This window comes from Devosia sp. Root413D1 (genome assembly GCF_001425235.1).
Taxonomy (GTDB): domain Bacteria; phylum Pseudomonadota; class Alphaproteobacteria; order Rhizobiales; family Devosiaceae; genus Devosia_A.
On record NZ_LMEA01000008.1, the window covers coordinates 56183 to 278482 of the forward strand.

At 65.6% G+C, this 222300-nt stretch carries 224 protein-coding genes, 1 tRNA gene, 2 pseudogenes and 1 riboswitch (2 of these 228 only partly in view); of the genes and pseudogenes, 124 read left to right on the plus strand and 103 right to left on the minus strand.

What is annotated here, in order from left to right:
* On the plus strand, window positions 1-76 hold the 3' portion of the coding sequence (locus tag ASC89_RS08770) for an SRPBCC family protein (RefSeq protein WP_055996859.1). Its footprint begins 353 nt before the window's first position; the window shows 76 of its 429 coding nt (coding positions 354-429); its start codon lies off the left edge, out of view; its stop codon occupies window positions 74-76.
* A 406-nt stretch (window positions 77-482) separates the two neighbouring features.
* Here ASC89_RS08770 and ASC89_RS08780 read toward each other — a convergent pair whose 3' ends face one another.
* Window positions 483-884 (minus strand): DUF1761 domain-containing protein, encoded by a 402-nt coding sequence (locus ASC89_RS08780; RefSeq protein ID WP_055996865.1) that lies wholly within the window; start codon window positions 882-884, stop codon window positions 483-485.
* 154 nt (window positions 885-1038) lie between these two features.
* Between ASC89_RS08780 and ASC89_RS08785 the strand changes: the two genes are divergently transcribed.
* The gene (locus ASC89_RS08785; RefSeq protein WP_055996868.1) at window positions 1039-2682 is read left to right on the plus strand and encodes an alpha-glucosidase family protein; all 1644 of its coding nucleotides are present in this window, start codon (window positions 1039-1041) and stop codon (window positions 2680-2682) included.
* A gap of 187 nt (window positions 2683-2869) precedes the next feature.
* On the opposite strand, the gene ASC89_RS08790 is transcribed toward ASC89_RS08785, so the two are convergent.
* The 3 genes from ASC89_RS08790 to ASC89_RS08800 all read right to left on the minus strand — a co-directional run bounded on the left by ASC89_RS08790 (window position 2870) and on the right by ASC89_RS08800 (window position 5697).
* Window positions 2870-3190: a hypothetical protein gene (locus ASC89_RS08790; RefSeq protein ID WP_055996871.1), complete on the minus strand. Its 321-nt coding sequence runs from the start codon at window positions 3188-3190 to the stop codon at window positions 2870-2872.
* Between the two features lie 56 nt (window positions 3191-3246).
* Window positions 3247-4299 carry an AbrB family transcriptional regulator gene (locus tag ASC89_RS08795; protein WP_082533255.1) on the minus strand — a complete coding sequence of 351 codons (1053 nt, stop codon included), beginning with the start codon at window positions 4297-4299 and terminating at the stop codon, window positions 3247-3249.
* A gap of 237 nt (window positions 4300-4536) precedes the next feature.
* A complete protein-coding gene (locus tag ASC89_RS08800; protein ID WP_055884755.1) occupies window positions 4537-5697 on the minus strand; it encodes a M20 aminoacylase family protein in 1161 nt (386 codons plus the stop codon).
* Between the two features lie 167 nt (window positions 5698-5864).
* Between ASC89_RS08800 and ASC89_RS08805 the strand changes: the two genes are divergently transcribed.
* The 7 genes from ASC89_RS08805 (at window position 5865) to ASC89_RS08835 (ending at window position 12962) form a co-directional block, all read left to right on the plus strand.
* The gene (locus ASC89_RS08805; protein ID WP_055996877.1) at window positions 5865-6623 is read left to right on the plus strand and encodes an electron transfer flavoprotein subunit beta/FixA family protein; all 759 of its coding nucleotides are present in this window, start codon (window positions 5865-5867) and stop codon (window positions 6621-6623) included.
* Window positions 6623-7549, plus strand: a complete 927-nt coding sequence (locus ASC89_RS08810) for an electron transfer flavoprotein subunit alpha/FixB family protein (RefSeq protein ID WP_055996880.1) — start codon at window positions 6623-6625, stop codon at window positions 7547-7549. The genes ASC89_RS08805 and ASC89_RS08810 overlap by 1 nt, the downstream gene beginning before the upstream one ends.
* A gap of 248 nt (window positions 7550-7797) precedes the next feature.
* Window positions 7798-8982 (plus strand): amino acid aminotransferase, encoded by a 1185-nt coding sequence (locus ASC89_RS08815; protein WP_055996883.1) that lies wholly within the window; start codon window positions 7798-7800, stop codon window positions 8980-8982.
* A gap of 90 nt (window positions 8983-9072) precedes the next feature.
* Entirely contained in the window at window positions 9073-9726 is a 654-nt protein-coding gene (gene fsa, locus ASC89_RS08820; protein WP_055884767.1) for a fructose-6-phosphate aldolase, read from the plus strand.
* A 156-nt stretch (window positions 9727-9882) separates the two neighbouring features.
* Window positions 9883-10962, plus strand: coding sequence for an Mrp/NBP35 family ATP-binding protein (locus ASC89_RS08825; RefSeq protein ID WP_055996886.1), 1080 nt, complete (start codon window positions 9883-9885; stop codon window positions 10960-10962).
* 3 nt (window positions 10963-10965) lie between these two features.
* Window positions 10966-11406 carry a GNAT family N-acetyltransferase gene (locus ASC89_RS08830; RefSeq protein ID WP_055996889.1) on the plus strand — a complete coding sequence of 147 codons (441 nt, stop codon included), beginning with the start codon at window positions 10966-10968 and terminating at the stop codon, window positions 11404-11406.
* A gap of 251 nt (window positions 11407-11657) precedes the next feature.
* Complete coding sequence (locus ASC89_RS08835; protein ID WP_082533256.1) at window positions 11658-12962, plus strand: GH1 family beta-glucosidase; 1305 nt, start codon at window positions 11658-11660, stop codon at window positions 12960-12962.
* A gap of 231 nt (window positions 12963-13193) precedes the next feature.
* Here ASC89_RS08835 and ASC89_RS28775 read toward each other — a convergent pair whose 3' ends face one another.
* Complete coding sequence (locus ASC89_RS28775) at window positions 13194-14000, minus strand: lysozyme inhibitor LprI family protein (RefSeq protein WP_200940432.1); 807 nt, start codon at window positions 13998-14000, stop codon at window positions 13194-13196.
* 174 nt (window positions 14001-14174) lie between these two features.
* Here ASC89_RS28775 and ASC89_RS08845 point away from each other — a divergent pair, with 174 nt between their 5' ends.
* A complete protein-coding gene (locus ASC89_RS08845) occupies window positions 14175-14951 on the plus strand; it encodes a glycosyltransferase family 25 protein (protein WP_055996892.1) in 777 nt (258 codons plus the stop codon).
* Between the two features lie 14 nt (window positions 14952-14965).
* Here the strand turns inward: ASC89_RS08845 and ASC89_RS08850 are convergent, their stop codons facing one another.
* Genes ASC89_RS08850 through hisS form a run of 4 tightly spaced genes read right to left on the minus strand, consistent with a single transcriptional unit; the run spans window position 14966 to window position 18973 of the window.
* Window positions 14966-15718, minus strand: a complete 753-nt coding sequence (locus ASC89_RS08850) for a TSUP family transporter (protein ID WP_055996895.1) — start codon at window positions 15716-15718, stop codon at window positions 14966-14968.
* Complete coding sequence (gene hisG, locus ASC89_RS08855; RefSeq protein WP_055884785.1) at window positions 15715-16449, minus strand: ATP phosphoribosyltransferase; 735 nt, start codon at window positions 16447-16449, stop codon at window positions 15715-15717. The genes ASC89_RS08850 and hisG overlap by 4 nt, the downstream gene beginning before the upstream one ends.
* Window positions 16446-17531 (minus strand): ATP phosphoribosyltransferase regulatory subunit, encoded by a 1086-nt coding sequence (locus ASC89_RS08860; protein ID WP_055996898.1) that lies wholly within the window; start codon window positions 17529-17531, stop codon window positions 16446-16448. Before ASC89_RS08860 ends, hisG begins: the two co-directional genes overlap by 4 nt.
* Complete coding sequence (hisS, locus tag ASC89_RS08865; RefSeq protein ID WP_055884790.1) at window positions 17528-18973, minus strand: histidine--tRNA ligase; 1446 nt, start codon at window positions 18971-18973, stop codon at window positions 17528-17530. Before hisS ends, ASC89_RS08860 begins: the two co-directional genes overlap by 4 nt.
* A 422-nt stretch (window positions 18974-19395) precedes the next feature.
* Between hisS and ASC89_RS28425 the strand changes: the two genes are divergently transcribed.
* The 5 genes from ASC89_RS28425 to ASC89_RS29100 all read left to right on the plus strand — a co-directional run bounded on the left by ASC89_RS28425 (window position 19396) and on the right by ASC89_RS29100 (window position 20618).
* Complete coding sequence (locus ASC89_RS28425) at window positions 19396-19638, plus strand: hypothetical protein (protein ID WP_069908658.1); 243 nt, start codon at window positions 19396-19398, stop codon at window positions 19636-19638.
* Window positions 19639-19729: 91 nt separating this feature from the next.
* The gene (locus tag ASC89_RS08870) at window positions 19730-19954 is read left to right on the plus strand and encodes a hypothetical protein (protein ID WP_055996901.1); all 225 of its coding nucleotides are present in this window, start codon (window positions 19730-19732) and stop codon (window positions 19952-19954) included.
* A 137-nt stretch (window positions 19955-20091) separates the two neighbouring features.
* Window positions 20092-20238: a hypothetical protein gene (locus ASC89_RS28430; RefSeq protein WP_156384552.1), complete on the plus strand. Its 147-nt coding sequence runs from the start codon at window positions 20092-20094 to the stop codon at window positions 20236-20238.
* Between the two features lie 49 nt (window positions 20239-20287).
* The gene (locus tag ASC89_RS28435; RefSeq protein WP_156384553.1) at window positions 20288-20452 is read left to right on the plus strand and encodes a hypothetical protein; all 165 of its coding nucleotides are present in this window, start codon (window positions 20288-20290) and stop codon (window positions 20450-20452) included.
* A gap of 31 nt (window positions 20453-20483) precedes the next feature.
* Window positions 20484-20618: a hypothetical protein gene (locus tag ASC89_RS29100; protein ID WP_274532700.1), complete on the plus strand. Its 135-nt coding sequence runs from the start codon at window positions 20484-20486 to the stop codon at window positions 20616-20618.
* A 153-nt stretch (window positions 20619-20771) separates the two neighbouring features.
* On the opposite strand, the gene ASC89_RS08875 is transcribed toward ASC89_RS29100, so the two are convergent.
* Window positions 20772-21374: a DNA-3-methyladenine glycosylase I gene (locus ASC89_RS08875; protein WP_055996904.1), complete on the minus strand. Its 603-nt coding sequence runs from the start codon at window positions 21372-21374 to the stop codon at window positions 20772-20774.
* A gap of 210 nt (window positions 21375-21584) precedes the next feature.
* On the opposite strand from ASC89_RS08875, the gene ASC89_RS08880 reads away from it, so the two are divergent.
* From ASC89_RS08880 to ASC89_RS08895, 4 genes are all read left to right on the plus strand, one after another.
* Window positions 21585-22019 (plus strand): response regulator, encoded by a 435-nt coding sequence (locus tag ASC89_RS08880; RefSeq protein WP_055996909.1) that lies wholly within the window; start codon window positions 21585-21587, stop codon window positions 22017-22019.
* Between the two features lie 106 nt (window positions 22020-22125).
* Window positions 22126-22605: an SRPBCC family protein gene (locus tag ASC89_RS08885; protein WP_055996912.1), complete on the plus strand. Its 480-nt coding sequence runs from the start codon at window positions 22126-22128 to the stop codon at window positions 22603-22605.
* A 181-nt stretch (window positions 22606-22786) separates the two neighbouring features.
* A complete protein-coding gene (locus tag ASC89_RS08890) occupies window positions 22787-23410 on the plus strand; it encodes a L,D-transpeptidase (RefSeq protein ID WP_055884805.1) in 624 nt (207 codons plus the stop codon).
* 51 nt (window positions 23411-23461) lie between these two features.
* Entirely contained in the window at window positions 23462-25318 is a 1857-nt protein-coding gene (locus tag ASC89_RS08895; RefSeq protein ID WP_055996915.1) for a TadE/TadG family type IV pilus assembly protein, read from the plus strand.
* Between the two features lies 1 nt (window position 25319).
* Here ASC89_RS08895 and ASC89_RS28690 read toward each other — a convergent pair whose 3' ends face one another.
* The 4 genes from ASC89_RS28690 to ASC89_RS08915 form a co-directional block, all read right to left on the minus strand.
* Window positions 25320-25460 (minus strand): hypothetical protein, encoded by a 141-nt coding sequence (locus tag ASC89_RS28690; protein ID WP_156387437.1) that lies wholly within the window; start codon window positions 25458-25460, stop codon window positions 25320-25322.
* Window positions 25461-25626: 166 nt separating this feature from the next.
* The gene (locus ASC89_RS08905) at window positions 25627-26016 is read right to left on the minus strand and encodes a DUF2147 domain-containing protein (RefSeq protein WP_055884813.1); all 390 of its coding nucleotides are present in this window, start codon (window positions 26014-26016) and stop codon (window positions 25627-25629) included.
* Window positions 26017-26100: 84 nt separating this feature from the next.
* Entirely contained in the window at window positions 26101-26664 is a 564-nt protein-coding gene (locus ASC89_RS08910) for an AAA family ATPase (RefSeq protein WP_055996922.1), read from the minus strand.
* Between the two features lie 96 nt (window positions 26665-26760).
* Window positions 26761-26837 (minus strand) — tRNA-His (locus tag ASC89_RS08915).
* 226 nt (window positions 26838-27063) lie between these two features.
* Here ASC89_RS08915 and ASC89_RS08920 point away from each other — a divergent pair.
* The 8 genes and pseudogenes from ASC89_RS08920 to ASC89_RS28930 form a co-directional block, all read left to right on the plus strand.
* Window positions 27064-29940: a PAS domain-containing sensor histidine kinase gene (locus ASC89_RS08920; protein WP_055996925.1), complete on the plus strand. Its 2877-nt coding sequence runs from the start codon at window positions 27064-27066 to the stop codon at window positions 29938-29940.
* Window positions 29937-30628 (plus strand): annotated as a pseudogene (locus tag ASC89_RS08925) (molybdate ABC transporter substrate-binding protein). Before ASC89_RS08920 ends, ASC89_RS08925 begins: the two are co-directional and overlap by 4 nt.
* 84 nt (window positions 30629-30712) lie before the next feature.
* Entirely contained in the window at window positions 30713-31750 is a 1038-nt protein-coding gene (locus ASC89_RS08930; protein ID WP_156384554.1) for an extracellular solute-binding protein, read from the plus strand.
* A 210-nt stretch (window positions 31751-31960) separates the two neighbouring features.
* Window positions 31961-33010 (plus strand): extracellular solute-binding protein, encoded by a 1050-nt coding sequence (locus tag ASC89_RS08935; RefSeq protein ID WP_055996928.1) that lies wholly within the window; start codon window positions 31961-31963, stop codon window positions 33008-33010.
* Between the two features lie 42 nt (window positions 33011-33052).
* The gene (locus ASC89_RS08940; RefSeq protein WP_082533258.1) at window positions 33053-34672 is read left to right on the plus strand and encodes an iron ABC transporter permease; all 1620 of its coding nucleotides are present in this window, start codon (window positions 33053-33055) and stop codon (window positions 34670-34672) included.
* 89 nt (window positions 34673-34761) lie between these two features.
* Window positions 34762-35607 (plus strand): ABC transporter permease subunit, encoded by an 846-nt coding sequence (locus tag ASC89_RS08945; protein WP_082533259.1) that lies wholly within the window; start codon window positions 34762-34764, stop codon window positions 35605-35607.
* Window positions 35604-36413 carry an ABC transporter permease gene (locus ASC89_RS08950; protein WP_055884832.1) on the plus strand — a complete coding sequence of 270 codons (810 nt, stop codon included), beginning with the start codon at window positions 35604-35606 and terminating at the stop codon, window positions 36411-36413. Before ASC89_RS08945 ends, ASC89_RS08950 begins: the two co-directional genes overlap by 4 nt.
* A gap of 526 nt (window positions 36414-36939) precedes the next feature.
* Window positions 36940-37488 (plus strand): annotated as a pseudogene (locus tag ASC89_RS28930) (ATP-binding cassette domain-containing protein); the annotation flags it as partial.
* Between the two features lie 333 nt (window positions 37489-37821).
* Here the strand turns inward: ASC89_RS28930 and ASC89_RS08955 are convergent.
* From ASC89_RS08955 to ASC89_RS08990, 8 genes are all read right to left on the minus strand, one after another.
* Window positions 37822-39480 (minus strand): alpha-glucosidase family protein, encoded by a 1659-nt coding sequence (locus ASC89_RS08955; protein ID WP_156384590.1) that lies wholly within the window; start codon window positions 39478-39480, stop codon window positions 37822-37824.
* A 163-nt stretch (window positions 39481-39643) separates the two neighbouring features.
* On the minus strand, window positions 39644-40036 hold the full coding sequence (locus ASC89_RS08960; protein WP_055884835.1) for a hypothetical protein: 393 nt from the start codon (window positions 40034-40036) through the stop codon (window positions 39644-39646).
* Window positions 40037-40266: 230 nt separating this feature from the next.
* On the minus strand, window positions 40267-40497 hold the full coding sequence (locus tag ASC89_RS08965) for a helix-turn-helix transcriptional regulator (protein WP_055884837.1): 231 nt from the start codon (window positions 40495-40497) through the stop codon (window positions 40267-40269).
* A gap of 9 nt (window positions 40498-40506) precedes the next feature.
* Window positions 40507-41034 carry a hypothetical protein gene (locus ASC89_RS08970; protein WP_156384555.1) on the minus strand — a complete coding sequence of 176 codons (528 nt, stop codon included), beginning with the start codon at window positions 41032-41034 and terminating at the stop codon, window positions 40507-40509.
* A 114-nt stretch (window positions 41035-41148) separates the two neighbouring features.
* The gene (locus tag ASC89_RS08975) at window positions 41149-41550 is read right to left on the minus strand and encodes a type II toxin-antitoxin system HicB family antitoxin (protein WP_055884844.1); all 402 of its coding nucleotides are present in this window, start codon (window positions 41548-41550) and stop codon (window positions 41149-41151) included.
* A gap of 2 nt (window positions 41551-41552) precedes the next feature.
* Window positions 41553-41756, minus strand: coding sequence for a type II toxin-antitoxin system HicA family toxin (locus tag ASC89_RS08980; protein ID WP_055884848.1), 204 nt, complete (start codon window positions 41754-41756; stop codon window positions 41553-41555).
* Between the two features lie 223 nt (window positions 41757-41979).
* A complete protein-coding gene (gene groL / locus ASC89_RS08985) occupies window positions 41980-43620 on the minus strand; it encodes a chaperonin GroEL (protein ID WP_055884851.1) in 1641 nt (546 codons plus the stop codon).
* 56 nt (window positions 43621-43676) lie between these two features.
* Window positions 43677-43964, minus strand: a complete 288-nt coding sequence (locus tag ASC89_RS08990; protein ID WP_055884854.1) for a co-chaperone GroES — start codon at window positions 43962-43964, stop codon at window positions 43677-43679.
* Between the two features lie 277 nt (window positions 43965-44241).
* Between ASC89_RS08990 and ASC89_RS08995 the strand changes: the two genes are divergently transcribed.
* Window positions 44242-45393, plus strand: coding sequence for a glycosyltransferase family 2 protein (locus tag ASC89_RS08995; RefSeq protein WP_055884855.1), 1152 nt, complete (start codon window positions 44242-44244; stop codon window positions 45391-45393).
* Window positions 45384-45566 (plus strand): hypothetical protein, encoded by a 183-nt coding sequence (locus ASC89_RS09000; protein ID WP_055884859.1) that lies wholly within the window; start codon window positions 45384-45386, stop codon window positions 45564-45566. The genes ASC89_RS08995 and ASC89_RS09000 overlap by 10 nt, the downstream gene beginning before the upstream one ends.
* Before the next feature lie 14 nt (window positions 45567-45580).
* Here the strand turns inward: ASC89_RS09000 and ASC89_RS09005 are convergent, their stop codons facing one another.
* From ASC89_RS09005 to ASC89_RS28780, 3 genes are read right to left on the minus strand one after another with little or no spacing between them, the layout of a single operon-like run.
* Window positions 45581-45850, minus strand: a complete 270-nt coding sequence (locus tag ASC89_RS09005) for a type II toxin-antitoxin system mRNA interferase toxin, RelE/StbE family (protein WP_055884862.1) — start codon at window positions 45848-45850, stop codon at window positions 45581-45583.
* Window positions 45847-46155 carry a type II toxin-antitoxin system RelB/DinJ family antitoxin gene (locus ASC89_RS09010; RefSeq protein ID WP_055884866.1) on the minus strand — a complete coding sequence of 103 codons (309 nt, stop codon included), beginning with the start codon at window positions 46153-46155 and terminating at the stop codon, window positions 45847-45849. Before ASC89_RS09010 ends, ASC89_RS09005 begins: the two co-directional genes overlap by 4 nt.
* Before the next feature lie 54 nt (window positions 46156-46209).
* Window positions 46210-47007 carry a helix-turn-helix domain-containing protein gene (locus ASC89_RS28780; protein ID WP_055884869.1) on the minus strand — a complete coding sequence of 266 codons (798 nt, stop codon included), beginning with the start codon at window positions 47005-47007 and terminating at the stop codon, window positions 46210-46212.
* Between the two features lie 206 nt (window positions 47008-47213).
* Here ASC89_RS28780 and ASC89_RS09020 point away from each other — a divergent pair, with 206 nt between their 5' ends.
* From ASC89_RS09020 to ASC89_RS09065, 10 genes are all read left to right on the plus strand, one after another.
* Complete coding sequence (locus tag ASC89_RS09020; RefSeq protein WP_055884872.1) at window positions 47214-48446, plus strand: EAL domain-containing protein; 1233 nt, start codon at window positions 47214-47216, stop codon at window positions 48444-48446.
* A gap of 11 nt (window positions 48447-48457) precedes the next feature.
* Window positions 48458-49312 (plus strand): TIGR01459 family HAD-type hydrolase, encoded by an 855-nt coding sequence (locus tag ASC89_RS09025; protein WP_055884875.1) that lies wholly within the window; start codon window positions 48458-48460, stop codon window positions 49310-49312.
* Window positions 49313-49439: 127 nt separating this feature from the next.
* A complete protein-coding gene (locus tag ASC89_RS09030) occupies window positions 49440-50417 on the plus strand; it encodes a bifunctional riboflavin kinase/FAD synthetase (RefSeq protein WP_055996937.1) in 978 nt (325 codons plus the stop codon).
* A gap of 34 nt (window positions 50418-50451) precedes the next feature.
* Complete coding sequence (locus tag ASC89_RS09035; protein WP_162247921.1) at window positions 50452-51927, plus strand: glycosyltransferase family 39 protein; 1476 nt, start codon at window positions 50452-50454, stop codon at window positions 51925-51927.
* 81 nt (window positions 51928-52008) lie between these two features.
* Window positions 52009-54960 (plus strand): isoleucine--tRNA ligase, encoded by a 2952-nt coding sequence (gene ileS / locus ASC89_RS09040; RefSeq protein WP_055997958.1) that lies wholly within the window; start codon window positions 52009-52011, stop codon window positions 54958-54960.
* A gap of 154 nt (window positions 54961-55114) precedes the next feature.
* Entirely contained in the window at window positions 55115-55663 is a 549-nt protein-coding gene (gene lspA, locus ASC89_RS09045) for a signal peptidase II (RefSeq protein WP_055996939.1), read from the plus strand.
* A gap of 144 nt (window positions 55664-55807) precedes the next feature.
* On the plus strand, window positions 55808-56437 hold the full coding sequence (locus tag ASC89_RS09050) for a hypothetical protein (protein WP_055996942.1): 630 nt from the start codon (window positions 55808-55810) through the stop codon (window positions 56435-56437).
* A 194-nt stretch (window positions 56438-56631) separates the two neighbouring features.
* Entirely contained in the window at window positions 56632-58626 is a 1995-nt protein-coding gene (locus ASC89_RS09055; RefSeq protein ID WP_055996945.1) for a pseudouridine synthase, read from the plus strand.
* Between the two features lie 3 nt (window positions 58627-58629).
* Window positions 58630-59184, plus strand: coding sequence for a 16S rRNA (guanine(966)-N(2))-methyltransferase RsmD (rsmD, locus tag ASC89_RS09060; protein WP_055884889.1), 555 nt, complete (start codon window positions 58630-58632; stop codon window positions 59182-59184).
* A gap of 8 nt (window positions 59185-59192) precedes the next feature.
* A complete protein-coding gene (locus ASC89_RS09065) occupies window positions 59193-59630 on the plus strand; it encodes a YdeI/OmpD-associated family protein (RefSeq protein WP_055996948.1) in 438 nt (145 codons plus the stop codon).
* Between the two features lie 3 nt (window positions 59631-59633).
* Here the strand turns inward: ASC89_RS09065 and mutL are convergent, their stop codons facing one another.
* Window positions 59634-61442: a DNA mismatch repair endonuclease MutL gene (mutL, locus tag ASC89_RS09070; protein WP_055996951.1), complete on the minus strand. Its 1809-nt coding sequence runs from the start codon at window positions 61440-61442 to the stop codon at window positions 59634-59636.
* A gap of 104 nt (window positions 61443-61546) precedes the next feature.
* Here mutL and ASC89_RS09075 point away from each other — a divergent pair, with 104 nt between their 5' ends.
* Complete coding sequence (locus tag ASC89_RS09075; protein WP_055884897.1) at window positions 61547-61987, plus strand: nucleoside deaminase; 441 nt, start codon at window positions 61547-61549, stop codon at window positions 61985-61987.
* 31 nt (window positions 61988-62018) lie between these two features.
* On the opposite strand, the gene ASC89_RS09080 is transcribed toward ASC89_RS09075, so the two are convergent.
* Complete coding sequence (locus ASC89_RS09080; protein WP_055996954.1) at window positions 62019-62990, minus strand: patatin-like phospholipase family protein; 972 nt, start codon at window positions 62988-62990, stop codon at window positions 62019-62021.
* 52 nt (window positions 62991-63042) lie between these two features.
* Entirely contained in the window at window positions 63043-64323 is a 1281-nt protein-coding gene (gene purD, locus ASC89_RS09085; RefSeq protein ID WP_055884903.1) for a phosphoribosylamine--glycine ligase, read from the minus strand.
* A gap of 179 nt (window positions 64324-64502) precedes the next feature.
* Between purD and xseA the strand changes: the two genes are divergently transcribed.
* Together xseA and ASC89_RS09095 are read left to right on the plus strand one after the other, a co-directional pair.
* Window positions 64503-66050, plus strand: a complete 1548-nt coding sequence (gene xseA / locus ASC89_RS09090; protein WP_055884905.1) for an exodeoxyribonuclease VII large subunit — start codon at window positions 64503-64505, stop codon at window positions 66048-66050.
* Between the two features lie 150 nt (window positions 66051-66200).
* Window positions 66201-66425, plus strand: a complete 225-nt coding sequence (locus ASC89_RS09095) for a DUF2093 domain-containing protein (RefSeq protein WP_055884909.1) — start codon at window positions 66201-66203, stop codon at window positions 66423-66425.
* Window positions 66426-66471: 46 nt separating this feature from the next.
* On the opposite strand, the gene ASC89_RS09100 is transcribed toward ASC89_RS09095, so the two are convergent.
* Window positions 66472-68007 carry a glycosyltransferase family 39 protein gene (locus ASC89_RS09100; protein WP_055996960.1) on the minus strand — a complete coding sequence of 512 codons (1536 nt, stop codon included), beginning with the start codon at window positions 68005-68007 and terminating at the stop codon, window positions 66472-66474.
* A gap of 310 nt (window positions 68008-68317) precedes the next feature.
* Here ASC89_RS09100 and ASC89_RS09105 point away from each other — a divergent pair, with 310 nt between their 5' ends.
* A complete protein-coding gene (locus ASC89_RS09105; RefSeq protein WP_162247922.1) occupies window positions 68318-69808 on the plus strand; it encodes a glycosyltransferase family 39 protein in 1491 nt (496 codons plus the stop codon).
* On the opposite strand, the gene ASC89_RS09110 is transcribed toward ASC89_RS09105, so the two are convergent.
* Genes ASC89_RS09110 through ASC89_RS09130 form a run of 5 tightly spaced genes read right to left on the minus strand, consistent with a single transcriptional unit; the run spans window position 69754 to window position 74350 of the window.
* Entirely contained in the window at window positions 69754-71061 is a 1308-nt protein-coding gene (locus ASC89_RS09110) for an O-antigen ligase (RefSeq protein WP_055884916.1), read from the minus strand. The two genes, ASC89_RS09105 and ASC89_RS09110, sit on opposite strands and share 55 nt — an antisense overlap.
* Entirely contained in the window at window positions 71058-71906 is an 849-nt protein-coding gene (gene kdsA, locus ASC89_RS09115) for a 3-deoxy-8-phosphooctulonate synthase (protein ID WP_055884919.1), read from the minus strand. The genes ASC89_RS09110 and kdsA overlap by 4 nt, the downstream gene beginning before the upstream one ends.
* On the minus strand, window positions 71906-72541 hold the full coding sequence (locus ASC89_RS09120; RefSeq protein ID WP_055996966.1) for a histidine phosphatase family protein: 636 nt from the start codon (window positions 72539-72541) through the stop codon (window positions 71906-71908). Before ASC89_RS09120 ends, kdsA begins: the two co-directional genes overlap by 1 nt.
* Entirely contained in the window at window positions 72538-73356 is an 819-nt protein-coding gene (locus ASC89_RS09125) for a 3-deoxy-manno-octulosonate cytidylyltransferase (RefSeq protein ID WP_200940433.1), read from the minus strand. The genes ASC89_RS09120 and ASC89_RS09125 overlap by 4 nt, the downstream gene beginning before the upstream one ends.
* Before the next feature lies 1 nt (window position 73357).
* Window positions 73358-74350 carry an SIS domain-containing protein gene (locus ASC89_RS09130; protein ID WP_244488425.1) on the minus strand — a complete coding sequence of 331 codons (993 nt, stop codon included), beginning with the start codon at window positions 74348-74350 and terminating at the stop codon, window positions 73358-73360.
* Between the two features lie 127 nt (window positions 74351-74477).
* Between ASC89_RS09130 and ASC89_RS09135 the strand changes: the two genes are divergently transcribed.
* Entirely contained in the window at window positions 74478-75758 is a 1281-nt protein-coding gene (locus tag ASC89_RS09135; RefSeq protein ID WP_055996969.1) for a 3-deoxy-D-manno-octulosonic acid transferase, read from the plus strand.
* A gap of 133 nt (window positions 75759-75891) precedes the next feature.
* Here the strand turns inward: ASC89_RS09135 and ASC89_RS09140 are convergent, their stop codons facing one another.
* Both ASC89_RS09140 and ASC89_RS09145 read right to left on the minus strand, forming a co-directional pair.
* The gene (locus ASC89_RS09140; RefSeq protein WP_055884928.1) at window positions 75892-76140 is read right to left on the minus strand and encodes a DUF4170 domain-containing protein; all 249 of its coding nucleotides are present in this window, start codon (window positions 76138-76140) and stop codon (window positions 75892-75894) included.
* The gene (locus ASC89_RS09145) at window positions 76137-76982 is read right to left on the minus strand and encodes a 3'(2'),5'-bisphosphate nucleotidase CysQ (protein WP_082533264.1); all 846 of its coding nucleotides are present in this window, start codon (window positions 76980-76982) and stop codon (window positions 76137-76139) included. Before ASC89_RS09145 ends, ASC89_RS09140 begins: the two co-directional genes overlap by 4 nt.
* Before the next feature lie 325 nt (window positions 76983-77307).
* Here ASC89_RS09145 and ASC89_RS09150 point away from each other — a divergent pair, with 325 nt between their 5' ends.
* On the plus strand, window positions 77308-77835 hold the full coding sequence (locus ASC89_RS09150) for a DUF6101 family protein (protein WP_055884930.1): 528 nt from the start codon (window positions 77308-77310) through the stop codon (window positions 77833-77835).
* 251 nt (window positions 77836-78086) lie between these two features.
* Here ASC89_RS09150 and ubiA read toward each other — a convergent pair whose 3' ends face one another.
* Complete coding sequence (gene ubiA, locus ASC89_RS09155) at window positions 78087-79022, minus strand: 4-hydroxybenzoate octaprenyltransferase (protein WP_055996972.1); 936 nt, start codon at window positions 79020-79022, stop codon at window positions 78087-78089.
* 57 nt (window positions 79023-79079) lie between these two features.
* Between ubiA and ASC89_RS09160 the strand changes: the two genes are divergently transcribed.
* From ASC89_RS09160 to ASC89_RS09175, 4 genes are all read left to right on the plus strand, one after another.
* The gene (locus ASC89_RS09160) at window positions 79080-79829 is read left to right on the plus strand and encodes a 16S rRNA (uracil(1498)-N(3))-methyltransferase (protein ID WP_055996975.1); all 750 of its coding nucleotides are present in this window, start codon (window positions 79080-79082) and stop codon (window positions 79827-79829) included.
* An 83-nt stretch (window positions 79830-79912) separates the two neighbouring features.
* Entirely contained in the window at window positions 79913-81277 is a 1365-nt protein-coding gene (locus tag ASC89_RS09165) for a glutamate--cysteine ligase (protein ID WP_055996977.1), read from the plus strand.
* 391 nt (window positions 81278-81668) lie between these two features.
* Window positions 81669-82283, plus strand: a complete 615-nt coding sequence (locus ASC89_RS09170; RefSeq protein ID WP_055996980.1) for a helix-turn-helix domain-containing protein — start codon at window positions 81669-81671, stop codon at window positions 82281-82283.
* Window positions 82280-83503, plus strand: a complete 1224-nt coding sequence (locus tag ASC89_RS09175; protein WP_055996983.1) for an MFS transporter — start codon at window positions 82280-82282, stop codon at window positions 83501-83503. The genes ASC89_RS09170 and ASC89_RS09175 overlap by 4 nt, the downstream gene beginning before the upstream one ends.
* A gap of 1 nt (window position 83504) precedes the next feature.
* Here the strand turns inward: ASC89_RS09175 and ASC89_RS09180 are convergent, their stop codons facing one another.
* Both ASC89_RS09180 and ASC89_RS09185 read right to left on the minus strand, forming a co-directional pair.
* Complete coding sequence (locus ASC89_RS09180; protein WP_055884947.1) at window positions 83505-84263, minus strand: ABC transporter permease; 759 nt, start codon at window positions 84261-84263, stop codon at window positions 83505-83507.
* Window positions 84264-84273: 10 nt separating this feature from the next.
* Window positions 84274-85329, minus strand: coding sequence for an ATP-binding cassette domain-containing protein (locus ASC89_RS09185; protein ID WP_200940434.1), 1056 nt, complete (start codon window positions 85327-85329; stop codon window positions 84274-84276).
* A gap of 161 nt (window positions 85330-85490) precedes the next feature.
* Between ASC89_RS09185 and ASC89_RS09190 the strand changes: the two genes are divergently transcribed.
* Window positions 85491-86099, plus strand: coding sequence for a MarR family winged helix-turn-helix transcriptional regulator (locus tag ASC89_RS09190; protein WP_055884950.1), 609 nt, complete (start codon window positions 85491-85493; stop codon window positions 86097-86099).
* A gap of 224 nt (window positions 86100-86323) precedes the next feature.
* Here ASC89_RS09190 and ASC89_RS09195 read toward each other — a convergent pair whose 3' ends face one another.
* Window positions 86324-87211, minus strand: coding sequence for a LysR family transcriptional regulator (locus tag ASC89_RS09195; protein WP_055884953.1), 888 nt, complete (start codon window positions 87209-87211; stop codon window positions 86324-86326).
* A 199-nt stretch (window positions 87212-87410) separates the two neighbouring features.
* On the opposite strand from ASC89_RS09195, the gene ASC89_RS09200 reads away from it, so the two are divergent.
* The gene (locus ASC89_RS09200; protein WP_055884955.1) at window positions 87411-87683 is read left to right on the plus strand and encodes a hypothetical protein; all 273 of its coding nucleotides are present in this window, start codon (window positions 87411-87413) and stop codon (window positions 87681-87683) included.
* 341 nt (window positions 87684-88024) lie between these two features.
* On the opposite strand, the gene ASC89_RS09205 is transcribed toward ASC89_RS09200, so the two are convergent.
* Window positions 88025-88723: a gamma-glutamylcyclotransferase gene (locus ASC89_RS09205; RefSeq protein ID WP_082533265.1), complete on the minus strand. Its 699-nt coding sequence runs from the start codon at window positions 88721-88723 to the stop codon at window positions 88025-88027.
* A gap of 12 nt (window positions 88724-88735) precedes the next feature.
* Window positions 88736-89215 carry an invasion associated locus B family protein gene (locus tag ASC89_RS09210; protein ID WP_055884960.1) on the minus strand — a complete coding sequence of 160 codons (480 nt, stop codon included), beginning with the start codon at window positions 89213-89215 and terminating at the stop codon, window positions 88736-88738.
* Window positions 89216-89607: 392 nt separating this feature from the next.
* Here ASC89_RS09210 and coxB point away from each other — a divergent pair, with 392 nt between their 5' ends.
* The 13 genes from coxB to ASC89_RS09270 all read left to right on the plus strand — a co-directional run bounded on the left by coxB (window position 89608) and on the right by ASC89_RS09270 (window position 103102).
* Window positions 89608-90516, plus strand: a complete 909-nt coding sequence (coxB, locus tag ASC89_RS09215; RefSeq protein WP_055884962.1) for a cytochrome c oxidase subunit II — start codon at window positions 89608-89610, stop codon at window positions 90514-90516.
* Between the two features lie 60 nt (window positions 90517-90576).
* Window positions 90577-92271, plus strand: a complete 1695-nt coding sequence (gene ctaD, locus ASC89_RS09220) for a cytochrome c oxidase subunit I (RefSeq protein ID WP_055884964.1) — start codon at window positions 90577-90579, stop codon at window positions 92269-92271.
* 53 nt (window positions 92272-92324) lie between these two features.
* Entirely contained in the window at window positions 92325-93254 is a 930-nt protein-coding gene (locus ASC89_RS09225; RefSeq protein ID WP_055884965.1) for a heme o synthase, read from the plus strand.
* Window positions 93254-93412, plus strand: a complete 159-nt coding sequence (locus tag ASC89_RS28785; RefSeq protein ID WP_197421386.1) for a hypothetical protein — start codon at window positions 93254-93256, stop codon at window positions 93410-93412. The genes ASC89_RS09225 and ASC89_RS28785 overlap by 1 nt, the downstream gene beginning before the upstream one ends.
* The gene (locus tag ASC89_RS09230) at window positions 93412-93975 is read left to right on the plus strand and encodes a cytochrome c oxidase assembly protein (RefSeq protein WP_055884967.1); all 564 of its coding nucleotides are present in this window, start codon (window positions 93412-93414) and stop codon (window positions 93973-93975) included. The genes ASC89_RS28785 and ASC89_RS09230 overlap by 1 nt, the downstream gene beginning before the upstream one ends.
* Window positions 93976-93977: 2 nt before the next feature.
* A complete protein-coding gene (locus tag ASC89_RS09235) occupies window positions 93978-94817 on the plus strand; it encodes a cytochrome c oxidase subunit 3 (RefSeq protein ID WP_055884970.1) in 840 nt (279 codons plus the stop codon).
* A 169-nt stretch (window positions 94818-94986) separates the two neighbouring features.
* Window positions 94987-95604 carry a pyridoxamine 5'-phosphate oxidase family protein gene (locus ASC89_RS09240; RefSeq protein ID WP_055996989.1) on the plus strand — a complete coding sequence of 206 codons (618 nt, stop codon included), beginning with the start codon at window positions 94987-94989 and terminating at the stop codon, window positions 95602-95604.
* A gap of 2 nt (window positions 95605-95606) precedes the next feature.
* On the plus strand, window positions 95607-95984 hold the full coding sequence (locus tag ASC89_RS09245) for a DUF983 domain-containing protein (RefSeq protein WP_055884975.1): 378 nt from the start codon (window positions 95607-95609) through the stop codon (window positions 95982-95984).
* Window positions 95977-96762 (plus strand): SURF1 family protein, encoded by a 786-nt coding sequence (locus ASC89_RS09250; protein WP_055996992.1) that lies wholly within the window; start codon window positions 95977-95979, stop codon window positions 96760-96762. The genes ASC89_RS09245 and ASC89_RS09250 overlap by 8 nt, the downstream gene beginning before the upstream one ends.
* Before the next feature lie 98 nt (window positions 96763-96860).
* The gene (thrC, locus tag ASC89_RS09255; RefSeq protein WP_055996995.1) at window positions 96861-98261 is read left to right on the plus strand and encodes a threonine synthase; all 1401 of its coding nucleotides are present in this window, start codon (window positions 96861-96863) and stop codon (window positions 98259-98261) included.
* Window positions 98262-99524, plus strand: coding sequence for a pitrilysin family protein (locus tag ASC89_RS09260; protein WP_156384556.1), 1263 nt, complete (start codon window positions 98262-98264; stop codon window positions 99522-99524). It abuts the gene before it with no gap.
* Between the two features lie 18 nt (window positions 99525-99542).
* Window positions 99543-100145, plus strand: coding sequence for a GNAT family N-acetyltransferase (locus ASC89_RS09265; RefSeq protein ID WP_055884987.1), 603 nt, complete (start codon window positions 99543-99545; stop codon window positions 100143-100145).
* Between the two features lie 98 nt (window positions 100146-100243).
* Entirely contained in the window at window positions 100244-103102 is a 2859-nt protein-coding gene (locus ASC89_RS09270; protein WP_244488426.1) for an EAL domain-containing protein, read from the plus strand.
* 188 nt (window positions 103103-103290) lie between these two features.
* On the opposite strand, the gene ASC89_RS09275 is transcribed toward ASC89_RS09270, so the two are convergent.
* The gene (locus tag ASC89_RS09275; RefSeq protein WP_055996998.1) at window positions 103291-104163 is read right to left on the minus strand and encodes a hypothetical protein; all 873 of its coding nucleotides are present in this window, start codon (window positions 104161-104163) and stop codon (window positions 103291-103293) included.
* Window positions 104156-104734, minus strand: a complete 579-nt coding sequence (locus ASC89_RS09280) for a YqgE/AlgH family protein (RefSeq protein ID WP_055884994.1) — start codon at window positions 104732-104734, stop codon at window positions 104156-104158. The genes ASC89_RS09275 and ASC89_RS09280 overlap by 8 nt, the downstream gene beginning before the upstream one ends.
* A 157-nt stretch (window positions 104735-104891) precedes the next feature.
* Between ASC89_RS09280 and ASC89_RS09285 the strand changes: the two genes are divergently transcribed.
* From ASC89_RS09285 to gcvPB, 7 genes are all read left to right on the plus strand, one after another.
* A complete protein-coding gene (locus ASC89_RS09285) occupies window positions 104892-105683 on the plus strand; it encodes a protein-disulfide reductase DsbD domain-containing protein (RefSeq protein ID WP_162247923.1) in 792 nt (263 codons plus the stop codon).
* Window positions 105684-105743: 60 nt separating this feature from the next.
* Window positions 105744-106241 carry a peroxiredoxin gene (locus ASC89_RS09290; RefSeq protein ID WP_055997003.1) on the plus strand — a complete coding sequence of 166 codons (498 nt, stop codon included), beginning with the start codon at window positions 105744-105746 and terminating at the stop codon, window positions 106239-106241.
* An 11-nt stretch (window positions 106242-106252) separates the two neighbouring features.
* A complete protein-coding gene (locus ASC89_RS09295) occupies window positions 106253-106843 on the plus strand; it encodes a hypothetical protein (RefSeq protein WP_055997006.1) in 591 nt (196 codons plus the stop codon).
* Window positions 106844-106998: 155 nt separating this feature from the next.
* Window positions 106999-107087: riboswitch (glycine riboswitch) on the plus strand.
* A 148-nt stretch (window positions 107088-107235) separates the two neighbouring features.
* On the plus strand, window positions 107236-108405 hold the full coding sequence (gene gcvT, locus ASC89_RS09300) for a glycine cleavage system aminomethyltransferase GcvT (protein WP_055885005.1): 1170 nt from the start codon (window positions 107236-107238) through the stop codon (window positions 108403-108405).
* The gene (gcvH, locus tag ASC89_RS09305) at window positions 108402-108755 is read left to right on the plus strand and encodes a glycine cleavage system protein GcvH (RefSeq protein ID WP_055885010.1); all 354 of its coding nucleotides are present in this window, start codon (window positions 108402-108404) and stop codon (window positions 108753-108755) included. Before gcvT ends, gcvH begins: the two co-directional genes overlap by 4 nt.
* A gap of 8 nt (window positions 108756-108763) precedes the next feature.
* Window positions 108764-110119, plus strand: coding sequence for an aminomethyl-transferring glycine dehydrogenase subunit GcvPA (gene gcvPA, locus ASC89_RS09310; protein ID WP_055885013.1), 1356 nt, complete (start codon window positions 108764-108766; stop codon window positions 110117-110119).
* On the plus strand, window positions 110116-111681 hold the full coding sequence (gcvPB, locus tag ASC89_RS09315) for an aminomethyl-transferring glycine dehydrogenase subunit GcvPB (RefSeq protein WP_055885015.1): 1566 nt from the start codon (window positions 110116-110118) through the stop codon (window positions 111679-111681). The genes gcvPA and gcvPB overlap by 4 nt, the downstream gene beginning before the upstream one ends.
* Here gcvPB and ASC89_RS09320 read toward each other — a convergent pair.
* The gene (locus ASC89_RS09320) at window positions 111569-112531 is read right to left on the minus strand and encodes an alpha/beta fold hydrolase (RefSeq protein ID WP_082528425.1); all 963 of its coding nucleotides are present in this window, start codon (window positions 112529-112531) and stop codon (window positions 111569-111571) included. The two genes, gcvPB and ASC89_RS09320, sit on opposite strands and share 113 nt — an antisense overlap.
* A gap of 203 nt (window positions 112532-112734) precedes the next feature.
* Between ASC89_RS09320 and ASC89_RS09325 the strand changes: the two genes are divergently transcribed.
* On the plus strand, window positions 112735-113298 hold the full coding sequence (locus tag ASC89_RS09325; protein WP_055885018.1) for an isoprenylcysteine carboxylmethyltransferase family protein: 564 nt from the start codon (window positions 112735-112737) through the stop codon (window positions 113296-113298).
* 54 nt (window positions 113299-113352) lie between these two features.
* On the opposite strand, the gene ASC89_RS09330 is transcribed toward ASC89_RS09325, so the two are convergent.
* The 9 genes from ASC89_RS09330 to ASC89_RS09370 all read right to left on the minus strand — a co-directional run bounded on the left by ASC89_RS09330 (window position 113353) and on the right by ASC89_RS09370 (window position 122214).
* The gene (locus ASC89_RS09330; protein ID WP_082528426.1) at window positions 113353-114066 is read right to left on the minus strand and encodes a TIGR02117 family protein; all 714 of its coding nucleotides are present in this window, start codon (window positions 114064-114066) and stop codon (window positions 113353-113355) included.
* A gap of 376 nt (window positions 114067-114442) precedes the next feature.
* Window positions 114443-114946 carry an ATP F0F1 synthase subunit B gene (locus ASC89_RS09335; RefSeq protein ID WP_055885020.1) on the minus strand — a complete coding sequence of 168 codons (504 nt, stop codon included), beginning with the start codon at window positions 114944-114946 and terminating at the stop codon, window positions 114443-114445.
* A gap of 6 nt (window positions 114947-114952) precedes the next feature.
* A complete protein-coding gene (locus ASC89_RS09340) occupies window positions 114953-115615 on the minus strand; it encodes a F0F1 ATP synthase subunit B (RefSeq protein ID WP_082528427.1) in 663 nt (220 codons plus the stop codon).
* 85 nt (window positions 115616-115700) lie between these two features.
* Entirely contained in the window at window positions 115701-115928 is a 228-nt protein-coding gene (locus tag ASC89_RS09345) for a F0F1 ATP synthase subunit C (protein ID WP_055885023.1), read from the minus strand.
* 68 nt (window positions 115929-115996) lie between these two features.
* Window positions 115997-116752, minus strand: coding sequence for a F0F1 ATP synthase subunit A (locus ASC89_RS09350; RefSeq protein ID WP_055885026.1), 756 nt, complete (start codon window positions 116750-116752; stop codon window positions 115997-115999).
* A gap of 27 nt (window positions 116753-116779) precedes the next feature.
* Entirely contained in the window at window positions 116780-117169 is a 390-nt protein-coding gene (locus ASC89_RS09355; protein WP_055885030.1) for an AtpZ/AtpI family protein, read from the minus strand.
* A 203-nt stretch (window positions 117170-117372) separates the two neighbouring features.
* Window positions 117373-120831 carry a chromosome segregation SMC family protein gene (locus tag ASC89_RS09360; protein ID WP_055997009.1) on the minus strand — a complete coding sequence of 1153 codons (3459 nt, stop codon included), beginning with the start codon at window positions 120829-120831 and terminating at the stop codon, window positions 117373-117375.
* Window positions 120832-120855: 24 nt separating this feature from the next.
* On the minus strand, window positions 120856-121515 hold the full coding sequence (locus tag ASC89_RS09365) for a thioredoxin domain-containing protein (protein WP_156384558.1): 660 nt from the start codon (window positions 121513-121515) through the stop codon (window positions 120856-120858).
* 177 nt (window positions 121516-121692) lie between these two features.
* Complete coding sequence (locus ASC89_RS09370; RefSeq protein WP_055885038.1) at window positions 121693-122214, minus strand: DUF721 domain-containing protein; 522 nt, start codon at window positions 122212-122214, stop codon at window positions 121693-121695.
* A 63-nt stretch (window positions 122215-122277) separates the two neighbouring features.
* Here ASC89_RS09370 and ASC89_RS09375 point away from each other — a divergent pair, with 63 nt between their 5' ends.
* Window positions 122278-123342: an A/G-specific adenine glycosylase gene (locus ASC89_RS09375; protein WP_055885041.1), complete on the plus strand. Its 1065-nt coding sequence runs from the start codon at window positions 122278-122280 to the stop codon at window positions 123340-123342.
* Window positions 123343-123558: 216 nt separating this feature from the next.
* Here the strand turns inward: ASC89_RS09375 and ASC89_RS09380 are convergent, their stop codons facing one another.
* From ASC89_RS09380 to ASC89_RS09390, 3 genes are all read right to left on the minus strand, one after another.
* Window positions 123559-124689 carry a site-specific DNA-methyltransferase gene (locus tag ASC89_RS09380; protein WP_055885046.1) on the minus strand — a complete coding sequence of 377 codons (1131 nt, stop codon included), beginning with the start codon at window positions 124687-124689 and terminating at the stop codon, window positions 123559-123561.
* Window positions 124690-124801: 112 nt separating this feature from the next.
* Complete coding sequence (locus ASC89_RS09385; protein ID WP_244488428.1) at window positions 124802-125473, minus strand: ribonuclease HII; 672 nt, start codon at window positions 125471-125473, stop codon at window positions 124802-124804.
* Between the two features lie 341 nt (window positions 125474-125814).
* Entirely contained in the window at window positions 125815-126960 is a 1146-nt protein-coding gene (locus ASC89_RS09390; RefSeq protein WP_055885049.1) for a PA0069 family radical SAM protein, read from the minus strand.
* Window positions 126961-127236: 276 nt separating this feature from the next.
* Between ASC89_RS09390 and ASC89_RS09395 the strand changes: the two genes are divergently transcribed.
* Window positions 127237-127659 (plus strand): VOC family protein, encoded by a 423-nt coding sequence (locus ASC89_RS09395; RefSeq protein WP_055885052.1) that lies wholly within the window; start codon window positions 127237-127239, stop codon window positions 127657-127659.
* A 66-nt stretch (window positions 127660-127725) separates the two neighbouring features.
* On the opposite strand, the gene ASC89_RS09400 is transcribed toward ASC89_RS09395, so the two are convergent.
* Window positions 127726-128115 carry a DoxX family protein gene (locus ASC89_RS09400; RefSeq protein WP_055885055.1) on the minus strand — a complete coding sequence of 130 codons (390 nt, stop codon included), beginning with the start codon at window positions 128113-128115 and terminating at the stop codon, window positions 127726-127728.
* A gap of 125 nt (window positions 128116-128240) precedes the next feature.
* On the opposite strand from ASC89_RS09400, the gene ASC89_RS09405 reads away from it, so the two are divergent.
* The gene (locus tag ASC89_RS09405) at window positions 128241-129098 is read left to right on the plus strand and encodes a LysR family transcriptional regulator (RefSeq protein ID WP_055997012.1); all 858 of its coding nucleotides are present in this window, start codon (window positions 128241-128243) and stop codon (window positions 129096-129098) included.
* Window positions 129099-129100: 2 nt separating this feature from the next.
* On the opposite strand, the gene glyS is transcribed toward ASC89_RS09405, so the two are convergent.
* The 7 genes from glyS to ASC89_RS09435 form a co-directional block, all read right to left on the minus strand.
* Window positions 129101-131125 carry a glycine--tRNA ligase subunit beta gene (gene glyS, locus ASC89_RS09410; protein ID WP_055997015.1) on the minus strand — a complete coding sequence of 675 codons (2025 nt, stop codon included), beginning with the start codon at window positions 131123-131125 and terminating at the stop codon, window positions 129101-129103.
* A gap of 259 nt (window positions 131126-131384) precedes the next feature.
* Window positions 131385-133349 (minus strand): DUF2207 domain-containing protein, encoded by a 1965-nt coding sequence (locus ASC89_RS09415; RefSeq protein ID WP_055997019.1) that lies wholly within the window; start codon window positions 133347-133349, stop codon window positions 131385-131387.
* 112 nt (window positions 133350-133461) lie between these two features.
* The gene (locus ASC89_RS09420; RefSeq protein WP_082528474.1) at window positions 133462-134010 is read right to left on the minus strand and encodes a LemA family protein; all 549 of its coding nucleotides are present in this window, start codon (window positions 134008-134010) and stop codon (window positions 133462-133464) included.
* 230 nt (window positions 134011-134240) lie between these two features.
* Window positions 134241-134435: a hypothetical protein gene (locus ASC89_RS09425; RefSeq protein WP_055997022.1), complete on the minus strand. Its 195-nt coding sequence runs from the start codon at window positions 134433-134435 to the stop codon at window positions 134241-134243.
* A 30-nt stretch (window positions 134436-134465) separates the two neighbouring features.
* Window positions 134466-134615 (minus strand): hypothetical protein, encoded by a 150-nt coding sequence (locus tag ASC89_RS28790; protein WP_156384559.1) that lies wholly within the window; start codon window positions 134613-134615, stop codon window positions 134466-134468.
* A gap of 56 nt (window positions 134616-134671) precedes the next feature.
* Window positions 134672-135208, minus strand: a complete 537-nt coding sequence (gene moaB / locus ASC89_RS09430) for a molybdenum cofactor biosynthesis protein B (RefSeq protein WP_055885075.1) — start codon at window positions 135206-135208, stop codon at window positions 134672-134674.
* Window positions 135209-135213: 5 nt separating this feature from the next.
* Window positions 135214-136605: an MFS transporter gene (locus ASC89_RS09435; protein WP_055885078.1), complete on the minus strand. Its 1392-nt coding sequence runs from the start codon at window positions 136603-136605 to the stop codon at window positions 135214-135216.
* 239 nt (window positions 136606-136844) lie between these two features.
* On the opposite strand from ASC89_RS09435, the gene ASC89_RS09440 reads away from it, so the two are divergent.
* The 3 genes from ASC89_RS09440 (at window position 136845) to ASC89_RS09450 (ending at window position 138430) form a co-directional block, all read left to right on the plus strand.
* Entirely contained in the window at window positions 136845-137333 is a 489-nt protein-coding gene (locus tag ASC89_RS09440) for a GNAT family N-acetyltransferase (protein WP_055885080.1), read from the plus strand.
* Window positions 137334-137453: 120 nt separating this feature from the next.
* Entirely contained in the window at window positions 137454-138035 is a 582-nt protein-coding gene (locus ASC89_RS09445; protein ID WP_244488429.1) for a DUF4440 domain-containing protein, read from the plus strand.
* The gene (locus ASC89_RS09450) at window positions 138035-138430 is read left to right on the plus strand and encodes a hypothetical protein (protein WP_055997025.1); all 396 of its coding nucleotides are present in this window, start codon (window positions 138035-138037) and stop codon (window positions 138428-138430) included. Before ASC89_RS09445 ends, ASC89_RS09450 begins: the two co-directional genes overlap by 1 nt.
* A gap of 49 nt (window positions 138431-138479) precedes the next feature.
* Here ASC89_RS09450 and ASC89_RS09455 read toward each other — a convergent pair whose 3' ends face one another.
* Both ASC89_RS09455 and ASC89_RS09460 read right to left on the minus strand, forming a co-directional pair.
* Window positions 138480-138746: a hypothetical protein gene (locus tag ASC89_RS09455; RefSeq protein ID WP_055997027.1), complete on the minus strand. Its 267-nt coding sequence runs from the start codon at window positions 138744-138746 to the stop codon at window positions 138480-138482.
* Window positions 138747-138905: 159 nt separating this feature from the next.
* Entirely contained in the window at window positions 138906-139715 is an 810-nt protein-coding gene (locus ASC89_RS09460; RefSeq protein ID WP_055997030.1) for a uracil-DNA glycosylase family protein, read from the minus strand.
* Between the two features lie 41 nt (window positions 139716-139756).
* Here ASC89_RS09460 and ASC89_RS09465 point away from each other — a divergent pair, with 41 nt between their 5' ends.
* The 3 genes from ASC89_RS09465 (at window position 139757) to ASC89_RS09475 (ending at window position 144206) form a co-directional block, all read left to right on the plus strand.
* Window positions 139757-141421, plus strand: a complete 1665-nt coding sequence (locus ASC89_RS09465; protein WP_055997033.1) for an electron transfer flavoprotein-ubiquinone oxidoreductase — start codon at window positions 139757-139759, stop codon at window positions 141419-141421.
* 168 nt (window positions 141422-141589) lie between these two features.
* Entirely contained in the window at window positions 141590-143329 is a 1740-nt protein-coding gene (locus tag ASC89_RS09470; protein WP_055997036.1) for a tetratricopeptide repeat protein, read from the plus strand.
* A 1-nt stretch (window position 143330) separates the two neighbouring features.
* On the plus strand, window positions 143331-144206 hold the full coding sequence (locus ASC89_RS09475) for a 4-(cytidine 5'-diphospho)-2-C-methyl-D-erythritol kinase (RefSeq protein ID WP_055885098.1): 876 nt from the start codon (window positions 143331-143333) through the stop codon (window positions 144204-144206).
* Window positions 144207-144258: 52 nt separating this feature from the next.
* On the opposite strand, the gene ASC89_RS09480 is transcribed toward ASC89_RS09475, so the two are convergent.
* Both ASC89_RS09480 and ASC89_RS09485 read right to left on the minus strand, forming a co-directional pair.
* Window positions 144259-144924 carry an outer membrane protein gene (locus ASC89_RS09480; protein WP_055997039.1) on the minus strand — a complete coding sequence of 222 codons (666 nt, stop codon included), beginning with the start codon at window positions 144922-144924 and terminating at the stop codon, window positions 144259-144261.
* A 146-nt stretch (window positions 144925-145070) separates the two neighbouring features.
* Complete coding sequence (locus tag ASC89_RS09485; RefSeq protein WP_082528430.1) at window positions 145071-146090, minus strand: polyprenyl synthetase family protein; 1020 nt, start codon at window positions 146088-146090, stop codon at window positions 145071-145073.
* A gap of 70 nt (window positions 146091-146160) precedes the next feature.
* Between ASC89_RS09485 and ASC89_RS09490 the strand changes: the two genes are divergently transcribed.
* The 5 genes from ASC89_RS09490 to ASC89_RS09510 all read left to right on the plus strand — a co-directional run bounded on the left by ASC89_RS09490 (window position 146161) and on the right by ASC89_RS09510 (window position 150290).
* Entirely contained in the window at window positions 146161-146943 is a 783-nt protein-coding gene (locus ASC89_RS09490; RefSeq protein ID WP_082533268.1) for a tRNA1(Val) (adenine(37)-N6)-methyltransferase, read from the plus strand.
* 48 nt (window positions 146944-146991) lie between these two features.
* Window positions 146992-147816: a S49 family peptidase gene (locus ASC89_RS09495; RefSeq protein WP_055997045.1), complete on the plus strand. Its 825-nt coding sequence runs from the start codon at window positions 146992-146994 to the stop codon at window positions 147814-147816.
* Window positions 147817-147819: 3 nt separating this feature from the next.
* Window positions 147820-148038 carry a hypothetical protein gene (locus tag ASC89_RS09500; protein WP_055997047.1) on the plus strand — a complete coding sequence of 73 codons (219 nt, stop codon included), beginning with the start codon at window positions 147820-147822 and terminating at the stop codon, window positions 148036-148038.
* A gap of 61 nt (window positions 148039-148099) precedes the next feature.
* Window positions 148100-149293, plus strand: coding sequence for a low temperature requirement protein A (locus ASC89_RS09505; RefSeq protein ID WP_055997050.1), 1194 nt, complete (start codon window positions 148100-148102; stop codon window positions 149291-149293).
* Between the two features lie 70 nt (window positions 149294-149363).
* Complete coding sequence (locus ASC89_RS09510) at window positions 149364-150290, plus strand: glycine--tRNA ligase subunit alpha (RefSeq protein ID WP_055885117.1); 927 nt, start codon at window positions 149364-149366, stop codon at window positions 150288-150290.
* Between the two features lie 237 nt (window positions 150291-150527).
* Here the strand turns inward: ASC89_RS09510 and ASC89_RS09515 are convergent, their stop codons facing one another.
* From ASC89_RS09515 to ispH, 5 genes are all read right to left on the minus strand, one after another.
* Window positions 150528-151304, minus strand: coding sequence for a hypothetical protein (locus tag ASC89_RS09515; RefSeq protein ID WP_055997054.1), 777 nt, complete (start codon window positions 151302-151304; stop codon window positions 150528-150530).
* 111 nt (window positions 151305-151415) lie between these two features.
* Window positions 151416-151742, minus strand: coding sequence for a hypothetical protein (locus ASC89_RS09520; RefSeq protein ID WP_055997057.1), 327 nt, complete (start codon window positions 151740-151742; stop codon window positions 151416-151418).
* A gap of 138 nt (window positions 151743-151880) precedes the next feature.
* On the minus strand, window positions 151881-152354 hold the full coding sequence (gene rnhA / locus ASC89_RS09525) for a ribonuclease HI (protein ID WP_055885123.1): 474 nt from the start codon (window positions 152352-152354) through the stop codon (window positions 151881-151883).
* The gene (locus ASC89_RS09530) at window positions 152351-152875 is read right to left on the minus strand and encodes a GNAT family N-acetyltransferase (RefSeq protein ID WP_055997060.1); all 525 of its coding nucleotides are present in this window, start codon (window positions 152873-152875) and stop codon (window positions 152351-152353) included. Before ASC89_RS09530 ends, rnhA begins: the two co-directional genes overlap by 4 nt.
* Complete coding sequence (gene ispH / locus ASC89_RS09535) at window positions 152872-153834, minus strand: 4-hydroxy-3-methylbut-2-enyl diphosphate reductase (protein ID WP_055997063.1); 963 nt, start codon at window positions 153832-153834, stop codon at window positions 152872-152874. Before ispH ends, ASC89_RS09530 begins: the two co-directional genes overlap by 4 nt.
* Before the next feature lie 170 nt (window positions 153835-154004).
* Here ispH and ASC89_RS09540 point away from each other — a divergent pair, with 170 nt between their 5' ends.
* Together ASC89_RS09540 and ASC89_RS09545 are read left to right on the plus strand one after the other, a co-directional pair.
* Window positions 154005-156245 (plus strand): putative PEP-binding protein, encoded by a 2241-nt coding sequence (locus tag ASC89_RS09540; RefSeq protein ID WP_055997065.1) that lies wholly within the window; start codon window positions 154005-154007, stop codon window positions 156243-156245.
* Window positions 156246-156507: 262 nt separating this feature from the next.
* Entirely contained in the window at window positions 156508-157503 is a 996-nt protein-coding gene (locus ASC89_RS09545; protein ID WP_200940435.1) for a cell wall hydrolase, read from the plus strand.
* 409 nt (window positions 157504-157912) lie between these two features.
* Here ASC89_RS09545 and ASC89_RS09550 read toward each other — a convergent pair whose 3' ends face one another.
* The 6 genes from ASC89_RS09550 to ASC89_RS09575 all read right to left on the minus strand — a co-directional run bounded on the left by ASC89_RS09550 (window position 157913) and on the right by ASC89_RS09575 (window position 164011).
* Window positions 157913-158515, minus strand: coding sequence for an NAD(P)H-dependent oxidoreductase (locus ASC89_RS09550; RefSeq protein ID WP_055997071.1), 603 nt, complete (start codon window positions 158513-158515; stop codon window positions 157913-157915).
* Window positions 158512-159924 (minus strand): FAD-binding oxidoreductase, encoded by a 1413-nt coding sequence (locus tag ASC89_RS09555; RefSeq protein ID WP_407065065.1) that lies wholly within the window; start codon window positions 159922-159924, stop codon window positions 158512-158514. The genes ASC89_RS09550 and ASC89_RS09555 overlap by 4 nt, the downstream gene beginning before the upstream one ends.
* On the minus strand, window positions 159925-161241 hold the full coding sequence (locus ASC89_RS09560) for a cytosine deaminase (RefSeq protein ID WP_244488430.1): 1317 nt from the start codon (window positions 161239-161241) through the stop codon (window positions 159925-159927).
* A gap of 2 nt (window positions 161242-161243) precedes the next feature.
* A complete protein-coding gene (locus tag ASC89_RS28450; protein ID WP_407065063.1) occupies window positions 161244-162110 on the minus strand; it encodes an ABC transporter permease in 867 nt (288 codons plus the stop codon).
* The gene (locus ASC89_RS09570) at window positions 162107-162871 is read right to left on the minus strand and encodes an ABC transporter ATP-binding protein (protein ID WP_082528476.1); all 765 of its coding nucleotides are present in this window, start codon (window positions 162869-162871) and stop codon (window positions 162107-162109) included. Before ASC89_RS09570 ends, ASC89_RS28450 begins: the two co-directional genes overlap by 4 nt.
* Before the next feature lie 138 nt (window positions 162872-163009).
* Window positions 163010-164011: an ABC transporter substrate-binding protein gene (locus tag ASC89_RS09575; RefSeq protein WP_055997083.1), complete on the minus strand. Its 1002-nt coding sequence runs from the start codon at window positions 164009-164011 to the stop codon at window positions 163010-163012.
* Window positions 164012-164240: 229 nt separating this feature from the next.
* Here ASC89_RS09575 and ASC89_RS09580 point away from each other — a divergent pair, with 229 nt between their 5' ends.
* The 12 genes from ASC89_RS09580 to ASC89_RS09635 all read left to right on the plus strand — a co-directional run bounded on the left by ASC89_RS09580 (window position 164241) and on the right by ASC89_RS09635 (window position 177683).
* Entirely contained in the window at window positions 164241-164630 is a 390-nt protein-coding gene (locus tag ASC89_RS09580; RefSeq protein WP_055885150.1) for a RidA family protein, read from the plus strand.
* Between the two features lie 121 nt (window positions 164631-164751).
* Window positions 164752-165546 carry a creatininase family protein gene (locus ASC89_RS09585; RefSeq protein ID WP_055997086.1) on the plus strand — a complete coding sequence of 265 codons (795 nt, stop codon included), beginning with the start codon at window positions 164752-164754 and terminating at the stop codon, window positions 165544-165546.
* 24 nt (window positions 165547-165570) lie between these two features.
* Complete coding sequence (locus ASC89_RS09590; protein WP_055997089.1) at window positions 165571-166122, plus strand: imm11 family protein; 552 nt, start codon at window positions 165571-165573, stop codon at window positions 166120-166122.
* A gap of 52 nt (window positions 166123-166174) precedes the next feature.
* Entirely contained in the window at window positions 166175-167728 is a 1554-nt protein-coding gene (locus ASC89_RS09595) for an aromatic amino acid lyase (RefSeq protein WP_055997092.1), read from the plus strand.
* Window positions 167729-167821: 93 nt separating this feature from the next.
* Window positions 167822-168730: an ABC transporter substrate-binding protein gene (locus ASC89_RS09600; RefSeq protein WP_055997095.1), complete on the plus strand. Its 909-nt coding sequence runs from the start codon at window positions 167822-167824 to the stop codon at window positions 168728-168730.
* Between the two features lie 193 nt (window positions 168731-168923).
* Entirely contained in the window at window positions 168924-170111 is a 1188-nt protein-coding gene (locus ASC89_RS09605; protein ID WP_200940436.1) for an ABC transporter permease, read from the plus strand.
* Entirely contained in the window at window positions 170104-171042 is a 939-nt protein-coding gene (locus tag ASC89_RS09610) for an ABC transporter ATP-binding protein (protein ID WP_055997098.1), read from the plus strand. The genes ASC89_RS09605 and ASC89_RS09610 overlap by 8 nt, the downstream gene beginning before the upstream one ends.
* Complete coding sequence (locus tag ASC89_RS09615; RefSeq protein ID WP_055997101.1) at window positions 171039-171788, plus strand: ABC transporter permease; 750 nt, start codon at window positions 171039-171041, stop codon at window positions 171786-171788. Before ASC89_RS09610 ends, ASC89_RS09615 begins: the two co-directional genes overlap by 4 nt.
* Window positions 171789-171796: 8 nt before the next feature.
* Window positions 171797-173140 (plus strand): dihydroorotase family protein, encoded by a 1344-nt coding sequence (locus tag ASC89_RS09620; protein WP_055997105.1) that lies wholly within the window; start codon window positions 171797-171799, stop codon window positions 173138-173140.
* A 172-nt stretch (window positions 173141-173312) separates the two neighbouring features.
* Window positions 173313-174575, plus strand: a complete 1263-nt coding sequence (locus ASC89_RS09625; RefSeq protein ID WP_055997108.1) for a Zn-dependent hydrolase — start codon at window positions 173313-173315, stop codon at window positions 174573-174575.
* Between the two features lie 119 nt (window positions 174576-174694).
* On the plus strand, window positions 174695-175822 hold the full coding sequence (locus tag ASC89_RS09630; RefSeq protein WP_055997111.1) for a DUF917 family protein: 1128 nt from the start codon (window positions 174695-174697) through the stop codon (window positions 175820-175822).
* 193 nt (window positions 175823-176015) lie between these two features.
* Window positions 176016-177683, plus strand: coding sequence for a urocanate hydratase (locus ASC89_RS09635; RefSeq protein ID WP_055997114.1), 1668 nt, complete (start codon window positions 176016-176018; stop codon window positions 177681-177683).
* 181 nt (window positions 177684-177864) lie between these two features.
* Here ASC89_RS09635 and ASC89_RS09640 read toward each other — a convergent pair whose 3' ends face one another.
* The 6 genes from ASC89_RS09640 to ASC89_RS09665 all read right to left on the minus strand — a co-directional run bounded on the left by ASC89_RS09640 (window position 177865) and on the right by ASC89_RS09665 (window position 185480).
* Window positions 177865-179706 carry an extracellular solute-binding protein gene (locus tag ASC89_RS09640; RefSeq protein WP_244488431.1) on the minus strand — a complete coding sequence of 614 codons (1842 nt, stop codon included), beginning with the start codon at window positions 179704-179706 and terminating at the stop codon, window positions 177865-177867.
* A 67-nt stretch (window positions 179707-179773) separates the two neighbouring features.
* Window positions 179774-181402, minus strand: coding sequence for an ABC transporter ATP-binding protein (locus ASC89_RS09645; RefSeq protein ID WP_055997120.1), 1629 nt, complete (start codon window positions 181400-181402; stop codon window positions 179774-179776).
* Entirely contained in the window at window positions 181399-182574 is a 1176-nt protein-coding gene (locus ASC89_RS09650; RefSeq protein ID WP_082528434.1) for an ABC transporter permease, read from the minus strand. Before ASC89_RS09650 ends, ASC89_RS09645 begins: the two co-directional genes overlap by 4 nt.
* The gene (locus ASC89_RS09655) at window positions 182574-183683 is read right to left on the minus strand and encodes a microcin C ABC transporter permease YejB (protein ID WP_055997123.1); all 1110 of its coding nucleotides are present in this window, start codon (window positions 183681-183683) and stop codon (window positions 182574-182576) included. The genes ASC89_RS09650 and ASC89_RS09655 overlap by 1 nt, the downstream gene beginning before the upstream one ends.
* A gap of 85 nt (window positions 183684-183768) precedes the next feature.
* Complete coding sequence (locus ASC89_RS09660; protein ID WP_055997126.1) at window positions 183769-184623, minus strand: sugar phosphate isomerase/epimerase; 855 nt, start codon at window positions 184621-184623, stop codon at window positions 183769-183771.
* On the minus strand, window positions 184623-185480 hold the full coding sequence (locus tag ASC89_RS09665) for an NAD(P)-dependent oxidoreductase (protein ID WP_055885196.1): 858 nt from the start codon (window positions 185478-185480) through the stop codon (window positions 184623-184625). The genes ASC89_RS09660 and ASC89_RS09665 overlap by 1 nt, the downstream gene beginning before the upstream one ends.
* Before the next feature lie 317 nt (window positions 185481-185797).
* On the opposite strand from ASC89_RS09665, the gene ASC89_RS28455 reads away from it, so the two are divergent.
* The 7 genes from ASC89_RS28455 (at window position 185798) to ASC89_RS09700 (ending at window position 190582) form a co-directional block, all read left to right on the plus strand.
* Window positions 185798-186211: a hypothetical protein gene (locus tag ASC89_RS28455; protein WP_156384561.1), complete on the plus strand. Its 414-nt coding sequence runs from the start codon at window positions 185798-185800 to the stop codon at window positions 186209-186211.
* Window positions 186212-186375: 164 nt separating this feature from the next.
* On the plus strand, window positions 186376-186789 hold the full coding sequence (locus ASC89_RS09675; RefSeq protein WP_055885202.1) for a hypothetical protein: 414 nt from the start codon (window positions 186376-186378) through the stop codon (window positions 186787-186789).
* Between the two features lie 104 nt (window positions 186790-186893).
* A complete protein-coding gene (locus ASC89_RS09680; protein WP_055885205.1) occupies window positions 186894-187262 on the plus strand; it encodes a hypothetical protein in 369 nt (122 codons plus the stop codon).
* A gap of 173 nt (window positions 187263-187435) precedes the next feature.
* On the plus strand, window positions 187436-188047 hold the full coding sequence (locus ASC89_RS09685; protein ID WP_055997129.1) for a hypothetical protein: 612 nt from the start codon (window positions 187436-187438) through the stop codon (window positions 188045-188047).
* 181 nt (window positions 188048-188228) lie between these two features.
* Complete coding sequence (locus tag ASC89_RS09690) at window positions 188229-188570, plus strand: SH3 domain-containing protein (protein ID WP_055885210.1); 342 nt, start codon at window positions 188229-188231, stop codon at window positions 188568-188570.
* 166 nt (window positions 188571-188736) lie between these two features.
* Entirely contained in the window at window positions 188737-189732 is a 996-nt protein-coding gene (locus tag ASC89_RS09695; RefSeq protein ID WP_055997132.1) for an asparaginase, read from the plus strand.
* Window positions 189733-189790: 58 nt separating this feature from the next.
* On the plus strand, window positions 189791-190582 hold the full coding sequence (locus tag ASC89_RS09700) for a hypothetical protein (RefSeq protein WP_055997136.1): 792 nt from the start codon (window positions 189791-189793) through the stop codon (window positions 190580-190582).
* Here ASC89_RS09700 and ASC89_RS09705 read toward each other — a convergent pair.
* Window positions 190579-191910, minus strand: a complete 1332-nt coding sequence (locus ASC89_RS09705; RefSeq protein WP_082533270.1) for a TIGR03808 family TAT-translocated repetitive protein — start codon at window positions 191908-191910, stop codon at window positions 190579-190581. The two genes, ASC89_RS09700 and ASC89_RS09705, sit on opposite strands and share 4 nt — an antisense overlap.
* A 235-nt stretch (window positions 191911-192145) precedes the next feature.
* On the opposite strand from ASC89_RS09705, the gene ASC89_RS09710 reads away from it, so the two are divergent.
* Both ASC89_RS09710 and ASC89_RS09715 read left to right on the plus strand, forming a co-directional pair.
* Window positions 192146-193663, plus strand: coding sequence for a helicase HerA-like domain-containing protein (locus ASC89_RS09710; protein ID WP_055885223.1), 1518 nt, complete (start codon window positions 192146-192148; stop codon window positions 193661-193663).
* Entirely contained in the window at window positions 193653-194219 is a 567-nt protein-coding gene (locus tag ASC89_RS09715; RefSeq protein WP_055885226.1) for a hypothetical protein, read from the plus strand. The genes ASC89_RS09710 and ASC89_RS09715 overlap by 11 nt, the downstream gene beginning before the upstream one ends.
* A gap of 91 nt (window positions 194220-194310) precedes the next feature.
* On the opposite strand, the gene ASC89_RS09720 is transcribed toward ASC89_RS09715, so the two are convergent.
* The gene (locus tag ASC89_RS09720; protein WP_055885229.1) at window positions 194311-194691 is read right to left on the minus strand and encodes a helix-turn-helix domain-containing protein; all 381 of its coding nucleotides are present in this window, start codon (window positions 194689-194691) and stop codon (window positions 194311-194313) included.
* Between the two features lie 82 nt (window positions 194692-194773).
* Between ASC89_RS09720 and ASC89_RS09725 the strand changes: the two genes are divergently transcribed.
* Window positions 194774-195760 carry an NADPH:quinone reductase gene (locus ASC89_RS09725; RefSeq protein ID WP_055997143.1) on the plus strand — a complete coding sequence of 329 codons (987 nt, stop codon included), beginning with the start codon at window positions 194774-194776 and terminating at the stop codon, window positions 195758-195760.
* 62 nt (window positions 195761-195822) lie between these two features.
* Here ASC89_RS09725 and ASC89_RS09730 read toward each other — a convergent pair whose 3' ends face one another.
* From ASC89_RS09730 to msrB, 4 genes are all read right to left on the minus strand, one after another.
* Window positions 195823-196329: a response regulator gene (locus ASC89_RS09730; protein WP_055997146.1), complete on the minus strand. Its 507-nt coding sequence runs from the start codon at window positions 196327-196329 to the stop codon at window positions 195823-195825.
* Between the two features lie 158 nt (window positions 196330-196487).
* A complete protein-coding gene (locus ASC89_RS09735; protein ID WP_055885237.1) occupies window positions 196488-197096 on the minus strand; it encodes a superoxide dismutase in 609 nt (202 codons plus the stop codon).
* Between the two features lie 103 nt (window positions 197097-197199).
* Entirely contained in the window at window positions 197200-199272 is a 2073-nt protein-coding gene (locus tag ASC89_RS09740) for a S9 family peptidase (RefSeq protein ID WP_055997149.1), read from the minus strand.
* 267 nt (window positions 199273-199539) lie between these two features.
* Complete coding sequence (msrB, locus tag ASC89_RS09750) at window positions 199540-199941, minus strand: peptide-methionine (R)-S-oxide reductase MsrB (RefSeq protein ID WP_055997155.1); 402 nt, start codon at window positions 199939-199941, stop codon at window positions 199540-199542.
* A gap of 168 nt (window positions 199942-200109) precedes the next feature.
* On the opposite strand from msrB, the gene mbhE reads away from it, so the two are divergent.
* The 8 genes from mbhE to ASC89_RS09790 all read left to right on the plus strand — a co-directional run bounded on the left by mbhE (window position 200110) and on the right by ASC89_RS09790 (window position 206536).
* Entirely contained in the window at window positions 200110-202488 is a 2379-nt protein-coding gene (gene mbhE / locus ASC89_RS09755; RefSeq protein WP_055997158.1) for a hydrogen gas-evolving membrane-bound hydrogenase subunit E, read from the plus strand.
* Window positions 202485-202907 carry an MnhB domain-containing protein gene (locus tag ASC89_RS09760; RefSeq protein ID WP_055885252.1) on the plus strand — a complete coding sequence of 141 codons (423 nt, stop codon included), beginning with the start codon at window positions 202485-202487 and terminating at the stop codon, window positions 202905-202907. Before mbhE ends, ASC89_RS09760 begins: the two co-directional genes overlap by 4 nt.
* Window positions 202907-203284 carry a Na+/H+ antiporter subunit C gene (locus ASC89_RS09765; RefSeq protein WP_055885255.1) on the plus strand — a complete coding sequence of 126 codons (378 nt, stop codon included), beginning with the start codon at window positions 202907-202909 and terminating at the stop codon, window positions 203282-203284. The genes ASC89_RS09760 and ASC89_RS09765 overlap by 1 nt, the downstream gene beginning before the upstream one ends.
* Window positions 203284-204861 carry a proton-conducting transporter membrane subunit gene (locus tag ASC89_RS09770; RefSeq protein ID WP_055997161.1) on the plus strand — a complete coding sequence of 526 codons (1578 nt, stop codon included), beginning with the start codon at window positions 203284-203286 and terminating at the stop codon, window positions 204859-204861. The genes ASC89_RS09765 and ASC89_RS09770 overlap by 1 nt, the downstream gene beginning before the upstream one ends.
* The gene (locus ASC89_RS09775) at window positions 204858-205337 is read left to right on the plus strand and encodes a Na+/H+ antiporter subunit E (RefSeq protein WP_055997164.1); all 480 of its coding nucleotides are present in this window, start codon (window positions 204858-204860) and stop codon (window positions 205335-205337) included. The genes ASC89_RS09770 and ASC89_RS09775 overlap by 4 nt, the downstream gene beginning before the upstream one ends.
* Window positions 205334-205636 carry a monovalent cation/H+ antiporter complex subunit F gene (locus tag ASC89_RS09780; RefSeq protein WP_055997167.1) on the plus strand — a complete coding sequence of 101 codons (303 nt, stop codon included), beginning with the start codon at window positions 205334-205336 and terminating at the stop codon, window positions 205634-205636. The genes ASC89_RS09775 and ASC89_RS09780 overlap by 4 nt, the downstream gene beginning before the upstream one ends.
* On the plus strand, window positions 205633-205959 hold the full coding sequence (gene mnhG / locus ASC89_RS09785; RefSeq protein WP_055885267.1) for a monovalent cation/H(+) antiporter subunit G: 327 nt from the start codon (window positions 205633-205635) through the stop codon (window positions 205957-205959). Before ASC89_RS09780 ends, mnhG begins: the two co-directional genes overlap by 4 nt.
* A 154-nt stretch (window positions 205960-206113) precedes the next feature.
* Window positions 206114-206536, plus strand: coding sequence for a MucR family transcriptional regulator (locus tag ASC89_RS09790; RefSeq protein WP_055885270.1), 423 nt, complete (start codon window positions 206114-206116; stop codon window positions 206534-206536).
* 102 nt (window positions 206537-206638) lie between these two features.
* On the opposite strand, the gene ASC89_RS09795 is transcribed toward ASC89_RS09790, so the two are convergent.
* The 3 genes from ASC89_RS09795 to ASC89_RS09805 form a co-directional block, all read right to left on the minus strand.
* Window positions 206639-207133, minus strand: coding sequence for a hypothetical protein (locus tag ASC89_RS09795; protein ID WP_055997170.1), 495 nt, complete (start codon window positions 207131-207133; stop codon window positions 206639-206641).
* Between the two features lie 97 nt (window positions 207134-207230).
* Entirely contained in the window at window positions 207231-207887 is a 657-nt protein-coding gene (locus ASC89_RS09800) for a glutathione S-transferase family protein (protein WP_055997173.1), read from the minus strand.
* 101 nt (window positions 207888-207988) lie between these two features.
* Window positions 207989-208663, minus strand: a complete 675-nt coding sequence (locus ASC89_RS09805) for a class I SAM-dependent methyltransferase (protein WP_055997178.1) — start codon at window positions 208661-208663, stop codon at window positions 207989-207991.
* Window positions 208664-208797: 134 nt separating this feature from the next.
* On the opposite strand from ASC89_RS09805, the gene ASC89_RS09810 reads away from it, so the two are divergent.
* Window positions 208798-209241 (plus strand): Rrf2 family transcriptional regulator, encoded by a 444-nt coding sequence (locus ASC89_RS09810; RefSeq protein ID WP_055997181.1) that lies wholly within the window; start codon window positions 208798-208800, stop codon window positions 209239-209241.
* A 2-nt stretch (window positions 209242-209243) separates the two neighbouring features.
* Here ASC89_RS09810 and ASC89_RS09815 read toward each other — a convergent pair whose 3' ends face one another.
* From ASC89_RS09815 to ASC89_RS09830, 4 genes are all read right to left on the minus strand, one after another.
* Window positions 209244-210194 (minus strand): N-acetyltransferase, encoded by a 951-nt coding sequence (locus ASC89_RS09815; protein ID WP_055997184.1) that lies wholly within the window; start codon window positions 210192-210194, stop codon window positions 209244-209246.
* Between the two features lie 6 nt (window positions 210195-210200).
* Window positions 210201-210620: a SufE family protein gene (locus ASC89_RS09820; protein ID WP_055997191.1), complete on the minus strand. Its 420-nt coding sequence runs from the start codon at window positions 210618-210620 to the stop codon at window positions 210201-210203.
* Window positions 210621-210656: 36 nt separating this feature from the next.
* Window positions 210657-211556, minus strand: a complete 900-nt coding sequence (locus ASC89_RS09825) for an alpha/beta hydrolase (protein WP_082533272.1) — start codon at window positions 211554-211556, stop codon at window positions 210657-210659.
* A gap of 132 nt (window positions 211557-211688) precedes the next feature.
* Window positions 211689-211985 carry a hypothetical protein gene (locus ASC89_RS09830; protein WP_055997194.1) on the minus strand — a complete coding sequence of 99 codons (297 nt, stop codon included), beginning with the start codon at window positions 211983-211985 and terminating at the stop codon, window positions 211689-211691.
* A gap of 422 nt (window positions 211986-212407) precedes the next feature.
* On the opposite strand from ASC89_RS09830, the gene ASC89_RS09835 reads away from it, so the two are divergent.
* The 4 genes from ASC89_RS09835 to ASC89_RS09850 are packed head-to-tail and all read left to right on the plus strand — an operon-like array spanning window position 212408 to window position 216595.
* Window positions 212408-214204 carry an ATP-binding protein gene (locus ASC89_RS09835; RefSeq protein ID WP_055997197.1) on the plus strand — a complete coding sequence of 599 codons (1797 nt, stop codon included), beginning with the start codon at window positions 212408-212410 and terminating at the stop codon, window positions 214202-214204.
* Window positions 214201-215604 (plus strand): peptidoglycan-binding domain-containing protein, encoded by a 1404-nt coding sequence (locus tag ASC89_RS09840; RefSeq protein ID WP_162247924.1) that lies wholly within the window; start codon window positions 214201-214203, stop codon window positions 215602-215604. Before ASC89_RS09835 ends, ASC89_RS09840 begins: the two co-directional genes overlap by 4 nt.
* Window positions 215605-215657: 53 nt before the next feature.
* Entirely contained in the window at window positions 215658-216230 is a 573-nt protein-coding gene (locus tag ASC89_RS09845; RefSeq protein ID WP_162247925.1) for a shikimate kinase, read from the plus strand.
* A 32-nt stretch (window positions 216231-216262) separates the two neighbouring features.
* Complete coding sequence (locus ASC89_RS09850; protein WP_055997205.1) at window positions 216263-216595, plus strand: DUF1491 family protein; 333 nt, start codon at window positions 216263-216265, stop codon at window positions 216593-216595.
* Window positions 216596-216746: 151 nt separating this feature from the next.
* Here ASC89_RS09850 and ASC89_RS09855 read toward each other — a convergent pair whose 3' ends face one another.
* Window positions 216747-217889, minus strand: a complete 1143-nt coding sequence (locus ASC89_RS09855) for a DUF2336 domain-containing protein (RefSeq protein WP_055885303.1) — start codon at window positions 217887-217889, stop codon at window positions 216747-216749.
* A gap of 362 nt (window positions 217890-218251) precedes the next feature.
* On the opposite strand from ASC89_RS09855, the gene ASC89_RS09860 reads away from it, so the two are divergent.
* Entirely contained in the window at window positions 218252-219049 is a 798-nt protein-coding gene (locus tag ASC89_RS09860) for a hypothetical protein (RefSeq protein WP_162247926.1), read from the plus strand.
* A gap of 223 nt (window positions 219050-219272) precedes the next feature.
* On the opposite strand, the gene ASC89_RS09865 is transcribed toward ASC89_RS09860, so the two are convergent.
* The 3 genes in view from ASC89_RS09865 to ASC89_RS09875 are tightly spaced (at most 3 nt apart) and all read right to left on the minus strand, a layout consistent with a single transcriptional unit that may run on beyond the window.
* Window positions 219273-219821, minus strand: a complete 549-nt coding sequence (locus ASC89_RS09865; RefSeq protein WP_055885309.1) for a hypothetical protein — start codon at window positions 219819-219821, stop codon at window positions 219273-219275.
* A complete protein-coding gene (locus tag ASC89_RS09870) occupies window positions 219818-220396 on the minus strand; it encodes a DUF1214 domain-containing protein (RefSeq protein ID WP_055885313.1) in 579 nt (192 codons plus the stop codon). Before ASC89_RS09870 ends, ASC89_RS09865 begins: the two co-directional genes overlap by 4 nt.
* A 3-nt stretch (window positions 220397-220399) precedes the next feature.
* Window positions 220400-222300, minus strand: partial view of a transglycosylase domain-containing protein gene (locus ASC89_RS09875; protein ID WP_055997211.1) — the 3' portion only. The gene runs 253 nt beyond the window's last position; 1901 of the gene's 2154 nt are visible here — the last part of the coding sequence; the start codon falls outside the window, past its right edge; its stop codon occupies window positions 220400-220402.

Sequence of the window (222300 nt, forward strand, 5' to 3'; positions counted from 1 at the left end):
TCAGCAAGCCTCCACCGCCGCGGAAGGCAACTGGGCGATGACGCTCGATGCGCTGAAAGGACTGCTGAGCCCCTAGCATCACACCTAGCGCTTCTGGTTTGCGGAGATTGTTCCGAAGGCAAGCAACCACCCGATCGTTGCACCCAAGGCACCCAGCGACGCGCCAACGGCAAGATGAGTTGCCGTCTCTTGCCACCCCGCAATCGCCCGGAGGAGAAGCGCAATGAGAGCGAAAAGGACTGCGCCCAGGAACACTGCCCGCCAAAGGTGCAATCGTCCATTGCGAGCGAGCCATAGCAGCGCAAAGCCAGCGGTGAGGAGTGGCAGCAGCCCAAACCAACCGGTCACGATCAGGGCCAAAGGCCATGCCGGCCCGGCCCACCAGACCGACCATCCCAGTAGTGGCAGGAGAACTCCCGCCACTACGCCCGTTGCCATCCGCCAGCCGCTTCCAACTCTCACAGCAGACCGCCAGGCCGCCACTACCGCCAAACCGCCAGCAGCGCCCCCATCAGCACCAGCGCAATCAGGTTGTTGCCGAGGTTGATGGCGATCAGCTTCAGCGAGCGGTTCTCGTAACCCCAGAGCGACACCAGCAGCGTCGCCATGAAGCCGAGCCAGACCCAGAAGCCGGCCAGCGCGCCATTGAGCCAGTCGGTGATACCAGCCCCGACGATGATGTTGGCGAGCGCGAACGACATGATCAGCGAGGCGATGACATCGACCACCATCGCCTTGCCGAGCCCCGCCTTCATCGTCTCCGGCGTCACCCCGGTGAGCGCCTGCCACGGCTTCAGCAGCAGCGGCGGCGAATACCAGGCAAAGCCCACGGCCATGCGGATGATCGCGGCGACAAGCACGGCCAACCAGTTGATCGGCAGCATTGTTTGAACTCCCCAGGGCGCCCCTCGCGCCCGGATAAATTCTACCGCCGAAGCAAACTGCGCCGCAATCGACGCGGAACCCCCATGCCGTCAAAGCGATTGCCTTTCCGGTGGCCCCTCGCGACACTGCAAATACGAAACGGCGGAGACTTCGATGACGGATTGGTGGCGCGGCGCGGTGATCTATCAGGTCTACCCACGCTCGTTTCAGGACAGCAACGGCGACGGCATTGGTGACCTGCCCGGCATCATGCGCCGGCTCGATCACATCGCCAGCCTCGGCGTCGATTGCATCTGGCTCTCGCCGATCAACCAGTCACCGCAGCGCGACATGGGCTACGACGTTTCCGACTACAAGGAAGTCGACCGCCTGTTCGGCAGCCTCGAAGACTTCGACGACCTGATCAAGCGCGCCCACGCGCTGAGCCTCAAGGTGATCATCGATCAGGTGCTGAGCCATTCCTCGGACATGCATCCGTGGTTTCGCGAGAGCCGGCTCAACCGCACCAATGCCAAGGCCGATTGGTATGTCTGGGCCGACCCCAAGCGCGACGGCTCGCCGCCCAATAATTGGCCATCGGTGTTCGGCGGCCGCGCCTGGGAGTGGAATCCCAGCCGCGGGCAGTACTACTTCCACAATTTCCTGATCGAGCAGCCCGACCTCAACTTCCATAACCCCGACGTGCAGGATGCAGTGCTCGACGTCATGCGCTTCTGGCTCGAGCGCGGCGTCGACGGTTTCAGGCTCGACACGGTGAACTACTATTTTCAGGACAAGCTGCTCAGGAACAACCCGCCGGCGCGGCGGCCCAAACACCTGCCTTATGCCGTCAACCCATACGACATGCAGGACCACAAGTTCGGCAAGAGCCAGCCCGAAAACGTCGGCTTCCTGAAGCGGGTGCGCAAGCTCCTCGATCAGTATCCGGGCACCACCACGGTCGGCGAAGTCGGCGACAGCCATCGCGGCCTGCAGCTGATGGAGGAATATACCTCCGGCGGCGACAAGCTGCACATGGCCTATACCTTCGACATGCTCGGCCCCGAGTTCACCGCCGAACATTTCCGCACCAAGATGGCGAAGTTCTTCGCCGGCGCGCCGAATGGCTGGCCGTGCTGGAGCTTTTCCAACCACGACGTCAACCGCCACATGACCCGCTGGGCGCCGTATTCACGGAACCCGGCCGATCTCGCCCGCCAGGCGGCGGCGATGCTGCTGAGCTTCAAGGGTTCGGTCTGTCTCTATCAGGGCGAAGAGCTCGGTCTGCCCGAAGCCGATATCCTGTTCGAGGAATTGACCGATCCGCCGGGCATCCGCTTCTGGCCCGAATACAAGGGGCGCGACGGCGCCCGCACGCCCATGCCATGGGAGGAGGGCGAGCCCCCCAACGGTTTCTCCAGCGCCAAGCCGTGGTTGCCGGTGAAGCCGAACCACTCGGCTCTGAACGTCGCCGCCCAGAACGCTGATCCGGACTCGACGCTCAGCTTCTATCGCAAGGCGCTGGCTTTCCGCCGCGCCCACCCGGTCTTTGCCTCAGGCGATATCGAGTTCCTGAAAGCCGCCGAGCCGCTGCTTGCCTTCCGCCGCACCGGTAAGGACGGCGCCATCACCTGCCTCTTCAACCTCTCCGCCGACCCGCTCACCGTGACGCTCGACGGTGGCGAGGGGCTCGAGCCGTTGGAGCTCTCGCACGGCGCCGAGCGCCGAAAGAGCAAGCTGAAGCTCGAAGCCAACGGCTTCGCCTTCTTTGCGACATCGGAGATGAAGCTGGCGTTCGGCGGCAGAAGGAAGCGCTGATCGGCTGAGAGACCGGTGCGGGAAGAGTACCCCCCACCCTGTCCCTCCCCCGCAAGGGGGGAGGTGACCTGCGCTCACGAGTCTTCGTATTCGCACCGGCAGGAGTGTTGGCGTCTCCCTCCCCCTTGCGGGGAGGGGACAGGGGTGGGGGTACTCTTCGCGCGCTGACGTGCGTGACGACGAAGCTTCAGTCCACCTGTTCCCAGGTATCGGGATCATAATAGTCGCTGTGCCAGGTACCATCGGGGTACTGCACGAAGGCCTCGACGCAGCCGTCCGACGCCAAGCTCACCGAGCGGGCGTCGACGCCGCGCCGGCGCAGTTCCATCTTCACGACCTCCTGGTCGAAGCTGTCGCCGTCGCCGCCCGACTTGCCACCCACCGAGAAGCCGAACTCGATTTTCAGCCCCGGCAGGTTGTCGTTGAGGTTGCAGTTTTCGCGCGCCATCGCCGGGCCGGCTGCGAACAGGGTGGCGGCAACGATGGTGAGGACAAGCGGACGCAGCATCTGAGTCTCCAATGGACCGGGAGGCATGTGCCGGAGGATTTGGGCAGGCTTGCGGCCTACGGCAAGTCCTTGTCGCGAATAAGCATTGCAACCACCGGGATGGCGAAGGTGAGCATCAGCAGCCGGCTCACATGGTGCGCCGCGATGAACGCCGTATCGAACCCCAGCGCGATGCCGAGTGCGCCCATCCCCTCGAGCGCTCCCGGCGACAGCCCGAGCCAGATCTGCCCGAACGGCATGTCGACGAACGGCGCCACCGCCAGCGTCACCCCCGTGGCGATGGCGACGGTCAGCGCTGTGCCGGCCAGCCCGCCGATCGCTGCCTGCTTGAACTCGGCGCGGGTGATGCCGTTGAAGCGCGAACCGATCAGTCCGCCGATCAGGATGAAGGTCGCGATCAGCAATGGCTGCGGCATTGACCCCTCGAACAGCCCGGCGAACTTGGCGCAGATCGCCACCGCCATGGCGCCGAGCACATAGCCGGCCGGAGCGCGGAGCTTGGTCAGGATGAACCCCGCGATAGCGCAGGCGATGGCCACCGGCAGCAGCGTCTCGAACCCCATCGGATCCTGCACCGGCGCGCCTTCGTAGTGCCCGATCGGCAGGAACAGCGCTCCGATCGGCACGCAGATGGTGAGGATCAGGATGCGGATCACCTGGATGATGATGATCTGCCGGGTATCGCCAACGCCCGCTGCCGCAATCGACATCACGAAGCTCAGATGCCCGGGGAACGAGCTGAGATAGGCGGTGCCGCGGTCGAGCCCGAACAGTTTGCGCAACAGGAACCCGGTGAGCGTGATGATCAGGATCAGCTCCACCGCCAGCGCCGCCAGCGTCACCGGCCATTGCACGATCAGCGCCAGCGAATCGCGCGCCACTGCCGCGCCCATCGACAATCCGGTCAGCACGAAGGTCGCGTCGCGCAGCCAGGTCGGCAGCATCACCTTGACGCCCAGCAGCGCCGCGATCGCCACCGCGAGCGCCCCACCCATCAGCCACGCGGCGGGCAGATTGACCAGCGCCGCCAATCCGCCACCGGCCGCCGAGATCAGCAATGTGACGAGTGTCCGGCGGACAATGGTGCCGGCGGGCAGGGGGGAGGTCATTTGGCGGAACGAGTCGAGATGGCTAGGACGCTAACTATCGACGAGTTTGCGCTGCGGGGGAAGCGGGCCGTTGGGCGAATATCGAGTGCTTGGCGCCCCTCACCCTAACCCTCTCCCCAGAGGGGCGAGGGGACGCGTGTGGCACCGCCGGTGAGCCCATCGCCCCCTCGCCCCTCCAAGGGGCGCAATAAGCGCTCCCGGGGAGAGGGCCGGGGTGAGGGGTAGCCCCACGCACTGCTATCTCTGCGAAGCACCCTCGACCAGCTTCACGAAAAAACTCACCCCAACCGGGATGATCTCGTCGTTGAAGTTGTAGGTGTCCGAGTGCAGTTCGGAGCTCGGCCCGTTGCCGAGGAATACGTAAGCGCCCGGCCGCGCCTGCAGCATGTAGGAAAAATCCTCGCCGCCCATCTTGGGGTCGACATTGGCGTCCACCCGGTCCTCGCCCACCACAGTCGCGGCGATGGCCGCGGCATAGGCCGTTTCGTCCGGCGTGTTTTCCACCACCGGATAGCCGCGGCGATAGTTCACCTCGGCCTTGCCGCCGAAGGTTTCGACGATGCCCTTGGTCACCGCCTTGAGCCGCTCTTCCATCAGGTCGCGCACTTCGTCGTTCAGCGAGCGCACCGTGCCGGTGAGCTTCACCTTCTGCGGGATGATGTTGAACGCCTCGCCGCCCTGCATCATCGTCACCGACAATACTGCCGAGCGGATCGGATCGATATCGCGCGAGACGATGGTGTGCAGCGCCGTGATCAGCTGCGCCGCGATCATCACCGGGTCCACCGTGTTCTGCGGCCAGGCGGCGTGTCCGCCCTGGCCTTCGATCACGATGTTGAACTCATCGCTCGCCGCCATCAGGCCGCCGACCCGCATGGCGATGCTGCCGGCTTCCTGGCCGGGCATGTTGTGCAGCCCATAGACCTCATCGACGCCGAAGCGATCCATGATGCCGGCTTCCACCATGGCGCGCCCGCCGGCGCCGCCTTCTTCGGCCGGTTGAAAGATCAGCACGGCGTTGCCGTCGAAATTGCGCGTCTCGGCCAGGTATTTCGCGGTACCGAGCAGGATCGAGGTGTGGCCGTCATGCCCGCAGGCGTGCATGCGGCCGGGCGTCTGGCTGGCATAGTCGAGGCCGGTGCGCTCGAGGATCGGCAACGCATCCATGTCGGCGCGGATGCCGATATTCTTGCCCGGTCCACGCCCCTTGATCACCGCCACCACGCCGCTCTGGGCGATGCCGGTAACCACTTCGTCGACGCCGAACGAGCGCAGCAGCTCGGCCACTTTCCCCGATGTGCGGGGCAGTTCGTACTGAAGTTCGGGGTGCACATGGAAGTCGCGGCGCCATTCGGCGACCTCGTCGGCGAATTCCGCGATACGATTGATAACGGGCATGAAAGACCTGAACGCTAGTAAGCGCGCACTGTGCGGGGACGAGGGTAGGGCGTCAACCCGTAGGCACGCCATTCTCCCTAACGCCTTCGATGTAGTCAGAAATTCCCCGCTCGAACTTGCTCCTCCTCGTCATATTTGCCAAACACCCGGCAACACTGGAGGAACCGATGAAAATCCTCGTTGCCGTCAAGCGCGTCGTCGATCACGCGGTGCGCGTCCGTGTCCGTTCCGATGGCTCGGGCGTCGAGACCGAGAACGTGCGCATGTCGATGAACCCCTTCGACAAGCACGCTGTCGAGGCCGCGGTGCAGCTCAGTGAAGCCGGCCACGCCACCGAGATTGTCGTCGTCTCGATCGGGCCCAAGCAGAGCAACGACGTCATCCTCACCGCCCTCGCCATGGGCGCGCATCGTGGCATTCTGATCGAGGCCGATGGCCGCGTCGAAACCCTGGCGGTGGCCAAGCTCCTCAAGGCCGTCGTTGCCGAGGAACAGCCCGATCTGGTGCTGCTCGGCAAGCAAGCCGTCGACGACGACTCCAACCAGGTCGGCCAGATGCTGGCCGGCCTGCTCGACTGGCCGCAGGCGACCTTCGCTTCGGAGATCAAGGTCACGGGCGACGGACTCGAAGTTACCCGCGAGGTCGACTACGGCCGCGCCACGGTTGGTGTCTCGCTGCCCGCCATCGTCACGGCCGACCTCCGCCTCAACACCCCGCGCAACGCCGCGCTGCCCATGGTGATGAAGGCGCGTTCGAAGCCGCTGGCCGTGCGCCCTGCCGCCGAGTTTGGGGTCGATCTCACGCCGCGGCTCAAGCTCGAGAAGGTGAGCCCGCCGGCCGAGCGCATGGCCGGGCGCCGGGTCGCCGATGCTGCCGAACTGACCGCAGCAATTCAGTCTGAACTTTCCGAGCTGGAGGCGCTCTGATGGCCGTCCTCGTTCTCGCCGAACACGATCTCGGCGTGCTCTCCGCCGCCACGGCCCGTATCGTCGCTGCCGCCGAAACGCTTGGCCCGGTCGATCTGCTGGTCGCGGGACAGGACGTCTCGGCCGTTGCCGCCGAAGCCGCAAAGCTTGCCGGCGTTGAGAAGGTGCTCGTTGCCGACAGCGCCGCGCTTGCCAACCAATCGGCAGAGGCCGTCGCCGCGCTGCTCGCCCGCCTCGCCGAGCCCTACACCCATATCGTTGCCGCCGCTGCCGCCACCGGTCGCGACGCCATCCCGCGCCTCGCCGCGCGGCTCGACCTGATGCCGGTGACCGATGTCGTCGCCATCCACGGCCCGACCCGCTTCGATCGGCCGATCTACGCCGGCAATGCCATCGAGACGGTATCTTCGGGGCAGAGCAAACAGTTGCTGACCATCCGTGCCTCGGCCTTCCGCCCGGCGGCGACAGGCAACAATGCCCCTGCCCATTCCGTCGATGCCGACGTGGCGGCGGTCGCCCGTTTCCTCGCGGCGCACCGCACCGAGAGCGATCTGCCGGAACTCTCGACCGCCCAGGTCGTCGTCGCCGGTGGTGTTTCCTTCGGCTCGGCCGAAAAGTTCGCGCTGGTCTCCGACCTTGCCAAAGTCCTCGGCGCTGCTGTCGGCGCCACCCGCGCTGCGGTCGATGCCGGCTACGCCCCCAATGACTGGCAGGTCGGCCAGACCGGCAAGATCATCGCGCCCGACCTCTACATCGCCATCGGCATCTCCGGCGCGCTGCAGCACCTCGCCGGTATCCAGGGCGCCAAGAAGATCATCGCCATCAACAAAGACCCCGAGGCGCCGCTAATGAAGATCGCCGATATCGCGCTGGTCGGGGACCTATTCGAAGTGGTGCCGCAGCTGATTGCGGGGTTGAAACGGTAGGGCTGGTGTCTGTGGCCCACCCCCACCCTTGATCCCTTCCCCACAAGGGGGAGGGAGACGCTCACGGCAGCGTCGGCTCTTGCCTCTCCCTCCCCTTCAAGGGGAGGGTAGCGCAGCTTGGTCCGTAAGGACCGTAGCGGAGCTTGGTGGGGTGGGGCCACATGCACCAACCCAGACTATCCGCCCCGTTGCAATTCCCCCGCCACCGCCTATAAACACCCCGCTCTCGTTTTCCCCGGACAGACCTGATGTTTGAGACCCTGAAGAAGGCCACGCTCGACAAGATTTTCGTGCTGATGGCCGAGTATGCCGCCGATCCCCGCGACGGAAAGATCGACCTCGGCGTCGGCGTCTACAAAGATCCCAAGGGCGTCACGCCCGTCATGAGTTCGGTGAAAAAGGCCGAGCAGCGCATCCTCGATAGCGCCAAGACCAAGACCTACAAGGGTGTGGTCGGCAACAAGGAATTCTCCGCCGCCATCGTCGATCTGGCGCTGGGTGGTGTCGTCGACAATAAGCGGATCCGCTGCGTCAACGGCGCCGGCGGTACCGGTGCGCTGTCGATCCTGATGAACGTCCTGGGCCGCGCTCGCCCTAAGGGCCGCATCTTCATTTCTGACCCGAGCTGGCCGAACCACTGGCCGATGGCCGAACTCGCTGGCCTGACCCCGGTCTACTACCCGTATTTCGACCACAAGACCCGCATCGTCGATTTCCCGGCCATGCTGGCGGCGCTCGACACCCTAACTTCCGACGATATCGTCTTGCTGCACGGCTGCTGCCACAACCCGACCGGCGCCAGCCTCACCAATGCGCAGTGGGACGAGGTGGTCGAGAGCCTGCAGCGCACCGGCGCCTTCCCGCTGGTCGATCTCGCCTATCTCGGCTTCGGCGATGGGCTCGAAGCCGATGCCTATGGCGTGCGCAAGGTCGTCTCCTCGGTGCCCGAGTCGATGGTCGCCTTCTCGGCCTCGAAGAATTTCGGCCTCTATCGCGAGCGCGCCGGCGTCGCCATCGCTATCGCCAGGGACTCCGAGTCGGCCGACGTCGTCTCCTCGCAGATGCAGAACGTCATCCGCGCCACCATTTCGCAGACCCCCGACCATGGCGCCGAGATCGTCCGCGTCATTCTCGAGGACAAGGAACTGCGCGCCGAGTGGGAAGCCGAACTCACCGAGATGCGGGAACGGATGAAGCGCCTGCGCGTCAAACTTGCCGACGCCATCCGGCAGCGCTCGAACTCGAAGGATTTCGATTTCATCGCCGAGCATACCGGCATGTTCTCGCTGCTCGGCCTGCCTGAGGATGTCGTCACCAAGCTCAAGCTCGACGACGGCGTCTACATGATCAACGACAGTCGCATCAACGTCGCGGGAATCCCCGAGGATCGGATCGGCGAACTCGCCGACAAGATGCTCGCCGCGATCCGCTGAGACCGATCTCTGCTTTGCTGAGACGTTGTCTCGACTGCCGTTTGTGACTACCTAAAGAGCAGCTAACCATCTCCCTTGGAGGGGAACGAAATGAAGTTCTTCGTCGATACCGCCGAGATCAAGGATATCCGCGATCTCTATGAAACCGGCCTGCTGGACGGGGTGACGACGAATCCCTCGCTGATCGCCAAATCCGGCCGCCAGTTCAAGGACGTGATCAAGGAGATTTGCTCGATCGTTCCTGGTCCCGTGTCGGCTGAAGTCGCCGCCACCGACTATGACGGCATGATCGCCGAGGGCCATGTGCTGGCCAAGCTCGCCGAGAACGTCGTGGTGAAGGTGCCGCTGACCATCGATGGGTTGAAGGCCACCAAGACCTTCTCGAAGGAAGGCATCAAGACCAACGTCACGCTCTGTTTCTCGCCCAACCAGGCGCTGCTCGCGGCCAAGGTCGGCGCCACCTACATCTCGCCGTTCATCGGCCGCCTCGATGACATCAACGCCGACGGCGTCGAGCTGATCGAGAACATCCGCACCATCTACGACAACTACTCGTTCGCCACCGAGATCCTCGCGGCCTCGATCCGTACCCCGAACCACATCACCGAGGTGGCTCTGGCCGGTGCCGACGTCGCCACCATCCCGCCGGCGGTGATCTACAAGCTGGCCGACCACCCGCTGACCAAGTCGGGCCTCGAGCAGTTCGTTAAAGACTGGAAGTCGACGGGCCAGTCGATCCTTTGATCGGCTGAAGGCAGGGCGCGCGCCACACACTCGGAGTCATTCCCGCGAAAGCGGGAATCTCCGTTTCGGAGCGCGCCGCATCCACTGCAAACAGAAGTTCCCGCTTGCGCGGGAATGACCCGGTGACAGCGGGGAAATTCAGGCAAGGCTTCCCCCATGGCCAATGAACTCATCGCCACCGCCGTCCGCAACGCGCTCGCTTCCGTCGAAATCCCCGGCGGCGGCGAACTGGCGGGCTATGGGGGGTTAAGCGAGATCATCGTCACCACCGGCGCCGTGGCTTTTGCCATCTCGGTTGCGCCGGGCATGGAAGCCGCCTTCGGTCCGGCCCGCGTCGCTGCCCAGGCTGCGGCCGAAAAGGTTGCTGAGGGCCGCAAGGTCATGGTGTCGCTCACCTCCGACCGCGCCCAGGCCGCGACCGGCCAGGCCAAGGCGCAGGGCCGTCCCGGCCCACCGCCGCGCGAAGCCGTGCCCGGCGTCCGCCATATCATCGCCGTCGGCTCCGGCAAGGGCGGCGTCGGCAAATCCACCGTCGCCGTCAACCTGGCGCTCGGCTTTGCTGCCGAGGGCCTGCGCACCGGCATCCTCGATGCCGATCTCTACGGGCCCTCGATCCCGAAGCTGCTCGGCCTCGAGGGCAAGCCCGCCGTTCGCGACGACGGTATCTTTGCTCCACACGAGGCCTATGGCCTCAAGGCGATGTCGATCGGCTCGATGCTCACTGCCAATCAGGCGGTGGTGTGGCGTGGCCCGATGGCCACCTCGGCGCTGCGGCAACTGCTGCGCGAGAGTGATTGGGGCGGTCTCGATGTGCTGGTCGTCGACCTGCCGCCCGGCACCGGCGATATCCAGATCTCGCTGGTCCAGCAGGTGCCGCTGCTTGGCGCTGTCATCGTTTCCACCCCGCAGGATCTGGCGTTGATCGACGCCAAGAAGGCGATGGACATGCTGCTCCGCACCGACGTGCCGATCCTCGGCCTCATCGAGAACATGAGCTACTTCGTCGCCCCGGACACGGGAGAACGCTACGACATCTTCGGCCATGGCGGCGCCAAAGCCGCTGCAAGCACGTTCGATATCCCGTTCCTCGGCGAAATCCCGCTGGTGATGTCGATCCGCGAAAGCTCCGATGCGGGCCGGCCGGTCGTCGCTACCGACCCCGATGGCGCCGAGGCGCAGGCCTTCCGCGCCATCGTCCGCGCCATCCTCGCCGCCAGCCCGCAGCTGAAACCCTGAGCCATGCTGTCGCTTCGGCTCGCCACCGCAGCTGACATCGACGCGCTCATCGCCATCGACCACGTCGCCACCCATAGCGCCGACCGCCGCGAGGCGATTGCCGAGTGGATCGCGCTGGGCCACTGCCACCTCGCCGAGCGCGATGGCGCCGTCGCCGGCTATGTCGCGCTCACCCGCAGCTTCTTCCGCTCGCCCTTCATCGAAATGCTGATGGTCGGCGCCGCCTTCCGCCGCACCGGCATCGGCCGTACCCTGATTGAGCATTGCATCTCGATTACGCCGTCCGACCAGAAGCTCTGGACCTCGACCAACGAGTCCAATGCGCCAATGCGTGCCCTCCTGCCGCAACTCGGCTTCGAGCAGACCGGTGCATTCGAGCAGCTCGACGAGGGCGATCCGGAGCTGATCTTCCTGAGGTGGCCCCCTAACGCCGGGGCGGGCTGACGCCCACCCTTGATCCCTCCCCGCAAGGGGGAGGGAGACGATCGCCTCGATATCAGTGTGAGGGTCTCCCTCCCCCTTGCGGGGAGGGGACAGGGGTGGGGGGCCACAGCCACCAGCTTCTCGGTAACACCGGTGACATCCCTTCTTCGCACTGTTATGCAATCGATTACATTGATCCGCGGGCGTCGAGAATCGGCGTCCCGGAACGACCACAACGAGCGCATGAGCGCCGCCCTGTTGAGGAGTGAGAAGTGTTTTCGATTTCGCGTGACGAGCTCGGCCCGAATTTCACTTTCGGCGCCGCCACTGCCGCCTATCAGATCGAGGGCGGCCAGACCGATGGCCGCGGCACCTCGATCTGGGACACGTTTTCATCCACCCCCGGCAACGTGAAGAACCTCGATACCGGCGCCGTCGCCTGCGACCACTACAACCGCTGGCCTGGCGACCTCGATCTGATCCGCGATGGCGGCTTCGACGCCTATCGCTTCTCCTTCGCCTGGCCGCGCCTCATCCCCGAGGGGATCGGCGCGGTGAACCCCAAAGGGCTCGAGTTCTATGACCGCCTGATCGACGGCATGCTCGAGCGCGGCATCAAGCCCTACGCCACGCTCTATCACTGGGATCTGCCGAGCCCGCTGCAGGACAAGGGCGGCTGGATGAACCGCGATATCGCCAGCTGGTTCGCCGAATATGCTGCCGTGGTGGGGCATCACTTCGGCGATCGCCTCGCCGCCACCGCCACCATCAACGAGCCGTGGTGCGTCGCCTTCCTTAGCCATTTCCTCGGCATCCATGCTCCCGGCTATCGCGACCTCCGCGCCGCATCCCGCGCCATGCACCACGTGCTGTTCGCCCATGGCACCGCCATCGACGCGCTGCGCGCCGAGAGTGTCAAAAACCTCGGCATCGTGCTGAACCTCGAAAAGACCGAGGCGGCCTCCGACAAGCCGGAGGACATCGAAGCGCAGAACCTCGGCGATGCGCTGTTCAACCGCTGGTATCTCGATGGCGTGTTCAAGGGCCGCTACCCCGAGGCACTCACCAGCCGGCTGGCCGAGTACCTGCCCGAGGGCTTCGAGAAGGATATGGAAGTCGTCTCCCGTCCGCTCGATTGGCTCGGCATCAACTACTATACCCGCGGCCTCTACGCTGCCGGCCCCAATGGGCTGTTCGGCGCCGAGCGCCGCTCCGGCGACCTCGAGACCAGCGATCTCGGCTGGGAAATCTACCCCAAGGGGCTCGAGGACCTGCTGGTCCACGTCAACCGCGACTACACCAAGCTGCCGCTCTATGTCACCGAAACCGGTATGAGCGAGACCAACGACGAGCGCCGGGTGAAGTTCTACGACGAGCATCTGCGGGCCGTCGCCAACGCGCAGGGGCAGGGCGCCGATGTCAGAGGCTTTTTCGCCTGGTCGCTGCTCGACAACTACGAGTGGTCGCAAGGCTACACCTCGCGCTTCGGCATCGTGCATGTCGACTACGAGACGCAGGTGCGCACACCGAAAGCCAGCTACCGCGCCTTCCAGGGCATGCTGCACAACACGCGGTGAGGGGCGGGCGCCTTCGCTCCTCGCTCCGCTCGTAGCGCGCTACGCTTCGCTGCGCGTACCCCTCATCCGGCGCTACGCGCCGCCTTCTCCCTCAAGGGGAGAAGGCACCCGACTGAGGTGCCTGAGGTAATCACCTTCTCCCCTTGAGGGAGAAGGTGCCCGAAGGGCGGATGAGGGGTATCGCAACCGTCAGGTTGCGCGATCGGAGCGCAGCGACGAGCGACCCGCAGGCTACATCGCCGGCGCCGGCTCTGCCGCGTACGTCACCGTGTGCTTGCCGCCCACCCACGCGTAGGTCGCCCAGCAGGCGTCAGCCGCCGTCGCCTTCGGGCAATTGGTGCTGTCGACCCATAGCCGCGCCGTCGTCCCGGTTTCGGCCTGCACCAGCGTCGGCATGCCGCCCAGCGCTTCGATCGGGGCGGCGAACTTTTCCGACGACACCGCGATCTGCACGGCGCAGCCGCCATTGCCGCAGAACGCCGTCGCCGAATTGCTGCACTGCAGCGGCTGCGAGTTGATCACGTAGTCGGCGATCCCGTCGCCATCGAGGTCGGCGCTCAGCAGCCCCGGCCGGTCGCCGCCGGCGTTCAGCGTGCCACCCAGCTTGGTGCATTGCTCGGCATAGCCGGATATCAGCGTTTCAACCCCCTCAGGGATCGGCGCCGTTACCGGTGGCACCTGGTTCTGCAGGTCCGAGAACTGCTGCATCGACGTGCCCAGTTCCGCCTTCAGCGCCGCAATCCGCTCGGTATACACCTTGCGCAGGCACGTGATGTCGGCGCCGCATTTGCCGCGGTCGGCGAGGAACGCTTCGGCGTCGTCGTGCCGGGCGCCGTTGGCGCCCATGAACATCGGCACCTTGTCGTAGGCGTAGAACAGCCCGGCCATCTCGCTGTCGAGCGCCGAGGTCACGCCGTCGCGGCACACCGCCACTTCATCGGCGGCCGCCGCCTTGCTGCAATCAAAGCTCGCCGCCTGCAAGGGAGAGGCGACCAGCAGTAGAAACATCAGGCTCATGAGGCCCAGAAATGCGCGCATAATTTCACCTGCCGAATGTAAGTTGTTCGAGATACTAGCGTTTTTGACACCAACCGACGACGCAACTCTCTGTGCGTCCTCAACGAAGCCTGAACCGCCGCCTACGGCGCTTGCCATAGTCACCGGCTTTGGCCAAGAAGCAGCACGGCAATCCTGACCACCCCGCGGTGTCGAATGCATGTCTACGTGATCAATCTGGCGCGCCGCCCCGACCGCCGGGCGTTTATGCAGCAGCAGGCCGAACGACTGGGTCTGAAGTTCGACTACATCGACGCCGTCGATGCCCAGACCGACGCCCCCGAGTTCGCCGAGATCGAGGTGCGGGCCGGCGTGCATGGCCGCATCTCCCGCGGCGACCTCGCCTGCACGCTGAGCCACAGGACGTTCTGGCGCCGGTTCCTGGCCTCAGGCGAGCCCTACGCCGTCGTGCTCGAGGACGACGCTATCCTTGCCGACGATTGTGGTCAGTTCTTTGCCGATAGCGTCTGGATCCCGCCGGGCGCCGATGTCGTCAAGCTCGAGCGCTATGGCCGCCATCGCCCGATGTTGATGGATCGCGACACCCGGCCGGCTCACAGCCGCCGCGTCGGCCGCTTCTACGGCAAATGCGCCGGCACGGCTGGCTACGTCGTCTCCGCCGCCGGCGCCCGCGCGCTGCTCGAGGCCACCACGTCGGTTGATGACCCGATCGACCAGATGATGTTCAACCCCGGCCGCTCGACGCTGTTCGGCCGGCTCGCGCCCTTTGTGCTGGAACCTGCCATCTGCGAGCAGGAACAGGTGGCCGTCCCCTCCGACATCCGCGGCAAGCGCCAATCGAGCCGTGGCGGGCTGCAGGGCGTGCTGAACGAACTTCGCGCCGTCCCACGGCAGCTCGCGCACGCCATGAGTCTCGCGCTGCCGCTGCTGCAGGGACGGCTCGAGCGCCGCGTCCTGACCTTCCGCCGCTAGCGGCTCAAAGCACTCTACGGAAACACCAGCAGCTTCACCGCCAGCGCGATCGACACCACCACCACCAGCGGTCGGATCAGCCTCGCGCCGAAGCGGATGCCGGTGAGTGCCCCGAGATAGCCGCCGATGATCTGCCCGACGATCATCACCCCCGCCACGAGCCACACGACGTTACCCGAGGGGATGAACAGCGCCAGCGCGCCCAGGTTCGAAGTGAGGTTCAGCACCTTGGTGTGCCCCGCCGCGCGCGTCACCCCGAAGCCGAACAGTGTCACGAAGCCGAGCGTCATGAACGACCCCGTCCCCGGCCCCAGGATGCCGTCGTAGAACCCGACGGCAAAGCCCATCAGCGGCAGGAAGATCGCGATGCCGAGCCGGGCGTGGCTGTCCTCGTCGGTGAGCCTGGGTGCGAAGGCGAAGTAGAGCGCCACCGCGATCAGCGCCACCGGCACGGCGTATTGCAGCACTGTCGTATCGATCGATTTGACCGCCAGCGCCCCGAGGAACGAGCCGCCAAAGGTCAGCGGGATCGCTACCGCTAGCAGTTTCAGCGACACGAACCCCTTGCGCCAGTAGGTGAAGGCGGCGATCACCGTGCCCACCACCGACTGCAGCTTGTTGGTCCCGAACGCGGTGACCGGCGGTATGCCAACCGCCAGCAGCGCCGGAATGGCGATCAGCCCGCCGCCACCGGCAATGGCATCGACGAACCCCGCGAGCAGCCCCACGAAGCCAAGTGCGACGAGGATCGTCAGGTCGAAGCTCACAGCAGGGTGGAGATCCCCGGCGGCACCCCGCCCATGATCGACAGCAGCGCTTCGAGCTGCGCCTTCCTGAGCGGCGTCCAGTCGGCAGTACGTGACACGATCAGGTTCGCTTCCGACTTCATGATCAGCCCGTCCTCCAGCACGCGCAACTGGTTGGCGGCGAGGGTGGAGCCGGTCGAAGTAATGTCGACGATCAGGTCGGCCGATCCGGCTGCCGGCGCCGATTCCGTCGCTCCGGCGCTCTCGACGATGCGATACTCGGCAATGCCGTACTTGGCGAAGTGCCGCCGTGTCAGGTTCACATACTTGGTCGCAACACGCAGCCAGCGGCCATGACGCGAGCGAAAATCCGACGCCACATCGGCGAGGTCGGTCATCTGCTGCACGTCGATCCAGCTGTCGGGAATGGCCACCACCACATTGGCTTCGCCGAAGCCGAGCCCGCGCACGAACAGCACGTTCTCTTCGCCGTTCTCGGAGGCCTCGTGGATCAGGTCAGAACCGGTGACGCCGATATCGACACCGCCGAGGATCAGCTCGCGCGCGATCTCGGCCGCCGGATAGAACCGCACCGTCACCTGCGGCTGGTTCTTGATCGAGCCGACATAGGAGCGCGCGCCACCCGGACGGGCGATGTTCATGCGCGCCGTCGAGAAGGCCTTGCGGGTCAGCTCCTCGAGCCGCCCCTTGCTGGGGATCGCGAGCGTCAGGCCGCCGGGCAAGGTGCTCATTGTTCGGCCTCCCTCTCGAGCCGGTCGACCCAGAGCGCACAGCCTGAGGCCTTTACCGGCTCGCCCGCGCCCAGCCGCTCCAGCATGCGGTCATACTCGCCGCCCGACGCCAGCACTTCGCCGTCCGAGCCGGTCATCTCGAACACGATGCCGGTATAGTAATCGAGGCGCGGCGAGAAGCTCGCATCGAAGATCACGTCGGCATTGGGCGATAGCGCCGCCAGCGCCGCCGCGTGGTTGCGCACCTGGTACAGCGGCTCGTCGAAATCGAACCCGGCCTGCTTGCACATCTCCGAGATGCGCTCGAATGCCGTCTCGGTGCTCTCGGCAACCGACAGGTAGTTCTGCAGCAACGCCACCGTCTCGGGTGGGATCGGCGCCGATTCCAGCGCCTGCTTTTCGAGGTAGCGGTCGGCGATCTCTTCCGGCGTGCGGCTGCCGATCAGGCTCAGCCCACCCGACAGCATCGCATCGGTAACGATCTCGATCACCGTGTCACGGCTATCGGGGGCAGGGGCCTCCGCCCGTTCTTCCGGGTTGCTGAGCCGTTCCATCAGGCGCTCCAGCGCCTCGGGGTGGCCGAAGCGGTGACGGATGCGGCTGCGCCACGCCACCGGGATCTCAGCCGCTTCGAGGAACGCCTCGAACAGCCCGACCCCGCCCAGCCGCACGTTCGGCGCGGTGATGTCGTAGATGGCCAGCGCCCAGCGCGCGAAGGTCAGCACCTGGTCGAGCGCATTGTCGGCATCGGCCTGGCCCAGGAGTTCGAGCCCGGCCTGCTCGAATTCGACCGGGGTGGACTGGTATTGGCGGAAGATCGGGCCGAGATAGGTGTAGGCCGAGGGGGCGCCGGTCAGCCCCTCCTCGAGATATTGCTGCGCGATCGGCAGCGTGAAATCCGGCCTCAGGCAGTACTCGACGCCGTTATTGGTCGTGGTGAGCAGCAGGTTCCGCCCGAATTCCTCACCCGCGAGATCGAAATAGGGGCCGGCAGGCAGCAGCAGCGCCGGGGTGGCGCGCGTCACCGTGCGCGACTCGACCAGCCGTACCAGCGCCGCATATCGCTCAGAGGCTGTCTTCACTTGTTGGCTTCCAGGTAGGCGGCCACTGCCGGCAGTTCGGCGATGGCCGCAACGATGGCGTCGAGGTCGCCGTCGCATTCGAACTGGCCCGGCCGCGCTGCCTTGTATTCGGCGTTGTCGGCAATCGCCTTGGCCGCCTGTTTGCCAGCGATCAGGTCCTTGATCTGGACCTTGCCGAGCTCGCGTTCCTGCGTGCCTTCGATGATCACCGCCGGCGCGTTGCGCTTATCGGCATAAGCCACCTGCTTGCCGAAGTTCTTGGTATTGCCCATGAACATCTCGGCCCGGATTCCCGCCCGGCGCAGCCGCGAGGTGATCGCCTGGTAGCGCGCCGTCTGCTCCTTATCGAGCACCAGCACCACCACCGGCCCCAGCGGCTCCTCGGCCCCGAGATTGCCGGTCAGCCGCAGCGCATGGGCAAGCCGCGACACGCCGATCGAGAAGCCGGTTGCCGGCACCGGTTCCGAACGGAACCGGCTCACCAGACCGTCATAGCGTCCGCCGCCGCCGACCGCCCCGAACACCACATCCTGGCCCTTCTCGTTCTGCACCTTGAAGGTCAGTTCGATCTCGAACACCGGGCCAGTGTAATACTCGAGCCCACGCACCACTGCCGGATCGATCTTGATCCTGTCCGCGCCATAGCCGGCCGCGTCGAACAGCGCCTGCATGGCGTTGAGCTCGGCAATCCCCTCATTGTGCTCCGGCTCTTCGCCACGCACATAGTTCAGCACCACGGCGCGCTGTCCGTCGCTGAGGCCCGCACCCTTGGTGAAGTCGCCGCTCTCGTCCTTGCGGCCTTCCCCAAGCAGCAGCGCCACCCCGTCGGTGCCGAACTTGTCGAGCTTGTCGATAGCGCGCAGCACCGAGAGTTTCTGCCCCTCGTCGACGACACCCGCCGACGCCAGCACTCCGTCCAGCACCTTGCGGTTGTTGACCTTCACCACGTATTTGCCGGCCAATCCCAGCGCGTCCATGGTGTCGGCCATCATCATGCACATCTCGGCATCGGCCTCGGGCCCCGCCGCGCCGACCGTGTCGGCGTCGAACTGCATGAACTGGCGGAACCGCCCCGGCCCCGGCTTCTCGTTGCGGAACACATAGCCGGCTCGATAGCTGCGATAGGGCTTGGCCAGCTTGTCGAAATTCTCGGCGAAGTGCCGGGCCAGCGGCGCCGTCAGATCGTAGCGGAGACTCATCCACTGCTCGTCGTCGTCCTGCAGCGAGAACACCCCGGCGTTCGGCCGGTCGGTGTCGGGCAGGAACTTGCCGAGCGTCTCGGTATACTCGAGCAGCGGCGTTTCGACCGGATCGAAGCCATAGCGCTCGTAGACCGCGCGGATCTTCGCCGTCATTGCGTTCACCGCCGAAATATCGGCGGGCAAACGATCTTCGAAGCCGCGCGGCAACCGCGGCGCGATGAGCTTCTTCTTGTCGGTCATGGTGTCTGCTGGTCAGAGCCCGGAATCTGAGGCTGGTTCCTAACGGAAAGCCCCCGCTGACTCAAGGAAACCACCTGTGTCTTTGCGGCAACAGTATCATGCGTGGTGCGTCAGCCTGTCGCATCCGGGGTTGGCATTGCTTCCGAGTCGGCGTATCAGCCCCTTCGTTCAACGCCAACCAAAGAGGAGGCGACGCATGATTCATTCGATGTTCGCTTCCGGTCCTGGCGTTAACCCAGCTGGTCTCTCTCGCGCCTAACCGGCGCCGACCCCTCCCCGGGGTCCTCTGTTCCAGCCTTTTCTAGCCTCGACTGAACCCCAGCAACCGGCATCGCCATTCGGCGCCTTCGCGTCCGGATTCCGTCGCCACCACCATTGTCTCTCAACCAGAGGACCGGGCCGCATTGCGCCCGGATGAGATCATGACTCTTGAACTCCAGACCCGTGCCCCGGCACGCACCAACCGCGCTCAGGCGCACACTCATGTAGGCGTCGCCGGCGCGCTGGTATCAGCAGCCGTCACGATGCTTGCCAACGCCCAGCTGGCGCGCGCGGCGAGACGTTACAAGTCTCGCGGCTCGCCACCTGTGCCCAGTCATCTCCGTCGCGATCTCGGGCTGATGCCCGAGGTGATGGAGCCGAAAAGCCACTGGGATTATCGGTGACAGCGGCTGCGGTCTTCTCGTGAGGCCGCAGTCCGCCACCGCTGTCCCTCTGCTTGCATCAGAGGACCGGGCTTTGTCCCGGACAGATCAGATGGTTCTCATCGTACGGGACCGCGCCACGTCGCGCATCCTCAACACGCCCGAATTCGACATCGGGCAAATCGGCCTCATCGGGCGGATCCGCCTGTTCATCGCCCGGCGCCGTGCCGATGCGATGCTGCGCCGCGTCCTCCGGCCCTATCGCCGGGGCAGCGCCGCTCCGCTGTCGCCGCACCTGCTCAAGGATATCGGGCTGCCGCCCGACCTCCGCATGTAGAGCACTTCAGGGGCGCCGGCCTCCCGGCGAGGGCTTTGCCTCGTCCGGTCCCGGCGAGGGCTCGCTCTCGTCCGGCCGGCGCCCGTTAGCAGTTCAATCATTCAAGGAGCCGGCGCGTGACGCGTCCGGACACGCACATGTTTTTGTTCAACCGCCCCGGCGACCGACGTCGGAAGCCAGATCTCGGCCAGCCCCTGCCGCCTCGCGAGAGGCAGAGGGACGGCCTGCCGCTGCTCGGCAACATCACCGGCCTCGAACTCATGGCCCTGTTCATGAGCCGTTGACCGCAACCCATCCTGAGGGAGCCGGCGCGTGACGCGTCCGGATACGCAGATGTTCTTGTTCAAACGCTCCAGCGACCGTCGCCGGAACGCCATTGTCGACGAACCGCTTCCGCTCCGGGAGCGGCGAAACGATGAGCTGCCGATCCCCGGCAACGTCACCGGCCTCGAACTCATGGTGCTGTTCCTGAGCCGCCAACAGCAAACCCGCTATTGAGGGAGCCGGCGCAACGTCGCCGGACGACACGATGTTCTTCCCACGCAAACTCGGCCTCCGCCGCTACGCCCAGAAGCCGAAACAACACCTCAACCCGAACGATGAGCTGCGCCCAGAGCTCAAGCTGTCCAAGCTCGAGCTGATGGCCCTGCTGCTGATCAGGTAAGAGCGGGGCCGGTACCACGCGCACCGGCCCCATCTCCCCCTCGGCGGGGGGCGGTCGGTCGAGTTGACGTGCTGCTTTTGCCCCCAACTCGATGACAGCTGGTGGTGGAGGTTCGATAGTGCCCGAAGCACCGCCGGACAGAGAGAGGTGAGGCTATTTCGGTCGCTTCAGCGCATTCCGCTCAGCTGCCGCCTCGGCCCGGCAAAAGCACCCGTCGACGTGGTCGTTCACCAGCCCCATCGCCTGCATGAACGCATAGCTCGTCGTCGGGCCAACGAACGAGAACCCGCGCTTCCTCAGGTCCTTACTCATTGCCTTGGACGCCTCGGTCTCCGCCGGGATACTCCCCGAGACGATCGGCCCCTCAACCGGCTCGGGCTCAAAACTCCAGAAATAGGCGGCTAGTGAGCCGAACTCCTGCTGCAGCTCCAGCGCCCGCTTGGCGTTGTTGATGGTCGAGGCGATCTTGCCGCGATGCCGGATAATGCCGGCATCCTTCAGCAACCGCTCGATATCGGCCTCGTCCATCGCTGCGACCTTCTTGAGGTCGAAGCCATGGAAGGCCGCGCGGAAATTCTCCCGCTTCCGCAGAATGGTGATCCACGCGAGGCCCGACTGGAACCCCTCGAGGCAGAGCTTCTCGAACAACCTGACGTCGTCCGTCACCGGCCGTCCCCATTCGCGGTCGTGATAGTGCTGATAGAGCTCGTCGCTCCCCGCCCAGCTGCAGCGCATCACCTCGGTCGGCGTTGACATGGTTAACTCCCGGTAAATAGATGAGCCCCATAAGCGAGATCAGGAAAAGTCGCAGACTTTTCCGGTTCGATCTCGCGTCAGGCAAGATAGCGCGATCAGGGAAGGTGCTTTCCGGTTCGATCTCGCGTCAAGCAATTGCGATCGGAAGTCCGCACGCTTTTGTTTCTCGCGACAACATAACTGGCGAATCGGCTGGGGGGCCAAACGCCAATGATCCTGCCACAGGAGCTGAAGGCGCTCGTCGTCGACGACAATGCCTATGCGCGCGCCGCAGTGGCGGCAACCCTGCGCAAGCTCGGCCTGGTTTCGATCGATGAACTCCCCGGCGCCGCGCCCGCCGTCGGCGCCATCCACGCGACGCGCTACGATATCGTGTTCATGGATTGGTACATGCCGGAAATGAACGGCGCGGCGCTGCTCGAGGTGATCCGCGACCCGCGTTTTTCCAGCAATGGGCGGGTCCCGGTGGTGATGATCACCGCCTATCCCAACCGCGAAACCATCGCCCGCGCCAGGGAACTGGGGGCCAGCGAAGTGCTCACCAAGCCCTTCAGCCTCGCTCACGCCGCCGCCGCCCTCGGCCGCCTGCTGCCCGACGGCTGGCAGATCCCCGACGAACCGGAGGCCGGACAGGTCCTGCTGTAGGGCAGGGGGCGATCCGGGTGGCGCGGCACGCTCGTGTCTGAGTCATTCCTTGACCATCTATAACCAGAGCGTTATAGAACATTCAGGTTATAGATGGAGACTCAGCATGCTCGCAGCCCTGACAATCACCCACCCCTCTGACAACGCCGTCACCGTGTCGCGCAGCTTCGACGCGCCTGCGGACCTGGTCTTTGCCTGCCATACCAAGCCGCAGCTTGTGCAGCGCTGGCAGCTCGGCCCGCCGGGCTGGAGCATGCCCATCTGCGAGATCGACCTGCGCGTTGGCGGCACCTACCGCTTCATCTGGCGTAGCGACGCCGACGCCTCCGAGTTCGGCTTCACCGGTCGCTACCGCGAAATCGTCGTCCCGTCCCGTATCGTCCATACCGAGGGGATGATCGGCACACCCGGCGAGGCGGTGGTCACCACCACCTTCGAGGAACGCGGCGGCCGGACCACGCTTACCCTCACCATGAGCTTCGACAGCCAGGAGGTTCGCGACCAGGTGCTGCTGACCGGCATGACCGACGGCATGGCTCAGAGCTACGACCGGCTGGACGAGCTACTGGTCGAGCAGGTGGCGTAGGCCATTCGCGTCCGCGCCCCGGTGTAAAATGTTCGCCGGGGCGCTCGGACAACAACAAACCCAGCTCGCTGGCTCACCTTCACTTAACCAATTTCCTTCACGTCGCGTTCGATATTGTCATTAATACTGCGCGACGCCCGACCTCCCTCGGGCGTCCGCGTACCAATGATGAGTGTGTGCCATGCTGCGTTCGTCCCGGGCGGTGCTCGCCGCCGCTGCCTGCCTCGTGTCCTTGTCCGTCTTTGCCGATACGGCCAACGCCGCGCAGGGCCTGTTCATGTTTGATCTGCAGTCGCGCCCGTCGCTGCACGATTCCAAGCCCCGTCCGGGCTACAAGCTGAAGAGCAACAAGGTGCGCCTCGCGCCCGAGTTCCGCCGGCAGATCGTCGCCTACAAATCCAACCAGAAGGCCGGCACCATCATCGTCAACACCGGCGAGAAGCACCTCTACCTGGTGCTCGGCGACGGCAAGGCGCTGCGCTACGGCATTGGCACGGCGCGTGACGGCTTCGAGTGGAGCGGCACGCACAAAGTGTCCAACAAGCGCGAGTGGCCGGGCTGGACCCCGCCCGCCGAGATGAAGGTCCGGCAGCCGAACCTGCCCGACTACATGCCCGGCGGCATCAACAACCCGCTCGGCGCCCGCGCCATCTATATCGGTTCTACCCTCTACCGTATCCACGGCACCAATGAGCCCTGGACTATCGGTCAGGATGTCTCGTCGGGCTGCATCCGCATGGTCAACGATGATGTCGAAGACCTGTACGAGCGCGTCAAAATTGGCGCCAAGGTGATTGTGCTTTAGTTAGGATTTTCAGCGACACTGGCGCCGGAATTCTGGGGGTCTTCCGGCGCTATGCGCGGCATTTTCGAGCTTTTCAAACGGTTCCACGCCGATGAACGCGGCGTCTTCGCAGTCATCTTTGGCCTGCTGGCCATCGTCCTCGTCGCCATGGCCGGCGCCGCCGTGGACTACACGTCCATGGAAACCGCCCGCACCAAGATGCAGATCGCCCTTGATTCTGCAGCGCTCGGCCTGGCGCCCAAGATCTACAGCCAGACTGAAGAGCAACTCCGACTCTCTGCCGAAGAGCTCGTGCTCGAGCGGCTGAATGATGACAGCCTGACGGTCACCGTGGACTGGGCCGACGCCACTACGACCACCGGTACCCTCAAGCTGAAGGGAACGATCACCGTCCCGATGGCCTTCGTGCAACTGGTCGGCGTCACTGACATGACCACCAGCATCCTGTCCGAGGCGACGCGTGGCTCGGTCAACCTCGAGGTGGCGGTGGCGCTCGACACCACCGGCTCGATGGGTACCGACGGCATCGCGACCTTGCAGACGGCGCTCGCAACACTGATTCCGCTGGTCGTCAAAGACGAGCAGTCTCCAACCTATTCCAAAATGGCGCTGGTGCCGTACTCGACCGCCGTGAACGTTGGCGCCGCCTATGCGGTAGAAGCGCGTGGCGCGATCCAGGGGGCAAAGCCAGCGACGTCTGTCGCCTGGTGGAACCTCGAGAAGGATATCAGCGGGGCAAGTCAGACCCGGCCAGTGAAGATCACTCAGAATGCCCATGGCTTCAACAATGACGATGTAATTTACATCACCGGCGTCAAGGGCATGCTCGATCTGAACGACAAGATCTACGTCGTCAAGAACAAAACGGCAAACGACTTCGAACTATACACCACCGGCGGTTCGCGTGTTGATGGGCGAGGCTACGCCGCATATCAGACCGGCACGACCGACAAGATGAAGCGTTGCGTTATTTCTAGCTGCAATATTGTGTTTACCGTCGCAGCTCATGGATACGCGACCAACGATTACATCAGAATCACCGACGTTTCATCCGGAATGTCGTCTCTGAACAATAAGAACTACACGATCACCAAGGTAACGAACGACACCTTCTCGCTCCCGGTCTACGGCCCCGGCACGACATACGTCCAGCCCGTGACGACGGGCAAGTCCTGGTGCACCAAGTATGGCTGCGAGTATTACCGGATCGGCACCGGCAGCACGCTCTATCGGCCCACTCCTTCGTGCGTCACCGAGCGCATGACCGACAGCTTTACAGATATCGCGCCCAGCACCACGCCGCTGTCGATCAACTACACCAGCAATGCGAGTTGCGCCGGCAATCCTGTCAAGATCCAGCCGCTTACCGCCGATAAAGCCAAGCTCGAGGCTTATACCGTGCAGGGCGCGCTGCTACCCAGTGGAGGTACCGCCGGGCAGATTGGTACGGCGTGGGCCTGGTATCTGGTATCGCCGAATTTCGCCGAGCTGTTCGATGATCCGGCGGCGACGGTGGGTGGGGATTTCGAGTCGAAGCCCGCCTCATACACCGCGCCTAACACGCTGAAGATTGTCATCATCATGACCGATGGCGTGTACAACACCGAGTACTGCAAGGGCGTCGACGTCGATAACGTAAGTTGCAGCGCGCCGGATGGCACCTCGGGCAGTATGGCCGGCCCGCTCGGCCAGGCTGAAGACCTATGCGCCGAAATGCAGAAGCCCGCCACGGATGTCGTGGTCTACACCGTGGGCTTCAACCTGCCCGAGACCGGCACGGCCGTTGACCTGTTGAAGAAATGCGCATCCGAGCCGAAGAACTTCAAGCTGGCGAGCAACAACGCGGACCTCATCAAGGCCTTCCGCGAAATCGGTGAGAACATCTCAGACCTGCGGCTGTCGCAGTAACTCAGCCCTGCAGCATGAAGCGCTTGCCGCCCGGGAAGGCGGCGAGCGCCGCCTGCTGCTCCACCGCGGTCAGCCCCTCGAAGCTGACGACCATCGGCAGCTCCGGCGCGTCAATCGGCGCGATCGGGTTGGTCGGCCGCAACCGGGCGTCGTGCGCCGCAGCCAGCCATGACTTCGCCCTGCGGCTGGCAACTGGGGACGTCAGTCTGTAGGCGCGGTGATCCATTCTGAATACTCCGTGCACGCGTAACCGCTCAATAACGCGGGGATGGTAAGACTGGTTGCTGGGCATCCCTCGCATTTTTCAGTCAAATCCGCGTCAGCTCGAACTTCTGGCAGAGCGCGCCCTTGCAGCCGTTGATGGTCATGGTGTTGCCGTCGACCAATGTCAGCGTGCCCTTGACCACTTCGCCCATGTATTCGGCGCTGCCGCGCCACTTGTTCTCGAGCGCCCGCTTGGCGCCCTTCAGCACATACGAGTTGAGGTAGCTGAGGTTGTCGGCGGTGCGCGCATCGTCGCGCAGCCACACCAGCCTGGCGCAGACCTCGGTACCGTCACCGCACAGCGTCACTTCGAACCGCGACTCGCCGCTGACCGTCTGCCAGGTCCCGGCCGGGGACTGCGCGGCAAAGGCCGGAGCGATAGCGAGGGCAGTGGCGACGATGGCGGTGGCAATGAGCTTGAACGACTTCGGCATGCGGGAGCCCCTCGGCAACATGGTGAATGCAATGTTGCCGTTCCCACTGCCATCAGGTGCTTGAACCCGTCGCGAACGCTTCGTTCAGTCAGGGTTCATCGTCGCGGCGGCCGGGTGGCCGATCAGCGACCGCACCATGGCGACCCGCTGGTTGACTGGCAGGGCAGGGATCCGCACCAGCTCAAACCCGAACCGCTCATACGCCTCGACGTGAAACCGCTCGAACCGCATCGAATCCGCGAGGCTGATCCGCCGGGCCTCCGTATTGGTGATGAAGCCCAGCAGCTCGACGAACAGCACCTGCCGCTCGTACTGCCCCGACGCCAGCATCGAACGGATTGATTCGGCGAGCACTTCCGGTACTGGATGGCCCAGGTATTCCGCCAGCGCCAGCGTGCAGACCAGCGACCGGTCCGCCACCCGCACCGCCCCTGTCGCAGGCCGCGCCGCCCGCAGCAATTGCAGCCGGGTGATGTCGCTGATGAACTCTGGCCGTCGCCACGACTCCTCGATGCCGCGCCCCTGGTCGAGCGCGATCACATCGGTTGCCGCCTCCTCGACCACGTCTACGCCTTGGGCTTCAAGCGCCCTGAGGATAACGGTTTTGCCGGCACCCGGGGCACCAGTCAGGATGAACTCGCGGGCCATCGCCTCGCTCCATGTGAGAGGGACGCCGGGCCCGGATGGGCCAGCGTTACTCAGTGTCTGCGGGGGGATTTGCTTGGTGCCGGGCCAGTGCGGGAGTGGTACCGCCTCCCCGGATCGAACGGGGGACCTCTAGATCCACAATCTAGCGCTCTAACCAACTGAGCTAAGGCGGCCCGGCAAGCGCGGCGGACCATAGTTTCACTTATAGCTGCTGGCAAGCGTCGATTTGAGCCTGTTTTTCATCCCCTGTTGACGGCCGCGGGCTTAACCATCGGCAGCGAATGCCGGCCGCTCACGTCCGCGCGATATGGACCGGGGAGGGGCCCCGGGATATTTAGAGAAGATTAAATTCCGAGTTCGCTTTGTGTCGAATTGGCACGAGGCAGGAAAAGAGTACGCGTGCGCGCTGAGTGGATCAAATCGCCGACGGCCCGGCTGGTGCTGGTGCACTGGGCCGACGCGCGCCCCGCCTGGCTATGGTCGCAGGATGGCGAAACCCTGCTCTGGCGCAACGACGCGGCGCGCTACTTCCATGGCAAGATCAAGAAGCATGGGCTGAAGCTGGCGCCCGAGGCGGTGCCGATCAAGGGCCAGATCGCCCGCTTGATCCGGCTCGGCTCGATGGGACGCTCGAGCCTCAGCCGCATCCAGTTCCTCGCCGGCGAGCGGCCGATCTCCACCACCTGCACCTGCACGCCGCTCGAACTCGAAAACGGCGACACGGGCCTGTTGATCGTTGGCGTCGACCCGATCGAACCCGAGCTGCTCGAGGCGCACGATCCGATGCAGGTCGATGCCCTGACCGCGAGGCTCTTGCCCGATGGCGCCGAGTTCCTGCTGGTCAGTGAAGATGGACAGATCGCCGGCGGCTCGCGCCATGCGCTCGAGCACTTTGCTCCGATCATCGAGAGTGAAGGCCTGCCGCACGACGCCGAAAGCGCCGAGATCACCCTGGCCGGCGACAAATTGCAGCTGACCCGCTTCAAGGCCAGCCCGCACGACGCCATGCTGCTGCTGTTCGAGCACCACGCAGCGCCGCTCGCGACCACGGCCCAGATATCGGATGTGCGGGCGGAGGAGGGCGTCATCGCTCGCGAAGACGCCCCCGCGCCGCCGCGCTTCGTCCCCGAACCCGAACCGCTGCTGCCGATGGGGCTGCCGCCGCTCGAGCGTGCCGACGACGAGCCGGTGATTGCCGAAGAAGACAATTGGGTCGAGCCGATTCCCGCCGCGCCTGAGGTGCCGGGTACGCTCGCTTCGTTGTTCGACCGGCTCGCCGACGATGGCGGCCTCTACACCGCGCTCAGCCCCGGCGACGAGCACTTCGCCGGTCCGCCGCCCGAGCAGGTGGATGAGCCGCTGGTGCCCGACCCGGTCGAGGCTGACGAGACCCTGCCATTGCCCGAACTGTCGCCCGAGACGGCGCCGTTTGCGATTCCGCTATCGCCCGAACTCGACGTTATCGGCGCACTGATCGACTTCGCCGACGAAGAAGAGGCCGCAGAACAGCTCCCGGTCGCGGAACATCACCCGGCCGCAGAGGCGATCGCGCACGAGGAAGCGATCGCGCACGAGGAAGTGGCTGTCGCCGAAATCGACACGGCTGCCGAGCCGCAGCCCGAGCCGCTCGCTGCCACAGCCTGGCGCGTCATCGGCCGTGGCTTCGAGGCGCTCGCACCGGAACTGCCCGCCGACGACGAACCGGCCGAGACCCTCTCCGCCATCCCCGATGCCGAAACCGTCGAGCGCGTTTCGCGCTACAATTTCGATGAGCTGAGCCGCATCCTCACCGATCGGGTCAGCGCCCATCCTTCGGCGCCGCCGGCCGAAACGGCCGCGCCGCCTACCACCGGCAACGAAGGCGCGCTGATCAACCTCAATGGCGAGACCTTCATCCTCAACCGGCTGCCGCTCGGCATCCTGGTGTTCCGCGATCAGCAGGTTCTGTTCGCCAACCGGGCGCTGACCGATCTCGCCGGCTACGAGTCGATCGAGAGCCTGCGTGCCGCCGGTCTCACCGCTATCTTCCCGTCCGAGGACAGCGCGGTCGCTGGGCCCGTGACCCAGCTGGTGCGCCGCGATGGCAGCCTCGCCTCGGTGAACGCCCGCCTGCAGTCGATCACCTGGCATGGCCGTCCGGCTCTGATGCTGTCGGCCGGTATCGCCGAGAACCGCATCGGCCATGAGGCTGCTGTCCGCAGCTTCGCCGAGCTCGCGGCCGAAACCAGCGACGACGGCTTCATCACTGCCGACCGGTCCGCGACCATCACCACGGTGTCGCTGCACGGCCGCATCGTGCTCGGCCATGTCGAAGAAGATATCGTCGGCAAGCCGCTGGCGAGCTTCATCGAGCCTTCGCAACTGGGCGACCTCAAGCGCTTCCTCGAACGCCCGGCCCGCTTTGCCGAAACGGCGCGTCCGGCCATCACCTTCACCGGGTCGGTGCCCAACACCCGCATCACGCTGTTCGCCGAAGGGCAGGCTGGCATCATCGCGGGCTACTATGCCTTCGTCCGTAAGGCCGCCTCGCCGATTCCGCCGGCTCCTGTGACCAAGCCTGCCGACGACATCGAGCCCTCGATGCTCACCCGCATCAGCCGGGGCGTGCGCCGACCGCTCAACACCGTCATCGGTTTCGCCGACCTGATCCGCTCGGCGTCGTTCGGCTCGATCGAGAACCAGCGCTACCTGGAATATGCGCAGGACATCAAGACCGCCGGGCAGGAGATCGCTCACCTCGTCGACGAGCTCGACGACTATAGCCGCCTGCGCGAGGGCCGTTACCCGGCCGAGGCCAACGACATCGACCTCGTGGCGCTGCTCGAAAGCTGCCTCGCCCGCGTCCGCGGCCAGGCTGGCGAAGCCCGCGTGCTGGTGCGCAACGCCGTCTCCGAGCGGCTGCCACGCATCACCGCGGACACCGCCTCCCTGACCCAGGCGATCCTCAATCTGCTGGCCAGCGCCATCGATCAGACGCCGGTCGGCGGCTCGGTCATCCTCTCCGCACAGCAGGAGGACGACGGCGCCGTGATCGTCAATGTCCGCGACGGCGGTGAGGCCCGCCGCGATCTCGGCGAGCGTTTCGTGGTGTTCCGCGATGGCGTGGGCAAGGACGGCGAAGCCCTGCAGCCGGTGCGCTCCAGCGTCGGTCTGGCGCTCACCCGCTCGCTGCTGGCGGTTAACGCCCTGTCGCTGTCGGTCGATCCGGCCGTTGGCGTCGGCACCATGTTCTCGCTGCTAATTCCCGCCGACCTGGTCCGCGAGACCAGCCAGTGAGCCGGGAGATCCGGCTTGTTGGCGCCATCGCGGTCCGTCCTGTAATCCTCGCGCTGATCCCGGAGTTCGAGGCTGCCACCGGCCATACCGTGGCGGCCCGCTGGGAGCTCAACCCGATCGTCAAGCAGCAGATCGAAGCCGGTGAACCCTTCGATCTCGTCATCATCAATCCCAATCTGGTCGAGGCTCTCGCCGTACTGGGAAAGCTCGATCCCGCAAGCCAGGTGCCGTTCGGGCGGATCGCCATGGGCGTCGCTGCCAAAGCGGGTCGCCCGCTGCCTGACCTCGGCACCGTAGCGGCATTCGAGCATGCGCTGAAGAGCGCGGCCTCGATCGCCTACGCCAATGAAGGCACCAGCGGCAGCTATTTCATCGGCCTGCTGGAGCGCCTCGGCATTGCCGGCGAGGTAAAGCCAAAGCTCGTGGCCACCTCCGGCGGGCAAACCGCGGCTGCCGTGGCCCATGGCGAGGCCGAACTGGCTGTGATCCCGTCAGTTCCATCCTCGCCGCTGCTCCCGATGTCGTGCTGGCCGGCCGTTTTCCGTCCGAGCTGCAAAGCTACATCGACTTCGCCATCGGCATCAGCGCCGCCGCCCGCGATGCGAAAGCTGCCAGGGTGCTGTCCGCCTTCCTCACCTCGGCCGCATCGGACGAGGTTCTCGCCGCCAGGGGCCTCGAACGCCACTGAGCCGCTTCACGATCCGGTTTGTTGACTTGGCGGCTCAGAAAAAGCAGAACCACGCCTGAGCGGGAGCTTCCCGCGACCTGGAATATGATCATGAGCTTGCTTTCGCGCTTCGGCACTGCCCTCCTTCTCACGCTGGCGGCCGGGCCCGCCCTGGCGCAGAGCGGCGAGGTCAATGTCTACTCCTACCGCGAGCCCGGTCTGATCCAGCCGCTGCTCGACAAGTTCACCGCCGAAACCGGCATCAAGACCAATGTGCTGTTCGCTGGCGATGGCCTGCTCGAGCGCGTTGCGGCCGAGGGCGAGCTGTCGCCCGCCGACGTGGTGCTCACCGTCGATATCGGCAACCTCGCCAACGCCAAGGATTTCGGCATTACCCAGACCATCCCGGCCGAGGCGCAGGCCCGCGTGCCGGCCGCCTACCAGGATCCGGATGGTCAGTGGATCGCCCTGTCGCTGCGCGCCCGCGTCTTTTACGCCAGCAAGGATCGTGTCCCCGAGACGGCGCTGACTTATGAGGATATCGCCAAGCCCAAGTGGAAGGGGCGTCTTTGCACCCGCTCCGGCCAGCACGTCTACAATATCGGCCTTATCGCCACCCGCATCGCCCACTGGGGCGTCGACAAGACGCGGAACTGGCTGACCAAGGTCCGCGACAACCTCAATGGCCCGGTCTCCGGCGCCGACCGCGACCAGGTGAAGAAGATCCTCGACGGCAGCTGCGACCTTGCCATCGGCAACACCTATTACATGGGCCTGATGCTCAATAACGACGCCGAGCCCGAGCAGAAGACCTGGGCCGCCGCCGCCCGCATCATCTATCCCGATACCGACGGCGACGGCACGCAGGTCAACGTCTCGGGCGCGGTGATCGCCAAATATGCACCCAACCAGGCCAACGCCCAGAAGCTGGTCGAATTCCTGCTCTCCGACGAGGCACAGCACCTCTATGCCAGCGGCAACTACGAATTCCCGGTGGTCGCCGGCGTCGCCCCGTCGGAACTGGTCGCCAGCTGGGGCAAGCTCAAGGCCGACAAGACTCCGCTGACCGAGATTGCCGCGCACCGCAAGGAGGCCAGCGCACTGGTCGACGAGCTCCGCTTCGACGAAGGTCCGCAGAACTGATCGGACACGTTGCCGCAGCGCTCCGGCTCGCCGGCAGCGCCGAAACCTGCGGCTTGGCTGGCGACTTCTCCGGCGTTCTGGAACGGTTCTAAAAGACATTCACAAACCGGCAACATTCCGCTGCCCCGCATTGTTGACTTTGTTGCTCAGAATTCGTGATTGCAGCCGGTCACCGGTGGCCTGAGGGGCCGCCGATAACGGGAGTTTGCCATGACCATGACGATGCGACTGTCCGCTGCGCTGCTTGGCGCCGCGATGATTGCCGGCACCGCCGGGCCGAGCTTTGCCCAGAGCGGCGAAGTCAATATCTACAGCTACCGCGAGCCCGGCCTGATCCAGCCGCTGCTCGACAAATTCTCCGCCGCCACCGGCGTCAAGGCCACCGTGCTCTACGCCGGCGATGGCCTGCTCGAGCGCGTCGCCGCCGAAGGTGAACTGTCGCCCGTCGATGTGGTGCTCACCGTCGATGTCGGCAACCTGGTCGGCGCCAAGACGCAAGGGCTGACCCAGCCGATCACCACTGCGGCGCTGACCGAGCGCCTGGCGCCGGAGTTCCGCGACGAAGAAGGTCATTGGGCGGCGCTGTCGCTGCGCGCTCGCGTCTTCTACGTCAGCAAGGACCGTGTCGACGCCACCGCGCTGACCTATGACGATATCGCCAAGCCCGAGTGGAAAGGGCGCCTCTGCACCCGCCCGGGTGATCACGCCTATAATATCGGCCTCGTCGCCAACCGCATTGCGGCCTGGGGTGAGGACAAGACCCGGACCTGGCTCACCGCCGTGCGCGACAACATGTCGGCCCCGCCGGCCGGCAATGATCGCGCGCAGGTCAAGGCCATCCTTGAGGGTTCGTGCGACCTCGCTATCGCCAACACCTACTATATGGGCCTGATGCTGACCAACGAGGCCGAGCCCGAGCAGAAGGACTGGGCGGCATCCGCCCGCATCGTCTACCCTGACGCTGACGGCGAGGGCACCCAGGTAAATGCCGCCGGCGCCTTCATCGCCAAGTACGCCCCGAACCTGGAAAACGCCAACAAGCTGGTCGAATTCCTGCTCTCCGACGAGGCACAGCAGCTTTACGCCGATGCCAACTACGAGTATCCGGCGGTAACGAGTGTCAAGCCGGCCGAACTGACCCAGAGCTGGGGTATTCTCAACCCCTCGAAGGTCTCGCTTACCGCCACCGCCGAATTCCGCGACGAAGCGGCGGCGCTGATCGATGAGCTGAAGTTCAACGAAGGCGCACAGGCGCAGTAACCAGCGCGGAGGCTGAGCATCAGCCGGACGACCGCAGCATCGATGAAATCCGAAACCGGCGGGAGGAAGCTCCCGCCGGTTTCGGCCATCCTGCTGCTCGCCCTGATGGGCCTGCCGATTCTCTGGCTCGCCCTGGCCGCGCTCGATACCACCGGCGCCGGCGGTCTCGCCGCCGCCATGCTGCCGACAGCCTTGCGCGAAACCGCGACGCTGATGGCCTGGGTTGGCTTGATCACCGGCGTACTCGGCCTCCTGTCGGCCTGGCTGGTGACGCATTTCGACTTTCCCGGCCGCCGTATCTTCGAGTGGGCGCTGGTGCTGCCGCTGGCCATTCCGACCTATCTCGCGGCCTACACCTACGTCGAGTTCCTCGATTTCACCGGTCCGATCCAGCAGGCGTTGCGCGCCGTCATCGGTGGCGAAACCATCAAAGACTACTGGTTCCCGCAGATCAAAAGCCCTTCCGGCGCCGCGTTCGTCCTCTCGATGGTGCTCTACCCCTATGTCTACGCCTCCTGCCGCGCCTTCTTCGTCATGCAGTCGGGTTCCATCTCGGCTGCGGCGCGCACCCTTGGGGCAGGGGGCTTCCGCGCCTTCTTCTCGGTCACCCTGCCGCTGAGCCGCCCGGCGCTCGTCGTCGGCATCACCCTCGCCATGATGGAGGTGGTGAACGATCTGGGCGCCGTGCAGTATTTTGGCGTCAACAGCCTCACCGCGGTGATCTATTCCACCTGGATCAACCGCTCGAACTTCGGTGGCGCCGCACAGCTGGCGGTGATGATCGTGCTCATCATCGGCCTGCTCATCCTGCTCGAGCAATGGGCGCGCCGCGACCGCGTCTACGCGCTGCATCGCGACAGCCGCGTCGCGCCACCGCGTGAGCAACTGGTCGGCGCGGAGCGCGCCCTTGCCATCGGCTTCTGCACCGTGCTGCTGCTGCTCGGCTTCGGCGTCCCGGTCGGCGAACTGCTGGTGCTCGCCATCCGCAATCTCGGCCCCGACGCATTCGGCCTCACCGTCAATGCCGGGCTCACCACCGTGACCCTGGCGTCGCTCGGCGCCCTCATGACGGTGATCGTCGGCCTTGCCGCTGCCCACATCGGCAAATCGCGCGCTGCGCACGGCCTGATCCGCATCGCCACCCTCGGCTACGCCATCCCCGGCACGGTGCTGGCGCTCGGCCTGCTGCAGCCGCTCGGGCAGGCCGACCTGTGGTTCAACCGGATGACCATGGCGGTGGCCAATTGGCGCCCCGGCCTGATCCTTTCCGGTTCCATCGCCGCGCTGCTTTATGTCTATGCCATTCGCTTCCTCGCGGTGTCGCATTCGACCATCGATGCGGCGATGAAGAAGCGCGGCGATACCATGCTCGATGCCGGTCGCGTCCTCGGCGTCACCGGCTGGCGGCTGTTGTTCCGTGTCGATCTGCCCACGTTGTCGCCGGCCTTGCTGACCGCCGCGACGCTGGTCTTCGTCGAGATCGTCAAGGAACTGCCGGCAACGCTGTTGCTGCGGCCGCTTGGCGTCGAAACACTGGCCACCGTGGTCTATGCCCGCGCCAATGTCAGCCTCTTCACCGAATCGGCGCTTCCGGCGCTGACCATCGTCTTGGTCGGTCTGGTCCCCGTCATCCTTTCGACCCGGTTCAGCGATCGCCGCTGAGGCGATACATTGGAAATTAACCGGTCATTGACTAAGCATTAGCCGGTTGGGTCTTTCCTTCATTTGATTGGTTGTTGGGGCGTCGGGGCATGAGAGACTACGTCCTCACGCGGCTCGTGTTGGCAGTCGGAGCGGTCCTCGGCGCCGCCGTGCTGCTGTTCCTTTTCCTTGACGTCCTGCCCGGTGCCGGCGGCGCCGATCGCCCCGCCTGGGCTCGGTTCCTCGGCCTGTTCGTTGGCGACACCGGTGCGCCTAACACCTTCGGCGAGCGTCTCGCCGTCACCCTGCCACTGGCGCTGCTGGCGCTGCTTGTCGCTGGCGCAGTGGGGGCAGGCCTCGGCCTTGCCGCCGGCCGCTATCGCGGCTTGGTCGATCGGCTGGTGCGCGTCCTCTCAGGCGTGCTTGCGCTGTTGCCGCCGTTCTGGCTCGGCATGCTGCTGGCGCTGCTGTTCGCGGGTCTGCTGAAGCTGCTGCCTGCCAGCGGCTTCGTCCCCTGGAGCAACCCACTGGGCGCGCTCGCCTCGCTGCTGCTGCCGTCGCTTGCCCTCGGCCTTCCCTATGCCGGCCAGCTCGCCCTGCGCATTCGCCGCGATCTCGGCCGCGTGGCCGAGCGTGACGTGCAGCGCCTGCGCGCCGATGGCATCGCTGCCTTCGAGGCGAGCTGGCAGCTCGGCCTCGCCCGCGCGCTGGCCGAGTTGCCGCAGGCGATGGCGCGCACCTTCGGCGCCCTGTTGATCGGCGCGGCGCTGGTCGAGAGCGTCTTCTTCCTTCCCGGCCTGGGCCGCCAGATTCTCGGCGCCGCCGAGCAGCACGATCTGGCACTGCTGCGCGGCGGCTTGCTGCTGCTGATCATGGTCGCCGCCTTCGGTATGCTGCTCCTGGCGCTGCTGCGTGTGCTGGTCGATCCCGCCTTTCGCGCGGAGTTGCGGCCATGACCCTCGAAGCCGCCTCAGTCCGGCCCGGCATCGACCTGCGCGTCGTCCTCGGCGCCGCGCTTGCGCTGATCATCGCCATCCTCGCGCTGACCTCCCTCGCCTGGACCCCGCATGGCGCCGCCAGCCTGACCCCGCTCGCCGAGCCCGACGCCATCCACTGGATCGGCACCGACGCCACCGGCCGCGATGGCGCCTCGGTGCTTATGGCCGCAACACTCACGACGCTCCTGCTTGCCATCTTCGGCACGCTTGCCAGTCTGTTCGTCGGCATCCCAATGGGCGTTGCGCTCGCTCTGCGGCTGCCGCCCTCCAACCGCACGGCGCATGCCATCGGTATGCTGCCCCCTGCGCTGCTCATCGGTGTGCTGGTCAGTGGCCTCGCCGCGCCCGCCAACCTCACGCTGTTTCTCGCCATTGCGCTCCCCGGCGTGGTGGTCGCCGCCGTCATCACCCGCCGCATCCTCGCGCCGTTGTGGCACCGCGACTATGTCACCGCGGCGCGCCTCGCCGGCCTCCGCCCGCTCGCCGCCGCACAGCGCCATGTGCTGCCGCGGCTGCTGCCGCAACTCGTTGCGCTTGGCCTCGAGCTCCTGGCCGTCGCCATCCTCATCGAGGTCAGTCTTTCCTTTGCCGGCCTGGGTGTGCTGCCACCCGGCGCCAGCCTTGGCCTGATGCTGCGCGAGGCCCAGCAGTTCATGACCATCCGCCCGCTGCTGATCGTCGTTCCCGGCGCGGTCGCCGTGGTCACCGCGCTGGCCCTGATGCTCGCCGCCAGCGGCCTCAGAGGAACGCGTCATGGCGCTTGAGCTCGCCGGCCTCGACGTCGCCATCGCCGGTAGCCATCCCATCGCCAGCCTCGACCTTGTGTTTGCCGATGGCGCTGCCCTCGCCATCGTCGGTCGCGCCAACAGTGGCAAGACCCTACTGGCCCAGGTCATCGCCGGCCTGCTACCGGCCGGCGTCACCGTTCATGGCACCGGACTCCCCGGCAAACGCCCTGGCGTCATCGGCGCCGATGCCGATCCGATGGAGCTTGGACGCTGCCTCGATCGCGGCGTCGATCTCATCGTCTGCGACGAGCCGGGCAGGGCCCTCGACCCTGCCGCGCAACGCGAACTGCTGACCGCGCTGCTCACCGCCAACCGCGACCGCGGCGTGGCGTTGCTGATCCTCACCCGGGACTTCCGCCTGCCGCTCGCCATGGGACTCGAGACGGCTATCCTCTCGGGCGGTAAGCTGGTCGAGCGCGGCCCGGCCGCCGCGTTGCAGGAGCGCCCGCAGCACGCCGCGACGCGCGAATTGGTGAGCGCCGGCAGGCCCCGCACCCGCACCATGGCTCGCCCGCCCATCGGCGAGCCGCTGCTCGAGCTCCAGGGGCTCGGCAAGCGTTTCGCCGATCCCACCTCGCGGCTCTGGAAGCGCAAGCCGCCTATCGCGGTGCTTGAGAACATCACCCTGTCGGTGCGCCGCGGCGAGGCCGTCGGCCTGCTCGGCGCCGCCGGGGCCGGTAAGTCGGAGCTGCTCCGGCTGGTTGCCGGGCTCGGACGCGCCAGCGCCGGCCAGCTGGCGTTCGATCGCACGCCCTATCGCGGCGACGATCTTGCCCGCGAGGCGCGCGCCCGCATCAGCTTGCTGTTCCCTGATCCGCGCGCGGCCTTCAATCCGGATCTGGCGGTGGGACTATCGCTCACCGAGCCGCTGCGCGTCGAAGAGCAATTGCTGATCGACGAGCAGGCCGATCGCCTGGTCGAAGCTGTGCGCGTCGTCGGTCTCGCGCCTGATGTGCTCGATCATCTGCCCGGCCAGTTCACCACGGCAGAGTTGCAGCGCCTCGCTTTGGCGCGCGCGCTGGTCAGCCGCCCCAGCCTCATCGTCCTCGATGAGCCGACCGCCGCGCTCGATCCGGTCGAACAGGCCGAATTTCTCGTCTTATTCAACCGCGTCCGTTCGGACTATGGCCTCACCGTGCTCTGCGCCAGCCGCGAGTTCGACGTGCTGCGGCTCGTCGCCGACCGTATCCTCGTGCTCGACGCCGGTCACATCGTCGAAGGCGGCAAGCCGTCCGAGCTGGCCGAAACGGGGCAGCACCCGGCTACCCAGGCGCTGCTCGCCGCCCGCTATCCCGAGCCGCTGTCGCCGGCGCCCCCGGTGGTCGAGCCGCCGCCCGCGGCACCCGAGCCGCCAGCGCCTCCCGAAGCGCCACCAGCGCCTGTGCTAGAGCACAGCCCCGACGAACCCGCCGAAAGCCGGCAGGGCGAGGTCGCCGTCACCGACGGGGGCAGCGACCGAGCCGGGAGCGTCGATCCCCTTGACCCCGAGCCCGTCGGGCAGGCGGACGACGACCGGGCCGCCAGTCATGTTGAAGGCACAAAGTAGCGTCTCGCTGCCGTCCGTCCGGGTGAACATCAGTACCCCCTCCGGCGCGTCGAGCGTCCGGATCGTCCCTTTCACCAGCGCCTTGTGCTGGCGCCGGAACTTCAGCGTTGCCCGGTAGTGGTGCAGCAGCGAGTCATTCTGCTTTTCCTGCAGGTCCGGCGCTTTCAGGAGGTGATCGCCCGGCACCGGCAGCCAGGCCCGCGGTGCGGTCGAGAAGCCGCCCAGATGCGCCGAGGACTGCCAGACCATCGGCGTCCGGCATCCGTCGCGGCCTTTGAACTGTGGCCAGAACTCGATGCCGTAGGGGTCCACCAGGTCCTCGAATGCCAGCTCGGCCTCGGTAAGCCCCAGCTCTTCACCCTGGTAGAGGCACACCGAGCCGCGCATCGTCAGCAGCATCGTCGCCGTCAGCTTGCCGAACGCCTCGCGGTCGCCATGGCTCATCCAGCGGCTCACATGCCGCACCACGTCGTGGTTGGAGAAGGCAAGACAGATCCAGCCGTCGGGCGCGTCCTTTTCCGTCAGGTCGATCGACGTCTTGAAATGCCGGGCGTCGAATGCCCCACCGAGATAATCGAAGGTGTAGGCCATATGCAGCTTGTCGATGCCCGAGGTGTACTGCGCCATCACCTCGAGCTGATGCTGGCTGTCGCCGATCTCGCCCACGCTGGTCCGCCCCGGGTACTCATCGAGCAGGGCGCGGATGCGGGTCAGGAACTCGAGGTTCTCCGGCCGGCTCTTGTCGTAGAGGTGCTCCTGGAAATTATAGGGGTTCACCGCCGGCGCCGTTGAAGCATTGAAATCCTCCGGTTTCACCACCGGGTTGGATTCGAGCCCCAGCGAGGCGAAGTAGAAGTTCACCGTGTCGAGCCGGAACCCATCGACCCCGCGCTCCAGCCAGAACCGCATATCGCTGAGCACCGCGTCCTGCACATCCGGATTGTGGAAGTTGAGGTCGGGCTGCGAGGTGAGGAAATTGTGCATGTAATACTGCATGCGCCGGCTGTCCCACGCCCAGGCCGAGCCGCCGAAGATCGACAGCCAGTTGTTGGGCGGCGTCCCGTCGGGGTTGGGGTCGGCCCACACATACCAGTCGTGCCGCGGGTTGGTCCGGTTCTGCCGGCTCTCCGAGAACCACGGGTGCTTGTCTGAGGTGTGCGAGATCACCTGGTCGATGATCACTTTCAGCCCGCGCGAATGCGCCTTCTCGAGCAGCCGGTCGAAATCCCCGAGCGTGCCGAAGATCGGATCGACGTCGCGATAGTTGGAAACGTCGTAGCCGAAATCCTTCATCGGCGAGGTGAAGAACGGGCTGAGCCAGATCGCGTCGACGCCGAGGTCGGCGACGTAGTCGAGCCGCTCGGTGATCCCGACGAGGTCGCCGACGCCGTCGCCGTTATGGTCCTGAAACGAGCGCGGGTAGATCTGGTAGATCACCGCGCCACGCCACCAGTCCTTGTCGAGAGGCTGCTCGGGCGTCGACTTCTGCTCCGTCATCGGCGGAACGGCCATCATCGGCGGCACAACGCTCATGCTGAAACTCCCTGGGCTGGCTCTCGCGACGTTTGGCGCGAGGGCAGGGCCGGAGTCAATCGCCGGCCGATGCGGAGGAGCCTTGCGCGATACTGAAAGCTCGATGCTCAGTTCCCCCACCGAGCCCCTAGCCACCCACCCGGTAGTAAGAGATTTCGTCGCAGAACACCGCCATCATGCACACCTTGAGGTCGAGCTGCGTGATGTTGGGTAAAGTGATGGTCGCCGGCAGCGCGCTGCCGTCCCCGGTGAGGATTTGCCCTGCCCAGCCGCCTCTGATCGGCGCAAAGTTCACGCCCACCAGCTTGCCGGCGAGGCTGGGTTCGCCCGCCGCGGGCTTATCGGCAAGTACCGTGGCGCACAACGCCCCGGCCATGTCCGCACAACCGGCGATCTCGATCACGCTGCTGCGGTCGGCGGAAGTCCAACGGCCCGCCAGCGCTGGCTCCTCGGCTTTCGCCCACTCCGGCACCATAGACAGCAGCATGGTGACCAGGCCCCAGGCAATGGCTTTCAGCATGTGCCGCTCCTCGAGCCCGTAGCGGCTGCAGCCCCGCTGCCGGTGAAAACGAGCGCGAACGCCAGCGCGCCCGCGGCGGGTGCCGTGAGACGAGAGATCATTATCAGTACCTCGAAAGCTGCCCCCCGCACGCCAGCGGGGCAGGTGCGTATGAAGCGATCCTGCGTGCAGGCCTAGAGATGCCGCATCACGTATCGATAGTCAATAACAATATCACGATAATCGTGAAATCAATCGTCGTCAGACAGATCGTCCTCGGGCCGGCGCTCATAGGCCAGCAGGTCGCCTGGCTGGCACTGCAGCACGTCGCACAGCCGGTTCAGCGTCGAAAACCGCACCGCCTTGGCTTTGCCGGTCTTGAGCACACTGAGGTTCTGCATCGAGATGCCGACCGCGTCGGCAAGATCGCCCAGCCGCATCTTGCGGCGCGCCAGCATCACGTCGAGGTTCACGATGATCATCGCCAGCGCCTAGATCGTCAGCTTGGCGTCTTCGGCGACGCGCGCAGCTTCGTCGAGCACCAGGCCGACGACGTAGATCACCCCTGCCGGCAGCAGGTTGGCGAGGTCGATGCTGATCGAGAAACGGCCCAGCTCATTGGCCATCAGGTCAGTCAGCGGCCCGATCACGCTGGAGCCGGCCGTGGCGACCAGCAGCGCTATGCCGGCCCGCCGGATGGCGCTCGCTGCGCCGCGCGTCAGGATCTGGCCCGCCGCCCACAGGCCGAACAGCTGGCGCAGGAAGTAGAGCGGCACGAGATAGAGCCCGACGCTGAGCAGCGCGCCGGTGCCGATCAGCACGGCGCTGCCCAGCGATACCGTCGACAGGTCCACCGGGTCGGGCGGCCCGATATAGACGTCGCCGCCAAACAGCCGGCTCGCCAGTAGCGCCGCCAGCGTTCCCACCGGCAGGGCGATGATCACCAGCAGCAGCCCGACGCCGAACCGTCGGCTCCAGGTCCGGATCGCCCCGATTCGCTCAGTCGTCGATCGCGCCATCTGCTGCTCCATCGCAGTTTCCGGCGCATATTCCATGTGCCGCGCCATCGCGTAAAGCGATGAATCGTTCGCGACAAACGAGAAATAGGCGTGCGCTGTTGTCAGCCGGCCTTGCTACGCCGCGAGTTCCTTGCGAACTGCAGAGGCGATGAACGCGGACCGAGTCTGCTTGCGGTGCTTTGCTGCGGCGTCGATGGCCTCCAGCAATCCTAGGTCGAGCGAGACGTTGATACGCGTCGTGGAGCCGAGATCGCGGACCAGGGGGATCAGGACGAGCACCGCACCTCGGCGGTCTTCCACCAGCGCGGGGTCTGCCATGATCTGGTCGGGTGGACGGGGGGCAGGGACAATGTCGCCGTCTGCCTCCATCCAGCGCACGAAGGCACCGAGCCCTTCAGTGGCGTTGCGCGTCGCCTCTTCAACGGTGTCGCCCGCCGAGTAGCATCCCGGCAAATCGGGAAAGCTCACGCCGTAGGCCGAGTCAGGGTCCTTATGCATCAGGGCGACATAGTGCATCTTTAGTCTCTTTCTAGCAGACCCGCGTCCCGCATGATGCTGCGCGCTGTGCCAAATGGCAGGTCCTTGCGTGGGTGCGGTACCTGGATCTTTCCCGGCTTGGCTGGATGCTTGAAGTGATGGTGCGATCCCTCGACACCGACTTCGTACCAACCGTCGGCCTCCAGCAGCTTGATCAGCTTGCGGCTGTTGGTTTCGACGCGCATGCGCACTCTTTCCCTTGACGAGTACGAAGTACTTCATGCGCAACGCGTGTAACATAATACACACCGCATTGCGGTTCAATACAGGACCTGTATCGGCGCGCTTCAGGGGCAGCGATACCACCGGCGACTGCGCGTCATCCTAAAACGAAAGGGCGGCCCAGTGGACCGCCCTCCCGTTCGTGACCTTCGTGAGAAGATCGGATGTGTTGGCTGGAAGCCGGACTTAGAAGTCCATGCCGCCCATGCCGCCCATGCCGCCGCCGCCCGGCATTGCCGGCGGAGCGTCCTTCGGCACCTCGGCGATCATCGCCTCGGTGGTGATGAGGAGCGAGGCGACCGAGGCCGCATCCTGCAGCGCCGTGCGAACCACTTTGACGGGGTCGACGATGCCGAGCGCGATCATGTCGCCATACTCGCCAGTCTGGGCGTTGTAGCCGAAGTTCGGCGACGCGTTCTCGAGGATCTTGCCGACCACAACCGAGCCTTCATCGCCGGCATTGTTGGCGATCTGACGGACCGGCTCCTGCAGAGCGCGACGGACGAGGGCGATACCGGCCTGCTGGTCGGGGTTCGCGCCCTTGACGGTGATGGCGTTCGAAGCGCGCAGCAGCGCGACGCCGCCGCCCGGCACGATGCCTTCTTCAACCGCAGCGCGGGTAGCGTTCAGCGCGTCGTCGACGCGATCCTTGCGCTCCTTCACTTCGATTTCGGTCGAGCCGCCGACCTTGATCACCGCAACACCGCCGGCGAGCTTGGCCAGGCGTTCCTGCAGCTTTTCCTTGTCGTAGTCCGAAGTGGTCTCTTCGATCTGCGCCTTGATCTGGGCCACGCGGCCTTCGATGTCGGACTTCTGGCCGGCGCCGTCGACGATCGTGGTGTTCTCCTTGGAGATTTCCACGCGCTTGGCAGTGCCCAGCATATCGAGGGTGACGTTCTCGAGCTTGATGCCGAGATCTTCCGAGATCACCTGGCCGCCGGTCAGGACGGCGATGTCCTCGAGCATGGCCTTGCGGCGATCACCGAAGCCCGGAGCCTTGACGGCAGCGACCTTGAGGCCACCACGCAGACGGTTCACCACGAGCGTCGCCAGAGCCTCGCCCTCGATGTCCTCGGCAACGATCAGCAGCGGACGCTGCGACTGCACCACGGCTTCGAGAATCGGCAGCATGGCCTGCAGGTTCGAGAGCTTCTTCTCGTGCAGCAGGATCACCGGATCCTCGAGCACCGCAACCATCTTCTCGGCGTTGGTGACGAAGTACGGCGAGAGGTACCCGCGGTCGAACTGCATGCCCTCGACGACGTCGAGTTCGGTCTCGGCGGTCTTGGCTTCCTCGACGGTGATCACACCCTCGTTACCGACCTTCTGCATCGCGTTGGCGATCATCTCGCCGATGGCGGACTCGCCATTGGCCGAAATGGTGCCGACCTGCGCGACTTCGGCGTTGGACGAGATGATCTTCTTGGCCGCGTTCAGGTTGGCGACGACTTCGGTCACGGCGAGGTCGATGCCGCGCTTCAGGTCCATCGGGTTCATGCCGGCGGCGACGAGCTTGACGCCCTCGTTGACGATGGCCTGGCCGAGCACGGTCGCGGTGGTGGTGCCGTCACCGGCGATGTCGTTGGTCTTGGAGGCCACGGCGCGCAGCATCTGGGCGCCCATGTTCTCGAACTTGTCCTCGAGCTCGATTTCCTTGGCGACGGTGACGCCGTCCTTGGTGATGCGCGGCGCGCCGAACGACTTGTCGATCACGACGTTGCGGCCCTTCGGACCCAGCGTGACCTTCACCGCGTTGGCGAGGATGTTGACGCCGCGGACCATCTTGTCGCGGGCATCGGTGGAGAACTTTACGTCTTTCGCAGCCATGAGAGGCGCTCCTTACGAGTTGAAAGGGGAGAGATCGGAACCGGCGGAACGCCTGGTTACGAGATCACGCCCATGATGTCGGATTCTTTCATGATCAGCAGATCCTTGCCGTCGAGCTTCACCTCGGTGCCGCTCCACTTGCCGAACAGGATCCGGTCTCCGGCCTTGACGTCCAGCGCCACGACCTTGCCGCTCTCGTCACGGGCGCCGGGGCCGACGGCCTCGACAATACCCTCAGAGGGCTTTTCCTTGGCGGTGTCGGGGATGATGATGCCGCCAGCCGATTTCTCTTCGCTGTCGACGCGCCGGACGACCACGCGGTCGTGCAGGGGACGGAAAGCCATTTTTGCTCCTATCAGCAATCAAGTGATTTCGCCTCTGTTAGCACTCGTGATCGAGGAGTGCTAACAGCTGGAAGGGGATATAGGAGGGCCCCCAAAGCGAGTCAAGGACGAGGCGAGCCATACGATGACGATGTGGCGGCTATGCGACGAACGCATGAAACGGGCCCGCTGTCGCCACGTTTGTGGTGCCGAGAGAACCGCAAGCCGCCTTGATGGTAAGTTGCAAAGCGCCCGGCTTGGCAGTACCTGAAGCGCCTCAGATACCTTCGGAGCAGACGTGACCGTCGTCCAGTTCGATAGCCACCCCCGTAAATCCCCCGAGGCCTGGGTCGCCCCGCAGCTCGCGGTGATCGTCCCCAGCTACAATGAGCGCGATAACGTCGCGCTGTTGTACGACAAGGTCACGGCCGCCCTCGGCGCCACGCCGTTCGAGTTCATTGTCGTCGACGACAATTCTCCCGACGGCACCTCCGAAGTGGTGCGCGATATGTCACGCCGCCACCAGAACGTGCGCGGCATCCACCGCCTCGGTCGCCGCGGCCTGAGCTCGGCGGTGGTCGAGGGCATCCTCGCCAGCGCCGCTCCCTACTTTGCCGTCATCGACGCCGACCTGCAGCACGACGAAACCATCCTGCCGCAGATGCTTGAGAAGGCCATCGCCGGCGATCACATCGTCGTCGGCACCCGCTATAGCGGCGAAGGCAGCGTCGGCGACGGTCTGTCCAGAACGCGCGAAGCCGGCAGCCGCTTTGCCACCAGGCTCTCGAGCCTCGTCACGGGTAAGTCGCTCAGCGACCCGATGAGCGGCTTCTTCCTGATGCGACGGAGCGTCTTCGACGAAATCGCTCCCTCGCTCAGCGATGACGGTTTCAAGATCCTGCTCGATATCATCGTCTCGGCCGGCCGCTCGCGCGCCCGCCAGGGCAAGGAGCTGCGCATCGGCGAGGTGCCCTACACGTTCCGCCCGCGCCACGCCGGCGAGAGCAAGATGAGCTCGATCGTGGTCGTGCAGTTCCTCGGCCTGATCGTCTCCAAGCTCTCCGGCGGTCTGCTGCCCACCACCTTCCTGCTGTTTGCCCTGGTCGGCGGCCTCGGCGTCGTGGTGCATATGGGGACGCTGTGGTTCACCCATGAGGTGCTGAGCTTCAACTTCGTCTGGTCGCAGGTCGCGGCAACGCTTCTCGCCATGACCTTCAATTTCATGCTCAACAACGAGCTGACCTACGCCAACAAGAAGCTGCGCGGCTGGCGCTATCTCACCGGCATGCTCACCTTCTATGCAGTCTGCTCCATCGGCGCCCTCGCCAACGTCTCGGTCGCCAGCTGGATCTATGCCTATGATGGCCAGTTCTATGTGGCCGGCCTGCTCGGCGTGCTGATGAGCGTCGTCTTCAACTACTCCGTTACAAAGGTGTTCACATGGCGGTAAGCGCAGAACTCGAAATCAAGCTCCGCCGCACCGGTGGCGTCGGCCCCAACACCAAGTGGGACTGGAGCCTTGTCGACGCCAGCGGCACCGTGGTGAAGAAGGGCTCCGCGCTGGGCGAAGAAGCCCGCGCCTTCGCCACGGCCAAGAAGGCCCGCGACAAGCTGAAGGGCTAGTTGAAGGTCTTTGGCTAGTGGCGCGCCATGTGTACGAGCCTGAGGATCAGGATTTCCTGACCTTCGACGCGATACACAGCGATGTAGGGCGTGTCGGGCACAATGAGTTCCCGCGTGCCTCTGGCTCGACCAATTCTGCCCGCATACGGGTGGTGGTGGAGGATCGGCAGGCTGTCGTCGATCCGCTGATCAACGAGTAGCGCCGCTTGAGGGCTCTCCTCCATCAGGTAGTCGATGGCATCATCACGGTCCCGCTGGGCTGTTTGAGTCCAGCGGATGATCATTTCTTCTGGCTATCAATCAGCCGTCGCAGCTCTTCCCGGCGACGCGCGAAGTGGGCGCGAACCTCCTCGTCGGGAATGGGTGGGCGCGGATCGTCCAAAGCTTCCTGAACCTGCGCACGAAACCAAGCGTCGTACTCGTCGTCGGGTGTCAGTAGACCGGCAGGGATGGCGCCCTCGTTGGCGATTCGGGTGAGCAGGATGCGCACGGCATCCGACACGGTCAGGCCCGACCTTTCGACTATTTCGGCGGCACGGTCTCGAATCTCGGGGTCGATGCGAGTTTGAACGAGGGCGTTGGCGGCCATTTCGGAACTCCTGTTTGAGTTCCAATGTAATGCACGTGCATTACGGCAGCAACCTTAAGCCGCACCCTTCTTGCCTTCGAGTTCCGCCCAAGCCTGCCGCTTGCGGTAGATCGTCGAGGGGCTGAGCTCCAGCGCTGCGGCGGCGAGCGCGATGTTGCCCGCAAAACTCTCGATCGCGTCCTCGATGATCCGCTGTTCCTGTTGCCACATCGGCAGCACGGCCGGGCGCATCGGCGATTCCGTCGAAGCGGCGCGTCGTTCCGTCTCGCCGCCATCGAACATCGCGACGATTCGGCGGGCCACGCCTTCGAGGTTTTCTGCGCTCCCCGGCAGGTCGCGAGCTACGAAGTCGAGCACCGTCTGCAGCTGGCTGGAGGCATCAATCAACCCGGCCACACGCTCCCGCTCCGCCGGTCCGCGGAACGCTCCGGCGATGGCTCGGCCATGCCGATGTGCCAGCTCGCCGAGCCGCGCCGACAGCACCGCGCCATCGACCGGCCGGGTCACGTGCTCGTGCGCGCCTGCCTGCAATACCGCGAGCGTCGCTGATACCGAAGCCCCGTCGGAAAGCACCACCACCAGCGATCCCGACGCCAGCCGCGCCAGCCGCGCCACCGCGTCCTCGGGCTCCGCTGAGAGGTCGCAAAGGCTGTCGAGGTCCGCCAGCAGCAGGTCGTATGATGCGAGGCGCAGCCGGTCTGCCGCCTCGCGGCCGCCGCAAGCCAGCGCGATCTCGGGTGCGATGATGAATCCCCGATCGAGCATCTCGATCAGGCTCCGGGCGCCGGCCTCGTCGCGTTCGACGAGCAGGATACGGACGGCGTTATCCAGGCCGAAGCCGGGAGCGGGCATGGTGACAAGTCCTTGGGCACGTGGCTGTGCTGAATGGAGTGTTGACGAACTGGGTAAATAAAGCGTTCCAGCCGATCCGTGCGCAAACCCGCCGAGCCCGCGGTTTGCCACAGCTCCCGCATCCCCGCGCCTTTCGGCAGGGCCCGCCCGATGCTATGACGGGATGCGTTGAATCCCGTTGGCCACTGTGGGAGCCCGAGCGTTAAGTGCAAGGCCTCGTCTACATCTTCATTGCGCTGGCCACGCTTGGCGTTGCGGCGGCCGCCTATTTCGGGCTGACCTTTTCGCCGATCGAAGCTTTTGTTACCGCAATTGCCTTTGGTGCGCTCGCCGTCATGCTGATGGAGCGCCGCCTGCGCCAGCGCTCGGAAGCGCGGCTCGAGCGCGCCGTCGAGGATCTGGCGCGGCTGCTGTCGACCGATGCCAGGGCCGGGCAGGTACTGAGCCAGCGCGTCAACGCCATTGCCGATACCAATGTGGGTAGCCGGCTCGACGGCATCGAGGCCGATATCTCGGTGCTCGGCACCGTCACCCGGCAGCTCGCCGAAGCGCTGGCCGAATTCGAGGAGGCCCGGCGCGCCGATGGTGGTTCCCGTCTCGCCGAAGCGATGGCGGAACCGGCAGAGCCCGACGACGACATCTTCCTCGATCCGATGATTCCTGAGGCAGAGGTCCGCGCTGCGCTCGATTCCAACCGGCTGGTCTTCCACATCGAGCCGGTGGTCAGGCTACCGGCCAGGAAACCGCTCGGCTACGACCTCGTGCCGCGCTTGATGCAGGATGCGGGCGGGCTTGCCGATGCGCCCGATTTCATGCCGCGCCGCGGCGGCGAGGACCTGATCCGCCGTATCGAAGCGATGGCGCTCGAGGAAGCCGTCACCATCGCGCGGCGGGCCAAGACCTCCGGCCAGCCGATCACCCTGTTCCTGCCGTTGAGCCGCGCCACCATCCTCGACAAGAAGGGGCTGGAGCAGGTGACGGCGACGCTCGTCGCCAACCAGGCGATCACCGGCTCGCTGAACTTCGCCATCCGGCAGACCGAGTGGAAGCCGCTCGGCCCGACCGAGAAGCGCGCGCTCTACGAGTTCCGCAAGGCCGGCGCCGGGTTCGTCCTCACCGACGCCACCTCGCTGCGCTTCGACTTCGCCGAGCTCGAGGGCCTCGGCTTCAGCGACGTGCGGTTCGATGCGACCCGCTTCCTGTCGCAGCCGCAAAGCTTCACCGATTTCCACACCGCCGATATCGCCCCCTACGCCAAGCGCTTCGAGATCGAGCTCTGCGGCACCGGGGTGATCGATGAGCAGCAGTTGCTCAGCCTGTTCGAAGATGGCATCAGCCTCGTGCAGGGACCGCATATCGGCCGGCCCGGCCCGGTTCGCCCGGATCTCGTCGCCGAACGTCCGCGCGATGCCGAGCGCCGCATCGAGGCGCAAGCGTAATAGGATAGACTATGCAGGCACTTGCCGGACTGAGCGGGATCGCCCCCCGCTACGATGTGGTTTTGAGCGACATCTGGGGCGTCGTGCACAATGGCATCGCCGCCCACCCGACCGCCGTCGAGGCGCTGGTCAATTATCGCCGCAATGGCGGCCGTGTCGTCTTGATCAGCAACGCTCCGCGTCCGCACGGCCCGATCATCGAGATGATGGATCGGCTCGGCGTCTCGCGCGAAGCCTATGACGATGTGGTGACCTCGGGCGACGCCACCCGCGTCGTGCTCGAGCGCTATCGCGGCCAGACCGTCCACTATGTCGGCCCGCCGCACGATAATGATAGCCTGTTTGAGGGCCTCGACATCACCATCGGCCGCGCCGAGGACGCGAGGGCCATCGTCGTCACCGACCTCGATACCGACCACGACACGCCGGACATGTACAATGACCGGATCACCCTGTGGCTCAGCCGCAATCTGCCGCTGATCGCCGCCAATCCGGATCGGGTGGTCGAGCATGGCGACCAGATCCTCTATTGCGGCGGCGCTCTCGCCGACCTCTATGAGGCCCGCGGCGGCATGATCGTCATGGTCGGCAAGCCATATAAGCCGATCTATGCCGAGGCCCTGCGCCTCGCCGAAAAGGCTGCCGGCCGCCCGGTCGACCGCACGCGCATCCTCGCCATCGGCGACTCGGTGCGCACCGACGCCATCGGCGCCGCCGGCGCGGGGCTCGACCTGCTGTTCGTCACCGGTTCGATCCACGCCGCCGAACTCGATGCCTTCGGCAACCCGGACCCCGAAGCCATCCGTCGCCTGGTCGAACCGAGTGGCGCCAATGTCGCTGGATTCATGCCGCGGCTGAGCTGGTAGCCACCGGGCCCCTCGGTCATCTCTCCCGCCAGGGGGAGCGTTCCGCATAGCAGCCTCCAACCTTAGCTGCCTTGCAACCCATCCGGTTTCTTGCCATATCGCCATCACTCTCAAGGCGGGTACGAATTTGAGCGGCTTCATCAGGCTCGCTGGACTCGACCAGGTTCCGGCGTCGCTGCGCGGCGCCATGGTCGCGATCGGCAATTTCGACGGCTGCCACCGCGGTCATCAGCACGTGTTCCGGGCGCTGAAGGCCCGCGCTGCCGCGCTTGGCGTGCCGGCGCTGGTCCTCACCTTCGAGCCGCACCCGCGCGACGTGTTCGCGCCGGCGCCGTTCATGTTCCGTTTGACCTATGCTGACCAGAAGGCCGAGATCGCCGAAGCGCTCGGGCTCGATGGCATCGTGGTGATGCCGTTCTCGCTCGAATTCTCCCACATCGTCGCCGAGGACTTCGTCACCCGCTTCCTCGTCGGGGCGCTCGGCGTCACCGGCGTCTCGGTCGGCGCCGATTTCCATTTCGGCTACAAGCGCCAGGGCACTCCGGATTTTCTCAGGGATGCCGGCGTCCGCCACGGCTTCGAGGTCGAAATCCTCGATATGCTCGACGAGGGCGACGACCATATCTCGTCCTCCCGCATCCGCGCCCTGCTCGGCGAGGGCGACGTCGCCGGCGCGGCCCAGCTGCTCGGCTACCACTGGTTCCTCTCCGGCGTCGTGGTGAAGGGCGATCAGCGGGGCAGGGAGCTCGGCTTCCCCACCGCCAATACCGCGAGCCCCACCGGCTTTGGCCTCTTGCAGGGCGTGTACGCCGTGCGCGCCAAGCTCAATGGGCGCCTGCTCGATGGTGTCGCGAGCTACGGCAAGCCGATGTTCAACAACGAGCGCCCGCCCTTCGAAACCTGGATCTTCGATTTCGACGAGGACATTTACGGCGAGACGCTGGAAGTGGCGCTGCTCGGCACCGTGCGCGGCCAGGTGAAGTTCGCCGGCCTCGACGAGCTGATCGCTGCCGTCAACAATGACGCCGCCCAGGCCCGCCTGCTGCTGCAGGCCGCGCTACCGGTTTTCGAACTCGACGAGAAGCTGGGTTTTTTCCGCACCTGATGTAGAATCGTTGTGCCTTGGGGGAGGCGACACAATGGATGGCACCGCATCGCGGTCGACAAAGGTTCCGGCCGCGACCGGTGTAAGTGTCGTAGTAGTTATTGCACTAGGCCTGCGCGTGGCGTTCGACCTGTTCGTCGCGCCGATCGGCGACGAAGCCTATTACTGGCTTTGGGGCCAGCGGCCGGCCCTCTCCTATTTCGACCATCCACCGCTTCATTCGTGGTTGCTGGGCCTTGCTTCGCCACTAGGCTGGAACACGCTGGTGCTGCGGCTGACGGCCTGGTTGACGTTCGCCGGAACACTTGCACTCGCTGCCCGGTTGGCCTTGCGGATAAACCCGGAGCTTGGTTCGCGCGCTGGTTGGCTGGCGGTGGCGATCTGTATCACCTCGCCCGTCTGGTTCATCATGACGACGCTGGCGTTCCAGGATCACCTGATGATCCTGTTCTCGATGCTGGCGGGTTACGTGTTCGTCGACATCTTTGCCACCACACTCGCCGGCGACCGGCCGCGGGCCGCGCGCTACTACCTCGGCGGCGCGGCCATCGGACTGGCGGTTCTGAGCAAGGAGAATGGCGTCTTCATCGGCGTGGCGATCGCGGCAGCGATCCTGACCACCCGGGCGCTCTGGCCGCTGCTGCGGGTGCCGCACCTTTATCTTGCGGCGATCCTTGCGTTGCTTCTGCAGTTGCCGGTGCTGATGTGGAACATCAGCAACGACTTTGCCTCGTATCGCTTTAACCTGGTCGACAGGGTCGACTGGCTGGACAATGTCAATCTCATCCGGCCGGCAATTTTCATCGTCCTCGCCACTTTGACGTTCTCACCCTTCGCACTGGCGGGAGTTGCGAGCCTGGTGCGTCGCAACCCCGGGTTGCCGCCGCTTGGCCAGGCGTTGCGGTTGCTCGCGCTGTGGCTGTTTGCGGCATCGAGCCTGGGCATGCTGGTCCTGTCACTGTCGACCTTCGTGCTCTACTACTGGAACATCGCTGCCTACGTGCTCGTGCTGCCGGCAATCGCCGCGCTGCGACCAGGCTGGCGCTTGTTCTGGCCGCATGTCGCGTATGGTCTGCTGATCACGGCGCTGATTGTGGTGAATTATGCCGCTGTTCCACTCTCGGCGTTCGTCGGCAAGCCCGATTGGGAATCGAGCGTGGTCTATGGCTGGGATGATGTGGCTGACAGCGTCCGGGCGCTGCGCTCGGCCGACGCCCCGGATTTCCTCGCTGGCACCCGCTACACGCTCGCTTCGCAACTGGGCTTTGCGCTTCAGACGGCCGAGGTGACGGATCTGTCCGAACGGCACAGTCAGTTCTCGTTCTGGTTCGATCCGAAGGCGCATCTGGGGCAATCGGCGCTGGTCCTCAGCGATGAGGCGTTTCCTGTCGATGGCGTCGCGAAGCGGTTCACCGGTGGGTGCGTCGAGGCCGGCCGGGTCGACGTGGAGCGGTTCGGCATTCCGGTACATCGCTTCTTGATCTCTCGGTGCACCGGATTCGCGGGTTAGCACTCCGCGCACTTCGGCCTTTCACCTCGCGCCCTCGCTTGCTACAAGCCCGCAACTTCCCTTGAACATCGATCGATGACGATGAACGACACTGCTCAAAGCGGCGCGGAGACCGATTACAGCGCGACGCTGTTCCTCCCCGAGACCGAGTTTCCGATGCGCGCCGGGCTTCCCGCCCGCGAGCCTGACTGGCTGAAGCGTTGGGAAGAGATGGACATTTATGCCCGCCAGCGCGCCGCCGGTGAAGGCAAGCCGCTGTTCACGCTGCACGATGGCCCGCCCTATGCCAATGGCAACATCCATATCGGCCATGCGCTCAACAAGATCCTCAAGGACCTGGTGAGCCGATCCAAGACCATGCTCGGCTACAATTCGGCCTACGTGCCGGGCTGGGACTGCCATGGCCTGCCCATCGAGTGGAAGGTCGAAGAGCAGTATCGCGCCAAGGGTAAGAACAAGGACGACGTCGAGATCAACGAGTTCCGCAACGAGTGCCGGAGCTTCGCGCAATACTGGGTCGATACCCAGCGCGAGGAGTTCAAGCGGCTCGGTGTGGTCGGCGACTGGTCCAACCCGTATTTGACCATGAGCTTTGATGCCGAAGCGCAGATCGCGCGCGAGCTGATGAAGGTTGCGGCTTCCGGCCAGCTCTATCGCGGTTCCAAGCCCGTCATGTGGTCGGTGGTGGAGCGTACCGCGCTCGCCGAAGCCGAGATCGAGTACCAGGACTACGAGAGCGACGCGATCTGGGTGAAGTTCCCGATCCACTCGGCCAACGGCGCCTTCGGTACCGGTTCGTTCGAGGATTTCGGCTCGTCCTACGTGGTCATCTGGACCACCACGCCGTGGACCATCCCGGCCAACCGCGCCATCAGCTATTCGAGCAAGATCGGCTACGGCCTCTACGAGGTCACCGGTGCGCCCGAGGGCAACTGGGCCACCAAGGGCGAGAAATACGTCCTCGCCGACAAGCTGGCGGCCGACGTGTTCGCCAAGGCCAAGGTCGAAAGCTTCATCCGCCTGCACGATGTCGATTGTTCCAAGATCGTCTCGACCAACCACCCGCTGCGCGGGCTCGGCGGCGGCTATGAGTTCGAGGTGCCGCTGCTCGATGGCGAGCACGTCACCGACGATACCGGCACCGGGTTCGTTCACACCGCGCCCAGCCACGGCCTCGACGATTTCGGCATCTGGATGGAGTCTGGCCGCATGCTCACGGCGCGCGGTATCGACACCACCATCCCCTACGTTGTCGACGACGCCGGCTTTTACACCGCCGCTGCCCCAGGCCTCGAAGGTGCCCGCGTCATCGATGATGCCGGCAAGAAGGGCGATGCCAACAACCGCGTCATTGCGGCGCTTGCCGAGCGCAACGCCATGGTCGCCCGCGGCCGCATCAAGCACCAGTATCCGCACTCCTGGCGTTCGAAGAAGCCGATCATCTTCCGCAACACGCCGCAGTGGTTCGTCTATATGGACCGCGACATCGAGGGGAAGAAAGGCGACACCCTGCGGGCCCGCTCGCTCGCCGCGATCGATGCGACCAAGTTCTACCCGCAAGCCGGGCAGAACCGCCTGCGCTCGATGATCGCCGACCGCCCCGACTGGGTGCTGAGCCGCCAGCGCGCCTGGGGCGTGCCGATCGCCGTGTTCTACAACGAGGCGACCGACACCATCCTCAACGACGCGATGGTCAATCATCGTATCGGCCAGGCCTTCGAAGAAGAGGGCGCCGACGCCTGGTTCAAGGCCGGCGCCAAGGAGCGCTTCCTCGGCAACGCCGTGCCGGATCCCGAGAACTGGCAGAAGGTCGACGACATCCTCGATGTCTGGTTCGAGAGCGGCACCACCCATTCCTGGGTGCTGAAGAACCCACAGAAGTGGCCGGACATGCAGTTCCCGGCCGGCATGTACCTGGAAGGTTCCGACCAGCACCGCGGCTGGTTCCACTCCTCGCTGCTCGAAAGCTGCGCCACCAACGGCTTCGCGCCTTATGCGAGCGTCTTGACGCACGGCTTCACCCTCGACGGCGAGGGCAAGAAAATGTCGAAATCGCTGGGCAACACCACCGCCCCGCAGGACGTCATCAAGCAGTTCGGCGCCGACATCCTCCGCCTCTGGGTTGCCCAGTCCGACTATTCGGACGACCTCCGGATCGGCAAGGAGATCATCAACTCCACCGTCGATAACTACCGTAAGCTCCGCAACACCATCCGCTGGCTCATCGGCAACCTCGCTCACCGCAAGGCTGAGGAAACCGTCGACTATCGCGACATGCCCGAACTCGAGCAGTTGATCCTCAGTAAGCTTAGGGATCTCGATGGGCTCGTTCGCGACGCCTACGAGAGCTACGACTACAAGCGCATCGTCGCGGCGCTGTCGAACTTCATGAACATCGACCTTTCGGCCTTCTACTTCGATATCCGCAAGGACGCGCTCTACTGCGATCCGATCAGCTCGGTCCGCCGCCGCGCCAGCCTGACCGTGCTCGACCATGTGTTCGACGCGCTGACCGCCTGGCTCGCCCCGATCTTGGTGTTCACCATGGAAGAGGCGTGGCTCGAACGTCACCCCGGCGCCGATTCGTCGGTGCATCTACGTCAGTTCCCAAAACTCCCCGAGGAGTGGACGGACGCAAAACTCGACGAGAAGTGGGATGCTATCCGCGAGGTCCGCAAGGTCGTGACCGGGGCGCTGGAAATCGCCCGGCGCGACAAGGTGATCGGCGCTTCGCTCGAGGCCGCGCCGAAGGTCTATATCACTGACGACAAGCTCGCCGCCGCCGTCCGCGGCACCGACATGGCCGAGATCTCGATCACTTCCGACATCGAGATTGTCGAAGGTGAGGGGCCTGCCGACGCCTTCCGGCTCGACGAAGTGCGCGGCGTCGCTGTCGTCTTTGCCAAGGCCGAGGGCCAGCGCTGTGCCCGTTCCTGGCGGATCCTGCCGGAAGTCGGCACGGATGCCGAATATCCGGACCTGTCGCTGCGCGATGCACAGGCGATGCGCGAGTTGAAGGCAGCGGGACGGTAAGGCCGGTGGCTCCCAACCCCCACCCTCATTCCCTCCCCACAAGGGGGAGGGAGGCGCACTTTGCGCGGGCCGTTCCATCGTCTCCCTCCCCCTTGTGGGGAGGGATCAAGGGTGGGGGTGCCCCACGCGCCGGCTTCGGGGGTGGGAAGCCCCGATGCCAGTGACTCGCCCCCACCTCATCGCCTCGCTTCTCGCCGGGCTCGCCGCGTTCGTCCTCGATCGCGGCCACAAGTTCCTGCAGGTCAGCTCCGACTGTATCGGCGCTGCCTCGACGCTCTGCATCGAGCACCTGGGCTTCGTCACTCCGGCCACACCGTTCGGCTGGCAGGGTGGTGAGATCGTGCCGGTCACGCCGTTCTTCGACTATGTGCTGGTCTGGAACACCGGCGTCTCCTACGGCCTGCTCGGTGATCTGCCGGTCTGGGCGCTCGGCGCCATCGCCGTCGTCGCTATCCTGGCGCTCGGCGTCTGGTGGTCGCGCACCTCCGATGTGCTGGTACGCTATGGCCTGATGCTCGCCATCGGCGGCGCCGTCTCAAATGCGCTTGATCGTGTGCTTTATGGCGCCGTTGCGGATTTCTTTCACTTTCATTGGCAGGATTGGTCGTTCTACATCTTCAATATCGCCGACGTGGCGATCACTTTGGGGGTGTTGCTGCTACTCCTCGACTTCGTCGGGATCGGCCGCAGAAAGCCCGCCTGAACGCAAAGGCGCCTCAATCTGGCCTTAGGGCCCGGTTGGGTGGGCAACGAAAGCGATAACAATTCCGAGCGAATTGTTCGTGTGCCTATGATGGTCTATAAGGCCCGCGCGGGGCGCGCACGGGCCGGGGAAAAGGGAAGTTTCATGCTGAGTGATTTGACCGGGCGGCGGCCCACTCTCAAAGCCGTGACCCGGGGCGGATTGCTGACCGTTGGTATCGTGCTCGGCCTCGGCCTGAGCGCCTGCACCACCACCGAAGGCACCAATGCCCTGACCGATGTCAGCACCTTCGAGCGCGAAGTGGTGACCGAGACCATGAAGGGCATGGGCATGATGGATCGCGAGGAGAAAGCGGAGAACGCCGAGCGTCGCGGCCCGCTGGTGCTCCCAAAATCCACCGCACTGCCGGCTCCCGCCGATCCGAAGGCGGCCAAGACCGCCCTGATCCCCGAGGATTCGAGCCGCGTGCAGATCGATACGTCGAACATTTCGGAAGCTGACCTGAAGCGGCTGCGTAACGCCCGTGTGGTCGATCTGCGCACCATCGCCGGCCGTCCGCTCACCGAAGTCGAAACCAAGCAGCTCACCGCGCGCATGACCGCTGCCAAGCTGAAGGGCGGTCCCAAGCCGCTCTATCTGCCGCCCGATGAGTACTACACCACGGTCAAGGGCCAGGATATGGTCTGCCTGGCCGCCAATGGCGAGCTCGTGCCGCTCACCGACAAATCGTGCCCACCCGACGTCCGCAAGGCCCTGGCCGCGCAGGCGAACTAGAGCGCTTCCAGGAAAAAGCCTGTCCCCGCGAAGGCGGGGATTGCAGACTTTTCCGGTTCGGAAGCGCGACCACTTAACCCGGTAGGGCAAGACGATGTCTCGAAGAGACGGAGGCTGGGCCTACCCATCAACTCGAAAGATGCGCTGACCCCCCGGGCAATCCTGCCCGGCCCCGGTCCCGCAGGAGTTATCGCATGTCGAATGTCTCAGCCGTCCCGACGGACGGCGATCGCTTGGCCAAGGTCATCGCCCGTTCCGGTCTCTGTTCGCGTCGCGATGCCGAAGGCTGGATCAAGGATGGGCGCGTTACCGTCAACGGTAAGAAGGTCCTGACCCCGGCCTTCAACGTCTCCGAAAAAGACAAGATCAAGGTCGATGGCGAACCGCTTGCGGCGCGCCAGGGCACCCGCGTTTGGCTCTACCACAAGCCCGCCGGCCTTGTGGTCACCGAGAAAGACCCGGAAGGCCGCCCCACCGTGTTCGAGGCGCTCGAAGAAAAAGAGCTGCCGCGCGTCGTCTCGATCGGCCGGCTCGACATCAACACCGAAGGCCTGCTGCTGGTCACCAATGATGGTGGCCTGAAGCGCGTGCTCGAGCTGCCGGCCACCGGCTGGCTCCGCCGTTACCGCGTCCGCGCCTTCGGCTCGGTCACCCAGGCGCAGCTCGATACGCTGAAGGACGGCATCGAGATCGAGGGCATCCAGTACGGCCCGATCGAAGCCATTCTCGAACGCGCCCAGGGCTCCAACAGCTGGCTGGTGCTGAGCCTGCGCGAAGGCAAGAACCGCGAGGTCAAGAATGTCCTCGGCGCACTCGGACTGCAGGTCAACCGCCTGATCCGCGTCAGCTACGGCCCGTTCCAGCTCGGTGACCTGCCTGAGGGCGAGGTCGAAGTCGTCGCCGCCCGCGTGCTGCGCGAGCAGCTCGGCAAGCGCCTTGCCGCTGAGGCCAACACCGATTTCGACAGCGACATGCCTGAAGTCGCACCCAAGAAGAAGCCGGCGGTCAACCCCAAGCTGCGCGCTGCCGCGCCGGGCAAGGAGCTGAAGAAGGATTCGCCGCGCAAGTCGCGCGACAGCAAGTTCCGCTTCGAGGACGACGAGACCGAGGCCGCAGCTGCTGCCGCACTCGCCGAGCGCCCCCGCCAGGATCGTCCCGGCCGTTTCGACAAGAAGCCGGTCAAGGCGCCGAGTCGCCCGCGTCCGGTCGATCCGAGTGAGATTCGTACGATCCACTTTGAGGATGGCCGCGAGGCCGAGATCCGCGTCAAGCCGCCCCGCCGCGAGGGCGTGGAAGGCGAAGAGCGCAAGCGCTGGAACGACCCCGAGGACAGCTCGGCCAGGAATTTCGGCCGCCCCGCCCACCACGAGGATCGTCCGGCCCGCGCGCCGGGAGCTAAACGCCCGGGCGCCGATGCCGACCGTCCGAAACGCGCCTATGGCGACAAGCCCGCGGGCAAGCGCCCCTACGGTGACAAGCCCCGCGGCGATGTCGGCGATCGTCCGAAGCGTGCCTACGGCGATAAGCCTGCCTATGGCGAAAAGCGCGCCTATGGCGACAAGTCGCGCTCGGCCCGGCCGGCCGGCGACCGGCCTTACGGCGACAAGAAGCCCTACGCCCCGCGCGGCGATGGTCCCGCGCGCTCCTACGAGGGCAAGAAGCCGTACGCGCCCCGTACCGACGCCAGCGACCGCCCGAGCCGCTCGTTCGGCGACAAGAAGCCCTATGGCGCCCGCCCACCCCGCGAAGGCGCAGAGCGTGGTCCGCGCGACGGCGCCGAGCGCGGCCCGCGTGCCGAGGAAAAGCGCCCCTACGCCCCGCGCAACTCCAATACCGGCGACCGCGAGCGCAGCAATAGTCGTCCGCTTGGTGACAAGAAGCCCTATGGCACGCGCCCGCCCCGCGGCGATCGCCCTTCCAGCGATCGTCCGCCCGGCGGCGGTGACCGTCCGGCCCGTTCGTTCGGGGACAAGCCGCGCAGCTTCGGTGATAAGAAGCCGTTCTCCGGCAAGCCCGGCGGCACTGGCGGCAAGCCCTACGGCAAACCGTCAGCTGGCGCCGGCCGGCCGTCCGGCGGTGGTCGTCCCGGCGGCGCCGGCCGTCCCCAGGGCGGCGCTGGCCGCCCCTCCGGCAGCTCCGGCCGTCCTGCCGATGATCGCCCCCGTGGACCCAAGAAGCCGCGCGAGTAACCGATGCGCATCGTCGCCGGCAAGTTTCGCGGCAAGGCGCTGCTGTCGCCTTCGGACGACAGCATCCGCCCGACCTCCGACCGGGCCCGCGAATCGGTGTTCAACATCCTCGCGAGCCGGATCGGCGTGCATCTCGACGGGCTGAAGGTGCTCGACCTGTTCGCCGGCACCGGCGCGCTGGGCCTTGAAGCCCTGTCGCGCGGCGCGTCGGGCGCGGTGTTCGTCGATAACGGCGCCGAATCCCGCGGCATCATCCGCGACCACATCGAAGCCTTCGGCATCGCCGGCATCGCCAAGCTGCTCCGCCGCGACGCCACGGCGCTCGGCCCCGCCGGCACCATGGGTCCCTTCGACCTGGTGTTCCTCGATCCGCCCTACGCCAAGGGGCTGGGGGAGCAGGCGCTGACCTCGCTCCGCGAGGGTAACTGGCTGGCCAAGGACGCCACGATCGTGCTTGAGGAAAGCGCCGACGTCGAACTGGCGCTGCCCGAAGGCTTCACCCTCGATGATCGCCGCGCCTATGGTGCGGCAGCGGTGCACTTCATCCGCACGCAGTGAGGCGAGCCATGCAGTTCCGCGCCGTCGTCATCCCCTCCGGCAATGCCACCGCCGTCGAAATCCCCGATGAGGTCATGCAATCGCTCGGTCCCGAGGCGCGGCCGCCGGTGGCGATCACCATCAACGGCTACAGCTGGCGCAGCCGTGTCGCCATCAAGAACGGCCAGCGCCTGGTCGGTATCAGCGCCGCCCAACGCACCGCGGCCGGCATTGAAGCAGGTCAGGCAATCGAGATCGACATCAGTCTCGACACCGCGCCGCGCGATGTCGAAGAGCCCGACGACCTCAAATCTGCCCTCGACGGCGATCCGGCCGCCCGTGCTGGCTTCGACAAGCTGCCGTTCGGGCTCAAGGCCAAGCATGTTCGCGACATCGAAGCGGCAAAGTCGCCCGAAGTCCGCGCCCGCCGGATCGGCAAGCTGGTGGAAACGCTCGGTCGTCCCTGAACGCTAGCGCGTTCGTCCGAACAACCGCTCGATATCCGCCTTCTTCAGCTCGACATAGGTCGGCCGACCGTGGATGCACTGGCCCGAATGCGGCGTCGTTTCCATCTCGCGCAGCAGCGCGTTCATTTCCTCGACCCTGAGCCGCCGCCCCGAGCGCACCGAGCCGTGGCAGGCCATGCGCCCGATGATCGCCTCCAGCCGGTCGGCCAATGCCGCCGAGCTGTCCCATTCCGCCAGCCCATCGGCGAGATCGCGTACCAGCCCATCGATATCCGCCTGCCCGAGCAGCGCCGGCGTTTCGCGCACCGCCACCGCGCGCGGTCCGAACCGTTCGATATAGAGCCCCAGCCGCTCCAGCGTCGGCGCCGCGTCCTCGAGCCGCCCGCAATCGTCCTCGCTGAGCTCGATCACCACCGGGATCAGCTGCATCTGGCTCGCCACGGGGCCCGCCGCCATCTGCGCCTTGAACCGCTCGTAGACCAGCCGCTCGTGTGCCGCATGCTGGTCGACCAGCAACAGGCTGTCGCCATTCTGCGCGACGATGAAATTGTCAAACATCTGCGCCCGCGCCGTCCCGAGCGGATACTCCACCGGTTCGACGATCGGCGTCACCTCGTTCACTTCATATCGCGCACTAGGTTCCGCAAAGCCCGCGAACCGTGCAGTCGGCGATCCTCCCCCGCGGGACGGAGGAGGGGGCCCTGCGTAGCTGGAGGAAGGAGCGGTCCAACCCGCCGTCGTCCCGATTGGCGCCGCCTCATACTCCGGCACCCGGAACGCCTGCACCACGTCCTCGGCCACCGTGCTCGCCGCCCGGTGCCCCGCCGCATCCAGCGCCTCGGTGATTGCCCGGATCACCGCGCCGCGCACCGCGCCGGGGTCGCGGAACCTGAGCTCCGCCTTGGTCGGGTGGACGTTCACATCCACCTCCGCCGGATCGACCGCGAGGAAAATCGCCGCCACCGGGAAACGGTCGCGGAACACGAAATCCGCGTAGGCGGCGCGGATCGCCCCCACCAGCACCTTGTCGCGCACCGCCCGGCCGTTGACGAAGAAATACTGGCTCAGCGAGTTGGCCCGCGTATAGGTCGGCAGCCCAGCGAGCCCGGTCACCACCATGCCGTGCCGCATCGTCGCCAGCGGCACGGCGTTGTCGCCGAAATCTCCGCCCATCACGTCGCCGAGCCGCGCCCTCAGCGCCCCGTCGCCCTCACGCCCCGGCCAGTTCGAGGTGGTGCGGTCGGCTCCGTCGAGCACGAACTGCACGTGCGGGTTGGCCATCGCCAACCGCTTCACCATGTCGGTGATCGCTCCGGCCTCGGAGCGCTCGGTCTTCAGGAATTTCCGCCGCGCCGGCACATTGCCGAACAGCTCGCGCACCTCGACGATGGTGCCGCGGTTCATCGCCAGCGGCACCGGCCGCGACTTCACCCCGTGCCTGACCGCGATCCGCAGCCCGCTCGCGTCCTCGGCCCGCCGCGACGCGATGCCAAGTTCCGCCACAGCTCCGATCGAGGCCAGCGCCTCGCCGCGAAACCCCAGCGTCCGGATGTCCTCTAGCCCGTCATCGGCCAGTTTTGATGTGGCATGCCGCTCGACCGACAGCACCAGGTCGGCCTCATCCATGCCGACGCCGTCATCCTCGATCCGGATCAGGCTCTGTCCACCACCGGCGGTGGTAATGTGGACCCGGCTGGCGCCGGCATCGATGGCGTTCTCAACCAGCTCCTTCACCACGCTTGCCGGCCGCTCAACCACCTCGCCCGCGGCGATGCGATTGATCAGATCTTCGGGAAGCTGGCGGATGGGCAAGGCGATTCTCCTGACGGGAGAATGTAGCGATGCACCGCCGCCACTGCCACGTTCTTCGCCATCACACGGTGGTTGTTCGCAACGACGGATGCTAAACACCCGCCATGCCCACCCCTATGGATCAGGCCCTCGCCCTCGCCGAAGCCGCTGCCACCGCCGGCGAAGCGCCCGTCGGAGCCGTCATCGTTGAAGGTGATCGCGTGCTCGCCGCCGAGCGCAACCGCATGCGCGAGCTGAACGATCCCACCGCGCATGCCGAGTTCCTCGCCATCCGCACCGCGCTTGCGGCGCGTGGCACTGGCCGGCTCGATGGCTGCGATCTCTATGTAACGCTCGAGCCCTGTGCCATGTGCGCCGGCGCCATTGCTCATACCCGCCTCCGCCGCGTCTACTACGGCGCCGAAGACCTGAAAGCCGGCGCCGTCGACAACGGTGTCCGTCTGTTCGAAAGTCCCAACTGCCACCACCGCCCGGAAGTCATCGGCGGGGTAGGAGCCAAGCGGTCGGGGGAGTTGCTGAAGACGTTCTTCCAGGGCCTGCGGTAGGCACCGGCCGACCAACATCACACCCAAGACCCTACCGAGCCTCGGCGCGCATCGAGTCCTGCTGCTTGGTGAGGAACGACTCGATCCGCCCATCCAGCGCACGCTTGAAGTTGTCCTTGTCCTTCTCGACATGCGCCACCAGCTCGCGCACCCGCCAGAACTCCAGCGCGCCGAAGGCGCTGAGATGCGGCCGCACGTAAACGTCGGGCGGATAGGCCGCCATCATGTGCGCCGTCAGCGAGTGCATCATGATCTGCGCCGCGCCGAACCACACATCGAGCGCCTTGTGGTTGGTCTTGTTGAGTTGTTCGGACGGGTCGCCATTGACGTCGATGCCGACGAGGATGTCGGTGTCGGCCGCCGCCTGGTCGAGTGGCAACGGGTTCACCACGCCGCCATCGACCAGGAGGTGATTGGCGAACGACACTGGCTTGAACAGGCTCGGAATAGCGATCGAGCCGGCAATTGCCTCGCGCAGCGGCCCCTCCGAGAACACCGCCTGGTGCCAGGACTGAAAGTCGGTCGCCACCACGTAGAACTTGGTTTTGAGGTCCTTGAATTCGAGCGGGAACGGGTCGGGCAGGAACGCATCCACCACCTGGCAGGCGTCGAGCTGCACGTTGAAGCCGGATTGGAAGAAGTTGCCGAGGTTGCGCACCTGCGCCCCCCACAGCCGCCCGGCGATGATCCGCATGGTCCCCAGCACCGAGAACGAGTGCTCGCGCAGTTCCGCCCCGGTCATCCCGCTGGCCCAGCCCGAGCCGATCAGCGCCCCGATCGAGGTGCCCGAGATCACGTGCGGCCTGAGCCCCATCTCGTCCATCGCCTCGATATAGGGAATATGGGTCAGCCCACGGGCCGATCCGCCGCCAAGCGCTACGCCGATCCGCGGTTCCGGCAGCGGGGCCTGACCATGGGTGTGCTCACGAAACTCGCCACGCAGGCGATCGACAATCTGCTGCCCCCGCCGCTGCAGCGGCGTCGGCTCGATCGGCGTTGTCATCTCATGGGTCACGATAAGGAGGTAGGATACGCTCTTCTCGTTTATAAGATGTTCAGGCGGGTTTCAGTTCCCTCGCCACGGCGCGCCAGCCGATATCGCGCCGGCAGAAGCCTTCCGGCCAGTCGATCCGGTCCACTTCCGCATAGGCCCGGTCCCGCGCCTCGCCGACTGTGCGGCCGAGCGCCGTCACATTCAGCACCCGCCCGCCATTGGCGATCAGCTTGCCGTCACGGCGCAGCGTGCCGGCATGAAACACCATCAGCCTGTCGTCGTCCTGGCCGTCGATCCCGTGGATCTCGCTACCCTTTTCGGGATTGACCGGATAGCCCTTGGCGGCCAGCACTACGGTCAGCGCCACCTCGTCGCTGAACTCCGGTTTCGCGGTCTTCAGCGTGCCGCGCGCCGTCGCTTCCAACAGGTCCAGCGCATCGGATTTGAGCCGCAGCATCAGCACCTGGCACTCCGGGTCGCCGAACCGCACATTGTACTCGATCAGCTTGGGCCCCCTCGGCGTCACCATGATCCCGGCGAACAGCACCCCGGTGAACGGCGTACCGCGCTCCGCCATCCGGCGGATCGAGGGCAGGATGATTTCGTTCTCGACCTGCGCCGTCATCTCCGGCGTCATCACCGGGGCAGGGGAGTAGGCTCCCATGCCGCCGGTGTTGGGGCCGCGGTCGCCGTCCCATACCCGCTTGTGGTCCTGCGCGCTGGGCAGCATCACGACGCTCTCGCCGTCGCAGAGGGCAAAGATCGAGGCTTCCTCGCCTTCGAGAAATTCCTCGATCACCACCGTCGAGCCGGAGTCGCCGAAGGCGCCCGAGAAGCAGTCGCGCACCGCGTCCGCCGCCTCCTGGATGGTCATCGCCACCGTCACACCCTTGCCGGCTGCGAGGCCATCTGCCTTGATCACGATCGGCGCGCCCTGGTCGTGCACATAGGCGAGCGCATCGCTCTCATTGTCGAACCGGCCATAGGCGGCTGTCGGCACCTTGGCTTCGTCGCAGAGCAGCTTGGTGAAGGCCTTCGAACCCTCGAGCTGCGCCGCGGCCTTTGACGGTCCAAAACACAGCAGCCCGGCCGCCCGCACATCGTCGCCCAATCCCGCCACCGCCGGCGCATCGGGCCCGATCACCACGAAATCCACCTGGTTGCCGAGCGCGAAATCGATCACCGCCTGATGGTCGGTGATATCGATCGGCACATTTTCGGCGATCTCACCGGTCCCGCCGTTCCCCGGCATCACGAACAGCTTTTCGCAGCGCGGCGACCGGGCAATCGCCCATGCCAGCGCATGCTCTCGTCCGCCCGACCCGATCACCAGAATGCGCATCAGCCATCAGCTCCGATGTTGCCGTTGATCCTCCCCGCGTTGAGGGAGGGGATGAGGCTGGACGCCTCACCCGAGGGGTGGCCCAGCGTGTGGCGCATGGCCATTTGGCGCCCATCTAGCATCTGCTCGATTGTGCCGCCACCCTTGACGGACTCGTGGCTTTCCCGCACCTCTCACCCATGCCCACACCGCTGACCAACGCCGCCGAGTTCACCGTCTCCGAGATCGCCCAGGCGGTGAAGCGCACGGTCGAAGACGAGTTCGGCCATGTCCGGGTGCGCGGCGAGATTTCCGGCTTCCGCGGCGTCCATTCTTCCGGGCACGCTTACTTCACGCTGAAGGACGAGAACGCCTCGATCGATGCGGTGGTGTGGAAGAGCTCGTGGCCGCGCCTGACCTTCAAGCCCGAGGAAGGCATGGAGATCATCGCCACCGGGCGGCTCACCACCTTCCCGCGCTCGTCCAAGTATCAGATCGTCATCGAGCAGATCGAGCCGGCTGGCGCCGGCGCGCTGATGGCGCTGCTCGAGGATCGGCGCCGGAAGCTTGCCGCCGAGGGGCTATTCGCTTCCGAGCGTAAGCGCGAGTTGCCCTACCTGCCGCGCGTCATCGGCGTCATCACCTCGCCCACCGGTGCAGTGATCCGCGATATCCTGCACCGCATCTCCGACCGCTTCCCCAGCCACGTCGTGGTCTGGCCGGTCCGGGTGCAGGGCGAAACCGCCGCCGCCGAAGTTACCGCCGCCATCAATGGCTTCAACGCTTTCGCGCCCAACGGGGCAATTCCGCGCCCCGACGTGCTGATCGTCGCGCGTGGCGGCGGCTCCATCGAGGATCTCTGGGGCTTCAACGAAGAGATCGTCGTCCGCGCCGTGGCTGCTAGCCGCATTCCGATCATCACCGCGGTCGGCCACGAGACCGACACGACACTGGTCGACTACGCTTCCGATCATCGCGCCCCCACGCCCACCGCCGCCGCCGAGGCCGCCGTCCCGGTGCGGGCCGACCTTATCGGCTATGTCGACGAAATCGGCGGCCGTCAGCGCCACGCCATGCGGCGCACCGCCTCGAACTATCGCGACCGCCTGCGCGCCGCCTCCGCCGGGCTGCCGCGTCCCCTCGATCTCGTCGCCTCGGCCCGCCAGCGCCTCGATCATGCCGCCTCCAACCTTGCGGCTGCCCTGCGCCATGCCGAGCAGAAGAAGCGCATCGAGTTCGGCCGCTCGGCCAACAAGCTGACGCCGAACCTGCTCTCCCGCCGTACCACCGAACTCACGACCCGTCTCGACAATCTCCGCCGTCGCGCCGATACCGCCGCCTCGCGCACCACCGAGCGGAAACGCGGCCTGTTCGTCGCTGCGGCGGGCCGCCTCTCACCCAAAGCGCTCAACAATGAGATCCGGCATCTGCGCAGCCGCCTCGATCCGCTCGCCGCCGCCCTCCATCCGGCTGTTGCCCGTTTCGTCGATCAGCGCCGCCGCAACCTCGACCTCGCGGCCCGGTTGCTCGAGGCAGCGGACTACCGCTCGATCCTGCAACGTGGCTTCTCGGTGGTTACCGATGCCGAGGGGCACATCGTCAAGCACACCGCCGAGGTGAAGCCGGGCGATGCCGTGCACATCCAGGTGTCCGACGGCACCATCGGCGCCACCGTCGGCAGCGGCCTGGTCGCCCGCAAGAAGGTGCGTCCGCCGCGCGACGAAGAGGGTCAGGAAAGCCTGTTCTGAGAACCGGAGCCTGTCCTGCGGATCATGCCTGTTCGAGAACCCATGGTCTGTTCTGAAAATCGCCACGAAACCCGTTCAGCTCTTGCCATTGCGCGGTTCGGGATCAGCCGGTTTCCAAGTCAGCTGATCTGACCTATATCTGGTGGTGCCATGAACATTTTCGACAAGAGCTTCAGCCCCTCCGAGGCGCAGGTCCGTTACCTCGATGCCGACTATGTCGTGCTGCGGCCAGGCAGTTTTGTTCGCTGCGCCATCACCGGCGTGCCGATCGCGCTCGACGAGCTGACCTATTGGAACGTCGACCGGCAGGAGCCGTACGCTAACGCCGACGCCGCGCACGAAGCCTATAAGCGCTACGGCCTCGGCACCCGCTGAACGGCTTCAATAAGCTGCCGGTTCTCCGCTTCGAAAGCGCCGCGACCTAGGGTCTGAAGCCGCTGGCGAGTCTCATCCGCAGCGGCACCGCCACGCGTCCCGCCTTGCTCAGGCTGATATCTTCCTGCGGCGCCAGCGCCGCGAATTTTTCGCGCAAAGCCGCATCGTCGTCGATGTGCCCCGGCATTCCGATCAGGATGGCATTCCACCCGGCATAGGCCTCGGGCGGGTTGAGATAGTCGAAATGTCGCGCGTCGCCGCACAGGCAGAGCACCGGAAGCTGCTTTCCGAACAGCGCGTTGAGCTCACCGGCCCGCACCCAGTTGAACGTCCCGATGAAGGTTCGGTCGTCCGCCGGCAACCCACGTTTCAGCAGTTCCGGACGCACCGCCTCCCAGGACAGCAGTGCGTCCGTCGGGTCGCTCCCGCCGAACAGTTGCAGCGTCTGCGCATCGAAACTGCCCCATCGCGCCTGCATCGTGACCACTGTCGCCAGCGCCGCGAGCCCGAGCGCTGTGATCACCGCGACCGCGACAGCGATCCGCCGCGTGATCCGGCTTGCATGGGCAAGCGCTTCACCCAGCAACGGGATCGCGAACAGCCAACCCGGCATCTGCCAGTGGGGCAGCCCGCGGCCGGTCAGCGTCAGCCCGGTGAAGACGAGGATCGGCAGCAGCGCCAGGCAGACCAGCAGCCAGCGCCGTGCGTTGTTGGGGCCGCCGACCATGCCGCTCACCAGGAACCATCCCAGCGGCACGGCAATCCAAGGCAGCAGGTACACCGCCTGCGACAGCAGCGATTCGATGGGGCCGAACAGCCGCACGTCGCCTCCGCCGCCGACCCGGCCACGACCGGCGTGGAAGGCGAATGACGCCCAGTCGTGCTGGCCATTCCACACCAGCACCGGCACGAAGCAGGCGACGGCGATCCCCGCCGCCAGCCACGGACCCGGCGTCAGCAGCCAGCGCCGCCCCTCGCGCGTCGTAACGAGAAACAGCAGGATGCCCAGCACCAGCAGCACGCCGTGGTATTTCGACAGCAGCGCCAGGCCCGCCAGCAGCCCGGCCAGCGCCCACAGCCCCAGCCGCCGACCTTCGCCAGGGGCGAGGACGATCTGCGCCACCACCAGTGCGGTTGCCAGCGCCGCAGCGATCAGCGGCCCGTCAGGGAAGATCAGCGCCCCATGCGCCAGCCCGAACACCGGCGCAAGGTTGAAGAGCACCATCGACCACAGCCCGGCAACCGGCCCGAACAGTCGGGCGCCCAGCGCGTAGATCAGCCACGATGACAGCGCACCCAATGCGATGAACGGCAGGCGCAGCAGCAGCAGATCTTCACTGCCCCAGAGCTTCGCCCAGCCTCCGACCAACCACAGATGCAGTGGCGGATGGTCGAAATAGCTCAGCGAAAACTGCCGTGCGATGCCAATGCTATAGGCCTCGTCCACCCCTACCGGGAGCACGGCGGCGAGCCCGATCCGGGCGATCGTCGCCAGCGCGACGACGGCCAGCGCCCAATGCGCCGCGGACGGCGCTTTGATTTCGCCGGCGGACTCGCTGTGGGGAAAGGCAGGCGATTGCATGGACGGTTGGGTCCTCGACCTGCCGCTTACGTCTATCGCGGTGTGGCTAACGATTGTCTGCCCGCAAGTCAAATTACCGTGCGGTAAGGAAAGCTAACGCGCGTCAAAGCCCTGGGGAAATACTGTCTATCGCGTAGTTCTGCACAACCCGCCGCCGCTGCCGCCTCTGGGTCACGCTGCCGCGCCCGCGCCGAAAACCATTCCGAACCGGGCTGATCCGTGGTTAGGGTGCGCCCCTTCGCGTTACTCCCCGAGTCCCATGGCCGCCGAAACCAACATCCCATTCGAGACGCCCGTCCGGACGGGTTTGGTGGGCGCCGAGGTTTTCGCATTGGTGGTGGTGCTGGCGAGCCTTGTCGCCAAGGCCTATGTGGCGTTGAGCGTCGGTCTCGACGGCGACGAGGCGTACTACGCCCTGTGGTCGGCCTATCTGTCGCCGGGTTACCTCGATCATCCACCCGCCGTCGCGCTGATGACGGCGCTCGGCCGGCTCATTGGGGGCGATACGCTGCTTGGCGTGCGCCTGCTGCCATTGCTGGCCGGCATCGCGGTGCTGGCGGCTCTCTATCGCACCGGTCGACTGCTCGTTCCCGGTCGCAGCGCCGCCGCGCTGGCCGTGGCCTGGTATTGCATCAGTCTGCAGGGCGCCGTGAACTTCGTCGCCACCCCGGATGCTCCATCGACGCTGTTCTGGACCTTGTCGCTGTGGGCCGCGGCCGAAGCCGTGGCGCGCTCCCGGCCGAACTGGTGGTTGGCCGTCGGCCTGCTTGCCGGGGCCGGCCTTGCCTCCAAATACACCAACGCCTGGTTCGGCATCGGGCTTGTGCTGTTCCTCATCGGCACGGCCGATGGCCGTCGCCAGTTCGGCCGCTGGCAGCTCTGGGCCGGCGGCCTGCTCGCGCTGCTCGTATTTGCGCCGGTGCTGTGGTGGAATTATCAGCACGACTGGCGGTCCTTCCTGTTCCAGGGCGCGCGCGTCGTCTCGTTCGAGGAGGCATTCGGGCGGCTGGTGAGCGAGTTCGTCATCAGCCAGGCCGCGGCGATGGGACCGGTCCTGCTGCTTTGCGCTCTGCTTGCGATGGGTGGTTTCTTCCTCGGCTACGGCAGGCGCGCCGGCGCCAGGCTGGCGCTGCCGGTGCTGACGACGCTGCCGCTCCTCGCCTATTTCCTCGTTCACGCTTTGCACGCCCGCGTCGAGGTCAACTGGCTGCAGCCGGTCGCGCCAGTGCTGGCCCTGCTCGGCGCAGCCTTCGTCTGCCTGTTGCCGGCGCGTCCCTTCGGACGCTGGATCGTGGCGGTCGGCAGCGCGCTGCAGCTGGTTTTTGGTTTGGCGCTGATCGGCTTTGCTTACGTGCAGGCGGTCTACCATCCGCTGGATCTGGGCTATGCCGACCGCACCCGCATGCTGCGCGGCTGGGACAAGCTGGCCGCCGAGATACGCCAGCTGGCCGAGGAGACTGGGGCCCAGGTGATCTGGACCGAGGGCAATTACCGCCTCACCGGCGAATTGTTCTTTTATGGCCGCGCCGCAGGAGACAGTCGGCCGGTCCGCGACATCGCTCCTCACCCGCGTTACGACTTCCTGCCGCCCGAAGCCCGCTACCCCACATCGTCGCCCGCCTTGCTGGTGGAAAGCGTGAGGTCCCCGGCGGCGGCCGAAGCGCTGCCGCCGCGTGCGGAGTTCTCGAACACGCGCCTCGTCACCGTGCTGAAGCGCGATGAAGGGGCAGGGCGGGGCGAAGAGTATTACGCCGTGCTTGCCGTCTCCGGCGCCACCGGCGCGTTGCCCCGGGCCGACTGAGCCGGCTCCATCGCCGCCGCCGGGACCCGGACGAAGCCGAGGATCACCATCGTCATGAACGCATATTGCACGGTGTGGAACTCGAAGCCGATCATGATGATGGTCAGCTGGAACACCGCGTAACCGACGCAAAGCGTCACCGCCAGGTAGAGGCGCGGCACGAACAGCTCGTCACGGGGTGTCCGGAACACTGCGATCACCGGGGCCACCGACAGGATCAGGAAACTGATGATTCCGGGAATTCCGGCGCCGACGGCAAAGCTCAGCAGGCCGTTGTGCAACTGCCGGAAGGTCAGCATGCGCTCTACCTCGCCGCTCGGGACGTAGGGCAGGATCGCCGGCACCATGTCGATCCAGCCATAGCCGAACAAGGGCGCACGCAGGAACGCCTGGTAGCCGCCCCACAGCATGGTCAGCCGCTCCTGGGTCGATTGATCGACAGCACCGCCGGCAATCACGTCCTGCGTCACCGAGAAACCATCCAGCGCGCGGGTCAACCCGGCCTTTGCGGCGACAAACAGCAGGATGGCGGAGAGCACCACCACCGCCCCCGCCACCAGCAGCGTCACGCCGCGATGCCGTGCCGGAGCCTTGGCCAGGGCAAAGGCCAGCGCCACGAAACCCAGCACCGGCGCTGCAATCAGCGCGCCGCGTGTGCCGCTCAACAGAGCGACCAGGATGCCGAACACGGGCCCGAGCAGGTACAGCCAGCGTCCACGTTGCTTGCTGCGGGCGAACAGCCCCACCAACGCTGTGAAGCCCAGCAGCATCGCCGTGTCGGCAAAATGGAACGTGCTCATCAGCGGTTGCCCCGCACGGTCGTAACCGAGCAGCCCGACCTGCACCGCACCCACGATGACTGCGATACCGGCGCCAGCCAGTGACAACCGGCCGATCAGCAATGCGCTGTCGACCTGCGCGTATTTTTCAAGCTGCCAACGCAGCGGCACTGCCAGCAACAATGGAGCAAAGTTGAACGCGTACAGCAGGTCCCCCGCATCTTCCGACGTGAACAGGAACGCAACCGCCGGCAGTGCTGCCGCCGTGACGAACATCACGTCGATCGGGTTGCGGCTGCGCGACCGGAACGCCGCGATCACCGATGGCGAGATCAGTACGAAGATCGCCAACAGCAGCAGGAAATAGGTGGTGAGCCGACCGACGATGCAGGGCAGGGCGAACAAAAACACGATCGTCGCCAGACAGGCCCAGCGGATGTAGCTTGGCGAGCCGCTCTTGACCGCCGCGATCATCGACCGGAGCCTCGGCCCTTGGCGATGGCGTCGAGCGCCACGAGGTCCGCCACCAGCCCGTCGATTTCACTCAACGGGATCATGTTGGCGCCGTCGGACGGCGCGTTGTCGGGGTCTTCGTGCGTCTCGATGAACACCCCGGCAACACCAACGGCTACGGCCGCCCGCGCCAATACCGGCGCGTATTGCCGTTCGCCGCCCGATGATTCGCCGCGCCCGCCCGGTTGCTGTACCGAGTGCGTGGCGTCGAAAATGACCGGCTTGCCGGTCGCGGCCATGATCGGCAGGCCGCGCATGTCGACCACCAGCGTATTGTAGCCGAAGCTGGTGCCGCGCTCGGTCAGCAGCACCCCGGAGGCGCCGGCGCTGTCGAGCTTCTGGGCCACGTTCTTCATGTCCCAGGGCGCGAGGAACTGCCCCTTCTTGACGTTGACCACGCGGCCGGTTTCGGCAGCCGCCACCAGCAGGTCTGTCTGCCGGCTGAGAAAGGCCGGGATCTGCAGGATGTCGACGACTTCCGCCACGGCAGCGCATTGCTCGCGCTCGTGCACGTCGGTGGTGACGGCCAGGCCGGTTTCAGCCTTGACCGCCTCGAAGATGCGCAATGCCTCGTCGATGCCGATCCCGCGGAAGCTCTTGGCGCTGGTGCGGTTGGCCTTGTCGAACGACGATTTGTAGATCAGCGGAATGCCGCGGCGCTCGCCCAGTTCGGCAAGAAAGCGCGCGGTCTTCAATGCGTGATCGCGGCTTTCGATCACGCACGGGCCGAGAATGAAGGCGAGCGGGAGATCAGTACCAAACCCGACGCGCCGCCCGTTCGGCGCATCGACAAAAACCTGCTGCATCAAAACAAACCTATATCGCCGGGCGTTTCGCCCGGTCGTATGTCCCACCCAACTAGTCGGAAATCGGCCCCGCTGCCGATCTCCAACACACCATAACTTCCTGTACGGAATTTGACGCCGGCACGGTTTTCCCCAGGCTTTAGGCCCATCGCCGCAAGGGCGAACCGCGCTGCTCCATTGCTGGTCACCAGCAGGATCGTTCCGCCGGGCAACTCCTCCGCCGCCCGCTCCACGAACTCCCGCCATGCCGAAAGGCGCCATTGCGCCCCAACCTCCCAGCCTTCTGGCGCTACCCAGTGTGTCTCCCACAGCGTGATGGCGTCGTTACCGATCCGGTCGATAACGGCTGCTTCCGGTTGGCCTTCATCCGGCCCGTGGTCGATCTCGGTGAGGAATGCCGCAGTTTCGATCGGCTGCCCCGCTGCGATAGCTTCGGCCGTCGTCCGTGTTCGCTGCAGCGCGCCGCTCAGCACCCGATCAAACACGATACCGTTCGCCGCAAAATGGCGGGCCAGCGCCTCGGCCTGCGCCACCCCCGCCGCGGTCAGCGGCAGGTCGGTGCGGGCGCCGATTCGACGCGGCGGCTCGCCGGGCTCGAAGGTGTTGCCATGCCGGACAATCACCAGCCGGGTCATGCGCGCCAGTCGACGAACGGATCGCCGAGCTCCCCGATCAGCCGTTCCGCCCGCTCCACGTCGGCTGGGCTGTCGACGCCGCTCATGGTGATCCGCCCCGGCTTGACGATCACCGCGCGGATATCGAGCCCGAGCTCGATCAGCCGCAACTGCTCCAGCCCCTCGAGCTGCTCGTACGCCGATTGCGGCGCCGCCTCGAAGGCCTCGAGCGCCGTCGTCCGGTAGCAATAGAGCCCGATATGCTGCAGCACCGGCGACAGCGGTCCCGCCGCGCGCAGCTCCGTTGGCTTTCGCATGAACGGCAGCACCGCCTTCGAGAACCACACCGCCCGCCCGGCGCCATCGCGGATGCAGGTCGTGCCGCTCGCCGGTGTCGTCTGCTTATGTTCGATCAGCGCGTCGAGCCGCGCCCAATCCAGTTGCACCACCGGCGTCGTCACGTCGGCCGTGGAACCCCGTGCCGCCTCGACGATCTCGACGATGTGCTCGGGCGCGGTGAACGGCGCATCGCCCTGCAGGTTTACCACCAGCCCCGCCGAACGCCCCGTCGCCTTGAGTGCCGCCAGCGCCCGTCCGGAGCCCGAGCTGATCGCGCTCGCCGTCATCACCGCCTCGAGCCCGAGGCCACGCGCCACCGCGAGGATGCGCTCGTCGTCGGTCGCCACCAGCGCTTCGGCGTCGCCGAGCTGCCGCGCCGCGGCGATAGCGATCGCCGCCACCCGCTCCAGCAGCATACGTCCGGCAATGGGGTGAAGCGGCTTGCCGGGCAGCCGGGTCGAACCGTAACGGGCCGGAATGACGATGAGGTCGCTCACCTCAGACGAGGCCGACGCGCAGGCAATCGTGCACATGCACGATGCCGACCGGCCGCTGGCCGTCCATGGCAAAGATCGCGGTGATCCGCGGCGTCAGGGTGGTCATCTGCCGCAGTGCTTCGCTGAGCAAGGCGTCGGCGCCGATGGTGCGCGGCCCGACGGTCATCACCGCTGCCGCCGTTTGCTGCAGCAGCCCATCGGCCATATGTCGGCGCAGGTCGCCATCGGTGATGATGCCGAGCAGGTCGCCGGCCTCGTCCACCACGCCGGTGCAGCCAAAGCCCTTCGACGTCATCTCGAGGATCGCCGCCGCGACGCTCGCTTCAGCGCCGACCAGCGGCAGCTTGTCATTCCGGTGCATCACCTCACCGACGGTCAGCAGCGCACTGCCGAGCGTGCCGCCGGGGTGGAAGACATGGAAATCGGCTGCCTGGAAGCCGCGCCGCCGGAGCAGCACCACGGCCAGCGCATCGCCCAGCGCCGCCATCATCGTTGTCGACGTGGTCGGCGCCGCGGTGATCTCGCACGCCTCGCGCGCCTCGGGCAGCGTCACCACGATATTGGCCGCCCGCCCCAGCCGCGAGTCCGGCCGCGCCGTGAGCAGCGCCAGCGGAATATCGAAGCGCACACAATAGTTGGCGAGGTCGGACAGTTCGGCCGTATCGCCCGATTTCGAGAACATCACCACCACATCGGCAGTGGTGATCATGCCGAGGTCGCCATGACTGGCGTCGCCGCCATGCACGAACTGCGCCGGCGTGCCGGTCGAGGCCAGCGTCGCTGCAACCTTGCGCGCGATATGCGCGCTCTTGCCGACACCCGAAAGGATGACCCGCCCCGGCGCCCGCTGGATCAGCTCCACCAGCGCCACGAAGGCGCCGTCGAGCCCGGCGGCCAGCGCCTCGAGCCCTTCGGTTTCAAGCCGGATCGCGGCGCGCGCCTCATCGAGAGCGAGCTGCTGCAGACGCGCATCGTTGGCAATAGGATAGCGCACGTGAGGACCCGGCCCGCGCCTTGCTGAAGACATGCCGTGGCTTATCAGCAATCGCTTGGACGTCGCAAGGTTGTGCGCCGCGGGCGGAGCGGCTAGTCAGCAGGGCAGGGCAGTTGGAGTAACCCGCGTGACCGAAACCGTGCCGTTTCGATGGAAAGCCTATGGTGGGCTCGTCACGGCGGCATCCTGGCTGCACTACGCCGTGCTGTCGCGCTTTTCCAGCAGCGACGAGGGCGGCGCCGCCTGGTTCGCGAAACGGCTGAACCCCACGCTGCCGCAGCCGGCGGCCGGCAAGCGCATCTGGATTCACGCCGTCTCCGCCGGTGAAACCAAGGTCGCCGAGCTGCTCCGCCAGCGCCTGCTCGAGCAGGATCCCAAACTCTCGATCGTTCTCTCGGCCACGACTTATTCAGGCTACGCCCGCGTCCGTGCCATCGCCGGCGAGGCCGCGAGCTTCATCATGCCGCTCGATACGCTTGAGGCGCAGCGCCGCATCGTCGAGACCATCCGGCCCGATCTGCTGGTGCTGGTCGAATCCGAGTTCTGGCCCGCCCAGTTTGCCGCCGCCGAGGCCGCCGGCGTCCCGGTGGCGGTGGTCAACGCCACCATGTCGCCCCGCAGCTTCGCCCGTCACCAGCGCAACCCTGCCGTTGCCAACCGCACCATCGCCAAAGCGCAGCACATCTATGCGCAGGACGAGGCTATCGCCGCCCGCTATGCCGAACTCGGCGTGCCACGTGATCGCATCGACGTGCTGGGCAACCTGAAGCTCGTGCCGCTCAACCGCGGCGGCGCGGCGAGCAAAGACGCACCGCCACTCATTGTCTTCGGCAACGTCCATCGCGACGAGGTTGGAGTGCTCGCCCCGGCGATCGCCGAACTGCGCATCAGACGTCCCGAGGCAAGGCTGGTGCTGGTGCCGCGCTATCCCGGCAAGATCCCCGGCGAAGTGCTGAGCGCCAGCTTGGGCGCCGACCTCGCCATCGTTGATAATGCGGCCGCCATCACCGGTGCCGGCGGTCTCGTCTGGCTCGATGAGATGGGAACGCTCGGCAAAGTCTATGCCCGCGCCGGTATCGGTGTGGTTTGCGGCACTTTCGCGCCGATCGGCGGCCACGACCTCAGCGAACCCCTGCATCTGGGTGCCGCCAGCCTTTACGGCCCGCATATCGAGCGGCAGCAGCCGCTGCACGAAGCGCTGTCGGCGATCGGCTGTGCGGTACAGGTCAGTGGGGCGGACGAACTGCCTCAGGCAGTGCTGGACCTGTTGGACGATGAGGCGCGGCGGCGCGAGATGATCGACGCTTTCCGCAACGTGACGGAGCAGGCGACCGAACGGTTGGACGCGCTGGCGTCGAGCCTGGTTGCGCAGGTCGCGAAGCCGGCGAGGGCTGACCCCCACCCTTGATCCCTCCCCCTAAACAAGGGGAGGGAGACGATCGCCTCGATGTCTGTGGGAGGGTCTCCCTCCCCATTCTTAGGGGGAGGGGGCAGGGGTGGGGGTCAGCCCGCGCCGGCTAATCAGATCACCCGAAAGTAGCTTACTCGTCGTCTTCCGGATTCAGCAGGCGGTGCAGGTGCACCACGAAATAGCGCATCTCGGCATTGTCCACCGTCAGCTGCGCCTTCTGCTTCCACACCGCGTGTGCCGCGGCATAGTTCGGATAGACCCCGACGAGGTCGACCGCATCCAGGTCCTTGAAGACGATGTCTTCGCCCTTTTCCACTTCGCCACCGATGACGAGGTGCAAGAGCTGCTGCTTGGGCTCGGGTTTCTTGGTCTTGCTCACGGCTTCAGACGCTCCAGATCGACTTCCTGTGGCTGCGGGCAGCCATAGACCTTGACCAGCGCCGCATGTAACGGCGCTTTTAGCGAAGGCTCTGCCAGCGCCGCAAGCGCCCCATGCCGGGTTTCCGGGCGATTGAAGCGCAAGGCACCTATGCACACATCCTCAAAGCTCACGCCTGCTTCGCTGAGAATGCACGCCGCCCCCGCGACATCCCAGTCGCGCGCGCCCCGCCGGCTCACCGCGGCGTCGAGCCCGCCGCCGGCCACCTGCACCAGCTGATAGGCCAACGACGGAAAGAACGGCCCGCGCGAATAGTCGAGCCCGGCCGCCTGCAACGCCTGGTGCACCGCGCCCGGCGCCGGGATCAGCGGCGCCGTCCGGCCCGGGTGGCGCTGTCGCACCAGCGGCTTGCCGTTGAGCCGGGCGCCATCGCCGACCGCCGCGTCATACATCTCGTCGCGCACCGGTGCGTAGACCACGCCGGCAATCGCCACGCCGTCCTCGACCACTGCCAGCGACACCGTCCAGCTGTCCTCGCCGCGGATGAAGCCGCGCGTGCCATCGATCGGGTCGACCACGAACACCCGGCGGTGGCTTAGCCGTTCAGGGTTGTCGACGCTCTCTTCGCTCAGCCAGCCATAATCGGGGCGGGCAGTGAGCAGCGCCGAGTTGAGGAACTTGTCGAGGACGATGTCCGCCTCGCTCACCGGCGAGGCGTTCTCCTTGGTCCAGGTTTTCAGGTCTTTGCGGAAATAGCCAGCCGCGATGATCCCCGCAGTGACGGCGGCCGAGCGCAGCAATTCGCGATCGTCGGCAGCAGTAGTCGGGGCGGCGTTGAGCATCAGGTTTCCGGGTTATTTGCTGGCCGTGCTTCTAGGCGCATCCCCCGACCGGAACAAGACCGCAGATGCTGCGAACGCCCGGTTTGCGCCGGCCTGCGACGGATACTTAGCCTCACAACGGGCTTGCCCGCAGCCAAGTGGTTAAAGCTAAGCAAGCACACGCACTTAAGACTGCGTTACACCCGGTGACGACCCGCTAACCCTTCGCAAAACAACCTAAACTTAACCCAGTTTCTTAAGCGGGGTGGCAAGGCGGGCGGGTAGATTGGGGGCATCAAAGAGGGCGGCAAAAACAAGCTCTCGAGAGTTGACAGGAAGGCTTATCATGCAGGGTCGTGTTGGGATCGACGGGTCGTCGGTTGTCATGTTGTTCGGTGAGGGCCGTGCCCCGCGGACACGTCCGCTGACTGCCAAATATTTCGGTCCGGCCAACGACAACGGCCCCAAGGATCCCGTGAAAACCGTGACGGTGCGCAAGACGCTCGAAAAGAGCGGCGTCGCCATCAAGATCAAGGTGCCGGTCGACGAGTTCATCGGCGTTGCCGTCTCGACCTCGATCACCGAAGAAGGTGTGCTGTCGAGCGCCATCGAGCTGGTGCACGGCGATCCCGACCTCAACTACCGGGTGTTCGAAGAGATCGGCAATTCCAGCGTCGTCGCCGAGTGGCAGAACTGGGGCAAGAAGCTCCGCCTGCCACTGTTCATCAAGGCCGGCGACGGCAACCTCCTCCCCTATTCGCAGCAGGTCGATGGTGTCGCCCTCGGGTTGAAGCATGACCGCCGCCGCCTCGCCGCCGACGCCGAGCGCCGCCCGCGCTTCCTCAACCGCCGCAAGCCCGGCGAAGCCTCCTGATGCAACCTTTGCGGCGATGAGCCGTTCTTAGGAAGACAAAGCCGACAGCGATCCCATGCACGTTTGAACTGTCGGAAAGACAAGTAGCGACCTCCAAAACTTAAGCTCGAGCCGGGGTCGATCCAGCAATGGATCGGCCCCGCTTCCTATCCTCCCCCGCGTGGCGCGGTCACGGATGAGCGCCATAGGCGCTCACCGTTGGGGGACCAGCGAAGCTGGTGGAGGGGGCGGCCCAGTACTCGGTTGCGCAGCTAAACCACCAGCTCGAGCAGCAGTGCAGCGGTGAACGCCAGCCCGACCCAGTGATTGGCCCGGAACCGCACCAGCGCATTGGCCGGGTTGTGCGGCTCGAGCGTACGGACCTGCCAGCCGAGGATGCCGATCACCGAGAGCATGCCGACGAGGAACGGCCAGCCCGCTCCAACCATCAAGCCCGCCGCCACCCACAGCACCACCGTCGCCGCATAGAACAGCGCTACCAGCAGGCGCGCCCGCCGTCCGAACAGCCGGGCGGTGGATTTCACCCCGACCAGCGCATCGTCCTCGATGTCCTGCAGCGCGTAGATGGTGTCATAACCGATGGTCCACAGGATCCCGCCGACATAGAGCAGCAGCGGAGGCAGGGCGAGCGACCCGGTCTCTGCGGTCCAGCCGACCAGCGCTCCCCAGTTGAACGCCAGCCCGAGGAACAGCTGCGGCCACCAGGTGACCCGCTTCATGAACGGGTAGATCGCCACCAGCACCAGCGAGGCGACGCCGAGCATCACCGTAGTGGCGTTGAATTGCAGCAGTACCACGAGGCCAACCAGCGCCTGCAGCACCAGGAACAGCGCTGCCTGGCGCTTGCTCACCTGGCCGGAGGGAATTGGCCGCGAACGGGTGCGGGCCACCTTCATGTCGATGTCGGTGTCGACGATGTCGTTGAACGTACAGCCCGCCCCCCGCATCGTCACCGAGCCGATATAGAACAGGACGAGCGCCCACCAGTCGAAGCCGCGCGCCGGCTCGGCCAGCGCCGCCAGCGCCAGCGCGAAGCCGCACGGCCAGAACAGCAGCAGCAACGGTAGCGGCCGGTCCCAGCGCGCCAGCCGCCCATAGGGCTTCAGCCACTCGGGTGCGTAGCGGTCGAGCCAGTTGCCGCGGCTGGCGTCCGCTACGGTACCTGTTGCTTTTTCAGGGGTTTGCATCGTCGGTCTTGTATGCCTTGATGGCCGTCGGCCACTTCCTTTGTCACGCGTACCACGATGCCCAGATCGCACAAGACCCTCCCACGCCTCTATATCGAGGCGCCGCTCGCCGCTGGCGCGATGCTCGAGCTCGGTCGCGATCACACCAATTACCTGGTGAGCGTGCTGCGCATGAAAGCTGCCGATGCGCTGGTGGTGTTCAACGGCAAGGACGGCGCCTGGCTGGCGAAAATCGTCAACGATCATCGCAAGGGCGCTACCCTCGAGCTGGTGGTGCAGACCCAGCACCAGACCCCGAAATCCGACCTCTGGTTGGGCTTTGCGCCGCTGAAGACCGGCCGCCTCGACTACCTGGTGCAGAAGGCCACCGAGATGGGTGCCGGCGCCATCCAGCCGGTGATCACCCGGTACACCCAGGTGTCGCGGCTCAAGGCCGACAAGCTCCAGGCCAACATCATCGAGGCGGCCGAGCAGTGTGAAGTGCTCAGTGTCCCGACGCTTGCCGAGGAAATCGGGCTCGCCGACCTTATTGCCCACTGGCAGCGTGACCACGGTCTCCGCCGCCTGATCTTCGCCGATGAGAGCGCCCCGAGCCACGCCCCCAATACCCAGCTGCTGGACCTCGAGGGCCTGCCCGTCGGCATCCTGGTCGGACCAGAAGGCGGCTTCTCCGACGACGAGCGGACGCTGCTCCTCGCGCAATCCTTCGTTATTCCGATCAGCCTTGGCCCGCGCATTCTGCGCGCCGATACCGCAGCCGTGGCTGCCCTGGCGGTGGTTCAGTCAACCATCGGCGATTGGCGATAAAGCCCATTGCATTCGGAGCGCGGCTCAGTATTGTCCGCCGCGCCCGGCCAGGAGCCCGGTAGTTCTGCCTCACTGGAGTGCCTATGTCCGGCGAAGAAAACGCACCGCTGATTGAATCGCGGGCTGACCTGCTTGAGGTCATGGCCGTCGGCGGCAAGCCGAAATCCGAGTGGCGCGTCGGCACCGAGCACGAAAAGCACGTCTACCGCAAAGCTCCGCTCGCCCCGGTTCCCTATGCCGGCGATGATGGTGTGCACGCTCTGCTCCAGGGCATCGAGGCCCGCACCGGCTGGCATCCGTTCTTCGATCGCGGCAACCCGATCGGGCTGCGCAATCTCGGCGCCGTCGGCGGCATCTCGCTGGAGCCGGGCGGCCAGTTCGAACTGTCTGGCGCTCCGCACCTTACCATCCACGATGCCGCCGCCGAACTCGATGCGCATCTCGAGGATTGCCGTGTCATCGGCGGCCCGCTCAACATCCATTTCCTCGGCCTCGGCGTCACCCCGCTCTGGTCGGTCGCCGAAATCGCCGCCATGCCGAAGTCGCGCTACGGCATCATGACCAGGTACATGCAGGAGGTCGGCAGCCTCGGCACCTCGATGATGTATCGCTCGGCCACCGTGCAGGCGAACCTCGATTTTTCCGACGAAGCCGACATGGTCAAAAAGCTGCGCGTCTCGGTGGCGCTGCAGCCCATCGTCACGGCGCTGTTTGCCAACTCGCCCTTCGTCGATGGCAAGCCCTCGGGCTACCTGAGCTTCCGCTCGCACATCTGGCTCAACACCGATCGCGCCCGCACCGGCATGCTGCCCTTCGCCTTCGAGGATGGCTTCGGCTTCGACCGCTACGCCGAATACGCGCTCGACGTGCCGATGTATTTCGTCATCCGCAAGGGCGAGTACATCAATGTCGCCGGTGAAAGTTTCCGCGCCTTCATGCAGGGCAAGCTCCCGCAGCTGCCGGGCGTCCGGCCGACGGTGAAGGATTGGGAGAACCACCTCTCGACCCTGTTCCCCGAGGTCCGCCTCAAGCAGTTCCTCGAGCAGCGCGGCGCCGATATGGGCGATCGCGGCCACGTGCTGGCGCTCGCCGCCATCTGGACCGGCCTGCTCTACGACAGCGAGTCGCTTGATGCCGCCTGGGACCTGGTCAGCGATTGGACCGAAGCCGAGCGCCAGACGTTGCGCAACGAAGTGCCGCGCACCGCCATCCACACCCCGTTCCGTGGTGGCACTGTCGCCGATATCGCCCGCCTCGTCGTCGATCTTGCCGGCGACGGCCTGCGCCGCCGCAAGCACCTCGCCGCCGGCAAGGACGAGACCAGCTTCCTCGATCCGCTCAATGAGACCCTTGACCTCGGCAAGACCCAGGCCGAGCGCTGGCTCGACAAATACCATGGCGAGTGGGCCGGCGACCTGACGCGGATTTTCGACGAAGCCGAGATCTAGGCTTTCTTCATCCTCCCCGCGTGGCGGGGGAGGGGCTTCGAGCCGTGCCGTAGGCAAGATCGCTCCAGTGGAGCGATCTTAGGTGAGAAGGCCTTGAGAGCTATGCTCGAAAGGCCCAGCGTAGCGTGGTGGAGGGGCGGCCAGAGCCTCTTCAGTAAACCTCTTTCCCAAACTCCAGCGCGTGGGGCCACCCCCCCCTCATTCCCTCCCCACAAGGGGGAGGGAGGCGGTCGCTGCATGGCCTCAGTTCTGCGTCTCCCTCCCCTCGGCGCGCTACCGCGTCCCCGTTGTGGGGAGGGAGCAAGGGTGGGGGTGGCCCCACGCTCGATCCTTGATGACTGATCGCAAAGAATTATTTGCAAACATTCCTTTGCGATCATAACATCCGGGCATGAAAGCCCCGACCCGCGAGATCACCCGCATCGTTCCCGATGCGACTGCCCTCAAAGCCCTGACGCACCCGGTCCGATTGCGCATGCTCGGCATGCTGCGGATCGACGGCCCGGCGACGGCCACCGGGCTGGCCGAGCGCCTCGGTCTCAACTCCGGCGCCACCAGCTATCACCTGCGCCAGCTGGCCCAGCACGGCTTTATCGAGGAAGCCGCCGATCAGCCTTCGCGCCGCGATCGCTGGTGGCAGGCTCGCCATGAGTCGACATCATTCTTCGAGCCGGGCGGGACCCAGGAGCAGTTCGATATCAGCGTCGCCTTCGCGCAGGCCGCGCTCTCGGAGCAGGTGAACCTGATGCAGCGGGCCCAGGACGAGTTCGTCCAGCTGCCGCCCGACTGGCAGGCCACCACTCAGATCAGCGACTTCACCCTCGCCATGACCACCGAGCAGGCCAACGTGCTGAAGGGCAAGTTGCTGGAACTGCTGTGGCAGGCGATGCGCGAGGCCCCGGGTCTCGGGACCAAGCTGCCGCCGGGCATGGAGCTCTACACCGTGATGCTGCACGCCTTCCCGTATCCCGGGCGGCTCACCGGCAGGCAGGGGGCAAGTAAATGAACCGTCGCCCCTTCCTCGCCTTTGCCCTCGCCGAGACCCTGTCGATCTCGGGGACGCGCCTTTCCACCATCGCCATCCCCTGGCTGGTGCTGACCACCACCGGCAGCCCGGTGCTGACCGGTTTCGTCGCCATGGCCGAGATGCTGCCCTATGTCGTCGCCAAGGCGCTGTCCGGTCCGCTGATCGATCGGGTCGGCCCCAAGCGCCTCGCCATCTGGTGCGACCTCGCCTCGGTGCTCGTCGTTGGTCTCGTCCCGCTACTGGCCCTCGCCGGTATGTTGAGGTTCGAGCTGCTGCTCCCAATCGTTATCGCCATGGGCATCCTCCGCGGCCCGTCCGACGCCGCGAAAGTCTCGATGGTCCCGGATATTGCAAGGCTCGCTGCCGTGCCGCTCGAGCGCGTCACCGGCGTCGCTGGCATCATCGAGCGGTTTGCCTCGACCGTCGGTGCCGCTGTGGCCGGCGGGCTGATCGCGCTGATCGGCCCCGGCATGGCCCTGGCACTGAACGCTGCCACCTTCGCGCTCGCCGCAATAGTGGTCGCCGGCGGCATCCCGGCTATCCGTGCCGAACCGCCCGAAACCCGCGCTCCCTACTTCATCGAATTGCGCGAAGGCTTCGATTTCATCCGCCGCGACGCACTGCTGGTCGGCATCGTGATCATGATCACCGCCACCAACCTGCTCGACGCCGCCTATTCGGCCGTGCTGCTGCCGGTGTGGACGCAAAACTCCGGCCATGACGCCGCGCTGCTCGGCCTGCTCTTCGCTGTGATGTCGGCTGCCTCGATTGCCGGTGCCGCCATCGCCACCGCCGCCGGTGAGCGCCTGCCGCGGCTTACTATCTACATCTTGGCTTTCCTCCTGGCCGGTCTGCCGCGCTTCGCCGTGTTCGCCATCGATGCGCCGCTCATTGCCGGTTTCGTTACGCTGGGCGTCGCCGGTTTTGCCTCGGGCTTCATCAACCCGATCCTCAACGCCGTGATCTTCGAGCGCATTCCACCGCCGATGATCGGCCGCGCCAGCGCTCTCGTCGGCGCACTGGCCTGGGCGCTGATCCCCTTCGGTGGTCTGCTGGGCGGTGCTTTGATCGCGCTGATTGGGCTTGGGCCGGCACTGTGGCTCACCGGCTTCGCCTACTTTGCCGCAACGCTGTTGCCGCTCGCCCGGCGCAGCTTCCGCAGTTTCGGAAGCCGGCCGGGCGCGGCACAGTCGGCCTAGTTTATTTGGTCTGCGCCGCCAGCACCCGGCTGCCGACCCAGGCGCCGATCACCACCAGTACCACCGCCAGCAGCAGCCCGATCCACACGATCGGCTCGCCGAACTGCCCAAGGAACACCGCCCGCAGCGCCTCGACGATGTGTTTGAACGGGTTGAAGTTGGCCACCATCTGCAGCCAGGCGGGCGCCAGCGTCATCGGCAGCAGGATGCCCGAGAGCAACAGGATCGGCAGTGCCAGGGTGTTGACCATCGGCGCCAATGCGTCCTCGCTCTTGGTGGCGATGCCGATGGCGTTCGAGATGAACGAGAAGGCCGCGCCGAGCAGCGCCACCAGCACCAGCCCGATCACCAGCGCCCCGACCGGCACGCGCAGCCCCATGAAGAATGCGGCACCGACCAGCACGATCGCCTGCACCGTGATCACCACCACGTCGCGCAGTGTCCGCCCGGCAATGATCGCCGTCCGCGCCGCCGGCGATACCAGCTGCCGGTCGATCACGCCGGACCGCCACTCGGCGATGATGCCGAAACCGACGAACAGCCCGCCGAAAATCCCAAGCTGTACCAGGAGCCCCGGCACGAACACCTGCCAGGCGTCACCCTCAAAGCCGGAGGTCGCCGCAATCGTCTGCAGCAGCGGCCCGAACAGCGTCAGGTAGAGGATCGGCTGCAACAGCCCGATCACCACCCAGAGTGGCTGCCGGAGCGACAGCACCATCGAGCGGCGGAAGATGATCCACGTATCGCGAATGAAGGACATAGGGCTTTCCTTAATCTCTCAGCGACCGGCCGGTCAGCGTCAGGAACACGTCGTCAAGGGTTGGGCGGTTCACATCGACGCCGATCGCGTCGATCCCCGCCTTGGTGAGGTCGCCGAGCAGCACCGGCAGCGCTGTCGCGCCATCGGGGACGTGGAAGCGCACCACGTTCGCCTCGGTTGCCGGTGCATCCGCCCCGTTGAGCCGCGCCGCGATCCCCGCCGCGTTCGCAGCATCGGTTTCGGTCCTCAGCGTCAGCGTGATCGTGTCGCCCGACACCCGCTTCTTCAGCTCAGCCGGCGTACCCTCGGCGACGATGGTGCCGTGGTCGATGATCAGGATGCGGTCCGAAAGCGAGTCGGCCTCATCCATGTAATGGGTGGTGAGGAACACCGTGGTCCCCAGCTCGTCGCGGAGCTTGCGGATATGGTTCCACAGGTTCGCCCGGCTCTGCGGGTCGAGCCCGGTCGAGGGCTCATCGAGGAATACCAGCCGTGGCTGGTGGATCAGCCCCATCACGATATCAAGCCGTCGCCGCTGCCCGCCCGACAGCGAGCCGCAGGTGCGGTCCCAGATCTCGGCGAGATCGAGCGCCGCGAGCAGCTCCTTGCCGCGCTGGATCGCAACCTGCTTATCGATGCCATAGAGCCGCGCGTGGCTGACGATCTCCTCGCCGACCTTGGCCTCGGGCGAGGTGGAGCCCGCCTGGCTGACATAACCGATGCGCCGTCGCACCTCGACCGGGTCGCGGCGAAGGTCGGCGCCCACAACAATCGCCGAGCCATCGGTTGGCGCCAGCAGGGTACAGAGCATCTTCAGCGTCGTGGTCTTGCCGGCGCCGTTGGGGCCGAGGAAGCCGACGATCTCGCCCTCGCGCACGCTCAGGTCGATGCCGCGCACCGCGTCGATCGTCTTGCCCTTGGCGCCGCGCGCCTTGAAACTTCGTTTGAGGCCCTTGGCCTCGATGATGGTGTTGGTCACTTGCGCCTCGTTGTCGTTGTTCGGCACGGCGATCAGCTCGGCCGGCACGCGCCGGATCGGCTGGAATGGATGCGATTGCGGTTTCATATGCCGGCCCTCCGGCCGTCATTGTTGCGTAGTCTTGGGTTGCGTGGCCTTCATGCTGGTTTGGCGGTCGGCCAGCTTGATTTCGGTTGCTCGGTGCCGGACGACCGCATGCGACATCCGGGAATCTTGCTTTCCCCGGTATCTCATCGTATAATTATCTTATGGATCAAGATATCAACGAGTCAAGAGAAACTGCAGCTGAAGGCTTTGGCCTGCACTTCAAGGAGGCCACCCGTGCCAATCAGGCCGCGACCGACCTGTTCGACGAGACGCTGACGCAGTTCCTCGGCATCAATCGCACCGATGGCCGCTGTCTCGATCTGATCGATCGGCGGGGCAGGGTGAGCGCCGGCCAACTGGCCAATGACAGCGGCCTGACCACCGGCGCGGTGACCGCGGTGATCGATCGGCTGGAGGCCGCCGGCTATGTGCTGCGCACCCGCGATACGCTTGACCGGCGCAAGATCTGGATCGAGCTGACCGAGGACATGAAGGCCATCACCCACCGCATCTTCGGCCACTACGAAAAGACAGGGCCGATGATGCTGGCCCGTTTCTCGCCCGATCAGCTGGCCGCCATCATGCAGTTTCTGGAGATCGGCACATTCCTGCAAACCGAGCTGGCGGCAGCGCTGCGCGAGCATCTCGACCCGCGCGCCACCACTCCCGCCGCCCGCCTGATCCAGGCGCGGGCGTTCGAGCGGGCGGTGGAGGCTAACCGGGGCAGGTTGCAGGCGGAATTGAGTGGGCTGCTCGACAAGGAGAAGTAGCGGAGGCGCCAAGCGAGGGGTGCTGGAGGGCACGAACCTTCCTCCAACACCAGCTGTCATCCCAGCGAAAGCTGGGACCCATCTATCGGCTGGCGCTGGCGGTGAGTTGGGTCCCAGCTTTCGCTGGGATGACATCCGAGGTGGGGCGCGTACGGTGCCTCCCATCACCCCGCTTTTCTCCCCCGCCTAGGGGGACTGGAGGGTACCGAGTTCTTCTGCGGTCGCTACTCCGCCGCCATCGGCAGGCTGTCCTTGCCGTCGAGGTTGCCCATGCTGGCGACGATGTGGCTGGCCAGGGCATCATAAATGCCGCCATAGGCGTGGCTGGCACGCATGATGGCGATCTCGGCATCGCGCAGCCGTGGCAGGTCCTTGTCCTCGGCGATCACTCGCATCCCTGGCTGCAAGGCGCTCTCGGGCAGGAAGCCGACCGCGAGATCGGTCAGCACCGCGCTGGCGATCGCCATGGCGTTCGACGAGGTATAGGCGATGCGATAGTCGCGGCCGATGCGGTTCAGCACCTCGACCGCGTTTTCCTTCCAGCAGCAATGCAGGCCGCCCGCGATCGGCAGCGGCTCGGTGGCAAGCGCCTGCCCGCCATGCGAGGCCACCCAGAACATCCGCTCGGTGCGGAACATCTCGCCATATTCGTGGTTGGTGCCCTGGGTGAAGACGATCAGGTCGTAGCGCCCCTTCTTCATCCCGTCGAGCAGCTCTTCCGACGGCTGGCAGCGCACATCCACCACGATCTTGGGGTGGGTGCGCTGGAAGCTGGAGAGGATCACCGGCAGCAGGCGCACTGCATAGTCGTCGGGCACGCCGAAGCGGATCGAGCCCTTGAGGTCGCCATCGGAGAACACGTCCATGATCTCGGCATTGATCCTGAGCATGCGCCGCGCCCGCGCATAGAGCGCATCGCCATATTCGGTCAGCGCCACCGTGCGGCCGTCGCGGCTGAGCAGCGCCTGGCCGAGCCGCTCCTCCAGCCGCTTGATCTGCATCGACACCGCCGACTGGGTCTTGTTCACCCGGCGCGCCGCCTCGGTGAAACTGCCGCAATCGGCGATGGCGCAGAAGCTCTGCAGCTGGTCGAGATCGAGGGGAGTGCTCATCCCGCTTCTCCATCACGAAATTTGATGATCGGGATGAAATCTATTTGTTGGACGAATACATGGCAAGGGCTCATATCAGGCGTCATCGGTGATCCCGCGATCGCCAGTGGTGATCCCGAGGTCGCCACCTGGCGCTCCACGATCGCTTGTCCCGCCCCGGCACTCCCTGCCCAGGCAAAGATGAAATTGGAGAAGGACCATGGTCCACTTGCTTTCGAGCGAGCGGCCGTCGATGGCTGCCGCGTCGTCCAACCCGTTGCGCGCTCTGGTGAACTGGTTCGCCAAAGTCCGGGCTGCACGAGCTCGCCGCGTCGCCTTCGAGTCGCTTCTCGACTATGACACTGCCCGCCTCGAGGATCTCGGCATCAATCGCCAGGATCTGTTCGAAGCCCTCGACAGCCCCAGCCAGCGCCCTGGCTACAAGCTGCAGCAGAAGCGCGCCGAAAGCTCCCGCCATTGGCTTAACCCCTGAGGCTTCCTCCCCGGAAGACCACTTGAGTGCCTCCGGGAAGGGTTGCAGCCCTTTCTGGTTCAGCGCGCTCCCTCAGGCACTAGCCTCACCCATGGCTCAACCCCAGTTGTGCCATCTTCGGGCCGGCTCACCCGCCGGCTCTGTTTCCTGATGAACTGCCGGGCCCAAGTTCTTCTCACGAAGAGCCGGTCCGGCTTTTTTGTTGGTGGAGCACCAGCAATTCCACATCCGCGATGTCATCCCAGCGAAAGCTGGGAACCAACTCACCGCTGGCTCGGGCTGCGACATGGGTCCCAGCTTTCGCTGGGATGACACCCAGTATGAGGTGCTATCGCGCTTTTCTAACGCGAAGCGTCCAGTCGCTCCGCCACCAGCTCCTGCAGCCGCCACAAATGCGGGTCGTGGATGCCGAGCTGTTCGAGATGGCTCACCGTGTTGAACAAATACTCGACCATCGAGCCGCGTGAGCCGACGGCCTTGGCCAGCACCTCGGCGATCTGCGCCTCGCTCAGCCCCGAGACGTAGCGCCCGCTGTTGCGATCGATGCAGAAGGTGAAGGCTCGCACCGGACCCTGCTCGGTCATCACCGTCACCCAGCGTGGCGGGAATGGCGAGGGTTTGCGGCCCATTTCGCGTCGGCAGAGCTTTTCGATGTTCTCTTCGACGGCGCCCGGCGGCAAGCGGTACAGCGCCCCCTTGCACGAGCCGCCGCGGTCGAGCGCCAGCATCAGCCCGGGATTGGCCTCCGAGCCACGGAACCAGGTGTTCCAGCCCAGGCAGAAGGCGCGATGCCAGCCGCGCAGCAGGCCGGTGCGGATCTCGACGAAGTCGCAGGCCGGCTTCCAGATCAAGGAGCCATAGGCGAAAACCCAGATCTGGTCCGAACCGTCGCTGCCGGCGAGGATATCCTGGGTGAACTGGCGGAAGTCTTCGTCGGTCGCGGTTTCGGCCGGCGGCAACGGCCCATCCGGCGTCATCAGCAGCGCCATCCGGGCCACGTGAGCCTCAGTCAGGCGCATCTGCCGAGCGGGCCGGGGCATCGGGCGCTGTCCTTACGGGAGCTGTGCGAACCCGTCGCCGAAGCCGTTGAGCGATACCGGGATGCCGATGCCTTCTTCGGGCGTCTTGAACACGAAGAAGATGGCGCTCTTGCCGGTGGTCAGCTTGGTGATCAGCTCGTCGTCGAGCACCACCTCCGCGACGCACCCGTTGGGCAGGCAGCGCACGAACGCCACGCGGCCGATATTGGCGCCATCGATATTGAGCCCCAGCCCGTTGGGCAGCAGCACGCCGAGCGGCGCCAGCACGCGCAGCAGCCGCGCCTGCTTGTCGGCCGTCTTCAACACTATCACCGAGAGCCCGACATTGGGCTGGTCCTCGGCCGAGACATTCTGGATCAGCGCGCACTGCTCGAAGCTGGCGCCCGGCGGCGTATCGCAGCTCATCTGCCAGTCGCCGTACTGCGCCTTGACCACGCCCTGCGCCAGGGCAGGGGACATCAGCCCCGCGGCAATCGCCAGCGCCGCGAACATCCGAACAACAAGCCCGAGGATTGGCTGCACCGATCCACTCTCTCTATATGTGACATAACGAATCCCACGTTCCCGCGGGCTTTGTAACTTAGTCGTTTAGCCCCGCACGGCTGTCAACAAGCCGGCCAGCGGGAGGCGGCGGATAAACGCCTGCCAATCAAGGCAAGCGTGAGGCGTGCGCGGTTGAGACCGCCGATTTGCCTGGCGGTGCGTTTTGACGCACGGTGCGACGAGAGGCATGAATTGCCTTGGGTCTGCCGATGTGGTTTAGACACGTTCCAAGTTTCAAGCGCTCCGAGGTTGAGTCGGGGCGGCGTTTCGCTATGCCGCATTTGCCCACCTCAACCCGCGCTAGAATACCGGACCAGACGGGATCTCAAGGGGGTTTTTAGGTGACCGGCAAACTACTGAGTTCGATTGGCTCGCTGGGAGCCGTAGCCCTCGCATCGCTGCCCATGGTGGCGACTGCGCAGGAGCAAGGCCATCCGGTGCCGGGTCAGATCGGGCTGCAGCCCTCCGTGACCCCGATCATGGATTCCATCCACGCCTTCCATGATGGCCCGCTGCTGTGGACCGCCGTGCTGATCGCCCTGCTGGTGCTGGTGCTGCTGATCGTGGTGATCGTGCGCTTCAACGCCAAGGCCAACCCCAAGCCGTCGACGACGACCCACAATACGCTGGTCGAGATCGTCTGGACGGTCGTGCCGATCCTGATCCTCGTGATCATCGCGATCCCGTCCTTCGCGGTGCTGACCGATCAGCTCACCGTCCCCGACGGGCAGCGCAAGTATCTGGGCTCCAACATCTTCTCGTTCGGCGATGTCGAGGTTCCTGCAGCCGAGCTGACGGTCAAAGCGACCGGCCAGCAGTGGTATTGGGACTATGAGTATGTCGATCAGGGCAAGTCGATGTCCTCCTCGATCCTCTCTGAAGAAGCTCGTCTCGCCCAGGTTCCGGTGCAGCCCCGTCTGCTGGCTGTCGACTACCAGTTGGTCGTTCCGGTCGACACCACCGTGCGCATGCAGATTACTGCCGATCCGTCGGGCGTGATCCATGCCTTTGCGGTGCCCTCGTTCGGCATCAAGATCGACGCGGTCCCTGGCAAGCTCAACGAGACCTGGTTCAACGCCCGCAAGACCGGCATCTACTACGGTCAGTGCTCCGAGCTCTGCGGCAAGGACCATGCCTTCATGCCGATCGCCGTGCGCGTCGTGACGAAGGAAGAATTCGCAGCCTGGATGGCAGCGTTCGAGGCGGGTACCGTCGACGACGCCAACGCCACCCTGCCTGCACTCAGCTAAGGACCCGTGCGCGGGTCCTCGACCCGGCGCAGCGAGAATTCGATAAAGGGATCGCTCACTATGGCCGATACTCACGCTTTGGAAGCCCATGACGGCCACGGCCACGCCGCGGCGCATGATCATGGTCATCCGACCGGCTGGCGACGCTACGTCTACTCCACCAATCACAAGGACATCGGCACGATGTACCTGATCTTCGCGATCTGCGCGGGGGTGATCGGTGGCCTTCTGTCCGGTGCCATGCGCCTTGAGCTGCAGGAGCCGGGCATCCAGATCTTCCACGGCCTCGCGGCCATGGTCTATGGCGCCGAGGGCGATGCCGCGCTCGATGCCGGCAAGCACATGTTCAACGTGTTCACCACCGCGCACGCGCTCATCATGATCTTCTTCATGGTGATGCCGGCGATGATCGGCGGGTTCGGCAACTGGTTCGTGCCGCTGATGATCGGCGCGCCGGACATGGCCTTCCCGCGCATGAACAACATCTCGTTCTGGCTGCTCCCGCCGGCCTTCCTGCTGCTCATCCTGTCGCTGTTCTTCGAAGGACCGGCAGGCGCGCATGGCGTCGGCGGCGGCTGGACCATCTACCCGCCATTATCGACATCCGGACAACCGGGGCCAGCGATGGACTTTGCCATCCTGTCGCTCCACATCGCCGGTGCGTCGTCCATCCTTGGCGCTGTCAACTTCATCACCACGATCTTCAACATGCGCGCGCCGGGGATGACCCTGCACCGCATGCCGCTGTTCCCGTGGTCGGTGCTGGTCACCGCGTTCCTGCTGCTGCTGTCGCTCCCGGTGCTCGCCGGCGCGATTACCATGCTGCTGACCGACCGCAACTTCGGCACCACCTTCTTTGCACCTGAAGGCGGCGGCGACCCGATCCTGTTCCAGCACCTGTTCTGGTTCTTCGGGCACCCCGAAGTGTACATCCTGATCCTGCCGGGCTTCGGCATCGTCAGCCACATCGTCTCGACCTTCTCGCGCAAGCCGGTCTTCGGCTACCTCGCGATGGTCTACGCCATGATCGCCATCGGCGGCGTCGGCTTCATCGTGTGGGCGCACCACATGTACACCGTCGGCATGTCGCTCGACGTGCAGCGCTACTTCGTGGCCGCCACCATGGTCATCGCGGTGCCTACCGGGGTGAAGATCTTCAGTTGGATCGCCACCATGTGGGGCGGTTCGATCACCTTCCGCACGCCCATGCTGTGGGCCATCGGCTTCATCTTCCTGTTCACCGTCGGCGGTGTGACGGGCGTGATCCTCGCCAACGCGGGCGCCGACCGTGCGCTGCACGACACCTATTATGTGGTGGCGCACTTCCACTACGTGCTGTCGCTGGGTGCGGTGTTCGCCATCTTCGCCGCCTGGTACTACTGGTACCCGAAGATGTTCGGCATCATGTACAACGAGACGCTGGCCAACATCCATTTCTGGATCACCTTCGTCGGCGTGAACGTGATCTTCTTCCCGCAGCATTTCCTCGGTCTCGCCGGCATGCCGCGTCGTTACATCGACTATCCGGATGCCTTCGCGCTGTGGAACCGCGTCTCCTCGATCGGCTACTACATCACCTTCGCCGGTCTGGTGCTGTTCCTCTACATCCTGTTCGAGGCTGCCCGTAAGAAGCGTCCGGCCCCGGCCAATCCGTGGGGTGATGGTGCGACCACGCTCGAGTGGACGCTGCCCAGCCCGCCGCCGTTCCACCAGTTCGAGACGCTGCCGCGTATCGGCGCCGACACGAAGCACTGACCAGAGACTGTGCGCGGGGCCTTCGGGTCCCGCGGCAACCAAGGCGAGAGACATTGGCCTACGTGCACCACAGCAATGAGATATCGGCCCGCACCCATGAGGCGCGGGTCGAGGACTATCTCGCGCTGCTGAAGCCGCGGGTCATGTCGCTTGTGGTGTTCACGGCTCTCGTGGGCCTGCTGCTCGCACCGGGCGGCATCAATCCCTTTATCGGCGCCGTCGCCATCCTCTGCATCGCCATCGGGGCAGGGGGCTCGGGCGCCCTGAACATGTGGTACGACGCCGATATCGACGCGGTGATGAGCCGCACTGCCAACCGGCCGATCCCGGCCGGCCGCATGGAGCGCGATCACGCGCTGGCCTTTGGCCTGGTGCTCTCGGTGTTTTCGGTGGCGCTGCTCGGCCTCGCCACCAACTGGCTGGCTGCGGGCCTCCTCGCCTTCACCATCTTCTTTTACGCCGTGATCTACACGATGTGGCTGAAGCGCTCGACGCCGCAGAACATCGTCATCGGCGGCGCTGCCGGCGCCTTCCCGCCCATGGTCGGCTGGGCCGCCGTCACCGGCACGATTAGCATCGAATCCGTCGTGCTGTTCCTCATCATCTTCCTCTGGACCCCGCCGCATTTCTGGGCGCTGGCGCTCTACAAGCAGTCCGACTATGGCGCTGCCGGTATTCCCATGCTTCCCAACGTTGCCGGCGAGAAGGCCACCAAGGTCCAGATCCTCGTCTATTCGGTGCTGCTGGTCGCCTCGACGCTGGTCCCGAGCTGGATCGGCTTTATGGGCCCGATCTATACCGTCGCCGCGGTCGCCACCGGCGCCGGCTTCCTGTGGTTCGCCTGGGCGCTCTTCCGCACCACCGAAACGGTGGCAATGAAGAAGGCCGGCCGGACGCTGTTCACCTATTCACTGAGCTATCTAGCCGTGATCTTCCTGGCGCTGATCACCGACCACGTAGCCAACATGCTGGGATGGCTCTGATGGTCGAACCCGTAAAGCGCGACGAAGAGGCCGAGGCCGCCGCCCGTCGCCGCCGTCGCTCCGTGGCCCTGGGCCTGGCGCTCGCTGCCTTCGTCATCATTGTCTACGTCCTGACCATCGTGAAGATGGGGCCAGCCGTGCTCGATCGGCCGCTCTGATGACCGACGCGTCCCTGCCGCAATCGCCGCCCAATTCGCCTCGCAACCGTCGCGTCGCGATCACGCTGCTGGTGCTGGTCGCTGCCATGGTCGGCGCTGCTTACGCGGCCGTCCCGCTTTACGCCCTGTTCTGCCAGGTCACCGGCTTCGGCGGCACCACACAGGTCTCTGCCGGCAACCTCAAGGGCGCCATCGCCCGCGAGATGACCGTGCGCTTTGATTCCAACGTCGAGGGCGCGCTGCCCTGGACCGTGACTGCGGCCAAGCCGGTCACCGACAAGATCGGCAACGTCGAGACGGTGGTTTTCACCGCTCACAATCTCTCCGACAAGCCCGTCACCGGCCAGGCGATCTTCAACGTCACGCCCGAGCAGACCGGCATGTACTTCAACAAGATCGAGTGCTTCTGCTTTACCGAGCAGACGCTGCAGCCCGGCGAGACCGTCGAGATGCCGATCGTCTTCTTCGTTGACCCCGATATCGCCGAGAACCGCGATCTCGACACCATCCGGGACATCACCCTGTCCTATACATTCTACGCCGTTAAGAGCGAGGGAACCTGACCATGGCTGCGCACGCCAAGCCCAACCACGACTATCACCTGGTAAACCCCAGCCCCTGGCCCTTCGTCGGCTCGGTCTCGGCCTTTGTCATGGCCGTCGGCGCCGTGCTGTGGTTCCACGAAATCACCTCGTTCTGGATCCTGATCGCAGGCTTCGTCGGCGTGCTCTACACCATGTATTCGTGGTGGAGCGACGTCATCAAGGAAGGCAAGGCCGGTGACCATACCCCGGTGGTGATGATGCATCACCGCTATGGCATGATCCTGTTCATCGCCTCCGAAGTGATGTTCTTCGTCGCCTGGTTCTGGGCCTATTTCGACGGCTTCTTCAACCAGGAAGCACACGAGCAGTATGCGCGCATCGCCGCCATGGGGCCGACCTGGCCGCCCACCGGCGTCGAGCTGTTCAGCCCCTGGCACCTGCCGCTGTTCAACACGCTGATCCTGTTAACCTCGGGCACCGCCGTCACCTGGGCCCACCATGCGCTGCTGCACCGCGACAAGCGCGGCCTCGTCTGGGGCCTCGCCATCACCATTGCGCTGGGCGTGCTGTTCACCTGCGTGCAGGCCCTCGAATACTCCGAGGCCGGCTTCCAGTTCAGCGGCAACCTCTATGGCGCCACCTTCTTCATGGCGACCGGTTTCCACGGCTTCCACGTGCTGATCGGTACGATCTTCCTGATCGTCTGCCTGATCCGCGCCATGCGCGACTCGTTCACGCCCGAGCATCACCTCGGCTTCGAGTTCGCCGCCTGGTACTGGCACTTCGTTGACGTGGTCTGGCTGTTCCTCTTTGCCTCGATCTACGTCTGGGGCAGCTGGGGCGTCACCCTGAGCCATTAGCGAGATCAGGAAAAGTTGCAGACTTTTCCGGTTCGATCTCGCGCCAGGCAAAGAGTTGGCGCTGGAGTGCGGTTCAACGAAACGCAATTCGGCTCCAAGGGCGAGAGCGACCAACAAACTTCCCGAGGGGCGCGGCACAGCTGCGCCCTTTGTTGTTCCGGGGATAGAGATGACTGATCACATCATCCGCGATGTCGCGAGCCTCGAGGCGCTCTATGGCGAAGTCAGCCTCGGCGCCTCACTCAAGGAGATGCCGTATCTCCACCCGCATTATGCCGCGCTGATCAAGGCGTCGCCCTTTGCCATCCTCGCGACCTCAGGCCCAGGCGGCCTCGACGCCTCGCCGCGCGGCGACCCGCCCGGCTTCGTCGAGATTTTCGATGACAAGACCCTGTTGCTCGCCGACCGGCGCGGCAATAACCGCGTCGACAGCCTCCGCAACGTGATCGCCGATCCACGTGTCGCGCTGCTGTTCCTCGTCCCCGGCGTCGGCGAGACGCTGCGCGTCAACGGCACCGCCGAGATCTCGGTCGCCCCCGAACTGATGCAGCGCCTGGCCATCGCCGGCAAAGAGCCGCGCAGCGTCCTCGTCATCCACATCGACACGGTGTTCTTCCAGTGCTCGCGCGCCCTGGTGCGCTCCGAGCTGTGGAATCCGGAACGGCAGGTCGAGCGCTCTGCCCTGCCGAGCCCCGGCCAGATGCTCGCCGCGACCAGCGAGGCCCGCATCGACGGCGAGGCCTATGATCGCGCGCTGCCCGAGCGCCTCAAGGTTACACTGTACTGACCATGACCGAGCCGACCCCCGAACGTCTGCCGTCTCCTTTCGCCACCGGCCTCGCCTGTCGTTGTCCGCGCTGTGGGGAAGGGCCTTTGTTCTCCGGCTTCCTGAAGCCGGTGTCGCGCTGCGAAAGCTGTGGCGAGGACCTGAGCTTTGCCGCCGCCACCGAAGGGCCGGCGGTGTTCATCATCCTGATCGTCGGCTTCGTCATCGTCGGCGCCGCTGCGACGGTCGAGGGGTTGTTCCATCCGCCGCCGTTCGTCCACCTGCTGCTCTGGCTGCCCAGCACCGTCATCCTGTCGCTGCTGCTGCTCCGCCCGCTGAAGGCGACGATGGTGGCGCTGCAGTACCATAACCGCGCCGGGGAAGGCCGCCTCGATGGCTGACGACATTCGTCCCGGCCGGCGTGCGCGCTGGTCGTTCTGGGCCTTTGTCGGCTTCATGCTGGTGCTGATGGGTCTCTTCGTGACGCTCGGTATCTGGCAGGTCGAGCGTCTTGGCGAGAAGGAGCACCTGATCGCCAATGTCGCCTCGCGCATGACCCTTGCGCCCGAGCCGTTGCCGCCGGTCGGCGAATGGGGCGCCTTCGATGCTGACGCCTGGAACTACCGCCCTGTTACCGCCGCCGGCACCTTCCGGCCCGAGCAGACAGTGCTGGTCTTCACCAGCCTTGCCGACCAGCGCGGTAAATACTCCGGTCCCGGCTACTGGGTGATGACGCCGCTTGAACTCGCAGCCGGCGGCACTGTCTTCGTCAACCGTGGCTTCGTCCCTGAGGAGTCCGCCGAGGCCTTCGCCGCCGGGGGGACCGTCGCGCCGGGTCTGGTCAGCCTCGAGGGTGTTGCCCGCGCCAGCGAAGAGATCAACAGCTTCACCCCGGCGCCCGATACCGCCAAGCGCATCGAATGGGTCCGCAACACCGAGCGCCTGGCGTCGCTTGCCGGCCCGGTTTCGCAGCCGGTTGCGCCGATCTACGTTGATCTGCCGGCGCTGGGCGATGGCACCCTGCCGCAGGGCGGCGAGACCGTCGTCAGCTTCCCCAACAACCACCTCGGCTACGCCATCACCTGGTTCGGTTTTGCGACGCTGGTACCGTTCCTGCTGTTCTTCTGGGCCCGGCGCCAGCGGGCGCCCAAGCCAGCCAAGCTGCCACCCAAGCCATGAAACTTGCGGCGCAGCCGCAGTTTCACTAGGGTGCCCCGCAATCCCAAACCGCGTGCGCAGCAGGCACGTGTGAGAACAAGGCGGGGCGCTTTCCCTACATGCAGTTCGTTTCTACGCGCGGCGGGGCGGTCGTGCCCGGCTTCTCCGATGCAGTCCTCGCGGGTCTCGCAAGTGACGGCGGCCTTTATGTCCCAGAGCACTGGCCGCAGATCACCCCCAGCGAGATCGCGGCCTACGCCAATCGGCCCTATGCCGAGGTCGCCTTCGACATCATCCGCCGCTTCGTCGATGGCGAAATCCCTGATGCCGAGCTGAAGCAGATCATCGACGGGGCCCACGCCACCTTCCGGCACCCCTCGGTCGCCCCATTGGTTGAGCTCGAGCCCGGCCACTTCGTGCTCGAGCTGTTCCACGGCCCGACGCTGGCGTTCAAGGACGTCGCCATGCAGTTCCTGGGGCGGGTGATGGATCACATCCTCGCCCGTCGCGGCAGTCGCGCCACCATTGTCGGCGCGACCTCGGGCGATACCGGTTCGGCCGCCATCGAAGCCTTCCGTGGCCGCGACGCCACGGACATCTTCATCCTCCATCCCGAGGGCCGCACGTCCGAGGTGCAGCGCCGGCAGATGACCACGGTGCTCGACGCCAACGTCTACAACATCGCACTGCGCGGCACGTTCGATGACTGCCAGGACATCGTGAAGGGCCTGTTCAACAATCGCAGCTTCCGCGAGACGACGCACCTGAGCGGCGTCAACTCGATCAACTGGGGCCGCATCGTCGCGCAGATCGTCTACTACTTCACCGCCGCCGCCTCGCTCGGCGCACCTGAGCGGGAAGTGATCTTCACCGTCCCCACCGGCAATTTCGGCGACATCTTCGCCGGCTACTGCGCGACGCGCATGGGGCTGCCGATCAGGACGCTGGCCATCGCGACCAACTCCAACGACATTCTCGCCCGCGCCATCGAGACCGGGCGCTACGAGGTCACCGGCGTCACCCCCACCATCAGCCCGTCGATGGATATCCAGGTCAGCTCGAACTTCGAGCGGCTGCTGTTCGAGGCCGTCGATCGCGACGCTGAGGCGGTCAAGTCGATGATGAGCGGCCTTAAGCAATCCGGCGGCTTCTCCATCCCCGACACGGGCATGGCGGCCATCCGCCGGCAGTTCGTCGCCGGGCGCACCGATGAGGCCGCCACAGCGGCCACCATCAAGGCGGTTGAGACCGGCTCGGGCTACCTGCTCGACCCCCACACCGCTGTCGGCGTCGCCGTTGCCCGCACCCTCGTGGGCGGCACCGCCCCGGTGGTCACCCTTGCCACCGCGCACCCGGCGAAGTTCCCGGCCGCGGTCAAGGCTGCGGCGGGCATTGAACCCGCTTTGCCGGCGTGGTTGTCTGATCTTTATGAACGAGAAGAACGCTACACGGTACTGAACAACGATCAGTCCGAGGTTGAGCAGTTCATTGCGGCACGCACCCGTGCCGGAGGAGCATAAGTGACGGTTCGGAGTACGACGCTTCACAACGGCATGACCGTTCTCACCGACGACATGCCGCACCTCGAAAGCGCGTCCCTTGGCATCTGGGTCAAGGCCGGGTCACGCAGCGAAACCGAAGCCGAGCATGGCATCTCGCACATGCTCGAGCACATGGCGTTCAAGGGCACCAAGACCCGCGATGCGCTGGAGATCGCCTCCACCATCGAGAATGTCGGCGGCGATCTCAATGCCGCGACCTCGGTCGAGCACACCGGCTACTTTGCCCGCGTGCTGAAGGAAGATGTCGCGCTCTCCGCCGACATTCTCTCCGACATCCTGCAGAACTCGCAGTTCGAGCAGCATGAACTCGATCGTGAGCAGCAGGTGATCGTCCAGGAGATCGGCGCGGCGCGCGACAATCCCGACGATCATGTGTTCGACCTGTTCCAGCAGGCCGCCTTTCCCGATCAGGCGATCGGCCGCACCATCCTCGGTACCGTCGAGTCGGTGAACAGCTTCGGTCCCGATTCCATCCGCGCCTATATGGAGCGCAACTATGTGGGCGACCACATGGTGCTGTGCGCCGCCGGCAATGTCGATCACGACGCGTTGGTCGATATCGCCAATAACCGTTTCCACGACCTGAAGCCCACCGGCGCCCCGCCGCCGGACAAGGCGGCCTATGTCGGCGGCGAGCAGCGGCTGGTTTCTGACCACGAGCAGGCCCATATCGTGCTCGGCATGGAAGGGCGCGCCTACAATTCGGACGGCTTTTATGCCGTGCAGATCCTCGCTTCGATCCTCGGCGGCGGCATGAGCTCGCGGCTGTTCCAGGAAGTGCGCGAGAAGCGCGGTCTCTGCTACTCGGTCTATGCTTTCCACTGGGCCTTTGCCGATAGCGGCATCTTCGGCGTTGCCGCTTCCACCGGCGAGGATGAGGTGGCCGAGTTGCTGCCGGTCGTCCTCGACGAGCTGCGCAAGGCCACCGAGACCATCTCCGACGAAGAGGTGATCCGGGTCCGCAACCAGATCCGCGCTGGTCTCTTGATGTCGCTCGAGAGCCCGTCGTCACGCGCCGGGCAGCTGGCGCGCCAGCAGATCCTGTGGGGCCGCACCATTCCGCTGCAGGAGACGGTCGATCGCATCAACCGCATCACTGCCGATCGGGTGAAGCAGATCGCCCGGCAGATCTTCGAAGCTGGCAAGGTGTCGCTGGCGGGTATCGGCCCGGTCGCCAAGCTCCCCGACTATCGCGACATCGCGGCACAGCTGAAGAACTGAGGGCTTGGCGGCGTCATCATGATGCTCACCTGGTTTGCGCGCGACGATACCCCGGTGCTGACGGGCCAGCGTGTGATCCTGCGCGCGCCGCGCCCGACCGACTACACCGCCTGGCGCGACCTGCGCCGCGCCAGCCGCGATTTCCTTCGGCCCTACGAGCCGCGCTGGACCGACTCGGACCTCGGCCAACGTGTCTATGCCGCGCGCCTGAGGCGCGGCCGTGAGGAGGCCAAGGCGGGCACCGACTACGCCTTCTTCATCTTCACGCGCAGCGACGAGGAGCTGGTGGGCGGCATCACCCTCTCCAACGTGCGGCGCCGTGCCGCGCAGTTCGTCAACCTCGGCTACTGGATGGGGCACAGCTTCGCCGGCAAGGGCTACATGACCGAGGCGGTGAGCCTCGTGATCCCCTACTGCTTCGAAACCCTGGGTTTGCACAGGATTCACGCGGCTTTCCTGCCCGACAACCAGGCCAGCCGCCGCGTCCTTGAAAAAAACGGATTCACCGAAGAGGGCTACGCCGAACACTACCTCCAGATCGACGGCAGGTGGGCAGACCACGTGCTGTTCGGCCTTACCCGAGAGCGCTACGACGCAGCCGTTAGGCACGGCCGCCGGTGAATGCTTGTCCCAAGGGGGAAACCCCGTTACCTAGGTTCCCCAACCATGACTGCGGCAGGGCCATTTTTCAGCTAATGCGTCACATCCTCTACCTCGCGATGTGTATTGCGTTTGCGCTGGTCGGGACCCTTCCCGCTGCCGCCTTCGACGTCATCACCGCCCCCGAGAACGTCAACGCCGTGAACCTCACCGGCGTGGTCGATATCGTTCCCGGCGACGCCGGCAAGGTGCAGCTGTCCACCGCCGCCGGTGAAGATGGCATCATCCGCCGCATCGAGGTGCTGGCCTCGGTCGGCGGCTCCAACCCCAACTGGGCGCTGTTTGCGCTGCGCAACGATTCCGACGTGCAGCTCGAACGCCTGCTGGTTGCGCCGTATTTCCGCCTGCCGGGCTCTGGGGTGTTCCGGCCCGATCTCGGCGCCGAGCGCATCAAGGTGCTGACCCCGAGCGCGGGTCTGCGCCCCACACGCCTCACCGACCGCGAAGCCGACGTGTTCGAGGTGGTGATTGATCCCGGCGCCACTGTCACGTTCGTCGCGGAACTGTCGAGCGGCGCGCTGCCCGAACTCTACCTCTGGAAGCCCGACGCCTACCGCGACTACGTGAACTCGTTCACCCTGTTCCGCGGCGTGGTGCTCGGCGTTGCGGCGCTTGCCGCGGTGTTCCTCACCATCATGTTCGTGGTGAAGGGGCGCGGCATCTTCCCGGCCACCGCAGCCTTCTCCTGGGCCGTGCTGACCTACCTGCTGGTCGATTTCGGCGTGCTCGGGCCACTGCTCGGCATTTCCAATGGCGCGATGCAGCCGTTCCGCGCCGCCGCCGAGGCCGGCATCGCCACGACCTTGTTCGGCTTCCTGTTCATCTACCTGAACCTCCATCGCTGGCACCTGCGCTTCATCCATCTGGCGCTGGCGCTGGTCGTGGTGTTCCTCGCCTTGTTCGGCTTCGCCTTCTTCCAGCCCTCGATTGCCGCGACGGTGGCGCGGCTGGTGCTGGCGCTGCTTGGTATCACCGGCTTCTTCCTGATCCTGCTCCTGGCGTTGCGCGGTTACGACCGCGCCGTGCTGCTGGTGCCGACCTGGATCATCTATATCGCCTGGCTGTTCTACGCCTGGCTGGTGGTCACCGGCCAGGTCTCGAACGACGTGGCGCAGCCCGCCGTCGCCGGCGGGCTCGTGCTCATCGTCATGCTGTTGGGCTTCACCTCGGTGCAGCACGCCTTCTCGGAAGGGCAGGTGTCGATCGGCACCCTCTCCGAAGTCGAGCGCCGCGCCCTGGCGCTCACCGGCTCGGGCGATTTCGTCTATGACTGGAACATCGAGCGCGACCGCGTCGCCGTCTCCGATGAGCTCGGCACCCGTCTCGGCGAGCGCCGCGGTGCGCTGCGCGGCTCGATCAAGCGCTGGCTCGACCGCGTTCACCCCGAAGATCGGGATCGCTTCCGCACCGCCTTCGACACGCTGGTCGAACTGCGCCGCGGCAAGGTTTCGGCCGATGTCCGCCTCACTGCCCATGACGGCAGCTTCCGCACCTTCCGCATGCGGGTGAAGCCGGTGCTGGGCGGCGACGGCCAGGTCAACCGCATCGTCGGCACCCTGCAGGACGTCAACGAGGACCGCGCCAGCCGCGAGCGCCTGCTGCACGACGCCGTGCATGACAGCCTCACGGGCCTGCCCAACAAGCAGCTGTTCCTCGACCGGCTGGAGCGCGCTTTGGTGCGCGCCCGCCTGCCCAACGGCACCAAGCCGGCTGTGTTCCTCATCGATATCGACCGCTTCACCGAGCTCGAGGAGCGGGTAGGGCACTCGGCCGCCGATTCCGTGCTCCTGGCGATTTCCCGTCGCGTCGCCCGCGTCATGCGGCCGCTCGATACCGTCGCCCGCCTCGGCGGCGACCAGTTCGGCGTTATCCTTGCGTCCGAGCAGGCCGCCGGCAAGATCGCCGAAACCGCCGAGCAGATCCGCAAGGCGCTGAAATCGCCGTTCAACTTCGGCGAGCGCGACCTGAGTCTCACCGCCTCGATCGGCGTCACCATCTATGACGGCAACCCGGTCGCCGCGCCCGACGTGCTGCGCGATGCCGAGCTTGCCATGTATTACGCCAAGCGCCTGGGCGGCGACCGTATCGAAGCCTTCCGCGCCTCGGCCCGCTCCATCGCCGCCTATTCGAAGGCCGGCGAAGAAGATCTCGATCGCGGCCTCCGCCACGGCGAGCTGGCGGTGCAGTTCCAGCCGATCATGGACATCCATTCGGGCACCATCGCCGGTTGCGAGGCGCTGATGCGCTGGAACCACCCGCAGCGCGGCGTGGTGGCGCCCGAGGAGTTCGTGCCGCTGGCCGAGCGCACCGGGCTGATCGAGCGCCTCGGCCGCGTCGCCTTCGAGCAGGCCGCCGGCCAGGCCCGTGAATGGGCCGCCTCGCTGCCGCTACCCGAGGATTTCTTCGTTTCGGTCAACCTCTCGCCCGCCCAGCTCGCCACCGAGTCATTGCTCAACGACATGCGCGCGCTAGTCTCAGACCACCGGCAGATCGCTCGGCACCTGAAGCTCGAGATCACCGAGAGCCAGGTGATGAGCAACCCCGAGCACTCGGCCTATGTGCTGAACGCGCTGCGGGCCCTCGGCCTTCGCCTGGCGCTCGACGATTTCGGCACCGGGCATAGCTCACTGAGCTACCTGCACCGCTTCCCGTTCGACACCATCAAGATCCCGGCCGCTTTTGTGCAGCTGGGTGATGACACCGGCATGAGCCACACCCAGGTGCCAATCATCCGCGCCATCATCACGCTCGCCACCGAGCTCGATCTCAGCGTCATCGCCGAGGGCGTCGAGACCATCGAGGAAATCGAGCGCCTGCAGCAGCTCAACTGCCAATACGCCCAGGGCTACGCCTTCGGCGCCGCGATGAGCGGCCAGGAACTCGGCAAGCGTCTGCAGAGCCAGTTCAGCGGCAAGTAAGTCAGGGGCGGTGCTCGTGGCCACCCCCCTCCCAACCTCCCCCACAAGGGGGGAGGTGCCGTTCAGTGCGTGAGGCACGATCCAGCCAATTCCACCGGCCCGACACCTCCCCCTTGATGGGGGAGGCCGGGAGGGGGTGGGGCCACAGGCACCATGCCCCCGTCGCACGAGAGCGCAACTGTCGCGAGTCAGGCCCGCATCGCCATGGCGGGCCGGAAGCGGTCGTCAGGGTCGACGCCAGTTGGCACTTCGGCATAGTGGCTGAACCGCATGGTGTGCCGGCCGGCGCCACTGCTGATGGCGCGCAGCGAGCTGGTGTATCCGAACATCGTAGCAAGCGGAACGACAGCCACGACCAGGCAGTCGCTACCTTGGGCCTCGGTCCGCTCTATCCCTCCCCGTCGCGAGTTGAGGTCGCCGATCACGTCACCAACGACGGCTTGTGGCACCAACGCCTCGAGCCACATGATCGGCTCGAGAACTCTCGGGCCAGCCCGCTCGATGGCCTCGCGGAACCCGGCGCGACCGGCGATCTCGAACGCGAGGACCGAGGAGTCGACGTCGTGATAGCCGCCATCCAGCAACGTGAACCTGACGCCGACAAGCGGAAACCCGATCACCGGGCCAGACCCCATGACCGATGCCACGCCCGTCTGCACGCCGAGGATATATGCCGCCGGCAGGTTGCCTTCGGCGACCGCTGCGATGAACTGCGGGCCGTTGCCTGGTTCGATGCGGAACAGGATGCGGGCGAACTCGCTGCCGCCGTGCGACTGCTTCCTGTGGAAATAGTCGCGCTCAACCCTGCGCGTGATCGTTTCGCGATACGCCACTTGCGGAGTGCCCAAGTTCATTTCGACGCCAGCCGCCTTCAGGCGTTCGATCAGTCCTACGAGGTGGTGCTCATCCTGGCCCGAAACTACGACCTGGCCACTCTCAACATCGATCCTCACGCGGCAGTCCGGATCATCGTCCGCTACTCGGGCAAGCGCCTTGGTCAGCCGATCACGGTCGCTCGAATGGCGCGGCTCGATGGCGATATCGACGAGGGCCTCACCCATGCCCCGCCGTCGCACTCAGCGACGCGCGCGTGATCCCGAGGCTGGCGAGCGCCGCGTCGTAGCGGTTCTCGATCGGTAGCCCGAACAGCAGCTCGCGCGAGAACGGCACGGTCAGCCAGCCATTGCCCTGAATCTCGGTCTCGAGCTGCCCCGGGCTCCAGCCGCAATAACCCAGCGCGAACAGCGCGTCGCTCGGTGAATTCTTGAACGCCATCGCCTTGAGGATATCGAGCGTCGCGGTGAGGCAGATGTCTTCGGTGACCTCGTAGGAGTTGCCGACGCGGAAATAGTCCGACGAGTGCAGCACGAAGCCGCGGCTCTTCTGCACCGGGCCGCCGCGCAGCACCTTGCGGTTGCGCACTGCGTCCGGCAGCTGGATCAGCTCGTCCTTCTCGCCCAGCTGCAGCTCTTCAAGGATATCGGCAAACTTCATGTCCTCGAGGCTCTGGTTGATCACCAGCCCCATGGCGCCTTCGTCGCCGTGGCCGACCAGATAGATCACGGTCTCGCGGAAGCGGTCGTCGCCCATGTCCGGCATGGCGACGAGAAACTGGCCCCTGAGCGACTCCATATCCCACACTCCTGGTACCGGCGGAGCCGGATCGGGCTAGTTTAGACTCAGCCCGGGCGCTCTGCCTAGCTTCACGAAGACCTGATCCGCCTTTCTATTTGGGGTGCGCTCGGCTATCCGGAAACCCATGCGCATCCCGGCACTTCTGCTTATCCCCATGCTTTTCACCCCTGCCGTCGCGGCCGAAACGCCGTGGCAGGAAGTGGCGCCCGGCGCCAAAGTCCGGCTGATCTCGTCCGACCTGCTGAAGCCTGACGGCACCACCATGGTGGCGCTCGAGATCGACATGCCTGAGGCCACCAACACCTATTGGCGCGTTCCCGGCGAGACCGGCATTCCCACCGAGTTCGATTTTGCTGCCTCGACGGGTGTCACCGGCCACCAGGTGCTGTGGCCGTTCCCGTTGATCGAGACCAAGACCGGCTATGTCGATTTCGTCTATCGCGGCCCCACCGTGCTGCCGGTCGAGCTGAGGCTCGAGGGCAACGCCGCCGACATCAAGCTTGGGGTGATCATGGGCGTCTGCTCCGATATCTGCGTCCCGGTGACCGCCAGCTTCCAGCTGCCACTGGCCTTCGCCGCCCCGGACCGGGCGCAGGGCCTTCGCATCGCCCAGGCGCTGGCTTTGACGCCGATGCCCTGGGACGACCCGCGCGACCCCATCTCCTGGGTCGGTTTTGATCGGGCCGCCGACGCATTGGCGGTGCGGCTCGACGACGGCAAGGTCGATCCACAATCGCTGATCGCCGACACCGGCGAAGCCGGACAACTCTTTGGTGCGCCGCAAAAAAGCCCGGATGGAAAACTAGTGCTCCTGCCACTGCTCGGGGGAGAAAGTAGCCGCGGCGTGGAGGGCATGCCCGTCCGGCTCACATTCATGACCGAAATGGGTCCGTTCTCGGTGGAACGGCGGATTTCGTCCGCCGGGTCGACTGCGGCGGGCGACTGATCTAAGGTCCGTCGCGCCCGGGCAGAGGGTGTGCGTTCGATCATGGGAGCTTTCACGCAGATGACCATCCAGCGCGGGGACAGGATTCCGTCCGTCCCGGTCAAACTCGTGGGTAATGGCGACACCGTCGACACCACGTCCGATGCGGTTCTGGGCACCGGCCGGGTGGTGTTCTTCGCCGTTCCGGGCGCTTTCACCCCGACCTGCGACACCTCGCATCTGCCGGGCTTTGTCGCCAATGTCGGCAAGTTCAGGGCGTTCGGCGTCGACCGGGTCGTCTGCGGCGCCGTCAATGATCACCACGTCACCAAGGCCTGGGCCGAGCGCTCCGAAGCGATCGGCAAAGTCGAGTTCGTCGCCGACGGCGACGGCAACCTCGCCGATGCGCTGGGGCTGTCCAAGCAGATCGCCGGCATGGGCAAGCGCTTCGCGCGTTTCGCCATGATCATCGAAGACGGCATCGTTAAGGACCTCTTTGTGCAGGATGTGGCAGGAGTGACCGTCAGCGGCGCGCCGGCGGTTCTGCTGGCGCTCGAAGCGTCGCGAGTTAGTGCGTAAGGAGCAGTCGCATGGGGTTTGTTGAGTTGGCGGCGACGCGCGGCGCAAAACTGCTTTCGATGGGCGCCCTGGCGCTCGCTCTTTCGGCCTGCTCGATGGGCAACATGTTCGCGCCCGCCGCGAGCGGCCCCTCGCCGATGGCCACCGCCAACCCCACGCAGCAGGAACTGGCGACCGCCAGCACCAACGCGCTGCCCGCCATTGCCACCGAATGTCCGCCGATCAAGGTGCGCAATGGTGGTGAGGCGCTGTTCTACTACGGCAAGGGCAAGGTCGGCGACGCGCGTTCGCTGAACTACCAGGCCGTCATCGAGAAGCAGTCGCGCAACTGCGTGGTGTCCAACGGCCTGATCACCGTGAAGATGGGCATAGTCGGTCGCCTGCTGCTCGGCCCCGCCGGCAACCAGACCAACGTCAACGTGCCGGTGCGCTTCGCGGTCGAACGCGACGAGGTGCCCCTGTTCTCCGAACGCTATGAGATTCCGGTCACCATCACCCCGCCGAACCAGTCGGAAGAGTTCGTGAAGGTGGTCGAGAACGTCGCCATCCCCTATACCGGCGGCGAGCAGATCGTCATCTGGGTCGGCTTCGACGGCAAGTAGCCACCCGCTTTCGACGAGCCCAAACTCGATGTCATCCCCGCGAAAGCGGGGATCTTCGTTTCTGCCGGTGAGGCGCGCGCCGCAACGATGGTCGTCGGCCCTGTGGCCCCTGGCACTCCGCGATTGACTTCGTCGTGCAAACCCGGCTTAGCATAACCCCAACAGCGGGAGAGTCCGGTTTCGAGCCGGCGCCGAAGGAGCAACCGCCCCGGAAACTCTCAGGCACCCGGACCGCTGTCGTACTGAACTCTGGAAAGCAGGCGATCTCGCCTCACCGAAGGAGCAACTGACCCATAGGCGGTCAGGAAATCTCTCAGGTTAGCGGACAGAGGGGGCACCGACGCGAGGGCGTTCGCTCGCGCGTTGTTGTGCAACCAGCCCCTGGTGTTCCAATGGCCGATCAACCGGCAGACGACCTCAAGACCGTAGTCCTCAACCACAAGCATGTGTCGCTTGGCGGCCGCATGGTGCCGTTCTCCGGCTACTCACTGCCCGTGCAATATCCCGCCGGCATCATCGCCGAGCACAAATGGACCCGCGAGCATGCCGGCCTGTTCGATGTCTCGCATATGGGCCCGAGCTTCCTCGTCCTTGACAACAAGTCGGGCGATAGCGAGGCGGATCACGCGGCAGTCGCTGAAGTGGTGGAGCCGCTGATCTGCGGTGACATCAAAGGGCTGAAACCCGGACAGATCCGCTACACGCTGCTGCTCAATGAAGAGGGCGGCACCTATGACGACCTGATGATTGCCCGCCCGGCCGCTGCGGGCTGGGGCGGGGCGCTCTACATCGTCGTCAACGCCGGCACCAAGGAAGAAGATTTCCAGCGCATCGCCACCGCCGCACTGGGGCAGGCGACGCTCAACCGCTCCGACCACTGCGCGCTGCTCGCGCTGCAGGGGCCGGAAGCCGCCGCGGTGATCGATGCCATTGTGCCCGCCGCCGCCGAACTCGGCTTCATGCACTACGCCTCGTTCGACTGGCGCGACACCAAGCTGGTGATCTCGCGCTCCGGCTATACCGGCGAGGACGGCTTCGAGATCCTCGTCGATCCCGAACACGCCGCCGCCTTCTGGGACACGCTGCTCGCCGACAATCGGGTGAAGCCGATTGGCCTCGGCGCCCGCGACAGCCTGCGCCTCGAGGCCGGGTTGCCGCTCTATGGTCACGACCTCGACGAGACCATCTCGCCGGTCGAGGCCGGGCTCAACTTCGCCATCTCCAAGCGCCGCCGCGAGGCCGCCGATTTCCCCGGCGCGCAGCGCATTCTCGCCGAACTCGGTGGGGTGCTCGAGCGCGTCCGCATCGGCCTGACCGTCGAAGGTGCGCCAGCCCGCGAGGGCGCAGCGATTCTCGATCAGTACGGCGCCGAGATCGGCGTCGTCACTTCGGGCGGCTTTGCCCCCACTCTCAGCCGCGCCATCGCCATCGGCTTCGTGCCGCCCGATCACGCCGCGCCGGGCACCAGGTTGCAGGTGCTGGTGCGCGGCAAGACCCAGGCGGCGGAAGCCGTCGCCACACCATTCGTCCCCCATCGCTATGTCCGGAAGGCCAGCAAATGACCAAGTTCACCAAGGACCACGAGTACATCACTGCCGACGGCACCGTGGGCATCACCCCCTATGCGCAGGAGCAACTGGGCGACATCGTCTATGTCGAGCTGCCCAAGGTCGGCCAGAAGCTCAAGGCCGGCGACGAGGCTGCGGTGGTCGAGTCGGTGAAGGCGGCATCCGAGATCTACTCGCCGGTCTCCGGCACCGTCACCGCCGTCAATGACGCGCTCTCGGGGGAACCGGGGCTCATCAACTCGTCGCCCGAAACCGACGGCTGGATCTTCAAGCTGGCGCTCGACAACCCGTCCGAGCTCGATGGCCTGATGGATGCCGACGCCTACGCCCAGTTGACCGCCTGAGGACTTCGATGCGCTATCTCCCCCATTCCGAGCACGAGCGGGCCGATATGCTCGCCGTGATCGGCGCCCGGACCGCCGAGGATCTGTTCGCTCGCGTCCCCCGCCATGCCCTGCTGCGCGAACCGGTGAACCTGCCGCGCCATTCGCCCGAGTTCCTCGTCGAAGCCAAGATGAAGGCACTGGCCAGCGGCAACCACGCCGCCGGTGACGGCCCGTTCTTCATCGGCGCCGGCGCCTATCGCCACCACGTACCGGCAAGCGTCGATCACCTGATCCAGCGCTCGGAGTGGCTCACCGCCTATACCCCGTACCAGCCGGAGGTCTCGCAGGGGACGCTCCAGATGCTGTTCGAGTTCCAGACCCAGGTGGCGCACCTCACCGGCATGGAGGTCGCCAACGCCTCGATGTATGACGGCTCGACCGCCACTGCCGAAGCCGTGCTGATGGCGCGTCGCCTCACCCGCCGTAACCGCATCATCCTCTCGGGCGGTCTTCACCCGCACTATCGCGACGTGGTGCGCACCTATCTCGGTGACGGCCCCGATCTGGTCTGCCTGCCGGCCTCGCCGGAAGGGCAGGGCGACATTCTCAACCGCATCGACGGCGACACCGCCGCGATCGTCGTGCAGACCCCCGATTTCTACGGCCACCTGCGCGACCTGCGCGCCGCGGCTGATGCCGCCCACGCTGCCGGCGCCTTGCTGATCGTCGTGGTAACGGAGGTCGTGTCGCTCGGCCTGATCGAAGCTCCGGGCGCCCTTGGCGCCGATATCGTCGTCGCCGAGGGCCAGTCGATCGGCAACAGCCTCAACTTCGGCGGCCCCTATGTCGGCCTGATGGCCACCAGGAAGGAGTTCATCCGCCAGATGCCGGGTCGGCTCTGCGGTGAAACCGTCGACGCCGACGGCAATCGCGGCTTCGTGCTGACCCTCTCCACCCGCGAGCAGCACATCCGCCGCGAGAAGGCGACGAGCAACATCTGCACCAATTCGGGCCTCTGTGCGCTCGCCTTCTCCATCCACATGTCGCTGCTCGGCGAGGCTGGCTTGAAGAAGCTGGCCCGCCTCAACCACCACAATGCGGTGAAGCTCGCGAAGATGCTCGGCACCGTCCCCGGTGTCGAATTACTCAACAAGAGCTTCTTCAACGAGATGACCATCCGCCTGGCCGTACCGGCTGCGCCAGTGGTCGAGATGCTGGCCAGGGCCGACGTGCTCGCCGGTCTACCCGTGAGCCGCCTCGAGCCCGACAACCCGGCCTGCGAGAACCTCATCGTTCTGGCCGCCACCGAGCTCACCACCGACGACGATATCGCGATGCTGGCCGAGTGCCTCCACGCCGCCCTTTCGGAGGACGCCCAATGAGCATGAACAACCAGGGCCGCCCGACTGGCATCGGCACTTCCGTGCCCGTCGGCACGTCCGACTTCACTTCCGTCTCGGGGTCCTCGCTGCTCCCCAACGAGCCGCTGCTGTTCGAGATCGGTGACCGCGAGCATTCCGGCGTCGATCTGCCTGATGTGACGATCGATGGCAGCTTCCTCGGTGGCTTCGAGCGGAAGTCGGAGATCGACCTCGCCGGCCTTACCGAGCCCGAGACGCTGCGCCACTATGTGCGCCTCAGCCGCCTCAACTATTCGATCGACAGTGGGATGTACCCGCTCGGCTCGTGCACCATGAAGCACAACCCGCGCTTGAACGAGAAGATGGCGCGGCTGCCCGGCTTCGCCGACATCCACCCGCTGCAGCCGGTCTCGACCGTGCAGGGCGCCCTCGCCCTGATGGAGGAGCTTGCGCACTGGCTGATGACGCTGACCAATACCGCGGCCGTCTGCCTCACCCCCAAGGCCGGCGCGCATGGCGAGATGGCCGGCATGATGGCGATCAAGGCGGCACAGGAAGCCGCGGGGCAGGGGCACCGCAAGGTTGTGCTGGTCCCCGAGAGCGCCCACGGCACCAACCCCGCCACCGCCGCCTTCCTCGGCTATTCAGTGAGGGCCGTGCCGGCTCGCGATGATGGGACGGTCGATGTCGAGGCGGTGAAGGCAGCCTTGTCGCCCGATGTCGCTGCGATCATGCTCACCAACCCTAATACCTGCGGGCTGTTCGAGCCCGAAGTGATCGAGATCGCCGCGGCGGTGCACGAGGCAGGGGCCTACTTCTACTGCGATGGCGCCAATTTCAACGCCATCATGGGCGTGGTCCGGCCGGGCGATCTCGGCATCGACGCCATGCACATCAACCTGCACAAGACCTTCTCCACTCCACATGGCGGTGGTGGTCCGGGTGCTGGCCCAGTGGTCCTCTCGGCCGCGCTGGCGCCATTCGCACCGGTACCGTTTGTGAAAAAGGGTGAGGGCCCGCTGGCCCTGGTTGAGCATGCTGAAGGCCAGCACCTGGGGCGCATCACCGCCTTCAACGGCCAGATGGGCATGTATGTCCGCGCGCTCACCTACATGCTGAGCCATGGTGGCGACGGTCTGGCCCAGGCGGCCAAGGATGCCGTGCTCAACGCCAACTACATCAAGGCGCGGCTCGAGCGGGTCTTCTCGGTGCCGTTCCCAGGGCAGCCTTGCATGCACGAGGCGCTGTTCGATGACAGCTTCCTCGAGGGCACGGGCGTGTCGACGCTCGATTTCGCCAAGGCGCTGATCGATGAGGGCTTCCACCCCATGACCATGTACTTTCCGCTGGTCGTGCATGGCGCCATGCTGGTCGAGCCCACCGAGTCCGAGAGCAAGCAGACGCTGGACCGCTTCTGCGATGTGATGCTGGAACTGGCCAATGACGCCAGGGCCGGCAATGCGGCCCGCTTTACCAGCGCGCCGCTGAACGCACCGCGCCGGCGCCTGGATGAGACCCGCGCCGCGCGCTCGCCGGTGCTGAAGTGGGAGCGGCAGGAGCTGCTGCCGCAGGCGGCGGAGTAACCTCGGAGACCGTAGGTGTGGTGGCGAGAGGCTTTGCCACCACATCGGCCGCGAAAGCGCCGAGCAGCTCGTTGAATTGCGCCGGCTGATCCCAGAACGGTGCATGCCCCGCATCGGGAATGATGTGGCAGACATTGCCCCAGAGGTTCCGGTAGTGCAGCCCCGCCACATAGCTCAGCCGCGCTACCGGCTCGGCGGCGCCATTGACCACGGCCACCGGCACGCTCGATTGCTCGACCGCCAGCTTCTGGTCGGCGACATCGCCGCGCAGCAGGCTCTTCGATACCGCCACGCGAACGCGCCCATCTGCCCGGCGGATCGACTGCAGGAAGGTCGGGTCGCCCGCGCCGTGGTAGCACATCTCGTAGAAGCGCTGCGCGTCGCGTTCGCTGAATTGCTCCTTGGCTGCCAGCAGCAGGTCGAGGTTGGTCTGGAAGCCGCGCAGCATGGCGATCGGGCCGCGGCCGATCGGCGGCGCGCCGACGATCATCAGCCCGCGCACCCCCGGATGCCGCGCCATCAGCTCGATGCCGACATGCCCACCCAGCGACCAGCCCATCACCACCAGGTGCTCGATGCCCTTGTGCTCCAGCACCTCGGCCACCGTGCGCGCCAGCCCGTCGACGCCATAGTCGGCGCCCGACTCTGCGTCGCCCGAGGCGCCGTGCCCCGGCAGGTCGAGCGCGATCAGCCGGTGCCGGTCGGCCAGCTCGCTGTCGAACTGCTTGCCGAACACCTTGCGCGAGGCGCCCGAGCCGTGCAGCAGCAATAGCGGTTCGCCGCGCCCGTCGCTTTCGCTGAGGCGGATAGAGGCGGAGTGGGTCTGCACCGTGCTGTGGTAGATGGTCATTGCGAGGCCGTCATGCTGAGTGCCCCGGACTCTGCCAGACACTCACTACGCCCCGGTCAACCAGCACGGTGAAGCAACGACGAAGCGAAAACCTTGCATTTTATCGAAACGCAGGCCGTCGTTGCGCAACTGCAGCTTGTTTCGTCGGCGATCCCTACGTAGCGTGATCAGGCAGCCCAAGTAGCGCCGCAGGGGGATTACGTATGGACCTTGTTCTCGATCTGCTCGTCAGTGCGGTCAGCATTGCGGTGATCGCCCAGTACAGCTGGTCACTGAAGGCCCATTTCAACTCGCCGAAAATGCCAACGGGCACGGTGGTGATCTCTGTGGTCGTCCTCGCAACTGCGGCGATCTACCTGACCCTGCTTTGGATCGAGACCCAGCCCGTGCTGGCATTGTCCATCGGCCTGGTGATCGAGTGCCTGGCGCTATGGCTGTTCTGGGCGGCGATCAAGGCATCCCGCGCCGCGCGCCTGAAGATGGCCTTCGACGTGCAGAATCCGCACGGCCTTGTCATGACCGGTCCCTACCGCTACCTGCGCCACCCGTTCTACACCTCCTACCTGATTTTCTGGATCGGCTGGGCCATCGCCACCTGGTCGCCCTGGTCGGTCATTCCGCTGGCGGTCATTACGGTGATTTACGTGCTGGCCGCACTCGGCGAGGAAAAGAAGTTCTCCCGCACCCCGATGGCTGCCGATTATGCCAGCTATCGCCAGAAGACCGGCTTCTTCTGGCCACGCCTGCCGGGCGTCGCAAAGGGCTAAGCGGAGCGCTTTCAGGAAAGGTTGCAGACTTTTCCGGTTCGAAAGCGTGACAAGCTAAGAGCCCTGGGGCGCTGCCGTTTCGGGCAGGCGGTTGAACAGCCGCAGTGACCCGGCAAGCGTCGTCGGCAGCGGCACCCACAAGCCAGTCCGCACGCCGGCGCTGCGCAGTATCCGCGCCGTCCAGGCATTGCACCCGACGAAGATGGCGTTGAAGCTCCCTTCCGCCTCGTAGAACCGGTCGCTGCCGGTCAGCGCGTAGCCGTCGATTGGCTGCACCTGGCCATCGATGCGCGAGAAGCTGCCGGCAATCTCCGACAGCATCCGGGCATAGCCGGCCTCCGACAGGTCCAGCGGGGTCACGATCGGGTTCGCCTGGTCGACCTCGCCAAGCACATCGATATGCATCACTGAGCGATCGAGTGTCAGCGCCTTGAACGTCGGTCCCGGCTTCATGTCGGCAAAGCTCGGCGTCTCCAGATAGAAGGCCCGGCCACCCCATCCGATCAGCAGCCACCGGGCGTCCGGCAGATCTACCGGCAGCTCGGTTTCGGCGAGGAACGGCAACGCCGCCCGGCTCTGGGCGTCCAGCGGGATGGCAATGTCGGTGTGGATAGGGTTCGAGACGACCAGGATGCGTCGTGGAAGGGGCGTGCCGTCCGGCTGCTCGAACACTGCAGGATGTGGGATCACCGCGCCCAGCAGCACCGCCAGGACCGGCACCCCGACAAGCAGCAACAACACCAGCGCGATGCGCCTCAGGATCCGCATGCTCCCCCCGAAAGGACTCACGTGGCTGGCTGCGAGCTACGAAGGCTAAGCACAATGGTGGTGCAAAGGCACGCTCCGTACCCTGTTTCCCGGGCGGGTGGGTGGCGAGGAGTGCGGTGTGCTCCAAAAACTCGATGTCATTCCCAGCGAAAGCTGGGACCCAACTCGCCGCCCGCGCCAGCTGACAAATGGGTCCCAGCTTTCGCTGGGATGACAGCCGGAGTGCCCCCGGCAAGACCCTTGCCACGCCCCAGGTTTGGCTAAGGAGCTAGCCCCAGAGTTCCCTTCTCCTCCGCAAGGGAGAAGGAAGTGCATCGCTCCAAAAGAAAATGCCCGCTGGCGCGGGCATTTCGATCTTCAGCTCTGCAACCGAACCTTAGTTCAGGCGGGCTGCGACGTCCTTGATGGCCTGGTCAACCAACACGTCACCCTTGGCAGCAACCTGCTTTTCCAGCAGCAAGCGGGCGGCTTCGACGGCGAGGTCGGCCGAGCGGGCGCGGACTTCGGCGACGGCCTGGGCTTCCGCCTGGGCGATCTTGTCGGCCACGGCCTTCTCGCGACGGGCCACCATGGCCTCCAGCGACGACTTGGCCTCGGCGGTCAGCCGGAACGCTTCTTCGCGCGCCGCGGTGACGATGTCCTCGGCTTCCTTCTCGGCTTCCTCGCGACGGCGCGCGTAGTCCTCGAGCAGGGCCTTCGCTTCGGCGCGCAGCGCCTCGGCTTCGGCGAGGTCGGTCTCGATCTTCTTGATGCGCTCATCGAGCATCTTGGTGATCATCTTGGGCACGCCGAAATAGACGACGATACCGATGAAGATCACCAGCGCGATGGTTGCCCAGATGGTGGCGCCGGTGGTGGCGTCAAACCCGAAGGCCCACATGCTGCCTTACTCCTTCGAAACCGCGGCGACCGCGGCGCGGGCTTCAGCCGCGGTGACAGTGCCCGAGATCTTGGCGACCAGCGCCTGGGCGGTCTCGGCTGCGATGCCGCCAACATTGGCGAGCGCCGCGTCCTTGTCGGCCTGGATGCGGGCCTCGGCTTCCGAGACGCGCTTTGCCAGCGTGGCCTCGACGTCGGCACGGCGGCCGTCGATGTCGGCCTTGATCCCGGCGCGGGTTTCCTCGGCGATGCCGTGGGCGTTCTTGCGGGCCTCGGCCAGCGCTGCCTCATAGGCGGCGGCGGCCTTCTCGGTCTCCTGGCGGAGCCGCTCGGCTTCCTTCAGGTCGCCTTCGATACGGGTCCGGCGCGTTTCGAGGATCGAGCCGATGCGGGGCAGGGCCACGCGGCTCATCAGGAAATACAGCGCTGCGAAGGTGATAGCGAGCCAGAGCAGCTGGCCACCGAAGCTCGCCGGATCGAAGGGCGGAAACACCTCCGAATGCGCCTCGGTCGAAGCATGCGTGTCGGTCGCGCCATGGGCGTCGGCCGGTGCTGCATGCTCACCTTCGGCGGCATGCTCCTCGGCGGGTGCGACGACCTCGCCCTGCTGGAGCGCGTCGCCACTTTCGGCCTGCGCCACGATAATGATGTCTTGGGCTGAACCCGCCATCTCGAAACCCTTTTGCGGCCGTTAAAGCCCCGGATCGAAACCCGGAGCCCTTACTCGGTCTGCGCTAGCGCAGCCCGTCGCGAAATCAGACTGCGAACAGCAGCAGGAGCGCGATCAGGAACGAGAAAATGCCCAGAGCTTCGGTCACGGCGAAACCGAAAATCAGGTTACCGAACTGGCCCTGAGCCGCTGCCGGGTTGCGCAGTGCGCCCGACAGGAAGCTACCGAAAATGTTGCCCACGCCGATGGCGGCGCCGGCCATACCCACGGCCGCAATACCCGCGCCGATAAACTTTGCTGCTTCAGCTTCCATTTGTAGTCTGCTCCATTTTGCGACCGATTGGCGACGCTTGCCGTCGCCTCACTGTGAACCGGCCTAGATCAATGCGACGGATGGATCGCATCGTTGATGTACATCGAGGTCAGCACTGCAAAGACGTAGGCCTGCAGGGCCGCCACGAGGAATTCGAGCGCCGTGATCGCCACGGTCATGATCAGCGGCAGCAGCGCACCGAGCCAGCCGAGAAAGCCCAGGCCACCCAGCGTCACGATGAAGCCCGCGAACACCTTGAGGGTGATGTGACCGGCGAGAATGTTGGCGAAGAGACGAACCGAGAGCGAGATCGGGCGCGAGAGGAAGGAAACCACCTCGATCGGCACCACGATGGGGAGCACATAGCCCGGCACACCCGACGGCACGAACAGTTTGAAGAACTTCAGCCCGTTCTTGTAGACGCCGTAGACGATGACCACCACGAACACCAGGAGCGCCAGCGCGAAGGTGATGATGATGTGGCTGGTGAAGGTGAAGAAGAACGGGATCATGCCGAACATGTTGGCGACGAGCACGAACATGAACAGCGAGAACACGAAGGGGAAGAACTTCATGCCAGCCTTGCCGGCCGAGTCCGACACCATTTTGGCGACGAACTCGTAGAGCATCTCGGAGACCAGCTGCACCCGGTTCGGCACCAGGCTGCGCTTCTGCGTCGAGAGCAGGAGGTAAAGGGCGATGACACCAACCGACAGCACCATGAACAGGGCTGAGTTGGTGAAGGAAACGCCGCCTTCACCGAAGGAGACGATATCGGTGATCTGGAACTGGTGGATCGGGTCGACTTTATTCGGATCGGCCAACTGCTGTTCCCTTTAGGCTTGGAGCCTTCACTCGTCTTCTTCGTCGTCCGGCGCGCGCATGGCGACCGTGGGCGGCGGCGCCGCCCGGTTCATTTCCGCTGCAGAACGCACCACGTTGAGCACGCCCGCCGCAAAGCCGACCAGCAACATCACCAGCATCAGCCAGGGACCGGTCCTCAGCCACAGATCGAGCAGGTAACCGATACCCGCGCCGACCAGGATGGCCGCAATAAATTCCGTTCCGAGTCGCATGCCCCGGTTCCAGCCGGACATGTTCCGGTTGGCCGCAGCAATTTCCGCGTCGCCCGGTGCTTGCTCGGAGGCCTGCGCCCGCTTGATGCGAGCTGCAAGATCCGAGGTCAGCGACCCTGATTTCCCATCACTCGGCGAGCGCCCGGTATTGCGTGACTTTGCCATCCCGCTCTCCCATGCGCCTCCGGGCCTTAACAGGAACTGGAGCCCCTCGAAGTCGCGGGCAACATAGTGGCGCCCCCTACCAGTGTCAAGGCTGTGAACAGACTGCTAACGCTTTGATAAATAAGGAAGTTTATCCGACGAAAGGAGGTGTGACATTGAGTCATCGCGACTCTGGCCGCCACTATTGCGGCAAGGATGGGGCGTCAGCTCGCCACCCGCACCGCTGCCTCGGCGCCCTTGAGGTCCACAGAGACCAGTTGGCTGACCCCGCGCTCGGCCATGGTGACGCCGAACAGCCGGTCGACCCGGGCCATGGTAATCGGATTGTGGGTGATCACCAGGAAGCGGGTTTCCGTCCGCTCGGTCATCATGTCGAGCAGGTTGCAGAAGCGCTCGACATTGGCGTCGTCGAGCGGCGCGTCGACCTCATCGAGCACGCAGATCGGCGCCGGGTTGGTGAGAAACACCGCAAAGATCAGCGACATCGCCGTGAGCGCCTGCTCGCCGCCCGACAGCAACGTCATGGTTGTCGGCTTCTTGCCCGGCGGCCGTGCGAGAATCTCGAGCCCGGCCTCCAGCGGATCGTCGCTCTCGACGAACTGCAGCTCGGCGGTACCACCGCCGAACAGCGAGGTGAACAGCTCCTGGAAATGCGCGTTGACCTTCTCGAACGCCTCGTTGAGCCGCTGCCGGCCCTCGCGGTTGAGGCTCTGGATGCCGCCGCGGAGCTTGGCGATCGCGGCGATCAGGTCGTCGCGATCCTTGACCATCAGGTCGAGCTTTTCACGGACCTCTTCGGATTCCTTTTCGGCGCCGAGGTTCACCCCGCCCAGCCGCTCGCGCTCTGCCTTCAGCCGGTCGACCTGCGATTCGACCTGGGGCTCGGCAGGCAAAGCGTGTTCCGGCCTGATACCGGCGAGCTGCGCCGTCTGCGATGCTTCGACGTTGAGCGTCTCGTGCACCTGCCGCTCGATCTGGTGGCGCTGCGCGATGAGGCCCTTGATCCGCTCCTCGACCCGCGCCAGCTCGGCCCGGAAGCCGGAGAGCGCGTCATGCGCCAGCCGCTGCGCCTTGTCCGCCTCGCGGTGCCGGGTGTCGCCGACACCAAGCGCATCGGTCGCCGCCTTGTGCGCCTCGCGCGCCACGGCGATCTCGGCGTCGAGGGTGCGGCGGCGCTCGGCCAGGCTCTCAGGCGACGCCTGCAGCACGGTGATCTGCTCGCGCACTTCGGCGGTACGGGCGTCGAGCGTTGCCAGCTGCCCAGCGGCGCCCTCACGACGGCGGGACCATGCGGCAACGTCCGCGGCGATCTGGGTGAGACGCGAACTGCGCATCCGCGCCGCCGTCTCGAAGCCGCCGAGCTTCAGCCGCGCTTGATCGGCTTTCTCGCGCAGCCCGCTGAGCAGTGACTGCAGTGATGTCGCCAAAGCCGCAGCTTCGGTTTCATCGCCGGCGTCCCACAGCAACAGCTCTGCCTCGGTGGCCGCAGCCACCGCCTCGGCGAGGTTCGCATCGAGCCGGGTCCGCGTTTCGTCGAGCGCCACCTGGCGCGCGGCGAGATCGCTGATGGCGCGCTGCGCTTTGTCCAGCTCGCCCTGCGCGACGGCAATCTCGCGCTGCGCGTTCCGCCAGGCGTCGCGCTTCAGCCGCTCGTCGGTGCGGGCCGCGTTCAGCGCTTCGGCCAGCGCCGTGGCATCGGCACGCCGGCTGTTGCGCCGGGCCCGTACGTCCTCCACTTCGGCTTCGAGCTCGGCCAGGCGGTTGCGCTGCGCCAGCCGCTCCGCCGCAGCAGTCGGCGCATCGGCGGCGGCGACGAAACCGTCCCAGCGCCACAGCCCGCCGGCCTTGGTGGTCAGCCGCTGTCCGGGCTGCAGCTGCGCCATCAGCCGAGCCGCGTCTGCCGCGTCGACCAGCCCGATCTGGTCGAGCCGGCGTTTCAGCAGCGAGCTGCCTGACACGAACTGCGATAGCGGCGTGGCGCCCGCCGGCAAGGTCGGGTCGGCGCCGGCAGCGGCGCCGGCCCAGTGCAACGGCGCGCCGGCATCGGATGAGGCATCGAGATCGTCGCCGAGCGCCGCGCCGAGCGCCGTTTCATAGCCCGCTGCAACTTTGAGCTGATCGACCACTGCCGGCCACTTGCTGGCGCCGCCATGGTTGAGGATACGGCTCAGCGTCTGCGCCTCGGCTTCCAGCCGGTTCAACGCTGCCTCGATCTGCTGCAGTTCCGGGCGCAGCGCGTCGGCGGCGGCCTGCGCGGCGACAGCGGCAGTCTCGGCGGTGACGGCGGCAGTTTCCGCCGCCTTGGCATGGTTCTGCGCCATGTCGAGCGCTTCGCGCCCGGCGTTCAGCGTCGCGTCGGCGCCGAGGGTGCGTGCCAGTTGCTCGGCTTCGCGCGCCACGTCGGCGATCTGCGTCTCGAGTCGTGTCACCCGCGAGCGCCCCTCGGCAACGCTGCGCTCGGCTGCGCCGCGTCGGGCCCGCAACTGCGCCAGGGCATCGGCGGCGGCGCGGGCCTCACCCTCGGCCTTGGCCACTTCGCTTTGCGCGGCTTCGGTCGCCGCCCGCGCGGCTTCGAGCGCCTGCTGTTCGCCCGCCGCTTCCGCTTCGAGGCGGCTGCGCTCTTCATGCGCCGCCTCGAGGGCGTCGTCGCTCTCGCCGACCAGCGCGCGCTCGCGCACCGCATCCTGTTCGATCTGTTTCAGCCGTTCGCCGAGTTCATTGAGCCGCGCCGCAGCCCGTCTTGCCTCACCCTCGAGCTGCTCGGCGAGAATGGTCAGCCGCTGCAGCACGGCGCCGGCGGCGGCTTCCTTGTCGCGCAATGGCGCCAGCGCCTTGTCGGCGAGGAACACCACTTTCTGGGCTTCGAGCTCGATATGCTGCGCTTCGGCAAGATCACGCACCAGCTTGGCCTGCGCGGCCTCGGCATCCTTCTCGTTGAAGCGCGCGGCGATCCAGCGGATGTGAAACAGCGTTGCTTCGGCCTTGCGGATATCGCCGCTCAGGGCGCGATAGCGCACGGCCAGCCGGGCCTGTCGCTTCAGCGTTTCGAGCTGCTGCTCGACCTGGGCGATGACGTCGTCGACGCGTTCGAGATTCTGTTCCGCCGCGCGCAGCCTGAGCTCGGCCTCATGCCGGCGCGAGTGCAGCCCCGAAATGCCGGCGGCCTCTTCGAGCAACGCCCGGCGTTGCTGCGGCTTGGCGGCGATCAGTTCGCCGATCTGGCCCTGGCGAACGAGGGCAGGGGAGTGGGCGCCGGTCGAGGCATCGGCGAACAGCAATTGCACATCGCGCGCCCGGACTTCCTTGCCGTTGACGCGATAGACCGAGCCTTCTTCGCGCTCGATCCGCCGCGTAACTTCCAGCACGTCGGCGTTGTTGAGCGGGGCCGGGGCAGTGCGGTCGGAATTGTCGAGAACGAGGGTGACTTCGGCGGTGTTGCGACCGGGCCGGCTACCCGAGCCGGAAAAGATCACGTCGTCCATGCCCGAAGCCCGCATCGCTTTGTACGAGCTTTCACCCATCACCCAGCGCAGCGCTTCGACGAGGTTGGATTTGCCGCAGCCGTTGGGTCCCACCACGCCGGACAGACCGGGCTCCAGGTAGAGCTCGGTCTGGTCGCAGAAGGATTTGAAGCCGTGCAGTTTGAGGCGCGTGAATTTCATCGCGCGCCCCTGGGGGGCAGCGCGTTAGGAGAGCAGCGGATCGATTTCGGCCTTGAGAGCCTCAAACGAGTTTTCTCCAGTCAGCATCTTGCCGTTGATGTAGAACGTCGGCGTGCCCTGGAGCTTGAACTCGTCCAGCGCCTGATCCCGCACCGCTTCCAGTCCCTTGAACAGGTCCTGATTCGTCAAGGCAGCGTCGTAGGTTTCCTTGGTAAAACCAAGCTGCTGGGCGATGCCGAAGATGGCGTCATTGGGCGTGTTGGATGCAGCCCACTGGTCCTGCGTCTTGAAGAAGGTGTCGATCACCTCGTGGTACTTCTCCGGGCCAGCCGCTTCGGCGAGCATGAACACCACGGCATCCAGCACGTTGCGCATGAACGGGCGCGGGATGAACTGGATCTTGTTGGTGTCGATGTACTCGGTCTTGAGCTGCGGATAGACGGTGTTGGTGAACGCAGCGCAGTGCGGGCAGGTCGGCGACAGGTACTCGATCAGCGTCACCTTGGCGTCCGCCGGCCCAAGCGGGTGGTCGGCAACGCCGCCGGCCGGCGCCATCAGCTTGGCCTGGTCGAACTGCTGGGCGAGGGCGCCGGTGGCGCCGAACAGGAAGGACACGCTGGTCCCCGCCGCTGCCGCGACGACAGCTGCGCCGGACCCGATGAGAATGTTGCGACGGTTGGCCACGAGTTTCACTCCGTTTTTTCGTTGCTCGCCCTAATATCGGGGCAAACTAGGCCGGGCAAGTTCAACCGGCGATGAACACTTCGCGATGTCCCGCAGGGCAAACCGCTCCGGTGGAGCGATTTGAGGCGCGAAGGCCATGCGAGCTGCGCTCGAATGGCAACGCGGAACAGGCACTGATCAATCGGGCTTTCTCCGGGCGATCGCCTGTCCGAGTTGTCTGAGGGCGTCACGTACCCCGGGATCGCTGACCCGCTCGACCGTGCGGCTGATCCGCGCCCGGGCGACCTCCGGCAGCGCCGGGACTGTCTCGGGCACTGTGTCCTCGATCGCGAACGGTTCGGCACTGAGCCGGACCTGCCCGACGAGGAAATAGCCATAATACCGGTTGATCGAGGCCGCGACCCGCTGACCTTCGTGCGCCAGCGCCAGGGCATGGCCGGGGTGACAGCGGAGGTAAAGCGTCGCCCCCTCGGCGCCTTTTTCGCCGCGCGGCCAGCTCAGCTTGTCCGGCCGAGTCACCTTGTCGTACGGCGCCGGCGCGATGGTCGGCCAGTGCGAGAGGATGTCGCGGCTGGCAAAGCCGCGCTTCTTCAGCGCCGGATCGAGCACCCCGCCAAGCGCCTCGGCCACGCCGACGGCGCGGTTGAGCCGTTTGGGCGGCGCATCGTCCTTGGGTTTCGATTTAGGCTTGTCCGCCACTGGTAACAACTTCCCGCCGCCGCTTGCGCCCGCTGCTGCGGCGCGCCATCTGTGGCCGCTATCATGTCAAATGCCGCGCCCCAGCAAAACCCCGTGCCGCTAGACGCCGCCGCCGTGCTCGCCTGGTACGATCGGCATGCGCGCAGTCTGCCATGGCGGGTCGGCCCGGCCGACCGCGCCCGCGGTATCCTAGCCGATCCCTATCGCGTCTGGCTCAGCGAAATCATGCTGCAGCAGACCACGGTTGCAGCGGTCGGGCGCTACTACGCGCGCTTCCTCCACCTCTGGCCGACCGTCGCCGATCTCGCCGCATCGCCGCTCGAAGCCGTGCTCGTCGAATGGGCAGGGCTCGGCTACTACGCCCGGGCCCGCAACCTCCACGCCTGCGCCAAAGCCGTGGTCGAGCGTTTTGGCGGCCGCTTCCCGACCAGCTCGGCCGAACTGCTGAGCTTGCCCGGCATCGGGCCTTACACCGCCGCAGCCATTGCCGCGATCACCGGCGACGAGCGGGTGGCGGTGGTCGATGGCAATGTCGACCGGGTGGTGGCGCGCTACCTGGCGCTCGACGTGCCGGTGCGCGACGCCAAGGACCTGGTGCGGGGGACGGTGCAGGCGGTGGTGCCTGAGCGGGCGGGGGACTTCGCGCAGGCGCTGATGGATCTTGGCGCCACCATCTGCGCGCCGCGCAACGCCAGTTGCATGCTCTGCCCGATCCAGCCGGGCTGCCGCGGCGCCAACCTCGATCCGCTGCTCTATCCCGTGAAGCCTGAGAAGGCCGACCGTCCGACCCGCTACGGCCATGCCTTCGTCATGCGCGACACCGATGGCGATGTGTACCTGCAGACCCGGGCCGAGAAGGGGCTGCTGGCGCAGATGACCGAGATACCGGTCTCGGACTGGACGCCGGAAAAGCGCGCCGTGGTGCATCCAGTGGCGTCCGACTGGCGCTATGATGGACAGGTTGTCCACGTCTTTACCCATTTCCGGCTCGAGCTCGACGTATGGTCGGCTGTGGTGGCCGATCCGGCCGAGCTCAAGGCGGGCTGGTGGGCCGATCCGCGCGAACTCGATGCCGAAGCCCTGCCGAGCGTCTTCCGCAAAGTGCTGGCCGCTGCTGGAGTGGAGTAAGGGGAGCCTCGGCAGTCCAACCCACTCGATGTCATCCCTGCGAAAGCAGGGACCCAACTCTCAGCTGGCGCAGGCGGTGGGATGGGTCCCTGCTTTCGCAGGGATGACACCCTGTGGGTTGGTGAGTTTGGCTCACAAGATCATCCCCACAAACGAAAGCCGCCGGCTCTTTCGAGCCGGCGGCGAGCGCAGCCTGAGTTGAATTGGAGGTCAGATTCAGGCCGAAAGTCGTTCCATCTGGGCGCGCACCTGGCTGCGCAGATCGTCGATAGGGGCAAGCCGGCTGCCCTGCCGCGCATGCCAGAAGGTCCAGCCGTTGCAGGCCTCTGCCCCCTGCACCAGCGCGCCGACCCGGTGGATCGAACCCATATGGCCGCCCGAGACCAGCGAGCCATCGGCGCGCACCAGTGCGCTCCAGCGCTGGCGATCATCGTAGAGCTCGGTGCCCGGGGCGATCAGCCCCATTTCGACCAGCGAACCGAAGGCCACGCGCGGTGCGGCGCGCTTCGATACTGCCGTCTCGATGGTGGCGGCGTTGAGCGGGCGGATCGAGGCGATGCGCTTCAGCGCGCCGGCGATATAGGTGTCCTCGCGTTCGATGCCGATGAAGTGGCGGCCGAGTTTCTTGGCCACCGCGCCGGTGGTGCCGGTGCCGAAGAACGGATCGAGCACCACGTCGCCGGGTTTGGTCGTCGCGCTGATCACCCGGTAGAGCAGGGCTTCCGGCTTCTGCGTCGGGTGCAGCTTTTCGTCGTCGTCGTCCTTCAGGCGCTCGGCCCCGGTGCAGATCGGGAACAGCCAGTCCGAGCGCATCTGCACGTCGTCATTGGCCTGCTTCATCTGCTCGTAGTTGAAGGTGACGCGACTGTCGCGATCCTTGGCGGCCCAGATCAGCGTCTCGTGCGCGTTCGTGAACCGGGTGCCGCGGAAGTTGGGCATCGGGTTGGCCTTGCGCCAGATCACGTCGTTGAGGAGCCAGTAGTCGAGATCCTGCAACGCCGCACCGACGCGGAAGATGTTGTGGTACGAGCCGATCACCCAGATGGCGCCATCCGGTTTCAGGATGCGCCGCGCGGCCTTCAGCCAGGCGCGGGTGAAGATGTCGTAATGGGCGAAGCTGTCGAACTTGTCCCAATCGTCGTCGACGCCGGCAACGCGCGACTGGTCCGGCCGGGTCAGGCCCTGGTCCAGCTGCAGGTTGTAAGGCGGGTCTGCGAATACGAGGTCAACCGAGCCGGCCGGCAAGGCATTCATGTGCTTGATGCAATCGCCCACAAGGATGGTGTCGATGGGGAGCAGGCTCCCCTCCGCATTGGCGGAAGCCGCCATACGCGCGGTACGCAACATAACTCGAACCCTGACGCAGTACTAACGGGATCGGTTGTAAGGCGTTAGGGTTAAAGGGGATTTAAGCTTCGCGGTTAGCGAGAGGTTAAGGCGCGTATACGTGTCGTCCGCCTCAGGCGGCGATCGTCTTCATCCGCTGCGCCTGGATGCAGGGGGCGAAATCCATCCGATGATGGCGGCCCGGGCCATGCGTGGTGAGGGCTTCGAGATGCTGCGGCGCCGCATAACCCTTGTGGCTCGAAAAGCCGAATTGCGGCTCCTCGCAGTCCATGATCAGGCACATCCGGTCGCGCGTCACCTTGGCGACGATCGAGGCCGCGGCAATCGATACCGAGCGCCCGTCGCCACCGACGATCGCCTCGCCGGGGCAGGGCAGGTCCTTGGGCAGCTTGTTGCCATCGACCAGGATGTGGTCGGCTTTCACCTGCAGGCCCAGCACCGCCTTGCGCATCGCCCAGAGCGAGGCCTGCAGGATGTTGAGCTGTGCGATGATCGTCGGCGGCGCCACCACTATCGAAACGATGGCCGACGCCATGATCTTCTCGTACAGCGCTTCGCGCTGCGCGGCGGTCAACACCTTGGAGTCGTTGAGACCTTCCGGCACCTTGCGATGGTTGAGGATCACCGCCGAAACCACCACCGGCCCGGCCAGCGGGCCGCGTCCGACCTCATCGACGCCGCAAACGAATTTCGCCCCGCGCTTGATGGCGGCACGCTCGAACTTGAGCGTCGGCTTGCTGATAATGACGGGCGAATCGGAGGGCATGTCCTCAAGCATCGCCATGCACGCCTGCGGGGCAAGTGGCATCTGTGTTACCAGCTTCTCGTTCCTCTCGCTCGGCGTCGTACGCCTCGAGATTGGCGAAACCGCGGTGGACGTCGGGCGCATCCTTGCGCGTGCTTCACGTCCCCCTCTCTGGCGAAAACTAAGGACTTAGCTGCGCTAAGCCCAAGTTTTCGCTTTCTCCCCCGCCAAGGGGGAGATGGTCGGTGGCCTCCATCCGCATTGGAGCAGCAGTCGGGACTCTCCCCCTTGGCGGGGGAGAAAGCAAAATCTTAGGTTTAGCCGTTTGGCTAAGCCTTAGATTTTGCCAGAGAGGGGGTCCTGGGAGCCACGGATCCCGCTCAGAACAACGTCATCTGTCCGTCGTCCACCGTCGGCGGCGTGAACAGATCGGTGCGCAGCGGCGCGATCGGCCGGTCGAGCTTGTAGCGCGCCTTGGCGAGGTCGACGCGCTGGCGCAGCAGGGTGGCATATGGACCCTCGCCGACGAAGCGTGTGCCGAAGTTCGGGTCATTGTCCTTGCCGCCACGCGTGTCCCGCACGAGGCTCATCACGTGGCTTACCCGATCGGGAAAATGCCGCAGCAGCCACTCGCGAAAAATGTCTCGCACTTCCCCCGGCAGCCGCAGCAGGATGGCATTGGCGCCTACCGCGCCCTGCGCCGCCGCGGCGTCGAGGATCCGTTCGAGCTCCATGTCGTTGATCGCCGGGATCATCGGCGCCGCCATTACCGTGGTCGGAATGCCGGCTTCCGACAGCAGCCGCATCGCTTCCAGGCGCTTTTCCGGCGTCGAGGCCCGCGGCTCCATCTTGCGCGACAGGATATGATCCATGCTGGTGATGGAGAGCGCCACGCGCACCAGGTTCTGCTCGGCGAGCGGCTTCAGGATGTCGAGATCGCGCACCACCAGCGCCGACTTGGTGGTGATGGTCACCGGGTGTTTGGTCTCGAGCAGCAATTCGAGGATGCCGCGGGTCAGCTTATGCTGCCGCTCCGCCGGCTGGTACGGGTCGGTATTGGTGCCCATGGCGATGGGCTTGGGCTTATAGCGCTTGTCGGCCAGCTCGCGCCGCAGCAGCTCGACGGCGTTGGCCTTCACATAGATGTCGCGCTCGAACTCCAGCCCCGCCGAGTGCCCGAGATAGGCGTGGGTCGGGCGGGCGAAGCAATACGAGCACCCATGCTCGCAGCCGCGATAGGCGTTGATCGAGCGATCAAAGCCGATATCCGGGCTTTCGTTGCGGGTGATGATCGATTTGGCGCGCTCGACATGCTCGATGGTTTCGAACGGCTTCAAATCCTCGACCTGTCCCCAACCGTCGTCGAACTCTTCGCGGCTCTGCCGATCGAAGCGACTGCCCTTGTTGGTCTGCGCGCCACGGCCACGATTGAGCGCCGGGTCGACGTAACGCCGCGCGATCAGGTCCGCATCGCGCGTGCCGTTCAATCGCTCCAGCTGCTCGAAATTGGGGGCGCTGACCCGCATGTCCGTTCTCCAAACCCTTAAGCGACTCGCCACGGGTAACGTTCCATTAGGAATAGCATCCCAATGAGAACGGAACAAGAACAAACCGGTGGAGAGAGACCGCCGCGGCATTGACCCGATGGCGCCGGCTGCTAGCTTAGTTGGGTCAGAAAAGGAGAGGCAGGTGCGGTTAGCCCTGTCCCGCTTCGGCGGTCCTGGCCTTCGCTTCGGCGACTGAGTCCCATGGCCTTGAACGCTGCTCCATCGGGGAGCGGCGCAGTGAAAGGTCTTGGCCAAATGAAGCCTGCAGTTTCCGTCATTACCCTCGGCACCACCGACCTCGCCCGCTCGCGGCGCTTTTACAGCGAAGGGTTCAGGTGGACGCCGGTCTATGAGAGCGATGTGATCGTCTTCTACCAGCTCAACGGCATGGTGCTCGGTACCTTCCTGACCGCTGAGCTGGAGGCGGACATGAACCGCACCGGGCTGCGGACGCCGGGTGCCTTCGCCTTAGCCCACAACGTCGCCACTGCGGGCGAAGTGGCGCCGCTGATCGCGCAATTGGCGGCGGCCGGTGGCAGGGTCATCCGTCCGGCCGACGTCCCGCCGCATGGCGGGCTGCGCGGCTATGTCACCGACCCCGATGACCATGCATGGGAAGTCGCCTGGAATCCGGGTTTTTCCATGGATGACGCGGGCAACGTGACGTTCGGGTTGTAACCCCGCCACCCCCGGGAGAAATCTGCAGAGGGCCGCGCCGTATCGCGGCCCTTGAGCGGGTGCGGCTCAGCCCCCGAACAGGCCCCAGCGGCCCCAGGCGATGAACACCGCGAGCGCCAGCAGAACCAGGTTCATCGGCAGCGATTTGGCGGTCTCGCCGCGCCGGGCGTGAAAGCCGATCGCCAGGATCTGCACCAGCACCAGTGCGACGGCAGCAAGCGTCGTGAGCCAGGGCAGGATGCCGGTCAGCATCGGCAGGATCAGGCCGATGGCGCCGAGCACCTCGGCCCAGCCGACGAAGCGCGTGAGCCGCGGGTACTCGGCGGGCCAAGCCATCATCTTGGTGAGGTCGGCGATTGGGCGGATCGCCTTCATGCCTCCCGCCATCAGGTAGAGCAGTGCGAGAACAACCTGAGCAGTCCACAGCCAGAAATTGAGGGAAGTGAGGAAATCCATGCGCCGAGCCCAACCTTCGTGGATGGCCCCATGCCATCGCAAGACCCGGAACGTAGTGAGCGACGATTTATCCCACAATCACAGTTCAGCTGGAAACATCGTGCAGGAATCTGCATAATGCGCCGATGGTACTCGAAGGAATCGATGTCTTCGTCCGCGTGGTGCAGGCCGGCAGCTTTGCTGCGGCGGCCCGGCTCCTCGGCATGCCGACAACCACGGTTTCGGCGCGGATCGCCCGACTCGAGGAGCGCTTGGGTGTCACGCTGATCCAGCGCTCGACCCGGCGTATGCATGTGACCGAGGCGGGCGCAGCCTATTTTGGCCACTGCATCGAAGCGCTCAACGCGCTGGAGGCGGGAGAGAGCCAACTGGCGGCGACCGGCACCGAGCCCACCGGGCTGCTGCGGATCACCGCGTCCGCCGACGTCGCCAACACAGTGCTGCCGTCCCTCTGCGCTGAGTTTCTGGCCGCCTACCCGAAGGCCGATATCGAGCTCATCGTCACCAGTCGTATCGTCGATCTTATCGCCGAAGGTGTTGACCTCGCGCTCCGCGTCGGCCCGATGCAGGACTCGACACTGGTGAGCCGCCGCCTCGCATCGGCGGTCCTCGGCCTGTGGGCCAGCCCCGCCTATCTTGATCGTCGCGGCCGTCCCGCTTCGCCCGACGAGCTCGCCGGCCACGACATCATCCGATTTTCGCGCATCCCGCAGGGCTTTCGGCTGATCGCCGGCAACCACAGTTTTGCGCTTCCCGAGGGTCGGCTCAAAGCCGACGACATGCAGACCGTTCGCAGTCTGGTGCTGCGAGGCTTGGGGATCGGGCCGTTGCCCGACTTCACCCGGCTGACGCCGGAGCTATCGCTCGAGCGCGTTCTGCCCGAGTACAGCACCGAGCCCGGCAACGTGTACTTCGTCTACCCCGCGCAACGCTTTGTCACCGCGAACGTCCGTGCCTTCATGGAACTGGCGAAGGACTGCTAACCCTAGCCCGCGACCTTCGAGAAATCCGCCACCAGCCGCATAGTGTCGCGCAGCTTGGTGAGAAGGCTCAGGCGGTTGGTGCGGATCGCCGCATCCGGATCGTTGACCAGCGCCGCTTCGAAGAACTTGTCGACCGGCTGGCGCAGCGTGCCGAGTGCGGTGATGGCGCCCTGGTAGTCGTTGGCGGCGACCTTGGCAGCGACGGCCACATCGACCGAGGCGATGGCCTCGGCCAGCGCCGCTTCCTCATTGAGCGACAGCAGCGCCGGGTCGACCGGCGCGGCAAAGCCCTTGCCGTCCTTCTTTTCCTCGGCGGCGAGGATGTTGGCGGCGCGCTTGTAGCCGGCGAGCAGGTTCTTGCCGTCTTCCGAGCCGAGCAGCCTCGACAGCGCCTCGACCCGCTCGGTGATCTCCAGCATGTCGTTGCTGTCCTTGCCGATCACCGCATCGACCAGGTCGTGGCGGGCGCCGGCATCGCGCAGCGTCACCTTCAGCCGGTCGTGGAAGAAGCTCAGCAGGTCCGGCTCGACCTCGAGCGGGAAGCGCAGGTTGTTGTCGGTGACGATGCGGATGACGCCCAGCGCCGCGCGACGCAGCGCAAACGGGTCGCGCGAGCCGGTGGGTTTCTCGTCGATCGACCAGAAGCCCTTCAGCGTATCGAGCTTGTCGGCCAGCGCCACGGCGATGGCGACCGGTTCGCCCGGCACCAGGTCGGTGGGGCCGAGCGGCTTGTAATGGTCGGCGATCGCATTGGCGATGGCCATCGGCTCGCCCTGCGCCAGCGCATAATAGCGGCCCATGATGCCCTGCAGCTCGGGGAACTCGCCGACCATGCCGGTGGTGAGGTCGGCCTTCGCCAGCATCGCGGCACGCTTGGCCAGGTCGGGTTTGGCCCCGACCTTGGGAGCGATCTCGCCGCTGAGCTTCACCAGCCGTTCGACGCGCTGGAACTGCGTGCCGAGCTTGGCGTGGAACACGCTCTCCTCGAGCTTGGGCAGGCCATGCTCGAGCGGCAGCGCCAGGTCGGTCTGGTAGAAGAACCGCGCATCCGACAGGCGGGCACGGATGACCCGCTCGTTGCCGGCAACGATGGTTTTGCCGCCATCGGCTGCGACCTGGTTCGAGGTGATGATGAAGAAGGGCGCCAGCTTGCCCGAACTATCGCGCAGGCAGAAGCATTTCTGGTTGGCGCGAATGGTGGCGATGATCACTTCCTCGGGCACTTCGAGGAAGGCCGGGTCGAACGACCCCATCATCACCACCGGCCATTCGACGAGGCCGGCGACTTCTTCGAGCAGGCCTTCGTCATGGATGACGCTAAGCCCCTGCGCGAAGGCGAGGTTGTCCGCGTCGGCCTTGATGATTTCCTTGCGCCGGTCGATGTCGAGAACGACCTTGGCCTTTTCCAGCGCCTGCACGTAATCGTCGAAGCGCTTCACCCGGATCGCGTCGGGCGCGAGAAAGCGGTGGCCGAAGGTGGTCTGGCCGGAAGCAACAGTGTTCGACTTGAACGGGATGACCACCGGCTCGTCATTGTCGGTGCCGAACGTCGCGGTGATAGCGCGCAGCGGCCGCACCCAGGTCAGCCCGCCATTGCCCCACTGCATGGATTTCGGCCAGTCGAAGCCGGTGATCACCTTGGGTAAGAGGGTCGCGAGAATGTCGGTCGCCTCGGCGCCTTTCTTCTTGATATGCGCGACGTAGAACTCGCCCTTCTTGGGGTCGGCCTCGATCTTGGCCTCTTCGATCGAGCCCAGTCCCGCGGCCTTGAGGAAGCCGTCGATCGCCTGCTGCGGCGAGCCGACCCGCGGGCCCTTGCGTTCTTCGCGGGTGTCGGGGGAACGGGCCGGGAGCCCGGTAACTGTCAGCGCCAACCGGCGTGGCGTGACGAACGCCTTGGCGCCCTCGTAGACGAGGCCGGCATCGACCAGCGCATTGGTCACGGCCTTCTTCAGATCCTCGGCGGCCTTGCGCTGCATGCGCGCAGGGATTTCTTCCGAGAACAGTTCAACGAGGAGTTCGGGCATCTCTTAACCGGGCGTTTGAAAGCGCGGTTTGCCTAGCAAGGGCAGGGGAGATTGTCCATTGCGGGGTGCGCGTCCTCATCCGATAGACCGGTGCGGGAAGAGCACCCCCACCCCTGTCCCCTCCCCGCAAGGGGGAGGGAGACCAAAACACCGACGTCAGTGTGAGCGTCTCCCTCCCCCTTGCGGGGAGGGGACAGGGGTGGGGGTATCTTTGGAACTCGATGTTCAACCAACCCGCCGGCTCGCCGCGGCTCGGGCGCTACCACCCACCCCCGCCACCACCGCCTCCGCCACCCCCGGAGCCGCCACCTCCGCCACCGCCGCCGCTGGAAAAGCCCGAGCCCGACGATGAGCTCGGCTGCGCAGCGACCATGGCAGCGCTCATGCCTGATGCCACCGACGACACCGAGTTGGCAAAGCCCCCCGAGCTGTTCGACCAGTTGCGACCGGTATAGAAGCCCGGCGCGTAGCTGCTGCCCTCTGCGTCGGCGACGGCGTTGCGGGCGAGTTCCGCTTCAAAGTGCTCGGACCACGGTTTTTCGACACCCAGCGCAATGGCGTAGGGCAGGATGCGCTCGAAGCGCTCCACGGTCATCGGCGGCTCGTTGGTCATGTTCAGCCGGTTCTTTTCGGCGGTGTTCATGTACATCTTGAAGCCGTCGAGCTGGTCCATGACCTGACGGCCCTGCACCGTCGGCGCCCGCATCAGCACGGCGAACAGCACATTGACGAAGATGATCGATGCGGCGCCGATCAGCGCCGCATCGGGACGGAACTCGCCGATCCGGAAGTCACCGAGAAAGCTCGCACCGGCGCCGATCAGGTTGCCGCCGAAGATCACCGCCCACACTGCGAAGATGATCTTGGACAGGATCGGGCTGCGCCACAGCCCCCTGAGCACACCGCCCAGAATGCCGAGGAACAGCGCGCCGGCACCGGCGAAGACCAGCGTGATCGGGTCGATCAGGTCGAACACCACCATGCCGAGGAGGATCAATAGCGAAAACCCGACCCCCACCAGGATGTAGCCGGTATTGTTCCTGAAATAGACCAGCCGGTTCTCGGTCTCGATGGCCGAGACGAACTGGCCGCGCGTCTCGTTCAGCTTGGGGCCGGTGGTGGTGTTGACCGTCACCTTGCCCTGCGACTTGAAGTAGTCGAACAGCAGCCGCTCGGCTGCCCCGAGATCGTCCGGCGGCGCCTTGCCGGTTACCGTCACACTCAAAGTCTTGCCCGGATTGTCGATCTTCACCAGCCCCTTGACCCCGAGGTCGAAGATCGAGGCGGTAAAGGCGGTCCAGCCGCTCTTTTCCCAACCCATGCCGTCGACATATTCGGCGAGCCCCGGCGAGAACCCCTTGGGGGGATGAAACAGCGGGATGATCGTGCCTTTCTTCGGGTCGCGGCCAACCGCGCTCCAGGCGAGGAGGTTGTAAAGCAGCACCAGGCCGACCGCGATGCCGGGCACCACGATGTCGCGATGGTCGCTCAGCCAGTAGAGCAGCCGGTCTAGTCCCTGCGGCTCGGCGAGAATGCCCTTTTGAAACGACGCCGCCACGCTGACGCCTTCGCCCGAGCTCAGCGGCCGGTTCACCCGGAAGATCGCCGTGTTGTCGGACGTGCGGGTGATGGTGACGGCCTGCTCCATCGAGCCGGGCGCACCGGTATAGCCGACCAGTCGGTCGATCACGGCGCCCTTGGGCAGGGTGATCGAGGCGACGGCCTGGTCGATCGGAAAATTCCAGTAGTTGCCGGTGGCGTTCCAGAACAGCTCGTCGTGGTCGGCAAAGCTGCGACCCATCCGCGTCATGCTGTAGTGGATGGTGTACTTGTGCCGGCCATAGCTCAGCAGCACGTCGGCATCGCCGATACGGATGCGCTTGAAGCCGGCGCCGATATTGTCGAGCGAATAGGGTTCCGCCCGGCCGTCGCGGAGCACAGTCTTCACCGTGAGGTCGGAGCGGAGCCGCGAGTTGTCCGGATTGATCAGGATCAGCGGGATGTCGCGATAGATGCCGCGGCGGATCTCATAGCCCTCGGCATTGACCTCGATGGTCTCGATGACGTCGACCGAGCCATCGGTGTTGAGGGTGACGGCGGATGAGAACGAGGTGATGGCTTCGCGGGCAGCCGCGGGGAGGGCGAAGAGCAGGGTGAGGAGTGCCAGCAGAATTGCTGCAATTGCGGTGGCTAGCTGCCCCCCACCCCTGTCCCCTCCCCGCAAGGGGGAGGGAGACCAGAACACTGGCGTCGCAGTATGCGTCTCCCTCCCCCTTGCGGGGAGGGGACAGGGGTGGGGGTCCACAGCCACCGGGTTCTCCACCTGACGCTCGACGTCAGAACTTCACCGAAGGCACAGCCCGGTCGGCTTCGTTCTCCAGCTCGAAATACTCGGCCTTCTCGAACTTGAAGGCGTTGGCGACGACGTTGGAGGGGAAGCTCTCGACCGCGGTGTTCAGGTTGCGCACCGAGCCATTGTAGTAGCGGCGCGCCAGCTGGATTTCGTCTTCGACGTTCTGCAGCGCGCTCTGGAACTCGAGGAAGGTGGTGTTGGCCTTGAGGTCCGGGTAGGCCTCGGCAATGGCGAGGAGCTTGCCCAGCGCACCCGACAGCGCGCCTTCCAGCGCACTGCGCTCGGCCGGACCGGCATTGGCCCCGGCGGTGGCGGCGGCGCGGGCCTGGGTAACGGCCTCGAGCGTTTCGCGCTCGTGGCCCATATAGCCCTTCACCGTCTCCATCAGGTTAGGGATCAAGTCGGTGCGGCGCTTCAGCTGCACGTCGATGCCCGACCAGCCTTCTTCCTTGAGCTGACGCTTAGACACCAGATCGTTGTAGACGAAGATCGCGTAGCCGATGGCGACGACGACGATCGCCAGAATGATCAACCCAGTCATGGAGCCCTCCGCATGTGATGCTCAAACGCGCTCTCAGGTTCGAAAACGCGGCAAACCAAAGACCCTCAAGTGCCGCAAAGTGGCACCGGACCGTGGGCATCGCAATTGAATTGCGCCGGCTGAATGGGAAATGAACGTGTTTTTGGAAGGGCTTCGCGGCGCGGCCTGAATCTCAAGATGAACTTGAAGCCGGCAAATTCATCAAGTGAACTGGATTCAGGTTACTCGACTTCGCCATCCTGCTTCTCGGCTTCCAACACCGGATCAGCCTTGTGCTTGTTCTTGCGCTTGTAGGCCTTGGGATCCGCCTCGACCTTGGGCTGGAACAGCCCCTCGCGCAACGACTTGGCGGCGGCGTTGCGCGGCGCGGTCTGCTTGCGCGTCAGGGCGACGGTGATTTTCTGGTCCTTGGCCATAGCTGAGATTAGCGCCGCGGGGCCGGCTTGTCAGTGCCGCTTGAAGTACTGCACTTCGCGCTCGTGTTTTTCGGCGGCCTCGCGACTGTCGAAGGTGCCGAGGTTGCGGCGCTTGCCGGTCTTGGGATCGGTCTTTTTGGAATAGAGCCGGTACTCGCCGGACCTGAGTTTGCGGATCATCGGATGTCTCCTTTGGCGGGAGAACGTCGATGTTCGACAGCCGTTCCTGAAGCGCGTCAGCGCTCGGCGAGGCGCGGCATCAGTTCGACGAAGTTGCAGGGCTTGTGCCGGTTGTCGAGCTGGGCCCGCAGGATTCCCTCCCACGCGTCGCGGCAGGCGCCGCGCGAACCGGGGAGGACGAAGACGAAGGTCTCGCCGATCAGCCCGCCGGTGGCGCGCGACTGCAAAGTGGACGTGCCCACCGTGGTCGAGGAATACTGGTGGAACAGCACCGAAAACCCATCCATCCGCTTCTGGAACAGCGGCTCCAGCGCCTCCGGTGTCACGTCGCGGCCCGAAAAGCCGGTGCCGCCGGTGGTGATGATCGCGTCGACGCCATCGTTCACCACCCACTCCATCACCTTGGCGCGGATCTGGTGGATGTCGTCGCGCACTACGGCGCGCTCGAAGCAACTGTGCCCGTCGGCTTCCATCAGCGATTTCAGCAGGGCGCCCGCGGTATCGGTCTCCAGCGTCCGGGTGTCGGACACCGCGAGCACGGCGATCGACAGCGGTATGAACGGCTTGCTCTGGTCGAGCTCCGATTTGAACATGTGGGCTACTCCGGCTTCGGCTTGTCCGACTTGTCGGTATCACCGGGCGCATCGTTTTTCACGTGCCGTTCGACGATCACCGTCGGCTCGATCGGATCGGGCACCAGCAGTTCGGTTTCCTCGGGCTGGGGGGCCGCCGCCGGCGTGGCCGGGCGGGGCGTCGGCTTTTCCTCGCCGCGCGGATCGAGCGTCACGGTGCCGGGCGATACGCCCTTCTCGGCGCTCATGGCGCGGAAACGGACGCGGCCCGAGGCGTCGCGCACCGGGCGGATCTTCATGCGCAGGAACGCCGTAACCGCAAGCGCTCCATGGAAGGTGGCGGTGACGATGAACAGGCCGACCGGCGCGATGGCGTTCATCACCCAGCTGGCGATGATCGGCCCGATGGCGAGCCCGATGCCGAGGATCAGCAGCATGCCGCCGGCGACGCGGCCGAACTCGCCTTCCTTGGCGAAGTCGTTCGCATGCGCCACGGCGATGGCATAAAGCGGGTAGGCGCCGAAGCCGTAGAGCCCGAACAGGATGAACATCAGCACGCCGCTGCTCGGGTTCAGCAGCACGGTGACGAGGCCGATCACTGCCGCAAAACCGCTGAGCCCGACGATCACCAGCCGGCGGTCGATCTTGTCGGAGAGCCGCCCGAACGGCGTCTGCGCCACGGCGCCCACCACTGCGGTGACGGCGAACAGGTAGGCGATGGTCGAGGCATCGAGTTTCTGCTCGAAGCCGTAGACCGGCGCCAGCGTGCCGAAGGTGCCGTTGGCCATGCCGCAGGCAAAGGCCGCGATCACCGCCAGCGGCGAGGTCTTGTAGAGCAGCACCACATCGAGCCGCGCCGACGAGATCGGCCGCGGCTGCGGCGTCGAGGTCAGGGCGCTCGGCAAAAGCGCACAGATGAAGGCAATGGCGCCGACCACGAACGGGATATGGCCGAAAGTGCCGGTCACCGCCATGGCCAGCTGACCGACGGTCGAAGCGGCCATGTTGATGGTGGTATAGACCGAAAAGATCGTGCCGCGGCTGCGATTGTCCGCCACCTCGTTGAGCCAGCTCTCGACGATCATCGCCGCGCCGGCGAAGCAGAAGCCGGAAAAGGCGCGCAGCACGATCCAGCCGATATCCTGAACCCAAAGCAGGTTAAGCAGGATCGTCACGGTGCCGATGGCCGCCATGATCGAGTAGGCGCGAATATGCCCCACTCGCTTGACCAGCAGCGGTACGGTGATCGAACCGGCAACGAACCCCACCGACCAGCCGGTACCGATGAGGCCGAGCGCCGTCAGCGAAAACCCTTCCTCGGCGCCGCGCACCGAGAGCAAGAGGCCCTGCAGGCCGCCTCCGAACATCAGGAGTGCCGAGCCGATGAACAGGGCATAAATCTTGAGGGCGGAGGACATGGCGCTTTCTGCGGGTTCAGGGTCCTGAGGCGCTTGCCTATCAAGTCGGACCAAATTCGGGCAGCACAATCAAGCGCCATCAATATTCTTGGCTGGATAGTCTTAAGTAGGGGTCAAGACCGGGACCGGTCCCCCCGCCTAATCGCGACGCGTTCAGCCGCCATTCACTGCTTTTCGGCGTATCGGTGTGGCCACATCACCTGGTTTAGGAAGGCCGGGGCGTAATGAGAGACGACGAGATGATAACCGCACGACTGCGGCTGGTGCCGCTCACAGCTGAACACCGGCAGGCCTTTCAGCAATCGCGCGAGGCGTTTGCGGCGCTGCTCGGCGTCACTTTGCCGGCGGCCTGGCCGGAGTTTCCCGAAGCGTTCGGTCCCGGCTTCCCCGAGGCGCCGGCGCCGTGGTCGCCGTACCTGTTTCTCCACCGCGACGGGCCGAGGCTGATCGGCAATGGTGGCTATGTCGGCGCTCCCGACGCCGACGGTGTCGTCGAGATTGGCTACGAGATCGGCCCCGAGCACCAGGGACGCGGCTATGCCACCGAGGCCGCCGGCGCGATGGTCGCCACGGCCTTCGAAGCCGGCGCCCGAGCCGTCATTGCCCACTCCCTGGCCGAGACCAACGCCTCGAACGCCGTGCTGCAGAAGCTCGGCATGCGCTTTGACGGGGCGCTCGAGCAGGAGAGGATGCAAATCTGGCGCTGGCGTATCGACCGGCAGGATTGACAGCCACCGCTGATCAATCGTGTGCAGCATATCGCTGAAATCATGTCACTGGCTTCATCGCGCCGACCGGTTGAGAAGGCGGCCCAGACGGCGGGGCGCCACAGACATGAGTTTTCTCCGATGTTCCAGTCCAAAGATAACGACCGCTCCTCGGCTTCCATGCCTGGCGCTTTCTCGAGGCGGCTCGCCATCGCAGCCGGTGTGATCGCGCCGCTTCTGCTAAAGGCGGCAAAGGCCGAAGCGCCGCACGACGCGGTGGTTGCGAGCCTTGTCGACCGATCCGAGCGCCAGGCCCAGCTGTTCAATGCCGGGCGGATGGAGGAGTGGGTCAAGCACGTCCGTCTCGGCGACGATTTCACCCTGATGCAACCCTTTGGCGGCCCGGCCAGCCACGGCTTCGACGCTTCGCCGCAGCACCTGGCCGAGCTTGCGGCCCGCTTCCAGAATGGTGACGCCAGTCTCGAGCTGGTGCAGGCCGTGGCGACCGATGATCTGGTCGTGCTCGCCTATATCGAACGCCAGGATGGCGAGGTTTCCGGCCTGCCCAAACAGGATTGGTCGCTGCGCGTCACTCAGGTGTTCCGGCGCCAGGGCGCCGACTGGCATCTGGTACATCGCCATGCCGATCCACTGGTGCGCTCGATCTCGCTCGCTACCACTGCGGCGCTTGCTGCCGGCCGCGACTTGGCGGTCGAGGGCTGATGATGCGGATCTGGCACTTCTGCTTCATCATAGCCGCCGCGGCGGCGCTGGTCGGCATGAGTCTGGGCATCTTCATGGGGGCCAACGAGGATTTCACCCTCGCCCCCGTGCATGCCCACCTCAACCTGCTCGGCTGGATTTCGATGTTCCTCTACGGCCTTTACTACCGTGGGGGGCAGCATGCGCCCGGTCGCCTGGCCCGGCTGCAGGTCGGGATTGCGGCACTGGGTTTCCCGGGCATGACGGGAGGTCTCGCGATCCTGCTCACCGGCGGCGGCTCGGTCGCCTACGCGCTGGTGATGGCCGGCTCGATCCTGACCATCAGCTCGATGCTGCTGTTCATGGCCGTGCTGCTGCGCGATGCGTATCGCACCCGCCACGCCACTGGCGCCTGACGGCGAATTGCTGACACATGGATGGCCGGTCCACGGGCCGGCTACGTCGTCAATTGACGACATCCTTGTATTTGCAGCCTTTCTTCCGGAAGTCCGACATAGCCCGTTGGGCTGAGGTATAGGCCTCCTGACGCTGCTTGTTGGTTTTGTTCTTGGAGTAGTACGCCTCCATGTTGAGGTCGTAGATCTCGTAGATCGCTTTGCGCAGGGTGGTATTGTCCGTCGTCGATCCCGTATCCGATTTCTGCTCGGAGATCGCTGGCGCCACAAAAGCGAAGCTTGCTACCGCAACGGCAAATAGTACCGTTCTGGTCATGGCGTGATGTCCTTTGCTGCTCTGGGGAACTCCCGCGTACGTCTAGCCCGTGACGGCTGCCGCGAGGCCGGGGCGAGCAATCCTTTAGAATTATCAGTGCAGTCGTCGGGAATACAGCAGTGACATTGGCGTTTCGTTCCGGCAGCGCCAGCAGCGGACCTAGCTGTCGATCGCCTGCTTCAAACTCAGCATGTCGCGCCAGGCCAGCGCCTTGCTGGCGGGGGTGCGCAGCAGATAGGCGGGGTGGAGCGTCGCCAGCGCCCGGGTCTGGTGGCTGTTGATCGTCAGGTCACACCACTGGCCGCGCATCCGAGTGATGCCGTTCTGGGTCTGGAACAGCGACTTGGTGGGCACGTTGCCGAGCGTCACCAGGAATTTTGGCGCCACCAGTTCAACCTGCCGCAGCAGGAACGGCGTGCAGAGCGCCATTTCTTCGGGCGAGGGGTCGCGGTTCCCCGGCGGGCGCCAGGGAACCATGTTGGCGATGTAGACCTTGCTGCGGTCGAGCCCGATCGCAGCCAGCATGCGGTCGAGCAACTGCCCGGCCCGACCGACGAAGGGCTTGCCCTGCAGGTCCTCCTGCTCGCCAGGGCCTTCGCCCACCAGCATGATCTCCGATTCCGGGTTGCCGTCGGCGAACACCAGTTGCGTGGCGCGCTTCTTGAGGAGGCACCCCTCATAGGCGTTCATCACGGCGCGCAATTCGTCGAGCGACTGCGCGCCCGCGGCCAGCGCCGTGGTTTCGGTCGGATCGGAGGTCAGCGAGATGGCGATCGGCGCCGCGGCCGGAGCGGCAGTCGCCGCGACCGGTGCTTCCGGCGCCGGGATCGGCCGGGCGCGGGAGGGGGCGGTGGACGCCGCAAAGCGGTCGACCGGCTCTTCACCGACGGCGAAATCGACCCCGACGGCGCGATACCAGTCGAGCGCCGCCCGGGCTTCGGCGTCATTTAGCGGTCGATTTTCGGACATGGGTTCTGGTATCACAGCCCGCTTTCTCCCGCCATCCGTGAATGGACCTGACCTTGGCCGACGCCGGCAATCGCGAGATCCTCGAGACCGATGTGCTGATCGTCGGGGCCGGTCCTGCGGGCCTCAGCGCCGCCATCCGGCTGAAGCAGGTGGCGCCGCAGCTTGCCGTCACAGTGGTGGAAAAGTCCGCCGAGCTGGGTGGGCACATCATCTCCGGCGCCGTGATGAATCCGGTGGGGCTCGATGCGCTGCTGCCGGGCTGGCGCGACATGGGAGCGCCGGTCGGCCCGGCGATGACGCGCGACACCTTCCACTTCCTCACCGCCACGGCCGATATCGCGCTGCCGCAACTGATGATCCCGCCACAGATGCAGACGCCTGGCGCGGTGATCGTCAGCCTCGGCGATCTGGTGAAGTGGCTGGGCGAGCAGGCGCAGGGGCTCGGCGTCGATATCTTCCCGATGACGGCGGCGGTGGATGTACTGACCGGCGAAGGCGGCCGGATCGAGGGCATCATCACCGGCGATCTCGGCGTCGATCATGCCGGCAACCCGAAATCCACCTACGCCGCCGGCATCGGCCTCAAGGCCAAGTACACCCTGATCGGCGAAGGGGCGCGCGGTTCGCTCGCCAAACACCTGATCGGCCATTTCGGCCTCGCCGCCCGGCATGATCCGCAGCTCTACGGGCTGGGCATCAAGGAAGTATGGGAGATCGCACCGGATCGGCATGAGGCCGGGCGGGTCGATCACTATCTCGGCTTCCCGCTCGACAACGCCACCTCAGGCGGCGGCTTCGCCTACCATGCTGCCGGCAACAAGCTCTACCTCGGTATCGCGGTGCATCTGAGCTACAGCGACCCGACGCTCTCGCCCTTCGGCGAGTTCCAGCGCTTCAAGACCCATCCGGCGATTGCCCGGCTGCTCGAAGGCGGCCGGCGCTTGAGCTACGGCGCGCGGGCGATGACCTCGGGTGGGTTGCAATCCGTCCCCGATCTGGCGTTTCCGGGTGGCGCGCTGATCGGCTGCGCCGCCGGGTTCATGAACGTGCCGGCACTGAAGGCCATCCACAATGCCATCCGCTCGGGCATGGCGACTGCCGATCGGGTCGCTGCGGCGATCGGCGAGGGCAGGGCGTACGATACGCTCGAGGGCCTGAACGAGAGCGTCCTGGCCACCGGCATCGGCGACGAGCTGAAGCGGGTCCGAAACGTCAAACCGTTCTGGTCGCGCTTCGGCACCTATCTCGGTGTGCTGCTGGGTGGCTTCGACATGTGGTGCGAGGCGCTGTTCCGCGTCTCGCCGTTCGGCACGCTGCGCCACGACAAGGCGGATTTTGCCAAGCTGCGGCCGCTCGCCGAGGTGACGCCGCGGCTCTATGCTCGGCCGGATGGCGCGACGACCTATGATCGTGCGGCCTCGGTCTATCTCGCCAATCTCAGCCACGACGAAGACCAGCCCGTGCATCTGAAGCTCGCCGATCCGGACCTGCCGGTGCGCGAGAACCTGCCGCGCTACGGCGAGCCGGCGCCGCTTTATTGCCCGGCGGGGGTCTACGAGCTGGCCGAGGAGGGTGGGGCGCCGGTGTTCCGCATCCACGCCGCCAACTGCGTCCACTGCAAGACCTGCGACATCAAGGATCCCGCCCAGAACATCACCTGGGTACCGCCCGAGGGCGGCTCGGGGCCGAATTACTCGGGCATGTGAGGACAGTCTCATAGGCTGGCGCGGGCCACAGCCACCGGCGTTCCGGGCATCCAACTGACCTTGGAATCCTCACTTCATTGTGCCTGCCTCTTGCGGCGCAGTCGCAAAATCGCCCATGTTTCTTGGGCTAGTCAGCCGCTTCCTGCCTTCTCGGAGATATCGAGCCTCGTGACCCACAAAGCCCGTCTCGCTTCCGGCGTCCTTCTCGCCGTCGCGCTCACCATCGGCGGCGCCGCGGCGCTCGAATCGAGTGCGGCCTTCCCGCTGATGGATCAGAGTGTGACCGGCAGCTATCTGGCCGGCCGGCAGGCGCTTTCCGACCTCAGGACCGAAGACGCCGCGCGCTATTTCCGCGCTGCCGCGGAAGGCGACTGGGACAATCCGATCATCGTCGAGCGGAGCTTCATCGCCTATGCTGCGAACGGGCAGGTGTCGGATGCCTCGCGCGTCGCCAAGCACCTGCTCGAGCTCAGTGCTCCCAACGACCTTGCGAGCCTCGTCATCGGCACCGAGGCGATGAAGCAGCGTCGGTACGCCGCGGCGGCCAAGGAACTCGAGAATGTCGGTGGCGACACTTTCGCCGGCATCACCGGCGGGCTGCTGCGCGCCTGGGCGCTGCTCGGCGACGGCAAAAAGACTGAAGCCAACAACGTGCTCGACGAGATCGGGCAGGGCGGGCTCGAGGACTTTCTGGTCTTCCACCGGGCGCTGATGGCCGATGTCGAGGGGGACAACAAGGCGGCGCTGGAGTTCGCCGCCAAGGCCTATGAAGCCGACCCGTTCGTCGCGCGCATCGTCGAGGCCTATTCGCGCATGCTGGGCAATGCCGGCCGCTTCGATGAAGCCGAGAAGGTGATCGCCAAGTTCGAGTCCGAAGGGCTGGATCATCCGCTGATCGCTGCCGTAAAGGCCAAGATCGATAACAAGCAGCGGCCGGGCGTGTTCGCCGCCGATGTGCAGGCGGGCGCCGCCGAGATGTTCCACTCGGTGGGCGTGGCGCTGGCGCGTGAGGGGAGCCCGGATGTGTCCGCGGTGTTCCTGCAGCTGGGCATGTATCTCGACCCCAAGTCCGACGTCATCGACCTGGTCTATGGCCAGTTGCTGGACGGCGCCGGCCAGCACGATGCGGCCAACGCCATCTACGACAAGCTGCCGGCGGATTCGCCGATGAAGCCGATGGCAGTGGTGCGCGTCGCCGAGAACCTCAGCGCCACTGGCAACCGCGACGAAGCGCTGCGCCGGCTGGGCAATATCGTCGCGACGAACCCCAATGATCTCGAGGCCCTGTCGGTGCTCGGCGACATGCAGCGCGCCGCGCAGAAATATGCCGAGGCCGCCGACACCTATACCAAGGCGCTTGATGTCGCCGGCGGCGATGCCCCGGGCGATTGGCGCTTCTACTACGTGCGCGGCATAGCCTTCGAGCGCGCCAAGCAGTGGGACAAGGCCGAGGTCGATTTCAAGCGCGCGCTCGAGCTGAACCCCGACCAGCCGCAGGTGTTGAACTATCTCGGCTATAGCTGGGTCGATCAGGGGGTGAACCTGATGCCGGCGCTCGACATGATCGAGAAGGCCGTCGCCGCCGCGCCGAACGATGGCTACATCATCGATAGCCTGGGCTGGGCCTTCTTTCGCCTCGGCCGCTTCGATGATGCGGTCAAGCAACTCGAAATGGCGGTGCAGCTGCGCTCGACCGACCCCGAAATCAACGACCATCTCGGCGATGCCTATTGGCGCGCCGGCCGCAAGCTCGAAGCGAAGTTCCAGTGGAACATCGCCGCTGCCGTCGACCAGGAAGGGGCGGTGAAGGAGCGGGTGGCGAAGAAACTCGCCGGCGGCCTCGATGCCGTGGCGCCAGCCCCCGATGCCGGCCCGGTAGCGGAAGGTCAGGCTGCGCCCGCCCAGTAGCATGCTGCAAGGCACTGTCTCCGAGGCGGCTCCCGCCAAGGTCAACCTGGCCTTGCATGTGACCGGCAGGCGCGCCGACGGTTACCACGAGCTCGAGAGCCTGGTGGTGTTCGTCGATGTCGCCGACGAGGTGTCGGCGCATCCGGCCAAGGCCGACCGGCTGCGCGTCACCGGCCCGTTTGCGGCGGCAGCGGGCGGTGGTGATTCCAACCTTGTGATGCGCGCCGTGAAGGCGTTCCGCACCCGCTGGCCGGGCCGCCTGCCGGATGGTCTCGATATCGCACTCACCAAGAACCTGCCGGTCGCGGCGGGGATCGGCGGCGGCTCGGCCGATGCTGCCGCGATGCTCCGCCTGCTGGCCGGCATGGCAGGCGGCGACCTCGAACTCGTCGAGCTCAGTGCGCTGGCGCTGACGCTTGGCGCGGACGTGCCCGTATGCCTCTTGTCGCAACCCTCAGAGGTGCGCGGCGTCGGCGAGATCATCCACCCGCTGCGCAGCTTTCCGGCGACCCACCTGGTGCTGGTCAATCCACTGGTGCCGGTAGTCACCGCCGATGTGTTCCGCCGGCTCGAGCAGCGCAGCAACCCGCCGATGCCCGCCTTGCCGCAGCCGCTGACCCGGCCGGCGCAGCTCGGGCTGTGGCTGGCCGAGACCCGCAACGACCTCGAGCTAGCCGCCATCGGCCTGGTGCCGGCGATCGGCGAACTGCTGCGCCAGATGCGGGTGCTCGATGGTTGCGCGCTGGCCCGCATGTCGGGCTCGGGCGGCACCGTGTTCGGCCTGTTCGGCTCGGCCGCCCAGGCGCACCAGGCCGCGCACGACATGCGGGCAAGATACCCCCAGTTCTGGGTGGCCGCGGCGCCGGTGATCAGCTGAAACGACAACGGCCCCCGAAGGGGCCGCTGCGAAACTTGCTGATCGGAACGGATCAGAAGTGGAAGTTCACGCCGGCCTTTACGGTGTGGGTCGTGAAACCCGTATCCACCGGCAAGGCGCCAAGGAAGTAGTCATAGGTCACGGCGCCGTAGTCAGCGTAGTTGTATTCGAGCTTGGCGGAGACGTTCTCGCTGACCATTGCTTCGGCGCCAACGCCAACAGTCCAGCCAACATGAGTCTCAGTGACATCGTCGATCAGGAACACCTCGCCGGTGCTATTGGCAACGGCCACGCCAGCCGTGGCGTAAAGCAAGACCGCGTCCCACGCATAGCCGAGGCGGCCACGCAGCGAGGCAGTCCAATTGATGGTGCGATTGGCCGGGATGCTCAGATCTTCACCGTAGATGCTGGCCAGTGCCACGTCGCCCTCAATACCGAAGACGACGTTGTCCATCTGCCAGTTGTAACCGCCCTGAACACCGACCGAGAAGCCGTCGAGGTCATACGAGCCGTCCGGCGGCCCGCCACCAGCGATCTCCCAATTGACAGTGCCGGCGCTCCAGCCAATGTTGCCGCCGACATAAGCGCCGGTCCAGTCACCAAGCGCTGCAATCTCCGCCACCGGGGCATCTTCAACAATCAGGTCTGCTGCGTTCGCGACGCCTGCCGCGCTCAACAGTAATACGCTTGAGAATACAATCTTCGTCTTGGTCCACATAGTCGTCTCCCCATTCCGATGTCCCCTGATACGAGGGCGGAATAGCGGAGTCTAATCACATGTGGCGGGACTCAGTGCAAAACGGGGCGAGATGTTGCACGGCGGCCACAATGTTGGCCGCGGTGCCGCAGTGCTGGCGATAAGTACTAGTACGCGCGGGCGACGGTGAACTCGGCGATGTCGCCGAGCAGGGCCTTCATCTCGCCGGGCGGCAGCGGCTTGAGCGCTTCGCGGGCGCGGTGGGCGTGGGTAAACGCCTGCTCGATGGTGCGGCCCAGTGTGTCGTAGCGCTCGAAGATCGCCACCACCTGCTTGAGCTGTGCTTCGCCGGCATCGACAGAGCCCAGCGTCTTGGCGATGATCTCGCGCTCGGCCGGTGTCGCCTGCTGCAGGGCGAGGATCACCGGCAGGGTCATCTTGCCCTCGCGCAGGTCATCGCCGGTATTCTTGCCGAGCGTGCCGGCCTCGCCGCGATAGTCGAGCACGTCGTCGACCAGCTGGAAGGCGAAACCGAGCTCGCGGCCGTAGCGGTGGAGCGCCTCGCGGCCCACGGCGTCGGCGCCACCGGCCATGGCGCCCACTTCGGTCGCCGCTTCAAACAGCTTGGCGGTCTTGGCGCCGATCACTTCGTCATAGTCGGCGGCGCTGGCGCTGAGATCGCGGGTCTTGGCGAGCTGCAGCACTTCGCCCTCGGCGATGATGGTCGCGGCCTCGGCGATCACCTTGAGCGCGGCGATGTTGCCGGTATCGACCATCATCATGAAGGCCTGCCCGAGCAGGAAATCGCCGACCAGGACGCTTGCCTGGTTGCCCCACTTCATGCGTGCGGCGGCGCGACCGCGGCGCATGTCGCTCTCATCGACCACGTCATCGTGGAGCAGCGTGGCATTGTGCATGAACTCGACCGCGGCGGCGAAGTTGACCTCGCTGCCATTGGCCTTGCCGAACAGCATGGCCGCCGCGATCGTCAGCATCGGCCTCAGGCGCTTGCCGCCGGAATCGATCAGGTAACGCGCCACCTCGGGCACCAGCTCGACATGCGAACTGGCCCTTTCGAGGATCATCGCATTGACCCGATCCATGCCCGGCCGGGTCGCGTCGAGCAGCCGGTCGAGCGCGCCGGCGCTGGTCATCGCCTCGTTTGCCGCTGCAGCCGATAGAGCCATGAAATCCCCGGTTTGAGCTACGCATCCGGCACCCTATAGTCGGGCGCCTGCGAACTGTCGCGATGGTGCGATGTCCCTAGACGAAGCCACTGATCTTGTAAAACAACAAACGCTGACGCGCGACGCCTTTTTGGGTGGCCGCCTCACCGTGTCGCAGCCGGAAAAAGGGTTTCGAGCCGGGTTGGACTCGGTGCTGCTCGGGGCCGCTATACGTGCCAATGCGCATAGCCTGCTCGACCTTGGGGCCGGGGCTGGTACTGCGTCACTGGTGGCTATGGCCGACCTGCCGCAGCTCCACGCGACGCTGCTGGAAGCCGATCCGGGGATGGCCGCGCTGGCCGGCCTCAATGCTCACGGCAACGGCATGGCCGAGCGCGCCAGGGTGCTGACGCTCGACCTGACGGCGCCCGGCCGGCTGCGGGCCGCTGCGGGGCTTACCGCCGACCATTTCAGCACCGTCATCGCCAACCCGCCCTTCTTCGATCCAGCGCGAGGCTCCGCGCCGACCCGCGCCCGGGCTGGCGCGCGGCACATGGATGATGCTGCGCTCGACAAATGGGTGAAGACCGCGGCGACCCACGCCGCGCCGGGTGGCGAGGTAATCTTCATCCACGTCGCCGAGGCGCTGCCGCTGCTTTTGGCGGCGTTCACCCAGCGCTTCGGCGCCGTCGCTGTGTTGCCCCTGCTGCCGCGCGAGGGCGAGGCGGCCAGCCGGGTGCTGATCCGTGGCATCAAGGGCTCGCGCGCCCCGTTCGCCTTGCTGGCGGCGCGGGCGATGCACGAAGCCGAGGGGCGCGGCTTCCGGCCGGAGTTCGACGCCATCTTCCGCGGCACCGCGCGCCTCATCTGGTAATCCCGGCGCGGGGCACATACATGTGCCCGGTCAAAAGCGAGGCGTCACATGGGTTTGCGGTCCTGGATCAAGCGCAAGATGGGGCAGACCGGTCCGGTCGTCCCGGTGGTGCGCCTGCATGGCGTGATCGCTGCGGACCAGCGCCCGGGTCGGCTGAACATTGAGACGGTGGCGCCGCTGCTGAAGCGCGCCTTCGCCGTGAAATCCGCCCCTGCGGTTGCCATCATCATCAACTCACCGGGTGGCTCGGCTGTGCAGTCGCGGCTGATCTCCAAGCGCATCCGCGACCTCGCCGACGAGCACCACAAGCCCGTGCTGGTGTTCGTCGAGGACGCGGCGGCATCAGGCGGTTATTTCATTGCCACTGCCGGTGACGAGATCATCGCCGACCCCTCCTCGATCGTCGGCTCGATCGGAGTGATCTTCGCCAGCTTCGGTTTCGTCGAAACCCTGAAGAAGGTGGGCGTCGACCGCCGCGTTCACACCGCCGGCCGCAACAAGTCGACGCTCGATCCGTTCCTGCCCGAGAAACCGGAGGACGTGGAGCGGATCAAGCAGATGGAAAGCGAGATCCACCAGGTCTTCATCGACTGGGTGAAGCAGCGCCGCGGCGAGCGCCTGAAGGCCTCGGACGATCAGCTGTTCACCGGTGAGTTCTGGAGCGGCGTGAAGGGGCTCGAGCTCGGCCTGGTCGATGGCCTCGGCGACCTGCACGAGGTGCTGCAGAGCCGCTTCGGCGACAAGGTCGAGCTGTTGCCGATTGCGCCCAAGCGCGGACTGCTGACGCTGCCGCGAGTGGGTCTTGCGGCGCTGACCGGCGACATCGCCGCCAGCATCGAGGATCGCTCTGTCTGGGCCCGGCTGGGGCTCTAAGCGATGACCGGCACGTTGCTCCGCATCCTGATCTTTGGCGCGATCATCCTGTTGATCCTGTGGGGGATCAGGAAGATCTGGCGGGATTGGACCGGCCAGTTCAAGCAGCTCGATAAGGAGCGCCACGAGCGCGACCTGCGCGAACGCCAGCAACCTGATGTCATCACTTTGAAGCGCGACAAGGACGGCAAGTTCCGGCCGCCCGAGGACGACGGCCGCTAGATTACCGACGACAAGCCCACTGCCGGCCGCTAGCCTTCTCGCGGATTTTGGAGTCGCGAGCATGGTCGGCACATTACTGCGCAGTCGGCGCTCGGAGCATCATGCGCAGGTGACCTCGGTCGAGCTGTTCTTCGACCTCGTCTTTGTCATCGCCGTCACCCAGATTTCCCACGCGCTGGTCGAGCACCTGACCTGGCTTGGTGCGCTCGAAGCCGCGCTCCTGCTGCTAGCGATCTGGTGGGCGTGGATCGACACCGCCTGGATCACCAACTGGCTCGATCCTGAAAAGCCGTTGGTCCGGCTGATGCTCTTCGTGCTGATGGGCATTGGGCTGGTGATGTCGAGCTCGCTGCCTGAGGCGTTCGGCGATCGGGGCCTCGCCTTCGCCATCGCCTTCGCCGTCTTCCAGCTCGGCCGCACCGCTTTCATGCTCTGGGCGGTGCGAGCCCGGCCGACGCTCTATCGCAACTTCATCCGCATCATCATCTGGTACGCCGCCTCCGCCGCGCTGTGGGTAGTCGGTGGACTCGCTGGCGGCGAAGCCCGGCTCATCTGCTGGCTGATCGCCGTGGCACTCGACAGCGTCTCGCCGGCGCTCGGTTTCTGGGTTCCAGGCCTCGGGCGCGCCGATACCCGGGATTGGGACGTCGATGGCGGCCACATGGCGGAGCGCAGCGGGCTGTTCGTGATGATCGCGCTCGGCGAGTCGGTCCTCGTCACCGGCGTTGGCTTCACCCAGCTCGCCTGGACGCCGGACGTCGTACTGGCCATGACCGTGTCGCTGCTGCAGTCGATTGCCATGTGGTGGATCTTCTTCGGCCAGCATGCGGAAGCCGCGAGTGCGGCTATCTCCAACTCGTCCGATCCCGGCCGCGTGGCGCGGCAGGCCTACACCTATGTGCCCATCCTCCTGGTTGCCGGTATCGTCGTCTCGGCCGTCGGCGACGAAATCGTGCTGGCGCACCCGATGGGGCACCTGGAGGCGGCGACCATCCTGGTGCTCATCGGCGGGCCGGCCTTGTTCCTTTTGGGCGCGGCATTGTTCAAACTCGCGGTGTTCGGGCACTGGTCGCTGCCGCGCTTCGGTGGCTTGCTGGCGGTCCTCGCGCTCTACCCGTTCGCCATCGGGCTGTCGCCGCTGCTGCTCTCCTCGCTGACCACTGGTATTGTCGTGCTGGTCGCGGTGTGGGAGGCGGTGGAGCTGGCGCGCCATCCCGAGCGCTATCCCGTGACGACGCGACATCACCCCGAATGAACTGCGGAATTGACCCACTGCGCTGGCCCAACTAGGTTCCGCCCGCCATTCGCACCCCGGAATATAGCCGATGCCCGACGCTTTGCCCGCCCACATGGACCCCAGGAACTCGTTCCAGGGTCTGATCCTGACGCTGCAGCGCTTCTGGGCGGAGCAGGGTTGCGTGATCCTGCAGCCATACGACATGCAGATGGGCGCCGGCACGTTCCACACCGCGACGACACTCAGGGCGCTGGGGCCGAAGCCGTGGAAGGCCGCCTATGTGCAGCCCTCGCGCCGCCCCAAGGATGGACGCTACGGTGAAAACCCCAACCGGCTGCAGCACTACTATCAGTTCCAGGTGATCCTGAAGCCGTCGCCGGACAATATCCAGGAGCTCTATCTGCAGTCGCTGGCCGAGATCGGTCTCGATTCCAGCCTGCACGATATCCGCTTCGTCGAAGACGATTGGGAGAGCCCGACGCTGGGCGCCTGGGGCCTCGGCTGGGAATGCTGGTGCGACGGCATGGAAGTCAGCCAGTTCACCTATTTCCAGCAGGTCGCCGGCTTCGAGACCAAGCCCGTGCCGGGCGAGATCACCTACGGCCTCGAGCGCCTCGCCATGTATGTGCAGGGTGTCGAGAACGTCTACGACCTCAACTTCAATGGCCGCGAAGGCGAGGACAAGGTCACCTACGGCGATATCTTCCTGCAGAACGAGCAGGAGTTCTCGAAATACAATTTCGAGGCCGCCGATACCGAGATGCTGTTCCGGCACTTCAGGGATGCCGAGGAAGAGTGCCGTGCCATCCTGAAGAAGGGCGCCGACGGCAATCGCCAGACCATGGCGGTCCCCGCCTATGAGCAGGTCATCAAGGCTAGCCACAACTTCAACCTGCTGGACGCGCGCGGCGTGATCTCGGTGCAGGAGCGCCAGAGCTACATCCTGCGCATCCGCGAGCTGGCCAAGGAATGCGGCGCCGCCTGGCTGCAGACGGCGGGCGGCGGGGCGGAGTAACGCCACGAACTGTCCGGTCCCGGCGCTTTGGTGATGTCTGATCAGCTGGGGGCACCGAGCTTTCCTCACCCCCAGTGTCACCCCGGCGAAGGCCGGGAGACACCGTGGTTGGGGGAAGGGCAGGGCCCACTCGGATAACAGCCAGACGTGTCTGATCCGCTTTCGAGGTGAAAGTCTGCGATCTGCCTGCGCGAGGACAGGCGCTTTCCCAAGAATGCGTTAGGCCCGTCGTCTGCCTCAGGCCTGTGCCGTCGCCGACGGGATCGCGCGGCCTTCGATATAGTGGCCGTAAAGCGTGGTCAGGATGCTGACGCCGACGATCATTTTCACCCAGCCAGTGGCCAGCGTCCACAGTACGGCGAGGAAGCCGCCGATCGGGCCGGCCATGGCGAAGATGAAGGCCGGGATGTCGATGACCAGCGCCGCAACCGCCGAGAGCACCGCCAGGACGATGATCGGTACGTTGGCGCTGTTGGTTGCCTCCCAGGCCTGCCGCAGGGTGATTGGTTTGCCGATGGCGATCGAGGGCAGGATCGGCGCAAGCCGGTAGCCGATGATCAGCACCGCCGCGAGAGCGAGCAGGCCGGTGAGGAAAACGCCGACCACGTTCAGCAGCGGGATCGCGATGATCCCCACCACGGCCGAGACGATGAACGACAGCACGAAGCCGATCAGGCCGATCAGCAGCGAATAGCCGCCATAGGACAGCAGCCGGCTGCTGTTGAACTCCGGAAACTGCCCGGCAGGCATCTCGTCGAGCAGCACGTAGCGGTGCCAGGCCACCGCCACCCAGACGAACGCCACGATGGCGAGGATGGCTGTGATGAGGCCCAGGAAACCGCCGCTGCCCAGCGCTGCCATGGCCTGCTCGGGTTGCACCGGCGTCGGAAACAGCAGGGCAAAGACCAGCGCCGGGACAGCGTAGATCAGGTAGAGCAGCCCAGTGATCTTCAAGGCATTGCGCCAATCGCCCAGCACCAGGCGGACGGAATGTACAAACAGACTAACGCCCATGAAATGCCCCAATATCTCAATGTTGAATGCCGACCCAGGCGTGAGGCTAGCGCAACAGCAAGAGTCGCGGAAGCTGCGCTCGCGAATAGCTGGGGACTGAGGTTGGCGACGCTACTGGCAGCTCACTTCAAGCCCATCGGCGCCGGTGAAGCGGAACGTGGTCTTGCCGGCGTCGTCGGTGCCGAACACACCGATAAGCTGCATGTCCTTGAGTGGGCCGGAGAGCGGGTTCACGTCGGTCCCGGCGGAGGCAACCTGGCCGCTCGCGCTGTTGCCATCGACATTCTTGAACGAATAGTCGCCTGCCACGAACAGCGTGAGTTCACCGAGGTTGGCGCCATTCTCGCTGACGCACTCATACACGCCCGGCGGTGGAAACTGCGCCAGGGCAGGGGTGGCGAGGAGCAGAAGGGCGGCGGCGGCAAGGAGCGGGCGCATGGCGCGGATTATCGGCGCGGCGGGCGGTGGAGGCAAGGGCGTAGCCTCGGTGATCTCACGGGCGAACGGCACGACCGCGACCCGGTGGTGGGGCCAGAGTCGGCCCCACCACCGTTTGGTGCAGCTCGATGGTGAAACCTAGACCGGCGGCATCAGGCCTTCGGGCTTGCGACGCTTGCCCTTGAACGGCTCCATGCCTTCGTTGGCGAGCTGGTCGGCGCGTTCGTTCATTTCGTCGCCGTTATGGCCTTTGACCCAGTGCCAGTTGATCTTGTGGCGCTGCGTAGCGGCGTCGAGGGCCTGCCACAGTTCGACATTCTTGACCGGCTTCTTGTCTGCGGTGCGCCAGCCGTTCTTCTTCCAGCCGTGGATCCACTTGGTCAGCCCGTCCTTGACGTAGTTGCTGTCGGTGTGGAGCTCGATCTCGCACGGGCGTTTCAGCGCCGTCAGCGCCTCGATGGCAGCGGTCAGTTCCATCTGGTTGTTGGTGGTGAGCGGCGCGCCGCCCTTCAGTTCCTTGACCGTATCGCCGTATTGCAGCACGGCGCCCCAGCCCCCCGGGCCGGGATTGCCCGAGCACGCGCCGTCAGTGTGGATGATGACCGAGTTCATGCGGCCGGCCGGTCGTAGCGATAGAACTCGACATCGGGGTGGTCGTAGCTGTCGCCCGTGTGGGTGTAGACGCCGCCGAGCTTGCGCAGCACCTTCAGCGAGGCCTCGTTGCGCGCGTCCGCCATGCCGAGGAAATGGTCGCGGTCGGTCTCGCGCCAATACCAATCCCTGAGCCCGCTCGCCGCCTCGAGGACGTAGCCATTGCCCCAGAACTCCGGATAGAGCGAGTAGCCGATCTCCGGGATTTCCTCGACCCCGTAGACGCCGAAGCCGCAACGCCCCACCAGCACCCCGTCAGCTTTTCGCGTCACCCTGAGCTTCCCCATCTTCTGTCGCTCGAACAGGGCGATCCAGTGGGCGAGCGCCTGGTCCATCTCCTCGGTCGTCCAGGGCCGGCCATGTCCGGTGAGATAACGCGCCACGGTCGGATCGCCATGCAGGCGGTAGAGATCGTCGATCTGGTCGGTGCGCCAGCCGGAGAGCACCAGCCGGTCGGTTTCGAGAAGCGTCAGGTCGGTCATGCTGCAGGCTGGGCTCGGAGTTCGCGGGGGAGGTTGAAGACGATGCGCTCGCGCTGTTCGCCACTGGCGCTGACCGCGATATCGAAGCGCTGCGCAAAGGCCTCGATCACCTCGTCGACCAGGGTCTCGGGCGCCGAGGCGCCGGCGGTGATGCCGAGCGTCTTGATCCCTGCGAAGCGGCTCCAGTCGATCTTGTCGGCGCGCTCGACCAGCGAGGCATTGGCGCAGCCGACCCGCTGCGCCACTTCGACCAGCCGGACCGAGTTGGACGATTCGGGCGCACCCACCACGATCATCGCGTCGACATGCGGCGCCACCTGCTTCACTGCTTCCTGGCGGTTAGTGGTGGCGTAGCAGATGTCTTCCTTGTGCGGCAGCGCGATCGCCGGGAAGCGGCGGCGCAGCACGTCGACGATCGCCGAGGTGTCATCGACGCTGAGCGTCGTCTGCGTCACATAGGCGAGCTTTTCCGGATCGCGCGGCACAAAGGTTTCGGCTTCCTCGACCGTCTGGATCAGGGTGATGGCGCCATCGACCAGCTGGCCCATGGTGCCGATCACTTCGACATGCCCGGCATGGCCGATCAGCACGATCTCGCGGCCCTCATTGTGATGCCGGTTGGCCTCGATATGGACCTTCGACACCAGTGGGCACGTCGCATCGAGGAAAAACATGTTGCGCGCCTTGGCGCCGGCGGGAACCGACTTCGGCACGCCATGCGCCGAAAACACCACCGGAGCGCCGGTATCGGGGATCTCGTCGAGCTCTTCGACGAACACCGCGCCCTTCTGCTTCAGCCCGTCGACCACGTATTTGTTGTGCACGATCGCATGGCGCACATAGACCGGCGCGCCATAGCGCTCCAGCGCCAGCTCGACGATCTGAATGGCGCGATCGACGCCGGCGCAGAATCCGCGCGGCGCACATAGCGTAATGTCCAAGTGCGGCCTTGTTTGCATAGGAGAGCAGATGCGTTCAATGACCGGGCAAGTCAAGCTGTGAGCGCCGCGACCAAAGCGTGCGGCACGCGATCCCAAGCGGGGTCTGAAGTGTGCAGTTGCGGTGCAACGGCCTGAACGGCAATATGTTTCGCTAAAGTTGGTCGGAAGGTGTCCAGGTGACCCTCGCAATGGAAATGTTCGCAATCGCGCCCGCCACGGGCAAGGCGAACCTTTCCGCCATCCAGGATGGGTTGTTGGTCGGCAAGGCGCTGTGGCTGAGCCGCGCCGCCAATGCCGGGCTACCCGTCGCCCCAACCATTGTGATCAGCCGCGCCGCCTGGAATGCGCTCCAGGAAGAGCGCAAGGCGCATGATGACCGGCTGCGGGTCCACTGGGTGGCGACGCTGTTCCGGCTGGTTGGTCGCAACGGGCGCCCGCCGGCCCTGGTGGTGCGCACCTCGAGCGCCGCGCATAGCGCCGGGCTGATGCCGGCCCGGCCCGGGCTGAGCCCCCCTGCCAACGAGGCTGAGTCGGTCGATCCGGCTCGGCCGCTGGCGCGGGCGATCTCCGACGCGTTTGCCTCCTACGCCAGCTTCGATCCGCGGCCGGAGCGCCAGATTGTCATCATCCAGGCGATGGCCGATGGCGATGTCCGGCAGTTCCTGACCCGCGACGCCCAGACTGGCGCGCTCGGTCCGGCGCCGGTGAACGGCACGCCATTCGGCCCGCTGCCGGCTTCGGCCACCGCCTTCGTCGATCTGCTCGATGCGGCGGCCGGCCAGCATCTGAGCTGTCTCGTCTCCGTCGAGGGTGACACCATCCGTCTGCTCTCGGCCCGCGCCGCGCCGGCTTCGGCGGCCGCCGAACTGGAGGCCGCCGTTGATCGCGTGGCGCGCGGACGCTGGACGCAGCGCGAGGCGGTGACCCATATCGATCCGGCCCGCCTGCAGCAGATGCTGCACCCGCGGCTGCGCTCGCCGGAAAGCGCCACCGTGCTCGCCAATGGCCTCGGCGTCTCGCCGGGCGCGGCCAGCGGCGTCATCGTCTTCAACTCCGAAGACGCGGCGCGCATGAAGGCGCGGGGGCGTCACTGCATCCTCGTCGTCACCGAAACCGGCCCCACCGACATCGAGGGGATGAAGGCGGCAACCGGCATCCTGACGGCGCGTGGTGGCATGACCAGCCATGCCGGCGTCGTGGCTCGCATCACCGGCAAACCCTGTGTCGCCGGGGTGCGGACGCTCAGCGTCAACCTCGCCGAGCTGACCTGCCGGATCGGCTCGCGGGAGTTCCGGCAGGGCGATCGCATCACCATCGATGGCACCGACGGCTCGGTCTATCTCGGTGCGCTGCCGCTGGCCCAGCCGCATATCGGCGGCGCCATGGGCAAGCTCCTCGGCTGGTCGGACGCCTCGCGCCGGATCAAGGTGCGGGCCAACGCCGAGACGGTCGAGGCGGTGAACACCGCGCTGAGTTTTGGGGCAGAGGGTATCGGGCTGGCCCGTTCCGAGCACATGTTCTTCTCGCGCGAGCGCCTCGTGGCGCTGCGCCGGCTGATCCTCTCGGAGGATGCCGACGATCGCGCCAAGGCGCTGACCGGGCTCGTCGACTTCCAGACCGAGGACTATTCGGCGATCTTCATGGCGATGAAGGGCCGGCCGGTGACGGTGCGGCTGTTCGATCCGCCGCTGCACGAGTTCCTGCCGCGCACCGACGAGGACATCGACGAGACGGCTCAGTCGCTAGGTCTCGAGGTCCGGGCGCTGAAGCTGCGGCTCGACCGCATCGCCGAGATCAATCCGATGCTGGGCCATCGCGGCGTGCGGCTCGCCATCACCTATCCCGAGATCCTAAAGATGCAGATCGAGGCGCTGTGCGCCGGGGTGCGGGCGGCGTCCGCGAGGCAATCGGAACCGGTGACGCTCGAAGTGATGGTGCCGTTCGTCTCGACGGTCTCAGAGGTGGTGGAGGTCAAGCGCCAGACCTATGCCATCGTCGAGCAGGCTGGCCTGCCGCCGGCAGCGCGGGAACGCTTCGCTTTCGGCACGATGATCGAGCTGCCGCGCGCCGCGCTGCGGGCCGGGGATATCGCCGAACATGTCGACTTCTTCTCGTTCGGCACCAACGACCTGACCCAGACCACCTATGGCATCAGCCGCGACGATGCCCCGGCTTTCCTCTCGGCCTACCAGCGCAAGGGGCTTTACGACCTCGATCCGTTCGTGACGCTCGATCAGAAGGGCGTCGGCGAGATGATCACCATGGCGATCGATCGCGGCAAGCGGGCCAACCCGAACTTGAAGATCGGCATCTGCGGCGAGCATGCCGGCGACCCCGCCTCGCTGTGGTTCTTCTCGCGGCTGGACGTCGATTACGTCAGCTGCTCGCCCTATCGGGTGCCGGTGGCGCGACTGACTTTGGCGCAGTGACGGGCGGCATTTAAGTCAACCTGGCTGCCCCATTTCGCCTGCATATGGCCCAGCCTAGGCCATCTCAGGCCCGTCCTGACGCCAAATTTCCCCTGTTTACGGTCGGCTAACCCTAAACCCGCATTATCGCGAAAGCCGGCATTTGCGTCACAGTTTATCTAGATTGCCGGCGCGTCGTTTGTTGCGTTCGCGTGGATAGTAAAGCGTTCTGATGGCCCAGTACCGGACCACCCCGACGCGTCGGGCTCGCAATGAGCTCGCCGTGCTCAAGACATGCGCAGGTTTCGCGCTCGCAGTTTTCGCCGTCGCCGGCTTGACCGGCGCTGCACACGCCCCCGATGGCGGGTCGCTTTCGGCATACGAGGCCAGCTTAACGCGGCCGACCCTCAGTCGTTCCGGCACCGATGTGATCATCACCGGTTCGATCGACAACATCTTCCTGTCGCAGAGCTTCGTCGGCGCCAACCGCGCCATCAAGCAGGATCGCGCCCGCCCCACCGTGGAGCTGGCCGAACTGACCGCCAGCTTTGCCGATATCCGCGCCAAAATCGCCGCCGCCCGCAACCCCAAGGGGGTTACGCCGGAGACAGTTGAGACAGCGAAGGCGGACCTCTCGGACCTGACCAAGAGCGACACCAAGCTGCCCAAGGATATGCCGGTCGCCGTCGCCGCACTGAACCCCGCCTGGACCTCGCCGGCGCTCGACGCCATCGAGGGGCTTGCCGGTACCGGCAGCGATGTGCCGATGCCGCACACCATGTCGCAGAAGCTCGCCTATGCGCGCGCCGACTTGCCGGCAACGGTGTTCGACGGTTCGGTGTTGAACAAGTCGGGCAAGAAGGTTTCCGACAAGGAAGTCTGGTGCATGGCCACGGCCATCTATTTCGAATCCCGCGGCGAGAGCTATCGCGGCCAGGTGGCGGTGGGGCAGGTGGTGATGAACCGCGTCGCCCATAAGCTCTACCCCGACACCATCTGCGGCGTGGTGTTCCAGAACCAGAGTAAGCGCAACGCCTGCCAGTTCTCCTTCGCCTGCGACGGCATCCCGGAAAAGATCAACGACGACAAGTCGTGGAAGCAGGCCATGGCCATCGCCAAGGACGTGATCTCGGGCAAGGAATACCTGACCGAGGTCGGCTACTCGACCCACTACCACGCCACCTACGTCTACCCGCACTGGGCGCCGCGCATGAAGAAGAACGTGAAGATCGGCATGCACGTCTTCTACCAGTTCAAGCGTGGCTGGAAGTTCGGCTGATAAGGGGCTGGCACGGGATCGAATTCGCTCGATCGACGTCGCACGTTCCTTCTCCGCGAGGTGGGTTAGGAATAGGGTCGAGTTCTGGCCCTGGAAGGTTACCCAAACTCGGTGTCATCCCAGCGAAAGCTGGGACCCAACTCGCCGCAGCACAAGTGGGTAGATGGGTCCCAGCTTTCGCTGGGATGACATCGGTGTGTGAGGCGATCGCAGTGGATCAACGCGACCACCGTTCGCCACGATCATCGTCTGTCGATCCCGCGGTTTAGCTCAAAGACGAAGACCCAGGCTCGATGTCATCCCCGCGAAAACGGGGATCTCCGTTTGCCGCACTCTCCGCAAACAGAGCTTCCCGCTTTCGCGGGAATGACCCGGCGCAGGGGGCACACGAGGCGAGTAGAGGGCGATCTCAGAACGTCGCCATCTTCCGCTTCACCTTGTCGATGAACCCCTTCAACCCAGCCTCGGTCTGATTGTTCATGTCATAGAGCGCCAGGTAGGTCGGCGGCATCAGGGTGCCGAAGGTGGCCCAGGCCCAGCGCATGGCGAGGCGGCGCGGCGGGTCGCCCATGATCATGGTGCGGAAGCGATCGCCGCCATAGGTGGTGACATAGGCGACCTTCCGGATGTTCTTCATCCCCGGGATCAGCTTGCCCTTGTCCGGCGCGTCGCCGCCTTCCAGCACGAAAGCCACGCCCGGCAGGAAGATCCGGTCGAAAAAGCCCTTGAGGATCGCCGGATAGCCGTAGTTCCACACCGGGTGGACGAAGACGATCTTGTCGGCGGCGCGCAGCCGATCGACATAGGGCTTGATGATTGGCGTCAGGTTGCCCGGCACATCGTGATACTCGAGCCGTTCGGCGCGGCTCATCGCGGCCTGGAAATCCTCTTCGTAGAGATTGAGCGCATCGACCTCGTCGCCCTTGGCCCGGAGGGACTCGCAGACCGCGTGGAACAGCGCGCGGTTGTAGCTGGTTTCGACCGGGTGGGCGTGGACGACGAGGACCTTCATTCAGCCGCGCCGCCGAGTGTGTAAAGGCCGGTGAACAGCCAGGTGCGGCCGGATTCGAAATCGAAATCCGGATCGTCCCAGGCGATCATCTTGCCGGGGTTCAGGATGCCCTTGGGGTCGGCTTCCTTCTTGAACTGCAGCTGCGCCCGGTCGGTGCGCTTCATGCCGCCTTCTTCGAGGGTATAGCGGTGCGGGTTGAAGACGAGGCAGCCATTCTCCTCGTGCAGCCGGATGATCTCCTCGAGCCGCTCCTCCGAGCTGTAGCGGACGATCGGCAGGCCGGAGAACACCACGCGGCCGTCGAAGCGGGTCATCTCGATATGCATCGGCAGCTCGTCGCCGAACGTGTCCACCGCCCACTTTACATGTGCGAGGTCGGGGTACTGGGTCTGGAGGTACGTGATGGTCGGATCGATCTTCAGCCCGCGCAGCGTGGTGTGGTTCCAGGCCAGCTCGTAGATCGGCGGCAGCTTGGCCTTCTCCTCGGGCGTCAGCGTGTCGGCGCGATAGAGCAGGTCGCCTTCATGGAAGGCGACGAAGTCGACCAGTGCGGGCACTGCGGCCGGGGCAGCCATCAGCAGCACCACCGATTGCTCGCGGCTGCGGATATAGGGGCGGTGGCGGTTGAAATAGTCGTGCGCCACCGGCGCTGCGACCGGCGAGATTTCCTTGCACAGCAGGCCATCCTGCAGCGCCACCTGCTCGGCAAAGGCGCAGGCATCGATGATCGAATCGAAGCCGACCATCATGTCGACCCAGTCGTAATGCGCGGTCAGCGGCATCTCGGCTTCGACGATGATGCCGTTAGTGCCGTAGGCGTGCGCCACCTTGAGGATGTCGGGGCCGCGCAGATCGAGGATGCGCGGCTCGGCCTCGCAGGTGACGACCTTCAGGCCCAGGATGTTGCCGAAATTGCGCAGGCCGCCCCAGCGGATCGAGCCAACGCCGCCCGAACCGCCGGCGATGAAGCCGCCGAGCGAGGCCATGCGATAGGTCGAGGGATGGAAGCGCAGCTCGCCGCTGACCGCGTGGATGGTTTGCTCGTCGAGCTGCTCGAGGATGACGCCAGCTTCGGCGCGCACCCGGTCCTGCTCGATCTTGATCACCTTGTTGAGGTTCATCAGGTTGAGCATGGCGCCACCCGAGAGCGGCATCGCCTGGCCGTAATTGCCGGTGCCGGCGCCGCGCGGGGTCACCGGCACGTCGTATTTGAAGGCCTCGCGCAGCACGGTGACCACTTCGTCGACTGACCGCGGCGAGACCACGATCTCGGCGGTGACCCCTTCGAGCTGCTGCTTCAGGCGCGGCGAATACCAGTAATGGTCGCGGCTCTTCTGCTGCACGATGCGCGGGTTGTCTTCGACCGGAATGTCGCCGAGAGCGGCGCGAAAGCCAGAAATGTCCATCAGTTACTCCATCAGGTCGTCGAGTTCGCGATAATCGGGAAGGCTCGGATCGATCGCCTTGCCGGTGCGCAGCACGATGCGGTCATGTTGCGGGCGGGCGTTGAGCTCGGTCCAGCTGCGGGCCCGGAACAGAACCAGATCGGCCGGCGCGCCGACTTCGATCACCGCCTTGTAGGTAAAGCCGGCATGCGCCGCCGGGGCCGAACCGACGGCGCGCACCCAGTCCCAGGCCTGGTCTTGCGGGTGATCGAACTGCAGGATCCGCGCCCCCTCGCGCAGCACCTCGACGCCGTCGAGGTCGCCATAGGCATAGAACGGGTCGCGGGTATTGTCCGAGGCGATGGCGACGACCGCGCCGGCCGCCTTGAATTCGTTGAGCAGCGTGGCTCCGCGGCGGATCGGGGTGCGCACGGTACCGTTCGTGTTGACCCGGTCCTGCAGGTAAATGTTGCACATCGGCAGCGAGACGATGGCGATGCCGGCCTCGACCGCCTTGTCGATGGTCAGCCGCTGGGTGCGCTCGTCCTGCACGGTGAGGACGCAGCAATGGCCGGCCATCACCTTGCCGGTAAAGCCGGTTTCCAGCACCGCCTCGGCGAGATGCAGCAAGGCGTGCGCCGTCGGGTCGCCCGTTTCATCGGTATGGAGATCGAGATCGAGGCCAAGCTCGCCGGCCTTCTCGACCACCCGCAGCATGGCTTCCTTGGAGCGGGCATATTCGGCGACCGAGCCGCCGAGAATGCCACCCGAAGCTTTCACCTGCTGCGCCACCGCATCGAGCTCGTCCGGGTTCACCAGCGTGTCCGGCCCGACGATCGACACAGCCTGCAATTCGATACGGCCAGCCCAGCGCGTCCGCATCTGTTCGAACAGCGACCAGCTGATCTCGTGCTGCGGCGGCGCGCTGTCGAGATGCGTGCGGATCGCCGCGGTGCCATGTGCATAGGCACAGCGCAGCGCGAAATCGAAGCGGCGCTCGACATCGGCGGCGGCCCAGTTGCGCTCGCGATCGGCGCCGACGGCGAGCAGCGCCCCGAGCCAGGTCCCGTCAGGGTTCGGTTTGCGCGGCCAGATGTGGCCTTTGTCGAGATGGGTGTGGATATCGACGAAGGCCGGCAGGATCAGCCCGGCATCGAGATCGTAGCTCGGGCCGTCGATGGGCGTCGAGCCGGCCGGACGAATGGAGACGATGCGGCCATCGGCGATCTCGATGTCGACACTCTCCACCTCGCCGCTACCGACCTTGCCGCGCGCCGCGCTCGGGATCCGGGCGTTGCGTAGCGTTACAGTACCGGTCGACAGGGCAGGGGTGCCGTGCAAGCTCAATTCTCCCGCTTCAACGCGCTCTCGTGCCAGCGGTGGAGCAGCAGCCAGGAGATCAGGCTGGTGAGGGCGAAGATGGCGACGCCCGTGATCATCAGCAGCACCAGCGCAGCGTAGAGGCGCGGATAGTTTAGGCGGTAGCCCGATTCCAGCAGGCGGAAGGCGAGGCCCGAACCGCGACCAGCCGAGCCTACTGCGAACTCTGCGACCACCGCCGCAATCAATGACAGCCCGCCGCCGATGCGCAGGGCTGCCGCGAAATAGGGCAGGGACGAGGGGAGCTTGAGGTAGATAAGCGTCTGCCAGCGGCTGGCGCCGTTGAGCTCGAACAGGTTGAGCAGGTTGTGATCGACGCTCTTCAGCCCCGCCACCATGTTGGAGAGGATCGGGAAGAACGCGACGATGAACGCGCAGGTCAAAAGAACCGTCTGCGGGTCCTTGATGTAGATGATCAGCAGCGGCGCGATGGCGATCATCGGCGTCACCTGCAGGATCACCGCGAACGGGAAGATCGCCAGTTCGATCCATTTGGACTGGACAAGGATGATCGCGAGCCCAACCCCGCCGATGAGCGCCAGAGCGAGCGCCAGCAGCGTAACTCTCAGCGTGACCAGCAGCGACGGATAGAGCGTCGGCCAGTCGGTAAAGAGCGTGGTCACGACGGTGAGCGGCGCCGGCATGATGTAATGCGGCACGTTGTTGACGGTGATGTGGAGCTGCCAGAGCCCGATCGCCAGCGCCACCATGGCAACTGGGATGACGACGCGCAGGATGCGCTCGGTCATGCTGGTCCGGCTGGCAACGATGGCGACGGCGCTGTCGGTGCCGGCTTCAGAGGATTTGATTGCGGTTGCAGCGTCGCTCATTTGCCGGCCGCTCCGATCTCGATGGCTTCCTGCAGGGCGCGCGACACCGTGTCGGTGGTGGCGCGGTACTCCTCTGAGGTGCGGTAGTGGGAGTCGCGCGTCAGCGAGGTCTTGATCGGCAGGTCGGAATAGACCTGACCGGGGCGGGCGCGCATGACGACGATGCGGTTGGAGAGGAATGCGCTCTCGAACACCGAGTGGGTGACGAAGATCACCGTGATGCCGCTGTCGCGCCAGAGGCGCAGCACATCGTCATTGAGCTTCTGCCGGGTGATTTCATCGAGCGCCGCGAAGGGCTCGTCCATCAAGAGGAGCTTGGGTTTGGTGACCAGAGCACGAGCGATCGAGACGCGCATCTTCATGCCGCCGGACAGTTCGCGCGGATAGGCTTTGTGGAAATCGGCGAGGCCGACCGAAGTCAGCACTTCCATGATGCGCGGGCGCGCCTCTGATTTCGATACGCCGTTGAGGCGCAGCGGCAGGTAGACGTTGCTGAACACCGTAGCCCACGGCATCAGCGTCGGTTCCTGGAACACAAAGCCGATATCGCCCTTGGGCTTTCCGCGGCTGTCGAGCTGGCTTGATGGCCAGTCGATGCTGCCGGTGGAGGGCTCGCCGAGGCCGGCGATGATGCGGAGCGCCGTCGATTTGCCGCAGCCCGAGGGGCCCAGCAGCGACAGGAACTCGCCGCGCTGCACATTCAGCGTCATGTCCTTGAGGGCAAGAGTGCCATTCGAGAACAGTTTCGAGACATTGCGCATCGAGACCAGGACGCGGCCCGGAGCGGTGTCGGTGGCCGGCGCAGCGGCGAGAGTGGTGTCAGTCAATGAAAGCACGCCCAGGTTAGGGTCGGAACGGCGCCGGCGGAATCGCCGACGCCGATGGCTCGAATAGCCGTGTTATTTCACGAGGTCTACGCCGAGGCCCTGGCAAACCAGCTCGGTCGTGAAAGCTTGTGTATAGTCGATGCCGGCTTCGTAGAGGCCAACCTTCACGCCCTCGTCGTAGTAGGCCTTCCAGCGGGCGTCGGTCATGCAGCCGATGCCCTTGGTCTCAGCGTCGCCCGAGATCACGATGCCGTATTCCTTCATCTTGGCGATGGAATAGGCGATCTGCTCGTCGGTCATCTCAGGATTGTCGGCCTTGATCAGGGCGTTGCCGGCAGCGTTGTCACCGTAGAGGTAATTGTACCAGCCGATGATCGAGGCCTCGACGAAGCGCTTGGCGACGTCCTTGTTGGCGTCGAACCAGGGCTTCATGGTCTCGATGGTGGTCGAATAGGGAGCGTAGCCCTGGTCGGCCAGCAGCCACACATCCGGCGCGAAACCGGCTTCCTTCTCGATCGAGTATGGCTCTGAGGTCAGGTAGCCCTGCTGGATGGCGCCTTCGTCGGCGAGGAACGAGGCCGGGTTGAACTGGTACGGCTCATACTTTTCCTCGACGAACTCCGGCCAGGTCGCCTTCATCCACAGGAAGTAGGACGACAGCGCGTCGGCGGCGAGGATGTACTTGCTGGCGCCGGCCAGCTCCGGGAACGTCTTGTACTTGCCCGGGTGCGAAATCAGGATCTGCGGATCCTTCTGGAAGATCGCGGCCAGCGTGACCGTCGGGATGCCTTCCTTGACGCTGTTGATCGCGGTGGTGGTGCCGCCCATGTAGAACTGGATCTGCCCGGCGACCAGCTGCGGGCGCATCGGCGCCTGCGGGCCGCCCTGCGCGATGGTGACATCGAGGCCGTATTTGGCATAGGTGCCATCAGCCACGGCCTGGTAGTAGCCGCCGTGCTCCGCCTGGGCTAGCCAGTTGGTGCCGAAGGTTACCTTGTCCTGCGCCATGGCGCCGCCCATGCCCAATGCCAGCGTTACCACGCCAGCGGAAATGAGCTTGGTGAAGTCGATCATCGTTAGTCTCCCTGTTAAGGTATCCGCCGGGGCTTGTCCCCCGCCCGGCCGTTAGGCAAACTTCCGTGCCCGAGGGCACACAGAGCATTCATTCCGCGCCGGATTGCAAAAGAAAAGCCCAAAATTGCGCCATTCAGCGAAGTGCCGCTGGAATAGGCAATACGGTTCAGAATGGGGCTTACATTCGCTGTCGTTTGACGCTTAGCTGAGCATACACATCGGGGGTCCTGTGCATAAGCCGCTTTCGCCTTCATCGATTCACCCCGCGTTCTCGCAATACAGCCTCGGCATCGAGGTCAGTTCGCGCTCGCGCTACGTGTTCTGTTCCGGCCAGATCGGCATCACGGCCGACGGAACGATTCCCCCCGATTGTGCCGGCCAGACCCGCGTCTGCTTCGACAATATCGCTGCCGTGCTGGCCGAGGCCGGCATGGGATTCGGCGACGTGGTGAAGCTTAATGCCTTCGTCACCGGCCGCGAGCATCTCGCCGAATACATGAAGGTGCGCAACGAGCTGTTCCCCGAGCCATTCCCGGCCTCGACGCTGATGATCGTCAGCGGCTTCGCCCGACCCGAGTTCGTCGTCGAGATCGAGGCGATTGCTGCGATCCCCAGCTGACCTTGGAGCATCTTCGTCGTTTCTCTGAAACGGCGAAGATGCTCCAAGGTTTTGATTTGTCACACTTTTCGAACCGGAAAAGTCTGCAACTCTCCCGAAAGTGCTCTGCGAAAGACTTGAGATGACCTACCGCAAGATCTGGTGGAATGACTTTTCCGCCTTCGAATTCCATGGCATCGACCCCAACAAAACCATCGCAGTGTTCCCCACTGCCGCAGTCGAACAGCATGGGCCGCATCTGCCGGTTGGCACCGACACCATCATCAACCAGGGGCACCTCGATCTCCTGGTCGAGCGCGCACCCCATGATCTCGACATCCGTATCCTGCCGGTGCAGGCGATCGGCAAATCCAACGAGCACATCTGGCAGACCGGGACGCTGAGCCACACCGCGACCAACCTGATCGATGCCTGGACGCAGATCGGGCTCGAGATCGCCCGTGCTGGCGTCAAGAAGGTGGTCTTCGTCAACTCGCATGGCGGGAACGTCTCGATCCTCGACATCGTGGCGCGCGAACTCCGGGTGCGCGCCGGCATGTTGGCGGTGAAGACCGGCTGGAGCCAGTACTGGCCCAAGGACATCTATTCCGACATCGAGAACCGCCACGGCATCCACGGCGGCGACAGCGAAACCTCCGTGGTGATGCACCTCAGGCCCGAGCTGGTGAACCGCGACAAGCTGCAGGATTACCCCTCGGTCGCGGCGCGCGACGAGCAGGCCTACAAATACATGCGGCCCACGGGAGCAACGAGCTACGCCTGGATCGCCAGCGATATCAACCCGCTCGGCGCGGCCGGCGACGCGCACCTGGCGACGCCCGACAAGGGGCGGATCACCGTCGAGACGGCAGTCGGCAGTTTCATCGAGCTGCTGCGCGAGGTGGAGCGCTACCCGCTGCCGGGGACGCGGGGGTAGTATCGCCCACAAGAGGTCTCCCGAATGTCCTTCTATCGACTGGGTTTCGACCACACTATCCAGCCGCAGTGGTTCTTGTCTGAGCCGACCGATGAGGCTGGCCAAGCGATCGATCCCAGGGCATTAACGGAGGGGCAATCCTACATAGGACCGAGGCCGCGTAAGCTCACGGTTCTGCAGCAGGGGTTGGAGTTGGACTTCAGTTTCGGGCCATTCGACATGCCCGTCGTACGATGCAGAATTGGTGACGCACTGGAAGAGCTGTGCGGTCCGAGCATCGAGCGCTTTCCAGTTCACATAGCCGGTGTGCCTGGGTTCGAGGTGCTGAACGTTACGAGTGCGCTAGATTGCTTCGACTATGCAAACTCCGTCTACACCTTGTGGCCAGAAGGCGGTGATCGACCCGAAAAGGTGGGCGAGCTGCGAATGGTGCTAGAGTTGCGCATCGATCCAGAACGCGTTGGGAATGCTCACCTGTTCAGAGTTGACGGTTGGCCGATTGCGCTGATCGCGTCCTCCTTCTTGAAGGAAGTGCTTGAAGGGACCGCGACCGGCCTGACCTTTACGCCGGTGTAGCTACTATCGCCGTCCCATTGCATGGCACTGCGGCACCCGCTAATCCCTGTAGATGCATCACTTTCAGACCCAGTCCGATACTCTTTCACTCGACGGCAAGCCCATGAGTTTTGCGAGTCTGGCGCGGGTCGGCGCACGAGCGGTTTCGCTCGCGGCCGACGCCGCCGCGATGGCGCGGGTCGATGTCGCCCGCAAGGTGGTCGAGGACAAGATCGCGCGCGGCGAGCCGGTGTATGGCGCCAATACCGGCGTCGGCGCCATGAAGGATGTCGAGTGGTCGCCCGAGGAGCTCGAAACGTTCAACCTCGGGCTGGTGCGGGCGCATCATTTCGGCACTGGCGCGCCGTTCCCCAGTTCGGTGGTGCGGAGCGCCATGGCGATCCGCGTCAATACCGCATTGACCGGCCGCGTCGGTTGTTCGCGCGCGCTGGTCGACGCCTACCTGGCGCTGCTCGATAAGGACGTGGTGCCGGTGGTGCGGCGTACCGGCTCGATCGGCACCGCCGATATCGGGTTGATGGGCCAGATCGGCGCCGTACTGACCGGCGTCGGCGAGGCGGTGTACCAGAACCGGCGCATGTCGGCCGAAGCGGCGCTGGCCGAAGCGGGGCTCGTGCCCTGCCGCATGGCGCCGCGCGACAGCCTCGCATCGATCAGCGTCAACGCCGTGGGCTTTGCCGCCGCCGCCGAGGCGGTGCGCTCGGCCGCTTCGGCGATGCGCATGCTGCTCGCCACCGGCCTCACCACTGCCGGTGCGCTCGGCGCATCGCGCGACCCGTGGAAGGCCGTGGCGCATGTGGGGACCGAGCGCGAGGCCGAGATCGGCGCCTGGCTCTATCACAACGCCATGGGCTGGGACTGGCCGAACGCCACGCATGTGCAGGACCCGCTGTCGCTGCGCATGATGGCGCAGGTGTTCGGCTCTGGCTTCGATACTCTGCTGGTCGCCGGCCGCACCGTGCTCGCCGCCACCGGCCGCACCGATGACAACCCGGTAGTGGTCGACGGACAGGTGCTGACCTCAGGCGGCTCCCTGCCGCTCGACGTGACCATCTACCTGCAGACGGCGCAGCTGGCGCTGGCGCATGCGGCGCGCAACTCGTTCAACCGTTGCGTGCTGCTGTCGAACGGCGCCCGGCGCGATCTGCCGATCAACCTGGTGCCGCGCGGCGCCATCGCCACCGGCTTTGGCCCGATCATCAAGCTGGCGGGCGAACTCTTCGCGCGCGCCCTGTCGATGGCGATGCCGGTCTCGGCGCAATCGCTGGTTGTCGCCGCCGGGCTCGAGGACGAGGTGTCGTTCCTGCCGCTGGTGGTCGAGCGATTCGAGCGGCAGGTGCGGGCGCTGAAGCGTCTGGCGGCCCTAGAGGGCCTGCTCGCCGCGCAGGCGATGGACATTCACGGCGACCGTCCGAGCGGTGTGCCCGCGATGATCTACGACAAGGTCAGGCAGCACGCCGCCTTCTACGTGGTGGACCGGCCACTTTCTGCGGAAGTCGAAATCATTGAAAGCGATCTGGGTTCGGAACAGAGCATGGCGGAACTGATTTCCCACGCGCCCATTCCTGCACTGGACGAGTTTTTCGCGCTGGGCCCCGTCGCGTAGCATGCCGGAGTATGACTTTTCCTTGGCGCCCGTATAGGTTTGGCGCCAATTCCGGCCCAGGGACTGCACGGCCGGAACAATAAGGAGACCATCATGCTTTCGAAGAAACTGCTCGGCGCTGCTGTCGCGCTGGCCTTCACGGTGACCGCTGCGAATGCCCAGGTCGTCGTGTCGTCGAAGATCGATACCGAAGGTGGCTTGCTCGGCAACATCATCAGCCAGGTGCTGCAGGCCAATGGCGTCGCCGTGACCGAGAAGATCCAGCTCGGCGGCACGCCCGTCGTGCGCCAGGCGATCACCGCCGGCGAGATCGACATCTATCCAGAATATACCGGCAACGCCGCGTTCTTCTTCGAGAAGGCCGACGACCCGCTGTGGAACGACGCCGCCAAGGCCTATGCCGAGGCGAAGAAACTCGACTACGACGCCAACAAGATCGTCTGGCTGTCCCCCGCTCCTGCCAACAACACCTGGGCAGTGGCCGTCCGCAAGGATGTCGCCGATGCCAACAAGCTCGCGACCTTCAGTGAGCTCGGCGCCTATATCGCCGGCGGCGGCAACATCAAGCTGGCCGCCTCGGCCGAGTTCGTCTCGTCCCCGGCCGCCTTGCCGAAGTTCCAGGAAGTCTACGGCTTCACTCTGAAGCCCGACCAGCTGGTGACCCTCTCCGGTGGTGACACCGCGGCGACCATCGCTGCCGCTGCGCAGCAGACCAACGGCGTCAACGCCGCCATGGTCTACGGCACCGACGGCGGCATCGCTCCCTCGGGTCTGGTGGTGATGACCGACGACAAGGGCGTGCAGCCGGTCTACGAGCCGGCCCCGATCATCCGCGAGGCCGTGCTGCAGGCCAATCCGCAGATCGAAGAGCTGCTGAAGCCGGTATTCGCCAAGCTCGACCTGGCGACGCTGCAGACGCTCAACGGCCGCATCCAGGTCGGTGGCGAAGCCGCCAAGGACGTCGCCATCGACTGGCTGAAGACCAACGGCTTCCTGAAGTAAGCTGCCGCACGGTCAGTGCATTTTGGGGGTGGGCAGGACGACTGCCCACCCCTAGTGTTTTCGGCATGACGCGCTTCGGCAATGACCACCGCCTGTCATCCCTGCGAAAGCAGGGACCCATCGCCCAGCCCGCGCTGGCTGCGAGTTGGGTCCCTGCTTTCGCAGGGATGACATCGAGTATGGAGCGAGACCGGTGACCGACGCTGCGATCGCCGCACCGACACGAAGCTTCGCCGTCGATAAGCTCGGCGTGCTGATCGCCGCGCTCGCCGCCATCGCCGCCTTCCTGCCCTTCGCCGCGTTCCGCGCCAACCGCATCGTGCTCGGGGAGGCCAAGGGTCTCTTCGCCGCGCTCCCCGGCTGGGAAGCTGCGGCCCTCGCCATCGTGCTGGCCGCCGGCATCGGCATCGCGCTGTTCCGGACGCCGACGCTGTGGCGGCTGGCCACCAGCCTCGTCGTGCTGGCGCTGCTGTTCGTCGCCATCGGCCACGCCGGCACCTTCCTCACGCCACCGGGTGACAAGATCGCCCGCGTCTCGCCCGGCGCCGGTTTCTGGCTCTTGATCTTTGCCTTCGCTTTGCTGGCCGCCGACGCCATAGCGCGGCTGAAGCTGAAGCCATGGACGCGCATCGGCGTGCTGGCGGCGGTGGCCCTGTTCTTCGCCGTGCTGCTCGGCTCGGGCACGCTGAACGATCTCTCGATCCTCCGCGAATATGCCAATCGCGGCGATACCTTCTGGCGTGAGGCGCAAACGCATCTGGCGCTGGCGCTGGGTTCGCTCGCCGCGGCAACGGTGGCCGGCATCCCGATCGGCATTCTCTGCCATCGCAGCGATGCCTGGCGCGCGCCGGTGCTGAACGTGCTGAACGCCATCCAGACCATCCCGTCGATCGCGCTGTTTGGCCTCTTGATCGCGCCGCTCGCCTGGGTGGCGGCCAACATCCCGGGCGCCTCGGCCGTCGGCATCTCCGGCATCGGCGCGGCGCCGGCCATGGTGGCGCTGTTCGCCTATTCGCTGCTGCCGGTGGTCGCCAACACTGTGGTCGGCCTCGATGGCGTGCCGCCCGCCGCCAATGACGCGGCCAAGGGCATGGGCATGACCGACTGGCAGCGGCTGGTGACCGTCGAGTTTCCGCTGGCCTTTCCGGTGATCCTCACCGGCATCCGCATCGTGCTGGTGCAGAATATCGGCCTCGCCACCATTGCCGCGCTGATCGGTGGCGGCGGTTTTGGCGTCTTCGTGTTCCAGGGCGTCGGGCAGACGGCGATGGACCTGGTGCTGCTCGGCGCCGTACCCACCGTGGCGCTCGCCTTCGCCGCGGCTGTCGTGCTGGACGCAATTGTCGAAATGGTCTCACCCAAGGATACGCGCCGTGATTGAGATCGAAGCCCTCACCAAGGACTATCTCGAGCTGACCGTGGTCGACCACGTCGGCCTCACCGTCGCCGACGGCGAGATCGCGGTGATCGTCGGCACCTCCGGGTCAGGCAAGACCACGCTGTTGCGGATGATCAACCGATTGATCGAGCCGACCTCGGGCACGGTGAAGATCGATGGCCAGGATACCCGGGATGTGCCGGCCTTCGAGCTCAGGCGCCGCATCGGCTACGCCATCCAGGGGCACGGGCTGTTCCCGCACCGCACCGTCGGGCAGAACATTGCCACGGTCCCGACCCTGCTCGGCTGGGACAAGGGCAAGATCGCGGCGCGGGTCGATGAACTGCTGGAACTGTTTCAGCTGCCGGCGGCGGAGTTTCGCGACCGTATGCCGAGCGAACTGTCCGGCGGCCAGCAGCAGCGCGTTGGGGTGGCACGGGCCCTCGCCGCCGAGCCGAAACTGCTGCTGATGGACGAACCGTTCGGCGCGCTCGACCCGATCATCCGCGCCAAGGCGCAATCGGACCTGCTCGCCATCCAGAAGCGCTTCGGCACCACCATCGTCTTGGTGACGCACGACATGGAGGAGGCGATCCATCTCGGTTCGCGCATCGCCGTGATGGATAAGGGTAAGCTCCTGCAATACGCGCCGCCGGACGAGATCATCGCCCGGCCCGCAACGCCGTTCGTTGCCGAACTGATCGGCACCGGCGAGCGGCCGTTCCGGCTGCTGTCGCTGGGCAAGGTCCGCGACCTGGTCGAGTCCGGCCCGGCACAGGGCGAGCCGATCTCCGCCGACGCCTCACTGCGCGACGCCTATGCCGAGTGCCTGTGGACCGGCCGCGAGATGCTGCCGGTGGTCGATGCCGATGGCGCCAGCATCGGCCGCATCCGTCGCGACGACATCGCCCACAAGGCCGAGCGCCCGCAATGAAGCCGGGGCTGATCATCCGGCTGGTGGTTCTGGCGCTGCTGGTGGCGTTCATCGTCACGCCGGAGAGCTTCGCCTGGGTGTTCCAGCCGCTGACCAAGAACGGCCAGCCGGCGATCTACGTGCAGAACTCGCTGCTCAACCTCACCGTAAGCCACCTGACCATCGTCGCCATCGCCACCATCGCCTCGACGTTGCTGGCGGTGGGTCTCGCCATTCTCGTCACCCGGCCATTCGGCGCCGAATTTCTGCCGTTGAGCCGCTCGCTCGCCAATATCGGCCAGACCTTTCCGCCGGTGGCGGTGCTGGCACTGGCCGTGCCGGTACTGGGCTTCGGCACCGCGCCGACGCTGGTGGCGCTGTTCCTCTACGGCCTGCTGCCGATCTTCGAGAACGCCCTCACCGGCCTCACCACCTTGCCGCCCGCCGTGACCGAAGCGGCCCGCGGCGTCGGGATGACCGACCGGCAGCGGCTGCTGGGCGTGGAACTGCCGCTGGCAACGCCGGTGATCCTCGCCGGCATCCGGCTCTCGGTAGTGATCTCGGTGGCGACGGCCACTATCGGCTCGACCGTCGCGGCCTCGACGCTGGGCGAGGTGATCATCGCCGGGCTGCTCAGCAATAACCTCGCCTTCATCGCCCAGGGCGGGCTGGTGGTCGGCGTGATGGCGGTTCTGATCTATGATGCGCTTTCGGCGCTCGAGCGGGCACTGATGGCCCGCACCGGCCAGCGCCGGCAGCACGCGTAGGAGCCAACATGTCCGATTTCGATCTCGTCCTCGCCGGCACGGTGGTGCTGCCATCCATGGTGGTCGAGGATGGCTATGTGGCGGTGCGCGACGGCAAGGTGGTGCATGTCGGCGAGGGGACGCCGCCGCACGCGCATGAGCGGCATTTGCTCGGCAAAGCGCTGATCCTGCCCGGTGCCATCGACGCGCAGACCCACTCCTTGAGCCAGAGAGGTCAGGAAGATTTCATCTGGTCGACCCGCTCGGCCGCGGCCGGCGGGGTGACCACCATTGTCGACATGCCCTATGACGAGGGCAACCTCGTCTGCTCCGCCGAGGCGGTGCGGATCAAGGTGGCGCATGCCGAGCCGCAGGCCCGGGTGGATTTCGCGCTCTATGGCACCATCAACCCGGAGGACGGTGCGAGCCGCATCGCCGAGCAGGCGGCAGCCGGCGTTGCGGCGTTCAAGTTCTCGACCTTCGGCACTGACCCGGTGCGCTTCCCGCGCATCTCGCCGCCGCTCCTCGCCGAGGCCTTCGCCGAGGTGGCGAAGACCGGGTTGACGGCGGGCGTCCACAACGAGGACGACGAGAGCGTCCGCGCCGCCATGGCCAAGGTGAAGGCCTTGGGCATCACCGACTGGCGGGCGCATGGCCTGAGCCGGCCGCCGCTGACCGAATTGCTGGCGACGCTGCAGATCTACGAGACCGGGGCGCAAACCGGGTGCGATGCTCATGTGGTGCACTGCTCGCTGAGCCGAGGCTATGACATCGCGGCCGACTATCGGGCGCACGGCTTCGGCGCCACCATCGAGTGCTGCATCCACTACCTGACGCTGGACGAGGAAAACGACGTCCGCCGGCTGGGCGGCAAGGCCAAGATCAACCCGCCGATCCGCCCGCGCGCCGAGGTGGAAGCGCTGTGGCGCCAGGTGGCGGCCGGCAATGTGACGCTGGTCTCGACCGATCACGTCAGCTGGTCGGAAGATCGGAAGACCAACCCGGACATGCTGGCCAATTCCTCCGGCGTGCCGGGCCTCGAGGCGATGGTGCCGCTGTTCGTCAAGGGCGCGCTGGAGCGCGGCGTGTCGCTGACCTGGGCGGCAAAGCTGATGGCGGCGAACCCGGCCAGGCACTTCCGGCTGGGGCAGAAAGGCGCGCTCGAGGCCGGCAAGGATGCCGACATCACCGTGCTGGTAGATCGACCGGTGGTCTATGACGCGGCAAGATCCGGGCACAATGTGGTGGGGTGGTCGCCGTACAACGGCATCGAGCTGCCATGGACGGTGGCCGGCACCTGGCTGCGCGGGCAGCAGGTGTTTGACGGAACCACGGTGGCCGAACCGGGGGCAGGGCGGTGGGTGCGGCCGTGAGGATCGAGCACTTTGCCACCCCCACCCAGCTTCGCTACGCGCCAACGGCGCTAGCTTCGCTACCCTCCCCACAAGGGGGAGGGAGAGGCCGGAGCCGCCCTATCGGCGAGCGTCTCCCTCCCCCTTGTGGGAAGGGATCAAGGGTGGGGGTGCCCCACGCTCGGTGCCACCAATGACCCGCAATCTCCCCACCCAGGAAGCCCGGATCGCCGAGGATATCGCGACCCTCGCCGAGATCACCGAACCGGGTCGCCCTTACACCCGCCGCGCCTTCACCCCGATGTTCCTCCGCGGCCGCGAGTGGCTCGTCCGGCGCTTCGAAGCCGCGGGCCTCGAGACCCGCATCGACGCCTCCGGCAACCTGATCGGGCGGCGGCGCGGCCGCGCCGGCAGGGGCACCATCATGCTCGGTTCACACTCCGACACCGTGCCCGATGGCGGTCGGTTCGACGGCATTGCCGGAGTATCGGCAGCGCTGGAAGTAGCGCGGGCGCTGGCCGATCAAGGCGTACAGCTGCAGCATGACCTGGAGATCGTCGATTTCCTCGCTGAGGAGGTGTCGATCTTCGGCGTTTCCTGCGTCGGCAGCCGCGGCATGGCCGGCGTACGGCCGGACAATTGGCTGGATCGCGAGGTCGACCGGTTCACTTTGCGCGAAGGGATCGCCGAGGTCGGCGGCAATCCTCAGAAAATCGAGAAGCGCGAGGACATCGCCGCCTTCCTCGAGCTGCATATCGAGCAGGGGCCGGTGCTGGAGGACGGACATCTCGATATCGGCGTGGTCACGGCGATAGCGGGGATCACGCGGATCGAACTGGTGGTGAACGGTCGCGCCGACCACGCCGGCACCACCCCGATGGGCTCGCGGCAGGATGCGCTGACCACCGCGGCACGGCTGGTGGTGGGGATCGAGGAACTGGGCACGCTGCTCAGCCAGGGCAAGTTCCATTTCGCCGCCACCGTCGGCGAGTTCTCCATCGAACCTGGGGCGGCGAACGTCGTGCCATCCAGGGCGCGATTGCTGATCGATGCGCGGGCCGAGCGGCGCGAGGATATGGAGCGGTTCATCGCCGAGCTCACGGTGCTGGTTAACGCCACGGCCGCCGCGACCGGGGTGGCGATAGAGCCGCCATTGACCATTTCCGACAATTTGCCAACGCCTTGCGACCCGTTCGTGCTTGATACGCTGGACGCGGCAGCCGTGGCCGTGGGGGCGCGCCATCGCCGCATGGCATCGGGCGCCGGGCACGACACGGCCTGGATGGCGCGGGTGACCAAGGCGGCGATGATCTTCATCCCCTGCCTCGGCGGCCGCAGCCATACGCCGGAAGAATATGCCGAAACGGCCGACGTGGCGCTGGGCGCCGCCGTGCTGCAGGAGGCGGTGAAGCGGTTGGATAGGGAATTAGTCGACCAAGATGGCAAGCGAGCTTGAAACACCCCACGGCGTCATTCCCGCGAAGGCGGGAAACCAGAGCCGCACGCTCGATGGCCGGTGGCTTCCCCTGGGTTCCCGCCTTCGCGGGAATGACGCCGGCGGTAAGGTGATCCACCGTGGGTAGAATTCTGACCGAGAAGGATGTGGAAGCCGCGGTGAAAGGCGGTTCCGTCTATGCCGCCGGCGGCGGGGGTTGGGCCGATCATGGCCGGATGCTTGGGCTTGCGGCGGTGAGCGTCGGCAAGCCCGAGCTGGTCGATATCGAAGAGCTGGAGCCGCGCGACTGGGTGGCGACTGCGGCCGCGATCGGCGCACCGGCCTCGACCACACCATGGGAGATGCGCGGCGTCGATTACGTCAAGGCCGTGAAGCTGCTCGAGAAGGCGCTGGGCGACAAGGTCCGCGGCCTGATGATCGGCCAGAACGGCAAGAGCTCGACCCTCAATGCCTGGCTGCCGAGCGCCATCCTCGGCACCAAGGTGGTCGACGCGGTGGGCGATATCCGCGCCCACCCGACCGGCGACATGGGTTCGATCGGCATGGCCGGCAGCCCCAAGAAGATGATCCAGACCGCCGTGGGCGGCAATCGCGCCGAGAACCGCTACATCGAGCTGGTGGTCAAGGGCGCAACGGCCAAGATCTCGCCGATCCTCCGTACCGCGGCCGATATGTCGGGTGGTTTCATCGCCTCCTGCCGCAACCCGCTGCGCGCCAAATATGTGCAGCGCAACGCGGCGCTTGGCGGCATCTCGCTGGCGCTGAGCCTCGGTGAGGCGATCATCGCGGCCGAGAAAAAGGGTGGCTCGGCGATAATCGACGCCATCGTCAAGGCGACCGGCGGCACCATCCTGGTGAAGGGCGCGGTGACGAAGAAGGATCTCGTCTACACCAAGGAGGCCTTCGATATCGGCCGCTTTGTGCTGGGCGAGGGCGACAAGGCCGTCACCATCCACACCATGAACGAATACATGGCGATCGACGATGCCGGCGGTAACCGGCTCGCTACCTTCCCCGATGTGATCGCCACGCTCGACGCGGCGGGCCAACCGCTGAGCGCCGGGCAGCTGCGCGAAGGCATGTTCGTCTTCGTGCTGCACGTGCCCAAGAAGGTCATCCCGCTCTCCTCCTCGGTGATCGACCCGGCGGTCTACCCGCCGGTAGAAAAGGCCATGGGGATCGAGCTGGCCAAGTACGCGCTCGACGGCGTGAAGCGGAAGAAGAAGGCTCGGAAGGGCTGGGCGTAGGCCCAATCTCGAGGTTGTGGCTCCACCCCACCCAGCTCGCTAGGCCGCGGGCGGCCAAGCTACGCTACCCTCCCCATCGAGGGGAGGGAGACGAAGGAACCGAAGCATCAGTCGGGTCTCCCTCCCACTTGTGGGGAGGGATCAAGGGTGGGGGTAGCCACACGCACCGGCGGGGCGATATTCTCCGCCCACCATGCCAAAACCCAATCCCCGCCACCCGAATTTCCCCATTCCCTCCGGTCCGGTTCTGCGCGCCAAAGGCTGGCGGCAGGAGGCGTTGCTGCGGCTGCTCGAGAACGTGCTGGCCGTCGGTGAGGACCCCGAAAAGCTGATCGTCTATGCCGCGCTCGGCAAGGCCGCGCGGAACGGGGCGGCGCATCGGCAGATTGTCGAGGCGTTGACCACGATGGACGAGGATCAGACCCTGGTCATCCAGTCGGGCAAGCCGATCGGGCTGCTGAAGACCCATGCGCAGGCGCCACTGGTGATCATGGCGAATTGCAACATCGTCGGGCAATGGGCCAAGGCCGAGGTGTTCTACGAGCTCGAGAAAAAGGGCTTGATCGCCTGGGGCGGACTGACCGCCGGGGCGTGGCAGTATATCGGCAGCCAGGGCGTCATCCAGGGCACCTACGAGATCTTCATGCGCATCGCCGAGAAGCGCTTCGGCGGTTCGCTCGCCGGGCGTTTCATTCTCACCGCCGGCATGGGCGGCATGGGTGGCGCGCAGCCGCTGGCCGGGCGCATGGCCGGCGCGGCGATCCTCGATGCCGATGTCGACCCGGCGCGCGCCGAGCGCCGCAAGGAGATCGGCTATCTTGAGGAGATCGCGCCGAACCTTGATGCGGCGCTCGAAATGATCGCCGCGGCGGTGCGCGACAAGCGGGCGCTGTCGGTGGGGCTGGTCGCCAATGCGGCCGAGGTCTATCCGGAAATCCTCCGGCGCGGCATCATCCCCGACATCGTCACCGACCAGACCAGCGCGCACGATCTCGTCTACGGCTACGTCCCCAAGGGCATGAGCCTAGACGAAGTGCGGCGGTTGCGGGTCGACGGGCAGGGCCAACTTATGGCGGCGAGCCGCGCTTCGATCGCCGACCATGTGCGGGCCATGCTGGGGTTCCAGGCGGCCGGTTCGGAAGTGTTCGACAATGGCAACCTGATCCGCACCCAGGCCAAGCAGGCCGGCGTCGAGAACGCCTTCGATATCCCGATCTTCACCGAGGCCTATCTGAGACCGCTATTCGCCCGCGCCATCGGCCCGTTCCGCTGGATGGCGCTGAGCGGGGAAGCCTCGGATATCGCGCGCATCGACGATCTGGTGCTCGAGATGTTCCCCGACAACAAGATCGTCACCAACTGGATCCGGCTGGCCCGGCAGTACGTGCCGTTCGAAGGGCTGCCGGCGCGCATCGCCTGGCTGGGGCATGGCGAACGGACCGCGCTGGCCCTGGCAGCGAACGCGCTGGTGCGGAACGGCGAGCTGAAAGCGCCGGTGGCGTTCTCGCGTGACCATCTCGATGCCGGGGCGATGGCCCACCCCAACATCATGACCGAGAACATGAAGGACGGCTCCGACGCCATAGCCGACTGGCCGCTGCTCGATGCCATGCTGCTCACCGCCTCAATGGCCGACCTGGTGGTGATCCACTCGGGCGGCGGCGGCTATGCCGGCTACATGACCTCTGCCGGCGTGACGCTGGTGGCGGATGGGACCGAGGCAGGCGACGAGAGGCTGTCGCACGCGCTGACCAATGACACCTCACTCGGCGTGATGCGCTATGCCGACGCCGGGTATGAGGAGGCGGTGGATGAGGCGGCGGTCAAGGGGATCGGGTGGTTTGATTTGAGGGGGAGCTGACCAGCTTCCGAGTTGGCGGCTCCACCCCACCCAGCTCCGCTAGGCGGCGGCGCCGCCTAGCTGCGCTGCCCTCCCCATCAAGGGGAGGGAGACGATAGAGCCGAAGCCGCAGTATGCGTCTCCCTCCCCCTTGTGGGGAGGGATCAAGGGTGGGGGTGCCCCACGCGCCAACGTCGGCGCCCTAGTTCTTCGCCGCCCCGGTCTTGGCCGCCTTGGCTTCGTCGTACCACCACACCGTCGGGAAGCCGATTGAGAACTCCGGCAGGGTTTCGGGGTGGCTGAAGCGGTCCCAGCGGGCGATGCGCGACTTGCGCAGCGTGTAGGTGGGCACGGTGTAGTGGTGGGCCAGCAGCACGCGGTCGAGCGCCCGGGTGGCGGCGATCAGCGTTTCGCGGTCGTCGGCGAAGACGATCTTGTCGATCAGTGCGTCGACGCCCTTGTCGGAAATGCCGCCATAGTTGCGGCTGTCGTTCTGCGCCGCCGAGGCCGACCCCCAGAAATCGCGCTGCTCGTTGCCCGGGGAAAGCGACTGCGCCCAGCCGGTGTACGTCATATCGAAGTCGCGATTCTGCACGCGCTCTATGAATTGCGGGGAATCCACCGAGCGGATGGTGGCGTTGATGCCGAGCCGCTTGAGATTGGTCTGGAACGCCGTGGCGATCGGCTCGATGGTCGGCCCGTTGAGCAGGATCTCGAAGCTCACCGGCGTGCCGCTGGGATCGACCAGCTGGTTGCCGTTGAGGGTGTAGCCGGCTTTCGTGAGGATCTCGTTGGCGGTGCGCAGGCTCTGCCGGAGCTTGGTCGTATCGCCGTTGACCGGGTTCTTGTACTCGGTGGTGAACACCGATGTGGGGACGAGATCCTTGACCGAGTTGAGGATCTCCAGCTCCTCCCCCTGCGGCAGGCCGGAAGACGCGAACTCGGTGCCGTAAAAGAACGAGTTGATGCGGTCGTACTGGCCGAAGAAGCGCAGCTTGTCGAGCTCCTCGAAATCGAAGGCGTAGAGCATCGCTTCGCGCAGCGCTTCGTTCTGGAACAGTGGTTTCCTGAGGTTCGGGACGAACCCGACCAGGATGCCCGAGCCGCGATAGGCGTTCTCGAACAACTCTTTGATCACCTTGCCTTCGGTGACGGCGGGGAAATCGTAGCCGCCCTGCCAGCGCAGCGCGAGGTTCTCGTCCCACCAGTCGAACTCGTCGCCCTTGAAGCCTTCGAACTCAGCGGTGGTGTCGAGGAAATACTCGTACTTGACGGTCTGGAAGTTGTTCTGACCGATGTTGAAGGGCTCCTTCAGGCCCCAGTAGTTGGGATCGCGCTCATAGGTGACCGAGGTGCCGGGGCTGAAGGCCGCCAATTTGTACGGGCCGGATCCCAACGGCGGCTCGAGGCCGGGCTTGGAGATGTCCCGCGGCTTGCCGTCGGGGCCGGCGCCCTCCCACCAGTGCTGGGGCAGGACGATCAACTGGCCCATGATGTTGGGCAGTTCGCGGTTGCCGCCCTTGTCGAAGGTGAAGGTCACTTCGCCGGGTGCGGTCACTTCGGCTTTGGTGACGTTGGCGAAGTAGTTGGCCTGGCTGGGGTTCAGGGCGATGACCTTGTTGAAGGTCCACACCACGTCCTCGGCGGTAACCGGCTCACCGTCAGCCCACTTGGCACGCGGGTTCATCCGGAAGGTGACCGAGGAGAAATCGTCGGGGTAACTGAAGGCTTCGGCGAGGTTGCCGTACTGTGTGGAGTTCTCGTCGAGCGACGGCGTGGTCAGCGTCTCGAACACCAGCCCGATGCCGTCGGCGGGTTCGCCCTGTGGCAGGATCGGGTTGAAGGTGTCGAAGCCGCCCATCGAGCTGAGCCGCACCACGCCGCCCACCGGCGCATCCGGGTTCACGTAGTCGAATTTCTCGAAGCCCGCAGGGTATTTCGGCTCGCCGATCAGCGAACCGCCATGGTGCCAGACTTTCTCCTGGGCGATCGCTGGGCTGAACGCGAGGAGCGCGGCGAGGGTAAGGGCGGCTAGCTTTTGCATGAAGGCCTCCATTCGGGGGAGAACGTGTTGTCGGAGCTTAGCGTCAGGGGCGATTGCGTCAAAACTTTCACTGCGCCACCTCGGCCGACGGCACCGCTTCGACGGCGAAGGCGGCGGCCATCAGGGCGCGGGTATAGTCGGACTGCGGCGCCGCGAAGATCTCGGCGGCCGGCCCGTGTTCCACCACCTTGCCGTTGCGCATCACCATCAGCTGGTTGGCGAGCGCCCGGACAACGCGCAGGTCATGCGAGATGAACAGATAGGTGAGGCCATGGCGCCGCTGCAGGTCGCGCAGCAGGTCGACGACCTGGGCTTGGACGCTGACGTCGAGCGCCGAGGTCGGCTCGTCGAGGACGACGAATTTCGGCTCGAGGACCATGGCGCGGGCGATGGCAACTCGCTGGCGCTGGCCGCCGGAGAACTCGTGCGGGTAGCGGTGCCGGTCGGCGGGATCGAGACCGACCTCGGTGAGGGCGCGGACCACTCGAGCGTCGCGATCGGCCGCGCTGAGTTCGCGGTGGTGGACCCCCAGACCCTCGGCGATAATCTCGGTGATCGACATGCGCGGGCTGAGCGAGCCGAACGGGTCCTGGAACACGATCTGCAGGTCTTGGCGGAGCGGCCGCATGCCGGCCCAGGAGAGCTTGTCGATGGGCCGGCCGATATAGACGATGCGGCCTTCGGACGAGACCAGCCGCAGCAGGGCGCGGCCGAGCGTGGTCTTGCCGGAGCCGGACTCGCCGACGACGCCCAGCGTCTCGCCGCGGCGAATGGTGATGTCGATGTCGTCGACCGCCTTGATGTGGCCAACGGTACGGCGCAGCAGGCCGCGCCTGATCGGGAACCAGACGCGCAGCTTCTCGGCGGAAACGATGGTCTCGGCCGCAAGATCGGTGGTCGGCGGCTCGCCCTTTGGCTCCGCGGCGAGAAGCTTCCTGGTGTACGGATGCTGCGGGTTGGCGAAGATTGCTTCAGTCGGGCCCTGTTCGACGATCCTTCCTTCGGTCATCACGTGGGTGACTGGTGCCATCTTCCGGACGATGCCGAGATCGTGGGTGATGAACAGGATCGCCATGCCGCGCTTCTTCTGCAGCGACAGCAGCAGTTCGAGAATCTGCGCCTGCACGGTGACGTCGATGGCGGTGGTGGGTTCATCCGCGATCAGCAGTTCCGGCTCGTTGGCGAGCGCCATGGCGATCATCACGCGCTGACGCTGGCCGCCGGACAGCTGGTGCGGGAAGTCATCGAGGCGGGAGGCGGGGTCGGGGATGCCGACTTCGTCGAGCAGTTCGATGGTTCGCACCCGGGCCGCGGCGCGGTTCATGCCGCGATGGATGACCAAGGCCTCGGAGACCTGCCGCGCCACGGTGTGCAACGGGTTCAGCGAGCTCATCGGCTCCTGGAAGATCATCGAGATGGCGTTACCGCGCACTGCGCGGATGCCCGCCTCGTCGGCGCCGAGCAAGTCGGTGCCTTTGAACAGGATGCGGCCGCCGGGATAGGTTGCGGCGGGGTGGGGCAGCAGCTTCAGCACCGAGAGCGCCGTGACGGATTTGCCGGAGCCACTTTCGCCGACCAGCGCCACGGTCTGGCCGGGCATGATGTCGAAGGACACGCCGCGCACGGCATGGACGATGCGATCGTCGGTCTGGAAGTCGATCTGCAGGTTGTCGACGCTGAGCAGCGGTTCGGTCATAGCCGCACCGCGAAGGTCTTGCGCGGATCGAACGCGTCGCGCACCGCCTCGCCGATGAAGACGAGGAGAATGAGGATCGCGGCGATGACCACAAAGCTGGTGATCGCAAGCCACGGGGCGAACAGGTATTCCTTGCCCTGGCTGAGGAGCTCGCCGAGCGAGGGTGAACCACTCGGCAGGCCGAAGCCGATGAAATCGAGCGCCGTCAGCGTGGTGACCGAACCGGCGACGATGAACGGCGCAAAGGTGAGGGTCGCCACGGTTGCGTTGGGCAGCAGGTGCCGTGTCATCAGCGCGATGTTCGATACGCCCAGGGCCCGCGCGGCGGCGACGTACTCGAGGTTGCGGGCGCGCAGGAACTCCGCCCGCACGATGCCGACCAACGAGGTCCACGAGAATAGCAGCAGGATGCCGAGCAATACCCAGAAGCTGGGAGTGAGAACACTGGAGATGATCAGCAGCAGATAGAGGGACGGAATGGCGCCGTAGATCTCGAGGAAGCGCTGGCCGGTGAGATCGACCCAGCCGCCGAAGAAGCCCTGGATGGCGCCGACGGTGATGCCGATAATGGACGAGAAGAAGCTGAGGATCAGGCCGAACATCACCGAGATGCGGAAGCCGTAGAGCAGCCGGGCCAGCACGTCGCGGCCCTGATCATCGGTGCCGAGCCAGTGAAAATTGCCGAGGCTGCAATTGGGATCGTCGACGCCCTGGGGAAGCAATTGGCAGCGCACCTCGACCGACTGCAACCAGGATGGAGCGGAGGGCACCGGCACGGACAGCGCATCATCGACGGTGCTGTAGGAAAAGCGGATCGGCGGCCACAGCATCCAGCCGTTGGCGTTGATCTCATCCGCGATGAACGGGTCGCGATAGTTGGTGACGGCGAAAAAGCCGCCGAACTTGGTCTCTGGATATTCGATGAGCGCCGGGAACAGCAGTTCGCCCTTGTACGAGGCCATGAGCGGCCGGTCGTTGGCGACCAGTTCGGAGCAGAGGGTCACCGCCAGCAGGATGAGGAAGACCCACAGCGACCAGACGCCGCGGCGGTTACCCTGGAATACCTTGAGCCGTCGCCGGTTGATCGGCGACAGCAGCGGCGCCGAGCGCGCCGCATCGGCGGGGGCGAAGGCGATGAGCGGCGGGCCGAGGCGTAGTCCGGTGGCGTGCATCACACCTTCCGGCTCTCGAAATCGATCCGCGGATCGATCCACATGTACATGAGGTCGGAGATCAGTCCAAGGACCAGGCCGACCAGCGAGAAGATGTAGAAGGTGGCAAAGACCACCGAATAGTCGCGGTTGATCACCGACTGGTAGCTGAGATAACCGAGCCCATCGAGCGAGAACACCGTCTCGATCAGCAGCGAGCCGCCGAAGAACGCGCCGACGAATGCGGCGGGGAAACCGGCGATCACCAGCAGCATAGCGTTGCGAAACACATGGCCGTAGAGCACCCGCTTTTCGGTGAGGCCTTTGGCGCGGGCGACGGTGACGTATTGCTTGGAAATCTCGTCGATGAACGAGTTCTTGATCAGCATGGTGGCGGTGGCGAAAGCGCCGAGCGCCATTGCGGTGATGGGCAGGGTGATGTGCCAGAGATAGTCGAGGATCTGGCTGTACCAGGGCAGGCTCGACCAGTTCTCCGAGACCAGTCCGCGCAACGGGAAGATATCGAGGAAACTGCCGCCGGCGAACAGTACGATCAACAGCACGGCGACGACGAAATCGGGCAGGGAGTAGCCAACGATGACGATGGCGGAGGTGCTGACGTCGAAGCGGCTGCCGTCCCTGACCGCCTTGGCGATGCCCAGAGGGATCGAGATGCCGTAGCTGAGCAGCGTCATCCATAGCCCGAGCGTAATCGACACCGGAAGCTTCTGGATGATCAGGTCGATGACCGGCACGCCACGCGAGTAGCTGTCGCCGAAATCGAAGCGGACGTAGTTCCACACCATGGTGAAGAAGCGCTCGAGCGGCGGCTTGTCGAAGCCGAACTGCTTTTCGATGCGGGCGAGGATCTCGGGCCGGATACCCTTTGCCCCGCGGTAGGTCGAATTCTCGTTCTGGTCGGTGGACTTGACGACGTTCTGGCCGGCGAAATCGCCCTCGGCATTGCCGATGACGCCCTCCGAGACGCTGACCGACTGGCCGCTCATCTGCGCGATATAGTTCTCGACCGGTCCGCCGGGCGCAAACTGGGTGATGACGAAAGAGACCACCAGCATCCCGAACATGGTCGGGATGATCAGCAGCAGGCGTCTCAGGATGTAGGCGCCCAATGGCGGCTCCAGTCGTCCGGGATCAGTTCAAGCTAGCAACGCAGCACTGTGGGCCGGATTGCGGCAAATCACCAAGGAGTGAATGTCACGGGCGCACCGCGAAATCGATGCCGGCGGCATCGCCGACCGCGAAGAGGCGGTCGCGCGCCACTGCATACTCCTCGCCCTTGAGGTGCTCGAGCATCAGCGGCACTTCGCGCGGCAGACGACTCAACTCGCCCAGATAAGTGCGGTAGTCGAGCACGCCCTCGCCGATCTGCACCTCGTCGAGGTGCAGTGCCGCCTGGTGATAGAGCTTGATGTCTTTGGCGTGACACGACACCACCCACTGGCCAAGCTTACTGAAGCACTCGCGGATCAGCGCGCCGTTATCGAAATACACCCGCGGCGTCATGATGAGGTTCACCGGGTCGAAATGCGCGCCGAACATCGGGCGGTCGATGGCGCGGATCAGCTCGACATAGTTGTCGACGCTGTCCGGCAGGGAATACTGCATCATCTCGAGCGCAAATTTTGCGCGGGTCGGCTTCACGGTATCAAGCAGGTAGCGCACGGTTTCGACCGAGGCGTCGAAGGCCTCGGGGCTCATGTTCTCGGCCGCTGGGGCATAGTCGGTGCCAGCCTGAAACGAGCCGATATAGCTGACAGCGCACCCGGCCCCCACAGCGTCGGCGATGGCGAGACGCTCGACCGCGTAGGCGAGGTTGGCCTTGCGCACCGCCTCATCGGGCGAGACGAGGTTACGCCAGATGCCGATCTCGGCCAGCACGATGTTCTCGGCGGCAAACGCCTGCTCGATCGCGACAAGGCGGTCGCGATCGTCGAGCCTCACCTCCGGCACATAGGCGGCGCCATAGCCGAAATCGCGATGCGCCCGGGCGAAGGCGTCGGGATCCTCGCTGCCGATGGGCAAGCCGTGCCCGCCGAGCCGGATAGCCATCAGACGTGGTTCCGCCAGCTATGCTGCGGGTTGTAGTCCAGCAGGCGGCGGGCCTTGTCGATCGACAGCAGCGTGCCGTTCTGGCTGAGTTCGCGCTTGTGCGGCACCTTGGGGAACACTTCGGCCATCAGCGACATGTTGGAACGGCTCATCACCGTATCCTGGTTGGCGATGATAAAGGCCTCGAACCCCTTGAACTCGGCCTCGATGCCGCGGCGTACCGCCTGCGCCCCATCGCGCGCGTCGATATAGCCCCAGAGGTTCCATTTCCTCAGCTTGGGGTCGGCGTCGAAGGCCGGGAACGCTTTGTAGTCTTCGACATCCATGACGTTGGAAAAGCGCAGGCCGACGATCTTCAGCTCCGGATCCCAGCGGCAGAACTGCGCCGCCATCGTCTCGTCGAGGAGCTTGCCGAGCGAATAGGCGGTTTCGGGACGGGGGAAATACTCCTCGTCGATCGGAACGTAAGGCGGCGGCGTTTCGAAGGGCAGCCCGAGCACGGTTTCGCTCGAGGCGAAGACAACGTTCTTGACCCCGGCAAGGCGGCAGGCCTCGAACACGTTGTAGCTGGTGGGCACATTGTTCGCGACGGTGCGGCTATTGGCGAACAGACCTGGCGCTGGGATCGCGGCGAGATGCACCACGGCATCGAACGGGCCGTGGCGTTCATCGACGCCGCCAAGGATCGCCTGCGCCACCTGGCCGAAATCGGTGAGGTCGATGCGGACGGTCGGGCAGATCGGGTCTTTCGGCAGCGTCTGGTCAATATTGAGGACGGAATAGCCGTTGGTCACCAGGTCCTTGAGCACCGCTCGTCCCAGCTTGCCGCTGCCGCCCGTCACCAGAACCTTGGCCATTTCCCGTCCTCCCGAAACTGATTTGCCCGAAAGCCTAGAGCGCTTTCAGGAAAAGTTGCAGACTTTTCCGGTTCGAAAGCACGACAAAAATGACCAGGAGCGTTTTTTGGCGTTTCATTGAAACGGCGAAACGCTCCGACACGGGTTGGGGCCATTCTGTCACGAGGCTGAACGCACTCGTCAGTGCCGGTTCAAAGCCGATGGCGCACTCTCCTGTCCAGCGTCAGGAGGCGGATCGCTTCATCGCGATCCCCTCGATTGGAAAAGGACTACGACGTGCGGGCCAACCCCCCGCCGCCCCACCCCAGGAGACTGAAATGACCAAGCTCGCACTTGCCGCGACATTCGCGGTTGCCATGCTGACTTCGTTCTCTGCTATTCCTGCCAATGCCCAACCAAGGGATACATGCACCGCCGGCCCCCAGTGTCCCAGCCATGGGGGCGGTAGCGACCCCTATTGCGGCGACCAGCTCGGTGTGCTGAAGCGCGTGATGCCCGCCGAAGTGCTCGGCGTCGACCGCCACTACCGTGTCTGGATCACCGAGTTCTGCACCTCCGAGACGTTGATGCGCTCTGACGGCAACGCCGCGTACCTGCGCACCGCCATCGCCAAGAACGATGTGCTCACTGACGTGCTGACCGAGCGCGGCTTCCATGCCGACGACGTCTACGCGGTCAAGATGATGGGCGACGACACCATCAACCTCTACGTCCACGATTTCGGACGCTGATCCAACTCGGCTCTGATGATGCGGTACGGGTTGGCCCGTTCCTGTCGCCAATCTGAACGGCGTCATCAGAGCCGGTTCAACGTGATGAGCCCAACTCCTGGCCATCGTACGAGCAGCAATGTCTCGCACCCCGCGGCGTTAGCCGCATTGACCAAGGAGATAAAATGCCCAAGCTCGCTCTCGCCGCGACCTTCGCCATCGCGATGCTCACTTCGTTCTCAAGCGCACCGACGCAGGCCCAGGTTCAGCTGGACACCCCATGCGGCCAGGCCAGCTGTCCTCAGGGCGGCTCCACCACCACCTCTTGCGGCAATCAGCTCGGTGCGCTGAAGCGCGTGCTGCCCGCCGAGGTGCTCGGCGTCGACAGCCATTATCGTGTCTGGGTCACCGAGTTCTGCACCTCCGCGACATTGATGCGCTCCGACGGCAATGCCGCCTATCTCCGCACCGCCATCGCCAAGAACGACGTGCTCACCGACCTGCTGGCCGAGCGCGGTTTCCATGCCGACGACGTCTACGCCGTCAAGATGATGGGCGACGACACCATCAACCTTTACGTCCACAATTTCGGACGCTGATCCAACACCTTGGTGCTAAACTGACGCCGGATCGGCCGCGGGGCCGACCGGCGTTTGTGCATTCGCGGCCCCCGGCGCCGCAGCCAACCACAGGAGACCGCCAGATGAAGAAGCTCATGCTGGGCGCTGTTACTGCCGTCGCGCTCGGCGCGTCGATGATTCCGCCCGCGCTCGCCACCGCCCTTCCGATCGAGAAGGATGACGATGTCTGCGATGACTACCTTGGCGTGCTGAAGCGCGTCACGCCGGACGACATCGCAGGCGTGACGGAGCGACAGCGAGTCTGGGTCACTGAATACTGCCCCGGCCGCTCAGTTCTGAGGACCGAGGGCAATGCCGCCTCGGTGCGGTCGGCCATCGGCGACAACGAAGCGCTGGCCGCTGCGTTGCGCCAGAAGGGCTTTTCCGCCAGTGACGTGTTCGCCGTCAAGATGATGGGCGACGACACCGTCAATCTCTACGTTCATCGCTAGACGAGTGCAGGTATTCGGCGCCCTCCGTCGGGTGCTGTTTCTATGAATGATCTCTGAATGCCCGGATCAGCGGCGGTTCAAACGCCCCGCACTATTTCCGCCGCCAACGAAGCGCTGAGCGCGACGAACGGCGGCAGGGGTGCCGCCGGGCAATCAAACTGTTGAGAGAGATCATGAAAAACCTGAAACTCATTCTGCTGGCCCTGGTGGCCACCTTCGGCCTTGCGGTCATCACTACGCTTCCCGCCCAGGCTATGAACTGCGGCGCCGGCATCGCCTGTGGCGGTGGTGGCGGTGGCGGCGGTGGTGGTGACGACACCTCCGACGGCGGCGAGCCGTTCGATCCGTTCTGCCATGTTGTCGACTGCGACGAACCGGAGATCGCCGAAGAAGGCTGTATGAAGAACTGCGACCAGCCGGACATTCCGAAGATCGCCGAGGAAGGCTGCATGAAGAACTGCCAGCCCGGCAAGCCGGGCGACGATCCGGAGATCCCGGGTAACGTGGCTGGCCTGGTGCGTTGCGATGCCCAGATCGGCGACCTCGCCAAAGTGACCGCCAAGCAGATCGGTAGCGTCAAGGGCCGCGATGCGGTGGATGTGGTGCCGGTTTGCGTCGACAAGAACCTGGTCGAGCAGCAGCTCGGCGTCGACAGCCTGCGCAGCGCCATCGCCCAGAACGACAAGATGGACAAGGCCTTGGACCAGGGCGGCTATGCTGCTGACGACGTGGTTGGCGTGATCGTCGGTCGCAGCTCGGCGGTGCTCTACGTCCACGCTCTCTGAGCGACAACCAACGACTGATTGAAGGGCGGGTACCGAGAAGGTTCCCGCCCTTTCCTTATTGCTGCCGCGACATTGCCCTGCCGATGAATGCTGTCTGAATGACGGGCTCACTAGGGGTTCAATCGGGGAAGGGCATGGTCGGGACAACAGAACGAAACCCGGCCCCCGAAAGGATGCCACGATGAACAGATCCCATGAGAAGCTGCTGGTCGCGACCCTCGCCGGTCTGATCATTGCCAGCGCCGCCGTTTTCGCCATCCAGCCCGCCATGGCCGCCGGCTATGACGTCGAGAGCCCCGCCCACATCGTCGGTGTGAAAAAGTGGGATACGCTCAATGTCCGCAAGTGGCCCGCCTCCTATTCGCAGAAGATCGGCGAGTTCGAGCCCAAGAGCTCGGTCTGGGTCGAGCGCTGCATCATCTCCCCGCAGGGCGGGGCCGACTGGTGCCTCGTCGAACAGCAGGACACCAAGGGCTGGGTGAACGCCAAGTTCCTGAAGCTGGCCTACGACTGGGACATCTGATCCCCAAGTCTCCTGCCGCGTTGCTCCAAACGGCGTGGCAGGTTCCTGTGACGACCCGACTACCCCCATGCACACGTGCCTTTGACTGACCTCCGAAACATTGACTTCACGGCCCGGACGCGTTCCCTAGGAACCTCCGGGCCTTTTTCTTTTGAAGAGCTGAGTTTTGGACGCCAATCCCATCCTTATCGAGCAGACCCGCGGCACCTTCGTCGAGAACCGGCATCGCGGCGCCTTTGTGATCTCCGACGCCGAGGGCAACGTCATCGCTGCCGCCGGCGACACTTCGCGACCGGTGTTTCCGCGCTCGGCCATCAAGTCGATGCAGGCGCTGGCCATGGTGACCTCGGGCGCCATCGACCGCTTCGGCTTGAGCGACGAGGAACTGGCGCTGGCCTGCGCTTCGCATCACGGCGAGGATGTGCATGTCGAGGGCGTGACGCATTTTCTCGATCACATCGGCCTTGCCGCCGGCGATCTCGAGTGCGGCGCGCACCAACCGAGCAACGGCAAGGCGCGCGAGGCGCTGCGGGCGCACGGGCTGGAGGCGAGCCAGTTGCACAATAACTGCTCGGGCAAGCATTCCGGCATGCTGAGCGTCGCGCGGGCGCTTGGCGTCGACACGCACGACTACGTGACGCGCGGTCATCCGGTGCAGGTGGCGGTGCGCAAGGCCGTCGAGACGGTGATCGGCGAGCCGCTGAGTGAGGACCGGTGCGGCACCGACGGCTGCTCGATCCCCACCTGGGCCGCGCCGCTCTCGGCCTTTGCCCGTGGTTTCGCCAGGATGGCGACGGGAATCGGGCTGCCGGAGGAGATCGGCAGCGCGGCGACGCGCATCTTCGACGCCGCGACCGCTCACCCTTTGCTGGTCGCCGGCACCGGCCATCTCGATACCCTGGTGATGGAGGCCTTTGGCGGCCGCGTCATGCAGAAGGGCGGCGCCGAGGGCGTGCAATGCGGCGCCATCCGCGACAAGGGCTGGGGCTACGCGCTGAAGATCGACGACGGCAACATGCTGGCGAGCCAGACGCTGGTCGCCAACCTGCTGCTGCGCTTCGCCGACCCCGACGCCGGCCAGCGCGCCGTACTGGAAAAGTTCGCCCGCCAGTTGGTGCGCAATGTCCGCGGCTTGGAGGTCGGCGAGATGCGGGCGGCCTGACCAAGGACGCGCTGCCCGGCGACGTCCAATATCCACAACAGCAGCTCCGGAGACCCGCATGCGCCGTGCCGTCGTGACTATCGTTGCCTCGACCCTGCTCTGCGGAGCGGCGCTTGCTGGACCTGCCTATGCCCCGCCGAAGGTCTCGCCGGCGAAGACCGCCGAGGTCCCGGCCGACCTGCGCGCGGCAGCGACCGAACTGCTGAAGGCGGTGGCCGCCAAGGATGTCGACGGTATCGGGAAATGGCTGGCGCCGAAGATGTCGATCGTCACGGGTACCCTCGATCTCTCGATTCCGCGCGGCACCAGGCTCGAGGGGCCGTGGGAGAGCGCCAAGTCGCAGGTCGCCGGCCTCGGCAACAGCACTGGTGGCGACTGGGACCTGCCGCCAAACGTCGATATCGGCGTGTTCCTGACCAAGATGGAGCTGGATTTCATCGGCCAGTCGCTGACCGACGGACAGCCCTGGGGCACTGACGCCGCGGTGAGGGGTGCGATCTGCACCTATGGGCTCGGAACGGTCGACCCGGCCGCGGTGAAGCGCGCGGCCAAGGCGCTGGACACGAGTGGCGACAACTTCGTCGGCGTGAAGCGCGAGATCGAGCTGTTCGAGACGATGGAAGACAGCAGCAAGTCTGTAGGCAAGCTGGTCCCCGGCCTGCTCTATGCCACCGACTACGACGCCGAGACCTCGACCGAATGGACCGCCTTCCACCTGCCGGAAGGCGGCGTCGGTTTCGGCAAAACCACCGGCGACGACTTCGACCGTCCTTACGCCTCCGGCCTCTGCTTCAAGCAGCAGGCGGCGGGCGAGTGGGCCGTAGTGGCGCAGGCCTCGACGGGGCTTTAGCCACTCACCGAGTTGTCCGCCAGCGTCACGTGCGGGTATTTCGCGGCGTCTTTCACCAGGTCTTCGACCACCACCGTGTCCCACTCGAGACCCACGATGGCGTGGTCGAGCGGAGCGTTGACGATGTTGCCGGTGATGGTGACGGGCCCGGGGGAGGGGTTTTGCACGACGCTGACACCAATGCCGGTGCTGGTGGCGTAGAGCACGTTGTCGGCGATGATCACGTCGCGCAGGAACGTGCCGCGGCCGGCGAGGATGCCGATGCCGGGGACGTTGTCGATGCTGTTGCCCGAAATGCTGGTTTCGGCCTCGGCATAGATGCCGAAGGGCCTCGTGTCCAGATTGACCTCGGAGCGCGAGCGGATGTTGCGCACGATATTGCCCGAGCAGACGGCGAGCCGCCCGCCCGAATCGAGGTTGGTGATCGAGATGCCGGCGGCGGCGCCATCGACGATGTTGTTGGAGATCACCGAACCGGAGAAGGCGAACTCCGAAAAGATCGCCACTTCGCCCGAGTTGCGGCAGACATTGCCGGTGACAGCGACATTGCTCGTCGAATTGAGCCGCACCGCAGTGAACATGCAGTCGGCGATCTGGTTGTTGGCGACGATCACGTCGTTGCAGCGGAAAACGTTGATGCCATTGCCGTTCTGGCCGTTGCCGCCATTGGTGGAGCCGATGCCGGCGATGGTGTTGCCGGTGATGACCGAGCCATCGTGGCGCGGCTTGCTGCCCCAGATCAGGAAGCCGCCATTGCCACATTTGCTGACGCGGTTGGAAACGATGTTGAGGCCGCGGCCATCGACCGAGAAGATCGCAGCGAGGGCATGGCCGGTGAAATCGCAATCCTCGATATCCGCCCCGGCATCGCGCACCGCGAGGCCGTTGGCGGCGCCGCCGATGAAGCTGCAATTGCTCAGGGTGACGTGGTCGCTGGCCTCGATTTCGACCAGTCCGCGATCGGCGCCGCTCGGCCCGCCATTGCCGCGGGTGAAGGTGAGGCCCGAGAAACTGACATGGGCGCTGCCGGCGACGCGGAACACCGGCGCATCGCCCGCCGCAGCAAGGATGGTGCCGCCGGGAATGCCTGTAATCACGACGTTGCTCGGCACCTGCAGGTTCTGCACGTAGTAGCTGCCCGAACCGAGGAACAGCGGACGGCCTTCCTCGCCGGCGCGCAGCAGCGCTTCCTGCATCGGGCCGCTCTGATCATCGAGGCTGCCCGGCACCAGGTTCAGGGTCGTCGAATCGAGCGACTGCGCCCGAACGCCGCCAGCCAGCGGCAGGGCGATGAGGCCCGCAAGAATGTGACGGCGGTTCATACGCATGAGGGGAGTGTAAGGGGGTAGGGGGGCGTTTGGGAATTGCCGATTCCGGCGCCGTCCCCAAGCTATGTGGGATTGAATCCAACCGTACCGACACCCATCGGCGCCAGGTTTCTACCCGGTGATGGGGGCCGTGCGAGCGGTCCAGCATCAAGCCGGCAACGGCCGCTTTCATTTGGCAGCCCATCCCCCCGCCGCTATAGAGTCCACAACTGGCTATCGAATCCTGTGAGGCGTCATGCTCCTTCCCGACAAGATCTATCTCGGCCAAAGCACCCGGCCGGAGTACCTGGCGCTGAAATACGGCAACCGGCACGGGCTGGTGACCGGCGCCACGGGTACCGGCAAGACGGTGACGCTGCAGTCGATCGCCGAGGGGTTCTCGGCCGCCGGCGTCCCGGTGTTTGCCGCCGATATCAAGGGTGACCTGTCGGGCATCGCCAATATGGGCAAGATGCTCGACTGGCAGGTGAAGCGCGCCGAAGAGATCGGTTTCACCGATTATGCGGCGAGCAAGTTCCCGGTGATCTTCTGGGATCTGTTCGGCCGGCAGGGCCACCCGGTGCGGACCACCATCTCCGAGATGGGCCCGCTGCTGCTGAGCCGCATCCTCGACCTCAATGACACCCAGGAAGGCGTGCTGAACATCGCCTTCAAATATGCCGACGATAACGGGCTGCTGCTGCTCGACCTGAAGGACCTGCGTGCGCTGCTGGTGGAAATCGCCAACAACGCCAAGGATATCTCGGTGCAGTACGGCAATGTCGCCTCGGCCACGGTGGGCGCGGTGCAGCGCTCGCTGCTGGTGCTGGAGCAGCAGGGCGGCGACCAGTTTTTCGGCGAGCGGGCGCTCGACATCCGCGACCTGATGCGCACCACCACCGACGGCAAGGGCTATGTTTCGATCCTCGCCGCCGACGAGCTGATGCGCGCGCCGCGGCTCTACGCGACGTTCCTGCTCTGGCTGATGTCGGAGCTGTTCGAAGTGCTGCCGGAAGTCGGCGACCCGGAAAAACCCAAGCTGGTGTTCTTCTTTGACGAAGCCCACCTGCTGTTCGACGACGCGCCCAAGGCGCTGGTCGATAAGGTGGAGCAGGTGGTCAAGCTGGTGCGCTCCAAGGGCGTCGGCGTCTATTTCGTCACCCAGAACCCGGCCGACATTCCGGACGCCGTGCTGGCGCAGCTTTCCAACCGCGTGCAGCACGCGCTCAGGGCCTATACGCCCAAGGAGCAGAAGGCGGTGCGGATGGCGGCAGAGTCGTTCCGCCCTAACCCCGACTTCTCGACCGCCGAAGTGATCACCCAGATGGGTACCGGCGAGGCGCTGGTCTCGGTGCTGGAAGATAAGGGCGTACCCTCGATCGTCGGGCGCACGCTGATCCGGCCGCCCTCAGGGCAGGTCGGGCCGCTGCTGCCGGAGGAACGGCGCACGGTGATCGCCAACTCGCCGGTGGCTGGCGTCTACGACGCGGTGGTCGATCGCGAGTCGGCCTTCGAGGTGCTGACCAAAAAGACCCAGGAGCGCCAGGCGAGCGAGGCGGAGGCCAAGCAGGCCGAGCTCGACGCCAAGCAGGCGCAGGCGGACGCCAAGGCCGCAGCGGCGCAGGAACGCGCCGAGCGCGCCGCCCAGCCGCGCCGTTCGACCCGGCAGACGCCGACCGAAGCCGCCATCACCTCGTTCAGTCGCACCATGGCGAACGGGCTCGGCAAGGCACTGCTGCGCGGCATCCTGGGTGGCCTCACCCGTGGCCGCTAACGTCGCGCAGAACCACCCGGCGCTCGCGGTCTTCGCCTCCGACAAAGGGCCGGGCGATGCCGAGCGCAGCTCGATCATGTCGCAGGCCGGCACGCTCCTGGCACGGCATGGGGCGCGGATCATCTGCCTCGCCGACGAGACGCTGGACAATATCCCGTTGATCACCAGCGCCCGCGCGGCCGGCGGCGAAGTGCTGATCGTCGCCGATGCGGCGTTCCAGGCGCCCGCCGCGCTGGCCGAAGTGCCGGTGGAGCGGATCGACGACCCAGAGGCGCGGGTGAAGCGGGTTGGCGAACTGGCGCAGGGTTTTGTCGGGCTGCCGGGCTCGCTTGCTTCGGCAGCTGCGCTCTATCGCACCTGGGTGCGAGCCGGCGCCGGCGCCGGCGGCAAGCCCGTGGTGCTGCTCAACCACCACCGCGCCTTCGAGGCGATGCGCGGCATGGCGACGGACATCCTCAGCCACTCGGTGAGCCATGCCGACCGCGTCGTGGTGTTCACCGACAATGTCGATGATCTCTGGAACAAGGTGGCCTGGGCGCTGAACGTGACGGCCTAGGGCAAGCACGCTCTCGAACCACGCTTGATGTCATCCCCTGTCTCAGGGGCAGCCTGTCTAGCGCGTTAGACGGACTGCCGCGAGCGCGCGCTTAGGGGCAGACATGGAGGTCTTCGCGCTCCTCGTCCGAGCTGAAGCCCATCCCCCAACTCCGCATGCTGAGCAGTACCGGCTCGAGCGAGCGGCCCAGTTCCGTCAGCTCATATTCAACGCGCGGCGGCACTTCCGGATAAACGATGCGATTGATCACCCCGTCACGCTCCAGTTCGCGCAATTGCAGCGTCACCATGCGCGCCGTCGCATTGGGCACCATCCGGCACAGCGCATTGAAGCGCAGTTTGCCGTCGAGCAGGTGAAACAGGATCACCGGTTTCCACAGGCCCCCGATTACCGAAAGGGTCACTTCTACCGCACAACCGGTGCGGCCAGCCCTGCGGCGTGGGCGGGTCAGGATAGGGGTGCTATCATTCATGATAGTACATGTTGCCTTTGTACGTACTGTTCTCAGATGCATTGAAGACCTAGCTAGGCTGGGAAACAAGAGGAACGTGCGAATGAAAGCTGCCTGGTTTTCCACCAAGGGCCCCGCCCGCGACGTATTGCAGGTCGGCGAGTTGCCCACGCCACAACCCGCGCCCGGCGAAGTGCTGATCCGCGTCCGCGCCTCGGGCGTCAATCCGTCCGACACCAAGGGTCGCAGCGGCAGCGGCGCCCCGGCCTTCCCCAAGGTCGTGCCCAATCAGGATGGCGCGGGTGAGATCGTCGCCGTGGGTTCCCCCGAACTCGACAGCCGGATCGGTGAGCGCGTCTGGTTTTACGAATCCCAGCTTGGCCGCTGGAACGGCTCAGCCGCCGAATACACCACGCTCCCCGCCTGGAAGGCTGTCCACCTGCCCGATGGCGTCAGCTTCGAGGAAGGCGCCTGCCTCGGCATTCCCGCCATGACCGCCTATCGCTGTGTCTTCGTCGATGGTCCGGTCACCGGTAAAACCGTCTTCGTCTCCGGCGGTGCCGGCGCGGTCGGCCGCTACGCCATCCAGTTCGCCAAGCTCGGTGGTGCCCGCGTCATCGCCTCGGTCGGCAATGACGAGGCCGCCGCATCAGCCACTGCGGCCGGTGCCGATCTGGTCCTCAACCGCCACACTGATGATCTGCCCGCCCGGGTTGCTGCCTTCACGGGCGACGGCAAGGGTAGGGGCGTCGACCGCTTCGTCGAAGTCGCCTTTGGCGCCAATCTTGACCTGATCGGCAAGACTCTGGCGCCCAACGGCGTCGTCGCCACCTATGCCAGCGATGCCGTGCCTCAGCCCACCCTGCCGTTCTGGCCGATGATCTTTCTCGACGCGACCATCCGGTTCGTGCTGGTCTATGTGATGACTGCCGAGGCCCACCGCGAAGCCGCCGCCGGCATCAACGCCGCGCTTGAGGCCAATCAACTCACCCACCAGATCGGCCGCGTGCTGACCCTCGACGACATCGTCGTCGCCCACGAAGCCGTCGAACGCGGCGAACTCGGCAAGACGATTATTACGCTGGGCTGAGCCAACAGCCTGATTGGTCCACTTGGGAGGGAGGGCGGATGAGGGGGCGCGGAGCCCGGCTGTCAGTGCGTCGGCAGCGGACGCTCCCGCGTCCATAGCGGAATGACGTTGCCGTATTGCGAGAAATCCGGGCGACGGGACGTCGCGGCGCGGACAGGCCGGTAGCCGGCGAGGCTGGCGGCACGGCGGGCGATGCGCGACTGCACCCGTTCGAGCAGGTATTTCGGCGACATCGGCTTGACGATCACCTCATCGATGCCCGAGGCGATGCAGAGGTCCTTGGTTTCGGGCGACACCAGGCTGGCGAGCGCGATCACCTGGTAGTCGTGATGCGGGATGCTCTGGTCGGCGCGCAGGTCGCGGCTGACCCGGTCGGCACGCGCCGAGGCGCTGTCGAAATCGGTGACGACCACATCGACCGGCGCGAGCCGCATATAGGTGACCAGCGCCAGCTCGGATTCGAACGGGCGGACCCGGAAGCTCGGCACCGAAGCCAGCACCATGCTGAGGATGGAGCTCAGCGCCGGATTGGCGACAAGCACGGCTATGGTGCGGACTGGTTCGGCCAAGGTCTCGCGACGCTCCCAATGGTTAAGCAATTGTTACCATTGTGGCGCGGCGGGCGGAAGCGGCAGGAAATGCGGATCTGGCGATTTTCGCGAGAACCGTTCGGGCAAAATGAAAAGGGCCCGCCGAAGCGGGCCCTGAACGCGATTTCGAGTGAAGCTTAGCGGGCTTCTTCGAACAGGAACTCGACATGTTCCCAGTTCACCAGGTTGTCGAACCAGGCTTCGAGGTATTTCGGGCGCGCGTTGCGGTAGTCGATGTAATAGGAGTGCTCCCAGACGTCGACGCCGAGCAGCGGCTTGGCATTGCCGTGTACCAGCGGCGACTCGCCATTGGCGGTCTTGGTGACCTGGAGCTTCCCATCCTTCAGCGACAACCAGGCCCAGCCCGAACCGAACTGCGTGGTGCCGGCATTGATGAAATCGGCGCGGAACTTGTCGAAGCCACCGAGATCGGATTCGATCGCCTTGAGCAGCGCTGCCGGGACCTTCCCGGCGCCGCCGCCGCCATTGGGCTTCATCCAGTTCCAGAAATGCACGTGGTTGTAGTGCTGGCCCAGGTTGTTGAAGAGCGCCGGGTCCTTGCCAAACACTTCCTTCACCGCGTCCTCGAGCTCGAGCACTTCGAGACCCTTGCCCTCGGCGAGCTTGTTGCCGTTGGTGACGTAAGCCTGGTGGTGCTTGTCGTGGTGGAACTCGAGCGTCTCTTTGCTCATGTACGGGCCGAGCGCGTCATAGGCGTAGGGCAGGGGGGGAAGTTCGTATGCCATTCTGGATGCCTCCTTGGGGGACAGTCTCTATGATTGTTGGCCGCTGGGCTGGCTCCGATATAGGCCCTTTGGCATTGCTCAACAATTCCCGCTTTGGGTGGAATTATGCCAATCCGACGCAACTGAGCGCAAAGGCGTAGCTCAGGCCGGTCTCCTTGAGCTGGTCGAAGCGGCCCGAAGCGCCGCCATGGCCGGCGCCCATGTGCGTCTTGAGGTAAAGCGCATTGCCGTCGGTCTTGGTGGCGCGGAGTTTGGCCACCCATTTGGCCGGCTCCCAATAGGTGACGCGCGGATCGGTGAGCCCGGCCAGCGCAAAGATCGGCGGATAGTCGATGGCCGCCACCTGCTCGTAGGGGGCATAGCCGGCGATGCGGTCATAGGCCGCCTTGTCGGTGATCGGGTTGCCCCATTCGGGCCATTCCGGCGGGGTGAGCGGCAGCGTTTCATCGAGCATGGTGTTGAGCACGTCGACGAACGGCACCTCGGCGATGACCCCGGCCCAGAGCTCGGGGCGCATATTGGTGACGGCGCCCATCAACAGGCCGCCGGCCGAGCCGCCCTCGGCGACAATGCGCTGCTTCGACGTATAGCCCAGTTCGATCAGCGTTTCGGCGGCAGCGACGAAATCGGTAAAGGTGTTGGTCTTCTGCTCGCGGCGGCCGTTCTTGTACCAGGCATAGCCCTTGTCCATGCCGCCGCGGATATGTGCCGTGGCGTGGACGAAGCCGCGATCGACCAGCGACAGCTTCGAGACCGAAAAGCCGGCCGGCAGCGCCATGCCATAGGCGCCATAGCCATAGAGCAGGGCCGGCGCTTTGCCGTCGAGCTTCAGGCCCTTGCGGTAGAGCAGCGTCACCGGCACCCGCTCGCCATCCTTGGCCGTGGCGAAGATGCGCTTTGTCTCGTAGTCATCAGGGTTGTGCCCGGAGGGGACCACCTGTTCCTTCAGAAGGGTTCGCTCGCGCGTCACCAGATCGAGGTCGTAAGTGCGCGATGGCGTGGTCGGCGACGAATAGCTGAAGCGGATGGTCTTGGTGTCGAACTCGAAACCGGCCGACATGCCGAGCGCATAGGCCTCCTCGTCGAATTTCACCGTCCACTCTTCGCCATCGTCGAGGTTGCGCACCACGATGCGCGGCAGCCCCTCGGAGCGCTCGAGCCGGATGAGGTGGTGGCTGAGGAGGATGATGTCGAGGATCAAGACGCCTGGGCGGTGTGGCACCAGGTCGATCCAGTTTTCGGCCGCCGGATTGTCGGCGGCGACGGTGACGATCTTGAAATCCTCGGCGCCGTCGGCGTTGGTGAGGATGTAGAACACCCCGTCGCGGTCCTCGACGTCGTATTCGCGGTCGGTGAGGCGCGGCGAGACCAGCTTCGGCGCGCCGCCGGTGCGGGTGTCGATCAGCCAGAACTCGGATGTCTGGTGGTCGTGCGCGTCGATGACGATGTAGTTGCGGCTGAGCGTCTCATCGACGCCGACGAAGAAGCCCGGGTCCTTTTCCTCGTAGACGATCTCGTCATCGGCCTGCGGCGTGCCGAGCACATGCCGGCGGACCCGGAACGGCCGGTGGTTGTCGTCATATTCGGAATAGTAGATGGCGGTGGAATCGGCCGACCACACACCGCCGCCCGCGACATCCTCGATCACTTCGCCGGTATCCTTGCCGGTGGCGAGGTCGCGAATGTGCAGGGTGTAGAACTCCGAGCCTTGCCGATCGGCGCTCCAGGCGAGCAGGCGGTGCGACGGATCGTGGTCGCCGCCGCCAAAGCCGAAATACTCCTCGCCGGCCTCGACATTGCAGTCGAGCAGCAGCTCTTCATCGCCGCCGTCGCGCGGCGTACGAACCAGGATCGGGTACTGCTTGCCCTCTTCCATGCGTGAGTTGTAGGCCCAGGGGCCGTCGGCTGAGGGTATGCCGCTCTCGTCCTCTTTGATGCGGCCACGGATCTCCCGGTAGATCTTGTCGGTCAGCGCCTCGTGCGCCGTCTCGAAGGCCTCGGCAAAATAGGCGTTCTCCGCCTCGACATAGCGGCGGATGTCGGCCGGCAGGGTGGACGGGTCCTGCATCACCTCCTGCCAGTTATCGGCCCGCAGCCAGTGATAGGGATCCTGCCGCGTGATGCCGTGATTGGTCGTGGCATGCTGGCGGCGTTCGGCGACGGGTGGGGTGGGCATGGGAGGATTCTCGGGAGGGGGTGTTGCCGCGAGGTAGGCGCGACGGTGAGCGATTGTAAAGGACGGGATGCTGCCGCGCCGCCTTCTCCCCTTGTGGGAGAAGGTGCCCGAAGGGCGGATGAGGGGTTCTTTCCGCGTACTTGTGTCGCTCGTCGCTTTCGCTCCGATCGCGCTACACTTCGTTGCGCGGACCCCTCATCCGGCGCTGCGCGCCACCTTCTCCCACAAGGGGAGAAGGCAAGAGCGCGTGGGGCCGCTCTGGGTGCGCTAAGCCTTCGGCTCGAACTGCAGGCTCGTGCCGTTCATGCAGAACCGCTCGCCCGTCGGGTTGGGGCCGTCGGGGAAGATGTGGCCGAGATGGGCGCCGCAATTGGCGCAGTGGGCTTCGACGCGGACCATGCCGTGCGAGCGGTCGACGGTCTGGGCGACCGAGCCCTCGATCGCCTTGAAGAAGCTCGGCCAGCCCGAGCCGGATTCGTACTTGGTGTCGGCGGTGAACAGCTCGGCGCCGCACGAGGCGCAGTGGTAAATGCCGTCGCGCTTTTCGGTGTTGTAGATGTGGGACCAGGGCCGCTCGGTGCCGTGTTCGCGCGCGACGCGGTAGAGCTCGGGGCTGAGCGTGGCGCGCCACTCTTCGTCGGACTTCTGAACCTTGAAGGTTTCGCTCATCGGGGAATCTCCGTTACGGCGCCAGATATGGCGATTGCGGCGCCTGATCGCAAATCCCCCAGCTCTCACAAAGCTGTGGTGCAGTCGTGCGGGCCGACCGGTTTGCCTTGCCGGGGCGGGGGGAGGGGCTAAGCTGCCGCAAGCGAATCCCACAGGGGGCGGACCCGGGTGGAGGCCACACCGGCAATAGCGATTGCACTCGTCGTGCTGCTGCCCTTCGTGGCGGCAGCGCTGGCGCCGCTCGTCCATCGGCTGGTCGGTGACCTTGCCGGCTGGGTGGTGGCGCTGGTGCCGGTGGCGGGGTTCATCGCGCTATGGGGGTTGCTCGGCCGGGTGTCCGACGGCGAGATCATCACCATCGCCTGGCCATGGGCGCCGTCCTGGGGGCTCGAGCTGAGCTTTCTCGTCGACGGTCTGAGCCTCACCTTTGCCCTGACCATTGCCGGCATCGGGGCCTTCATCCTGCTTTATTCGGGCGCCTACCTGAAGGGGCACAAGCAGGGCCGGTTCCTCGGCTTCCTCCTGGCCTTCATGGGGGCGATGCAGGGGCTGGTGCTGGCCGACAATCTCGTCGCGCTCTACCTGTTCTGGGAGCTGACCTCGGTTGCTTCGTTCCTGCTGATCGGCTTCGACCACACGCGTCAGGCGGCGCGCCGCGCCGCGATCCAGGCGCTGCTGGTGACCGGCTTTGGCGGGCTGGCGCTGCTGGCGGCCGGGGTGACGATCTACACCATCTCGGGCGGCTGGGACCTGAGCGCTGCGGGCGACCTCAAGGGCCACCTCGCCTATCCGTTGCTGGTCGGGCTGGTGCTGCTCGCGGCCTTCACCAAATCGGCGCAACTACCGTTCCATTTCTGGCTGCCCAACGCCATGGAGGCGCCGACACCGGTTTCGGCCTACCTCCACTCGGCGACCATGGTGCAGGGCGGCGTCTACCTGGTGGCGCGGATGACCCCGCATCTGGGCGGCGAGGCGATCTGGAACCTGACGCTGATGGCGTTCGGCGGCGCCACGCTGCTCTGGGGCGCGATCGCGGCGCTGCGGCAGACCGACCTCAAGCAGCTGCTGGCGCAGACGACGCTCGCCTCACTCGGCTTGCTGATGCTGCTGCTGGGCGCGGGCACCGAGCTCGCGGTGACTGCGGCGGTGCTCTATTTCATCGCCCACGCCCTCTACAAGGCCGGGCTGTTCCTCGTCGCCGGGGCGATCGACCACGGGACCGGCACCCGCGACATCACCATGCTCGGCGGTTTGCGCGATCCGATGACGCTGAGCTTCATCGGCACCATCATGGCCTCGGCCGCGATGTTCGGGCTGCCGCCATTGATCGGCTTCTTCGCCAAGGAAGAAATGTATGCGGCGCTAGCGATCGGACAGTTTGAGTCGCTGCTGGCGCTTGCTGCGCTCGTGCTGGGCAACGCGCTGCTCGGCGCCATCGGGCTGGCGCTGCTGATCAAGCCCTTCATGGGGCAATTGCTGCCGACGCCGATCGAGCCACACGAGGCGCCGGTGGCGATGCTGGCGGGACCGCTAGTCATGGGCGTCCTGGGAATTTTCCTCGGCTTCGTGCCGACACTGGCTGGGCAACTGGCGGTCGCACCGGCGACCTCGGCGATCCTCGGTGTCCCCGTCGAGACGCACCTGAAGTTCGGCGTCGACCTCTTGGGGCCGGCGTTCTGGCTTTCGGTCGCCACCTGGGTGCTGGCCATCGGGCTATTCCTCAGGCTCGATCTGGCACGGTCGCTGTTGCGGCGCACCGCAACGGCGATCGGCTGGAGCTTCGATATCGGCTTCGACTGGGTGTATTTCGGCATCGTGCGTGTCGCCGGGGCAGTGACGCGGCTGCTGCACCACGGGCGGCTGGAACTCTACCTGTTTTTGGTGTTCGTCCTGCTGGTGGTCGCGGCGATCGGGCCGCTCTGGCTGCTGGACGGGCTGCCACGCGGGCCGCAGACGCTCGATCTCCGGTTCTATGAATGGGGGCTGGTCGGGCTCGCGGTGCTCGGCGTCGTGACCGTGGTCTATGCGCGCAGCCGCCTCTTCGCCATCCTGGCGCTCGGGGTGCAGGGCCTGGCGGTGGCGCTGCTCTACCTGGTGTTCGGCGCGCCGGACCTGAGCTTCACCCAGTTCATGGTCGAAATCCTCAGTGTGGTGATCCTGGCGCTGGTGATGATCCGGCTCGATCTCGATACCGCCGACCGGCGGCCGCTCGAGGATTGGGCCCGTGACGGCGGCGTGGCGCTGCTCGGCGGCGTCGCCGTGACCATGCTGCTCTGGGCGGTGATCGAGGGGCCGTTCGATTTGAGGCTCTCGACCTTTTTCAACGCGCATAGCGTGCCGATCGCGCATGGGCACAATGTCGTCAATGTCATCCTCGTCGACTTCCGCGGGCTGGATACGCTGGGTGAAATCTCTGTGGTGATGACCGCGGGCATCGCCATCCTGGCTTTGATCCGCGGCGCCAGGCGGCAGAAGCCTGTCGAGGTCGCACCGGTCGAGCCTGGGCCTCAGCCGAAGCGCCGCGCGGCGCGAAAGGCTGTGGCATGAACTCGCTGATCTTCCGCACCATCGCACCGCTGCTGGTTGCCGTGATGCTGGTGTTCTCGGTGTTCGTGCTGCTGCGCGGCCACAACGAGCCGGGCGGCGGCTTCATCGGCGGGCTGATCGCTGCATCGGCGCTGACCATCTACGGCATGGCGATGGGCGCCGGTGCGGCGCGCACCGCGTTGCAGTTGCATCCGCTCGCCTATGCCGGGTTCGGCGTGGCGCTCGCGGCACTGGCGGGAGCGCTGTCGATCGTGTTCGACGTGCCGTTCCTCACCGGGCTCTGGACCATCTTCGAGTTCGACGAGGTGGAGGTGGCGATCTCTACCCCGATGGTGTTCGATATCGGCGTCTACTTCGTCGTCTTCGGCACCATCGCCGCGGTGGCGCTGGCGCTCGAGGACGAGGAAGGGGGCGCCTGATGGACCATGTCATCGCCGCGCTCTCCGGTGTCTTCCTCGCCGCCGCGATCTACCTCCTCTTGTCGCGCGCCCTGATCCGCATGCTGCTCGGGCTGGTGCTGCTGGGCAACGCGGTGAACCTCCTGATCCTAGTCGCCGGGCGGCTGGGGCGGATCGTTCCGCCGATTGCGCTCGAGGGGGCGAAGGCGCCACTGGCAGGGGCCGCGAACCCGCTGCCGCAGGCGCTGATCCTCACCGCCATCGTTATCGGCTTTGCGATGTTCGCGTTCCTCCTGGTGCTGGCCTACCGCGCCTACCAGTCGCTCGAGGCCGACGACACCGACCGGATGCGCGTCACCGAGCCGCGCGGCGGCCCGAAACCGCCGATGAGCTACTGATGAGCGGCGCGATGCAGGATTTCGCCACGCATCCGACCGACTGGCTGGTGATTCTGCCGGTGGTGTTGGCGCTGCTCGGCGGCGCCGTGCTGCTGATGCTGCGCGAGGCGCGGGAGGCGCAGTTCTGGCTGGCGCTCAGCATCGTCGCGGTGATCTTCGTCTCGGACATCGCATTGGCGCTCAGGGTGAGCGAGACGGGACCGGTGGCGATGACCATGGGGCGCTGGCTGCCGCCCTTCGGCATCAGCTTCGTCGCCGATCTGACCAGTGCGGTGTTCGCGCTGGCGGCAGCCGGGGTGACGTTGCTGCTGCTGGTTTACCTGCGGATGGACATGCCCGACCGGGCACGGCGCGATGGGGTCTACCCGCTGATCCTCCTGCTGCTTGCTGGTGTCAGCGGCTCGTTCCTCACCGGCGACCTGTTCAACCTCTATGTCTGGTTCGAGGTGATGCTGATCTCGAGCTTCGGGCTGATGGTCTTGGGCGGACGCAACATCCAGCTCGACGGCACGGTGAAATACGGCTTCCTCAATTTCCTCGCCACCAGCTTCTTCCTCGCCGCGCTCGGGCTGCTCTATGGCACGCTGGGGACACTCAACATGGCCGACATCGTTGGCCGTGCCGGGGCAGCCAACCCGGCGGTGCTGGCCTCGATCGCGGCGCTGCTGTTGCTGGCCTTCGGCATGAAGGCGGCGGCGTTTCCGGTGAATGCCTGGTTGCCCGCCAGCTACCACGCACCGCCGCCGGCAATCTCGGCGCTGATGGCGGGACTGCTGACCAAGGTGGGCGTCTACGCCCTACTGCGCGCCCTGGTGATGCTGCTGCCGGCAAGCCGCGAGGTGCTCGAGCCGGTGCTGGCGCTGGTGGCGATCAGTACGCTGATCCTCGGACCACTCGGGGCGATCGCCGAGACCAATCTCCGGCGGGCGCTCGGCTTCCTGGTGATCGGCGGCATCGGCGCCACCATTGCCGGGGCGGCGCTTGGCAATGCGGCAGGGCTGGCGGGCTCGGCGACTTATGTGCTGCACGCCATGCTGACCATCACCGCGCTCTATCTCGTTGCCGGGCTGCTCGAGGCGATGACCGGCGAGACCGATACGCGTCGAATGGGCGGCATCTATGCGGCGGCCTCGCTGCCCTCGCTGCTGTTCTTCGTCTTGATGCTGGCGGTGGCGGGCGTCCCGCCATTCCTCGGCTTCTGGCCGAAACTGCTGCTGGTGCAGGGCGGCATCGAGGGCTGGGGCTTTGGCCGCGATGGCTGGGGCCTGGCACTGTGGCTCGCGGTGCTCGGCAACGCGCTCCTGACCCTGATCGCCGTCAGCCGGCTCTGGGCCCACATCTTCTGGCGCGCCGGGCATGAGGCGGCAACGACCGAGGCCCCGAACCCCGACCTGAAGCCGCTCAGCCCTCAGGTGCGCTGGCTCGGGCTTGGCTCGGCCGGTGTGCTGACGCTCGTCGTGCTGCTGCTTGGGCTGTGGCCGGAGCCGCTGCTTGGCTTCGGCAAGGAGGCTGCGGCCGGGCTGCTTCGGCCGGCCAACTACGTCGTCGCCACCGGCCTCGAGGGAGCCGCGCCATGAGTCTGGTCCTCCTTACCATCGTCCTGGCGCTGGGCTGGGCGGCGGCTACCGGCAGTTTCACGCTGCCCAACCTGCTGCTCGGCGCGGTGGTCGGCGCCGCCTGCCTGTTCGTCGTGCGCCGATACGTGTCACGCCCGAACCTGCTGCCGCGGGCGCTGCGCATAGTGGCGCTCGCGTGGCTGTTCATCACCGAACTGGTGGCGAGCGCGCTGCGGGTGGCGCGGCTGGTGCTGCGGCCCGATCTCAACGCGCATATCCGGCCGGCGATCATCGCGTTTCCACTGAGCGTGACCAGCGACGCCGAGATCACGCTGCTGGCCAACCTGATCACGCTGACGCCGGGAACGCTCAGCGTCGATGTGTCGGAGGATCGGCGCTTGCTCTACATCCACGCCATCCACGTCACCGATCGCGCGGCATTCATCAAACAGATCGCCGCCGGGTTCGAGGCGAAGGTCGCGGGGGCGTTCCGATGAGCGGCGCGGCCGTATTGCAGCTGGCGAGCCAGATCGCGCTCGGGCTGTTGCTGGTCGGCATGCTGCTGGCGGTGATTCGCCTGATCCGCGGCCCCAATCTCGGGGACCGTATCCTGGCGCTCGATATGATCGGCGTGCTCGCTGTGGGCTTTATCGGCGGCGTCGCCGTGCTGACCGGGTTCTCACTCTATATCGACATTGCCATCGCGCTGGCTCTCGTCAGCTTCCTCGCGACCGTGGCGCTGGCCCGTTATCTGATGAGCCGGGCGGCGCGCCGCAGCAGGGAGGCCGAGCAATGATCCTCGAGCTCACACAATACCTTGCCGCCTTGCTGGTGCTTGCCGGCGCGTTGTTCAGCCTGATCGCGGCGATCGGAGTATTGCGACTGCCCGACCTCTACACGCGGCTGCATGCAGCGTCGAAGGCAGGTGCAATTGGAGCCGGTTTGATCCTGCTTGCGGTCGCAGTGGCATCGTTCGACGGCGCCGTGGTGCTGCGTGCTTTGCTGGGGATAGTGTTCCTGCTGCTCTCTACACCAATTGCCGCCCACTTGCTGGCGCGTGCGGCATATCGCTGCGGCGAGGCGCCGACCGCTGCGACGACTGTGGACGATTTGAAGTGAAACACTTTGGCAACTGCACATTATTGCCGCAAATCAAAGGTTATACACATAGACGACAGTTGCTATTGCATTCGCAGTGCAGCGGTTCTATTGAACCAGTCCAGGGCAAGGCTGCCACCTCTTCGCCCTGACATACCGCAGAAAAGGACCCGAAATGACCGATATCATCAGCGGCAATGCCGCGGCTGACAACGATCTCATCGATCTGAGCGCTGACATCGTCTCCGCTTATGTTAGCCACAATGCTCTCAGCGTTACCGACCTGCCCAAGCTGATTGCTGACGTGCATGCTGCCCTCCGGAATCTCCAGTCTCCCGTCGCGGCCGAGCCGGCCGAGGAATTGAAGCCGGCCGTCCCGGTTCGCAAGTCCGTCGCCCCGGACTTCATCATCTGTCTCGAGGACGGCAAGAAGTTCAAGTCGCTGAAGCGGCACCTGCGTACCCACTACAATCTCTCGCCGGAAGAGTACCGCGAGAAGTGGGGCCTGCCGGCCGACTACCCGATGGTTGCTCCGAACTACTCGGCAACCCGCTCGCGCCTCGCCAAGGACAATGGCCTGGGCCGCAAGGCCGCCTGATCGACTTCGATCGATCGACTAACTCGTGGCCGCTCCGCAAGGGGCGGCCACACTGCTTTGTGGACCTGCTTGTGCCAGGATGCCGGCGGGGGCCGGTACAGCTCAGCCGCAGCGGTCGAGCACGCGCTTGATGGCGGCCGAAGAGCCTTTGGCGCCAAACGTGTTGCTGTCGAACACTTCGAGCCCGCCCTGCGACTTGCTGCGGACATAGGCAATGCGGATCGTCGCCTTCGCCCCCTGGGCGATGCGCGCCCACTGCCGGGCCACCGGACCACGGACGATCATCGAGGTGCCGTCGCTGTGGATGAGCGGGATCTCCTGCGCAAAGCTGCTGCCGCCGGCAGCCGAAACGCCGGCACCCTCGGCGGGATCCGGGGTGATGGCCAGGTTCATCGAGCTGGCGCCGGCGACCTGCCGATGCGGCGAGCGCACCCAAAAGCCCATCGCCAGGTCGCCGCCGCGGCAGGCGAACTGGAACTGTGCGCTGCCATTGTCGAGATAGGCGATCGGCACGCTGCCATCCTCGTAGGTCCATTCTGCCGCACCGGCCGTCGTCGCCAGCGCCAACACGAGAAAAGCTGAAATCACCCTGAGCATGCACATCCCCGTCAAAGACGGCGGACCGTAGTCGCAGAGCGGCGCCGCTCGCAAGCGATGCCGCGATCAAGGTGTGGAGAGCAGCGTCGACGCCCCTCTAGGCCGCCGCCGTCTGGCTGTCGGCGAACACCGCATACTGCGCCGAATAGGCGCGCTGGAAGGCCGGACGCGCCTTGCCGCGAGCGACATAAGCGGTGAGGTTCGGATGCTCGGCCAGCAGGTCCGAGCCCTCGAGCCGGCGCAGTACGCCGACCATCACCAGGTCGCCGGCGCTGAACGCGCCATCGAGCCAGTCGGCATCGCCGAGCCGCTGCGACAGGTCGCTCAGCCGGTCCCGGATGCGCCCGTCGACAGTCGCCAAGTGCTCCCCGTACCAGGGCTTATCACCTTCGAGATACTCCGCCGCTTCGCGATCGACGATCGGCGGCTCAATGGTGGCGAGCGCGGCGAATATCCAGGTGATGGCGCGGGCCCGCGCCGCGGGGTCATTCGGCAGCAGGCCCCGATGCAACGCTGCGATGTGGAAGACGATGGCGCCGGACTCGAACAGGGTGACCTCACCATCCTCATAGGTCGGGATCTGCCCGAACGGCTGCAGCGCACGGTGCGCCGGCTGCTTCATCTCGGCGAACGACACGAGGCGCACGTCATAGGGCTGGCCAACCTCTTCGAGCGCCCAGCGCACGCGCATGTCGCGCGCCTGTCCCTGGCCGCCATCAGGGGAGGTCGCAAAAGCCGTAATCGTCGGGATCATCAGTGAGCTCCGGTGTTTGCTTCGGCCGGCCAATCCAGCCATCATTTCTAGTCGAAGCCCCGGAGCGGGATTCGACATGGTGCGAACAGTTTTTTTGATCCTTACGCTGCGTAAGCGATCCAGCCCCTGAAGCTGAGGCCGGCGAAGAACAGGCTGATCCGGTCGAAACCGGCCTCGCGCAACATCTGCTCGTCCTCTCCAGGCGAGAGGATGGTCAGCCGGGTGCCGATGGCCTCCCGTGCGGCTTCGAGATGCGCGGGATCGATGCCACGCGGCGCGCCATAGGCCGCATGCCGGGCGATCCATTGCGAGCGCTCCGGCTCGGACTGCGGGAAGCTGATGTGCACCAACGCCAGCGGCGCGCCGGGCTTCAGCCGCCGATGCAGTTGCCGGAGCGTCGCACGCCGTTCGTCGATCGGGATGAAGTGGAAGGTGAGCAGGCTCGTCGCCGCGTCGAACGGACCGGACGGCGCCGCGTCGATCACCCCCCGGTGCAGCAGCACGCGCGCCCCGTACGGGACGATCGTCTCCTCGGCCAGCGCCAGCATGTCGGGCGATGGGTCGACCCCATCGAACAGCCAGCCCGGCTGGGCTTCGGCCAGCGCCCTGAGTTCGAGGCCGCCGCCCGCGCCATGCACCAGGACTCTGCCAGTGGCGGGAACGTGCTCGGCCAGCAGCATCTCCACCATGCGGTGCAGGCTCGCGAAGCCGGGGACCTGACGCGGCGGGCCGTCCAGATAACCGCGGTGGCGAAGGGGAGTGTATGCGCCGCTCATGGTGGCTCCTGATGCGCTCGGCGAGCGTGGACATCGTCTCGCAATATCATGTATCATTTGTTGATACGAAAGATTGAAGCGACGGTCAACCCACTCCGGTTGACAGGGGCGAGTGCAGGTTTCAGGACAGCTGGATGAACAAGGACACGCGACTTTCCGGGGTTTTGCACGTGCTGCTGCATTTGGGGCAGGTGAGCGTTCCGCTGACCTCGGAGGTGCTGGCCACGACCATGGGGACCAACCCCGCCATTTTTCGGCGCACCATGGCCGGGCTGCGCGAGGCCGGGCATGTGCATTCCGGCAAGGGCCATGGTGGCGGCTGGCTGCTGGCGCGGCCGCTGCGCGAGATCACCCTGCTCGACGTCTACCTGGCCCTCGGCCGTCCGACGCTGTTCGCCTTCGGCAACCGCAGCGATAACCCCGGGTGCAAGGTCGAGCAGGCGGTGAACGATGCGCTGGGGGATACGATGGCCGAGGCGGAGGCGTTGTTCGTCGAGCGTTTCGGCGCCATCACCCTCGATCAGTTGATGCCGTCGCGCGCTTCGGCGCTGGCCGTGCACCAGCACGCGCACGACTAGGCTCAACCCGCGTCGGTCAGTACCAGGTGTTCTTCAACGATGCGGAAGCCGGCGCGGGCGAAGGCCTTCGCCATGGGCACGTTGGCAAAGTCGGTGTCGGCACCAATGGACTCGCCGGGGGCGGCTTCGCTGAGGCGCCACGTCATCTCGGCGAGCAGGTCGTCGACATAGCCGCGGCCGCGCTGCGCCGGGACGACGCCAATGTAGCCGATGGTCGGTTGGCTGTAGTTGCGCGCCGGGACGATCAGGCCGACGAGCTTGCCGGATTTCGTGTGGGCCAGCTGCCACCAGTCGCGCGGCGAGGGGAACCAGTGGAGATCGGCGAGCTGCAGTTCCGCTGCGCGCTCGATGCCGTGGACGGCAACGGCATGACGGTCGTGGGCGTCGAGCGTGCCGACCAGCAATTGCTTGAGCACGGCCAGAACCTGCGCGTCATCGGCGGGGCGAAACTCCAGCCGCTCGCTGCGCGCTCGCGGCCCGTCGCGCTCGGCCGACCAGTGATAGGTGAAGCGCTCGACGAACGGCGTCATCCCGGCGCTCTGCGCGCTCGCGAGGCGAGCCTCACCGGCAGACCGCAACGCCGAGTCGTCGCGCCAGCCGGGCGGCATGAACAGGTGGTAGTCCGGGCGCTTGCCCTCAGCGTTGCGGATCGTCAGGTGGGCGGCGCGCAGCAGCGCAGTGCCCAGCTCAACCTGCTGCGGCCCCGGCTCTGCCTCGAGCCAGTCGAGCGACACCGGACGCTTGTCCTCACGTCCAGCCCAGAAGCAGGCCCGGGCGACGACGACGCCATCGCGAAGCGCCACCCAGGTGTGTTCGGGCCGGTACTGGTTCGAGGCGAGCAGGGCCTCATAGTCGCGGGCCGTCTCCCACATGCCGGGCTGGCGCGCGAATGGGTAGGAGAGAAAGAGCTCGGTCTCACCGGGCCGTAGCGGGCGAATGATGAGCTCTGGCATCGTGACTCAGGCCGCCGTCAGCGACCGCGCTTCGCTGCGCATCCGGTTGACCATGGCGACGAGGCCGTTGGAGCGCTGCGTGGTGAGGTGCTCGCGCAGCCCCAGTTCGTCGAAGATGGCGATGGCGTCGGTTTCGGCGATCTCGCGGGCGGGGCGGCCGGAATAGAGCGCAATCAGCACGGCGACGAGGCCGCGCACGATCATCGCATCGGATTCGCCGCGGTATTCGAGGTGAGCGCCATTGTGGTTGGAGACCAGCCAGACCTGCGAGGTGCAGCCATGCACCTTGTTCTCAGCGTTCTTCTCGCTCTCGGCGAGCGGCGGCAGCGCCTGCCCAAGCTCGATGATGTAGCGGTAGCGGTCTTCCCAGTCGTCAAGGAAGCTGAGGTTTTCGGCGATCTCGGCAAAGGCGGCAGGATGAGTCATGTCCGATAGATAGGCGATTAGCGGCCGAGATTGAAGCTATGCCGCGGCAAAGAAGTCCGCGAGCGCAGCAGCGGTGGCGGCCGGATGCTCCTCGGGAAAGAAGTGGCCGCCGGGTACCGCCCGGCCTGCCACCTGGTCGGCCCAGCGGCGCCAGATGCCGAGCGGTCCGCCATCGGGCTCGTACCACTCGGCGAGGGCGCCCGATTGGCTCCACAGCGCCAGCAGTGGCGCGCCGATGCGGCGGCCTGCCTGCCGGTCGGCGCGGTCGTGTTCACGGTCGATGCCGGCGGCGGCGCGGTACTCCTCTGCGATCGCGTGGATGTGGTCGGGCGCGCTGAGCGCGGCGATGTAGGCATCGCGGATGTCGGCGCCGAAACTTGACGGCGGGCTGCCCCAGCCGGAGAGGGCAGCGTCGATGATTGCGGCGGGATCAGCGGCAATGAGGCGTTCGGGGAGTGGCGCCGGCTGGGCGAGCAGCGACCAGGGCCAGAAGGCCAGGGCAAAGCGGGCGTCCGCGGCCTCCCAGGTATCGAGCGTCGGGACAATATCGAGGACGGCCAGCCGTTCGATACGGTCGGGATGGTCGAGCGTCATGCGGTAGGCGACGCGGCCGCCGCGGTCGTGTCCGGCGACAGAGAAGGACTGGTAGCCGATGTCGCTCATCGCACTGACCAGCGCGGCCGCCATGGTTCGCTTGCTGTACGGCGCATGGGCTCGGTCGGTCGGCGGGCAGCCGCTCTGGCCGTAGCCGGGAAGGTCGGGGCAGATCAGGGTGAAGCGAGCAGCTAGCCGCGGAGCGATATCGCGCCACATCAGATGCGTCTCAGGGAAGCCGTGCAGCAGCAACACCGGCGGACCGGCGCCGAGACGACGCGCGACGATATCGAATGGAGCGGCGCCGAGGCGGAGCGTCTCGGCCTCTGCGAACAAAGCCATGGCGGCAGAACTCTCAAGCGCCGCCTATGGTTTCCCGCCAACAAAGAGAGAGCCGCAGTGCGGGGCAGCGCACTGCGGCTCGGCCAGGGATCGCTGCTGGAGTAGCGTCGGGGAAGTGGCGCAACCCCTGGCTCAACCCATCCGATCCGGTCGCGGTCGGGGGAGCGGGACCGGGATGTTCGACGTCATTTGCATGGGTGTGTCGACGGACGGGAGCTTGCTGCCGGCGAGTACCGTGAGCGCGGCCTTGCCGCCGGCGCATTCGAGGGTGCTGCAATCGCTGGCGAGAACCTGAGAAACGATCACCTGCTGGCCCGCCTTGAGGGCCTCAGCCGAGGCATCGCTGGCGGTCTTGCCCAGGTCGAAGTCCTTCGGCGCGATGATGAGGAACATCACCGTCAGCCAGAATGCAGACCTCAACACGAACATCGTCGCCTCTTCCCGTACCGGCAGTCCACCTGCCTTTGTGTGCCGAGAAGGCTAGGCGGGGCGGCTTAAGTCCGGTTTCGAGATTTCGATAAAATTGTAGGCAAATGCCACGGATCGAGTCGGTTGGGTCAGTGGCCGCGAACTCGCCCCATCTCCGATGACATCGAGCTTGGGAGATTCGACAGGTGGTCAAGGCGAAATGCACAGCCCGTTGGAACCCCGCGGTCGGCGCAACGAACTGTTTACGCTAACCCCAGAAAGCCCCTGCGCAACGCCATGGATCGGGTGCGCAACCGCCTCGCGGGCTCTTCCCCTTAAACCCGCATTAGGCGTTCGGGTGGAAGCTCCGGACAACAAGAAAATGGGCGGCGGGGCGGTTGGTTAGAGTTATGCGTAGCCTCTGGACATGGTTGAGCGATGCGATGCGTCGCGCTTGGCGCACCGAGCCGGTGCGGGGCGCGGGTGGGCGTCCTGAAGCCTTGCGCCGACAGGCCATTGCCACCAATGCCAGGCTCATCCTGATCCTCAGCCTGATCGGCATGCCGGCGGCGCTCTATGCGCTGACCCAATCCATGCTGCTCCCCTTTGTCCTCGCGACCATCGGTGTCGCAGCGGGCGTCCTCAGCATCGCGCTCTGCCAGCGCGGCCAGTATGAGCGCGCCGCCGCGGGGCAGGTCTACGCCACGTTGCTCGGCGGCGCACTGCTGACCGTTGCCGATCCCGTGCTTGCCGATTTCGGTCTCGCCGTGGCGGTGCTCGGCCCGGTGCATGCCTCGCTCCTGACCCGCACACCGGTCAAGAAGCGCGCCTGGGCCATCCTCGTCGCCGTGGTGGCGCTGGGGGTGCTGGCGAGTTTCAGCATCTTTGTCTGGCCGGAGCCGTTCCACACCAGCACGAGGCTGATCGGCGGCCTGGTGTTCACCATCACGGCCGTGATGGTCGCCTACTCAGCCAACCGCCTGAACACCGTGTTCGAGGTCTACGAGAAGGCGCAGATCAACGCTTACCGGCACCTGATCGAACATGTGCAGGATGCGGTGATGCGCTTTGCCAGCGACGGCACGGTGCTGTTCACCTCGCGCTCGGCGGAAAAACTGTTCGGCTGCCGCCGCTTCGAGCTCAGCGGCAACGGACTGGTCGAGCGTATCCATGTGATGGATCGGCCGACCTACCTCACCGCCTTTGCCGAGGCCAACCAGGACGGTCGCACGCGCCGCGTCGAGATTCGCATGCGCCGCGATGAACCGGGCCCGTCGGCCGCCGCGCCGCGCTATGTCTGGGTCGAGGCTTCGCTTTCCCCGGTCGTCGATGCTGATATGCCCGGGACCCGCAACGAGGTCGTCGTGCTGCTGCGCGACGTCACTGAGCGGCATGACTACATGAACGAGCTGCAGCGGGCACGCAAGCTTGCCGAGGAAGCCTCGAGCGCCAAGTCGCGCTTCCTCGCTACCATCGGGCACGAGCTGCGCACCCCGCTCAACGCCATTGTCGGCTTTTCCGAGATGATGACCTCGGGCGTCGTCGGCGAACTCAGCCCGCAGCACAAGGAATATGCCACGCTGATCCAGCAGAGTGGTCATCACCTGATCGACGTGGTGAAGATGCTGCTCGATATGAGCCGGCTGGAAGCGGGCAAGTTTGAACTGACCACCGAGGCGATCGCACCCGAATCGCTGGTCGAACCCTGCCTGAAGATGGTCGACGCCATGGCGCGCGACAAATCGGTGCGGCTGATGACCGATATTCCACGCAGCCTGCCGATGCTGATCGCCGACGAGCGCGCCTGCCGCCAGATTCTGATCAACCTGTTGTCGAACGCGGTGAAATTCTCCAACGAGCACTCGGTGGTGACGCTCGCCATGAAGCGGCAGGGCCGCCATCTCGCCATCTCGGTGGCCGACCACGGCATCGGCATGGGCGAGGAATCGGTGAGCCGAATCGGCGAGCCCTTCTTCCAGGCACAGGATGGCCTCGCGCGCCGCTACGAGGGCACGGGCCTGGGTCTTTCGATCGTCAAGGGACTGGTCGAGCTGCATGAGGGAACCCTGCATGCCAGCTCCTCTCCGGGAGAGGGGACAGTGATGACTGTTCTGCTGCCGATAAACGGTCCGGAAACCAAGGTGGAGGAAACTGCTGCCGTTACCCCGCTTCATCGGGACCCGGTCCAGCAGCAAATGCCCACCACATGGCACGACGACGAAAGAAAAAGAGCCCTATGACGGCAGCAACTCTTGCGCACCTGCCTTTGCAGGTCGGCAGCGTCGCTATGGCCCACGCGGGTCGCGCGGCGCTCTGGGTCATTGCGCGCTACATGCGCTCCCCCCTCACCAATTCCGCTATCGCCGCTCTGGTGGTGACGTCGGCCATGGCCGGCTCGAACGCGCTCTATGGCCAGCGCCATGAGCATCCGTCACCGCTGTTCGATGCGGGGATCGAATCGGCCGCGCGGATCGCCGACGTCGAACTGGTGATTCCCAAAACCCGGCCCAAGAGCTTCGTGCTGAGCGCGCCCGCCAAGGTGCAGCGCCAGGTGGTCGCGGCTGCCGCCCCGCTCGACACGCAGGGCGGACCGATCGGCAACAAGGAAGTGTTCGAAGTGCAGCGCAAGCTTGAGCGGCTGCAGCTCTTCACCGGCACGGTCGATGGCTATTACGGGCCGCAGACCGCCCGGGCGCTGAAGAAGTTCGAGGAGCAGCGCGGGCTGAAGCCGACCGGCGAGCTGACGCGCGACATCATCGAGCTGGTGCTGGCCGCGCCGCTGTCGACGCCTGCGCCGCAGCCGGTGGCCCCGGCGCCTGCGCCTGCAGTCGAGCAGAAGCCCGCGGCGGCGGTGACCCTGCCCAAGGTCGAGATCGCACCAGTCGCAGCCGAGCTGCCCAAGGCTGAACAGCTCAGGGCGGAGCAGCCCAAGCCTGAACAACAGAGGACCGACGCGGTGAAGCCGCAGTCGCTGGCGGTGATGGAGCAGCCCAAGCCGCTGGTTGCCGATATTGAGACCGGCTCGATCGCGCCGGCAAAGCAGGCGACCGGCAGCACGCTTTTGGGCCGGCCCGTGCCGAAATCACCTGAGGCAGCGCTCGAGATGGCTGCCGAAACCGCCGGCGACGCCATCAGCACCATCGTCAACGGCGTGCAGTCGATGAGCATGACGACGGCGCCCAAGGTGCTGCCCAGAAAGCCAGTGGCGCAGCAGCAGTTCGCCGCGGAGTCCAACACGCTGAGCACTGCCGAGGCGGCCCCCACCGTGGCCCTCGTGCCCAAGGCAGCGGCGGCGCGAACCGAACTCGCTGCCCTGCCGGACAAGCCGCAGGTCGGCGTGCCCTTGAAGATCGAAGAACCCGCGCCGCCGGCGCCGGGCGAGACGATCGCGGTGCTCGACACCGAAGCGACGCCCGAACAGCTGATGGCGCCGTTCTCGGTGACCGACCCGGTGATCGTCGCCAAGGTGCAGCGCGGGCTGGGGAGCCTCGGGTTCCTCCATGGCCCGGCCGATGGCGTTGCCGGCGAGGCGACCGCCAAGGCGATCCGCAACTTCGAGGTCTACTTCAACTACAAGGTGACCGGCCGGATCTCCCCCGAGCTGCTCGACCTCCTGGTCGACAACGGCGCGGCGATCTAGCACCCCATTGCGCCAGCCGGCCGCTCGCGGTCGGATGGCGTATGGATGGAGGGGTGATTCACACCGAGATCAGGCGACGCTGGCGACCGGGCGAGCGGCTCATGCTGCTCGGGCCAGGGGGCGTCGGCAAGTCGACGCTGGGCCGGGCGCTGGCTGCAACCCTCGGTTGGCCGCTGATCGATCTCGATCTCGAGTTCTGCGAACGGATCGAGGTGATCGGCCCGTTCATCGCCGCGCAGGGCTATGAGCGCTACCGGGCCGAAAATCTCGCGCTGGCCGAGCGGCTGGCGCGGGAGGCAACCCCATCGACCGTCTTCGTCACATCGTCGGGTTTCCTCGCGGCGGCGTCGGGCACCGAGGATCGCCGCCGTGCCGACCGGCTGGTGGCCACCGGTTATGGCGTCACGCTCCTGCCTTCGCTAGAGGTCAACCTCGCGACCTCGGTCGTGGTGGAGCGGCAGCTGACGCGCGGCTTTGGCTTTGAGCGGCAGAGCGAGGACAGGAAGTTCCGCCAGCGTTTCGCGATCTACCGCGAGACCGGAGACATGCTGATCGCGGCCACGGCCTCGCCGGAACGGATCGCGGCAGCGATCATCGACGGCTTGGGCCTCACGGCAGCAGCCTAGCCAGGCGCCGGGTTTTCCGGCACAGGTGGCGGATGTTTCGCACTGACCTCTGGGTTTCGGCGTTCGTGCGCCGGCATAACGATATCGGCCACCTCTGCGTGGTGTCGCGCCGCGGCGATCCGATCGCCGGGCAGATCTTCGTCGAGGTCGATCACCTCAACGGCGAGGTGTCGCTCTATACCCCGGCGCCGGCGACCAGCCTCGGCGACAACCCCGAGGACCGGGTGTTCCAGCTGCGCTTCGACCATGTCGAACCGGACAAGGTGCGCGAGCGGATCGAGCGGGAACACGATTTCGACCCCGACCTGTGGGTGGTGTCGCTTGAGATGCGGAAGGGTGAACTGGGGTTGGAGGTGGCGGGGTAGGGTGCAGTGTCGTCCCTGGGCTATCCCGGAGGCACGGTGTCATCCCCGCGGAAGCGGGGATCTCCGTTTGGGGAGCCATCGCAAAACGGAGGTTCCCGCTTTCGCGGGAATGATCCGGTGCGAGTGGCTGCAGCAACTCCGCCGACAGGACTTAGCTCGCTCGCGCCCCGATCCGGGCCAGCGCCTCGATCGCCTGGTCGACCACCGGGTTGCGCTCGCGGGTCTGCGGCGGCGGGATGCGGCGGCGTTCGATCTCGAACGGCTTGTATTCCGGCTTGGTCATGTCGAGCAGGTTCACCTCGCCGCGCCAGGCGCTCATCAGGAACGCCGTGGCGTCGACGCTGACCGTCTCGAACAGCTTTGAAAACTGCGCCAGCGCCTTGGACCGGTCCTCGTCGTGCGAGGTGGCGTGGATCAGCACCTTGAGCCCGTCCTGCGCATCGCAGCCGAAGGCGCGCAGCACCACGAACAGCGCCGCCCCGGAGGTGTCGTGGGCGATCTGCCCGCAACGGACCTCGTCGAGCCCGGTGATCTGATGCAGCAGCTTGGTGACTTCCGGCCGGCGGTTCTCGGAGAACAGCTTCATCAGCGCCCGGGTGAGCTCGCCGGTGGCGACCGACAACTGCTCGAGCGTGCGCTTGATCGGCGCGGCCGGGGTCTGGCGCTGCGAAAACGCGTTGATCACTTTCACCCGATCGGTCTCGCCCAGATCGAAGAAGGCGGGCGCCAGCAAGGCCGCGTCGAAATCCTCGCGCGCGGCAAGCGACCAGGCGACCTGGTGATCCATCTGTGCCGAGCGGGCGAGGGCGCTGAGGTAGGGGCCGCGCGGCACGATCGCCGTATTGGTGGCGATGGCGCGATAGACCTTGCGGCTGTTCATCTGGAACAGCCGGCCCAGCACACCGTTGGAGAGATCTGCCCGGCGGGCGAGGGCAGCGCCGAGGGTGACGTCATTCGACGAGATCACCTTGAGCATGGTGCTCTCGGACAGCCTCGGCGCCGAAACCAGGAAATCCGGCAGGTCGTCGCCGAGATGGCGCACCACCAGCTGTTCGAGCTCGGGTGACAGGTCCTCGGAGCGGCCGAGCGTCGCCGCGGCCTTGGCGCGAGCGGCAGGGGCCGCAGCCGGGAACAGGCGCTGGGCGAGCGCCGCAAACTGTTCCATTTCGGCACCGGTCGGCCGCCCGCGACGCGCAAAGGCATCGCATGCCGCGCACAGCAGCGTGTTCGTTCGATCGACGCCGCCCGTCTCGATGAGGAGCTGGAACGTCTCGTAAGGCTGGAAACCGATCATAATTTGCCCTGAAAGGCCCCAGGATTCGGGCCTCAACCACAGGTCTGACTATTTCAGGGAAATCGTTAGCGAACTGTTAACCTTGACGAACTCTTAATGGCCTTCATCGGGTCCCTGCGTCGTTCCCGATTTGCCGCTGGAAATGGGTCCCCGGCAAATATCGCCCGCCCGCCCGGAGGCAAGGTTGGGAAAGCTGGTTCAACTACCAAAGCGTGGACGCACGAGAACGCGCGCCCAATCGGCGGGCACGGGCGAAGTCCTGCTGTTCACCGGGGTCCGTTATGAGCGGGGCGGGGGCTCCTCTCCAATGCCGGACAAGCCGGTGGGAACAGCCTCGGGCGGCAAGCGCCGCCGTGGCTGATATGGGTATGGTTCGGGCGCTGGGGCTGGCGCTGCTGCTCTGCGCCTCGCCCGCGGGCGCGCATGAGCTCGGCGATTTCGGCCGCGTGAAACCCGGCGTGCTCAATGACAAGATCATTCCCGAAACCGACCGGCTGATGCGGCGGCTGGGCAACCAGCCGGTATCGGATTTCAACATCACCGACCAGGAACGCGAGATGCACGACCGGGTGTACCGGTTCCTCATCGCGCGCCATGCCAGGGATTGGGCCTTCGACTACGAGCAGGTGATCTTCGTTGCCGGCGTGTTCAGCGCGCGACCGGACAAGTTCGACCTCTACTACCGCTGGCTCACCCACGAGCCCTACGCCTCGTCGCGCGTGCGCTTCAACACTATTGCCGACGATGTGGGGGCGGACCTCCTGACCCTGCCGACCACCTTCAAGGCGATCTGCGCGGTGATCGAGATCGACCGGCAGCGCGCCGTCGCAGCTGCCGAACTCGATGACATCGAGCCGGCGATGCTCAAGCAGACGCGGCTGCGCAAGGCCGAGAACGACCTCTACATCGGCCGCTTCATTGCGGCGCTCGGCTACCGCTACGGCTCCTACAGCTACGCGCTCGACCACTTCCTCGTCGAAACGCCGCATGGCGAAGCCGTCGAAGTCGACGAGCGCCTGAGCCGCCTCGCCATCTGGGTCGACCGCGCCGAGGCGCTGGATTTCTGCGGCGATGGCTGGAACGACGGCAACGGTCGCGACGGCGCCATCCCCGGTCGCGTGCTGATGGACGCTCCCAGTGAGGGCGAATACCGCAAGTAGGGGGCGCCCATCGAGCTCATCCGCGAAGCGCTAGATCAGATCACAGATGAATTGAACCACTACCGTTGCCCCACCCACGATGTCATCCCAGCGAAAGCTGGGACCCATCTATCCGCTGGCTCGGGCTGCGAGTTGGGTCCCAGCTTTCGCTGGGATGACAGCCGGTGGGAGACAACAATCAAGCCCCATCAGCTTCTGCAATGCAGTCCGACCGAAAAGCTCTCTACGTGGCGATGGTGCCGCACTTGAGGCCGGCGAGCGCCTTCTCGTAGCGGGCTCGCATTTCCGGGTGCGGCGGGGCGAGGCGGACGACGACGAACAGGTCGTCTTCCTTGGCCTCGACGATCAAGAGGCCCTCCGCGATATCGAGCTTCTGCTCTGCGAGGAGCCGTGTCTGCCCCGGGTTGAAGATGCCCAGGTCGAGCGCGGTGCCGATGCCGTCGCGGTTGGTGGTCGAATAGACCACCGTGCCGGCGCGGCTGTAGACGGCGACCGACCAGAACGATTGCGGCAGCGTACCGGTGACCGAGGCGGGGCCGTTACGCAGATCGATGCGGCACACCGCATAGGCAAGTTCGGGGTCGAGCCGCAGCGGGTTGGGCTGGCTCGCCGTGGCGGCCGACAGCACGGTGGGGCCCGGGCCGGCGCCGGCGGCAGCGACGTGGTCCCAGGCGGACGTGGCTGAGAGTGCCGGCAGGCTGAGGATCACCGCGATGTGGATGATGCCGCCCAGCACCACGCCGCCAAGCAGCCAGAGCAGGGTGCGGATCATGCGCAGGCCTCGCGGATGATCGAGGGCAGGGCGGCGACATCGGCACCCACACCCGACAGGCTCGAGGTGTCGTAGAGCGTCAGCACCAGGTCGAAGGCGCCGTCGCCGGTGATTTCGAGCCAGTTCTGCGGGGCCAGGGTTTTCGACACATAGAGCTCGACCGAGCCGTCGCCGGCCCGGCTGAGCCGCGCACTGTGGAAATCTGTGGGGCCATCGGCGCGGGTGATCGGAGCCCCATCGCCGGGGGCCACCGGCACCAGGGTCCAGAAGCGGGCGGCGGGTGTCGTGCCGTCGATGCGATAGCGGCAGGCGCGGTCGAGGCGGCGGTTGTCGCTGTCGGTGGTGGCGATGAACTGGATGCCCTCGCTGGCGCCGAGCTCGAGCGCACCCGAACGGGCGATGAAGGCGCGGGTGTAGGGGTCCGGCGCTGGCACGCCGACATCGCGCCACGCCGACCACGGGCCGATCTCGATGGCGCCGAACAGCCGGCCATCGCTCAGCGCGTACCAGCTGAGGCCGAAGCCGACCAGCAGTGCAACCAGCAGCATGCTGCCGAGGTGAACGAGAAAGCGCAAGGGTTACAGCGCCTTGGCCGGAGCGGGGGAAGTAATGGTGAGCGCCGCCTGGTTGCTGGCGCCGCCCAGCGCGTTGCGCAGGCGTTCGGCGACCTCCAGCAGTTTGTTTGCCGCGCCGGGCTTCAACCCCGGAGGGCGCTCGACGGTCGGGGCGACCGGCTGGCCTTCCTCGGCATTGGCGATGACAAACGGCGCCGGCGCGAAGTCCACGCCCTCCACGGGTTTTATCTCGATATTGGTGTGAGCGTAGGCCATGAACTTTTGCCAGGCGGTGGTCGGCAGGGTGCCGCCGGTCAGGTTCTTGGTCGGCCGGTAGTCGTCATTGCCGAACCACACCGCGGCGACATAGTTGCCGGTGAAGCCGCAGAACCACGCGTCGCGATATGATGATGTGGTGCCGGTCTTGCCGACCGAGGGCACGCCTTCGATCAGCGCGCGGCGGCCGGTGCCGCTCTCGACCACGGCGCGCATCATCCGGTTCATGTATTTGACCGTCTGGTCGCTGACCACGCGCTCCTGCTGCGGCTCGGAATCCGCGTCATAGATCGGATCGCCCGACAGCGTGGTGATGCGGGTGATGCCATAGGCCGGGGTCTTGTAGCCGTACACTGCATAGGACGAGGCCATGTCGATGACACTGACCGAGGCGGCGCCCAGCGCCAGCGAGCGGGTCACCGGGAAATCGTTCTGGAGCCCGATCTTGTGGGCGAAGTCGGCGATCGGCTGGCGGCCGGTCTTGATCGACAGGTTCACCGGTACGGTGTTGATCGACTGCTGGAACGCCGAGATCAGGCTGATACGGCCGACCGAATTGCCCGAATAGTTGCGCGGGCACCAGTTGCCGATGCACTGGGTGGCGCCCGAAACCACGGTGTCCGGGTCATATTCCGGGATCAGCTCGAAGGCGGTGGCATAGTCGAACAGCTTGAACGCCGAGCCGGGCTGCCGGTTGGGGACGATCGAGCGGTTGAACTGGCTCTTGCCGTAATCCATGCCGCCGACCATGGCGCGGATCGGCCCCGTCGGCTCCAGCACCACCATGGCGGCCTGGCTGACATTGAACGCCTCACCCTGCTCGCGCACCACCGAGGTGACGGCGTCTTCCGCATAGGACTGCAGCACCGGATCGATGGTCGAGCGCACGACGAAGGTGTTCGAGGTGCTGCCCGAGGTCTCGATGATCTTCTTGGCTTCCTCGAAGGCGTAATCGAGGAAGTAGTTTGGTGAGTTGGCCTCGGCCGAGCGATCGATCGGCACGGCCGGGTTACGGCGCGCCGCGGTAACCTGCCCCTCGGTGAGGAAACCGGCATCGACGAGGTTCGACAGCACCAGGTTGGCGCGGCCGCGCGCCGCCGCCAGATCGACATGCGGCGCGTACTTGGTCGGCGCCTTGAACAGCCCGGCCAGCATCGCCGCTTCGGCGAGGTTCACATCGGTGACCTTCTTGCCGAAATAGAACTCGGCTGCCGCCGCGGCGCCGAAATTGCCGCCGCCCATATAGGCGCGGTCGAAATAGAGCTTGAGGATCTCGTCCTTCGTATAGTGCCACTCGAGCCAGACCGACAGGAACGCTTCCTTGATCTTGCGCTCGAGGGTGCGCTCGGACGAGAGAAACAGGTTCTTGGCCAGCTGCTGGGTGATCGAGGAGCCGCCCTGCGTCGAGTTCTCGCCCTGCGCGTTCGACACCAGCGCGCGCAATGTGCCGACCACGTCGATGCCCCAGTGCTCGTAGAAGCGCCGGTCCTCGGTGGCGAGCGTCGCCTTGATCAGGTAGTCGGGCAGCTTGTCGAGCGGGTAGGAATCGTCGGACCGGATGCCGCGCCGGCCGATCTCGTTGCCGTAGCGATCGAGGAAGGTGACGGCGAAATCCTCGGCCTTGTTGAAGCGGCCGGTGACCGTGGCAT

What these genes read in the sequence shown, in the direction of transcription:
- ASC89_RS08780 (WP_055996865.1), bottom strand. Translation starts at nt 884, where the DNA reads ATGCTGCCGATCAACTGGTTGGCCGTGCTTGTCGCCGCGATCATCCGC.
- ASC89_RS08785 (WP_055996868.1), top strand. Translation starts at nt 1,039, where the DNA reads ATGACGGATTGGTGGCGCGGCGCGGTGATCTATCAGGTCTACCCACGC.
- ASC89_RS08790 (WP_055996871.1), bottom strand. Translation starts at nt 3,190, where the DNA reads ATGCTGCGTCCGCTTGTCCTCACCATCGTTGCCGCCACCCTGTTCGCA.
- ASC89_RS08795 (WP_082533255.1), bottom strand. Translation starts at nt 4,299, where the DNA reads ATGACCTCCCCCCTGCCCGCCGGCACCATTGTCCGCCGGACACTCGTC.
- ASC89_RS08800 (WP_055884755.1), bottom strand. Translation starts at nt 5,697, where the DNA reads ATGCCCGTTATCAATCGTATCGCGGAATTCGCCGACGAGGTCGCCGAA.
- ASC89_RS08805 (WP_055996877.1), top strand. Translation starts at nt 5,865, where the DNA reads ATGAAAATCCTCGTTGCCGTCAAGCGCGTCGTCGATCACGCGGTGCGC.
- ASC89_RS08810 (WP_055996880.1), top strand. Translation starts at nt 6,623, where the DNA reads ATGGCCGTCCTCGTTCTCGCCGAACACGATCTCGGCGTGCTCTCCGCC.
- ASC89_RS08815 (WP_055996883.1), top strand. Translation starts at nt 7,798, where the DNA reads ATGTTTGAGACCCTGAAGAAGGCCACGCTCGACAAGATTTTCGTGCTG.
- fsa (WP_055884767.1), top strand. Translation starts at nt 9,073, where the DNA reads ATGAAGTTCTTCGTCGATACCGCCGAGATCAAGGATATCCGCGATCTC.
- ASC89_RS08825 (WP_055996886.1), top strand. Translation starts at nt 9,883, where the DNA reads ATGGCCAATGAACTCATCGCCACCGCCGTCCGCAACGCGCTCGCTTCC.
- ASC89_RS08830 (WP_055996889.1), top strand. Translation starts at nt 10,966, where the DNA reads ATGCTGTCGCTTCGGCTCGCCACCGCAGCTGACATCGACGCGCTCATC.
- ASC89_RS28775 (WP_200940432.1), bottom strand. Translation starts at nt 14,000, where the DNA reads ATGCGCGCATTTCTGGGCCTCATGAGCCTGATGTTTCTACTGCTGGTC.
- ASC89_RS08845 (WP_055996892.1), top strand. Translation starts at nt 14,175, where the DNA reads ATGCATGTCTACGTGATCAATCTGGCGCGCCGCCCCGACCGCCGGGCG.
- hisG (WP_055884785.1), bottom strand. Translation starts at nt 16,449, where the DNA reads ATGAGCACCTTGCCCGGCGGCCTGACGCTCGCGATCCCCAGCAAGGGG.
- hisS (WP_055884790.1), bottom strand. Translation starts at nt 18,973, where the DNA reads ATGACCGACAAGAAGAAGCTCATCGCGCCGCGGTTGCCGCGCGGCTTC.
- ASC89_RS28425 (WP_069908658.1), top strand. Translation starts at nt 19,396, where the DNA reads ATGACTCTTGAACTCCAGACCCGTGCCCCGGCACGCACCAACCGCGCT.
- ASC89_RS08870 (WP_055996901.1), top strand. Translation starts at nt 19,730, where the DNA reads ATGGTTCTCATCGTACGGGACCGCGCCACGTCGCGCATCCTCAACACG.
- ASC89_RS28430 (WP_156384552.1), top strand. Translation starts at nt 20,092, where the DNA reads ATGTTTTTGTTCAACCGCCCCGGCGACCGACGTCGGAAGCCAGATCTC.
- ASC89_RS28435 (WP_156384553.1), top strand. Translation starts at nt 20,288, where the DNA reads ATGTTCTTGTTCAAACGCTCCAGCGACCGTCGCCGGAACGCCATTGTC.
- ASC89_RS29100 (WP_274532700.1), top strand. Translation starts at nt 20,484, where the DNA reads ATGTTCTTCCCACGCAAACTCGGCCTCCGCCGCTACGCCCAGAAGCCG.
- ASC89_RS08875 (WP_055996904.1), bottom strand. Translation starts at nt 21,374, where the DNA reads ATGTCAACGCCGACCGAGGTGATGCGCTGCAGCTGGGCGGGGAGCGAC.
- ASC89_RS08880 (WP_055996909.1), top strand. Translation starts at nt 21,585, where the DNA reads ATGATCCTGCCACAGGAGCTGAAGGCGCTCGTCGTCGACGACAATGCC.
- ASC89_RS08885 (WP_055996912.1), top strand. Translation starts at nt 22,126, where the DNA reads ATGCTCGCAGCCCTGACAATCACCCACCCCTCTGACAACGCCGTCACC.
- ASC89_RS08890 (WP_055884805.1), top strand. Translation starts at nt 22,787, where the DNA reads ATGCTGCGTTCGTCCCGGGCGGTGCTCGCCGCCGCTGCCTGCCTCGTG.
- ASC89_RS08895 (WP_055996915.1), top strand. Translation starts at nt 23,462, where the DNA reads ATGCGCGGCATTTTCGAGCTTTTCAAACGGTTCCACGCCGATGAACGC.
- ASC89_RS08905 (WP_055884813.1), bottom strand. Translation starts at nt 26,016, where the DNA reads ATGCCGAAGTCGTTCAAGCTCATTGCCACCGCCATCGTCGCCACTGCC.
- ASC89_RS08910 (WP_055996922.1), bottom strand. Translation starts at nt 26,664, where the DNA reads ATGGCCCGCGAGTTCATCCTGACTGGTGCCCCGGGTGCCGGCAAAACC.
- ASC89_RS08930 (WP_156384554.1), top strand. Translation starts at nt 30,713, where the DNA reads ATGATCATGAGCTTGCTTTCGCGCTTCGGCACTGCCCTCCTTCTCACG.
- ASC89_RS08935 (WP_055996928.1), top strand. Translation starts at nt 31,961, where the DNA reads ATGACCATGACGATGCGACTGTCCGCTGCGCTGCTTGGCGCCGCGATG.
- ASC89_RS08940 (WP_082533258.1), top strand. Translation starts at nt 33,053, where the DNA reads ATGAAATCCGAAACCGGCGGGAGGAAGCTCCCGCCGGTTTCGGCCATC.
- ASC89_RS08945 (WP_082533259.1), top strand. Translation starts at nt 34,762, where the DNA reads ATGAGAGACTACGTCCTCACGCGGCTCGTGTTGGCAGTCGGAGCGGTC.
- ASC89_RS08950 (WP_055884832.1), top strand. Translation starts at nt 35,604, where the DNA reads ATGACCCTCGAAGCCGCCTCAGTCCGGCCCGGCATCGACCTGCGCGTC.
- ASC89_RS08955 (WP_156384590.1), bottom strand. Translation starts at nt 39,480, where the DNA reads ATGACGGAGCAGAAGTCGACGCCCGAGCAGCCTCTCGACAAGGACTGG.
- ASC89_RS08960 (WP_055884835.1), bottom strand. Translation starts at nt 40,036, where the DNA reads ATGCTGAAAGCCATTGCCTGGGGCCTGGTCACCATGCTGCTGTCTATG.
- ASC89_RS08965 (WP_055884837.1), bottom strand. Translation starts at nt 40,497, where the DNA reads ATGATCATCGTGAACCTCGACGTGATGCTGGCGCGCCGCAAGATGCGG.
- ASC89_RS08970 (WP_156384555.1), bottom strand. Translation starts at nt 41,034, where the DNA reads ATGGCGCGATCGACGACTGAGCGAATCGGGGCGATCCGGACCTGGAGC.
- ASC89_RS08975 (WP_055884844.1), bottom strand. Translation starts at nt 41,550, where the DNA reads ATGCACTATGTCGCCCTGATGCATAAGGACCCTGACTCGGCCTACGGC.
- ASC89_RS08980 (WP_055884848.1), bottom strand. Translation starts at nt 41,756, where the DNA reads ATGCGCGTCGAAACCAACAGCCGCAAGCTGATCAAGCTGCTGGAGGCC.
- groL (WP_055884851.1), bottom strand. Translation starts at nt 43,620, where the DNA reads ATGGCTGCGAAAGACGTAAAGTTCTCCACCGATGCCCGCGACAAGATG.
- ASC89_RS08990 (WP_055884854.1), bottom strand. Translation starts at nt 43,964, where the DNA reads ATGGCTTTCCGTCCCCTGCACGACCGCGTGGTCGTCCGGCGCGTCGAC.
- ASC89_RS09000 (WP_055884859.1), top strand. Translation starts at nt 45,384, where the DNA reads ATGGCGGTAAGCGCAGAACTCGAAATCAAGCTCCGCCGCACCGGTGGC.
- ASC89_RS09005 (WP_055884862.1), bottom strand. Translation starts at nt 45,850, where the DNA reads ATGATCATCCGCTGGACTCAAACAGCCCAGCGGGACCGTGATGATGCC.
- ASC89_RS09010 (WP_055884866.1), bottom strand. Translation starts at nt 46,155, where the DNA reads ATGGCCGCCAACGCCCTCGTTCAAACTCGCATCGACCCCGAGATTCGA.
- ASC89_RS28780 (WP_055884869.1), bottom strand. Translation starts at nt 47,007, where the DNA reads ATGCCCGCTCCCGGCTTCGGCCTGGATAACGCCGTCCGTATCCTGCTC.
- ASC89_RS09025 (WP_055884875.1), top strand. Translation starts at nt 48,458, where the DNA reads ATGCAGGCACTTGCCGGACTGAGCGGGATCGCCCCCCGCTACGATGTG.
- ASC89_RS09035 (WP_162247921.1), top strand. Translation starts at nt 50,452, where the DNA reads ATGGATGGCACCGCATCGCGGTCGACAAAGGTTCCGGCCGCGACCGGT.
- ileS (WP_055997958.1), top strand. Translation starts at nt 52,009, where the DNA reads ATGAACGACACTGCTCAAAGCGGCGCGGAGACCGATTACAGCGCGACG.
- lspA (WP_055996939.1), top strand. Translation starts at nt 55,115, where the DNA reads ATGCCAGTGACTCGCCCCCACCTCATCGCCTCGCTTCTCGCCGGGCTC.
- ASC89_RS09050 (WP_055996942.1), top strand. Translation starts at nt 55,808, where the DNA reads ATGCTGAGTGATTTGACCGGGCGGCGGCCCACTCTCAAAGCCGTGACC.
- ASC89_RS09055 (WP_055996945.1), top strand. Translation starts at nt 56,632, where the DNA reads ATGTCGAATGTCTCAGCCGTCCCGACGGACGGCGATCGCTTGGCCAAG.
- rsmD (WP_055884889.1), top strand. Translation starts at nt 58,630, where the DNA reads ATGCGCATCGTCGCCGGCAAGTTTCGCGGCAAGGCGCTGCTGTCGCCT.
- ASC89_RS09065 (WP_055996948.1), top strand. Translation starts at nt 59,193, where the DNA reads ATGCAGTTCCGCGCCGTCGTCATCCCCTCCGGCAATGCCACCGCCGTC.
- ASC89_RS09075 (WP_055884897.1), top strand. Translation starts at nt 61,547, where the DNA reads ATGCCCACCCCTATGGATCAGGCCCTCGCCCTCGCCGAAGCCGCTGCC.
- ASC89_RS09080 (WP_055996954.1), bottom strand. Translation starts at nt 62,990, where the DNA reads ATGACAACGCCGATCGAGCCGACGCCGCTGCAGCGGCGGGGGCAGCAG.
- purD (WP_055884903.1), bottom strand. Translation starts at nt 64,323, where the DNA reads ATGCGCATTCTGGTGATCGGGTCGGGCGGACGAGAGCATGCGCTGGCA.
- xseA (WP_055884905.1), top strand. Translation starts at nt 64,503, where the DNA reads ATGCCCACACCGCTGACCAACGCCGCCGAGTTCACCGTCTCCGAGATC.
- ASC89_RS09095 (WP_055884909.1), top strand. Translation starts at nt 66,201, where the DNA reads ATGAACATTTTCGACAAGAGCTTCAGCCCCTCCGAGGCGCAGGTCCGT.
- ASC89_RS09100 (WP_055996960.1), bottom strand. Translation starts at nt 68,007, where the DNA reads ATGCAATCGCCTGCCTTTCCCCACAGCGAGTCCGCCGGCGAAATCAAA.
- ASC89_RS09110 (WP_055884916.1), bottom strand. Translation starts at nt 71,061, where the DNA reads ATGATCGCGGCGGTCAAGAGCGGCTCGCCAAGCTACATCCGCTGGGCC.
- kdsA (WP_055884919.1), bottom strand. Translation starts at nt 71,906, where the DNA reads ATGCAGCAGGTTTTTGTCGATGCGCCGAACGGGCGGCGCGTCGGGTTT.
- ASC89_RS09120 (WP_055996966.1), bottom strand. Translation starts at nt 72,541, where the DNA reads ATGACCCGGCTGGTGATTGTCCGGCATGGCAACACCTTCGAGCCCGGC.
- ASC89_RS09145 (WP_082533264.1), bottom strand. Translation starts at nt 76,982, where the DNA reads ATGCTCAACGCCGCCCCGACTACTGCTGCCGACGATCGCGAATTGCTG.
- ASC89_RS09150 (WP_055884930.1), top strand. Translation starts at nt 77,308, where the DNA reads ATGCAGGGTCGTGTTGGGATCGACGGGTCGTCGGTTGTCATGTTGTTC.
- ubiA (WP_055996972.1), bottom strand. Translation starts at nt 79,022, where the DNA reads ATGCAAACCCCTGAAAAAGCAACAGGTACCGTAGCGGACGCCAGCCGC.
- ASC89_RS09160 (WP_055996975.1), top strand. Translation starts at nt 79,080, where the DNA reads ATGCCCAGATCGCACAAGACCCTCCCACGCCTCTATATCGAGGCGCCG.
- ASC89_RS09165 (WP_055996977.1), top strand. Translation starts at nt 79,913, where the DNA reads ATGTCCGGCGAAGAAAACGCACCGCTGATTGAATCGCGGGCTGACCTG.
- ASC89_RS09170 (WP_055996980.1), top strand. Translation starts at nt 81,669, where the DNA reads ATGAAAGCCCCGACCCGCGAGATCACCCGCATCGTTCCCGATGCGACT.
- ASC89_RS09175 (WP_055996983.1), top strand. Translation starts at nt 82,280, where the DNA reads ATGAACCGTCGCCCCTTCCTCGCCTTTGCCCTCGCCGAGACCCTGTCG.
- ASC89_RS09180 (WP_055884947.1), bottom strand. Translation starts at nt 84,263, where the DNA reads ATGTCCTTCATTCGCGATACGTGGATCATCTTCCGCCGCTCGATGGTG.
- ASC89_RS09185 (WP_200940434.1), bottom strand. Translation starts at nt 85,329, where the DNA reads ATGAAACCGCAATCGCATCCATTCCAGCCGATCCGGCGCGTGCCGGCC.
- ASC89_RS09190 (WP_055884950.1), top strand. Translation starts at nt 85,491, where the DNA reads ATGGATCAAGATATCAACGAGTCAAGAGAAACTGCAGCTGAAGGCTTT.
- ASC89_RS09195 (WP_055884953.1), bottom strand. Translation starts at nt 87,211, where the DNA reads ATGAGCACTCCCCTCGATCTCGACCAGCTGCAGAGCTTCTGCGCCATC.
- ASC89_RS09200 (WP_055884955.1), top strand. Translation starts at nt 87,411, where the DNA reads ATGGTCCACTTGCTTTCGAGCGAGCGGCCGTCGATGGCTGCCGCGTCG.
- ASC89_RS09205 (WP_082533265.1), bottom strand. Translation starts at nt 88,723, where the DNA reads ATGCCCCGGCCCGCTCGGCAGATGCGCCTGACTGAGGCTCACGTGGCC.
- ASC89_RS09210 (WP_055884960.1), bottom strand. Translation starts at nt 89,215, where the DNA reads ATGTTCGCGGCGCTGGCGATTGCCGCGGGGCTGATGTCCCCTGCCCTG.
- ctaD (WP_055884964.1), top strand. Translation starts at nt 90,577, where the DNA reads ATGGCCGATACTCACGCTTTGGAAGCCCATGACGGCCACGGCCACGCC.
- ASC89_RS28785 (WP_197421386.1), top strand. Translation starts at nt 93,254, where the DNA reads ATGGTCGAACCCGTAAAGCGCGACGAAGAGGCCGAGGCCGCCGCCCGT.
- ASC89_RS09230 (WP_055884967.1), top strand. Translation starts at nt 93,412, where the DNA reads ATGACCGACGCGTCCCTGCCGCAATCGCCGCCCAATTCGCCTCGCAAC.
- ASC89_RS09235 (WP_055884970.1), top strand. Translation starts at nt 93,978, where the DNA reads ATGGCTGCGCACGCCAAGCCCAACCACGACTATCACCTGGTAAACCCC.
- ASC89_RS09240 (WP_055996989.1), top strand. Translation starts at nt 94,987, where the DNA reads ATGACTGATCACATCATCCGCGATGTCGCGAGCCTCGAGGCGCTCTAT.
- ASC89_RS09245 (WP_055884975.1), top strand. Translation starts at nt 95,607, where the DNA reads ATGACCGAGCCGACCCCCGAACGTCTGCCGTCTCCTTTCGCCACCGGC.
- ASC89_RS09250 (WP_055996992.1), top strand. Translation starts at nt 95,977, where the DNA reads ATGGCTGACGACATTCGTCCCGGCCGGCGTGCGCGCTGGTCGTTCTGG.
- thrC (WP_055996995.1), top strand. Translation starts at nt 96,861, where the DNA reads ATGCAGTTCGTTTCTACGCGCGGCGGGGCGGTCGTGCCCGGCTTCTCC.
- ASC89_RS09265 (WP_055884987.1), top strand. Translation starts at nt 99,543, where the DNA reads ATGATGCTCACCTGGTTTGCGCGCGACGATACCCCGGTGCTGACGGGC.
- ASC89_RS09270 (WP_244488426.1), top strand. Translation starts at nt 100,244, where the DNA reads ATGTGTATTGCGTTTGCGCTGGTCGGGACCCTTCCCGCTGCCGCCTTC.
- ASC89_RS09275 (WP_055996998.1), bottom strand. Translation starts at nt 104,163, where the DNA reads ATGGGTGAGGCCCTCGTCGATATCGCCATCGAGCCGCGCCATTCGAGC.
- ASC89_RS09280 (WP_055884994.1), bottom strand. Translation starts at nt 104,734, where the DNA reads ATGGAGTCGCTCAGGGGCCAGTTTCTCGTCGCCATGCCGGACATGGGC.
- ASC89_RS09285 (WP_162247923.1), top strand. Translation starts at nt 104,892, where the DNA reads ATGCTTTTCACCCCTGCCGTCGCGGCCGAAACGCCGTGGCAGGAAGTG.
- ASC89_RS09290 (WP_055997003.1), top strand. Translation starts at nt 105,744, where the DNA reads ATGACCATCCAGCGCGGGGACAGGATTCCGTCCGTCCCGGTCAAACTC.
- ASC89_RS09295 (WP_055997006.1), top strand. Translation starts at nt 106,253, where the DNA reads ATGGGGTTTGTTGAGTTGGCGGCGACGCGCGGCGCAAAACTGCTTTCG.
- gcvT (WP_055885005.1), top strand. Translation starts at nt 107,236, where the DNA reads ATGGCCGATCAACCGGCAGACGACCTCAAGACCGTAGTCCTCAACCAC.
- gcvH (WP_055885010.1), top strand. Translation starts at nt 108,402, where the DNA reads ATGACCAAGTTCACCAAGGACCACGAGTACATCACTGCCGACGGCACC.
- gcvPA (WP_055885013.1), top strand. Translation starts at nt 108,764, where the DNA reads ATGCGCTATCTCCCCCATTCCGAGCACGAGCGGGCCGATATGCTCGCC.
- gcvPB (WP_055885015.1), top strand. Translation starts at nt 110,116, where the DNA reads ATGAGCATGAACAACCAGGGCCGCCCGACTGGCATCGGCACTTCCGTG.
- ASC89_RS09320 (WP_082528425.1), bottom strand. Translation starts at nt 112,531, where the DNA reads ATGACCATCTACCACAGCACGGTGCAGACCCACTCCGCCTCTATCCGC.
- ASC89_RS09325 (WP_055885018.1), top strand. Translation starts at nt 112,735, where the DNA reads ATGGACCTTGTTCTCGATCTGCTCGTCAGTGCGGTCAGCATTGCGGTG.
- ASC89_RS09330 (WP_082528426.1), bottom strand. Translation starts at nt 114,066, where the DNA reads ATGCGGATCCTGAGGCGCATCGCGCTGGTGTTGTTGCTGCTTGTCGGG.
- ASC89_RS09335 (WP_055885020.1), bottom strand. Translation starts at nt 114,946, where the DNA reads ATGTGGGCCTTCGGGTTTGACGCCACCACCGGCGCCACCATCTGGGCA.
- ASC89_RS09340 (WP_082528427.1), bottom strand. Translation starts at nt 115,615, where the DNA reads ATGGCGGGTTCAGCCCAAGACATCATTATCGTGGCGCAGGCCGAAAGT.
- ASC89_RS09345 (WP_055885023.1), bottom strand. Translation starts at nt 115,928, where the DNA reads ATGGAAGCTGAAGCAGCAAAGTTTATCGGCGCGGGTATTGCGGCCGTG.
- ASC89_RS09355 (WP_055885030.1), bottom strand. Translation starts at nt 117,169, where the DNA reads ATGGCAAAGTCACGCAATACCGGGCGCTCGCCGAGTGATGGGAAATCA.
- ASC89_RS09360 (WP_055997009.1), bottom strand. Translation starts at nt 120,831, where the DNA reads ATGAAATTCACGCGCCTCAAACTGCACGGCTTCAAATCCTTCTGCGAC.
- ASC89_RS09375 (WP_055885041.1), top strand. Translation starts at nt 122,278, where the DNA reads ATGTCAAATGCCGCGCCCCAGCAAAACCCCGTGCCGCTAGACGCCGCC.
- ASC89_RS09380 (WP_055885046.1), bottom strand. Translation starts at nt 124,689, where the DNA reads ATGTTGCGTACCGCGCGTATGGCGGCTTCCGCCAATGCGGAGGGGAGC.
- ASC89_RS09385 (WP_244488428.1), bottom strand. Translation starts at nt 125,473, where the DNA reads ATGGCGATGCTTGAGGACATGCCCTCCGATTCGCCCGTCATTATCAGC.
- ASC89_RS09390 (WP_055885049.1), bottom strand. Translation starts at nt 126,960, where the DNA reads ATGCGGGTCAGCGCCCCCAATTTCGAGCAGCTGGAGCGATTGAACGGC.
- ASC89_RS09395 (WP_055885052.1), top strand. Translation starts at nt 127,237, where the DNA reads ATGAAGCCTGCAGTTTCCGTCATTACCCTCGGCACCACCGACCTCGCC.
- ASC89_RS09400 (WP_055885055.1), bottom strand. Translation starts at nt 128,115, where the DNA reads ATGGATTTCCTCACTTCCCTCAATTTCTGGCTGTGGACTGCTCAGGTT.
- ASC89_RS09405 (WP_055997012.1), top strand. Translation starts at nt 128,241, where the DNA reads ATGGTACTCGAAGGAATCGATGTCTTCGTCCGCGTGGTGCAGGCCGGC.
- glyS (WP_055997015.1), bottom strand. Translation starts at nt 131,125, where the DNA reads ATGCCCGAACTCCTCGTTGAACTGTTCTCGGAAGAAATCCCTGCGCGC.
- ASC89_RS09425 (WP_055997022.1), bottom strand. Translation starts at nt 134,435, where the DNA reads ATGGCCAAGGACCAGAAAATCACCGTCGCCCTGACGCGCAAGCAGACC.
- ASC89_RS28790 (WP_156384559.1), bottom strand. Translation starts at nt 134,615, where the DNA reads ATGATCCGCAAACTCAGGTCCGGCGAGTACCGGCTCTATTCCAAAAAG.
- moaB (WP_055885075.1), bottom strand. Translation starts at nt 135,208, where the DNA reads ATGTTCAAATCGGAGCTCGACCAGAGCAAGCCGTTCATACCGCTGTCG.
- ASC89_RS09435 (WP_055885078.1), bottom strand. Translation starts at nt 136,605, where the DNA reads ATGTCCTCCGCCCTCAAGATTTATGCCCTGTTCATCGGCTCGGCACTC.
- ASC89_RS09440 (WP_055885080.1), top strand. Translation starts at nt 136,845, where the DNA reads ATGATAACCGCACGACTGCGGCTGGTGCCGCTCACAGCTGAACACCGG.
- ASC89_RS09445 (WP_244488429.1), top strand. Translation starts at nt 137,454, where the DNA reads ATGTTCCAGTCCAAAGATAACGACCGCTCCTCGGCTTCCATGCCTGGC.
- ASC89_RS09450 (WP_055997025.1), top strand. Translation starts at nt 138,035, where the DNA reads ATGATGCGGATCTGGCACTTCTGCTTCATCATAGCCGCCGCGGCGGCG.
- ASC89_RS09455 (WP_055997027.1), bottom strand. Translation starts at nt 138,746, where the DNA reads ATGACCAGAACGGTACTATTTGCCGTTGCGGTAGCAAGCTTCGCTTTT.
- ASC89_RS09460 (WP_055997030.1), bottom strand. Translation starts at nt 139,715, where the DNA reads ATGTCCGAAAATCGACCGCTAAATGACGCCGAAGCCCGGGCGGCGCTC.
- ASC89_RS09465 (WP_055997033.1), top strand. Translation starts at nt 139,757, where the DNA reads ATGGACCTGACCTTGGCCGACGCCGGCAATCGCGAGATCCTCGAGACC.
- ASC89_RS09475 (WP_055885098.1), top strand. Translation starts at nt 143,331, where the DNA reads ATGCTGCAAGGCACTGTCTCCGAGGCGGCTCCCGCCAAGGTCAACCTG.
- ASC89_RS09480 (WP_055997039.1), bottom strand. Translation starts at nt 144,924, where the DNA reads ATGTGGACCAAGACGAAGATTGTATTCTCAAGCGTATTACTGTTGAGC.
- ASC89_RS09485 (WP_082528430.1), bottom strand. Translation starts at nt 146,090, where the DNA reads ATGGCTCTATCGGCTGCAGCGGCAAACGAGGCGATGACCAGCGCCGGC.
- ASC89_RS09490 (WP_082533268.1), top strand. Translation starts at nt 146,161, where the DNA reads ATGTCCCTAGACGAAGCCACTGATCTTGTAAAACAACAAACGCTGACG.
- ASC89_RS09495 (WP_055997045.1), top strand. Translation starts at nt 146,992, where the DNA reads ATGGGTTTGCGGTCCTGGATCAAGCGCAAGATGGGGCAGACCGGTCCG.
- ASC89_RS09500 (WP_055997047.1), top strand. Translation starts at nt 147,820, where the DNA reads ATGACCGGCACGTTGCTCCGCATCCTGATCTTTGGCGCGATCATCCTG.
- ASC89_RS09505 (WP_055997050.1), top strand. Translation starts at nt 148,100, where the DNA reads ATGGTCGGCACATTACTGCGCAGTCGGCGCTCGGAGCATCATGCGCAG.
- ASC89_RS09510 (WP_055885117.1), top strand. Translation starts at nt 149,364, where the DNA reads ATGCCCGACGCTTTGCCCGCCCACATGGACCCCAGGAACTCGTTCCAG.
- ASC89_RS09515 (WP_055997054.1), bottom strand. Translation starts at nt 151,304, where the DNA reads ATGGGCGTTAGTCTGTTTGTACATTCCGTCCGCCTGGTGCTGGGCGAT.
- ASC89_RS09520 (WP_055997057.1), bottom strand. Translation starts at nt 151,742, where the DNA reads ATGCGCCCGCTCCTTGCCGCCGCCGCCCTTCTGCTCCTCGCCACCCCT.
- rnhA (WP_055885123.1), bottom strand. Translation starts at nt 152,354, where the DNA reads ATGAACTCGGTCATCATCCACACTGACGGCGCGTGCTCGGGCAATCCC.
- ASC89_RS09530 (WP_055997060.1), bottom strand. Translation starts at nt 152,875, where the DNA reads ATGACCGACCTGACGCTTCTCGAAACCGACCGGCTGGTGCTCTCCGGC.
- ispH (WP_055997063.1), bottom strand. Translation starts at nt 153,834, where the DNA reads ATGCAAACAAGGCCGCACTTGGACATTACGCTATGTGCGCCGCGCGGA.
- ASC89_RS09540 (WP_055997065.1), top strand. Translation starts at nt 154,005, where the DNA reads ATGGAAATGTTCGCAATCGCGCCCGCCACGGGCAAGGCGAACCTTTCC.
- ASC89_RS09550 (WP_055997071.1), bottom strand. Translation starts at nt 158,515, where the DNA reads ATGAAGGTCCTCGTCGTCCACGCCCACCCGGTCGAAACCAGCTACAAC.
- ASC89_RS28450 (WP_407065063.1), bottom strand. Translation starts at nt 162,110, where the DNA reads ATGAGCGACGCTGCAACCGCAATCAAATCCTCTGAAGCCGGCACCGAC.
- ASC89_RS09570 (WP_082528476.1), bottom strand. Translation starts at nt 162,871, where the DNA reads ATGCGCAATGTCTCGAAACTGTTCTCGAATGGCACTCTTGCCCTCAAG.
- ASC89_RS09575 (WP_055997083.1), bottom strand. Translation starts at nt 164,011, where the DNA reads ATGATCGACTTCACCAAGCTCATTTCCGCTGGCGTGGTAACGCTGGCA.
- ASC89_RS09585 (WP_055997086.1), top strand. Translation starts at nt 164,752, where the DNA reads ATGACCTACCGCAAGATCTGGTGGAATGACTTTTCCGCCTTCGAATTC.
- ASC89_RS09590 (WP_055997089.1), top strand. Translation starts at nt 165,571, where the DNA reads ATGTCCTTCTATCGACTGGGTTTCGACCACACTATCCAGCCGCAGTGG.
- ASC89_RS09595 (WP_055997092.1), top strand. Translation starts at nt 166,175, where the DNA reads ATGCATCACTTTCAGACCCAGTCCGATACTCTTTCACTCGACGGCAAG.
- ASC89_RS09600 (WP_055997095.1), top strand. Translation starts at nt 167,822, where the DNA reads ATGCTTTCGAAGAAACTGCTCGGCGCTGCTGTCGCGCTGGCCTTCACG.
- ASC89_RS09615 (WP_055997101.1), top strand. Translation starts at nt 171,039, where the DNA reads ATGAAGCCGGGGCTGATCATCCGGCTGGTGGTTCTGGCGCTGCTGGTG.
- ASC89_RS09620 (WP_055997105.1), top strand. Translation starts at nt 171,797, where the DNA reads ATGTCCGATTTCGATCTCGTCCTCGCCGGCACGGTGGTGCTGCCATCC.
- ASC89_RS09625 (WP_055997108.1), top strand. Translation starts at nt 173,313, where the DNA reads ATGACCCGCAATCTCCCCACCCAGGAAGCCCGGATCGCCGAGGATATC.
- ASC89_RS09635 (WP_055997114.1), top strand. Translation starts at nt 176,016, where the DNA reads ATGCCAAAACCCAATCCCCGCCACCCGAATTTCCCCATTCCCTCCGGT.
- ASC89_RS09640 (WP_244488431.1), bottom strand. Translation starts at nt 179,706, where the DNA reads ATGCAAAAGCTAGCCGCCCTTACCCTCGCCGCGCTCCTCGCGTTCAGC.
- ASC89_RS09645 (WP_055997120.1), bottom strand. Translation starts at nt 181,402, where the DNA reads ATGACCGAACCGCTGCTCAGCGTCGACAACCTGCAGATCGACTTCCAG.
- ASC89_RS09650 (WP_082528434.1), bottom strand. Translation starts at nt 182,574, where the DNA reads ATGCACGCCACCGGACTACGCCTCGGCCCGCCGCTCATCGCCTTCGCC.
- ASC89_RS09660 (WP_055997126.1), bottom strand. Translation starts at nt 184,623, where the DNA reads ATGGCTATCCGGCTCGGCGGGCACGGCTTGCCCATCGGCAGCGAGGAT.
- ASC89_RS09665 (WP_055885196.1), bottom strand. Translation starts at nt 185,480, where the DNA reads ATGGCCAAGGTTCTGGTGACGGGCGGCAGCGGCAAGCTGGGACGAGCG.
- ASC89_RS28455 (WP_156384561.1), top strand. Translation starts at nt 185,798, where the DNA reads ATGACCAAGCTCGCACTTGCCGCGACATTCGCGGTTGCCATGCTGACT.
- ASC89_RS09675 (WP_055885202.1), top strand. Translation starts at nt 186,376, where the DNA reads ATGCCCAAGCTCGCTCTCGCCGCGACCTTCGCCATCGCGATGCTCACT.
- ASC89_RS09680 (WP_055885205.1), top strand. Translation starts at nt 186,894, where the DNA reads ATGAAGAAGCTCATGCTGGGCGCTGTTACTGCCGTCGCGCTCGGCGCG.
- ASC89_RS09685 (WP_055997129.1), top strand. Translation starts at nt 187,436, where the DNA reads ATGAAAAACCTGAAACTCATTCTGCTGGCCCTGGTGGCCACCTTCGGC.
- ASC89_RS09690 (WP_055885210.1), top strand. Translation starts at nt 188,229, where the DNA reads ATGAACAGATCCCATGAGAAGCTGCTGGTCGCGACCCTCGCCGGTCTG.
- ASC89_RS09700 (WP_055997136.1), top strand. Translation starts at nt 189,791, where the DNA reads ATGCGCCGTGCCGTCGTGACTATCGTTGCCTCGACCCTGCTCTGCGGA.
- ASC89_RS09705 (WP_082533270.1), bottom strand. Translation starts at nt 191,910, where the DNA reads ATGCGTATGAACCGCCGTCACATTCTTGCGGGCCTCATCGCCCTGCCG.
- ASC89_RS09710 (WP_055885223.1), top strand. Translation starts at nt 192,146, where the DNA reads ATGCTCCTTCCCGACAAGATCTATCTCGGCCAAAGCACCCGGCCGGAG.
- ASC89_RS09720 (WP_055885229.1), bottom strand. Translation starts at nt 194,691, where the DNA reads ATGAATGATAGCACCCCTATCCTGACCCGCCCACGCCGCAGGGCTGGC.
- ASC89_RS09725 (WP_055997143.1), top strand. Translation starts at nt 194,774, where the DNA reads ATGAAAGCTGCCTGGTTTTCCACCAAGGGCCCCGCCCGCGACGTATTG.
- ASC89_RS09735 (WP_055885237.1), bottom strand. Translation starts at nt 197,096, where the DNA reads ATGGCATACGAACTTCCCCCCCTGCCCTACGCCTATGACGCGCTCGGC.
- ASC89_RS09740 (WP_055997149.1), bottom strand. Translation starts at nt 199,272, where the DNA reads ATGCCCACCCCACCCGTCGCCGAACGCCGCCAGCATGCCACGACCAAT.
- msrB (WP_055997155.1), bottom strand. Translation starts at nt 199,941, where the DNA reads ATGAGCGAAACCTTCAAGGTTCAGAAGTCCGACGAAGAGTGGCGCGCC.
- ASC89_RS09760 (WP_055885252.1), top strand. Translation starts at nt 202,485, where the DNA reads ATGAACTCGCTGATCTTCCGCACCATCGCACCGCTGCTGGTTGCCGTG.
- ASC89_RS09765 (WP_055885255.1), top strand. Translation starts at nt 202,907, where the DNA reads ATGGACCATGTCATCGCCGCGCTCTCCGGTGTCTTCCTCGCCGCCGCG.
- ASC89_RS09770 (WP_055997161.1), top strand. Translation starts at nt 203,284, where the DNA reads ATGAGCGGCGCGATGCAGGATTTCGCCACGCATCCGACCGACTGGCTG.
- ASC89_RS09775 (WP_055997164.1), top strand. Translation starts at nt 204,858, where the DNA reads ATGAGTCTGGTCCTCCTTACCATCGTCCTGGCGCTGGGCTGGGCGGCG.
- ASC89_RS09780 (WP_055997167.1), top strand. Translation starts at nt 205,334, where the DNA reads ATGAGCGGCGCGGCCGTATTGCAGCTGGCGAGCCAGATCGCGCTCGGG.
- mnhG (WP_055885267.1), top strand. Translation starts at nt 205,633, where the DNA reads ATGATCCTCGAGCTCACACAATACCTTGCCGCCTTGCTGGTGCTTGCC.
- ASC89_RS09790 (WP_055885270.1), top strand. Translation starts at nt 206,114, where the DNA reads ATGACCGATATCATCAGCGGCAATGCCGCGGCTGACAACGATCTCATC.
- ASC89_RS09795 (WP_055997170.1), bottom strand. Translation starts at nt 207,133, where the DNA reads ATGCTCAGGGTGATTTCAGCTTTTCTCGTGTTGGCGCTGGCGACGACG.
- ASC89_RS09800 (WP_055997173.1), bottom strand. Translation starts at nt 207,887, where the DNA reads ATGATCCCGACGATTACGGCTTTTGCGACCTCCCCTGATGGCGGCCAG.
- ASC89_RS09805 (WP_055997178.1), bottom strand. Translation starts at nt 208,663, where the DNA reads ATGAGCGGCGCATACACTCCCCTTCGCCACCGCGGTTATCTGGACGGC.
- ASC89_RS09810 (WP_055997181.1), top strand. Translation starts at nt 208,798, where the DNA reads ATGAACAAGGACACGCGACTTTCCGGGGTTTTGCACGTGCTGCTGCAT.
- ASC89_RS09815 (WP_055997184.1), bottom strand. Translation starts at nt 210,194, where the DNA reads ATGCCAGAGCTCATCATTCGCCCGCTACGGCCCGGTGAGACCGAGCTC.
- ASC89_RS09820 (WP_055997191.1), bottom strand. Translation starts at nt 210,620, where the DNA reads ATGACTCATCCTGCCGCCTTTGCCGAGATCGCCGAAAACCTCAGCTTC.
- ASC89_RS09825 (WP_082533272.1), bottom strand. Translation starts at nt 211,556, where the DNA reads ATGGCTTTGTTCGCAGAGGCCGAGACGCTCCGCCTCGGCGCCGCTCCA.
- ASC89_RS09830 (WP_055997194.1), bottom strand. Translation starts at nt 211,985, where the DNA reads ATGTTCGTGTTGAGGTCTGCATTCTGGCTGACGGTGATGTTCCTCATC.
- ASC89_RS09835 (WP_055997197.1), top strand. Translation starts at nt 212,408, where the DNA reads ATGCGTCGCGCTTGGCGCACCGAGCCGGTGCGGGGCGCGGGTGGGCGT.
- ASC89_RS09840 (WP_162247924.1), top strand. Translation starts at nt 214,201, where the DNA reads ATGACGGCAGCAACTCTTGCGCACCTGCCTTTGCAGGTCGGCAGCGTC.
- ASC89_RS09850 (WP_055997205.1), top strand. Translation starts at nt 216,263, where the DNA reads ATGTTTCGCACTGACCTCTGGGTTTCGGCGTTCGTGCGCCGGCATAAC.
- ASC89_RS09855 (WP_055885303.1), bottom strand. Translation starts at nt 217,889, where the DNA reads ATGATCGGTTTCCAGCCTTACGAGACGTTCCAGCTCCTCATCGAGACG.
- ASC89_RS09860 (WP_162247926.1), top strand. Translation starts at nt 218,252, where the DNA reads ATGGGTATGGTTCGGGCGCTGGGGCTGGCGCTGCTGCTCTGCGCCTCG.
- ASC89_RS09865 (WP_055885309.1), bottom strand. Translation starts at nt 219,821, where the DNA reads ATGATCCGCACCCTGCTCTGGCTGCTTGGCGGCGTGGTGCTGGGCGGC.